The sequence below is a fragment of the Paraburkholderia sp. BGA-UO-ETr-F21 genome (assembly GCF_059567925.1).
Genome location: NZ_JCAQOY010000037.1, coordinates 1 through 229338, shown reverse-complemented (window position 1 = coordinate 229338; position 229338 = coordinate 1). Strand labels below are relative to the sequence as shown.

The 229338-nt window shown below is 61.2% G+C and carries 210 protein-coding genes, 2 tRNA genes and 3 pseudogenes; 106 read left to right on the top strand and 109 right to left on the bottom strand.

Annotation, left to right across the window (positions count from 1 at the left end; genetic code table 11):
* Positions 1-395 precede the first annotated feature (395 nt).
* A complete protein-coding gene (locus AC57B1_RS24700) occupies positions 396-839 on the bottom strand; it encodes a hypothetical protein (RefSeq protein ID WP_496418975.1) in 444 nt (147 codons plus the stop codon).
* Positions 840-1438: 599 nt separating this feature from the next.
* On the opposite strand from AC57B1_RS24700, the gene AC57B1_RS24695 reads away from it, so the two are divergent.
* The 3 genes from AC57B1_RS24695 (at position 1439) to AC57B1_RS24685 (ending at position 5848) form a co-directional block, all read left to right on the top strand.
* Positions 1439-2287, top strand: coding sequence for a metallophosphoesterase (locus tag AC57B1_RS24695; protein WP_496418974.1), 849 nt, complete (start codon positions 1439-1441; stop codon positions 2285-2287).
* Between the two features lie 733 nt (positions 2288-3020).
* Positions 3021-3287 carry a DUF4148 domain-containing protein gene (locus tag AC57B1_RS24690; protein ID WP_408184176.1) on the top strand — a complete coding sequence of 89 codons (267 nt, stop codon included), beginning with the start codon at positions 3021-3023 and terminating at the stop codon, positions 3285-3287.
* A gap of 575 nt (positions 3288-3862) precedes the next feature.
* Complete coding sequence (locus AC57B1_RS24685; RefSeq protein WP_496418973.1) at positions 3863-5848, top strand: SMP-30/gluconolactonase/LRE family protein; 1986 nt, start codon at positions 3863-3865, stop codon at positions 5846-5848.
* A 76-nt stretch (positions 5849-5924) separates the two neighbouring features.
* On the opposite strand, the gene AC57B1_RS24680 is transcribed toward AC57B1_RS24685, so the two are convergent.
* Positions 5925-6197, bottom strand: a complete 273-nt coding sequence (locus AC57B1_RS24680; RefSeq protein WP_496418972.1) for a hypothetical protein — start codon at positions 6195-6197, stop codon at positions 5925-5927.
* 322 nt (positions 6198-6519) lie between these two features.
* On the opposite strand from AC57B1_RS24680, the gene AC57B1_RS24675 reads away from it, so the two are divergent.
* The 6 genes and pseudogenes from AC57B1_RS24675 (at position 6520) to AC57B1_RS24650 (ending at position 11560) form a co-directional block, all read left to right on the top strand.
* Positions 6520-7497 (top strand): chromate resistance protein ChrB domain-containing protein, encoded by a 978-nt coding sequence (locus AC57B1_RS24675; RefSeq protein ID WP_496418971.1) that lies wholly within the window; start codon positions 6520-6522, stop codon positions 7495-7497.
* Positions 7497-8669, top strand: a complete 1173-nt coding sequence (locus AC57B1_RS24670) for a chromate transporter (RefSeq protein WP_496418970.1) — start codon at positions 7497-7499, stop codon at positions 8667-8669. Before AC57B1_RS24675 ends, AC57B1_RS24670 begins: the two co-directional genes overlap by 1 nt.
* Before the next feature lie 50 nt (positions 8670-8719).
* Positions 8720-8968 (top strand): annotated as a pseudogene (locus AC57B1_RS24665) (Fe-Mn family superoxide dismutase); the annotation flags it as partial.
* 37 nt (positions 8969-9005) lie between these two features.
* Entirely contained in the window at positions 9006-9347 is a 342-nt protein-coding gene (locus AC57B1_RS24660) for a hypothetical protein (RefSeq protein ID WP_408352095.1), read from the top strand.
* Positions 9348-9383: 36 nt separating this feature from the next.
* On the top strand, positions 9384-10442 hold the full coding sequence (locus AC57B1_RS24655; protein WP_408351691.1) for a hypothetical protein: 1059 nt from the start codon (positions 9384-9386) through the stop codon (positions 10440-10442).
* Positions 10443-10507: 65 nt separating this feature from the next.
* Positions 10508-11560, top strand: a complete 1053-nt coding sequence (locus tag AC57B1_RS24650; RefSeq protein ID WP_496418969.1) for a Cj0069 family protein — start codon at positions 10508-10510, stop codon at positions 11558-11560.
* 244 nt (positions 11561-11804) lie between these two features.
* On the opposite strand, the gene AC57B1_RS24645 is transcribed toward AC57B1_RS24650, so the two are convergent.
* On the bottom strand, positions 11805-11990 hold the full coding sequence (locus AC57B1_RS24645; RefSeq protein WP_047897880.1) for a hypothetical protein: 186 nt from the start codon (positions 11988-11990) through the stop codon (positions 11805-11807).
* Between the two features lie 547 nt (positions 11991-12537).
* On the opposite strand from AC57B1_RS24645, the gene AC57B1_RS24640 reads away from it, so the two are divergent.
* The 5 genes from AC57B1_RS24640 (at position 12538) to hutG (ending at position 16551) form a co-directional block, all read left to right on the top strand.
* A complete protein-coding gene (locus AC57B1_RS24640) occupies positions 12538-13287 on the top strand; it encodes an IclR family transcriptional regulator (RefSeq protein WP_408351697.1) in 750 nt (249 codons plus the stop codon).
* An 84-nt stretch (positions 13288-13371) separates the two neighbouring features.
* Positions 13372-14127, top strand: coding sequence for a transporter substrate-binding domain-containing protein (locus tag AC57B1_RS24635; RefSeq protein WP_091803640.1), 756 nt, complete (start codon positions 13372-13374; stop codon positions 14125-14127).
* Positions 14128-14144: 17 nt separating this feature from the next.
* On the top strand, positions 14145-14813 hold the full coding sequence (locus AC57B1_RS24630) for an amino acid ABC transporter permease (RefSeq protein WP_408302243.1): 669 nt from the start codon (positions 14145-14147) through the stop codon (positions 14811-14813).
* Positions 14810-15586: an amino acid ABC transporter ATP-binding protein gene (locus tag AC57B1_RS24625; protein WP_408188030.1), complete on the top strand. Its 777-nt coding sequence runs from the start codon at positions 14810-14812 to the stop codon at positions 15584-15586. The genes AC57B1_RS24630 and AC57B1_RS24625 overlap by 4 nt, the downstream gene beginning before the upstream one ends.
* Positions 15583-16551 (top strand): formimidoylglutamase, encoded by a 969-nt coding sequence (gene hutG / locus AC57B1_RS24620; protein ID WP_496418968.1) that lies wholly within the window; start codon positions 15583-15585, stop codon positions 16549-16551. Before AC57B1_RS24625 ends, hutG begins: the two co-directional genes overlap by 4 nt.
* Positions 16552-16878: 327 nt before the next feature.
* Here the strand turns inward: hutG and AC57B1_RS24615 are convergent, their stop codons facing one another.
* From AC57B1_RS24615 to AC57B1_RS24605, 3 genes are all read right to left on the bottom strand, one after another.
* Positions 16879-17379 (bottom strand): hypothetical protein, encoded by a 501-nt coding sequence (locus AC57B1_RS24615; RefSeq protein WP_496419321.1) that lies wholly within the window; start codon positions 17377-17379, stop codon positions 16879-16881.
* Positions 17380-17631: 252 nt separating this feature from the next.
* The gene (locus AC57B1_RS24610) at positions 17632-18570 is read right to left on the bottom strand and encodes a Solitary outer membrane autotransporter beta-barrel domain (protein WP_408351703.1); all 939 of its coding nucleotides are present in this window, start codon (positions 18568-18570) and stop codon (positions 17632-17634) included.
* A gap of 298 nt (positions 18571-18868) precedes the next feature.
* The gene (locus AC57B1_RS24605; RefSeq protein ID WP_408351706.1) at positions 18869-19333 is read right to left on the bottom strand and encodes a DUF2846 domain-containing protein; all 465 of its coding nucleotides are present in this window, start codon (positions 19331-19333) and stop codon (positions 18869-18871) included.
* Between the two features lie 124 nt (positions 19334-19457).
* On the opposite strand from AC57B1_RS24605, the gene AC57B1_RS24600 reads away from it, so the two are divergent.
* Positions 19458-19670, top strand: a complete 213-nt coding sequence (locus AC57B1_RS24600) for a hypothetical protein (RefSeq protein WP_496418967.1) — start codon at positions 19458-19460, stop codon at positions 19668-19670.
* Positions 19671-19802: 132 nt separating this feature from the next.
* On the opposite strand, the gene AC57B1_RS24595 is transcribed toward AC57B1_RS24600, so the two are convergent.
* The 10 genes from AC57B1_RS24595 to AC57B1_RS24550 all read right to left on the bottom strand — a co-directional run bounded on the left by AC57B1_RS24595 (position 19803) and on the right by AC57B1_RS24550 (position 31315).
* Positions 19803-20804, bottom strand: coding sequence for a response regulator (locus AC57B1_RS24595; RefSeq protein ID WP_408351709.1), 1002 nt, complete (start codon positions 20802-20804; stop codon positions 19803-19805).
* Positions 20804-21925: a hybrid sensor histidine kinase/response regulator gene (locus AC57B1_RS24590; protein WP_091803656.1), complete on the bottom strand. Its 1122-nt coding sequence runs from the start codon at positions 21923-21925 to the stop codon at positions 20804-20806. The genes AC57B1_RS24595 and AC57B1_RS24590 overlap by 1 nt, the downstream gene beginning before the upstream one ends.
* 7 nt (positions 21926-21932) lie before the next feature.
* The gene (locus AC57B1_RS24585) at positions 21933-23267 is read right to left on the bottom strand and encodes a sensor histidine kinase (RefSeq protein ID WP_496418966.1); all 1335 of its coding nucleotides are present in this window, start codon (positions 23265-23267) and stop codon (positions 21933-21935) included.
* A 21-nt stretch (positions 23268-23288) separates the two neighbouring features.
* A complete protein-coding gene (locus AC57B1_RS24580; RefSeq protein WP_496418965.1) occupies positions 23289-24677 on the bottom strand; it encodes a class I SAM-dependent methyltransferase in 1389 nt (462 codons plus the stop codon).
* Between the two features lie 785 nt (positions 24678-25462).
* A complete protein-coding gene (locus AC57B1_RS24575; RefSeq protein WP_091803666.1) occupies positions 25463-25909 on the bottom strand; it encodes an SRPBCC family protein in 447 nt (148 codons plus the stop codon).
* A gap of 107 nt (positions 25910-26016) precedes the next feature.
* A complete protein-coding gene (gene lipA, locus AC57B1_RS24570; protein ID WP_496418964.1) occupies positions 26017-27015 on the bottom strand; it encodes a lipoyl synthase in 999 nt (332 codons plus the stop codon).
* Position 27016: 1 nt separating this feature from the next.
* Positions 27017-28129, bottom strand: coding sequence for an acetoin dehydrogenase dihydrolipoyllysine-residue acetyltransferase subunit (locus AC57B1_RS24565; RefSeq protein WP_496418963.1), 1113 nt, complete (start codon positions 28127-28129; stop codon positions 27017-27019).
* A 3-nt stretch (positions 28130-28132) separates the two neighbouring features.
* A complete protein-coding gene (locus AC57B1_RS24560) occupies positions 28133-29137 on the bottom strand; it encodes an alpha-ketoacid dehydrogenase subunit beta (RefSeq protein WP_496418962.1) in 1005 nt (334 codons plus the stop codon).
* Positions 29138-29226: 89 nt separating this feature from the next.
* The gene (locus AC57B1_RS24555; RefSeq protein WP_091803676.1) at positions 29227-30210 is read right to left on the bottom strand and encodes a thiamine pyrophosphate-dependent dehydrogenase E1 component subunit alpha; all 984 of its coding nucleotides are present in this window, start codon (positions 30208-30210) and stop codon (positions 29227-29229) included.
* 40 nt (positions 30211-30250) lie between these two features.
* The gene (locus tag AC57B1_RS24550; protein ID WP_496418961.1) at positions 30251-31315 is read right to left on the bottom strand and encodes an ATP-NAD kinase family protein; all 1065 of its coding nucleotides are present in this window, start codon (positions 31313-31315) and stop codon (positions 30251-30253) included.
* Between the two features lie 440 nt (positions 31316-31755).
* Here AC57B1_RS24550 and AC57B1_RS24545 point away from each other — a divergent pair, with 440 nt between their 5' ends.
* Positions 31756-33720, top strand: coding sequence for a sigma-54-dependent Fis family transcriptional regulator (locus AC57B1_RS24545; RefSeq protein ID WP_496418960.1), 1965 nt, complete (start codon positions 31756-31758; stop codon positions 33718-33720).
* A 40-nt stretch (positions 33721-33760) separates the two neighbouring features.
* Here AC57B1_RS24545 and AC57B1_RS24540 read toward each other — a convergent pair whose 3' ends face one another.
* The 7 genes from AC57B1_RS24540 to urtA all read right to left on the bottom strand — a co-directional run bounded on the left by AC57B1_RS24540 (position 33761) and on the right by urtA (position 40461).
* Positions 33761-34090, bottom strand: coding sequence for a zinc ribbon domain-containing protein (locus tag AC57B1_RS24540; RefSeq protein WP_408186432.1), 330 nt, complete (start codon positions 34088-34090; stop codon positions 33761-33763).
* 118 nt (positions 34091-34208) lie between these two features.
* Complete coding sequence (gene fmdA / locus AC57B1_RS24535; RefSeq protein WP_091803684.1) at positions 34209-35441, bottom strand: formamidase; 1233 nt, start codon at positions 35439-35441, stop codon at positions 34209-34211.
* Between the two features lie 36 nt (positions 35442-35477).
* Entirely contained in the window at positions 35478-36167 is a 690-nt protein-coding gene (gene urtE / locus AC57B1_RS24530; protein WP_408186433.1) for an urea ABC transporter ATP-binding subunit UrtE, read from the bottom strand.
* A 72-nt stretch (positions 36168-36239) separates the two neighbouring features.
* Entirely contained in the window at positions 36240-36983 is a 744-nt protein-coding gene (gene urtD / locus AC57B1_RS24525; RefSeq protein WP_091803689.1) for an urea ABC transporter ATP-binding protein UrtD, read from the bottom strand.
* Positions 36980-38143, bottom strand: coding sequence for an urea ABC transporter permease subunit UrtC (gene urtC / locus AC57B1_RS24520; RefSeq protein ID WP_496418959.1), 1164 nt, complete (start codon positions 38141-38143; stop codon positions 36980-36982). The genes urtD and urtC overlap by 4 nt, the downstream gene beginning before the upstream one ends.
* A gap of 60 nt (positions 38144-38203) precedes the next feature.
* Positions 38204-39121 carry an urea ABC transporter permease subunit UrtB gene (gene urtB, locus AC57B1_RS24515; RefSeq protein WP_496418958.1) on the bottom strand — a complete coding sequence of 306 codons (918 nt, stop codon included), beginning with the start codon at positions 39119-39121 and terminating at the stop codon, positions 38204-38206.
* 74 nt (positions 39122-39195) lie between these two features.
* The gene (gene urtA / locus AC57B1_RS24510; protein WP_091803694.1) at positions 39196-40461 is read right to left on the bottom strand and encodes an urea ABC transporter substrate-binding protein; all 1266 of its coding nucleotides are present in this window, start codon (positions 40459-40461) and stop codon (positions 39196-39198) included.
* A gap of 252 nt (positions 40462-40713) precedes the next feature.
* On the opposite strand from urtA, the gene AC57B1_RS24505 reads away from it, so the two are divergent.
* A complete protein-coding gene (locus tag AC57B1_RS24505; protein WP_496418957.1) occupies positions 40714-44178 on the top strand; it encodes a hybrid sensor histidine kinase/response regulator in 3465 nt (1154 codons plus the stop codon).
* Positions 44171-45229 (top strand): response regulator transcription factor, encoded by a 1059-nt coding sequence (locus AC57B1_RS24500; RefSeq protein ID WP_496418956.1) that lies wholly within the window; start codon positions 44171-44173, stop codon positions 45227-45229. Before AC57B1_RS24505 ends, AC57B1_RS24500 begins: the two co-directional genes overlap by 8 nt.
* Positions 45230-45276: 47 nt before the next feature.
* Here the strand turns inward: AC57B1_RS24500 and AC57B1_RS24495 are convergent, their stop codons facing one another.
* The gene (locus tag AC57B1_RS24495) at positions 45277-45810 is read right to left on the bottom strand and encodes a GNAT family N-acetyltransferase (RefSeq protein ID WP_496418955.1); all 534 of its coding nucleotides are present in this window, start codon (positions 45808-45810) and stop codon (positions 45277-45279) included.
* Positions 45811-46368: 558 nt separating this feature from the next.
* On the opposite strand from AC57B1_RS24495, the gene AC57B1_RS24490 reads away from it, so the two are divergent.
* A complete protein-coding gene (locus tag AC57B1_RS24490; RefSeq protein ID WP_408351737.1) occupies positions 46369-46566 on the top strand; it encodes a hypothetical protein in 198 nt (65 codons plus the stop codon).
* Between the two features lie 109 nt (positions 46567-46675).
* Here AC57B1_RS24490 and AC57B1_RS24485 read toward each other — a convergent pair whose 3' ends face one another.
* Positions 46676-46861 (bottom strand): hypothetical protein, encoded by a 186-nt coding sequence (locus AC57B1_RS24485; protein WP_091803709.1) that lies wholly within the window; start codon positions 46859-46861, stop codon positions 46676-46678.
* Between the two features lie 1072 nt (positions 46862-47933).
* Here AC57B1_RS24485 and AC57B1_RS24480 point away from each other — a divergent pair.
* Positions 47934-48917: a GlxA family transcriptional regulator gene (locus AC57B1_RS24480; RefSeq protein ID WP_408351740.1), complete on the top strand. Its 984-nt coding sequence runs from the start codon at positions 47934-47936 to the stop codon at positions 48915-48917.
* A gap of 345 nt (positions 48918-49262) precedes the next feature.
* Entirely contained in the window at positions 49263-49571 is a 309-nt protein-coding gene (locus tag AC57B1_RS24475) for a hypothetical protein (RefSeq protein ID WP_408351743.1), read from the top strand.
* A 23-nt stretch (positions 49572-49594) separates the two neighbouring features.
* Here the strand turns inward: AC57B1_RS24475 and AC57B1_RS24470 are convergent, their stop codons facing one another.
* The 4 genes from AC57B1_RS24470 to AC57B1_RS24455 all read right to left on the bottom strand — a co-directional run bounded on the left by AC57B1_RS24470 (position 49595) and on the right by AC57B1_RS24455 (position 53885).
* The gene (locus tag AC57B1_RS24470) at positions 49595-50842 is read right to left on the bottom strand and encodes an enolase C-terminal domain-like protein (protein WP_496418954.1); all 1248 of its coding nucleotides are present in this window, start codon (positions 50840-50842) and stop codon (positions 49595-49597) included.
* A gap of 53 nt (positions 50843-50895) precedes the next feature.
* Positions 50896-52188: an MFS transporter gene (locus tag AC57B1_RS24465; protein ID WP_408351749.1), complete on the bottom strand. Its 1293-nt coding sequence runs from the start codon at positions 52186-52188 to the stop codon at positions 50896-50898.
* Between the two features lie 97 nt (positions 52189-52285).
* Positions 52286-53053, bottom strand: coding sequence for an SDR family oxidoreductase (locus AC57B1_RS24460; RefSeq protein ID WP_496418953.1), 768 nt, complete (start codon positions 53051-53053; stop codon positions 52286-52288).
* 109 nt (positions 53054-53162) lie between these two features.
* A complete protein-coding gene (locus AC57B1_RS24455; RefSeq protein WP_286162109.1) occupies positions 53163-53885 on the bottom strand; it encodes a FadR/GntR family transcriptional regulator in 723 nt (240 codons plus the stop codon).
* 212 nt (positions 53886-54097) lie between these two features.
* Between AC57B1_RS24455 and AC57B1_RS24450 the strand changes: the two genes are divergently transcribed.
* The 3 genes from AC57B1_RS24450 to AC57B1_RS24440 all read left to right on the top strand — a co-directional run bounded on the left by AC57B1_RS24450 (position 54098) and on the right by AC57B1_RS24440 (position 57992).
* Positions 54098-54805, top strand: coding sequence for a gluconate 2-dehydrogenase subunit 3 family protein (locus tag AC57B1_RS24450; RefSeq protein ID WP_496418952.1), 708 nt, complete (start codon positions 54098-54100; stop codon positions 54803-54805).
* Between the two features lie 62 nt (positions 54806-54867).
* Complete coding sequence (locus AC57B1_RS24445; protein ID WP_496418951.1) at positions 54868-56640, top strand: GMC family oxidoreductase; 1773 nt, start codon at positions 54868-54870, stop codon at positions 56638-56640.
* Positions 56641-56642: 2 nt separating this feature from the next.
* Complete coding sequence (locus AC57B1_RS24440) at positions 56643-57992, top strand: c-type cytochrome (RefSeq protein WP_496418950.1); 1350 nt, start codon at positions 56643-56645, stop codon at positions 57990-57992.
* Between the two features lie 84 nt (positions 57993-58076).
* On the opposite strand, the gene AC57B1_RS24435 is transcribed toward AC57B1_RS24440, so the two are convergent.
* The 4 genes from AC57B1_RS24435 to AC57B1_RS24420 are packed head-to-tail and all read right to left on the bottom strand — an operon-like array spanning position 58077 to position 61846.
* The gene (locus AC57B1_RS24435) at positions 58077-58913 is read right to left on the bottom strand and encodes an amidohydrolase family protein (RefSeq protein ID WP_496418949.1); all 837 of its coding nucleotides are present in this window, start codon (positions 58911-58913) and stop codon (positions 58077-58079) included.
* Positions 58910-59758, bottom strand: coding sequence for a sugar phosphate isomerase/epimerase family protein (locus AC57B1_RS24430; RefSeq protein ID WP_496418948.1), 849 nt, complete (start codon positions 59756-59758; stop codon positions 58910-58912). Before AC57B1_RS24430 ends, AC57B1_RS24435 begins: the two co-directional genes overlap by 4 nt.
* Positions 59755-60495 carry an SDR family NAD(P)-dependent oxidoreductase gene (locus AC57B1_RS24425; RefSeq protein WP_496418947.1) on the bottom strand — a complete coding sequence of 247 codons (741 nt, stop codon included), beginning with the start codon at positions 60493-60495 and terminating at the stop codon, positions 59755-59757. The genes AC57B1_RS24430 and AC57B1_RS24425 overlap by 4 nt, the downstream gene beginning before the upstream one ends.
* Positions 60496-60514: 19 nt before the next feature.
* On the bottom strand, positions 60515-61846 hold the full coding sequence (locus AC57B1_RS24420; protein WP_408351773.1) for an MFS transporter: 1332 nt from the start codon (positions 61844-61846) through the stop codon (positions 60515-60517).
* A gap of 189 nt (positions 61847-62035) precedes the next feature.
* On the opposite strand from AC57B1_RS24420, the gene AC57B1_RS24415 reads away from it, so the two are divergent.
* Entirely contained in the window at positions 62036-62950 is a 915-nt protein-coding gene (locus tag AC57B1_RS24415) for a LysR family transcriptional regulator (RefSeq protein ID WP_496418946.1), read from the top strand.
* Between the two features lie 39 nt (positions 62951-62989).
* On the opposite strand, the gene AC57B1_RS24410 is transcribed toward AC57B1_RS24415, so the two are convergent.
* From AC57B1_RS24410 to nac, 16 genes are all read right to left on the bottom strand, one after another.
* Positions 62990-63745, bottom strand: a complete 756-nt coding sequence (locus AC57B1_RS24410; RefSeq protein ID WP_496419320.1) for a glucose 1-dehydrogenase — start codon at positions 63743-63745, stop codon at positions 62990-62992.
* Between the two features lie 19 nt (positions 63746-63764).
* A complete protein-coding gene (locus tag AC57B1_RS24405; protein ID WP_408351779.1) occupies positions 63765-64304 on the bottom strand; it encodes a gluconokinase in 540 nt (179 codons plus the stop codon).
* A 114-nt stretch (positions 64305-64418) separates the two neighbouring features.
* Positions 64419-65267 carry a transporter substrate-binding domain-containing protein gene (locus AC57B1_RS24400; protein WP_496418945.1) on the bottom strand — a complete coding sequence of 283 codons (849 nt, stop codon included), beginning with the start codon at positions 65265-65267 and terminating at the stop codon, positions 64419-64421.
* A gap of 85 nt (positions 65268-65352) precedes the next feature.
* Complete coding sequence (locus AC57B1_RS24395) at positions 65353-66081, bottom strand: amino acid ABC transporter ATP-binding protein (protein WP_496418944.1); 729 nt, start codon at positions 66079-66081, stop codon at positions 65353-65355.
* Positions 66082-66108: 27 nt separating this feature from the next.
* Complete coding sequence (locus AC57B1_RS24390) at positions 66109-66858, bottom strand: amino acid ABC transporter permease (protein ID WP_496418943.1); 750 nt, start codon at positions 66856-66858, stop codon at positions 66109-66111.
* Position 66859: 1 nt separating this feature from the next.
* Positions 66860-67561 (bottom strand): amino acid ABC transporter permease, encoded by a 702-nt coding sequence (locus tag AC57B1_RS24385; protein ID WP_091808912.1) that lies wholly within the window; start codon positions 67559-67561, stop codon positions 66860-66862.
* A gap of 338 nt (positions 67562-67899) precedes the next feature.
* The gene (locus AC57B1_RS24380) at positions 67900-68910 is read right to left on the bottom strand and encodes a 2-hydroxyacid dehydrogenase (protein WP_091803763.1); all 1011 of its coding nucleotides are present in this window, start codon (positions 68908-68910) and stop codon (positions 67900-67902) included.
* Between the two features lie 66 nt (positions 68911-68976).
* Complete coding sequence (locus tag AC57B1_RS24375; RefSeq protein ID WP_496418942.1) at positions 68977-71760, bottom strand: phosphoenolpyruvate carboxylase; 2784 nt, start codon at positions 71758-71760, stop codon at positions 68977-68979.
* A gap of 8 nt (positions 71761-71768) precedes the next feature.
* Positions 71769-72527, bottom strand: a complete 759-nt coding sequence (locus AC57B1_RS24370) for an SDR family oxidoreductase (protein WP_408351794.1) — start codon at positions 72525-72527, stop codon at positions 71769-71771.
* 159 nt (positions 72528-72686) lie between these two features.
* The gene (locus tag AC57B1_RS24365) at positions 72687-73454 is read right to left on the bottom strand and encodes a LamB/YcsF family protein (RefSeq protein WP_091808914.1); all 768 of its coding nucleotides are present in this window, start codon (positions 73452-73454) and stop codon (positions 72687-72689) included.
* 26 nt (positions 73455-73480) lie between these two features.
* Positions 73481-73948: a biotin/lipoyl-containing protein gene (locus tag AC57B1_RS24360; RefSeq protein ID WP_408351797.1), complete on the bottom strand. Its 468-nt coding sequence runs from the start codon at positions 73946-73948 to the stop codon at positions 73481-73483.
* 3 nt (positions 73949-73951) lie between these two features.
* Positions 73952-74959 (bottom strand): 5-oxoprolinase subunit C family protein, encoded by a 1008-nt coding sequence (locus tag AC57B1_RS24355; protein ID WP_408351800.1) that lies wholly within the window; start codon positions 74957-74959, stop codon positions 73952-73954.
* Positions 74956-75627 carry a 5-oxoprolinase subunit PxpB gene (pxpB, locus tag AC57B1_RS24350; RefSeq protein ID WP_408352082.1) on the bottom strand — a complete coding sequence of 224 codons (672 nt, stop codon included), beginning with the start codon at positions 75625-75627 and terminating at the stop codon, positions 74956-74958. The genes AC57B1_RS24355 and pxpB overlap by 4 nt, the downstream gene beginning before the upstream one ends.
* Before the next feature lie 83 nt (positions 75628-75710).
* Positions 75711-77063, bottom strand: coding sequence for an acetyl-CoA carboxylase biotin carboxylase subunit (gene accC, locus AC57B1_RS24345; protein WP_408351803.1), 1353 nt, complete (start codon positions 77061-77063; stop codon positions 75711-75713).
* A 6-nt stretch (positions 77064-77069) separates the two neighbouring features.
* Positions 77070-77579 (bottom strand): acetyl-CoA carboxylase biotin carboxyl carrier protein, encoded by a 510-nt coding sequence (locus AC57B1_RS24340; protein ID WP_408351806.1) that lies wholly within the window; start codon positions 77577-77579, stop codon positions 77070-77072.
* A gap of 128 nt (positions 77580-77707) precedes the next feature.
* The gene (gene nac, locus AC57B1_RS24335; RefSeq protein ID WP_091803787.1) at positions 77708-78634 is read right to left on the bottom strand and encodes a nitrogen assimilation transcriptional regulator NAC; all 927 of its coding nucleotides are present in this window, start codon (positions 78632-78634) and stop codon (positions 77708-77710) included.
* Between the two features lie 274 nt (positions 78635-78908).
* Here nac and AC57B1_RS24330 point away from each other — a divergent pair, with 274 nt between their 5' ends.
* The 6 genes from AC57B1_RS24330 (at position 78909) to AC57B1_RS24305 (ending at position 85586) form a co-directional block, all read left to right on the top strand.
* Positions 78909-80117 carry an aspartate transaminase gene (locus AC57B1_RS24330; protein WP_408351809.1) on the top strand — a complete coding sequence of 403 codons (1209 nt, stop codon included), beginning with the start codon at positions 78909-78911 and terminating at the stop codon, positions 80115-80117.
* Positions 80118-80238: 121 nt separating this feature from the next.
* Positions 80239-81348 carry a porin gene (locus tag AC57B1_RS24325; RefSeq protein ID WP_408351812.1) on the top strand — a complete coding sequence of 370 codons (1110 nt, stop codon included), beginning with the start codon at positions 80239-80241 and terminating at the stop codon, positions 81346-81348.
* Between the two features lie 169 nt (positions 81349-81517).
* Positions 81518-82660, top strand: coding sequence for a Re/Si-specific NAD(P)(+) transhydrogenase subunit alpha (locus AC57B1_RS24320; protein ID WP_496418941.1), 1143 nt, complete (start codon positions 81518-81520; stop codon positions 82658-82660).
* A 10-nt stretch (positions 82661-82670) separates the two neighbouring features.
* Positions 82671-83003, top strand: a complete 333-nt coding sequence (locus AC57B1_RS24315) for an NAD(P) transhydrogenase subunit alpha part 2 (RefSeq protein WP_091803796.1) — start codon at positions 82671-82673, stop codon at positions 83001-83003.
* A complete protein-coding gene (locus AC57B1_RS24310; protein WP_408351819.1) occupies positions 83000-84439 on the top strand; it encodes an NAD(P)(+) transhydrogenase (Re/Si-specific) subunit beta in 1440 nt (479 codons plus the stop codon). Before AC57B1_RS24315 ends, AC57B1_RS24310 begins: the two co-directional genes overlap by 4 nt.
* Before the next feature lie 112 nt (positions 84440-84551).
* On the top strand, positions 84552-85586 hold the full coding sequence (locus tag AC57B1_RS24305) for an L-idonate 5-dehydrogenase (RefSeq protein WP_408351822.1): 1035 nt from the start codon (positions 84552-84554) through the stop codon (positions 85584-85586).
* A 145-nt stretch (positions 85587-85731) separates the two neighbouring features.
* Here AC57B1_RS24305 and AC57B1_RS24300 read toward each other — a convergent pair whose 3' ends face one another.
* From AC57B1_RS24300 to ocd, 3 genes are all read right to left on the bottom strand, one after another.
* Positions 85732-86400: an RraA family protein gene (locus AC57B1_RS24300; RefSeq protein ID WP_496418940.1), complete on the bottom strand. Its 669-nt coding sequence runs from the start codon at positions 86398-86400 to the stop codon at positions 85732-85734.
* Between the two features lie 175 nt (positions 86401-86575).
* Positions 86576-87514: a citrulline utilization hydrolase CtlX gene (ctlX, locus tag AC57B1_RS24295; RefSeq protein WP_496418939.1), complete on the bottom strand. Its 939-nt coding sequence runs from the start codon at positions 87512-87514 to the stop codon at positions 86576-86578.
* 50 nt (positions 87515-87564) lie between these two features.
* A complete protein-coding gene (gene ocd / locus AC57B1_RS24290) occupies positions 87565-88641 on the bottom strand; it encodes an ornithine cyclodeaminase (protein WP_496418938.1) in 1077 nt (358 codons plus the stop codon).
* A gap of 217 nt (positions 88642-88858) precedes the next feature.
* On the opposite strand from ocd, the gene AC57B1_RS24285 reads away from it, so the two are divergent.
* The 5 genes from AC57B1_RS24285 to AC57B1_RS24265 all read left to right on the top strand — a co-directional run bounded on the left by AC57B1_RS24285 (position 88859) and on the right by AC57B1_RS24265 (position 93398).
* A complete protein-coding gene (locus AC57B1_RS24285) occupies positions 88859-89290 on the top strand; it encodes an Lrp/AsnC family transcriptional regulator (protein WP_091803811.1) in 432 nt (143 codons plus the stop codon).
* 229 nt (positions 89291-89519) lie between these two features.
* Positions 89520-90872: an MFS transporter gene (locus tag AC57B1_RS24280; RefSeq protein ID WP_091803814.1), complete on the top strand. Its 1353-nt coding sequence runs from the start codon at positions 89520-89522 to the stop codon at positions 90870-90872.
* Positions 90873-90905: 33 nt separating this feature from the next.
* Positions 90906-91565 carry an RraA family protein gene (locus tag AC57B1_RS24275; protein ID WP_091808921.1) on the top strand — a complete coding sequence of 220 codons (660 nt, stop codon included), beginning with the start codon at positions 90906-90908 and terminating at the stop codon, positions 91563-91565.
* A gap of 107 nt (positions 91566-91672) precedes the next feature.
* The gene (locus AC57B1_RS24270) at positions 91673-92449 is read left to right on the top strand and encodes a class II aldolase/adducin family protein (protein ID WP_496419319.1); all 777 of its coding nucleotides are present in this window, start codon (positions 91673-91675) and stop codon (positions 92447-92449) included.
* Positions 92450-92471: 22 nt separating this feature from the next.
* Positions 92472-93398, top strand: a complete 927-nt coding sequence (locus tag AC57B1_RS24265) for a 2-hydroxyacid dehydrogenase (RefSeq protein WP_496418937.1) — start codon at positions 92472-92474, stop codon at positions 93396-93398.
* A gap of 21 nt (positions 93399-93419) precedes the next feature.
* Here the strand turns inward: AC57B1_RS24265 and AC57B1_RS24260 are convergent, their stop codons facing one another.
* A complete protein-coding gene (locus AC57B1_RS24260) occupies positions 93420-94373 on the bottom strand; it encodes a LysR family transcriptional regulator (protein ID WP_496418936.1) in 954 nt (317 codons plus the stop codon).
* Positions 94374-94514: 141 nt separating this feature from the next.
* Between AC57B1_RS24260 and AC57B1_RS24255 the strand changes: the two genes are divergently transcribed.
* The 5 genes from AC57B1_RS24255 (at position 94515) to AC57B1_RS24235 (ending at position 98630) form a co-directional block, all read left to right on the top strand.
* Positions 94515-95747 carry a Zn-dependent hydrolase gene (locus tag AC57B1_RS24255; RefSeq protein ID WP_496418935.1) on the top strand — a complete coding sequence of 411 codons (1233 nt, stop codon included), beginning with the start codon at positions 94515-94517 and terminating at the stop codon, positions 95745-95747.
* A complete protein-coding gene (locus tag AC57B1_RS24250) occupies positions 95744-96646 on the top strand; it encodes an HpcH/HpaI aldolase/citrate lyase family protein (RefSeq protein WP_496418934.1) in 903 nt (300 codons plus the stop codon). Before AC57B1_RS24255 ends, AC57B1_RS24250 begins: the two co-directional genes overlap by 4 nt.
* A 183-nt stretch (positions 96647-96829) precedes the next feature.
* Entirely contained in the window at positions 96830-97411 is a 582-nt protein-coding gene (locus AC57B1_RS24245) for an RNA polymerase sigma factor (RefSeq protein ID WP_496418933.1), read from the top strand.
* 12 nt (positions 97412-97423) lie between these two features.
* A complete protein-coding gene (locus tag AC57B1_RS24240; RefSeq protein WP_496418932.1) occupies positions 97424-97732 on the top strand; it encodes a hypothetical protein in 309 nt (102 codons plus the stop codon).
* Positions 97733-97913: 181 nt separating this feature from the next.
* Entirely contained in the window at positions 97914-98630 is a 717-nt protein-coding gene (locus tag AC57B1_RS24235) for an O-methyltransferase (RefSeq protein ID WP_496418931.1), read from the top strand.
* A gap of 122 nt (positions 98631-98752) precedes the next feature.
* Here AC57B1_RS24235 and AC57B1_RS24230 read toward each other — a convergent pair whose 3' ends face one another.
* On the bottom strand, positions 98753-99472 hold the full coding sequence (locus tag AC57B1_RS24230; protein ID WP_496418930.1) for a GntR family transcriptional regulator: 720 nt from the start codon (positions 99470-99472) through the stop codon (positions 98753-98755).
* A gap of 410 nt (positions 99473-99882) precedes the next feature.
* Between AC57B1_RS24230 and AC57B1_RS24225 the strand changes: the two genes are divergently transcribed.
* The 13 genes from AC57B1_RS24225 to AC57B1_RS24165 all read left to right on the top strand — a co-directional run bounded on the left by AC57B1_RS24225 (position 99883) and on the right by AC57B1_RS24165 (position 115197).
* Positions 99883-101235, top strand: a complete 1353-nt coding sequence (locus AC57B1_RS24225) for a GntT/GntP/DsdX family permease (RefSeq protein ID WP_496418929.1) — start codon at positions 99883-99885, stop codon at positions 101233-101235.
* A 56-nt stretch (positions 101236-101291) separates the two neighbouring features.
* A complete protein-coding gene (locus tag AC57B1_RS24220; RefSeq protein ID WP_496418928.1) occupies positions 101292-102659 on the top strand; it encodes an NAD(P)H-dependent oxidoreductase in 1368 nt (455 codons plus the stop codon).
* A gap of 107 nt (positions 102660-102766) precedes the next feature.
* A complete protein-coding gene (locus AC57B1_RS24215; RefSeq protein WP_408351862.1) occupies positions 102767-104068 on the top strand; it encodes an MFS transporter in 1302 nt (433 codons plus the stop codon).
* Positions 104065-104991 carry an amidohydrolase family protein gene (locus AC57B1_RS24210; protein ID WP_408351865.1) on the top strand — a complete coding sequence of 309 codons (927 nt, stop codon included), beginning with the start codon at positions 104065-104067 and terminating at the stop codon, positions 104989-104991. Before AC57B1_RS24215 ends, AC57B1_RS24210 begins: the two co-directional genes overlap by 4 nt.
* The gene (locus AC57B1_RS24205) at positions 104988-105917 is read left to right on the top strand and encodes an amidohydrolase family protein (protein ID WP_496418927.1); all 930 of its coding nucleotides are present in this window, start codon (positions 104988-104990) and stop codon (positions 105915-105917) included. Before AC57B1_RS24210 ends, AC57B1_RS24205 begins: the two co-directional genes overlap by 4 nt.
* 44 nt (positions 105918-105961) lie before the next feature.
* A complete protein-coding gene (locus AC57B1_RS24200) occupies positions 105962-107251 on the top strand; it encodes an MFS transporter (protein WP_408351871.1) in 1290 nt (429 codons plus the stop codon).
* A 267-nt stretch (positions 107252-107518) separates the two neighbouring features.
* On the top strand, positions 107519-107788 hold the full coding sequence (locus AC57B1_RS24195) for a MoaD/ThiS family protein (RefSeq protein ID WP_091803855.1): 270 nt from the start codon (positions 107519-107521) through the stop codon (positions 107786-107788).
* Between the two features lie 91 nt (positions 107789-107879).
* The gene (locus AC57B1_RS24190) at positions 107880-109037 is read left to right on the top strand and encodes a WD40/YVTN/BNR-like repeat-containing protein (protein ID WP_496418926.1); all 1158 of its coding nucleotides are present in this window, start codon (positions 107880-107882) and stop codon (positions 109035-109037) included.
* 451 nt (positions 109038-109488) lie between these two features.
* Positions 109489-110856 (top strand): MFS transporter, encoded by a 1368-nt coding sequence (locus AC57B1_RS24185; RefSeq protein WP_408351878.1) that lies wholly within the window; start codon positions 109489-109491, stop codon positions 110854-110856.
* A 49-nt stretch (positions 110857-110905) separates the two neighbouring features.
* Complete coding sequence (locus tag AC57B1_RS24180) at positions 110906-111736, top strand: phosphogluconate dehydrogenase C-terminal domain-containing protein (protein WP_408351881.1); 831 nt, start codon at positions 110906-110908, stop codon at positions 111734-111736.
* A 48-nt stretch (positions 111737-111784) separates the two neighbouring features.
* Positions 111785-113026, top strand: coding sequence for a ribulose-bisphosphate carboxylase large subunit family protein (locus tag AC57B1_RS24175; RefSeq protein WP_408351884.1), 1242 nt, complete (start codon positions 111785-111787; stop codon positions 113024-113026).
* On the top strand, positions 113026-114408 hold the full coding sequence (gene oiaK / locus AC57B1_RS24170; RefSeq protein WP_408351887.1) for a 3-oxo-isoapionate kinase OiaK: 1383 nt from the start codon (positions 113026-113028) through the stop codon (positions 114406-114408). Before AC57B1_RS24175 ends, oiaK begins: the two co-directional genes overlap by 1 nt.
* Before the next feature lie 81 nt (positions 114409-114489).
* Complete coding sequence (locus AC57B1_RS24165; protein WP_408351890.1) at positions 114490-115197, top strand: transcriptional regulator NanR; 708 nt, start codon at positions 114490-114492, stop codon at positions 115195-115197.
* Positions 115198-115342: 145 nt separating this feature from the next.
* On the opposite strand, the gene AC57B1_RS24160 is transcribed toward AC57B1_RS24165, so the two are convergent.
* Entirely contained in the window at positions 115343-116410 is a 1068-nt protein-coding gene (locus AC57B1_RS24160; RefSeq protein WP_496418925.1) for an alkene reductase, read from the bottom strand.
* Positions 116411-116523: 113 nt separating this feature from the next.
* Between AC57B1_RS24160 and AC57B1_RS24155 the strand changes: the two genes are divergently transcribed.
* From AC57B1_RS24155 to AC57B1_RS24140, 4 genes and pseudogenes are all read left to right on the top strand, one after another.
* The gene (locus AC57B1_RS24155) at positions 116524-117405 is read left to right on the top strand and encodes a LysR family transcriptional regulator (protein WP_496418924.1); all 882 of its coding nucleotides are present in this window, start codon (positions 116524-116526) and stop codon (positions 117403-117405) included.
* Between the two features lie 473 nt (positions 117406-117878).
* Positions 117879-118703, top strand: a complete 825-nt coding sequence (locus AC57B1_RS24150) for a pirin family protein (protein WP_408351899.1) — start codon at positions 117879-117881, stop codon at positions 118701-118703.
* 52 nt (positions 118704-118755) lie between these two features.
* Positions 118756-119361 carry an isochorismatase family protein gene (locus tag AC57B1_RS24145; RefSeq protein WP_496418923.1) on the top strand — a complete coding sequence of 202 codons (606 nt, stop codon included), beginning with the start codon at positions 118756-118758 and terminating at the stop codon, positions 119359-119361.
* Positions 119362-119996: 635 nt separating this feature from the next.
* Positions 119997-120179: pseudogene (locus AC57B1_RS24140) on the top strand (phosphatase PAP2 family protein); the annotation flags it as partial.
* Positions 120180-120314: 135 nt separating this feature from the next.
* Here AC57B1_RS24140 and AC57B1_RS24135 read toward each other — a convergent pair.
* The gene (locus tag AC57B1_RS24135) at positions 120315-120758 is read right to left on the bottom strand and encodes a cupin domain-containing protein (RefSeq protein ID WP_496418922.1); all 444 of its coding nucleotides are present in this window, start codon (positions 120756-120758) and stop codon (positions 120315-120317) included.
* A 214-nt stretch (positions 120759-120972) separates the two neighbouring features.
* Here AC57B1_RS24135 and AC57B1_RS24130 point away from each other — a divergent pair, with 214 nt between their 5' ends.
* The 6 genes from AC57B1_RS24130 (at position 120973) to AC57B1_RS24105 (ending at position 127163) form a co-directional block, all read left to right on the top strand.
* Complete coding sequence (locus AC57B1_RS24130) at positions 120973-122034, top strand: methyltransferase (RefSeq protein ID WP_496418921.1); 1062 nt, start codon at positions 120973-120975, stop codon at positions 122032-122034.
* Positions 122035-122457: 423 nt separating this feature from the next.
* The gene (locus tag AC57B1_RS24125; protein WP_408351911.1) at positions 122458-123849 is read left to right on the top strand and encodes an MFS transporter; all 1392 of its coding nucleotides are present in this window, start codon (positions 122458-122460) and stop codon (positions 123847-123849) included.
* Positions 123850-124058: 209 nt separating this feature from the next.
* Entirely contained in the window at positions 124059-124889 is an 831-nt protein-coding gene (locus AC57B1_RS24120; RefSeq protein WP_408351914.1) for a 3-oxoadipate:acetyl-CoA acetyltransferase, read from the top strand.
* 537 nt (positions 124890-125426) lie between these two features.
* Complete coding sequence (locus tag AC57B1_RS24115) at positions 125427-125873, top strand: Ohr family peroxiredoxin (protein ID WP_496418920.1); 447 nt, start codon at positions 125427-125429, stop codon at positions 125871-125873.
* Between the two features lie 102 nt (positions 125874-125975).
* Positions 125976-126422, top strand: coding sequence for an OsmC family protein (locus AC57B1_RS24110; protein WP_496419318.1), 447 nt, complete (start codon positions 125976-125978; stop codon positions 126420-126422).
* Between the two features lie 279 nt (positions 126423-126701).
* Positions 126702-127163: a MarR family winged helix-turn-helix transcriptional regulator gene (locus tag AC57B1_RS24105; protein WP_496418919.1), complete on the top strand. Its 462-nt coding sequence runs from the start codon at positions 126702-126704 to the stop codon at positions 127161-127163.
* Between the two features lie 243 nt (positions 127164-127406).
* Here the strand turns inward: AC57B1_RS24105 and AC57B1_RS24100 are convergent, their stop codons facing one another.
* Positions 127407-128198 carry an MHYT domain-containing protein gene (locus AC57B1_RS24100; RefSeq protein ID WP_496418918.1) on the bottom strand — a complete coding sequence of 264 codons (792 nt, stop codon included), beginning with the start codon at positions 128196-128198 and terminating at the stop codon, positions 127407-127409.
* 364 nt (positions 128199-128562) lie between these two features.
* A complete protein-coding gene (locus AC57B1_RS24095; RefSeq protein ID WP_496418917.1) occupies positions 128563-129519 on the bottom strand; it encodes a helix-turn-helix domain-containing protein in 957 nt (318 codons plus the stop codon).
* Between the two features lie 95 nt (positions 129520-129614).
* Here AC57B1_RS24095 and AC57B1_RS24090 point away from each other — a divergent pair, with 95 nt between their 5' ends.
* The 3 genes from AC57B1_RS24090 to AC57B1_RS24080 all read left to right on the top strand — a co-directional run bounded on the left by AC57B1_RS24090 (position 129615) and on the right by AC57B1_RS24080 (position 133427).
* Positions 129615-130859 carry a DUF1479 domain-containing protein gene (locus AC57B1_RS24090; RefSeq protein ID WP_408187854.1) on the top strand — a complete coding sequence of 415 codons (1245 nt, stop codon included), beginning with the start codon at positions 129615-129617 and terminating at the stop codon, positions 130857-130859.
* Between the two features lie 73 nt (positions 130860-130932).
* Positions 130933-132180, top strand: coding sequence for an ABC transporter substrate-binding protein (locus AC57B1_RS24085; protein ID WP_496418916.1), 1248 nt, complete (start codon positions 130933-130935; stop codon positions 132178-132180).
* A 266-nt stretch (positions 132181-132446) separates the two neighbouring features.
* Positions 132447-133427 (top strand): hypothetical protein, encoded by a 981-nt coding sequence (locus AC57B1_RS24080; RefSeq protein ID WP_496418915.1) that lies wholly within the window; start codon positions 132447-132449, stop codon positions 133425-133427.
* 383 nt (positions 133428-133810) lie between these two features.
* On the opposite strand, the gene AC57B1_RS24075 is transcribed toward AC57B1_RS24080, so the two are convergent.
* From AC57B1_RS24075 to AC57B1_RS24040, 8 genes are all read right to left on the bottom strand, one after another.
* Positions 133811-134728, bottom strand: coding sequence for a sterol desaturase family protein (locus AC57B1_RS24075; protein WP_496418914.1), 918 nt, complete (start codon positions 134726-134728; stop codon positions 133811-133813).
* Positions 134729-135793: 1065 nt separating this feature from the next.
* Entirely contained in the window at positions 135794-136033 is a 240-nt protein-coding gene (locus AC57B1_RS24070) for a DUF3331 domain-containing protein (protein ID WP_496418913.1), read from the bottom strand.
* 5 nt (positions 136034-136038) lie between these two features.
* On the bottom strand, positions 136039-136224 hold the full coding sequence (locus tag AC57B1_RS24065) for a hypothetical protein (RefSeq protein WP_496418912.1): 186 nt from the start codon (positions 136222-136224) through the stop codon (positions 136039-136041).
* Positions 136225-136516: 292 nt separating this feature from the next.
* The gene (locus tag AC57B1_RS24060) at positions 136517-136648 is read right to left on the bottom strand and encodes a hypothetical protein (protein ID WP_408351947.1); all 132 of its coding nucleotides are present in this window, start codon (positions 136646-136648) and stop codon (positions 136517-136519) included.
* 135 nt (positions 136649-136783) lie between these two features.
* Positions 136784-137383: an NAD(P)H:quinone oxidoreductase gene (wrbA, locus tag AC57B1_RS24055; RefSeq protein WP_408351950.1), complete on the bottom strand. Its 600-nt coding sequence runs from the start codon at positions 137381-137383 to the stop codon at positions 136784-136786.
* A gap of 66 nt (positions 137384-137449) precedes the next feature.
* Complete coding sequence (locus AC57B1_RS24050; protein ID WP_408351953.1) at positions 137450-137848, bottom strand: nuclear transport factor 2 family protein; 399 nt, start codon at positions 137846-137848, stop codon at positions 137450-137452.
* Positions 137849-137888: 40 nt separating this feature from the next.
* Positions 137889-138887 (bottom strand): alpha/beta fold hydrolase, encoded by a 999-nt coding sequence (locus tag AC57B1_RS24045; RefSeq protein ID WP_496418911.1) that lies wholly within the window; start codon positions 138885-138887, stop codon positions 137889-137891.
* Positions 138888-139007: 120 nt separating this feature from the next.
* Entirely contained in the window at positions 139008-139763 is a 756-nt protein-coding gene (locus tag AC57B1_RS24040) for an SDR family NAD(P)-dependent oxidoreductase (protein WP_408351959.1), read from the bottom strand.
* Between the two features lie 143 nt (positions 139764-139906).
* Here AC57B1_RS24040 and AC57B1_RS24035 point away from each other — a divergent pair, with 143 nt between their 5' ends.
* Positions 139907-140839, top strand: coding sequence for a LysR family transcriptional regulator (locus AC57B1_RS24035; RefSeq protein ID WP_408351962.1), 933 nt, complete (start codon positions 139907-139909; stop codon positions 140837-140839).
* Between the two features lie 67 nt (positions 140840-140906).
* Here the strand turns inward: AC57B1_RS24035 and AC57B1_RS24030 are convergent, their stop codons facing one another.
* Together AC57B1_RS24030 and AC57B1_RS24025 are read right to left on the bottom strand one after the other, a co-directional pair.
* Complete coding sequence (locus AC57B1_RS24030; RefSeq protein WP_408351965.1) at positions 140907-142181, bottom strand: epoxide hydrolase family protein; 1275 nt, start codon at positions 142179-142181, stop codon at positions 140907-140909.
* Positions 142182-142224: 43 nt separating this feature from the next.
* Complete coding sequence (locus AC57B1_RS24025) at positions 142225-143403, bottom strand: MFS transporter (RefSeq protein WP_496418910.1); 1179 nt, start codon at positions 143401-143403, stop codon at positions 142225-142227.
* A gap of 722 nt (positions 143404-144125) precedes the next feature.
* Between AC57B1_RS24025 and AC57B1_RS24020 the strand changes: the two genes are divergently transcribed.
* Positions 144126-145673 carry a winged helix-turn-helix domain-containing protein gene (locus AC57B1_RS24020; RefSeq protein ID WP_496418909.1) on the top strand — a complete coding sequence of 516 codons (1548 nt, stop codon included), beginning with the start codon at positions 144126-144128 and terminating at the stop codon, positions 145671-145673.
* A 270-nt stretch (positions 145674-145943) separates the two neighbouring features.
* A complete protein-coding gene (locus tag AC57B1_RS24015; protein WP_496418908.1) occupies positions 145944-148535 on the top strand; it encodes an ATP-binding protein in 2592 nt (863 codons plus the stop codon).
* A 43-nt stretch (positions 148536-148578) separates the two neighbouring features.
* On the opposite strand, the gene AC57B1_RS24010 is transcribed toward AC57B1_RS24015, so the two are convergent.
* From AC57B1_RS24010 to AC57B1_RS24000, 3 genes are all read right to left on the bottom strand, one after another.
* On the bottom strand, positions 148579-150057 hold the full coding sequence (locus AC57B1_RS24010) for a YncE family protein (RefSeq protein ID WP_496418907.1): 1479 nt from the start codon (positions 150055-150057) through the stop codon (positions 148579-148581).
* The gene (locus tag AC57B1_RS24005; protein ID WP_496418906.1) at positions 150054-150467 is read right to left on the bottom strand and encodes a DUF305 domain-containing protein; all 414 of its coding nucleotides are present in this window, start codon (positions 150465-150467) and stop codon (positions 150054-150056) included. Before AC57B1_RS24005 ends, AC57B1_RS24010 begins: the two co-directional genes overlap by 4 nt.
* 238 nt (positions 150468-150705) lie before the next feature.
* The gene (locus AC57B1_RS24000) at positions 150706-151557 is read right to left on the bottom strand and encodes a phosphohydrolase (protein ID WP_496418905.1); all 852 of its coding nucleotides are present in this window, start codon (positions 151555-151557) and stop codon (positions 150706-150708) included.
* 262 nt (positions 151558-151819) lie between these two features.
* Between AC57B1_RS24000 and AC57B1_RS23995 the strand changes: the two genes are divergently transcribed.
* The 3 genes from AC57B1_RS23995 (at position 151820) to AC57B1_RS23985 (ending at position 154542) form a co-directional block, all read left to right on the top strand.
* Complete coding sequence (locus AC57B1_RS23995) at positions 151820-152575, top strand: SDR family NAD(P)-dependent oxidoreductase (RefSeq protein WP_496419317.1); 756 nt, start codon at positions 151820-151822, stop codon at positions 152573-152575.
* Positions 152576-152662: 87 nt separating this feature from the next.
* Positions 152663-153262, top strand: coding sequence for an NADPH-dependent F420 reductase (locus tag AC57B1_RS23990; RefSeq protein ID WP_408351986.1), 600 nt, complete (start codon positions 152663-152665; stop codon positions 153260-153262).
* Positions 153263-153528: 266 nt separating this feature from the next.
* On the top strand, positions 153529-154542 hold the full coding sequence (locus AC57B1_RS23985; RefSeq protein ID WP_408351989.1) for an alpha/beta fold hydrolase: 1014 nt from the start codon (positions 153529-153531) through the stop codon (positions 154540-154542).
* 400 nt (positions 154543-154942) lie between these two features.
* Here AC57B1_RS23985 and AC57B1_RS23980 read toward each other — a convergent pair whose 3' ends face one another.
* The 6 genes from AC57B1_RS23980 to AC57B1_RS23955 form a co-directional block, all read right to left on the bottom strand.
* On the bottom strand, positions 154943-155713 hold the full coding sequence (locus AC57B1_RS23980; RefSeq protein WP_496418904.1) for an alpha/beta fold hydrolase: 771 nt from the start codon (positions 155711-155713) through the stop codon (positions 154943-154945).
* 164 nt (positions 155714-155877) lie between these two features.
* Entirely contained in the window at positions 155878-157281 is a 1404-nt protein-coding gene (locus tag AC57B1_RS23975; protein WP_496418903.1) for an NAD-dependent succinate-semialdehyde dehydrogenase, read from the bottom strand.
* Between the two features lie 98 nt (positions 157282-157379).
* Complete coding sequence (locus AC57B1_RS23970; protein WP_408351997.1) at positions 157380-158189, bottom strand: helix-turn-helix transcriptional regulator; 810 nt, start codon at positions 158187-158189, stop codon at positions 157380-157382.
* Between the two features lie 379 nt (positions 158190-158568).
* On the bottom strand, positions 158569-159726 hold the full coding sequence (locus AC57B1_RS23965; protein WP_496418902.1) for an alkene reductase: 1158 nt from the start codon (positions 159724-159726) through the stop codon (positions 158569-158571).
* A 161-nt stretch (positions 159727-159887) separates the two neighbouring features.
* Positions 159888-160577 (bottom strand): type 1 glutamine amidotransferase domain-containing protein, encoded by a 690-nt coding sequence (locus tag AC57B1_RS23960; RefSeq protein ID WP_408352001.1) that lies wholly within the window; start codon positions 160575-160577, stop codon positions 159888-159890.
* A 163-nt stretch (positions 160578-160740) separates the two neighbouring features.
* Entirely contained in the window at positions 160741-161046 is a 306-nt protein-coding gene (locus AC57B1_RS23955; protein ID WP_408352003.1) for a DUF4148 domain-containing protein, read from the bottom strand.
* 163 nt (positions 161047-161209) lie between these two features.
* On the opposite strand from AC57B1_RS23955, the pseudogene AC57B1_RS23950 reads away from it, so the two are divergent.
* Positions 161210-161356: pseudogene (locus AC57B1_RS23950) on the top strand (5'/3'-nucleotidase SurE); the annotation flags it as partial.
* 962 nt (positions 161357-162318) lie between these two features.
* On the opposite strand, the gene AC57B1_RS23945 reads toward AC57B1_RS23950, so the two are convergent.
* Both AC57B1_RS23945 and AC57B1_RS23940 read right to left on the bottom strand, forming a co-directional pair.
* Entirely contained in the window at positions 162319-162960 is a 642-nt protein-coding gene (locus AC57B1_RS23945) for an HD domain-containing protein (RefSeq protein WP_496418901.1), read from the bottom strand.
* Positions 162961-163085: 125 nt separating this feature from the next.
* On the bottom strand, positions 163086-164084 hold the full coding sequence (locus AC57B1_RS23940; RefSeq protein ID WP_408354404.1) for a GlxA family transcriptional regulator: 999 nt from the start codon (positions 164082-164084) through the stop codon (positions 163086-163088).
* A 387-nt stretch (positions 164085-164471) separates the two neighbouring features.
* Between AC57B1_RS23940 and AC57B1_RS23935 the strand changes: the two genes are divergently transcribed.
* From AC57B1_RS23935 to AC57B1_RS23920, 4 genes are all read left to right on the top strand, one after another.
* Positions 164472-165095 carry an HD domain-containing protein gene (locus tag AC57B1_RS23935; RefSeq protein WP_288830392.1) on the top strand — a complete coding sequence of 208 codons (624 nt, stop codon included), beginning with the start codon at positions 164472-164474 and terminating at the stop codon, positions 165093-165095.
* Between the two features lie 151 nt (positions 165096-165246).
* Positions 165247-165843, top strand: a complete 597-nt coding sequence (locus AC57B1_RS23930; protein ID WP_496418900.1) for a carbonic anhydrase — start codon at positions 165247-165249, stop codon at positions 165841-165843.
* Between the two features lie 182 nt (positions 165844-166025).
* Complete coding sequence (locus AC57B1_RS23925; RefSeq protein ID WP_496418899.1) at positions 166026-166907, top strand: Rossmann-fold NAD(P)-binding domain-containing protein; 882 nt, start codon at positions 166026-166028, stop codon at positions 166905-166907.
* A gap of 32 nt (positions 166908-166939) precedes the next feature.
* Positions 166940-167659: an SDR family oxidoreductase gene (locus tag AC57B1_RS23920; protein WP_204520823.1), complete on the top strand. Its 720-nt coding sequence runs from the start codon at positions 166940-166942 to the stop codon at positions 167657-167659.
* Positions 167660-168282: 623 nt separating this feature from the next.
* Here AC57B1_RS23920 and AC57B1_RS23915 read toward each other — a convergent pair.
* From AC57B1_RS23915 to AC57B1_RS23890, 6 genes are all read right to left on the bottom strand, one after another.
* Entirely contained in the window at positions 168283-168882 is a 600-nt protein-coding gene (locus AC57B1_RS23915) for a MarR family winged helix-turn-helix transcriptional regulator (protein ID WP_496418898.1), read from the bottom strand.
* A gap of 122 nt (positions 168883-169004) precedes the next feature.
* Positions 169005-170666 carry a GMC family oxidoreductase gene (locus AC57B1_RS23910; protein WP_496418897.1) on the bottom strand — a complete coding sequence of 554 codons (1662 nt, stop codon included), beginning with the start codon at positions 170664-170666 and terminating at the stop codon, positions 169005-169007.
* A 25-nt stretch (positions 170667-170691) separates the two neighbouring features.
* A complete protein-coding gene (locus tag AC57B1_RS23905) occupies positions 170692-171972 on the bottom strand; it encodes an MFS transporter (RefSeq protein ID WP_496418896.1) in 1281 nt (426 codons plus the stop codon).
* A gap of 68 nt (positions 171973-172040) precedes the next feature.
* Positions 172041-173474 carry an NAD-dependent succinate-semialdehyde dehydrogenase gene (locus tag AC57B1_RS23900; RefSeq protein WP_496418895.1) on the bottom strand — a complete coding sequence of 478 codons (1434 nt, stop codon included), beginning with the start codon at positions 173472-173474 and terminating at the stop codon, positions 172041-172043.
* A gap of 35 nt (positions 173475-173509) precedes the next feature.
* Positions 173510-173911 (bottom strand): PaaI family thioesterase, encoded by a 402-nt coding sequence (locus AC57B1_RS23895; RefSeq protein WP_496418894.1) that lies wholly within the window; start codon positions 173909-173911, stop codon positions 173510-173512.
* Positions 173908-174858, bottom strand: a complete 951-nt coding sequence (locus AC57B1_RS23890; RefSeq protein ID WP_496418893.1) for a hydroxymethylglutaryl-CoA lyase — start codon at positions 174856-174858, stop codon at positions 173908-173910. The genes AC57B1_RS23895 and AC57B1_RS23890 overlap by 4 nt, the downstream gene beginning before the upstream one ends.
* A gap of 231 nt (positions 174859-175089) precedes the next feature.
* Between AC57B1_RS23890 and AC57B1_RS23885 the strand changes: the two genes are divergently transcribed.
* The 8 genes from AC57B1_RS23885 (at position 175090) to AC57B1_RS23850 (ending at position 184967) form a co-directional block, all read left to right on the top strand.
* Complete coding sequence (locus AC57B1_RS23885; protein ID WP_496418892.1) at positions 175090-175965, top strand: enoyl-CoA hydratase/isomerase family protein; 876 nt, start codon at positions 175090-175092, stop codon at positions 175963-175965.
* Entirely contained in the window at positions 175962-177161 is a 1200-nt protein-coding gene (locus tag AC57B1_RS23880) for a CaiB/BaiF CoA transferase family protein (protein WP_496418891.1), read from the top strand. The genes AC57B1_RS23885 and AC57B1_RS23880 overlap by 4 nt, the downstream gene beginning before the upstream one ends.
* Before the next feature lie 32 nt (positions 177162-177193).
* Complete coding sequence (locus AC57B1_RS23875; RefSeq protein WP_496418890.1) at positions 177194-177982, top strand: enoyl-CoA hydratase/isomerase family protein; 789 nt, start codon at positions 177194-177196, stop codon at positions 177980-177982.
* Positions 177975-179630 carry an AMP-binding protein gene (locus AC57B1_RS23870; RefSeq protein ID WP_496418889.1) on the top strand — a complete coding sequence of 552 codons (1656 nt, stop codon included), beginning with the start codon at positions 177975-177977 and terminating at the stop codon, positions 179628-179630. The genes AC57B1_RS23875 and AC57B1_RS23870 overlap by 8 nt, the downstream gene beginning before the upstream one ends.
* Before the next feature lie 92 nt (positions 179631-179722).
* Complete coding sequence (locus AC57B1_RS23865) at positions 179723-181063, top strand: MFS transporter (RefSeq protein ID WP_496418888.1); 1341 nt, start codon at positions 179723-179725, stop codon at positions 181061-181063.
* Positions 181064-181184: 121 nt separating this feature from the next.
* Positions 181185-182132: an NAD(P)H-dependent flavin oxidoreductase gene (locus AC57B1_RS23860; RefSeq protein ID WP_496418887.1), complete on the top strand. Its 948-nt coding sequence runs from the start codon at positions 181185-181187 to the stop codon at positions 182130-182132.
* 119 nt (positions 182133-182251) lie between these two features.
* Positions 182252-183376: a porin gene (locus AC57B1_RS23855; protein ID WP_496418886.1), complete on the top strand. Its 1125-nt coding sequence runs from the start codon at positions 182252-182254 to the stop codon at positions 183374-183376.
* Positions 183377-184043: 667 nt separating this feature from the next.
* Positions 184044-184967, top strand: a complete 924-nt coding sequence (locus AC57B1_RS23850; RefSeq protein ID WP_496418885.1) for a glutaminase — start codon at positions 184044-184046, stop codon at positions 184965-184967.
* Between the two features lie 177 nt (positions 184968-185144).
* On the opposite strand, the gene AC57B1_RS23845 is transcribed toward AC57B1_RS23850, so the two are convergent.
* The 4 genes from AC57B1_RS23845 to AC57B1_RS23830 form a co-directional block, all read right to left on the bottom strand.
* A complete protein-coding gene (locus AC57B1_RS23845; RefSeq protein WP_496418884.1) occupies positions 185145-186035 on the bottom strand; it encodes an amino acid ABC transporter substrate-binding protein in 891 nt (296 codons plus the stop codon).
* A gap of 715 nt (positions 186036-186750) precedes the next feature.
* On the bottom strand, positions 186751-188067 hold the full coding sequence (locus AC57B1_RS23840) for a dicarboxylate/amino acid:cation symporter (protein ID WP_496418883.1): 1317 nt from the start codon (positions 188065-188067) through the stop codon (positions 186751-186753).
* Between the two features lie 45 nt (positions 188068-188112).
* Positions 188113-189027, bottom strand: coding sequence for an ornithine cyclodeaminase family protein (locus AC57B1_RS23835; protein WP_408352037.1), 915 nt, complete (start codon positions 189025-189027; stop codon positions 188113-188115).
* Positions 189024-189953, bottom strand: a complete 930-nt coding sequence (locus AC57B1_RS23830) for a PhzF family phenazine biosynthesis protein (protein ID WP_408352039.1) — start codon at positions 189951-189953, stop codon at positions 189024-189026. The genes AC57B1_RS23835 and AC57B1_RS23830 overlap by 4 nt, the downstream gene beginning before the upstream one ends.
* 221 nt (positions 189954-190174) lie before the next feature.
* Between AC57B1_RS23830 and AC57B1_RS23825 the strand changes: the two genes are divergently transcribed.
* Positions 190175-191071 (top strand): helix-turn-helix domain-containing protein, encoded by an 897-nt coding sequence (locus AC57B1_RS23825; protein ID WP_496418882.1) that lies wholly within the window; start codon positions 190175-190177, stop codon positions 191069-191071.
* A gap of 828 nt (positions 191072-191899) precedes the next feature.
* On the opposite strand, the gene AC57B1_RS23820 is transcribed toward AC57B1_RS23825, so the two are convergent.
* Both AC57B1_RS23820 and AC57B1_RS23815 read right to left on the bottom strand, forming a co-directional pair.
* Positions 191900-192607 carry a pirin family protein gene (locus AC57B1_RS23820; protein ID WP_496418881.1) on the bottom strand — a complete coding sequence of 236 codons (708 nt, stop codon included), beginning with the start codon at positions 192605-192607 and terminating at the stop codon, positions 191900-191902.
* An 81-nt stretch (positions 192608-192688) separates the two neighbouring features.
* Positions 192689-193453: an SDR family NAD(P)-dependent oxidoreductase gene (locus AC57B1_RS23815; protein ID WP_496418880.1), complete on the bottom strand. Its 765-nt coding sequence runs from the start codon at positions 193451-193453 to the stop codon at positions 192689-192691.
* A gap of 141 nt (positions 193454-193594) precedes the next feature.
* Between AC57B1_RS23815 and AC57B1_RS23810 the strand changes: the two genes are divergently transcribed.
* The 6 genes from AC57B1_RS23810 (at position 193595) to AC57B1_RS23785 (ending at position 198458) form a co-directional block, all read left to right on the top strand.
* Positions 193595-194512, top strand: a complete 918-nt coding sequence (locus AC57B1_RS23810) for a LysR family transcriptional regulator (protein WP_496418879.1) — start codon at positions 193595-193597, stop codon at positions 194510-194512.
* A 174-nt stretch (positions 194513-194686) separates the two neighbouring features.
* On the top strand, positions 194687-195652 hold the full coding sequence (locus AC57B1_RS23805) for an alpha/beta hydrolase (RefSeq protein WP_496418878.1): 966 nt from the start codon (positions 194687-194689) through the stop codon (positions 195650-195652).
* A 34-nt stretch (positions 195653-195686) separates the two neighbouring features.
* Complete coding sequence (locus tag AC57B1_RS23800; RefSeq protein ID WP_408352050.1) at positions 195687-196091, top strand: nuclear transport factor 2 family protein; 405 nt, start codon at positions 195687-195689, stop codon at positions 196089-196091.
* A gap of 288 nt (positions 196092-196379) precedes the next feature.
* Positions 196380-196955: a carboxymuconolactone decarboxylase family protein gene (locus tag AC57B1_RS23795; RefSeq protein WP_496418877.1), complete on the top strand. Its 576-nt coding sequence runs from the start codon at positions 196380-196382 to the stop codon at positions 196953-196955.
* A gap of 40 nt (positions 196956-196995) precedes the next feature.
* Positions 196996-197667, top strand: coding sequence for a peroxiredoxin-like family protein (locus AC57B1_RS23790; RefSeq protein ID WP_496418876.1), 672 nt, complete (start codon positions 196996-196998; stop codon positions 197665-197667).
* Between the two features lie 74 nt (positions 197668-197741).
* Positions 197742-198458 (top strand): SDR family oxidoreductase, encoded by a 717-nt coding sequence (locus AC57B1_RS23785; protein WP_408352089.1) that lies wholly within the window; start codon positions 197742-197744, stop codon positions 198456-198458.
* Here the strand turns inward: AC57B1_RS23785 and AC57B1_RS23780 are convergent.
* Positions 198435-199361: a LysR family transcriptional regulator gene (locus tag AC57B1_RS23780; RefSeq protein ID WP_496418875.1), complete on the bottom strand. Its 927-nt coding sequence runs from the start codon at positions 199359-199361 to the stop codon at positions 198435-198437. The two genes, AC57B1_RS23785 and AC57B1_RS23780, sit on opposite strands and share 24 nt — an antisense overlap.
* Before the next feature lie 298 nt (positions 199362-199659).
* Here AC57B1_RS23780 and AC57B1_RS23775 point away from each other — a divergent pair, with 298 nt between their 5' ends.
* The 5 genes from AC57B1_RS23775 (at position 199660) to AC57B1_RS23755 (ending at position 203655) form a co-directional block, all read left to right on the top strand.
* Positions 199660-200298, top strand: a complete 639-nt coding sequence (locus AC57B1_RS23775; protein WP_496418874.1) for a glutathione S-transferase family protein — start codon at positions 199660-199662, stop codon at positions 200296-200298.
* A complete protein-coding gene (locus tag AC57B1_RS23770; protein ID WP_408352097.1) occupies positions 200295-200462 on the top strand; it encodes a hypothetical protein in 168 nt (55 codons plus the stop codon). Before AC57B1_RS23775 ends, AC57B1_RS23770 begins: the two co-directional genes overlap by 4 nt.
* 47 nt (positions 200463-200509) lie before the next feature.
* Entirely contained in the window at positions 200510-201622 is a 1113-nt protein-coding gene (locus AC57B1_RS23765) for an alkene reductase (protein ID WP_496419316.1), read from the top strand.
* 414 nt (positions 201623-202036) lie between these two features.
* Positions 202037-202843: a YkgJ family cysteine cluster protein gene (locus AC57B1_RS23760; protein WP_496418873.1), complete on the top strand. Its 807-nt coding sequence runs from the start codon at positions 202037-202039 to the stop codon at positions 202841-202843.
* Positions 202844-202935: 92 nt separating this feature from the next.
* On the top strand, positions 202936-203655 hold the full coding sequence (locus AC57B1_RS23755; protein WP_496418872.1) for a DUF1223 domain-containing protein: 720 nt from the start codon (positions 202936-202938) through the stop codon (positions 203653-203655).
* A 427-nt stretch (positions 203656-204082) separates the two neighbouring features.
* Here the strand turns inward: AC57B1_RS23755 and AC57B1_RS23750 are convergent, their stop codons facing one another.
* Positions 204083-204262, bottom strand: coding sequence for a hypothetical protein (locus tag AC57B1_RS23750; RefSeq protein ID WP_496418871.1), 180 nt, complete (start codon positions 204260-204262; stop codon positions 204083-204085).
* Between AC57B1_RS23750 and AC57B1_RS23745 the strand changes: the two genes are divergently transcribed.
* Entirely contained in the window at positions 204243-204545 is a 303-nt protein-coding gene (locus AC57B1_RS23745) for an MFS transporter (RefSeq protein WP_496418870.1), read from the top strand. The two genes, AC57B1_RS23750 and AC57B1_RS23745, sit on opposite strands and share 20 nt — an antisense overlap.
* Positions 204546-204834: 289 nt before the next feature.
* Here the strand turns inward: AC57B1_RS23745 and AC57B1_RS23740 are convergent, their stop codons facing one another.
* From AC57B1_RS23740 to fdnG, 8 genes are all read right to left on the bottom strand, one after another.
* A complete protein-coding gene (locus tag AC57B1_RS23740; protein ID WP_408352064.1) occupies positions 204835-205275 on the bottom strand; it encodes an SET domain-containing protein in 441 nt (146 codons plus the stop codon).
* Between the two features lie 280 nt (positions 205276-205555).
* A tRNA-Sec gene (locus tag AC57B1_RS23735) sits at positions 205556-205651 on the bottom strand.
* A 27-nt stretch (positions 205652-205678) separates the two neighbouring features.
* Positions 205679-207592: a selenocysteine-specific translation elongation factor gene (gene selB, locus AC57B1_RS23730; RefSeq protein WP_496418869.1), complete on the bottom strand. Its 1914-nt coding sequence runs from the start codon at positions 207590-207592 to the stop codon at positions 205679-205681.
* Positions 207589-209019, bottom strand: coding sequence for an L-seryl-tRNA(Sec) selenium transferase (selA, locus tag AC57B1_RS23725; protein WP_496418868.1), 1431 nt, complete (start codon positions 209017-209019; stop codon positions 207589-207591). Before selA ends, selB begins: the two co-directional genes overlap by 4 nt.
* Positions 209020-209059: 40 nt before the next feature.
* Positions 209060-210055 carry a formate dehydrogenase accessory protein FdhE gene (fdhE, locus tag AC57B1_RS23720; RefSeq protein ID WP_091804196.1) on the bottom strand — a complete coding sequence of 332 codons (996 nt, stop codon included), beginning with the start codon at positions 210053-210055 and terminating at the stop codon, positions 209060-209062.
* Between the two features lie 110 nt (positions 210056-210165).
* A complete protein-coding gene (locus tag AC57B1_RS23715) occupies positions 210166-210822 on the bottom strand; it encodes a formate dehydrogenase subunit gamma (RefSeq protein ID WP_091804199.1) in 657 nt (218 codons plus the stop codon).
* On the bottom strand, positions 210809-211741 hold the full coding sequence (fdxH, locus tag AC57B1_RS23710) for a formate dehydrogenase subunit beta (protein WP_007176169.1): 933 nt from the start codon (positions 211739-211741) through the stop codon (positions 210809-210811). Before fdxH ends, AC57B1_RS23715 begins: the two co-directional genes overlap by 14 nt.
* Positions 211742-211750: 9 nt before the next feature.
* Positions 211751-214819: a formate dehydrogenase-N subunit alpha gene (gene fdnG, locus AC57B1_RS23705; RefSeq protein WP_496418867.1), complete on the bottom strand. Its 3069-nt coding sequence runs from the start codon at positions 214817-214819 to the stop codon at positions 211751-211753.
* 293 nt (positions 214820-215112) lie between these two features.
* Between fdnG and AC57B1_RS23700 the strand changes: the two genes are divergently transcribed.
* The 5 genes from AC57B1_RS23700 to AC57B1_RS23680 all read left to right on the top strand — a co-directional run bounded on the left by AC57B1_RS23700 (position 215113) and on the right by AC57B1_RS23680 (position 218959).
* A complete protein-coding gene (locus AC57B1_RS23700) occupies positions 215113-215370 on the top strand; it encodes a beta-xylosidase (protein WP_496418866.1) in 258 nt (85 codons plus the stop codon).
* Positions 215371-215475: 105 nt separating this feature from the next.
* Entirely contained in the window at positions 215476-216540 is a 1065-nt protein-coding gene (gene selD / locus AC57B1_RS23695) for a selenide, water dikinase SelD (RefSeq protein ID WP_496418865.1), read from the top strand.
* Between the two features lie 133 nt (positions 216541-216673).
* Positions 216674-217741: a tRNA 2-selenouridine(34) synthase MnmH gene (gene mnmH, locus AC57B1_RS23690; RefSeq protein WP_408355071.1), complete on the top strand. Its 1068-nt coding sequence runs from the start codon at positions 216674-216676 to the stop codon at positions 217739-217741.
* Between the two features lie 24 nt (positions 217742-217765).
* Entirely contained in the window at positions 217766-218821 is a 1056-nt protein-coding gene (locus AC57B1_RS23685; RefSeq protein WP_408184787.1) for a permease, read from the top strand.
* Positions 218822-218824: 3 nt separating this feature from the next.
* Positions 218825-218959 carry a hypothetical protein gene (locus tag AC57B1_RS23680; RefSeq protein ID WP_286162130.1) on the top strand — a complete coding sequence of 45 codons (135 nt, stop codon included), beginning with the start codon at positions 218825-218827 and terminating at the stop codon, positions 218957-218959.
* A gap of 261 nt (positions 218960-219220) precedes the next feature.
* Here the strand turns inward: AC57B1_RS23680 and AC57B1_RS23675 are convergent.
* The 8 genes from AC57B1_RS23675 to AC57B1_RS23640 all read right to left on the bottom strand — a co-directional run bounded on the left by AC57B1_RS23675 (position 219221) and on the right by AC57B1_RS23640 (position 226867).
* Positions 219221-219297 (bottom strand) — tRNA-Val (locus AC57B1_RS23675).
* 78 nt (positions 219298-219375) lie between these two features.
* Entirely contained in the window at positions 219376-220866 is a 1491-nt protein-coding gene (locus tag AC57B1_RS23670; RefSeq protein WP_496418864.1) for a M81 family metallopeptidase, read from the bottom strand.
* Complete coding sequence (locus AC57B1_RS23665) at positions 220863-222143, bottom strand: Zn-dependent hydrolase (RefSeq protein ID WP_496418863.1); 1281 nt, start codon at positions 222141-222143, stop codon at positions 220863-220865. Before AC57B1_RS23665 ends, AC57B1_RS23670 begins: the two co-directional genes overlap by 4 nt.
* Before the next feature lie 32 nt (positions 222144-222175).
* Positions 222176-222877, bottom strand: a complete 702-nt coding sequence (locus tag AC57B1_RS23660) for an ABC transporter ATP-binding protein (protein WP_408355080.1) — start codon at positions 222875-222877, stop codon at positions 222176-222178.
* On the bottom strand, positions 222874-223641 hold the full coding sequence (locus AC57B1_RS23655; RefSeq protein WP_091804224.1) for an ABC transporter ATP-binding protein: 768 nt from the start codon (positions 223639-223641) through the stop codon (positions 222874-222876). The genes AC57B1_RS23660 and AC57B1_RS23655 overlap by 4 nt, the downstream gene beginning before the upstream one ends.
* Positions 223638-224693 (bottom strand): branched-chain amino acid ABC transporter permease, encoded by a 1056-nt coding sequence (locus tag AC57B1_RS23650; protein ID WP_496418862.1) that lies wholly within the window; start codon positions 224691-224693, stop codon positions 223638-223640. Before AC57B1_RS23650 ends, AC57B1_RS23655 begins: the two co-directional genes overlap by 4 nt.
* Entirely contained in the window at positions 224690-225550 is an 861-nt protein-coding gene (locus tag AC57B1_RS23645; RefSeq protein ID WP_091804229.1) for a branched-chain amino acid ABC transporter permease, read from the bottom strand. The genes AC57B1_RS23650 and AC57B1_RS23645 overlap by 4 nt, the downstream gene beginning before the upstream one ends.
* A 108-nt stretch (positions 225551-225658) precedes the next feature.
* A complete protein-coding gene (locus tag AC57B1_RS23640; RefSeq protein WP_091804232.1) occupies positions 225659-226867 on the bottom strand; it encodes an ABC transporter substrate-binding protein in 1209 nt (402 codons plus the stop codon).
* Between the two features lie 283 nt (positions 226868-227150).
* On the opposite strand from AC57B1_RS23640, the gene AC57B1_RS23635 reads away from it, so the two are divergent.
* Positions 227151-228008: a FadR/GntR family transcriptional regulator gene (locus AC57B1_RS23635; RefSeq protein WP_408355087.1), complete on the top strand. Its 858-nt coding sequence runs from the start codon at positions 227151-227153 to the stop codon at positions 228006-228008.
* A 475-nt stretch (positions 228009-228483) separates the two neighbouring features.
* Complete coding sequence (locus AC57B1_RS23630) at positions 228484-228948, top strand: hypothetical protein (RefSeq protein WP_408355090.1); 465 nt, start codon at positions 228484-228486, stop codon at positions 228946-228948.
* Positions 228949-229338: the final 390 nt, after the last annotated feature.

Below are 229338 nucleotides of genomic sequence, written 5' to 3'. Positions count from 1 at the left end.
TCTCGGCAATTCGGACTTGCGCCGAGTTGAGGCGATCCCAGCAACCACGCCCGGGATTCTCGAAACAACTCATGCGATGGAGAAACCGGCCGGCGAAAAGTACGCACAACCGTGGCCATGACATCAGGCCGAAACGATGGGTCGACAGTCCGATGCGGTCGCGCATTTCCCGCGATGAAGGGCATCACGACATCGACCACGGCAATGTCCGATACATTCACCGAGACATAATAAATTTGCTGTATCTAACGAGTAGCACACGGGAGCCTTTTCTCTGAAGGCGCAATCAGGCAAATGCTTCCTGCCAGGTCAACCGAAAGATCGCGGGTTTGCTCCTGCAAACCGGATGGTGTGCAAGGCGCGTTATGACTAGGTCGTTTGTGGGCAGCGTTGCGCTACTCCTGGCTGCGGCAAACGTTTCGGTAGGGCGAAAAGCGCCAGTGCCCTGACGCGTCCTTTACGGCCACGGCGCCATAGTCGTACAGCACATCAATCGCTGTCGCACACCCTAGCTCGCCCAGATCGACAATCAGGAGCGTGCGCATGGATGCGTCCGCACTTGCCGGGAGGGTCTCCGTTGGCTGGAGGTAGCCCGGGCCTGCGTCGAAGCGGTTTGATGCGCCGTAGACGCTCAGGTATTCACCATGCGCGGCATACTCGGCGCGCTCTTCCGCGCGGAAAGTCTCGTCTAACGTTTCTGAAGTCCGGGCAAACGGCGAGCGGTGTCTGCTTCCCTGATAAAGGTGTCCATTACCCGGGTCTAAGCCGAGCGCTTCCAACGCACCAAGTGCCTCCTCGGCGTCCCGGTAGGAGGTAAAAAGTCCAACAAGAACTGGCAAGGTGTGTCCCCTACATCGCCAAATGTACGCTCTTATCGGCGCGCAACCGTTGTGCCTGTCAGCCCATGGGTTTCCCCTCGGCTGCGGCGGTCAAAAACTCGCGGTGGGGAGATCCGCAGCGCCTTCGAGAATCCCAGCCAACGATTGATTATCCGAAGTTGTGGTGGTATGCCTGGCCGCGAGCCATTTCTTCCAACCTCGCAGGCCGACGAGTAGAAGCAGAGGCCTGCGCCGTCTCTGCATCGCTTTGTGCTTCAGCTTTCTTTTTGTCAGGCGTTGTAACCGACAGTAAATATTAAAGCCGCGGAAACGAAGGTTGGCGGGCAATCCGACTCTCCCTGGCCCGTCCTTGCCCGTAGAAGCACCTTCGATCAATCCAGCGACCCTCAAAGCACACTTCTTCAAAGTACACATCTGGTAACAAACAGATACTGCTCGCGGCCAATTGGCACCCGACACTACTTTTAAGTCGGCCTCTCCCTCGCGCAGGAAGTCATACACAACACCCGACCTGTCGTTCTCACAACTAGCGTTGAACATTTCGATCCCTGGTCACTTCCCACGAGGGTTCATCGTGGACCTCATTACGGCGGCAAGACATGCAGCAGACATTCGTACCTGTTCGGCGCTTCAAAAAAAATACGTCAGGTCGCGATTTTGTCGTTGGCGACCTGCACGGTTGTTTCACGCGGCTACGGAGGGAACTCGAGGCTAGCCAGTTCGATCGCTCGCGCGACAGGGTCTTTGCCGTCGGAGACCTGGTCGACAGAGGGTTCGAATCGCCAGCGGTCCTGGACGTCGTGCGTCGGTACGACATCCAGTCGGTGCGCGGCAATCATGAGGATTCGATCGTGCGCTGGCGTCTTTGTGACGCTGGCGAGGGCTTCGTTCGGGCCAATGGCGGCGGGTGGTTGCTCGACATGACCGGAGACGAAGAGGCAATAGACGCCATAGTTGCCTATATGGCGGCCCTTCCCTACGCAATAGAAATCGAGACAGACTTTGGTCTAGTCGGCATCGTACATGCCAACGTCCCTATGCGATCGTGGTCCAGAACCGTCGAAGCGCTAATGCAGGAAGGTATTGACGGGAAAATCCGGCGCAAGTTGATCTGGGATCGGTCACGTTGGAATGTGCGACAAGAGAAAGGCTTCGGTTCGATGCGCCGCGTGGCAGCCCGAGTGCTCAAGGGCCTTAAGTCCGGAAGAGGTGACGCGTGCGGCTGGGTGGAAGGGGTCGCGGCTGTCATCGTGGGACATACACCTTCAGCTGAGCCGAAAGTTAGCCACAATGTGATAAACGTGGACACGGGGGTTGTGTACGGCGGCAATCTGACCTTGCTGCGCCTCGATGAAATCCCCACCATGCTGGGCCAGGGTACCCGTACGGCACCTGTGGTCAGCCGGATATCGCACTATTTGCCGCCTCGCGAGTCCGGGCAACTTTAACGACCACAAGTGTGTCGGGGTCACGTGCCGGTGAGGCGGACGACACCGGCGAGACCCGGACACCAAGATAACCGGTGCGCGTCACTCGCCCGGCTTCACTTTTCCTGCGGCGCATGCGAGGCAATCGCGTTTCCTCCCCTCGTTATCCTGGCCGCCATCCGGACGCACGCGATCTCAGAGCATCTGATGACGAGCCGGGAATCACCCGGCTTCTAAAAATCCGCGATTCCGGGATTCACTCGCGCTCCTTTGGTAAGCCAACAGCCTGTCCACTACCTCTACGCTGCCGTATCGCCGCCACGTGCCGCAGGCTTGAATCTGATAGTCAGACCTTTCATGCGTGCGTGAAAACGAGGGACGGCAATGCAAGCGAAGGATTCTGAATACTTTTCTGCATGTGATTCGTAAAGCGTGCAGGTCCCTTTAATAATTCCCTGTGCGTGGGTGCCATTCGTTTCCATTAGTGCCGAGGAACGTACCATCGACAGCAAATCGAAATAGTAAGCAGTTTGAAACATAAGTTGACCGTCAGCGGTCGCCTGCTCGGGTGGCCATGACCTCACAAACAGGACGACGGCACGGGAATAAATAACGTCCCGATTCAGTAATCCATTTGCGTGCCGTTCGCCCAGAACCGTCTGACGTTCTTTCTTGCCCCGGCACCGAGCCCGGCGCCTGCCGCGCGCATTTTGGGCTGCGCCGAAGCATATCTACGTACTCTCTGGAGAATACGATGAAGATCCTTACCCTCATTCCAGTTGCCGTCCTGACGTTTGGCGCCACGCTCGCCTATTCGGATGAAAACGCGGATACGTCCAGCGCGGCAACCAACAGCAACGCGGCGATGACTTCGGACGCAGTGGGCGGCGTTTTCGCGGGTGGCAGTGAGAGCGGTGCACACGTCGGAAAGACCCGCTCTGAGGTCTATCAGGAATTATGGCGTGCCCAAAAGGACGGCACATTGGATCGGTTGAACGCGCTCTATGGCGGTGGTAACTGACGGAGAATGTTTGATGGCGCCGCGCGACGTTCACCGCCGCGCGGAGTTACAGACACAGTTTGAAGTACGCCTGTATTTTTGCCAGTTTCACGAAACCGGGTCGCGCGAGGAAGAATCGGCTGCGCGCTCGTCTGGCCTGCCGATGGCCGTTGAAAGCATGTCCGTATCTGCCGACGGCCCTGCACACAGATCACATTAAAAATTCGCCAGCCGGACAGTCCGCGGTCCGTGAAGTTAGGATTACCTGCGGAGGCTGCTCTGCCTTCGGCGTAATACCCGGACAGCACGGACTTTTGACAACCGTCTTGCTAAACCGCTTGTTGCCCACACAGTTCATGCGAGTCGTCAGCGTGGTCGGAGCCATGCTGACGATCCAGCTGAAAATTCGCTCAACTCGTGCCGCGCACCGCCGTTAACCCGGACGATATCCCACATCAATTCGACGTGTCACGTCGCCCGCCGCGCGAGGCACTCTTTCGAATCGTCAGGGTCCGGACTACAAGGTTGCCAGTGTTGGCAACACCGCACAATGCGCGCCTGTGATGGACGGCGTGCGATCGCTCGATACATACCCCATGCTCCTCAAAAGACTCTGTACCGCGTTCGTCGCAGCAATGCTTGGCGCAGCTGCTGTGTCGGTCTGTGATGCTCAATACTCGACCGGATGGGTTGCCAACACCCATGGCACGGGCACTACTCGAGTGGGCAACGTGGCCCGCTCGATGTGGGTCGCACCCGAAGGTGTGATCTACACATCGTCGATGTGGGATGAAAACGAAGGCGGCATTGCGATCTATCAGAACGGCCGGAACATCGGTTCGATCGGGGCACACGGCGAGTTTCAGGGTGGCGCGATCACCGGTAACTCGACCTCGCTATTCGCTGCGCTGCAGTTCAGCGCCACTTACGGTAGCGGTAAGGTTGGCCGATACAACCGGACCAGCCGTACGCGCGACCTGCTCATCACCGTCAGCGCGACGACCACCGAACGCCTGGCCGATGTCGTCACCGGACTCGCGACGTCCGGCTCGCTGCTATATGCGAGCGATTTCCCCGGCAATCGCGTGCGCGTGTTTACGACGTCCGGTGTCTGGCTGCACGATATCAGCGTGGCAGAGCCGGGCGCATTAGCGGTAGACGCAGCTGGAAACGTCTGGGTCGCACAACAAAGCCTGGGCGCCGTGATCCAGTTCGGTCCCAGCGGGGAGCGCCGGAACACCATCCAGTTGCCGGCTAATGCGCGGCCCGCTTCGCTGTACTTCGATGCGACGAGCGACCAGCTATGGATCGGCGACGAAGGGCCGGATATGAACATCAAGATCTATGACGTGTCCGGCACGCCGTATGCCGCGGGGACGTTCGGTGTTCAAGGCGGCTTTCTCAGTACGGCCAATGGCATAAAAGGGCAAGTGGGCGATAAGCGCTTTACGCGCGTCACCGGCATCGGCAGGGATTCCGCGCGCAATCTCTACGTACTGAACAATCCATGGGGAGGGTCATGGGATCTCGGCCGTAACGGCGGCACCGATATCCATGCATACGACGGGACCGGAGTTCTACGCTGGCAGCTCCAATCTGTGAACTTCGAGGGCAACGCGGCTCCGGATCCGGCCACCGACGGGGCGATTTTCTACGGCGGAATGAACATCTATTCGGGAACCGTGGGCGGCACCTTGGTTGCCAACACAATCGATCCGATCACCTATCCGGCCGATCCGCGGATCAATCTTGCCGACCACGAACGTGGCGAACATTTCGCGCAGATCGCCAGCGTGAGAGGGCACCGGATACTCGTCGCCGCGAGTCAGAACCCCGATACCTTCTACTTTTTCCACTTCAACCCGGCGAGCGGCTACATTGCGATTCCTGATGGCGCGTTGCCGGGAACGGCCTTCGCCACGACGGCCCGCGTGCGCAACGGTTTCTGTCTGGATAGCAGAGGCGATATCTGGGCGGGTCTCGACAAGACCAATGTCATTTCACACTACCCACTGACAGGTTTCGATTCGAGTGGCAAACCGGTCTGGGGCGCCGCGATCACGATGCCGATCCCGCGCACCATCTCGCAACTTACCCGGATCATCTACCTGCCCGAAAGCGACACGATGATTCTCACGCAAGGGGCAACCGGCAGCACGGACTGGACTGCGGTGGGGCAGCGCGTCGAGGTGTATCACGGCTGGCTGGCCGGAAACAGGACCACGCCGAACCCGCTCATCAACATTACCGGCGCAAATCCAAAATCAATTGTGGCCGCCGGTAATTATCTGTTTGTCGGCTACGTTCACACCGTCCCGAATGTCGATGCTTTTAACCTCACGACCGGTAAGCTCGATATCACGCTCGCGAATAGCAATCCAAACATGGTCGACGTGGGTAACGACGTGGATTCGATGTACGGACTTCGGGCGTATCGACGGTCGACGGGCGAATATGAGATCACGAAGGACAACTATAACGACTCAAGCATCGTGGTGTATCGCTGGACGCCGCCCGCAATGACTGGAACCGCGGCGAGTGCGACCAAGACAATGCTGGCGTTGCCATTCAGCGTCAATTGACACGGAAATTCCTGACAGGCTGGCAAACGCAGCAACCAATACCGCCGCAAGCTGGCCAACCGTCGAAAAAAGGTGCTCAGTGCTGAAGGTTTATCCATTTCGGAGCAAATTCGTAATCGATGCCGTGCCATACGAATGTCCGCGTCCAAACTACGAGGCAAGCTGTCAATACGATTAGCGCCGCGATAAAAAGAATCCTGGTGACCTGCCCCCCGTCATTCTCCTCGTTCACGCTCTGTTCGGAATTTTGGTGGACAAAGGCGCCTGATGCCACCTGTCTTGCGAGGAGAAAAGTTGAGCACGCCTGGTGAGGAACCGAAAGGCCGATCACCTCATCGATCGTGAACAAGGAAACGCTCGCAATGGCCCTCGGAAAGAATGCTCACACTCACAACACGCCGTCGAGTTGAGGCGGAACGGTCGATGACGGGAGGCGCTGTCAGTCAGGGAGACATTGCCCGGCTCTTCGATTTCCACCGACACACGCCTGTTACCCATACGCACGCGCATTTCCCCGATATTCATCACCGCCACATCCACTGAGGCCGCGAGGGAGTTCATGTTTTGTGCGCCTGACGTCAGAATTCAATTCCATAACGGGCCAATACGGCTCCGCCGAAGTCAAAATAAAAAATTTGTAAAGGACGCTACATGCGCGTAGTTTACTTTACATGATCACCTTAACCACCTGGGCCGTACTGGTCCTGACCTTTCCCACCGAGAACGCCACCGCGCGCATGCGGGCGTGGCGGGCGCTGAAAGCGAAGGGGTGCGCCGTCCTGCGCGACGGCATCTACCTGCTGCCGCATACCGCAGAGCGCGAAGACATGCTGCGCGAGCTCGCCGGCAGCATCGACGAAGCCGGCGGCACCGCCCATCTGCTGCGGGCACAAAGCCTGCACCCGTCGCAGGAAGTGGACTTCCGCGCACTGTTCGATCGGAACGACGATTACGGTATGTTTGTCGCGTCACTGGGAGCCGCGCGGAAAACGCTGGGAGGCCAGGCACCAGCGGAGATCACCCGCCTTCTACGTCGCCTGCGCAAGGACTATGACGCGATCCGGACGATCGACTACTTCCCGGGCGCCGCGTCGACCGACGCTGAAATCGCCTGGGAAGACTTCGTAGCGCTCGCGGATACAGTCCTGTCGCCGGGTGAGCCGCATGCGGCCGAGCGGGCCATCCAGCCATTACGGCGCGACGAGTATCAGGCCCGCACGTGGGCAACCCGGCAACGGCTATGGGTCGACCGCGTCGCGAGCGCATGGCTGATCCGTCGCTTCATCGATCCTCAGGCGCGCTTCCTGTGGCTCGTGTCGCCGGAGGCCTGCCCGACGGACGCGCTCGGCTTCGACTTCGACGGCGCCGCCTTTACGCACGTGGGTGAGCGCGTGACGTTTGAGGTGCTGCTCGTGAGTTTTGGTCTCGACGACGACCCCGCGCTGCTGCGGCTCGGTGAGATGGTGCACGCATTGGATGTCGGCGGCGCACCGGTGCCCGAGGCGATCGGCTTCGAAGCGGTGATGGCCGGCGCACGGCAGCGCGCGTTGGACGACGACCGACTGCTCGACGAGATGGGGCACGTACTCGATTCGATCTACGCGCACTTCGCAACGAGCAAGAAAATTAGCAGCGCTGAGGGCCGTTGATGAACACCACGACAGCGCCCGCGCCCGGCTACACGCTCGGCCAGATGGTCCTTTACATGCTGCGGCTCGGCACCTTCGGTTTTGGCGGTCCGGTGGCGCTGGTCGGCTATATGCACCGCGACCTCGTCGAGCGCCGGGGCTGGATCAGCGAACAGGACTACAAGGAGGGGCTGGCGCTGGCTCAAATGATGCCAGGGCCTCTCGCCGCACAACTTGGTATCTACCTCGGCTACGTGCATTACCGCGTCGTCGGCGCAACCGTGGCCGGTATCGCGTTCGTCCTGCCGTCGTTCCTGATGGTTGTAGCGCTTGGCTGGGCCTACGCGCAGTTTGGCGGACTCTCCTGGATGCAGGCTGTCTTCTATGGCGTAGGCGCCGCGGTGGTCGGAATCATCGCGATGAGCGCGTACAGGCTGACCAGGAAGACCATCGGCAAAGACAGAGTGCTGTGGGCGATATTCCTGACGCTCGCTGTCGTCACCGTGGTCACTGAATCCGAGATCGCATGGCTGTTCATCGGAGGCGGGCTGCTCAACTGGTTCCGGCGTGCTCCCCCGCAATGGCTTGGCAAGGGCGGATTGAACGCGCTTGCCGTAACGCAGGCGCCGGGTGCGAGCGGTGTCCTGAGTGGTCTTGACCTGCCGCTGCTCGGTCAGATCGGTCTGTTCTTCGCCAAGGCCGGCGCGTTCGTGTTCGGCTCGGGACTCGCAATCGTACCCTTCCTCTACGGCGGTGTCGTGACCGAACATCACTGGCTCAACGACAAACAGTTTGTCGATGCGGTGGCCGTCGCGATGATCACGCCGGGGCCAGTCGTGATTACGGTTGGCTTCATTGGTTATCTCGTCGCCGGATTCCCGGGCGCCTGCATCGCCGCACTCGGGACTTTCCTGCCTTGCTATCTGTTCACGGTGCTGCCCGCGCCGTACTTCAAAAAGTACGGCAAGTTACCGGCCGTCAAGGCGTTCGTCGACGGCATTACGGCGGCGGCCGTAGGCGCGATCACGGGCTCAGTCATTGTCATCGCGCGGCGCTCGATCGTCGACTGGCCGACTGTTGTGCTTGCTCTTGTGACGCTCTTGCTGCTCTGGCGTTTCAGGAAGCTGCAGGAGCCGGTCATTGTCGTTGTGGCCGCCCTGTTTGGTCTGGCTGTCTATCCGCTTATCCATTAGCACGCCTTCTGAAGGCAGCCGCGTGCGCGCATCCTACAAGGGTCGTCATCATGGCAACACGGCGTACCTTCCTGCAAGACTCCGCTGCGCTCGACGCGGGAATCATGCTGACCCAGGCACAAACCGTACGCGCCGCAGAAGAGCCGGGGCTGCACACCATTTACTGGACCAGCATCTCGGGGAAAGGTGGTGAGCCGAAGGGCAACCTGGCAAAGATCATAGACAGGAATTTCGGTTCCTATGCGAAGTTCAAGGCACAACTGGTTGCCGCGACGATTGCTGTAGAAGCCTCCGGCTGGGGTGTCGTTGGTTACCATCCCGCGACGGGCAAGCTCGTTGTCATTCGGCACCGTTGCCATCGGCACGATCCTTCGCGCGGTCGAGATTCTCGCGGGATTGAGTTTCATTGCCGGGCTGGGAACAAGGCTGGCGGGGTATCCGACCGTCGCCATCTTCGCCGTGCGGGCAGTGGCCAATTCCGCGAACTCATTGACCTGGCTGCGGGATGCGGTGAGCAGCGTCATCGTGCCTCACGGCGACTGGGGCTATGGCGCAATGTATTTCGGCATAGTGCTGCTCCTTAGCGAGTTGCTGGGCGCCAGCAGCGGCTCATGGTCGGTTGATCACCGGGTTTCAAGGAAATCCAGCGGAGCCGGGAAGTCCCATTCCAGTCGTTGAAATGCACAGACACGTTTGATGCAACAGGACACACGGATGAAAACTCGCATCACGAACGCACTTTGGAATCGGCCTGATGCTCGTTGGCTGCTTGCTGCCGCGTGCGCTATCGCTGCCGCGCTGGGAGGCGCGGTGTTCTCTGCATCAGGGGCGGACGACGGCCTTAAAACGGGCAGCCTGCCGTTAAAACATCTCTCCGACGTGCCGCTTGGCGGACAGCCGACCCGTCTCGACTACGCAAGCCTTGACCAGGAGCGCCACCTGCTATTCATTGCCCATCTGGGCGACGGCGAGGTGGTCGTGTTCGACACGCGTGCAGCGCGTGTGATCGCCCGGATTCCGGACGTGGCCTCAGTGCATGGTGTTTTAGCGATTCCAGCACTATCACGCGTGTATGCGTCGGCCACCGGTTCAAATGAGATTGTCGCGATCGATGAAGCCACACTAAAGATCGTCGCTCGCATGCCGGGTGGCAGCTACCCGGACGGCATGGCCTACGCGCCCGATGCGCACAAGCTCTATGTATCCGACGAAACGGGCGACACCGAGACGGTGATCGACGTTCGCTCTAACACGCGGTTTGCAACGATCCCGCTCGGCGGTGAAGTCGGCAATACCCAATATGATCCGGTTTCCCGACATATCTTTGTGAATGTGCAATCCCGGCGCCAACTACTCGAAATCGATCCCGCCACGGACCGGATCATCACACGGATCGATCTGGCAGGCGCGCAGGGCAATCACGGGTTACTGATAGAACCCCAACAGCGGCTGGCTTTTATCGCGTGTGAAGGCAATAACAAGCTGCTTGTGCTCGACATGCGCACGATGCGAGTGACGTCGTCCTTCGGCGTTGGTCAAGATCCGGACGTCCTGGCCTTCGACCCACAACTGCATCTGCTCTACGTCGCGGGCGAAGCCGGCATCGTGTCGCTGTTCAAAGCCGACGCCGGAAACGTGTCGAAGATCGGCGACGGCCGCGTCGGCCCTAACGCGCATGTCGTCGCGGTGGATGAGTCGACGCATCGTGCCTACTTCCCGCTCAAGGATGTTCAGGGACAGGCGACGTTGCGCATCATGGCACCGCAAGGCTGAGGCAGTCGTGGCCCACTCGGGGCGGTTAAACACTTCGTCAGTTGGCCGAGTCGCTGGAGGATGAGATGGGTCAAACTGAAACGGGCAAGGTGGCCGTATTGTGGCGCGGCGATCTTGAGACGCGTAAAAGTGCGACACCGGGGAATAATCGCTTTTATCGCATCTTCGAAGAACTGACGGCGATCGGCATCCAGGCGGAACCCGCCGTCTATTCCGATGAGATGGTAGACGAAGTGCGTGAGCAACTCCTGAATGTCGATGGCGTACTGGTATGGGTCGATCCGATTCACGACGGACAGACGCGAGTCGTTCTCGATGCGATGTTGCGAGAGGTGGCGTCGCGCGGACCCTGGGTCAGCGCCCACCCTGACGTTATCCTGAAGATGGGCGTCAAGGAAGTTCTACATCGCACCAAGCATCTCGGCTGGGGAACGGATACCCATCTATATCCAGGCAAATCTGCGTTTCAGTCCGAGTTCCCGTTCCGGTTGCAATCGGCAGGACCGCGCGTGCTCAAACAAAACAGGGGCAATGGAGGTCAAGGGGTCTGGAAAGTCGAGCAAATCTCGCCGATGGGCAGCGACACCGTAGTGGTTCGAGTTCTCCATGCACTCCGAGGAAGCATGCCTGAAGAGACGACGCTTCACGATTTCATGGCGCGCTGCGAGGCATACCTCACGCCCGATGGCTGCATTGTTGACCAACCCTTTCAGTCCCGCCTGCCCGACGGCATGATTCGCTGCTACATGGGAACCGACAGGGTTGTCGGGTTTGGACACCAGTTGATCAAGGCACTGATACCGCCGCCGGAAGGCCCCGACTCCGACGCTGCGCAGCCCGGGCCACGTATCATGTACCCTGCCTCGGCCGAACCGTTCCAGGCCCTCAGAGCGAAAATGGAACTCGAATGGACACCGCAAATGATGGAACTCCTGAACATCGATAGCGCTTCGCTGCCGATTATCTGGGATGCCGACTTTCTCTATGGGCCGCGCACCGAATCGGGCGAGGATACTTACGTCCTCTGCGAGATCAACATCAGCTCGGTTTTCGCCATACCCGAGCAGGCGCCGGCGGCCATTGCTCGCCTCGTGAGTGAACGTCTGCGTAAAAAATAGACATCGATCCGAGGTTCCGCTGAGGTGCACGCTTGGTGAGGAATCGCAAGCCCGGTTACCTCATCGATCGTGGACGAGGAAACGCTCGCAATGGCCCTCAGAAAGAATGCTAACGCTCACGACACGCCGTCGAGTTGAGGCTGAACGATCGGTATCGGTGCAGCGCAGTTAAAGTCACCGGAAGCGAATTCAAAGAGGCCCCTCGTTGGCGGGGGCCTTGAGATACGAAATCACCGTGTTTCTGTTAGTACGTCACAGAAGCCCCACTGCCAGTAAAACTGTGCTGCGTAGGAGCGTCATTTGCGTAGTCGGAAACGGCCTGGATGATGTTCACGATCTGCTGCGGCAACCTGCCGCCGCTGACGGCGGTCATGGCAGTACGATCCATCTCAACGGCGACGGGGAGGTCCTTGATTACCAGCGTGTTCATTTCAATTCTCCAAGCGTAAGTTAGTCAGTCAGGATGTCAGAGTGACTTTGAGGGTGTCGGCACTCCTTGATGAGGATTAAGGCAAAGGGCGTGCCATCCGGTGGCACCTCGCCAAGCGATCACACAACCACTTGAAAATATTGAATTTTCAATGGCGACCAGTGCGAATAGTAGACAGAGGTGCGCGCTGCGGTCGGTGGTTCGGACCCAACTCTTCGTCTGGCGCTGTGGGTTAGATCGCGACACATGCGGTCCGCTTGCGTATCCCGTGTTTGTACGATGTCCTCGAGGCTTAGAAGCCGATCAAAGCCGGGCGCGCCGGATAGCTGCCTCGGTCGAAAAAGAGTTCGGGAAATAACCCGGCCCGTTTTCTATTGTTTCCTTTTCAACGCCACGGCCAGTCCCGCGCCAGAACTATCTCGCACCGCCGACGCCCCTTCCTCGGGAAATCCCTCCCCTTTTATTCCCATCTAATGGGAATATGTTTTTTGAAATTCGAGAATGGTCTGGCATTCTGAGTTCTTGATGGATTGTGGATGGCGTGATCGTGAACGTGGAACAGGGTGTGACAGGGGCCGAACGGGTGCTGCTCGTGCTGGCCGCGCTCGCCAGTCATGGCAAGGCGATGTCGGTCAAAGATCTGCTAGCCGTGACCGGGCTTGCGCAAAGCACGCTGTACCGTCAGATCGCGCTGCTCAAGCGTTGGGGTTTTGTCGCCGAAAACGCCGGATACTACGCGCCCGGTCCGATCAGCTTGCAACTCGCGCTTGGCTTCGATGTGAATTCGCTGCTCGTCGAAGCGAGCCGCAGTGAGATGCAGCAGCTCGCGCGCGCGTCGCAGGAAAGCATTGGACTGGTGGTCGCGGTCAGGCATCAGGTGATGTGCCTTGAGATGGTCGACAGCCAGCATTCGTTGCGTTGCTCGTTCGAGAAAGGCCGCGCCGTGCCGCTCAAGGCGGGCGCCTCGGCGAAATCCTTATTGGCATTCATGGCCGACAGGGCGCGCGCCGAAGTGCTCGACAGCGTGTTCGACAACGACGCCGTCGGCCGCGCCGCGATCGAAGCAGAGCTTCAACAGATTCGAGCCCAAGGCTACGCCGTTAGCGACAGCGAAGTCGACCCCGGCGTGTGGGGCGTCAGCGCTCCGATCTTTCATCACAGTGGACGCAGCGCCGGCAGCAGCGCGTCGATCACGTTGATGGCGCCATCAACGCGCGCCATCGGACGAGAAAGCCAATTCATCGACGGGACGCTACGTACGGCCCGCGCCATTTCCGAGCATATGCAAACCGAGTAACGGGACGAAGCTTTTCAATTTCATCCTGCAATTCGGGATCCGAATTAACCGCATGACTTGAAAGAACCACAAGGAGCCTACCCCATGAAGCTGCAACGACTGTTGTCCCTCGCATGCGTCACGTTCGCCGTAACGTTGGGCGGATTTTCCGGCGCGGCGTCAGCACAAACGCCGGATGTGCTGAACGTCGCCACCGACGCCACTTTCCCGCCGATGGAGTACACCGAGAACGGTGCGCGCACCGGCTTCGACGTCGACCTCATGAATGCGCTCGCGAAAGCGATGGGTAAACGCGTGCAATGGACCGACATTGACTTCAAAGGTCTGATTCCAGGTCTGATCGCGCATCGCTTCGACGCTGCGATTTCTGGCATCTACATTACCGACGAGCGCGCGAAAGTGGTCGACTTCACCGATTCGTACTACGCGGGCGGTCTGGCCGTGCTGGTCAAAAGCGATTCACCGATCAAGACGGTGACCGATCTGAACGGCAAGAAAGTCTCGGTCCAGGTAGGCACGAAGTCGGTGAGCTTCCTGCGCGATAACTTTCCGCAGATCAATCGCGTTGAGGTCGAGAAGAACCAGGAAATGTTCGACCTGGTGGGGATCGGCCGTGCCGACGCTGCTGTGACGGGTAAGCCGGCCGCGTATCAAGTCGCGAAAACGCGTACCGGCTTCCGCGTACTCGACAAAACGCTGACCACCGAAGCCTACGGCATCGCCGTGCGCAAAGACGAGCCGCAATTGAAGACCTCCTTCAACACCGCGCTCGCCAAGATCAAGGCTGACGGCACGTATGCGGCTATCGTCAAGAAGTGGTTCGGCGCGAGTGCGCAATAAACGGCCGGGCAAACGAAATGGAACTTGACTTCTCGCCGGTGATTGCCGGTTGGCCGGACATCATGCACGGCGCGTTGGTGACGGTCGAAGTGACCGCCGCGTCGCTCGCGCTCAGTTGCGTACTTGGCCTGTTGATCGGCATCGGCCGCCTGACGCCGCAGCGGCGCATCGTGTACGGCTTCTGCACCGCGTACCTGACGTTCTTCCGCGGCACGCCGTTGCTTGTGCAACTCTTCCTGCTGTTCTTCGGCCTCCCGCAATTCGGCATTCTGCTGCCGGCGTTTTTGTGCGGCATGCTGGGGCTCGGCCTGTATTCGGCGGCTTACGTATCGGAGATCGTGCGCGGCGCAATTCAGTCCGTCGATCGTGGGCAGATGGAAGCGGCGCGTTCGATTGGGATGTCATCGGGGCAGGCGATGCGCGCGATCATTCTGCCGCAGGCTATCGTGCGGATGATCCCGCCGCTTGGCAACGAATTCATCGCGTTGATCAAGAATTCGGCGCTGGTTTCGCTGCTGACGATCGACGATCTGATGCATGAAGGCCAGAAGATCATCAGCGTGTCCTATCGTTCGCTCGAAGTGTATCTCGCTATCGCGCTGGTGTACCTCGTGTTGACGCAGGCGACCAATTACGCGCTGCATCGCGTCGAACGTCGTTTGCGTGTGGGAGGAATGGTGCAATGAATACCGTGGCCAAAGTCAATGAGCCTATCGTCAGCATTCGCGGTCTGACGAAATCGTTCGGCTCGCATACCGTGCTCAACGGCATCGATTTCGATATTCAACCGCAGCAGGTCGTGGTGGTGATCGGGCCGAGCGGCTCGGGCAAGAGTACATTTCTACGTTGCTGCAATGGACTCGAACAAGCAGAAGGCGGCACGATCGACATATGTGGGCATCGGCTAGTCGACCAGGGCGAGATGCTCAAGGAGCGTTCGCTCAATGCGCTACGCACCGAAGTCGGCATGGTGTTTCAGTCGTTCAATCTGTTTCCGCACCTGTCGGTGCTGCATAACATCACCGTGGGGCCGCGCATGTTGCGTGGCGCCAGCAAGGCGCAGGCCGAATCGGCTGCGATGGCGTTGCTGGAGAAAGTCGGGCTCGCGCACAAGGCGCATGTGATGCCGGCGAGTCTGTCGGGCGGTCAGAAGCAACGCGTTGCGATTGCTCGCGCGCTAGCAATGCAGCCGCGGGTGATGCTGTTCGACGAGCCGACGTCCGCCCTCGATCCCGAACTGGTCGGCGAAGTGCTGCAAGTGATGAAGCTGCTCGCGAGCGAAGGCATGACGATGGTGGTGGTCACACACGAAATGGGCTTCGCGAAGGAAGTGGCCGATGTGGTCGTAGTCATGGATGGCGGCGTGATCGTCGAAGCGGGGCCGCCCGCGGAGATTTTCTCTGCGCCCTCACAGCCGCGCACACGCGCATTCCTGCAGGCGGTGTTGTCACGCGCATGAGAGTTCCATTCAATGACAAGGTGTGGGCGGGCCGTTCCGACGACGGCGAGCCCGGCGACACGCGGCGTGTTTTCAATCAGGTGACGCCGTTCGGCAGCGCGGTGCAGGTGCAGCGCGATGCGCCGGTAATCGTAGGCTTCTGCTCCGATGAAGGCGTGCGCCGCAATCAAGGCCGGATCGGCGCAGCGCATGCGCCCATCGAATTGCGCCGTGCGCTGGCCGGCTTGCCAGCCAAAACGGCGATGGCGGCACTTGCCGACGCAGGCGACGTGGTGTGCGACGACGGCGACCTCGAAGCCGCCCAGGCGGAACTGGCCCACGTGGTCAGTGAGGTGCTGGCGGGCGGCGGACGCCCACTGGTGTTGGGCGGCGGTCATGAGGTCGCGTGGGGCACATATAGCGGTTTGCGGCTGCATCAGCAGCGTGAAGCCGAGAATGAGGCCACGCCGCTCATATCGCGCAAGCTGCTGATCGTCAACTTCGACGCTCACTTCGATCTGCGTCAGAAGCGTCCCGCGAATTCCGGCACGCCGTTCGATCAGATCGCGCTTGACTGTGAGCAACGAGGGGTGCCGTTCAACTATGCGTGCTTCGGCATCAGCGATCTCAGCAATACAGCTTCGCTGTTCGCGCATGCGGAGCGACTCGGCGTGCACTACGTGTTCGACGTCGATATGCAGGAAACGCAACTGCCGCAGCGTCTGATTGAGCTTCAGAAGTTGCTGGACGCGGCGGACGACGTCTATCTGACGATCGATCTCGACGTCTTGCCGGCCGCCACGGCGCCGGGTGTGTCGGCGCCCGCTGCGCTGGGCGTACCGCTATTGGTGATCGAAGCGATGGTGCTGCGCGTGCGGGCTTCGGGCAAGCTGCGCGCGGCGGATATCGCGGAGTACAACCCCACGTTCGATCAGGACAGGCGCACTGCGAAAGCGGCCGCGCGACTGGCGTACCGGTTGCTTTAAATCACGTCATCACGCTCACCGTATCGCGTGAGTAGTGCAGACGTCGCCGGATCCCTGAACGGAATTTAGCAAATTCTGCCGCTTGCGTTGATGGTCACAGCTGAAAATTGGTTAACTTGCGGCTCGATGAACGTGAGCCGGATGAGCAACTGATCGATTGTTAGCGATCTTGGGCCTGATGTCGAACGACCCCTCATGGCCGATCGCTACCGCACTGCCCAGCGCCCTCACCCGACAAACCAGCCTCATCCTGAAGAAGCTTTTCCATACGGATCAAGCGCTACATGTCACGCCAGGTATCCGCGCAGCACATCCGCCACAAGGCCATCACACTTTCTTGTCTTCACGCTTAGCCTCCGCCATGGCCTCCGGCTCCAACTCTTCCGCCGACCGATTCAGGTGGACGAACACGCCCCATGACGCAAGCAGCAAGGCTGTCGAAGCAATCAGCCAGGCCGCATACCGAAGCTGCGAGGGATCCTGGTGCAGCGCTTTGAACGTTGCCACGAGCCCTTCAATCGCAAGCGCGACGACGACAACCACCAGGAATCGCGACATGAAACGCCGTACCCGCGTCGGCGCACTCACGTTGGCCTCGCGTATGACCTCTTCCTCTACGATCGTCTCGGCGATCTGCAAAGCGACAACGGCCCCAGCCAGCAGTCCCAAAGCTTCAATGACGGATAGCGCGCTTGCCTCGTCCCATTGACTCGCGAATGCACTCAATCCGACGCGAGCGGCAATCGCAATCAACATCAGCGCCGCGCAGGTGAAGAGAGCCGCCATCAGCCCATGAACGATCGTAAAGAACCGCAAAAGTAACTTCATTCTTTTGGCTCCCTTGAATGGCAAGTGAGTGGTCCATGCCGTGTTCCATCGACTCCTGAACGGCGCGGCGACGAGGGCTGATTGTAGAGGCGAAACGGCTGGGCCTGACAATGGGGCCAAACCCGCGGCCCAAACCCGCGCCTCACGAATTATCGTTCCAAGCCGCCAGTGTGCGCGGATGCAACCGCCTTGCAATTCGTCCCTGACGTTGTCGGACATGCAGCACACTCGCCACGAAGGCCCCTCCAACGATCAATACGCGAGACCCAAACTGACTGCCCATCCTTTAACGTGGTGACCAAACACATAGGCTGCGCCCACCCGCAGGCGTTTCGACTGTGCGTCCTGGCTCGAAAGAGGAACTTCAAATCCGCCCCCGACGTTGGCTAGTGTTGAAAAACCAAGCGCGCCGTAATTGGGTCCGAAAAATCCGCCATATCCCGCATTGACAACGTAATTCAGCGGGCGCGCAAATAGCCGGGCACCCGTCGGCCCCGAGTAAGACGACTGGATCGACCATGAACCCGCTGTTTCCCTGAACCGCAGTAAAGGATCCGACTCGTCAAAGCTGGAGACCCACGACCATGCAATATGCCCGCGAATAGTCAGCGTCTGTGCCTGCGCTATATTCGCCGTCCATTCGAGCGCGGCATTCGGCGTGATCAGCCATGCATTTTCGTGCCAGTTAAGCAGGGGTCCGTCGGTAGCGGGTTTCAAGCTAGTGGCCGCGCCTGCATACGAAGCGTCATTAAGCAGCCTGGCGACGCTGAGGTCGAGGCCGGGCTCGAATGTGAACCCATAACCCAGTTTGCTTTTCAGGAACAGACCTCCCGTCGCGCTAAAGGCCGACCACTTGCTTACGATGCTACCTGCCGCGCCGTTTGGCGCATTGATCATGAAATCAGCTTTTTCATGAAAGTAACCACCGGACACTCGCCAGCCAATACTGTTGCGATCGGAAAAAGTGAGCAGACTGCCCTCGTAGGGGATTCGGGTGACAGTAAGCGATTGCGGAACGGCACCGTCCGAGATGTCGAGGTGCGCGGAACTGATGTCCGGGGTCGCGCTCAAGTTGACGATTTGCGAATACCCCGAACCGAGACGTGCAGCGCCGATGAGGTCCCGGGTGGACTGCGCAACGGCAGGGGCCGCGCTGGTGACAACGGAAAAAACGAAGAGAAACTGGGCCACACAGACCGGCGCAACGCTACATTGGGTTCGAGCCGAAGATCGCATGCGGGGTTCTCTCCGTGTGGCGAATGAATACGCGCTAGGTATTCAATGTACCGCATGCAATGTACCGCATGGATCCGGGCGAAGTCATTGAACTAGAAAACCGCGCGTTCACCAGGACGGCGCACTCGGCTCATATGTGCTTCAGTCATGCCGAAGGCATTGCACATCTGCGTGCTGATCTTCAGACACAGAAACGCCCGCGTAGTGCGGGCGTTTCTAATTCGAATTCACTGAGATACTCAGCAAATCAGCATTACTTGGCCGCGCTGACTTGAGCCGCCGGCGCAACTGTCAGTTTCGATTCCTTTACGCCACCCTGACCGGTTTGGTCGTCGACCAATTGCAGCTTGCTGCGAGCAGACAGGATCCCCATCTTGACCTCTTGCCACACGTAATAATTCTTACCCGCCACCGTGTCGATTTTAAGCGTTGAATCGTTCTCCGATTTGGACACGAGTTCATGCGAACCCGGTTCGACTTCTGTGTACAGATAGGTTTTAGCCATTGTCGCGCCGACAACCTGGCCATCCAGCGTCACCGGCATCTTCACTGCCGCGCCCATGCTCTCGTTCCGATACACATAAATCGCCGCTTTGCTTTGCGGAGCGCTGAAAGTCTTCAGCGCGGCGTCCTTCTGCGGATCGCCCATCGGTACAGAAGCGCATCCCGCCATCACCAGCAACGAGACACCCAGCGGAATCCATTTTTTCAACTGCATTTTTTCTTTTCCTTTTCTATACGGAACACGAGTATTGAACGGGCGAGGCCTTCAATCTCAAAGCCAGCCGGGATAGGGTTGGGGCCAATGCCTCACACATCCAGCAAGCCGCTGAATCACCCGGATGCATTACGCCTTAAGCAATGAGCATCAAATCACGCTTATTTCGCGTGAGCGGCAATCCTTTCCCTATTCCTTAAGTGATATCGGCTTTTCTATGGCGGACTTTAGGCTCGATATCCGCTTTGCTTTGCGTCGCGAAATGGTCTACTGGCGTCGCCGCGATTTACTTGTATTTATTTGCGTGAGCCAAACGGAAAGGCAGCGTCGCCATTAATTCTCTTTTTGCATTAGCGCGCCGCCGGCTGATTCACGACTTCTCGCCCACACATATCGGAATGGTCTGCCCGAGGTGGGCGCCACTGTCAGCAATGGACGAACAATGCCACTCCCCTACCCGCAGCGGCGCTCAGAACTGCTCGATCCACGTCGCGAGGCGATCGGCAGAAAACTCTGTTTTATATTGGGTAGGCCGAAACGCAACGGCGTTGCCTTCACGTACCGGCTGGAGCGCGAGGTCGTTCGCGTCCAGCCAAAGCAGGCTTGCCAACCATGCAACGTGCCGGGTCGATACGGCCTGGTTTGCCGGTTCTCCCAGAAATTCGGTAAGCGCCGCAAGCTCGTCCCACACCAGAGCATCCCCTTCGCGCCTGACCCTGATGCCCGCCTCCTCCAACGTGTCAGCCAGCGCCGTTACCGCGTCGCCAGCACCAGAAACGGCACGTCGGTTACGCAATTCCGCGAGCTTCGCCGACACCATGTTGCCAAACGCCCCGCTCCGGCTACTTTCGGCCGCGACCAGATCCGAGTAGTCCAGCAACAGCCAGTCCGGCTCGGCATTGTGCACGTCGGCGAGCAGTGCGGCCGCGAGGTACGTCTCCACCGGCTGGAAGCGCTCGGGCCCGATCAGCGTGGCGGACAGCGCGCGAATCAGACCGATCCGAGTGGCGAGAGTCTGCTTTTGCAGCACGCCGAGTTTCTCGCGCAGCAAATGGTCCCGCTCCTTGCGCAGTTCGGACAGTTCGAGCGCCTGTTTCAGTTCCATGCGCAACGCTGCGATGTCCCACGGCTTTTTGATGTAGCGGTGGATATGACCGAGGTTGACGGCGGCAACAGTCTGGTCGATCTCCGAATAAGCGGTAGTCAGTATCCGCACGACGTGCGGATAGCGCTCGCTTGCATAGCGGAGCAACTCGTTGCCGAACTCGCCCGGCATGCGCTGGTCGGAGACAAGGACTCCCACCGTGTCGCCGTGTGCGTCCAGTAGCGCTTTGCCCTCTTCCACCGAGTTGCCAGTCAGGACTGGCGCCAGGCTTCCGATGGCACGCTGGAAGTATTTCACGGCCGTGGCCTCGTCATCGACGAAGATGATCGCCGCCGACGACTCCTGTGTGGCTTTCGCTTCGTTCATCAACAACTCCTGTGCGTTTGACCTTTGATAGGGGGGAAATCCAGCATGACGGTGGTGCCAACCCCCGACGTGGACTCGATCTGGAGTCCGCCGCCACAGGACTGCATGACGCGATTGCACAGAATCAGGCCCAAGCCGTTCCCGCCGGATTTCGCGTGCGTTGTAATCGGGTCCGTCAACAGGCGGGCCTTTATCTCGGGCGGAATTCCTGGCCCGTTGTCGCTGATGCGAATGCCAGGGCCGGGCTCTGCTGTCACCGTAAAGCGCACCGACGGAGAAGGCACATCCGCCAGCGCGCGCAGCGCATTCGACAATAGCGAAGAGAGCACGAGCGCCACGCAATTGGGCTGTGTCACGACGGGAAAGTCGCCGATTATCTCAACCTGCACCCACGAGCGCTGCGCCGCCGCAAACGGATAGGTGTCCAGCAAAGCGGAGATCAGTCCATGTGCCGTAATCTCGGTGCGGGCATCGCCCTCCGCCATTTTCCGGTGCCCATTGTGAACCGATCGCCAGAAGGACGAGACCACCGCAATGCAGTATTGTGCGCTCTCGCGCATCGCTCTAACGGCCCCGGTGATCTCAAGCGGCGAATCGTGCTCCCTGTCGTCGCGATTTTCGATGCTGCTCGCGTTCAACGCGATAGAAGCGAGCGGCGTGTTCAGTTCGTGCGCCAGAAAGGCGAGCGTCTCGTCTATCGCCATCAACCGCTGGTTCTGAATGGCGCGCTCGCGATAGCGCTCGATCGCCATTTGCAGCGTCTCGCGTACGGAAGCGGGCTTAAGCGGTTTTTCGAGGATGCGGAAAACTTCGCCGGTATTCACCGTTTGTAGCAGCACGTCCACGTCTGCATAAGCGGTGACCAGAATACGAACGATGTGCGGGTATTCCTGCGCCACCTGTCGCAGCAGGTCACCGCCATCGCGGCCAGGCATGCGGAAATCCGTCACCAGCACGGCAATGCGGGCGTTGTCCTGTTGCAGGATAGCAATCGCTTCGTCACTGCTTTTCGCGAGCAGGACCTCATAATCCGCATCGACCGCGCGTGCGAAATATTTGCCCGCCAACTCTTCGTCGTCGACGTAGAGAATAGTGGGCTGCGTCTGCCTGATGTCGTTCATGGGGTTCTCACGGGGCGCGCGACAGATCGAAACTGAACGATGCCCAACTTCCCAGTTCGCTCTCAGCGTACAGCAGGCCGCCATGGCGTTCGATAACGGCATAACTGATCGACAGACCCAGGCCCAGGCCCTGCCCGACATCACGCGTAGTGAAGAACGGCTCGAACACGCGCGCCAGATGCTCATCCGCGATGCCCGGCCCGTTGTCCCGCACCGTCACATGCAGGCGTTGCTCCAACCACTTCACCGAGATGTGAATCGTCGGCCCGGCGGTGCCCGCATTGCGCATGGCCAACACCGAATTGGAAAGCAGGTTGATCAACACGCCGATAATGGCCGCTTCGTCGCCCAGCACGAGCGTGTCCGCGGGAAGCTCACGCGTCACGGCGACGCCGCGCAATTCATGCGCGATGAGCCGGATTGCCGAATCGAGTGCCTTTTCGAACAGGAAAGGCGTGCCCGCCTCCGCCTCGGCGCCCGGCCTGCGGTAAGCGAAGGTCTTGAGGTCCGACACGATGTGCTGGATCCGCTGCATGCCCTGCCTCGCGTCGACAAGGCATTCCTGCAGCGTCGGTTCCGTTTTGGTCACGGGCTCCTCCAACGCGACCTCGATCGCCATCAGGCAAAAATTCACCGGGTTGTTGACTTCATGCAACAGGCCCGCGGCCAGCGTACCGACCGCTGCCATTTTTTCCTGCTGCAGCAGTTGGCCTTTGATGTCGAGCAACTTGCTGTTGGTTTCTTCGAGCTGGGCATTCTTTTCCGACACTTCGGTCTTCAGGCGGAACAACATGAAGCGCACCCGCTCATTGAAGAAAGTGTAGAGAGCACTGGCGGCAGCAGCGAACAGAAGAAGCAGCACGTTGACGGTCATCGTGCCGACCAGCACGGCGCCATGCGGAGGCAGCAGGCAGGCAAGCAGGTACAGGACGCAGGACAGCACCCCGAAAACCAGGTTCTGCCACAGCCCGAATGGCAACGCGATCCCGGAAGCGAAGATGGCAAGATTCAGACCCATATAGTAGGGCGACTGAACACCGTCGGTCTGCCAGATCATCCACGAAATCATGGCCTGCGGCAGCAGCAGCCAGGAGAGTGTCAACCACGGGGACATGCGTCGCCCCCAAGCGGTGCCCAGCATGATCACGATGCCACCGATCAGCAGCGAGACGAGCAGGCGCGCGGCGGCGAACGACGTCTGCAGTTGCGGATACTGCGCGTAGTCCAGCCCCACGCCCAGCAGGACGAGCACAATGGCCGTATACGCGCCGCCGCGGCTGAACGTCACGCGGAAGTCCGCCAGCTCGGTCTGATAGCCTGTGTGCAGTTGACTGATACTCATGGATGGGTGTCTGCTGACGTGTCAGAGGATCGTGGCTTCAGCGAACACATTCACCCCGGTCTCGTCGACATAGAGCTTCTGTTCGGTGGACTGTGCGGGCAGCAGCGAGCGCATGCCGCTCTCGTCCCGATAGATCAGATACCACTCGAGCAGATGCTCCATGCCGAACTTCTCGGGGTTCGCCGAGTGGACGTTGGTGACCAGCAGTTGCCCGCCAGGTCGCGTACGCGCAGCGAAATAACTCAACAGGCGCGCGCACACCTTGTCCGATAGATAGTCGAACAGGCCCGCACAGTACACGGCGTCGAATTCCCGCAGAGACGCATCGGGAGTAATTTTGCGTTTCAGCAAATCGTGCACCGATTGATGCACCGTCTCCACCGAAACCGTTTTTCCGGCCTCGGCCGCCGCGCTTTCGATGGCGGCCTTCGTGAAAGCCAGTGTTTCCTCGCTGAAGTCCACCAACTGGAACGACAGCAGATCGGGACGCGCGTATTCGCGCACGAAGCGCTGGATCTCGAAAGCCGGTCCGCAGCCGACGTTGAGTATCCGGAACGGTCTGCCGGCAACGCGCGCCGCTTCGGCCTGGCGCGTCAGAAAGTCGATCAGCAGCGTGATCCGGTTCCGGTGCGCGGTCGCCACGGCGGCCTTGAGGAAAGCCGTATTGACGATCTGGAAGTAAGTGGTCGGTCCCTGTTGCGGATCGTTCAGGATCTGGTTGACCATCTCGTGGTCGCCGGCATAGCCCAGCGGCTTCGTAAACGTCCGGTAAACGAAAGGGGCTCGCAGCAGCAATGGATGCAGTGCCGCTTGCGCGTACGTACGATGCACGGGCGCACTGTCTACGTCGACGAGCCCGGCCTCTTCTTCGAGCCGCACGAGGTACGACTTGACCTTGTGCATGATCGGCGTGGCGAGTTCGTAGAACAGATCCTCGCGCAGCCTGCCGTCGGTCTTTGGCAGGCTCTCGGTCAGATCGACCTGCTCGACCCAGCGCGACACTTCCGAGAGGAACGCGCGCATCTCGTTGACCACGATCTGGTAGCCGCGCCGGATATTGAAGCGCGCATCCCAGTCGCTGATAAAGAGTTCGGCTTCTCGCCCGACCGACCTGGGTTCATTGGACAGGACGCTCAGCTCGCGCCATTCGTCGATCAGCGCCAGCGACACCACCGCCGTGAGGCCGGTGTTCACCAGACTGACGACCACGGCCTTGCCCAGATAGGCGTTCTTGCTACCCATCCGCACGCTCAGCTCGCTTAACACCTCGCTGACCTGCACGATCGAGTAGGGGTTATAGACCTCCATCACCAAAGACTTTCTCTGGAGGTTAATGATCGTCCCACGCACGTGCTCGCGTTGCGAGTTGCGGAAGCTGACTACCGGATCGATTTGCGTTTGAGAGTACACGGTATAAGAACCTGAGGAATCTGGAAAACGCAGTTGGGTGTTGGATGAAGTCCAGTGATTGGCTGCCGCACTTACGACATGGGATACGAGCCGTGGACGTGGATCAAACCAGTGTTGCGCGGGCAACAATAAAACCCTTTGCCAGAAGCTGGCCTCCGGCGAGTCGCAGTGTAACACCAACACCGGTTAATTCTGAACCACGCCAAATTAGCGGGGAAGCACGTCGGCAAGTTTGCCTTACGAGCGCCTACACGTGTTGGAATTGGAGTGTTGACGAGCCGTATTTCTGAGTGGCCGCTACTGTGGACAGGAAGATGATTGCTATAGCGCGAATTAGTCTGCCACGCAATAGCGACGCTCAGCCGCGCTGGGTCTACGAATGCGGGCGTGACTCGCCGCACTATTCCGAAGCCGGCACAAGGGCTCTGGCGGTTCGCTCGGATTGAGCTTCCGGGAATTGACCCAAATAGCTTTAGCTTTCCGTTTTATTACGTGTTAAAAGGCGCCTGCGCACGGGTGAATTACGCAAATAGCATCTTGATTTGACCTTTGCCAACCGTATAACGTCCAATTGCAAAATTGTTAGCTATTGGCTTTGCCGCGCTCTTGGGCCCGATGTGCTTCGAAATACGAATGCCTTTGCCGCGACCTACAGCGCATCTATCCAATTGGACAGCATGCGCCAGCCGGAACGCGCGTGTAAGCACCCCATAGACCGAGGTTCGGCATAAGCAGTGAATCGCGGTATCAAGGACAGCACCGCGCCCACGCCCATGCCTGCGCAGTCAGCCTGGAATCTCGGGCTCGACCAGCTTGGCCAGTTGAACTAGCGACTCTTGCCAGCCGAGGTAGCACATCTCGACAGGAATGACCTCGGGCACGCCCTCCTGCACGACGGCGAGTTCGGTCCCGCAAGACACTTGCCGCAGTGAAATGGTGGTGATCATCTGGCCGGGCAGGTTCGGATCGTCGAACCGGTCCGTATAGCGGATCTTCTCGGACGGCACCAGCTCGAGGTATTCGCCGCCGAACGAGTGACCGTTGCCGGTGCCGAAGTTACGAAAGGACATCTTGAACGTACCGCCCACCCGCGCGTCCATGTGGTGAACCTGACAGGTAAATCCGTAAGGAGGAAGCCATTTTGCCAGCGCATCGGCTTCGAGAAATGCCCGGTACACGCGTTCGGGAGTAGCGCGCAGGATCCGATGAAGGTTGACGGTTCCGGTAGTCATGGTGTGTTCGCCTTTCACTCAAGAGTTGGACATACTCCTACGACGAACCGGCGCCAGCAATATCGACATGGCAGTGACTCGGGAAAACCCGTAGACACCAACGGACTTCACCCGTGACCGTTCCCCCGGCCTGCGGCCGTCACCACATCGGCGGCATGATCCGCGTGATACGACGAACGCACCAGCGGCCCCGCAACCACCTCGCGAAAGCCCATTTTCAAACCCTCGTCGCGCCACGAAGCAAACTGCTCTGGCTCGACGTATCGACGCACCGGCATATGAAAGCGCGACGGCGCAAGATACTGGCCGATGGTGAGGATATCGACATCATGCGCGCGCAAATCGCGCATGGTGTCGATTAATTCCTGGTCGGACTCGCCAAGTCCGACCATCAATCCGGACTTCGTCAACACGGCCCCATTCGCCCGCTTGACGCGCGCGAGCAACGCGAGCGAGCCGCGATAGTCCGCGCCGGCGCGCGCGGCCCGATACAGCGACGGCACCGTTTCGATGTTGTGATTGAACACGTCGGGCCACGCCTGCGAGAGTTCGGACAAGGCCCGCTCCACGCGCCCCCGAAAATCCGGCGTCAGCACTTCGACCCGGATGCCCGGTACACGCTCGCGCAGCAACGCGATGCAACTTGCGAAATGTGCGGCGCCGCCGTCGCGCAAATCGTCACGATCCACCGAGGTCACCACCACATAGCGAAGACCGAGCGCCGCCACGGCTTCGGCGAGCCTGCGCGGCTCGCCATCGTCCAATGGCTCCGGCCGGCCGTGCGCGACGTCGCAGAACGCACAACGCCGCGTACAGATGCCGCCCATGATCATGAACGTGGCGGTGCGCTGTGCAAAACATTCGCCGATGTTCGGGCACATCGCCTCCTCGCATACCGAATGCAATCGATGCTCGCGCAGAATCGCCGCCACGCCGGCAACCGTCTCGCTCATCATCGGCCGCGCATGCAGCCACGGCGGCTTCGGCAAGGCTTCGCCGCCGGCGAGCGGCACGATCTTCACCGGAATTCGCGCGAGTTTGTCGCCACTGCGCTTGCCGTGCTGGCCAAGTGCAGTGACGCTATCGCCATGCAGGGCGGCGTCCATCTCAACGCCCCAGGAAGTCGTTGAGCAGGCGGTTCACCTCCGAGGCCGCCTCCATCTGCACCATATGCCCCTTTCCTTCGAGCACATGAACCCGGATATCGCCCTGGAGTTCCTGTGCGTGCGAAGCCGGAATGATCTGATCCTGAGCACCCCAGATCACCAACGCGCGAGGCACCAACTCCGCAAGCCGGTCGCGATAGTCCGTGCGTTGGACATCGCCATCGAAAGCCGACGCGGCAATCTTGCGTAGCGTGTCCTGCACGCCTTCGAGCCGCTTGTACTTGACGATGTCTTCCACGAGTTGGCGCGTCACGAGCGTGGGGTCGGCAAACAGCTTCGCCAGGTGCGGCTTGAGCGCGTTGCGATTACTGCCCTCCGTGAATCCGCTGATGTACCCGCCATTGATTTCATTGCCGAGCCCCGCGCCCGCGATCAGCGAAAGCGATGCCACGCGCGCGGGCGCCCTGGCGGCCACCGTCATGGCCACCAGCGCGCCCATCGAATGACCGACCAGATGGGCGTTGCCGATACGGCGGTCGTCCATGAACGCGATCACGCTATCCGCCAGTTCTTCCGCACTGCCGGTCTCGACCGCTTTGCCGGATTCACCGTGGCCGGGCAAATCCAGCGCCCACACGGTGCGATGCGCGGCGAGATCGGCATGATTGAAAAGCCAGTTGTTGAGATCGCCGCCAAAGCCGTGAATCAGCACCGCGGGCGTGCCGCCATCGCCCAGTTTCAGATAGCGCACGGTGCGCCCGCCGATCTGCGCTTTTTCCGGCTGGGGTCCGGATTCGCCGGCCTCTGCGCTGGCCGGCACGAAGTCACGCTGAAATGCTTCGACCGCTGCATCGATCTCCGCATCCGCCGCTTCCACGTCGGCTACCACGGCAAGCAACGCGCCGATCGGCAGCGTGTCGCCCTCCTGCGCGATCTGCCGCCGCAAGATGCCGTCGAACGCGCACTCGACGCCGGACGAAATCTTGTCCGTCTCCACGTCGAGTATTTCCTCGCCTTTGGAGACCTTGTCGCCGATCGCCTTGAGCCAGCCGTTGACCTGCCCTTGCTCCATCGAAAGGCCCCACTTGGGCATCGTAACCATATGGATCGGCATCGCTTAACCTCTCACTTTCAACACGGCGTCAGCGATCTGCTTGGCCGACGGGATATACATATCTTCGAGCACGCCGGCGAACGGCGTGGGCGTATGCGGCGCGGTCACCATTTCGATCGGCGCCTTCAGCGAGTGAAACGCGCGTTGTGCGATGAGCGCGGAGATATCCGTAGCCATCGAGCAGCGCGGATTCGCTTCGTCCACGACCACGACACGGCCAGTGCGCTTCGCGCTCTCGAGAATGGTCTCTTCGTCCAACGGCGAGGTGGTGCGCAGATCGATCACCTCGACCTCTATGCCGTCTTTCGCGAGTTTTTCCGCGGCCTCGGTGGCGTAATGCACCATGCGGCCATACGTGACGATCGTGGCGTCGTCCCCGTCCCGTACGATGTTCGCTTCGCCGAACGGAATCGCATACGACTCTTCGGGCACGTCGCCTTCGCGGCTGTATAGCAGCTTGTGCTCGCAGAAAATCACCGGGTCGTTGTCGCGAATCGCCTGGATCAGCAGCCCTTTCGCGTCGTACGGTGTGGACGGACACACCACTTTCAGTCCGGGTATGTGCGTAAACAGCGAGGTCAGCATCTGCGAGTGCTGGGCGGCCGCGCGCAAACCAGCGCCCTGCATTGCGCGTATCACGACCGGCGTCACCGCCTTGCCGCCGAACATATAGCGGAACTTGGCAGCCTGATTGAAAATCTGGTCGAAGCACACCCCCATGAAGTCGATGAACATCAGCTCGGCCACCGGCCGCATGCCGCACGCGGCCGCGCCCACCGCCGCGCCGATATAGCCGCCTTCGGAAAGCGGCGTATCGAGCACGCGGCCCGGATACTTGTGAAACAGGCCTTTCGTGACGCCGAGTACGCCGCCCCACGCATCCTGTTCGCCTGGCGAGCCTGCGCCGCCCGCGTTGTCCTCGCCCATCACGATGACGGTTTCATCGCGGGCCATTTCCTGACTCAGTGCTTCGTTGATTGCCTGAGAAAATGTGATCTTGCGTGCCATGTCTGTCTCCTGGCGACCGGCGTTAGCGCTGTCGCGCCGACTTCGGTTCCGTGAAAGTTTGCGAATCGTTCGGGTGTGCCGCGGGCGCGTTACGGATAGGACACGTAGACGTCGCTCAACAGGTCTTCTGCAGTTGGCAGCGGAGCGGCCTTGGCCTCGGTCACGGCGCTATCGATCAACACCTTGACTTCCGCATCGACGCCGCGCAATTGATCCGCGCTGAGCATCTCTGAGCGCACCACGCGTTCCTCGAAACGCTTCAGGCAGTCTTTCTCGTCCCGCAGTTTCTGCACTTCGCCCGGCGCGCGATAGGTTTGCGCATCGCCTTCGAAGTGGCCGAAGTAGCGCGAGAATTTCACTTCGACGAGCGTCGGCCCGCCGCCGTGACGCGCCCGTTCGATCGCCTCGCCAAGCGCCTCATGCACCGCGAAGAAATCGAAGCCGTCCACGATTACGCCTGGCATGCCGAAACCGCTCGCGCGATCGGCAATGTTGTCGGTCGCCACGGACCACGTCGAAGAAGTCGCTTCCGCATAACCGTTGTTCTCCGCGACGAAGATCACCGGCAAGCGCCATACGGACGCGAGATTCATCGATTCGAAGATCACACCCTGATTCGACGCGCCATCGCCGAAGAAACACACGCCCACGCCGCCCGAGTTCTTGTACTTGGCCGCGAGCGCCGCTCCGCAAATCAGCGGGCCGCCCGCGCCGACAATACCGTTCGCGCCGAGCATGCCCTTCGACAGATCGGCGATATGCATCGAGCCGCCTTTGCCGTGGCATACACCGGTCTTGCGGCCATAGATTTCGGCCATCATGCCGCGCACGTCGACACCTTTGGCGATGCAGTGGCCATGACCGCGGTGCGTGGTTGCCACGTAGTCCGCGTCGTTCAGATGCAGCATCGTGCCGACCGCGGACGCTTCCTCGCCCGCATACAGGTGCACGAAACCGGGTATTTCGCCGGTCGCGAATTCCACGTGCAGGCGCTCCTCGAACTCGCGGATCGTGCGCATCATGCGATACGCCTTCAGCAGTTCGTCCTTGCTCAACTCAGTTGAAACCGACATGGTGTGTCTCCTTGGAATGAATGCACTGCTTGCCTACAACCTACGTTTGATGCGCAACCACATTTGCCACTTCACGAACCAGTTGCCGCGACGCCGAGTAGCGCAGCGTGCGTTCGACATCGACGGTGAGCGGCCCGTCCCAATCCAGCGAGATTTCGTATTGATCGCCGCGTTCCAGTTCGATTTCGCGCTCGCCGTCGAACGCGAGCGTGCCGTATTCGGCATCGAGCGGCACCCAGTTGCCGACTTCGAAACGCTCGCAGGTCCGCATGAAGACCCGCTCGACGCGCCCCGGTGCAATCGGCGCGACCAGCGGCACGCCGGATTCGCCGGGCCGCGCAAAGCGCAGATGCAAACCGTGCGACGCCGTGCGCTCGACGGGCGCCCACGCGCCGCCGATCGACGAAAGCCCGATGCCGTCCGGCGACGCGAAGGTGAGAAAGAGCGTGTCGATATCGGCCGGATCGGATACGGCGCGAGCACCGACGAACCGTTGCCGGCTCACGCACACATCCACTAACGCGATCTCTTCACGGCCGCGGTTCGGACCGGCCACGCAGCGCACCACAAGGCGCTTGTTACGCGTGAACGCCACTTCTGGCGGCACCGCGCCGGACGCGGCCAGAGCGCCGGCGAGACCGGCGACCGTCGCCTCGCGCAGATCGGGAAACGCGTTGTTCGTGCCGGTCGACAAGGTCAGCAACGGCACCCTCCCGCAATGCGCGGCCACCGCGCGATGCGTGCCGTCGCCGCCCAGCACCGCAATCAGTTCGACGCCGGCCTGCAGCATGGCGGCGACACCCGCATGCGTGTCCACGGCGCTGTCGGTGATCGGCTGTTCGATGAAATCGACCGCGGGCCAGCGTTGCTGCGCGGCGACCGCGGCATGCGTATCGAGCGCGCGCAGCAGCAACGCGGCAACGCCGGTCCGGTCGCGCAAGGTCAGCACGCGATCCACGCCGAGCACGCCAAGGCCCGCCAACAGACGAACGACCATGTTGGCTTTCTCGGCTGTCGGAAACACCGATGCGTAGGAGGTAAGGCGGCGAATGTCACGACCCGACGCAGGGTTCGCGATCACGCCGACGGTCACTGGCGATGGCACTGGGCTTGTCTCCTGCCCGCGTCTTGCGCGGACTCATATCTGGAGCGCCGTCTTCGAGCGACGACGCTTTTGTCATGAGCAGAACACTGCAAGGGGTGTGCCAATTTCACCGCGCGAGCGTCGGACCAGGCGAAAGTGCCTTGTTTAAAGGGTCTTGCGCATGGAACACGTTGCGAGGCGGGTTGGTCGCGCCGTGCGCCGCAACGCGCGGCGCGTCTCACGTACCGCGTGTGCGACGTGCAGCGGCCGGCATCGCTTGCGCACCGAGTCGTGCAAACGCTTGTGCCACCTGCATCGAGGCGATGCGAGACGGCGTCTCATCCCGAGTTGAGACAAACGTCTCATGCGTCTCGCGTGCTGCATTGCAATGTGATTGATGCGGCAGGATGTGCTACAAGAACAGCCTGACCTGACTGCGTGTCGCTCGACCGGAGCCGACCATGCCTTACGTTTCGCAAAACCAGCACGTCGAACGCGTGCGCGGCGCCATCGAAGGACGGCTTCCCGCGCCGGCCGATTCCACGCGCCTCGTATCGTCGTGGCAACGCTCGTTCGAACAATATCGGCTCGATCCCGGGGCGGCGATCGGCCCACGCGTCCTGACGTCCGCCGAATTGCGCGAAGTGCAGGGAAAAGAGGAGGCTTTCCTGCGTGCCTCGGGCCAGTGCCTGAGCCGCCTGCACGACATGATTCGCGTCGCCGACTATTGCGTGATGCTCACGGATGCGCACGGCATCACGATCGACTACCGGATCGAGCGCGAACGCCGCAGCGATTTCAAGCACGCGGGACTGTATATCGGATCATGCTGGTCTGAACGTGAAGAAGGCACGTGTGGCGTGGCGAGCGTACTGACCGATCTCGCGCCGATCACGGTGCACAAGACCGATCACTTTCGCGCCGCCTTCACGACCTTGACCTGCAGCGCCGCGCCGATTTTCGCGCCGACCGGCGAGATGATCGGCGTGCTCGACGCCTCCGCCGTGCGCTCGCCGGATAACCGCGACAGTCAGCGGTTGGTGTTCCAACTGGTGCGTCAAAGTGCCGGCCTGATCGAGGACGGCTATTTCCTCAATCAAACCGCGCAGCACTGGATCCTGTTCGGTCATTCGAGCCGCAACTTCGTCGAGGCGCAACCCGAAGTGCTGATCGCGTTCGACGAATGCGGCAATCTGGTCGCCGCCAATCGCAAGGCGCGCGAGTGCATTCCTGCGTTGAACGGTCCACGCCACATCGACGAGATATTCGACACGACCGACGTGCACCTGCACGACGTCGCGCGTACCGATGCGATTGTCTGCTTGCGCCTGCGCGCGACGGGCGCCACTTTGCACGCGCGCATTCGTGCCCCGCTCAAACGCGCTTCGCGTGCGACAACCGGCACGGCGGCCGGTGCCGCGCGGCAATCGCGCGGCGAGACTCAGGACGATCTGCAAGTCGGCGCATTGGGCCGTTTTCTGAAAAGCGCCGATGCACGCATCGCGCACAATGCGTCGGTGGCATTGCGCATCATCGGCAAAAGGCTGCCAATTCTGATTCTCGGCGAGACCGGCGTCGGCAAGGAAGTCTTCGCGCACGCCGTGCATGATTCGGGCGCGAGACGTACACGGCCATTTATCGCCGTGAATTGCGGGGCGATTCCCGAATCGCTGATCGAGAGCGAACTATTCGGCTACGCGCCCGGCGCCTTTACCGGCGCACGCAGCCGCGGCGCTCGCGGCAAGATCGCCCAGGCGCATACCGGCACGTTGTTTCTCGACGAAATCGGCGATATGCCGCTCAATCTGCAAACACGGTTGCTGCGCGTGCTGGCGGAAGGCGAGGTGATGCCGCTCGGTGGCGATGCGCCCGTGCGCGTCGATATCGACGTGATCTGCGCCACGCACCGCGATCTCGCGCAGATGGTGGCGGAAGGATCGTTCCGCGAAGATCTCTATTACCGCTTGAGCGGCGCCAGCTTGCCGATGCCGCCGTTGCGCGAACGCGCGGATATCGGCGACATGATCGCGGCCGTATTCGACGAAGAAGCGCAAATGGCCGGGCATGTCCTCACGCTCGACCCACGCCTCGCCGAACGCCTCGCGGCCTTTGCATGGCCGGGCAACATTCGCCAGTTACGCAACGTACTGCGTTACGCCTGCGCGATGTGCGATTCCGCGCGCGTTGAATTGCGGCATATCGCGCCGGACGTTGCGGCATTGCTGGCACCCGAGGGCGCGAGCAATCGCGCATTGGTGTCGGCGTTCGCGCAGCAGGACCCGTGCGACGAGCGTACGCGCATTGTCGAAGCGCTGACGCAACATCAATGGCGGCCCAACGCCGCGGCGCAATCACTGGGCATGTCGCGCGCGACCTTATACCGGCGTATCGCGAAACTGGGGATCGTCGGGCCGCATCGCTGCTAATGCTTTTTCCGCAGGCGCCGATAATCCAACGGCACTAGCGTTAGTGGCTGATCATCCATGGCCTGCCCGCGGGATTGGTCTTGAGGCCGCCCGCGGTCGTCGCGCCCTTGGTGCTGCCCGATCCGCATCCACAACCCGGCCCATGCCGGTGCTTGTACTCGCCCGAGCGTTGCGGCGCATGCGCCGAACGCTCGTTGACCTGATGCCCGGCGCGCGCGCTCGCCGCCATCAACGACAACGAAGGCAAGCTCAAGGTGCGTTGCGCCGGCGTGTCGCAGGTGGGGCATGCGCAAGGCATGTCGCGCTCGGCCACGCGGCGGATCGCCGCGAATGGGCCGCAGTTCTCGCAACGGTAATCATATGTCGGCATGGTATGGTCCTTGAGTACCTTGATTCGTTCTATCTCCAACGACCGCCGCGCCAAGGACAAATTCAGCACGGCGGCCTTCCAGCCACAACCCTTTCCGGTGTCTCAACAGCCGCCTACGTCAGACCAGATCCGGTGACAAAGGCAGATCCACGCCGCCGGTAATGTGCTTGACGGGCCCTGCGGAAGTCGGCTGGATATCGAAGTCGAAAATCTGCGTCGGCAACCAGAGCGTCGCGCACGCGTTCGGTACATCCACGACGCCGCTGATATGCCCCTGCACCGGCGCCGTGCCCAGAATCGAGTAAGCCTGAGCGCCCGAGTAACCAAACTTCTTCAGGTACTCGATCGCATTCAGGCACGCCTGACGGTAGGCGATATGCACGTCCAGATAGTGCTGCTTGCCCTGTTCGTCGACTGAAATGCCTTCGAAGATCAGGTAGTCGTTATAGTTGGGTGTGATCGGGCTTGGTTTGAAAATCGGGTTCTTGATCCCGTATTTCTCCATGCCGCCTTTGATCAACTCCACCTTCATATGCACCCAGCCGGCCATTTCAATGGCGCCGCAGAAGGTGATTTCACCGTCGCCCTGGCTGAAGTGCAGATCGCCGACGGAAAGACCCGCGCCATCCACGTACACCGGGAAATAAACTTTCGAACCGCGCGACAGGTCCTTGATATCGCAATTGCCGCCATGCTCGCGCGGCGGCACGGTGCGCGCGCCCTCGGCGGCGGCGTTGTCGCGCGCGTCTCCGGCGAGGCGCCCCATGTGCGCCGTGGCGGCGAACGGCGGATTGGCGAGGCCGGGAACGCGTTGCGGGTCGGTGGCGATCAACCCGGCTTCGCGCTCGTTCCAGGTGGCCAGCATCTTCGGATCAGGCAGGCAGCCGATCAGCCCCGGGTGAATCAGGCCCGCGAAATTCACGCCGGGAATATGGCGCGAACTCGTGTAGAGACCATGAAAATCCCAGATCGACTTTTGTGCTTGGGGAAAATGGTCGGTCAGGAAACCACCGCCATTCTTCTTCGAGAAGAAACCGTTGAAGCCCCATTGGCTCTCCTGCTTCGCGCCGATGTCGAGCAGGTCCACCACCAGCAGATCGCCCGGCTCCGCGCCCTTCACGCCCACCGGTCCCGAGAGGAAGTGCACGATGGAGAGATCGATATCGCGCACGTCGTCGGCACTGTCGTTGTTCTTGATGAAGCCCCCGGTCCAGTCATAGGTCTCCAGAATGAAATCGTCGCCCGGATTGACCCAGCAGGCCATCGGAATATCCGGATGCCAGCGGTTGTGGACGTTCTCGTTGTCGTAGGCCGACTGGTTCAGATCGACCTTGATTAGCGTTTCAGCCATTGCAAACTCTCCTCTTGGAAATTGCAGACAGTCGGCTCACACCGACAGATACTCGCGAATCTTCGCGGTGTCGGCGTCGCTGCGCGTGCTCTCATGCACGAGGCGCCCGCCTTCGATAACGAAGAGCCGGTCAGCCACATCGAGTGCGAAACTCAGGACCTGCTCGGACACGACTATCGTGATGTCCCGCAGCTTGCGGATCTCATTCAACGCGCGCGCAATGTCCTTGATGATGGACGGCTGAATGCCCTCGGTGGGCTCGTCGAGCAACAGCACCTTGGGCTCCGTCACCAGCGCGCGGGCAATCGCCAGTTGTTGCTGCTGACCGCCGGACAGGTTGCCGCCCTTGCGCGAGCGCATCTCATAGAGCACCGGAAAGAGCGCATAGATCTCTTCGGGCACGCGCTTCGTAGGCGAGTTCTCCAGACCGGTCTGGATGTTCTCCTCCACGCTCAAGGTGGAGAAAATCTGCCGCCCCTGTGGCACGTACGCGATACCTTTGGCGACGCGCCGGAAACTTTCATCGCGCGAGACCTCTTCGCCATCCACCTGTACCGAACCCGCCTTGAGCGGCAAAATGCCGATCAGCGACTTGAACAGCGTGGTCTTGCCCATGCCGTTGCGTCCCATGATCGCCACGGTCTCGTTGCGGGCGGCGCTGAAGCTGATGCCGTGCAAGGCTTCGCTCTGGCCATAACTGACGAATACGTCGTCGACATTCAACATGCTGGGCTCCTCGTTGCTCGTTTCACGGCCGCCTCCTGTCCAACTCGTGGTTCGTTCGACTTCGTACACGACTCAGTGGCCCAGATAGACATCAATCACGCGTGGGTCGTTTTGCACCTGTTCCATCGCGCCCTCGGCGAGAATCTTTCCCTGGTGCATCACCGTGACCTTGTGGGCGATCTGCTCGACGAAAGCCATGTCATGTTCGATAACGATCATCGAACGGTTCTGGCAGATCCGTTTGAGCAGCTCGGCCGTGACCTCGCGCTCGCGCACGCTCATGCCGGCGATCGGCTCGTCGAGCATCAACAGTTCGGGCTCCTGCATCAGCAACATGCCGATTTCCAGCCACTGTTTCTGCCCGTGCGACAACAAGCCGGCTTCGAGATCGAGCTGACTGGCGAGGCCGATCTCACCAGCCACGCTTCTCACGCGGTCCATCACGTCGTCGGTGCGGCGAAACGCCAGCGCACCGAACACGCCACGTCCTCGCGGAAACGACACTTCGAGGTTCTGAAACACGGAGAGGTTTTCGTAGATAGACGGTGTCTGGAACTTGCGGCCTATCCCTTTTCGCACGCGGCGAAACTCCGGCAACTGCGTCATCTCTTCGTTGCGGAACTTGATGCTGCCGTGGGTCGCACGCGTCTTGCCGCAGATGAGATCGAGCAGCGTGGTCTTGCCCGCGCCGTTCGGTCCGATCACCACGCGCAGCTCGCCGCGATCCACATACAGGTTGAGCGAATCGATCGCCTTGAAGCCGTCGAACGAGACGCTCAGCTCTTCCACAGCCAGCACGAAATCGGTATTGCTCATGAGGCGCTCCTTGCGCCGCGGCGCGCGAGCCACGGCTTCACATGACTGTCGTAGAGACCGGCGAGCCCGTTCGGAAATGCCATCACCACGCCAATGAAGAGCGCAGCCATCAGGAATAGCCACAGGTTCGGAAAGCTCTCCGAAAACCACGTCTTGCCGAGATTGACGAGCACCGCGCCGTAGACCGCACCGACCAGCGACATGCGTCCGCCGACAGCGGCATAGATCACCATTTCAATGGAAGGCACGATCCCCACGAACGACGGTGACATGAAACCCACCTGCAACGTGAACATCGCGCCACCGATCGCGGCCAGTATCGCGGCGACGCAGAACGCGAACACTTTGAACATGGCCACGTCGTAGCCCGAAAAACGCACGCGGTCTTCCTTGTCGCGCATGGCGAGCAGCAGCGTGCCGAGCTTGCTGCGCTGGATTTGCCGGCAACAGAGAATTGCCACCAGCAGCAGGACCGCATTGACGAAGTACAGGATCAGCTTCGCACCGTCGCCGCGAATGTCCCAACCAAGCAGCGTGCGCAAATCCGTAATGCCGTTCACGCCGCCCGTATACCCTTGCTGGCCGATGATCAGCACCGAAAGAATCAGCGCCACCGCCTGCGTGATGATGGCGAAGTACACGCCGCCCACGCGCCGCTTGAACATGGCAAAGCCCACCACGAACGCCAGCGCGCACGGTACGACCACCACCGCCGCGAGCGCGAACGGCAGCGAATGAAACGGCTTCCACCAGAACGGCAAAGCGGTGAGCTGGTTCCAGTCCATGAAGTCGGGAATGCCGGGCGTCGACTGGATTTTCGTGCTGATCGGGTCGGAGGCTTCGAGCTTGAGGAACATGGCCATGCAGTAGCCGCCGAGGCCGAAGAACACGCCTTGCCCGAGGCTCAGCACGCCGCCGTAGCCCCACGCCATCACGAGGCCGACGGCAACGAACGCGTAGGTCAGGTACTTGCCCATCAGGTTCAGACGGAACACGTCGAGCGCGAGCGGAAACACCACGAGAATCAGCGCTGCCAGCACGGCGATGCTGCCGTAGCCATCGGTCGTCAGCCAGCGCCATAGCGCGGGCCGCAGGCCGGCGCGCCCGGTTGCATGATCCGGCGAGGCGGGCACGCCGGCGGAAGGGTTCAGCGGGTCCATATGCGTTTCTCCGGGCTGAAGCAATTGATAGGTCGGTTCAGATGCGCACTCAATGAAAGATCACGCACGGCGCACCTTCGACGCGAAAAGTCCTTGCGGCCGGAGCATCAGCACGATCACGATGGTCAACAGCGTCACCACGCGCGCCGACGAACCCGTCATGAAGAACTCGCTGATCGACTGCATCTGCGCAATGCCGAACGCGGACGCCACCGTGCCGAGCAGGCTCGCGGCGCCGCCGAACGTCACCACGAGGAATGAATCGACGATGTAGAGCGAGCCGCTAGTCGGCCCGGTGGAACCGATCGCGGTGAACGCCGCGCCCGCGACGCCCGCCATGCCGCAGCCGATCGCAAAGGTCAACCGGTCGGTCTTGCGTGTGTCGATGCCCGCGGCATTCGCCATCTGACGGTTCGCCACCGTGGCCCGTACACGCAGGCCCCAGCGCGAGCGGTATAGCGCCAGCAGCACGCCGCCTGTCATCAGCACGGCGAGGCTCATCACGAAGAGGCCATTGATCGGAATGTCGAGGCCCCGCTTCGGCGACCATGAGCCCATCAGCCAGTCGGGCAAAGTCGGGCTCACTTCTTTCGGACCGAACACCGAGCGGAATACCTGCTGCATGCCGAGGCTCAGCCCCCAGGTGGCCAGCAAGGTGTCGAGCGGGCGCCGGTATAGATGACGGATCAACGCCCACTCCGCGACCCAGCCTGCCGCGAACGCCAGCGCGAAAGCCGCACAAATGGCGAGCGGGAAATACACGGGCGCGAAGCCGTGCCAATAGTTGTCGGCCAGTTGCGAGAACATATAGATCGTGTACGCGCCGATCGTCATGAATTCGCCGTGCGCCATATTGATGACGCCCATCTGGCCGAAGATCACCGCCAGCCCCAGCCCCATCAGCAGCAGCACGCTGAAAAGGCTCAAGCCCGCGAAACCCTGCATCAGCGTGATGTTAAGAATGTCCGAAGCCGACATGTCGCTCTCCTCGAATTGATCGGCGCGCGCCCGCACTGCGGCGGGCGCGCCGCACGCGCGGCTTGCCGCGGTGATTACTGGTAGCCCTTCGGGAACGGATTGGGCTCGATCAGATCCGGCGATTCCGCGACCACCTTGAACTGGCCGTCGGCCTGCGCCTGACCGATGCGCGTGCGGCTCCACAGGTGATGGTTCGCGTGGATCTTCACGTAGCCTTCGGGTGCGGTCTTCAATTCGATGCCGGGCGAGGCCGCCACCACCTTGTCGACGTCGAAGCTGCCTGCCTTCTCCACCGCCGCTTTCCAGAGCCATGGCCCGAGGTAGGCCGCCTGGGTCACATCGCCGATCACGGATTTCGGTCCGTATTTCGCCTTGAATGCCGCAACGAATTTCTTGTTGTTGTCGTTCTCGAGCGATTCGAAATACTTCATCGCCGAATAGAAGCCCGCGAAGTTTTCGCCGCCAATGCCGAGCACTTCGTCTTCCGTTACCGAGATGGTCAGCAGGAACTGCTTGTCCGCGGTGATGCCGGCCGCTTTGAGCTGCTTGTAGAACGCCACGTTCGAACCGCCGACGATGATCGCGTAGATGCAATCCGGCTTGGCGATCTTGATCTTGTTGATCAGCGAATTGAAGTTGGTGGTGCCGAGCGGGTAGTACTCTTCGCCGACCACCTTGCAGCCGGTCAGATGCTGCTCGATGTGCTTGCGCGCAATCTTGTTCGAGGTGCGCGGCCAGATGTAATCCGAGCCGATCAGGAAGAAGCTCTTGGCCTTCTTGGTCTGGTTCGCCCAGTTCAGCCCCCAGAGAATCTGTTGCGTCGCTTCCTGGCCGGTGTAGAACACGTTGTGCGACTGCTCAAGGCCCTCGTAGAAGGTCGGGTAGTACAGCAGGCCGTTGTCGCGTTCGAAAATCGGCAACACGGCCTTGCGCGAGGCCGATGTCCAGCAGCCGAACACGGCGGCGACGTGATCGTTCTCCAGCAGCTTCTTCGACTTTTCAGCGAAGGTGGGCCAGTCGGATGCACCGTCTTCCTGAATGACCTTGATCTGGCGGCCAAGAATGCCGCCCGCCGAATTGATCTGTTCGATCGCCAGCCGTTCGGCCTGAATCGAGCCGGTTTCGGAGATCGCCATCGTGCCGGTCGCCGAGTGCAACTGACCCACCGTCACTTCCGTGTCGGTGACGGCAAGGTGCGTGGTGTTGACCTTCGCGGTCGGATACTGTTGGGCCCGCGCGATGCCGGACATGGCCAGCGCGGGCGCGGCAGCGAGCCCCATCAGCAGTTTGCGGCGCAGTGCCGAGGGCATGCCGGACTCGTTCTGATCATCGTGTGACATCGAATTCTCCTTGTAGTCGTGGTCGGGCGACCCGCGCTGGGAACCGGATGGCGGTGTCGACGCCACGAAAGGTAGGTAGCCAAATTGCGCGGCCCAATACGTCAGTTGACGTAGGGCGCGACGAAAATCCGCTCCCTATAATCGCGGCGGCGTGGCGTGCCCAATGGCGCGAGGGGAAGGAGGCGAGCGCGAATGGAATGCAATTTGCATGGCCGCACCGCTAGCCACGGAATCCGCCGACGAAAGGCCTCGATGCACCAAACGCAACCACAGAACCCTCTGCCCGCCGGTCCCTCCACCCAAGCTGGGGCATCGCGCCCGCCCGCAGGCGGCACGCAGCGCATCGTCAAGATCCGCCGCGACTACAACGCGTGGGTCGGCGACGAGACGCTCGAGGACTACGCGCTGCGTTTCACGCCGCGCACGTTCCGGCGCTGGTCGGAATTCCGCGTCGCCAATACGGCGATCGGCGCGGTGTCGTTTCTGGTGCTCGAAGCGATTGGTGGCGCGCTGGTGGTGAACTACGGTTTCACCAACGCGCTCTGCGCGATCCTCGCCGTCTCACTGCTGATCTTCCTGACGGGCATTCCGATCAGCTATTACGCCGCACGCAACGGCGTCGACATGGACCTGCTCACGCGCGGCGCGGGCTTCGGGTATATGGGCTCGACGCTGACCTCGCTGATTTATGCGGTCTTCACTTTCGTTTTTTTCGCGCTGGAAGCGGCCATCATGTCGCTCGCGCTGGAGCTGTATCTGAAGGTGCCGCTTTCCGTGGCTTACGTGATCAGCGCGCTCGTGATCATTCCGGTCGTGACCTTCGGCATTACGTTCATCAACCGTCTGCAGGGCTGGACCCAGCCGTTGTGGCTCGTGCTGCTGGTCGTACCGTACGTCGTGGTGTTGTGGCGTGAGCCGCATGTGCTCGCGCAATGGGTGACGTTTCGCGGCGTTTCGGGCAACGGCCACGAGTTCAATCTCGTCGCGTTCGGCGCGGGCTGCACCGTGGTGTTTTCGCTGATCGTGCAGATTGGCGAGCAGGTCGACTATCTGCGCTTTTTGCCGCCGCGCACGCGCGCCAATCGCTTTCGCTGGTGGGCCGCGCTGATCGCGGCCGGCCCTGGCTGGATCGTACCCGGCGCGATGAAAATGCTGGGAGGCGCGTTCCTCGCCTTTCTCGCCATTCAGCACGAGATCGATCCGGTCAAGGCCGTCGAGCCCACGCAGATGTATCTGGTCGCGTATCAGTACGTGTTCCACTCGCCCGAAGGCGCGCTCGCCGCGATGACGCTGTTCGTCATCGTGTCGCAACTGAAGATCAACGTGACCAACGCGTATGCCGGTTCGCTCGCGTGGTCGAATTTCTTTGCACGGCTCACGCACAGCCATCCGGGGCGCGTGGTGTGGCTTGTGTTCAATGTGCTGATTGCGCTGCTGCTCGTTGAAATGGGCGTGTTCGAAGCCATCAGCAAGGTGCTTGCGCTGTACGCCAACGTGGCGATTGCCTGGATTGGCGCGGTGGTGGGCGATCTCGTCATCAACAAGCCGCTCGGGTATAGCCCGCGCCATGTCGAGTTCAAACGCGCGCACCTGTACGACGTCAACCCGGTCGGCGTGGGCGCCATGCTGATCGCTTCGCTGATTGCCGCGCTCTCGCATGCGGGTGTCTTCGGCGCCACGGCTGAAGCGCTGTCGTCGTTCATTGCGTTGCTGGTCGCGTTCATCTGCGCGCCGCTGCTGGCCATCGCCACACGCGGACGCTTCTATCTGGCGCGCGACGGCCGCGACCTCGAACAGGGCGCGATACTGCGCTGCGTGATCTGCGAGAACACCTTCGAACGCGAGGACATGGCGCACTGCCCGGCTTACGCCGGTTCGATCTGTTCGCTGTGCTGCTCGCTCGATTCCCGCTGCAACGACTCCTGCAAACCGCACGCGCGGCTGCCCGCGCAATTCGGCAGCTCGATGCGCACGCTCTTTCCCAAGCTCAAGCTCGGGCCGGCGGGCTTGCGGCTTGCGCAGTACGCCGGGTTGCTGATCGCCGTGCTGACGCTACTCGGCGGCGTGCTGGCGGTGCAGTGGTATCAGAGCGTGCGCACCCTGCCCGATCTCGACACGACCGTCCACGACGTGCTGTTGCAGGGCTATCTGAAGGCGTTTTTCGCGCTGGCGCTGGTCGGGTGTATTGCGGCGTGGTGGCTCGTGCTCGCCAACGAAAACCGCAAGGTCACGCAGGAAGAATCGCAACGGCAAGCCGAATTGCTGATGCAGGAAATCGAAGCGCACCGCAAGACCGACGCCGCGCTTCAGCGCGCAAGCGCCGCGGCCGAATCCGCCAACCGTGCCAAGAGCCGCTATGTGACGGGTCTGAGTCACGAACTGCGCACGCCGCTCAACAGCATCCTTGGTTACGCGCAACTGCTGCTGCAAGGCACCGACGAACTGCCGCCAGCGCGGCGCAATGCGGTGGAGACCATCTACCGCAGCGGCGGGCATCTGCTGGCGCTGGTGGACGGCCTGCTCGACGTTGCGCGGATCGAAGCCGGCAAACTACAGTTGAACGTAACCGAGATTTCGCTGCCCGATTTCGTCACGCAACTTTCCGCGATGCTGGAACCGCAAGCCACCGACAAAGGCCTGCAGTTCGAATTCCAGACGGGCGGGCGCATGGCGGAGGTGGTGCGCATCGACGAAAAGCGCGTGCGGCAGATTCTCATCAACCTGATCGGCAACGCGATCCGCTTTACCTCTCACGGCTCGGTGAAGGTGCGCGCGAGCTATGCGTGGGAGACCATTACCTTCGAAATCGCCGATACCGGCCCCGGCATGCCGGCCACCGAACTGGAACGGCTATTCCTGCCGTTCGAGCGCGGCACGGCGGCGCGCGAACACGATCATGGCGCGGGGCTGGGATTGACCATCTGCCGGATGCTCACGGAATTGATGGGCGGCAACCTGGAAGTGCAAAGCGAAGTGGGCAAAGGCACGCGCTTTATCGTCAAGCTGTTCGCGCCTGAAGTGCGTGCGCCGCAGTTGCTGGCGAGCGGCCCGCTCAACGTGAAGGGTTACGATGGGCCGCGCCGCACGGTGCTGGTCGTGGACGATCTCGCGGAGCAACGCCGCATTGTCGTGCAGACGCTGACGCCGCTGGGCTTTCACGTCGTGGAAGCCGCCAGCGGACCGGAGGCGCTGCAATGGCTCGGGACCGCGTCCGCGGATCTGATCGTGATGGATGTGTCGATGCCGGACATGGACGGCTTCGAGGCAAGCCGCCTGATTCGCGACAACCATCTGTCTGCCGCGCCAGTTCTGATCCTGTCGGCCAACGCATTCGCGGACGATCGCGACAAAGGCGCCGCAGCCGGTTGTGACGACTACCTTGCCAAGCCGCTCTACATTCCGCTCCTGCTCGACAAACTGGCCGCGCTGCTGCAACTGCACTGGATTGTCGAGCCGACCGAAACCGGTGCGAGTGCCTCCCCCGTTGCACGCGCTGACGTGACGGCGAGCCTGCCCGCCACGTTGCGCGAGAAGCTGCATGCGCAACTGGAAATGGGCTACGTGCAGGGCTTTATCGAACAACTCGACGCCGCCGAGCATGGCGCACCGGAACTCGCCAGCGTGCTCGAACCGTTGCGCGCGCTTGCGCGCCGCTTCCGGCTGACCGAACTCGCGCATCTGCTCGCGCCTACCCAGCAGGTCAATCCCGATGCATGACGACACTTTGCTTCTGCCGCCCGATACGCAACCGGACTTGCCCGACGGCAAACCGGTGGTGCTGATCGTCGACGACACGCCCGACAATCTCGCTCTGCTCTCCGATACGCTGCAAGCGTCCGGCTACGCGGTACTGGTGGCGCTCGATGGTCAATCCGCGCTGCAACGCCTCGCGCGCATCACGCCCGACGCCGTTCTGCTCGACGCGCTGATGCCTGGCCTCGACGGCTTCGAGACCTGCCGGCAGATCAAGGCCGATCCGCGCAACCGGCATCTGCCCGTGATCTTCATGACCGCACTGACCGATAGCGAACATGTGGTGCAGGGATTTCGCGTGGGCGGTATCGATTACGTCACCAAGCCGGTCAAGCCAAGCGAGGTCAGCGCGCGGATTGCCGCGCACGTGCAGCGTTCGCGCCAGCAGCGTCAGGCGGACAGGGTGCTGGAGATCGGAATGCGCGCGGCGCTGATCGCGGCGGCGAGCGGCGAAATCAGATGGCAGAGCGATCTGGCGCGGCAGCGGCTCGCGTGGTACGACACGGGGCGCAACCTGACAGAAGGGGGAAATGATGGCGAAGGCTGCCTCGTGTCGGCTTCGTTGACACCCGGCCGTGCCGACGAAGCGAGGCTGTTGCATCACCCGCTCGTCGAATCCGGCCCACGGCTGCCTGCCGTACTGGCGCAATGGCTCGCGCGCTGGATCGAAGCCGGTTGCGACCTGCAAGCCGCCTTCGAGGCCGCCGCCGACCGCGTGCGCCGCGTTGCGCGCGTACTGGGACCCGCGACGCGCGGCGAATGGGTGATCCTGCTGGAAGAATTCGACGACGCCGCTCATACCAGCGCCCTCGCCTCCCAATTCGGCCTGACGGCGCGAGAAGCGGAGGTGCTGCTGTGGCTCTCGCGCGGCAAAACGAACCGGGATATCGGCGACATTCTCGGCATGGCGCCACGCACGGTGAACAAGCACCTCGAACATGTATTCGGCAAGCTGCATGTTGAGACGCGCGCGGCTGCTGCGGCGATTGCGGCGAAGGCGAGCACGCGGTATTGACGCAACTGGACAACGGCGGGTTCGGTCGACGCACCGGCCAGAATTGTCTATCCGTTGCTTGTGGGCGCTTGGCCAGGAATACGGTACACGACAGACTTGTACTTCGGCGTTACACGGCCTTCCACGATAACACCGCCGAGAGATTCGGCAATGCGGCGGCTGGGTCGGTTTTCCTCGGCAACCGGATACGTAAAGCTCTTACAGCCTATTGCGCGCGTTGCCCATTGTGCAACCAACGTTACAGCTTCACGGCCAAAGCCCTGCCGATGGCGATCTTCACGAATCCAGATGCCGAGTTCCGGAGCCTCGGTCCTTACGTGATGAAGCCCTGCCAATCCGAGAAAACTCCCGTCTGCGCGTTGACGCACCACGAAGACGTAGTCCGATCCGTCGTCTATCTTCGGTATCCAGGACCGCCAGACAACATTGAAATCATGTCGGGAAGCGGGTGGCTCCCAGCCCATGTAGCGGGTCAGCGAGGGGGTGATGCACATGAAAGCTTCGTCTGCATCGTCGGCCGAAAACGGCCTGATCGAGAGGCGCGCTGATTCAAGCCAAATATCCGTCTGTCGCTGCGCCATCGGCCGCCACCCTTTGAGCGTCGTCTATATGTCTACGATTGTCGAGAAATCAGAAACCTGCGTCGACTGTCGATTCATGGCTGTATGCATGGCCCGTACCGTAATCAGCCGTTGCGCCTCAGCGCCTCAAACGCCGGTTGAAAGAGCAACTTTCTGCTAAAGCTCTTCAAACGATTTTATTCCCGGCCGACGGACAAAAACAAAAGTTGTGCAATCCCCGATTGGGGCGAAACCTTGGCATCGCCATTGCGTGTTTGGACCAATTCCGCCTGAATCAGCGCTTTCATATGTCCTGTTCGGTCAAGAGCGTGACTTCATCCGCCGTGTGCGTCCGCCGCCCCCTTCGAGCGACTAAACTGGCCTTCGGTCTTTCGAGGGGGCTTCTCTCAAGCGAACCCCACCCCTCGATTTTTCGGCCTGCCGCTCCCTCGGGCGGCAGGCTCTTTTTCGTGGACCTCTTCAATATCAGGCAGTACGCGTGACGACTGCCGGCCTCATGCTCGGGTGAAAAGACGACCCGCTCCAGTTGCAAAACCGCATGACGCTTTCGAGGAAAGCATGCAACTACCGAACGTAGATAATTTCATCAAGGATTGGCAACACGGCGTCACCTACAACATCTGCGCCTATCGCAAACTTTCAGGGCAAGAGATGGCGCGCGCGATGCAAGTCTTCATTCAGCAACAGGGCAAGCGTCAACCGAAGCAAGGATCGGTTGTCAAGATTTTTTCTGTGATCGGCCTTGGGGACCCGTAGCCGAGGTGGTGTATCAGACACGTCCGCGATCGTGCGCGTGACGTCTCGCTGGGCAATAGCTCCGAAGCGCGCCGAGTGGGAGCACGCGCCGCCGTGTCGACGCCGCGGTCTAATCGAACATTGACAGCAGTTCTGCAATGTCCGCGTCAGGCAATCGCTTGGCGAGCATGTCCCAGAAGATCACGTCGCGCATTGCGCTGGCATCTTCGGCCGTTTTCCACTCGCGCGCACCAACAATGGAATTGGCCGTTTCGCGAGCTGCGGAAACAATTGTCTGAATGTCTTGTTTGTGCATGAATCCGTTAACGGTCACGCGTAGAGCTTATTTAGCCTGAGGCGCAATCGTTTGCTAAAAATTTTTTCCACCTCGACCCGGCCGCAAGACGATGCATGTGCGGTGAACGAGTTGAAGATAGCGCTCCACATGATACAAGCGCGTTCCGTGCGCAAGGAGACAGGAAACTCCTTACTCGAAAACCCGCGCGGATCGCGATGCCACGCCTGCTGAACACCGGCAGGCCGCGCACGCCGGAAAGACTGCCAGGCGGGCAGCCGGCGCGAATTCATAGCTCTGGTTGATCCGGAGGGAAATCGACACGCTCAACGCTCGTGCCCGGACCGATGCCGAACGCACCGACTCGTGATGACCAGGCTCCGCAGTGACGGGAGAGTCGGCTTGCGAGGGTGTCACATTGAACAAATGTGAAGGCGGTCGTTTCCTAGGACGTATCGTGTTGCTGCGTCCTCGGCAGATGGACAGTGCCGCCGACGGGCGACGACCTATATGGTCACCCATCTGCAAGCGCATGGCTTGACCGACCGGGCGTCATTCTAACGCTTCCGATGTGTTGCTCCACTTTGCGGCGGTTATCGGAAAGCTTCTGTCCGAGAAGACCAAACCTCGGGACGGCATGCGCGAGGCGCCGAGGCGCCCACTTCCCGATACGAATGGCAGACATTCGTGACAGTGCACCACACAACGTAGCCGATGCACTCAAGTGGGATAAACCTAACCAAGAATTCATTTCTCGCGATATATTTCGCCTGGTTTGGCCAATTCGCCAATATCGGACAGCAATAATTCCGCATCGCTGATAAATGAAGAATATATGCACTATACATTCCGTCTCGCTTCTGTTGAAAAGTGCACCGGCAATTTCGAAATATTACCCGCCTTCCGGGACGAATCAGACGCCCAGCAAGGCTGTGGACCGCCTGACCATTCCGTGTCGCAAACAGCCAACGTGTTGGCCAATTCAGCCATGAAATATTGTCGTCAGAATCAAACGTATAGCATGAGCCAATAAGAAAAAGACAGGGTCTTGGGGAGAAGACTTTGCAGACCACAAATTTCCGGGGAAAAATAAATGGATTTGGTACATACTCTGCCGCGCAATTCACGGCAAAGTGCCGTGCCGATGCAAACCAGCGCTCTGACACGCGTCGACATCGCACTGTTCAATGGTTTCGCATTGCCTAAGGTCGCTGCAATCATCGAGATTTTTCAGAAGGCTAACTCGCTCGCCGCGGCGCAGCGATCGGGCCGCGCACGCTACGACGTCTCGTTGCTGTCCGCCGCGGGTGGGCGCATTGCCAGTTCGTCATCGGTATTCGTCTGGACCGACGACGTCCAGTCGCACCGAGGCACGAACGAGTCACACCTGTTGTTCATTGCAGGCGGTCCGGGCGTGCAGCAGGCGTGTCGCGACGAGCGATTGAGTGACTGGCTGCGCCGCAGGCATCCGTTCAGCGAGATCGTGCATCCGATCGCGGAAGGGCAACTGCTGCTCGCGGCGGCCGGGCTACCTAGTCGCTACTGTCCGCTTCTTTATGGAGGCAGCGAAGCCCACGGCCTGCATCCGGCGCGATCGCTGACAGAAGCGCCGAGTGCCGTCATGACGGCGCTGCGCATCGTCGAAGAGGACCTCGGTGCGGATCTGGCACAACAGGTCGCCGGGTCGATCGCGCCTCAGCCGAAAGCGCCCTTCAACGCGTCGCTCACACTTGGCGCGACGCCCCAAATCAGCGAGAAAATCCTGGCGTCGGCGCGTTGGCTGGAAGCGAACGTCGATCGTCCCATCTCAATCGACGACGCGGCGCAGGTCGCGGCGATGAGCGAGCGCAACTTCCTGCGCCGCTTCAAGACTGAGATCGGCATCACACCCTCCGACTATCTGCTTCGCGCGCGTTTGAATATGAGTTGCCGGATGCTGGTCGAATCGCGTCTGCCCGTCGACAAGATCGCGCGCCGTTGCGGTATTGGCAGCGGCGGCCAGTTGTCGAAACTGTTCAGGAAATACCTGGCGACAACGCCGACTGATTACCGGATGCGCAACCAGGTGGCACCGTAAAAGTCTTACGCGAAGGTGCGGGGTCAACGGGACGCGATTCAATCGCTCCTCGCCGACGAACAGGTGCTGGCGTACGAGTCGCAGACCCGGCCAACAGACTGCGGGTCTTGCGAAGACGGGTCCGAGCAATCGCTTGACGGACGGCGCCCCTTGACTCTATCGGCCAAGATTGTGGTTCATTCAGCCGAGCTTTCGTTGCGCTAATAGAGCTTCAGTAACATTCAAACCTGTCGATTCGTTCTTCCCGCGCAAGGACGATCGCCCCAACCAACTGGCCATTCGATCACAAAGGTTCAATGGATGGCTTTTTATTCCGACGGTTTAACGTAGCGAGTGCATAGCAGTATGGGCGAGTTCATTCCAGAGTATCTGATCCGCGAACAGGCGGCGGTGGGTGCGCTCGTTCTGTTCGCCGTTATGCGCATTGTCTGCGCTGCCGTCGCCTTCGAGAAGGGATGGCGCATATCCGTCGTGCAAGCTTATTGCATTGCGATCGCAGCGCTTTACTGCCTTCCCCAGTTATTCGATTTGTTCGTGTACTCGTATGGAATGCAGGCCGCGACTGCGGCCGCGGAACTTGAGGGTAAAGCAGCCGGCTCCGCGATTGCACTCTTTTTCGCCCCCATTCTGAGTCACAGGCTCGGCTACGAATAGTTGCCCTTCAAGCTTCACGCCCTTCACGGCGTCTGCAACGTCCCGTCTTTCAATCGTGTCTGAGTCCACGTCGTAACGTTGTTCTCGCACGGATATTTTGCCGCCTCGGCTTCATCGAGCTCCACGCCGAGACCGGGTTTGTCATTCGCATAGACGTAGCCATCCCTGAACTCGGGAAGCCCTGGGAAAACGTCGAGCAACGCAGCCCGCGGACCTTTGAGGTCCTGGATCACGAAGTTGGGCGGCTCGGTGCCGGACCACTCCTGCACGCCGAAATTACGCGCGGCGAGATCGATATGGATATTCGCCGCATGCGCCATCGGCGACATGTCGCCCGGTCCGTGCCACGCCGTCCTTACGCCAAACTGCTCGGCGAAAATCTGCAGCTTGCGCCCGGCCGTGATGCCCCCGATCTGGCTCAAATGCACGCGAATATAGTCGACAAGACGTTCGGTGATCAGAAAGCGCCATTCGTACGGGTTATTGAATAGCTCACCCTGAGCCAGCGGCGTGGTGGTCTTCGCACGCAACTGCCGCATCCATTCGCCCTCTTCGAGCGCGATCGCATCTTCGAGAAAGAACAGATCGTATTGCTCCAGTTCGCACGCAAAGCGGATCGCTTCAACCGGTTTGAGACGTTCGTGCACGTCGTGGCACAACGCGACGTCGAAACCGATCTTGCTGCGAATGCCGTCGAACAGCTTGAGGGTTTCGCGCATGTACTTTCTGCTGTCCAGATACACACCGTCCGCCGAACCCGAAGGCGCACTCGACGGCGCCTTGCCATAGCCGCCCCCGCCATAGCCGCCGCTCTGACAGCGAATATGCGTGATGCCCTGCTCGCGATACTTCTGGATGTTCTCGCAAAGTTCATTGAGGTCGCGGCCGTCGGCATGCCGGTAAATCGGCACGCCTTCACGGCACTTGCCGCCGAACAACTGATACAAGGGCATATTGGCCTGCTTGCCCTTGATATCCCACAACGCCATATCAATGCCGGAGATCGCGTTGTTCTCGATCGGCCCATTGCGCCAGTAAGCGTTCTGATGCATCAATTGCCAGATTTCCTCGATCGCCTCGGCATCGCGTCCAATCAGCAGCGGCCGCAAATATTCCTCGATCAGACATTTGACCGCTACGTGGCGGTAAGCAAATGTCGCGCAGCCGAATCCGACCAGACCCGGCTGGCTGGTCTCCACCTTCACGACGATCAGGTTGATGCCTTCCGGCGCGGTCAGAATGACCTTTACATCGGTAATCAAAGTTGCCATTTTTCAGCCTGCCAGAAACGAATCAGAGAGAACCAGTCGGCACGGTCAGCGTATTACGTGCGATTCAACGAGAGCTGCGCTTCACGCTTCGCACGCTGATCGGAATGCGCGGGCACGGTCATCATCAGGATCACGGAGAGCAGCAGGCCGCCCGCCATGAAAATGTACGAAGCCGCCGGGCTGCCGGTCGCGCCGTTCAGATAGCCCACCACCCACGAGCCCGCGAAAGCACCGAGCGCGCCGCATGCGTTGATGAGACCGATCGCGCCGCCGAGCACGTTGCTCGGAATCAGCTCGGGCACCAGCGCGAAGAACGGACCGTACGGCGCGTACATCGTTGCGCCCGCCACGACCAGTAGCGCGAACGAGATCCAGAAATGCGATCCGCCGATCAGATACGACGCGACGAACGCTACCGTGCCCACCAGCAGCAACGGCCATACGAACAGCTTGCGATTGCGTGTCTTGTCCGAGAGCCACGAGGCGAGCAGCATGAGGATGATCGCCGCGAGGTACGGCACGGCGGCAAGCCAGCCGACCGAAACGATATCGATCGTGGACGCTGCCTTGAGGATCGACGGCAACCACATGATGAAGCCGTACACGCCGATGCTCCAGAGCGCGTGGATCGCGCAGAACTTCATCACGATCGACGAACGCAACGCCGTCTTGTAGTCGCGCACCGGCGCAATGTCGGCCTGCTCGGCTTTGAGGCGCGCGGTGAGTTCGGTCTTTTCGGCTTCGCTCATCCACGGCGCGTCGGCCGGACGATCCTTGACCGTGAACCACCACACCACCGCCCAGATGAGCGCCGGCGCACCTTCAATAACAAACATTTCACGCCAGCCGAAACTGCGCACCAGATAGCCCGATACCACCGACATCCACAAGACCGTCACCGGATTGCCGAGAATCAGGAAGGTGTTGGCGCGCGAGCGCTCGGTCCGGGTGAACCAGCGGCTGATGTACATCAGCATCGACGGCATGACGGCGGCTTCCACGACGCCGAGCGTGAAGCGCAGCACCATCAGCATCGGAATATTGCTGACCATGCCGGTTGCGGCCGCGCACAGTCCCCACAGAATCAGGCTGAAGAAGATCAGTTTCTTCACGCTGTTGCGCTGCGCGTAGATCGCGCCGGGCACCTGAAACAGACAATAGCCGAGAAAGAACAGCGAGCCGATCAGCGAGGACGTGCCGTGCGTGATCCCGAGATCCCTGTCGATCCCGGCTGCGGCGGCAAAGCCGTAATTGGCGCGATCGAGATAGGCGAGGCTGTATGTAATGAAGATGATGGGCATCAGATACCACCATCTTTGAGTTGCTACGGGCTTGACGCTTTCCATGATGTCTCCGGATCGGTACGGCGCATACAACGGTTGACTGCGCGCGAGTCGTTTATTTGTTCTGCTGTACTCGCGCGGACCTGCATTCAATAAAGTTTCAGAGTACGGCCAGCCATCCGCCGTCCACGTAAATGATCTGGCCGTTCACATAGCTCGACGCGGGCGACGCGAGAAAGACCGCCGTGCCGACGAGTTCTTCCGGTTTGCCCCAGCGTTGCGAGGGGTTGCTGCTTTTCACCCATGCGTCGAAAGCGGCGTTCTCGATCAGCGGTTTGTTCATGTCGGTGAGGATGTAGCCAGGGCCGATCGCGTTCGCCTGGATATCCGAGGCGGCCCACTCGGCGCTCATCGCGCGGGTCAGCATCTTGATGCCGCCCTTCGCCGCGGTGTAAGCGCCGACTGTCGCGCGGCCTGCTTCGCTCGTGAGCGAACCGATGTTGATGATCTTGCCGCCCGCGCCGCGCGCGATCATGCGTCGCGCAGCCTGCTTCGCGACGATGAAAGCGCTCGTCAGGTTGGTGTCGATCACGCGCTGCCAGTCGCTCAGTTCGAGATCGACGAGCGGCTTGCGAAACTGGATGCCCGCGTTATTCACGACAATGTCGATCTGCACGCCGTCTTTGTCCCACTGCGCGAAAGCCTCGGCGACAGCGGTCTCGTCGGTGACGTCGAATGCGCGACCCAGTGCCTGGTAACCGTTGCCGGCAAGTTTGCCGACCGACTCGGCAACCGTATCCGCACGCGTGCCGTTGAGCACGACGCGCGCGCCCGCCGCGGCCAGCCCCTCGGCCAGCGCAAAGCCAATGCCGCGTGCCGAACCGGTGACGAGCGCCGTGCGGCCGGTGAGATCGAATAGTTGGGTCATGCTGGATCCTCTGTGCAATCGGGAGAAAAGGCGCGAGTACGCCCATCGCGACGGCGCTGCACGTCGCGTTTCAAGTTCATGGGCTGGCTGTCCGCGAGAGAGGCTTGCGTCAGGCCGGTTGATCGTTGGCGGTGTCGTTCAATGCCGCGCGGTCTTCGAAATCCTGCTCAGCGCGTTTGATGAGCGTGAGTACGGCCTGTTCAGCGGCCTCCGGATCGCCCTGCTCGATCGCGATGCACAGCGCCTCGTGCATGGGCAGTGAACGGGCCGGACCACCGGCGATTTCCGAGCTGAGCTCGAAGCTCGTGCGCAGAATCGCCGACAGCGCGTTCTGCATCTGCTGGACGAACTGGTTGTGACAGGCCGCCAGGATCGCGCCGTGAAACGCGAGGTCGGCGGGAACGTATTCGCCGTGACCAGCCACCGCGCGCTCCATCGCCTTGAAGGCACGGCGCACCGCCACGCGATCTTCCGGCGTTGCGCGTTTGGCGGCGAGTTTGGCGGCGTTCGGTTCGATGATCAGGCGCAATTCCATCAGGTCTTCGATCAGACCCGGCTCGACCGTGCCGGCGCGCGCGCGCCAGGTGATCACGTCGGGATCGAACAGTTGCCACTGCGAGCGCGGCAGCACGATCGTGCCGTAGCGGCGGCGCACCTGCAGCATGCCCTTGGCCGAGAGCGACTTCATCGTCTCGCGGATGGTGATGCGGCTCACCTGCATCTGCTCGGCCAGAATCGGCTCGGCGGGAAGGATATCGCCGGGCATGAACTTGCCGGAACAGATCTGTTCGCCCATCTGGTTCAGGACCTGCCTATGTAGCGTCGCCACCATTCACTCTCTAGATCATACGTATGATGTAGAAGATAGACGTGTACCGGTTCCATCGCAACTAGGGATGACCCTCGGGGTGCGTTCCGCCATGACCTGCGCTTTTGACTCAATTTTAACTAACCAGTTAGAATATATTGGAATCGGAGATTCGGGACGAGTCACGAGCCTTCTATTGTTGTTCGCATTTGCGATGATTTTCTGGGGAAAACGACGTGTTACGCCGTAAGTTCTTATCGTCAATGGTCCTGATGGCTGCGGGCATCGCAGTCGCCAAGGCCCGTGTGATTTTCGGCGGCATGCCGTGGTTCAAGGATCCGGTAGTGCTGCCGGAGCCGGTGGTGGCGGACGGCTGGAAGTTCTTCACGGCTCAAGAGGTAGCCGCTGTCGAAGCAATCGCCGACCGGCTGATTCCGTCGGACGAATTGAGCATCGGCGGCAAGGAAGCGGGCTGCGCGCTCTTCATCGATCGCCAGTTGAGCGGCGACTACGGTCGTGCGGCCACGCAATACCGGCTGGGAGAATTCAAGCCGGGCACGCCGAGCCAGGGTCCACAGATCAAGGACACGCCCGCCGAGCGCTATCGCGCGGCCCTGAAGTCGCTCGACGACCACTGCAAGCAGAATTTCAGCGGCAAGCCCTTCAATGCGCTTTCGCCAGAGCAGCAGGATGGCCTTCTCAAACAGCTCGAAGCCGGCGCGCTCGCGCTCGGCAGAGTCGATTCGAAGGCCTTCTTCAATCTGGTTCTACAGAACGTGCGCGAAGGGTTCTTCGCCGATCCGATCTACGGCGGCAACAAGGACATGGCCGGCTGGAAGATGCTCGGCTTCCCCGGCGCGCAATACGATTTCCGCGACGTGATCGGTCGTCAGGGCGAATACCTGAAGATCATTCCGATCAGCCTCATCAGCCGCAAGAGCTGACGCGCGCGGATCCAATTGCATCACTGCATCACTGCACCCCACTGCAACAAGCGGAGAATTACATGGCACTCAAACGTGCTAAGGCCGACGCCGTCATCGTCGGTCTCGGCTGGGCCGGTTCGCTCATGGCGAACGAATTGACCCAGGCAGGTCTGAACGTGGTCGCGATCGAACGCGGAGCATGGCGCGATACCAGCAGCGATTTCCCCACCACGGTCGACACCGACGAACTGCGTTTCGCCACGCGCCGCGCGCTCATGCAGCCGCCCGCCGTCGAAACGCTGACGTTTCGCAACACGTCGGATCAGACCGCGCTGCCGCTGCGCGACTGGAACACCTACCAGTTCGGTATCGGCGTGGGCGGTGCCGGTACGCACTGGAATGGCATGACGTGGCGCTTCCTGCCGAACGACTTCCAGACCTATACGAACACGGTCGAGCGTTACGGCAAGAGCAAATTCCTCGAAGGCATGCAGGTGCAAGATTGGGGCGTGACGTACGCCGACCTCGAACCGTTCTACGACAAGTTCGAGCGCCTCGCCGGCACCTCGGGCCGTGCGGGCAACATTCAGGGCAAAATCCAGGAAGGCGGCAACCCGTTCGAAGGTCCGCGCAATCGCGACTATCCGTTGCCGCCGCTCGAACGCACGCGGGTCGCGACGATCTTCGATAAAGCTGCGCGCGAGCTCGGCTATCACCCATTTCCGGTGCCCGCGGGCAATACCTCAGGCGCGTATGTGAATCCGCTGGGCGTCCATATGGCGCCCTGCACGTATTGCGGCTACTGTGAGTTCTTCGGTTGCGGCAACTGGTCCAAGAGCAGCCCGCAGGCGTGCATCATGCCCGCGCTCATGCAGCGCAAGAATTTCAGCGTGATCACCGAATCCGAAGTGCTGCGCGTGAACCTCGCCGAAGACAGGAAAACGGCGACCGGTGTCACCTTCGTCGACCACGACAACAACGAGTGGGAGCAGCCCGCCGACATCGTCGTGATCTCGGCCTACCAGATGGACAACGTGCGCCTGATGCTCCTGTCGGGCATCGGCAAACCATATAACCGCGAAACCGGCGAAGGCGTGGTCGGACGCAACTACGCGTACCAGACCATCTCGGGCGCGTCGATTTTCTTCGAGAACGAGCGGCTCAATCCGTTCATCGGCGCGGGCGCACTCGCGCAGGCGATCGACGACTTCAACAGCGACAACTTCGACCACAGCAACCACGATTTCATCGGTGGTGGCGTGGCGCTCGTGCACTCGACCAATGGCCGGCCGATCGGTTTGAGCAACGGCGTGCCGCCCGGCACGCCGCGTTGGGGCAGCGAGTGGAAGAAGGCATATCAGCACGCTTACCAGAACTACAACTCGATCTACGTAATGGGCAACAGCTATCCGCATCGCGACGTGTATCTCGATCTCGACCCGGAGTACAAGGACCGTTTCGGCAGACCGCTATTGCGCGTGACGTTCGACTGGATCGAAAACGACAAGCGCTCGGCGAAATTCATGGCCGACAAGTCCGAAGAACTCGGCCACGCGATGGGCGCGAAAACCGTTGTGCGCAGCGAGCCGACCACCAGACCGTTCTCGCCGATGGACAATCTGTCCTCGCATACGACGGGCGGCGCGATCATCGGCGACGATCCCAAGACGAGCGCGCTCAATCGCTACCTGCAAAGCTGGGACGTGCATAACACCTTCGTGGTGGGCGCGTCCGCGTTCGCCAACAACGGCGGCTACAACCCGACCGGCACCGTCGGCGCCACCACGCTGTGGGCCGCAGAAGCGATCAAGTCGCAGTATCTGAAGTCGCCCGGCCCGCTGGTGAGGATCTGAACGTGCGCGCCAAGACATTCAGTTCATTCAGCGCGGTGGTGCTCGCCGCCGCGGCTTTCGTCGCGTGGGATCATGCGGGCGATGCGCACGCGCAGAACAACCCCAACGCGCAGAGCAACGCCGGCAGCCAAAGCGCGTTGAACGCGCCTTCGCCGAAGGCCGCGCCGCTTTCTTCCGCCGATTCGGACGCCGTCAAGCGCGGCCTGTACCTGGCGCGCGCCGGCGACTGTATCGCCTGCCACACGGCCGAGGGCGGCAAGCCCTTCGCAGGCGGCCTGCCGCTGGAAACGCCGTTCGGCAAGATCGTCGCGAGCAATATCACGCCCGACAAGGACACCGGCATCGGCACCTGGAGCGACGCGGAGTTCATTCGCGCCGTCAAGGAAGGACGCGGCAAGCACGGCGAATTCCTGTACCCTGCCATGCCCTATACGGCCTATGCGAAGGTCAGCGATCAGGATCTGCGCGATATCAAGGCGTATCTGGATACCGTCCCGCCTGTGAACAACAGGGTCGACGCGAATCAATTGCCCTTCCCGTTCAACATCCGCATGCTGATGCTCGGCTGGAATCTGCTGTTCTTCGACAAGACGCCGTTCAGGAATGACGACAGGCAGTCGGTGGAATGGAATCGTGGCGCCTATCTGGTCGAAGGGCTCGGTCATTGCGCGTCCTGTCACACCGCGAAGAACTTCCTCGGCGGCGACGAGGCCGCGTTGCAAGGCGGCTCGCTGCAGGGCTGGCACGCGCCTGAAATTACGGGCAATGCATACACGGGGCTCGGCAAGTGGTCGACGGATGACATCGTCGAATACCTGCATACAGGTGGCAACAATCGCAGTGTCGCGTCGGGCCCGATGGCCGAAGCGGTGACGAATTCGCTGCAACACCTGAGCACTTCAGACCTCCATGCAATGGGCGTGTACCTGAAGAGTTTGCCGGGGTCCGATCGCAAGCCAGCGGCAGCGCTTGCGGCAACCGACTCCACCATGACGCTCGGCCACTCGCTGTTCATGGCGAACTGCGCCGCGTGCCACCGTTCGTCAGGGCAAGGCGTGGCGGGCATGGTGTCGTCGCTCGCGGATAGCGCGGGTGTACAGGCACCCGATCCGACCAATATGCTGCGCACGATCCTGATCGGCAGCCGCGGCGCTGTGACGCAAAGCAACCCGACCGGCGCGGCCATGCCGAACTTCAGCTGGAAGCTGACGGACGGCGATATCGCGGCCATCTCGACGTATGTGCGCAATAGCTGGGGCAACGCGTCGGCGCCGGTCTCCGCCGACGATGTCAAGAAAGCCCGCAGCAGTCTCGGCGCACAATCGGCAATCGGTGTGGCGCAGAACCGCTAGCAGGTCACGCGCCTGTTCTTGCAATGTCAAAAGCCGGCGTGGTGTCACGCCGGCTTTTTTGCGTCGCGAGCCATTCAGCGCATTTCACAGGTCTGGCTGAAAGCCGAACAGGCTGCGAGGCGTCGTCCACAAGACGCGGCGGCGCGCGTCGGCATCGGGAATCAGACGCTGAAGCAGCGTCAGCAGCGGGGCATAATCCATCCGCACCGGCGAGCGCAGGAACGGCCAGTCCGAACCCCAGACGCAACGATCCGGTCCGAAGGTGCGAAGAAGTTGCCGCGCGAAAAACTGCGTATCTTCGTACGGATAGTCCAGCTGCGAAAACTTCTGCAGACCGGAAATCTTGACGACGGTGCGATCGGTATCGGCAAGACACAGCAGCGACTGGAAACCTGGCTGGTTGATACCGGCCGCCGGCTCCGGTCGACCGCAGTGGTCGATGAGCAACCGCGTCGCGGTTCGCGCGATCAGCGGCTCAAGTGCGACCAGTTGATCACCCGTCACCTGAATCTGCGCGAACATATCGAGGTCGGCCAGCATGCCGAAAAGCGGCTCGGCATGCTTCATCGCTTCGACGCCTTCCATTGCCGGATTGAAGGCGACGCCGACCACGCCCGCAGCCTTCATTTCCTGCAACGCCTGCCGGCTCACATCGTGGTCCACCACGGCAATGCCTCTGAAGCGATCTCCATGCTGCGCAATGGCGTCGAGCATGCAGCGATTGTCCGTGCGGTAGCCGCTCGTCGGCCCGACTAGCAACGCATGCTGCACGCCGCACGCATCCATCACGCGGGCAAACTGCGCAGCGGTGCCGATTTCCTGCATCGACGGCCGGTATGCGGTGTCGGCGCGATAAGGAAAGCGTGCGGGATCGAAGACATGGTTGTGACAGTCGATCTTCTCTTCGTCGAAGATATTCATTGACGAGACTCTCTGAAAATTGCGCGGTCGCGGCGTACCGCTTCGAACATACCTTGCGTGCTTTTATACGCGAGTTCGAGCCGTTCGTTCGCAGGCAGCGACGGCAACGGCATTTCCACGCTCATGGCCGTGCCGGCAGGCAGCGCGTCCAGCAGATCGCCAAGCGGCAAGGCCCCCTGCCCGGGCGGCAAGCGGCCGGTGCGCGCCTCGAGAATCGTCGCTTCGTCACCGACGGGATCGTTTTGCGACGCGTCGCAAAGCTGTACCGCTTGCAGCATTCCCGGCGGCAGCGCCCGGATGTCCGCCGCACTGCCGCCCGAGCGCGCGAGATGCAACGCATCGATGAGAATCGCGAGATTTGCACTGCCCGCGCGCTCGACAATCGAGCGTGCCTCACCCAGCGTGCCGACGTGGCGCCAGCGCATGAACTCAAGATCGACGCGCAAACCATATCGCGCGGCAAGTTCGCACAAGGCCGCGACGTTGGCGGCCAGCCGCGCTGCGTCGGGGTCGTCGCCGGAAATCGTCACGCAGGCCGCGCCCAGATCGGCGGCTGCATCGAACATGGGCGCATAGGACGCCACATCGATCTGGGGCAACACCGGAATGAACTCCACGTCCTGCACTCTCATGCCTTCGTCGGCGAGAACGCGTTTGAGTGCACGATGCGCTTCGCTACCCACCACGGACGGATAGGCGATCGCACCTGGCGACGTGGGGTTGGACCTGAGCCCCACCGCGTCGAAGCCCGCGCGCCGCGCTTGCACGACCCACTCCAGCGGAGCCAGCTCCAGCGCCGTGAGATGCGCGACCGCAAGCTTTGGCGCTACTGTGGAAGCGTTCAATATGTCGCCCTCCCGCCAGTCAGATCGAAAGTAAAGCCGCTCGTGAAGCTGCATTCGGGACTGGCGATCCAGCTGACCATCGCGCCGACCTCTTCGATTTGCAGGAAGCGGCCCATCGGAATCTTGGCTTTGCTTGCCTCGATATGCGCGTCGGACATCTCTTTGAACAGCTCGGTTTCGACCATTGCCGGCGCGACGCAGTTGATCAGCACGTTGTCCTTCGCCAGTTCCTTCGCCGCGGCCTTGGTGAATGCGATGACACCCGCTTTCGCCGCCGAGTACCCGGAGATGAACTGTACCCCCTCCTTACCCGCGATCGACGCCACGTTGACAATGCGGCCGCCGCCGCGTGCGCGCATATGCGGAATGGCGGCACGGCAACAGTAAAACACGCTGTTCAGATCCACGGCGATCACACGTTCCCACGCATCCACGGGATATTCCCAGCACGGCGCGACCGGCCCGTTGATTCCCGCGTTATTCACGAGAATATCGACTTGCCTCAACGTGTCGAGCGTGGCCGCGAATGCTTGTTCGACCGAGCCGATCGAGGCGACATCCACCTGCTGCACATGGTCCGGCGTGAAGCCGAGCCGTTGCGGGTTGCAGTCGCTCACATCGAGGTCCCATACCGCCACGCGCGCGCCATCCGCTTTCAGCTTTTGCGCGATACCGAGGCCAATGCCACGCGCGGCGCCCGTGACGATGGCCACTTTTCCGTCGAGAGAGCGAGTCATATCCGGTTACTTCCTTTCGTTAAGAGATGATGTTCTTGAATTCGATGCGCTTGATATCGCCGACCACGAAGATGTACGACAGCGCGCCGACCAGCGTGACGGTCGAAATGAAGGCGAGCGCGTAGACGAACGACCCCGTCGCGTTGACGATCAGGCCGATCACGAGCGGCGTGACGATGCCCGCCGCGTTGGCGAACAGATTGAAGATGCCGCCGCTCAGACCCAGCAATCCTTTAGGCGCGATGTCGGAGACGATCATCCAGGCGAGCGCCGACATGCCTTGAGCGAAGTAGGCGACACACAGAATCGCGATGACCATGGCGGTCGATTCGACATAGTTGGCGAGGACAATGCTCGACGCCGCCAGCAGACCAGCGATGACCGGCAGCTTGCGCGACCAGTTCAACGAGATGCCACGGCGCAGCATGGCGTCGGAAATCCAGCCGCCCGCAAGCGTTCCCACCGATGCGGCGATGAAAGGCAGCACCGCGATCAGCCCAACCTTGAGCCACGGCATATGACGCTCGGTCACGAGGTAAGTCGGGAACCACGTCAGAAAGAACACGTTGGTCGAGTTGCAGGCGAACTGACCGATGCAGATGCCAAACATACTGCGCCGCTTGAGCAGCGCGCCGATATCGGACCAGCGGAAGTTCGTGGCCTTCTGGCTGCCGTCGACCACGCCGCCGCCTTGGGCGATGTAGTCGAGCTCGGCCCGATTCGCGTTCTTCGACTGATGCGGCTCATGAAAGCGCATCAACCAGATGCCGCCGAATAGCACCCCGACCGTGCCGACGATACCGAACAGCGCGCGCCATCCATAGCGTTGTTCCAGCCAGAACAACAACGGACTCAGGAACGCCAGCCCCACGTATTCCGCGAACGTATAGATACCGGTCGCTCTAGCGCGCTCGCTCTGCGGAAACCAGATCGCCACGACGCGGCTATTGGTCGGAAAACACGGCGCTTCGGCAATGCCGATCAGAAGACGCATAATCAACAGCGACACGAAGCCGGTCGCCAGGCCCTGCAAACCCGTGAACAGCGACCAGAGCGTGAGCGCGAAGAAATAGGTCCAGCGGGTGCCGACGCGGTCCAGCATCACGCCGCCGGGGATCTGCGACGCGGTATAGGTCCACGAAAACGCTGAAAAGATCACGCCCATCAAGGCCGGATTGAGGCCGAGTTCGTGACTCATGCTCGGCGCGGCAATGCCGGCGACGCTGCGATCCAGATAGTTGATCATCGTGCCGACCGCCAGCAGCGCGAGGATGCCGAAGCGGGCGCGGGTTCGCCGCGCGGTCGTGGCGACGTCGATTGTCGCGGCGCCTGACTGAGTTGCGTGGTTCATGGTGTCTCCATCCTGTCTGCTTTCTGGCGCGGCGCGCGTTGCCGGTCCAACCGGTGCGCGTTACGCGATGCGGAAGTCGGGCTCCCGTTGAGCAGATACTAGATAGGTGACGCGCGCTTGTCGTATGCCGAGTTTCAGCTACCCTATAACTTTTGGTTAAGATCTCCGGATACGTGTTCTGGAGGATCCATGCGGTTCAAGCTGAGGCAAATGGAAGTGTTTCGCGCGGTCATGCTGACCGGGTCGATCAACGCGGCGGCGAAGATGCTCTACGTGTCCCAGCCCGCGGTCAGCAAACTGGTTTCCCACACGGAAACCACGCTGGGACTGCGCCTCTTCGAACGCACAAAGGGGCGGCTCATCCCGACGGCGGAAGCGCAGGCGCTCTTCAGGGAAGTGGAGCAGGTCTATCAGGCGGCGCTAAGCGTCGATGAATTCGCGCGGGCGTTGGCGCTCGGGCCGGCGAGCCTGTTGCGGGTGTCGTGCAGTCCGTCGTTGGCGACCTCGATCGTCGCGCCCGCGATCGTCGAGTTGAAGCGGCAGTTGCCGGCGCTGAGCGTGGACTGGCACACCACGCTGATGGCCGACATGCCGCTCGAAGTCCTGAGCAAGGCCGTCGACGTAGCCATAACGTCAATGCCGATCGAACATGAACATCTCGACGTGGTGCCGTTCATGCGTGGCAGGATGGTCTGCGTGGTGCCGCCCGGTCACCGCCTCGCCGCAGCCGAACCCATTGCACTCAGCGAATTGATCGGCGAGCCGATGGTTCTGTTTCGGCGCGACATTCCGTTCGGCACGATGATCGCGCGCGCGTGCCAGCAAGCCAATGTGGAACTGGAATCCGTGGTGGACGTTACGCGCGCCGATCAGGCGCTGGCGCTCGTCAAGGGCGGTCTCGGGCTCGCCATTGTCGACGAGTTCGCCGCGGAGGCACAGGGTTTGATCATCCGCCCGCTGGTCGAGGAACTCGAACTCGTCTCGACGTTTGTCTATTCGAAGTTCTCTCCCCCATCGCGCAACACCGCACTGTTGATGCACGCGGTCTACCAGCAGGCGCAGCGGATCGACCGGCATATTCATGGTGTGTCGCTGCCGGAGTGAGGCCGCAATGGCAGCGCGCTGAAGCGACCATTCCGCCGGCTACAGCGTGGCGGTCACCCCGCCGTCCACGTAGAGGATGTGTCCGTTCACGAAGTTCGACGCGTCGCTCGCGAGAAAGACCGCTGCACCGACGAGATCTTCCACATCGCCCCAGCGGCGCGACGGCGTGCGTCCAGTCAGCCACTTGCTGAAGGTCTCGTCGTTGACCAGCGCTTCGGTCAATTCGGTCTTGAAGTAACCGGGCCCGAGACCATTCACCTGAATGCCGTACTGCCCCCAGTCGATTGCCATGCCCTTGGTCAGCATCTTCACGGCGCCCTTGCTCGCGGTGTAGGCGGCAATGTTGGGACGGCCCAGCTCGCTTTGCACCGAACAGATATTGATGATCTTGCCGCGTTTGCGCTCGATCATATGCCGCGCCACCGCCTGGCCGACCAGGAACACACTGTCGACGTTGGTCTTCATCAGCTCCTGCCACTGCTCGTGGGAAAACTGTTCGAGCGGCGCGCGGCGCTGCATGCCGGCGTTGTTGACGAGAATGTCGATTGCGCCGATCTCGCGTTCGATACCGCCGATCGCCTTTTCCACATCGTCAGCCGATGTCACATCGAAACTGGCGGCATGGACCGTGGCGCCCTCATCGCGCAAACGGCTTACCGCCTCTGCGAGCCTCGCCACGTTACGGCCGTTCAGAATGAGTTCAGCGCCCGCGCCGGCCAACCCTTTTGCGAGCGCGTAGCCGATGCCGGTACTCGACCCGGTGACCAGAGCACGCCGCCCCGTCAGATCAAACATGTTCAGATTGCTATTCAACTCAACTTCTCCTCGACTCTAATTCGCCCGATTCCCATCGTACATTAGCGGGTGCGTTCAGCCATTGCATCACCGCTTCCATGCTCCTCGCGCTGTCATGCAGAGCACAGAGACGCAGCACGCCGGCTTCACCCTCCGGTGACTCGAGGTTCTCGAACTGATCCGCGACCAATGTCGCGGGAAATTCATGATCGGGCCGCCCCGCCACGCGAGCAATCGCCTCGGCCAGAGAAATGTCGAGAAACACGAATCGCAGTCCGGCGACACGCGCGCGCAGATGCTCGCGGTAACGGCGCTTCAACGCGGAACAGGACAGCACTGCCGCACCTTGAATCTCATCCAGTCGAGCAGCAAGGCGATCAAGCCACGGCTCGCGGTCGCTGTCGCACAAGGCGACACCGCGGCACATCTTGTCGCGGCTTTCCGCCGAATGATGCTCGTCTCCCTCGATGAAGACGCCCTCCAGCGCGACGGCCAGCTTGCGCGCGAACGTCGACTTGCCCGAGCCCGACACGCCCATCACCACTATCTTATCTGTCACGTTGCACAATCCAGCTACGTTCTCACGGCAGACGATCGATCGGATCGCGCCAGTCATTCAACAGGCAACGGTGCGCCGATGAAAGTGCACCGCTGCCTCGCACGCCTTTCAGTGTCAGGACACCGGGGTAAACTTGAGCTGGTCGATCGGCGTGACCTTGTCAGTGCGGGTCAGGCCGTAGGGCGTCTTCGGTCCGAGCCACTTGTTGAAAATCGCGCTCATCTCGCCGCTCTGTTCCATCGACGCCAGCGCCTTGTTGACCGCGCCCAGCATGGCCGGCTCGTTCTGCCGCAAGCCTACCGCGATCGGCTCGATCAGCATCGGCTCCGCCGCGATCGACACCGCGCCGTCCGTGCCGTCCACCTGCTTCGCGATCTTCGTGGCGGTCATCTGATTGGTCACGAAGCCCCTGACCTTGTTTTGCTCGAGTGCCAGAAATGCCGAACTGGTGTCGTGAAACGTCACCGCCTGGCCGTCCTTGATCGAAATCGGAATCGACTGCGCGGATGTCGAGCCGTCGGCGGCACTGATCTTCTGCCCCGTGAAATCGGCCAGCTTCTTGCTGGCGTCGGCTTTCTTCACGACCAGGACTTCCTTGGTGGAGTAGTACGAGTCGCTGAAGGCGATTTGCGTCGCGCGGGTCTTGGTATAGGCCAGGTTCGCCACCACGATGTCGACGCGCCCGAGCTTCAGTTGCGGAATGCGCGCTTCCACCGCGAGCGGCTCCAGCTTCGCCTTCACGCCCAGTTGTTTCGCCACGGCATTGCACAGGTCTACGTCCATGCCTTCGAGCTGACGCGTCTGCGCATTCGGATACGAGAACGGCTCGACATTCGAATACACGCCACAACTCAATTCGCCGCGACTCTTGATGTCGGCCAGTTGATCAGCATGAGCCGAGGCAACCGATGCGACCGCACCGCCTACCACCGCCATCCCCGCGAAAATTCTCTTTACCTGCATCGTGATGCTCCTGAAGTGTATGTGTAAAGCAACTCATTGCTGATCAAAGGTGCGCAATACGGACCGCGGTGGCAAACCGCTTGCCTCAATGCGTGCGAAGGTCGGACAGGAACCGCTGCGCGCGTGCGTGTTTCGGATGCAGGAAGAACTCTTCCGGCTCCGCTGTTTCGAGAATCTTCCCGGCGTCCATGAACCACACACGATCGGCGACTTCGCGTGCAAAGCCCATCTCATGCGTGACGCACATCATGGTCATGCCTTCCTGCGCGAGGCTCTTCATCACGTTCAATACTTCGCCGACCATCTCGGGGTCGAGCGCGCTGGTCGGTTCGTCGAACAGCATGGCCGGCGGATCCATCGCCAGTGCCCGCGCAATCGCGACACGTTGCTGCTGGCCACCGGACAATTGCGGTGGAAATGCCTTGGCCTTGTTCGACAGACCGACACGCGAGAGCAAATCCGCGGCCTTGCGTTCCGCCTCGGCACGCTTGAGGCCGTTCACACGCATTGGCGAAAGCGTGATGTTGTCCAGCACGGAGAGATGCGGAAACAGGTTGAACTGCTGAAACACGAAACCGACACGGCTGCGGTAAGCGTTCAATCCGAGCTTCTTGTCGTGGATATCCTGACCGTCGAAAAAGATCTGGCCGCGATTGATTTCCTCAAGCCGGTTGACGGTGCGAATCAACGTCGACTTACCCGAACCAGACGGGCCGCACACCACCACGACTTCACCTTTGTGAACTTCGGCGTTCACGTCCACGAGAGCGTGATATTCGCCGTACCATTTGTTGACGCTGGAAAACTTGATCATGCGAATTACCTCGAAGTGATTGAACGCCTAGTTCTCGCTGGGCAGCGGATCGGCGAGCGCGACCGTGTCGGCTTTCCGGGTCTTCGCCGCGACACCGGCGCGCTTGCGGGTCACGCGCCGCTCCAGACACTGCGCAAGCTGCGTGAGCGCATAACAGAGGGCGAAGTAGCTCAAGGCGAGAATCAGATAGACGGGAAACGGCTTGGTCAGCAACCGGTTGTTGATCTGATCCGCGGCGAAGGAGATTTCCTGCACGTTGATGATGTAGCCGAGCGACGTTTCCTTGATGGTCGAGACGAACTGCGTGACCATGCTCGGCACCACGTTGTAGAGCGCCTGCGGCAGGATGACCGCGCGCATGGTCTTCATGTAACTCATGCCGAGCGCGCGCGACGCTTCCGCCTGCCCTTTCGGCAACCCCTCGATGCCGGCACGGATGATCTCGCCGAGATACGCGGAGTCGTAGATCACGAGCGCGCACAGCATCGTGACGAAGCCGGTGACCGGATATCCGGTCAGCACCGGCACGAGAAAATACACCCAGAAGATCACCATCAGCAGCGGAATGCCGCGCACCATGTAGACGAGCCCGGTGGCCGGCGCCCGCAAGAAACGGTACGGACTGATCCGCGCGAGAGCGACCAGAATCCCCAACGGAAAAGCAATGACCAGTGCGCACAGCGACAGCAGTATCGTCAGCACGATGCCGCCTAGCGGCCCGTGCGGATACTGCCCGATCAGCAGCAGCGTCCAGTTGTCGCGCAGGATGTCGAACATGTCACTTCACTCCCGGAATGCGGTAGTGCATCGCGATCCTCGCACCGCCCAGCATGATGACGAGGGACAGGCCGAGATACATCACCGTGGCGACGAAATACGATTCAAAAGACAGGAAGGTTTCGTTTTCGATTTGCCGGGTCACATACGTCAGTTCGGCCGCGCCGATCGCCATGGCGAGACTCGTATTCTTGAACAGCAATACCGCGTGATTGACCATCGGCGGAATCGCATTGCGCAGCGCTTGCGGCAACACGACGAAACGCATGCCGTTGAGGAAGTTCAGACCCAACGCACGCGAGGCTTCATACTGACCGTAGGGAATCGCACGCAGTCCGCTTCGGATGTCTTCGGAGAGATAAGCCGCGCTGCACAGTCCGATCGCGATCACCGCGAAAATGAACTGCCCGTTGTAGTGGTTCAGCAGCGCCTGCAGCGACTCCGGCAAGATGTTCGAAATGCCGAAGTACCAGAACAGGATCTGGACCAGCATCGGCACATTGCGATGGTATGCAACGAACGTCGCGACAAAGGCGGTCGCGAGACGATTGTTGGTGAGGCGGATCAGCGTGAGAAGAATGCCCACCACCAGCGAGAGAGCCCACGCCAGTGCCGCCATCGCGAGTGTCAGCTCGATGCCGTGCAGGAACAGCGCCCCATAGTCGCCCTGCAGCACTGTCGCCAGATCAAAATGAAGTTTCATATTGCGCATCCCAATGATTCGGATCGAAGCGATGAACGCCGTCTGACTCGACCTGGCGCGCCATCGATATCCCTGCGGAGGTCGTGGTCGACTCCCGTGTTGAATTGATACTAGCTCGCAAAAAAAGGCCGTTGCAGAGGCCTTTCTTCTGGCGCAATAAGTTTCGGGAATGATGAATCGAGAGGGCCGACGGTTGCCGGACAGACGTGGTTCAGCATGGTGTTTGTCTCCTGTTCGCGACGCCTCTTGGGACGCCTCGTCGGTGGATGCGCGCCTCTTTGGGCGCGCACGATTGCTTGTGAAACGAAGCCGGCGCGGCCTGACGCGCCGGCCTTCGTTTAAACCGTTGCGCTCAGGCGCGCGAGCACCTGCGGATTGACGGGCGTCGGGGGCTGGCCGGCCGACGCGCCGAAACCCAGCGCGGCGAGCAAATTGTCTGCGCAAAGCGAGGCCATCGCGCGCCGCGTGCTGACGGACGCACTGCCGATATGCGGCGTCAGGACCACGTTCTTTTGCGCGAGCAGCGCCGGAGTCACCACCGGCTCGCCTTCGAACACGTCCAGACCGGCCGCCGCGATGCTACCTTCGTTGAGCGCCACTGCCAAGGCGGCATCGTCCACCACGCCGCCGCGGGCGATATTGGTCAGCGTGGCCGACGACTTCATCTGCTTGAGTTCCGCCGCGCCGATCGCATGGTGCGAGCTGGGTGAATACGGCACCACGACGATCAGATGATCGGACTCGCGCAGCAGCGTCTCCTTGTCGACGTAACGGGCCCGGCAACTCGCCTCGACCTCCGGCGCCAGTTGCGAACGGTTGTGATAGATCACCTGCATGTCGAAGCCGAACGCGCCGCGCCGCGCGATCGCCTGACCGATGCGGCCCATGCCGAGAATGCCGAGCGTCGCCCCATGCACGTCGCCGCCGACGAACATGTCGAAGCGCCCGGTCTTGGTCCATTCGCCCGCGCGCAGAAAGCGTTCGGACTCGGTAATGCGCCGCGCCGTGGCCATCATCAGCGCGAAGCCGAAGTCGGCGGTGGTATCGGTCAGCACGTCCGGTGTATTCGTGACCAGCACGCCGCGCGCGGTGCACGCCTCCACGTCGACGTTGTTGTAGCCGACGCCGATATTGCACACCGCTTTGAGTTGCGGGCAGGCGTCGAGCAAGGTCGCGTCGATCCGGTCGCTGCCGGCCGTCATCGCGCCCACCTTCCCTTGCAGCCGGGCGATCAGTTCCTGCTGCGTCCAGATCGTATCGTCCGGATTGTCGGTCACATCGAAATTCGCGCGCAGCCGATCGACAATGTCCGGAAATGAAGCACGGGTAACCAGTACCGATGCACGCATGGAAAACCTCCTTGTTGGATTCTGCTGATGTCTCTCGCGCTTCAGTCGCGCAAGAGTCGGAATGGGTTAGCCGAACGCGCCGACCTCATGGGTCACCGCGGTCGATATCTCGCGAATGCAATGGAATAGCCGCGACATGGGCGTAAAGATCTCGGCGTGTTCGCGCACGTAGGGTCCCTTCGCGCGCGGGCCGGCCGGCTCGGCGAAGTCGATCGCGACCGACTGGTCGGCCTGCTCGGGGAAAATCTCCGCCAGCAACGGCAGGACGGCTGGCAAGTCGAGGCCGATGATCGCGCTGTGCAGCCCGTGCGCCGTCACACTCGGGCGCGGCGCGAATTCGGGGATATGGGTGGCGTGCAGCCAGACGCGATGAATCAGTGCAAGGCGTAAAGCATGCAGCAGAGTCTCGCGATCGCTCATGCCGGCTCGATCCGGCCAGGCGGCGCGCAGTGCGAGATCGTCGGCTAGCGCGCGGCGGAACATCGCTTGTAACGCGGCGGATGCACCGAGGCGATCGAGCGTCGAAGCGACGGCGAGCAGCGCGCTGCGCTGGTCAGCGTCGGTCGCATGGAGCGCGCGATCGAGCCACATGCCGGGGTCCAGCGTTGAAACGATCGCGCGAAGCACTTCAATGTCCGAATGCGCGAGCGCACAACGGGCGAAGTCGAGCGCCCGGCGAAAGCGCCTGCTGCGCGCAAGCATCTGCGCAAATGCCTCGGGCTGGCGAGCTGCGGCGGCGCCCAATCCATGCAATGTGTTCGCGCACCAGCCGAGCTGCTGCAAAATCGCGTTGTTCGGAATCGCCCGCAACTCGCGCGGATGCTGGATACGTGTGCGCGCCACCGCGCCGTCGCTCTGCCGCGCGGCGGGTCGCGAACCCGTGCGGTCGAGCAGCGCCGGGCCGAACGCGCCGAGCATGGCCGTATAACCCGCGTCGTCGACAAGCTCGGTCATCGTGGCGCGAATCGAGCCGAAGAAATCGGCGGCAAAATCCGGATCGGCATAGATCGGATCGTCGACCGGACCGACCGGCGGGTGGAATGCATGCTCAGCCAACCGTGCGACAGTCGCGAGGGCCAGCTCCCGGGTGCCGAACAGCAGATAGCCGTCGCCGCCCTGAAACGCACTTTCCTCGCGCACCGGATGCCCCGCGTCGTTGAGCGCATGGCGCGACGCCGTTGGAGACAGGTATTTGAGGCGGTCAGCGAGCGATCCCGGATGCGCGCCTCGCCCGATGCTCTCGCCGTGCGTATCGAAAAGCACCACTTCGACACCCTGCATGCCGTGCCGAGCCAACGTCTGCGCAATCTTCAGCCGCAGGCGTTCGATCAGAAAGCTGGCAGCGAGTTGACCGACGTAGCGTCCCGAGTCCGAGTAACCGAACTGCAGCGCAATGCGCCCCTGTTGCTGAACATAAGCGCGGTAGTGCGTACTGTTGAGCGCTTCGTCGAGCACGTGTGCGCCGTGTTCGAGCGCTTCCGCCGTTTCGAACAGCGGACTGATTTCAATGTGCCGCTCGACGCCGAACAGCCTCGCCAGCCACAAGGCGGTCAGCAGCGTGTAGCCGCTCTCCGTCTCGGCGATCAGAAAGCGCACGGGCGTCGACCCGTCGATATGCTTCACCAGTTGCGCGACGGTCATCATCATCCGCACCGCTGTCGCCTGTTCGACCAGCAACGCACCGAAGTCGACCGGAACGGCTTCGACCTTGTCGAGCGCCACATTGATCGCGGCAAGCATGGCGCGGCGGCGCGAGGGTGCATCCACGGGATCGACGATGTTCAGCCGATGACGCGCCGCATTGTGCAACTGGCTTGCATTCAAACGCACGTGTGTATGCGCGAGCGCCAGTCCGTGCGCGGCAAGACCCGCACGCGCGACGCACAGTGCGAGCCGGTCGCTGTCGGCCGAGTGAGCGATGGCGTCTTCGAATAGCGAGAGCAACGGTGCCGTGCAAACGCATGCCTCATCGCGACTCCCGATGAGAACATGCGCAAAACGCGACACTTGATGCGGATCCTGACTCGACGGGCATGCCGCGATCTGCCGATCGAGCGCCGCCAACGCGATGTCGAGCCTGTGCGATAACTGGCGTGCGCTTGCAATCTGTGCCACCTGCACGCGCAGCCGTGCCAGTTGTAAGCGCTTGATTCGCAAGCGCAGGCGCAGCGTGTCCCACCAGCCAATGTCGGTGCGGCCATCCGTGTCGTAGCCGACCCAGGTCGACAGCACCATCGGCCGGGGAACCAGCGCGGCCCAGCGGTCGGGCCATGCATCGCGCGCCACCGCCAATAGCGCTGCGTTGAAGCGGTCCAGCGCGTCACGACCATGCGTGATCGCAACCGCGGCCTGTTCGAATTCATCGACCAGCGTGACCGTGGCGGGCCGATGCGATTCGAACGACTCACGCGCGGCGCCGCAAGCGTGTTCCGCGAGATGGCGCCCGATCTCCGGCGGCAATGCAAAAGTCGGATGGCCGGTGAACACCGCAGCGTAACGCGTGCGTTCCACCTGCTTACGAAACTGTTCCAGGTCGGGCCGGCTGTGCCCATCGGCAGGTCGCAGCGCGTTGCGCGCAACCTCGGCCAGCGCGCGTTCATTCGTCTGAGAATCGACGCCACCCACATAACGCGCGAGACGTACTGCACGATCCGAAAACGCCTGGTCGCGCAGATGACGAATCAGCGCCACGATCGCGTCATGGCCCAGTTCGCCGCTCTCGACCTGCCGCGTGATGTCGAACGCAATCGTGAGAACCGGATTGCTCAACGGGTCGCCGCTCGTGCGGGCTCGGGTACTGGCTACCAGCGCAAGCAGCCGGTCCGCCAACTCGGCGAGATTCGAACGCATGCTTGCACTTACTCGTCGTGGCCGGCCGGTTCGCGTTTGATCGTCGTCAGCCCGCCCGGCACCTGCAGCGTGGGCAGGATTTCCATGTTGCTGATGTTGACCGCCAGCGGCGCGGCGATCGCGAAGGCAATGGCATCGGCGATATCGGAAGGCAGCGGCAATTCGAAGCCGTCGATAAATTTCTTGCGCGCCTCTTCGATATCGCCATGCACATGACCGAATATGTCAGTCGCGACACGGCCCGGGCAGATCTCCGTCACGCGCACGCGCCTGCCGGTCGCATCCACGCGCAACTGGCGCGACAACGCGTGAATCCCCGCCTTGGTGGCGCTATAAATGGAGTTGCCGTTGAAGTTGTAGATACCCGCGATCGAGCTGATGTTGACGATATGCCCGCGATCCCGCTCGACCATGCCCGGCATGGTGAGACGCACGATATGCAGGACCGCTTGCAGGTTCACTTCCACCTGCAGATCGATGTCGTCGGCGCCCGCGTCCAGAATCGAGCCTTTGGTCGAAATGCCGGCGTTGTTCACGACGATATCGAAGGGCACCTCCTGCGTGAGTTTCGTCAGCGCGGCCAGATCGCGCACGTCGATTGCGTGCGGGATGCAACCGGTGCGCTCCGCCAGTTCATTCAGACGATCGGCGTTGCGGGCGATCGCATGCACTTCGAGTCCTTCACGGCGGAAGCGCTCGACGATCGCAGCGCCCATCCCTGTCGAAGCGCCCGTCACCAGCGCGGTCTTATAGTCTGAAAACGGCATGAATGACCTCTATCTGTAGTTCTGAAATGCCGCACCTTCGAGGCGTGCGACAAGCCTGTTACCAATGTATATGCGGTGAAAACGCGGGGCAAAGACGGATTGGCTTTGTAGCGATAAGGCCGCCTTATGGTTGACTCAGACCGGCCGCCCGCGCGGCGGCTAGCGCACCAGTTTCGACACCGGCACCACCCTGCCGCCCGCCGATTCGATCACGCCGCGCACCGTGCGCGCGAGATCGACCGCGCCCGGCGTATCGCCGTGCAGCAGGATCGACTGGACCGCGACCTTGAGCTTATTACCGGCGATCGTCGTGATGGTGCCCGCTTCGAGCAACTCCTTGACACGCGCCAGCACGGCAGCGCGATCCTTGATGACCGCGCCTTCGAGCTTGCGCGACACCAGCGCACCCTGATCGTCGTACGCGCGGTCGGCGAGAAAGGTGTTCGCCGTGCGAATGCCGATCCGATCGGCTGCCCGCTCGATTTCCGTATTCGTCGAGACGCTGATGATCAGATCGCGGTCGAACTCGGCGACCGCGCGCACCAGCGGCTCGGCCAGTTCGTACGATGCAGCGGCCATGTTGCCCAGCGCACCGTGAAAGCTCATGTGCGTCACGCGATGTCCCGCGGTCTTTGCAATGCCGGCGAGCGCGCCCATCTGATACACCACGTAATTGGCCAATTCCAGCGGATCGGCCTGAATCTGGCGCCTGCCGAAACCCATCAGATCGGGAAAGCCCACGTGCGCGCCGACCTCGATCTGACGCGCCAGCGCCATTCGCACGGTCTTGTCCATGATCACCGGATCGCCCGCGTGATAGCCGCACGCGACGTTGGCCGACGACACGATATCGAGCATCGCTTCGTCTTCGCCCATCCGGTAAGGTCCGAAGCCTTCGCCGAGGTCCGCGTTCAGGTCGATTTCCACCATTCACTCTCCGTTCGTTGATTGCTTTACGCCGCCGGCGAGAGTTCGAGCAAGGGCGTACCGTACCCGGCCGTCGATCCGTGCGAGGCAAGCGTGCGCGTCACCACGCCATTCACCGGTGCGACGACCGGCACGCACAATTGCGCGATCTGTAGCAAGCCGACAATGTCGCCCGCCTTGACGTGAGCACCCGCGTCGACCAACGGCGTCGAGCGCGCCGGATGGGTCACCAGAAAGACGCCGGCCGAACTGGCGTTCACGCTGACGGTGCGCGGCTGCGCGCTGTTCGATGCGCTGGCCGCCGTTGCACCAGAATCCGCAGGCGCAAACACCGGCTCCGCCGCGCTCGCGCCGTCCGTGCACGTTGCCTGCTCGAGCGTCAAACGAACCGTCGCCCCGGGCCTTCTGATTTCGATGAACTCGATATCGACCGCTGCCAGCCACGACGTGATCTGCCGCAACTCGCCGATATCCACTTCGTTTTCTTGGGTCATGTTTCAGTGTGGGGAAGGACGAAAGAGCTCGACGAGATTGCGCACCTTGACGAGATAACCGTTCAGTTCGTCAAGCGCCGCGACGGCTTCCGGATACGTCGTCTGAACAAAACGGATCTTCGTACCAATGCGCGCCTGCGCGAGCCGCCACAAATCCGCTTCGATAACCGTGCCGATCTTTGGATAGCCACCCGAAGGCTGCGCATCCCGCAGTTGAATGATCGGCTGACCACTATGCGGCACCTGAATCACGCCGGGCACGATCCCATGCGAGCGCTTTTCGACCGTATGCGTGGGGACCAGTGCCGGACCGGCAAGGCGATAGCCGTAGCGGTCGCTTTGCGGCGTGACTTTCCAGCCGTCGCGCCAGAAGGCTTCCAGCGAGTCCGGCTGGTAGCAGTCGTATTCGGCGGCGGGGAGCACCCGCACGACCGTGTCGCCAGCCTCGGCGGCGGGCACGGTGAGCGGCGCCGGCAACGAATACTCCGGCGGCACGGTGCCGAATCCCGCGGCGGGCGCAGGATCTTGGGCAAGCGCGCGGCCGCCCGCTTCCGCGGCCTTCAGCACATCGCCTTTCTGCAACTGACGGCCGTTGTAGCCGCCGAACTGGCCGCGCAACTGTGTGCTGCGCGAACCGAGCACCACCGGGACATCCACGCCGCCGGCAAGCGACAGGTAGCAACGCGTGCCGCTCGTCGGCACACCGATCGTCAGCACGTCACCCTGCTTTGCCTGCACCGTCCACCACGGCAGCACCGGCCGGTCGCCCAAACGCGCCGCACAGTCGGCGCCGGTAATGGCGAACGCCAGGTCTTCGAGGAAGCGGATGCGAAACGGGAACATCGGAATCTCGATGCCGGCCGCGTCGTCCGGATTGCCGAGCAGCAGGTTGCCGACCGCGAGCGCGAGCCGGTCCATCGCGCCGGCCGTGCCCACGCCGTAGCGCAGATAGCCTTCGCGCCCCTGGTCCTGGACGGTCGCGAGCGCGGACGAAGACAGTATCTCGATCATGGAACAATCCTCTCGACGCGAAAACGGATCATGTCGCCGGGGGCGAGCGTGGCGGGATTCGCGCGCGCGGGGTCGAAGAACGACATCGACGTATGGCCGATGGTGTTCCAGCCGCTCGGTCCGGCGGAGGCCGAGACGCCGGTCTGCACGCCGCCGATCGACACCGCGCCGCCAGGCAAGCCCAGCACCGGCACCTTGCGCCGCGGCGTGGCAATGCGCGTGTCCATGCCGCCGAGATAACAGTAGCCAGGATGGCTGCCGAGCGCATAGACCGTGTAGAGCGGCGCGCAATGCAGTTGCACGACTTCATCGACGGACAATCCGGTGTGATCCACCACGTCCTGAAGGTGCGGCCCGAATTCGCCGCCGTACTCCACCGGCAGCTCCACGACTCTACCTTCGATCTGCAATTCGCCTGCGGCGGCCCACGCGTCGCGCAATGCGGCGTCGAGCGAATTCAGGTCCGCCGGCGGCGTGATGAACGTCAACATCAGATTGGTGACGCCGGGCACCGCCTCACGCACGCCAGGCCACGTCTCGACTTCGCGCGCAAGCGCCCAGATGCGGCGCTGCGCATGCAGATCGAGTGCGCCCGGCGCTTCGAACAGCATGGCCGTCGTACCCAGCATGCTGATGCGAAGCGGCTGCTCCGATTCGTCCTGTTTCATGGCTAGAGCGGTCCTGTGTGATTCCGGCCGTGGCCGTTCGACTGCGTCCGCTTGCGCGATCGACGCATGCTCAACGGTCAGCGTCATGTCTGTTTCCTCTTGGCGAGCCAGCGCTCCAGATGATGAATATCGACCCCGCCTGCGCCGAATCCTTCGTCTTCGAGCATGGCCTGATGCAACGGCACGTTGGTGCGAATGCCTTCGACGCGCATCTCCGAGAGCGCGAGACGCATGCGCGCCAGTGCCTCCTCACGGGTTGCGCCGTATGTGATCACCTTGGCGATCAGCGAGTCGTAATAAGGCGGCACGACAGCGCCGCCGCTCATATGCGAATCCACCCGAACGCCATTGCCGCCCGGCAACTCCCACACGGAAATCTTCCCTGGGCACGGCACGAAGGTGAACGGGTCTTCGGCATTGATCCGGCATTCCAGCGCATGGCCCTGGGTGCGAATATCCGATTGACGAATCGTCAACGCGTGCCCTTGAGCAATGCGAATCTGTTCCCGCACGATGTCGATGCCCGAGGTCATTTCCGTCACGGGGTGCTCGACCTGCAAGCGCGTGTTCATTTCGATGAAATAGAACTGGCCGTTCTCGAACAGGAATTCGAACGTACCGGCGCCGCGGTAGTTCGTCTGCCGGCACGCGGCGACGCAGCGCTCGCCCACTTGCCGGATCAGTTCCGGATCGATGCCGGGCGCGGGCGCCTCCTCCAGCACCTTCTGATGACGCCGTTGCAGCGAGCAGTCGCGCGAGCCCAACCACAAGGCGTTGCCGTGCGTATCGCACAAAACCTGGATTTCGACGTGACGTGGATGCTCGAGAAACTTCTCGACATACAGTTCGGGTTTGCCGAAGGCGCGGCGCGCTTCCTCGCGCGTCACCGAGACCGCCTCGAGCAACTGTTCGGGGCCGGGCACGACACGCATGCCGCGTCCACCGCCGCCACCCGCCGCCTTGACGATTACCGGATAGCCGATTTCTTCAGCGACGTGCAGGATTTCGGCGGGGTCGTCGGGCAAGCCGCCGTCGGGGCCGGGCACGCACGGCACGCCCGCCGCGCGCATCGCCCGCTTGGCCGCGACCTTGTCGCCCATGGTGCGGATCGACGCAGGTTCGGGGCCGATGAAGGCCATGCCCGCAGCCTCGACCTGCGCGGCGAAATCCGCGTTCTCCGACAGGAAGCCGTAGCCCGGATGAATCGCCTGCGCGCCGCTCACATGCGCGGCGAACAGGATCGCGCTGCGGTTCAGGTAACTTTGCCCCGGCGACGCGGGGCCGATGCAAAGCGCCTCGTCGGCGAGCCGGACATAGCGGGCATCGGCGTCGGCCTCGGAATGCACGGCCACCGTTTGCAGGCCCAGTTCACGGCAGGCGCGCTGGATTCGCAGCGCAATCTCGCCGCGGTTGGCGATCAGTACTTTATTGAACATGGCCGTTCAACCGATCCGGAAAAGCGGCTGGCCAGATTCGACCTCGCTGCCCGGCGTGACGAGAACCTCCAGAACGGCGCCGCTGAACTCGGATTCGATCGCGTTGAACATTTTCATCGCCTCGATCGTGCAGAGCACTTGCCCTTCCTCGACAGTGTCGCCGGGATTCACGAACGGCGCCTCGCCCGGCGCTGGCGTGAGATGAACGACACCGAACATGGGCGCATGAACCAGTCGAGGTGTTCTCGCGGCTTCGGCGTTTGTGGAGGATACCTCGGGTGTGCGGGCCGGCTCGGCGGATCGAGCCGGTTCGGCGAGCGGCAATTGAGCCTCTGGCGTATCCGTGGATGCCGACTTCGTGGCGATACGTTGCTCGCCCACCGGCGCATGCTGGCGTTTGCCACGCCGTTTCGCCTTCACGAGCTTGACCCTTTCCTCGCCCTCGATGACTTCGAGCTTGGCCAGCGGAGATTCCGCCAACAGGTCGATAAGCGCCTTAATCTTCTGGAGATCCATCTCTGAGTCCGTAGCCGGTTGCATGCGCTCCGGCTCACTGCGAGCCGGGGCGATCGACGATGGACTCAATGTATCCGTCACATAAAAATTGCGCCAAGACGGTTTGGCTTTGTAGCGATAAGGTGCGCTTATGTATCGGCGCCGGGCTCGAAGCGCACGTCGAGCGCGAGGTCGCCCGCCAGTTCCAGCAGGATGTCCTTGACGGCCGCGGCGGGCTCCGAAAGCGGCAGATGGTCGGACAGGCAGACCGAAAGCGGAATCTTGATGACGGGTGAAACGATCCGGCATTGCACGATGTCGCCCGCGGCCGCCACCACGCGCGCGGTGGAATCGGGCAGGATCGTCGCGCCGATTCCCGCGCTCACCGCCGCCGAGAGCGTCGATGCGGATTCGATTTCGGCGACCACCTTCGGGATCATCTGCACGCGCGCGAAGCCTTCGTCGACATACTTGCGCAGATAGTTGTACGGACGCGGCAGCAGCAACGGCACGTCGCGCAATTCGGTCACCCCGATCTGCTCCTGCGTGATGCCCATGCTGCGCGGCGCGACGAGGAACAGTTCCTCGTTCATCAGAAGCTGGAACGACAGGCCGTGCACAGGCTTGTCGCCATACAGCACCGCCATATCCATGCGGCCGTTCATGATCAGTTCGCTAAGCGTCGTGCCGAAGTTTTCATTGATATACAGCAGGATGTCCGGATGCCGGGCCCGCACGGTTCGCAACAGCGGCAACGACAGCGCCGACGCGCCGGTGCCCGGCGCAAGGCCCACCGAAACCTGGCCCGACAGCGTCTGGCCAGCGCTCTTCACGTCGGCCTGTGCCTGTTCGTACTGGCGCAGGATCAACTGTGCGTGGCGATACAGCGTGGCGCCCGCCTCGGTGGCGGTGACGCCGCGTTTCGTGCGCACCAGCAGTTGTTGCTGGAACTCGTCTTCGAGCGTGATCAACTGCTGGCTGAGCGCCGGCTGCGCGATATGAAGCACTTCGGCGGCCTGAGTCAGGCTGCCGATATCGACGATTTTCACGAAGTACTTCAAACGCCGCAGGTTCACGGTAGTCACGCCATCAACATTAAGGGATGGCAACAATGATAGGGCAAGCGCCGTCCGCCGCACAGTGCTTAAAAAACTCCCCGCTCGCCCCGGCGCGCTGAAAAGAGCGCTATATCAGCGTATTCCCGCATGGACCGAGGCTGTGCGCGCCGCCCTCGCGCGCGTGTCGTCGTGTCATAAGCGGATGTTATTGCCCCAGCGGAAAGACGTCTTGGCTTGAACTTTTTCTCACGCTTAATGTGAAGGCTCGTTAAATGCTGTTGAGGAGTCAAGTGTGAGTGCATCGCGCATCGCCGCCCGCGTCCAGCGAATCAAACCTTCGCCGAGCAGCGCCGCGGCCGACCGCGCCGCGGAACTGCGGCGGCAGGGCAAGACCATCGTCAACCTCGTGGTCGGCGAACCCGACTTCGACACGCCGGCGCATATTCGCCAGGCCGCTTTCGAAGCGATGGAACGTGGCGAAACACGCTATACGCAAACGGCGGGCACGCCGGCGCTGCGCGCCGCGATCGCGGCGAAGCTGCAACGAGAGAACGGTCTCTCGTACGACTCCAAGCACATCATCGTGACGTGCGGCGCCAAACATGCGATTTTCAACGCGCTCGCCGTCACCGTGGAAGAGGGCGACGAAGTCCTGATTCCCGCGCCGTACTGGGTGTCGTACCCGGACATGGTGCTTGCCTGCGACGGCGTGCCGGTCGTCGTGCCCTGCACCGAGGCCGACGGTTTCAAGCTCACGCCCGCCGCGCTCGAAGCGGCGATTACGTCGCGCACGCGCTGGCTGATCATCAATTCGCCGACCAATCCCACCGGCGCGACCTACACGGCCGCCGAACTGCGCGCGCTGGCGGACGTGCTACTGCGTCACCCGCAAGTGCTGGTGATGATGGACGATATCTACGAGCACATCCGCTTCGAAGGCGAAGCATCGCAGCATCTGCTGTCGATCGAACCCGAACTCGCTTCGCGCACGCTGGTGGTCAACGGCGTCTCGAAGACTTACGCGATGACCGGCTGGCGCATCGGCTACGCAGCCGGCCCCGCCGATCTGATCGGCGCCATGGACACGCTTCAGTCGCAATCCACCAGCAACGCCAGCTCGATCAGTCAGGCCGCGGCGCTCGCCGCATTGACCGGCGACCAGAACTTCGTGCAGCAATCCGTGCGGACCTACCGAGAGCGCCGCGACCACGCGCTCGAAGCGCTCAACGCGATTCCCGGCATCAGTTGCAAGACGCCGGGCGGCGCCTTCTATCTGTACGTCAATTGCGGCGGCATGATCGGCCGCACAACGCCGCAAGGCAGGCGACTCGAAGGAGACGCCGACGTGGTTCTCTATCTGCTGGAGCAGGCGGGCGTCGCGCTGGTTGCCGGATCGGCCTACGGCGTGTCGCCTTTCTTCCGGATGTCGATCGCCACGAGCATCGAGATCATCGACGAAGGCTGCAGGAAGATCGCTGCCGCCGTCGCCGCCCTGAACTGAGAGCACGGCGACGGCTCGGCACGCCGCTTCGTCGCTCAATAAAAAGACATGCCGCGCCGACAGGACGCGGCAGTCGGTCTGGAGTTTTCCATCTTTCGTCAATCTGCAAGGGGATCTATTCGTGAAAAAGCATACTTTAGGCATACTAACTGGATTCGGACTGGCTATTTCAGGGATCGCGCACGCGCAATCGAGCGTTACCCTCTACGGCATCATCGACGAAGCCGTGCGCTACGACACCCACCAGAACAAATCCGGCGGGAAGCTTTTCACGATGGGTAGCGGCGGCGAGATCCAGGGAAGCCGCTGGGGCCTGCAGGGCACCGAAGATCTCGGCGGCGGCATGGCAGCGATCTTCCAGCTCGAGGGCGGCTTCACCCCGAATACCGGCGTGACGCAGCAATCCACGCCGTCCGGCGCGGCCCGCCTGTTCGGCCGTACCGCGATGGTCGGCCTGAGCAGCCCCTACGGCACGGTGACGGCGGGCCGGCAATACACCCTCGTGCACGAAATGGGCTGGACGCACGATATTTACGCGTTCGCCAACTACACCGGCACGGTCGGCTTTCAGGGCGCCGGACTGACCGGCGGCGGCCGGCTGGACAACACGGTGCGCTATACCTCCCCCACGCTGGCCGGTTTCACCCTCAAGGGTGCGTACACGTTCGGCCAGACAGCGGGCAGCATCCACCAGAATTCGTCGCCGGCCGTGAGCCTCTCTTATGACCACGGCCCGCTGAGCGTCGGCGCGGCTTATCAGATCGTCAACAACATCGGCGGCCTGAATCCTTCGACGACTGCCTACGGCAGCACCTACTTCGGCGTAACGATTCCGGACAGCTCGCAAAAGATCTTCACTGCGGGGGCGACCTATAAATTCGGCGCCGCGAAGGTGTATGGCTCGTATATCTACAGCCACGTCTATCCGGCCGATTATCGCAACGACTCGTTCTCCACTGCGCTGCAGTACTACATTACGCCCGCGCTCGTACTCGATCTGCCGTTCTACATCGACTTCGTCCACCATGCGGGCCAGAGCGGTACGCGCATCACAACCGGCCCGACGCTCGATTATCTGCTGAGCAAGCGCACCGATGTCTACGTCGGCGTGGACTACAACCATCTCACCGGCGCATGGACCACCCTCGCCGCCGCGTCCGGCTCGAACCAGCCGTTCTATGGCTTCAACTCGCTATTCGAAGCCGCGATCGGCCTGCGCCACAAGTTCTGACACCGGCGACAGCCATTTTCTTCCGGCATCTCACGAGGCCGGAAGCGCGCTTCGAAAGCCACACCACATCGGGACACGCAGTTGTGTCCCGATCGTCAATGCACGTCCCGACATCGAAAGGCGGACCTCGATCCGCCCATCTCATCCATTCATTCCTGGAGGAACACTCATGAGAATCGGCATTCCTGCCGAGAGCCGCGCCGGCGAAACGCGTGTCGCCGGCACGCCGGAAACAGTCAAAAAACTCACCGCGCAGGGGCATACCGTGCTGGTCCAGAGCGCGGCGGGTGAACACGGTCATTTTCCCGACGCGGCGTATGCGCAGGCAGGCGCTACCCTGGTGGACGCCGCCGAAGCTTTCGCGGCCGACCTCGTACTCAAGGTGCAGGCGCCCACAGAAACCGAACTTGGGCAGATGACACGCGGCGCGATTCTGGTCGGCATGCTCAATCCGTTCGACGCCGATCATGTCGCTCACATTCGCGCTGCGGGCGTGACCGCTTTCGCACTCGAATCGATTCCGCGCACCACGCGCGCGCAAAGCATGGACGTGCTCTCGTCGCAAGCCAATATCGCCGGTTACAAGGCCGTGCTGCTGGCAGCCGGCTTGTACCAGCGCTTCGTGCCGATGCTGATGACCGCCGCGGGCACCGTCAAGGCCGCACGCGTACTCATCCTCGGAGCGGGCGTCGCGGGTCTGCAGGCGATCGCCACGGCCAAGCGTCTCGGCGCGGTGATCGAAGCATCGGACGTGCGTCCCGCCGTCAAGGAACAGATCGAATCGCTGGGCGCCAAGTTTCTCGACGTACCGTGCGAAACCGACGAAGAACGCGAGGCCGCCCAAGGCGCAGGCGGCTATGCGCGGCCCATGCCGCCTTCGTGGCTCGCGCGCCAGAGTGCATTGGTGCACGAGCGGGCCAAACAGGCCGACATCGTCATCACGACAGCGTTGATCCCGGGACGCACCGCGCCCACTCTGCTGAACGAGGACACGGTTCGCGCGATGAAGCCGGGCTCGGTGATCATCGACCTGGCCGCAGGCAAAGGAGCCGTCGTGGACGAAAGGCGCGGCGGCAATTGTCCGTTAACCGAAGCCGACGCGGTGGTGCTGCGTCACGGCGTACAGATCGCCGGCTACACGAATCTGCCGGCCATGGTTGCCACGGACGCCTCCGCACTGTATGCCCGCAACGTGCTCGATTTTCTGAAGCTGATCATCGACACCGGCGGCAATCCGAAGATCGACACCAGCGACGATATCGTGGCGGCCACCTTGCTGGGTCACGACGCTGCGATGCTGCAAACCGCATAAGGAGACCGCGATGGAACTCATCTCTCACACCACGACCAATCTCATCATCTTCGTGCTGGCGATCTATGTCGGCTACCACGTCGTCTGGAACGTGACGCCGGCCTTGCATACGCCGCTGATGGCCGTCACCAACGCGATCTCCGCGATCGTCATCGTCGGCGCCATGCTGGCCGCGGGACTCACCGTGGGCGGCGCAGGCAAGGCGTTTGGCGCAATCGCCGTGGCGCTGGCGGCGGTCAATGTGTTCGGCGGCTTTCTCGTGACGCGCCGCATGCTCGAAATGTTCAGGAAGAAAGAAGCTAAAAAGCCGGCCGCAAACGCGGTCAACGGAGTCGCGCAATGAGTATGAATGTCGTCACATTGTTGTATCTCGTCGCCTCCGTCTGTTTCATTCAGGCGCTCAAAGGGCTGTCGAATCCGAAAAGCGCCAGACTCGGCAATGTCTTCGGCATGGCCGGCATGACCATCGCCATGCTGACCACGCTCGCGCTGATCGGCAAACAGGCGTCTTCGCTCGGATCGGATCTGATACTCGGGCTGACGGTACTCGTCGGCGCACTGATTGTCGGTGGCGCGATCGGCACGGTGGTCGCCGCACGGGTCGAAATGACAAAAATGCCCGAACTGATCGCAGCCATGCACTCGCTGATCGGCTTGGCCGCTGTCTGCATTGCTTATGCCGTGGTGTCAGAGCCGTCCGCCTTCGGTCTCGCTGCAAGCGGCGGCGAACTGCCGTACGGCAATCGCGTCGAGTTGTTCATCGGCACGTTTATCGGCGCGATCACGTTCTCCGGTTCGGTGATCGCATTCGGCAAGCTGTCGGGCAAATACAAGTTCCGGTTGTTCCAGGGCGCACCCGTCGTGTATCCCGCACAGCATGCGCTCAACCTCGCGCTCGCGATCGCCATGGTGGGCTTCGGCATTGCTTTTTTTCTGACGCAGTCATGGTGGTCCTTCATTGTCATGACCGCGATCGCTTTCGCGCTCGGCGTGCTGATCATCATTCCGATCGGCGGTGCCGACATGCCGGTGGTGGTCTCGATGCTCAACTCCTACTCGGGGTGGGCGGCGGCGGGCATCGGCTTCTCGCTGAACAACCCGATGCTGATCATTGCCGGCTCACTGGTCGGCTCGTCCGGTGCGATTCTGTCGTACATCATGTGCCGGGCGATGAACCGTTCGTTCTTCAGTGTGCTGCTCGGCGGCTTCGGTGCGCAAGCCTCCGCTGACAGCGGCCTCAAGCGCGAGCAGCGGCCGGTCAAATCAGGTTCCGCCGACGATGCCGCGTTTCTGCTCGGCAATGCCGAATCTGTCGTGATCGTACCGGGCTACGGCCTCGCTGTCGCACGCGCACAGCATGCACTAAAAGAGTTGACCGACAAGCTCACCGACAAGGGCATCGACGTCCGTTACGCGATCCATCCGGTGGCGGGCCGTATGCCCGGCCATATGAACGTGCTGCTCGCCGAGGCCGAAGTGCCGTACGACCAGGTATTCGAAATGGACGACATCAACGCGGAGTTCGGCCAGACCGACGTCGTGCTCGTTCTCGGCGCAAACGACGTGGTCAACCCGGCCGCGAAAACCGACCCGGCGTCGCCGATTGCCGGCATGCCGATTCTGGAGGCCTACAAGGCGCGCACCGTGATCGTCAACAAGCGGTCGATGGCCTCAGGCTACGCCGGCCTCGACAATGACCTGTTCTATATGGACAAAACCATGATGGTGTTTTCCGACGCCAAAAAGGTGATCGAGAACATGACCAAGGCGCTCGAATAAGCATCCATAAGCGGCAAGTATCGGCCCAGACGACTTTGATCTTTGTCGGCTGGGCCCTTCAGCGCTAACGTATAGCGTGCTGACCCTGCATTTACCGTTATAGGCTCTTACCATGCATGCACTCGTCATTCACGCACCGCTCGATCTGCGCATCGAGGAGGTGCCCACGCCCGAACCGCAAGCCAACCAGATGCTGGTGCGGGTTCGAGCCGGCGGCATCTGCGGCTCCGATCTTCACTACTTCAATCATGGCGGTTTCGGCACGGTCCGCATCAAGGAACCCATGGTGCTCGGCCACGAGGTGTCCGGCGCCGTCTCGCGCGTCGGACCCGGCGTGATCGACATGCCCGTTGGCACGCGGATCTCCATCAGCCCGAGCCGGCCTTGCGGTCTGTGCCAGTACTGTCAGCAAGGGCTGCAGAATCATTGTCTGGATATGCGCTACTACGGCAGCGCGATGCGCACGCCTCACGTGCAGGGCGCATTCCAGCAGGAAATCGTGATCGACCGCTCACAAGCGCATGTAGTCGCGGACTCCTTGAGCGATGCGGAAGCCGCCATGGCGGAGCCGCTCTCCGTCGCGCTGCATGCCGTGCGACGCGCGGGTCCCTTACTCGGCAAACGCGTGCTCGTGACGGGCTGCGGGCCGATCGGCGCGTTGATTGTGGCCGCTGCGCGTCGAGCCGGTGCGGCCACGATCGTGGTGACCGATGTCAACACGCTGCCGCTCGAGAGCGCAAAAAAGGTCGGTGCGGACCTCGCGATCAACATTGCCGAAACGCCGGACGCGCTCGCGCCGTTTGCCGTCGACAAGGGCAGCTTCGACGTTCTGTTCGAGGCGAGTGGCAATGCGGCGGCACTGCGTGGCGCATTCGACGTACTCAAGCCGCGCGGCGTGATCGTCCAGGTGGGACTTGGCGGAGATATCGCTTTGCCCATCAACGTGATCGTCGCCAAGGAATTCGACCTGCGCGGCGCGTTCCGTTTCCACGAAGAATTCGCCGTGGCCGTCGAGTTGCTGAACAAGGGTTTGATCGACGTGAAGCCCCTGATCTCCGGCATCTTTCCGTATCAGGAATCGGTCAAGGCATTCCAGACCGCCGGTGACCGCTCCAGATCGATGAAGGTGTTGGTGACTTTCGATTGACTACGCGATCGGGCACGCCCCTCTCTTCGACTACAACGAGCGCCGGGGCGCGCGGATAGTCGAAGAGCATTCCCGCTACCATTTCCGTGAACCATGAAAAAAGCCGACGCTGACGTCGGCTCTTGCGCTACGCGCTACGCCTTGCTCAGTTATTGCATCGCGCTTCGAGGGTGTCGATGAACGCGCGGTTCCAGCGCCCTTCCTTCATCGCCCGCATGGTTTCGGCTTCCGCTTCCAGAACGGCTAGCGCTTTCTCGATCACGTATCCCGCATCGTCTTGCGGGATGGCGAGCAAGCCATCCTGGTCGCCGACCACGATATCGCCCGGATTCACCACCATGCCGCCGACCGACACCGGCACGTTGATCTCACCCGGACCGTCTTTATACGGGCCGCGGTGCGTCACCCCACGCGCGTAGACCGGAAAATCCCGCTCACGAATTTCGGCGACATCGCGGATTGCACCATCGACCACCAGACCGACAACGCCCACGTGAGCCGCATAGAAAGACAAAATTCCGCCGACCACCGCATTGTTCAAATCGCCGCCCGCGTCCACGACCAGCACGTCGCCGGGACGGCAAAACTCCAGCGCGCGCAGATAAGTCAGGTTATCGCCGCCTCGCGAGCGCACGGTGACGGCCGTGCCCGCCATGGTCTGCTTGCCGGGCCGCTGATACGGATGGAGCCCGACACTGCCGATGTTGCGATGCATGTTGTCGCTAAGCGCGGAGACGGGAATAGCGCGTAGTGCGGTAAGAATCGTGTCGGCAGCCTGAGCGGCCGAAGGGTTTTTCCTGATGGCTTTGTACATGATCGATCTTGGCTTCCGGGGTGGCTGATACACGGCTACAACGGTATATCGCCCCAGCGAATCGCGCCAAGACGGCTTCGTTCTTGCGCAATAGCAAATGCTTATGAGGCAGAACCCGCTGAGTCATCCCGGCTCGATAGCGGACGCTCATCACGCGATTGATCCGCCGATAGGCTCAGCGCCTCGCGAGATGGATGCCCGCGAGCATGCATCGCACGGACCCGCCTGCCATTTCGATGGTCGGCACCTCCAGCGGAAGCAACTGCGCAGAGCGCTCGATCAGCTCGCGCTGCTGGTGCGTGAGGCACTCGAAAGCGCGCCTGGAGAGCGCGAGCACCCGTCCATCCCGGCCCGACAGTTCGAGCGCGTTGCCGGCGAAGCTCGCGATCTGTGCATTCTGCAATGCGATCACCGTGCGACCGGTCTCCGTGAGACGCCGGTGAATATCGTCGCGGCGCTTCGGGTCGACGATCAGATTCATGCCGACCAGCGCGAACTCGGTGGCGACGCTCATCATGACGTTAGTGTGATAGATAGGGCGACCATCGGCATCGGCTGTGTCAAAGCATATCGGTTCAAAGTTGAAATGCGTACAGAACCGTTCCAGCGCAACAGGATCCGCTCGGCGTGAGCGCGCTGTATAGGCGATACGAGCGATGTGATCGAGCACCATCGCGCCCGTGCCCTCGAGAAAGACGTCGTCGTGCTCCAGCCCGGAATAATCGATCACGTCCTGAACGCGATATTCGCTCTTGAGCATGTCGATCACGTCGGCCCGGCGCTCGCGCCGCCGGTTGACGTTATGCATTGGATACAGCGCAACATGACCGCCGGGATGGGTCGAAAACCAGTTATTGGGGAAGACGGAGTCCGGCGTGCCCCGCTCTCCATGATCGTCGAACAGATGGACGCACACGCCCGCGGCACTCAGCACACGCGCGGCTTCGGTGACTTCCGCGTGTGCCGCGGCAGCCAACGAGTGTGCCGTGCCTTCGCCGCCACACGGCGCGCTGCGCTGAAAAGCGTTGTCGGCGGCGGTCTCGGGGTTCGGAAGAAAACGATGCGGGCGGATCATCACGACCGAGGCCGGCGCTTGAATCGACAGAAGTGTCATGGATTGCGAGGGACGAAAGACAGTGGGAACGACGACGGGCCACGTTAGATTCAGCGGGCGAACGCGAGGACGTCGGCCGCCCCGAGTGCTGGCTCCGACGCTCTTTCCTGAGACGCGCCAATTAGCGCGAACAGATTCTTCGGATCAGTGGCAGGCGGGATCAGCGAGATTTCGACGCCCGCATTGTGCTGACGCGCGAGCCCGTCGAGGTAACGAAGCGCCGAATAGTCTTCGAGCGCGAAACCCACTGAATCGAACACCGTGACTTGCGTAGCACTATCGCGCCCGGCTGCTTCGCCTCGCAGGACGCGCCACAGTTCCGTGACGGGGAAGTCGGTGGGCAGTTGCTGGATGTCGCCTTCGATTCGAGTCTGCGGTTCGTATTCGACAAACACACGCCCCATGCGCAACACGTCGGCATGCAACTCCGTCTTGCCCGGACAATCGCCGCCGACAGCATTCAAATGCATACCGGGAGTGATCATGTCGGGCGTCAGGATGGTCGCGTAAGCTTTGTCGGCTGTCACTGTCGTGACGATATCCGCGCCGCGCACAGCTTCAGCGGTGGACGCAGCCCGCACGGTACGCAGCGCCGGAAATGCAGACAGGTTGCGTACGAGCTTGTCCGTCGCACGCTCGTCGAGGTCGAACAGTCTGATTTCCTCGATGCCCATTAGCGTGGGGAATGCGATTGCCTGAAACTCGCTCTGTGCGCCATTGCCGATGAGCGCCATCGTTCTGGATTCCGGCCGCGCGAGTGCCTTTGCCGCAAGTACCGACGTGGCGGCCGTGCGCAGTGCGGTGGTGAGCGTCAATTCCGCAAGGAGAAGCGGATAGCCCGTGTCGACATCGGCCAGCGCACCGAATGCCATCACGGTATGGATGCCTCGCTCTGCGTTGACCGGATGGCCATTGACGTACTTGAACGCGAACAACCGTGAATCCGCAACGGGCATTAACTCGATCACGCCCTCCCGCGAATGGCAGGCCACGCGCGGCGACTTGTCGAAGTCGTTCCATCGAACGTAGTCGGCATGCAACGTGTCGACGAGTTCACTCAGGAACCGTGGGACACCTAATGAAGCGATCAGTCTGCTGGTAGCGGGCACATCGAGGAAGCGGGTCATGGGGTTTGTCTCCTGGGTTGGGCGCGGCTCCGCGAGCCGCCTGATAAGCCATTATTTCCGCAACCCAGGCCAACAAAAAGTTTCCACTTATGACAAAATAGCTAACTTAATGAGCAATTTGCCCATACTGAATGGCAATTTGTTTATCCGACGCAACCATTGCCGTCAACGAACGGCAAAGCGCCCGTTTCAGCGTCATGCAAAGGAAGCGAATTACATGATCAGCCTTGACGACGTGGACCATCAGCTCATCGCGCTGTTGCGCGACAACGCGCGCACGCCAGTCGTCACACTCGCACAACAGTTGCGGGTGGCACGGGCAACGGTTCAGAACCGGTTGACCCGGCTGGAAAAGAACGGCGTGATCGTCGGCTATACGGTGAAGTTGAAGCCGGCCGTGGAAAAGCACCGGATTCGCGGGCTGATGTCGATTGCCGTGCAGGGCAATCGGGCGGCAGAGGTCGTGAAGGTGTTGCGTGGTCATCCAAACGTCGCCACGATTCACAGCACCAACGGGCGTTGGGACCTCATTGCGGAACTGCTGGCGGACTCGCTGGAGAATTTTGATCGCGTACTCGGCACGATCCGTTTGATCGACGGCATTGCCAGCACGGAAACCAGCATTCTCTTGTCGACACACAAAGCGTGATCGCGGCACGCACTGCGCGCCATGCCCAAGCTTGCTGTTCCAGGCGTTTCCCGCCAACAGCCGCGCGCATCCACCTCCTGATTTGCATCCGCGATCATTCGCTCCATTAATACAAAGGATTAGAAAACAGACTTTTACTTATTCTTTTTGGTTTCCGATAAAGGCACCAGGCCATGCGCGCAATCGCTGCGTTCATCCACTGAAACTGCTGTGCCTCAAGGAGAAACCCATGACGTCCTATCGCCCCGCGGACACACCACCCCCATCAGACGGCGCCCCGGCCAACATGAAAAAGATCGCGGTGGCGAGTGTGATCGGCACGACCGTAGAATGGTATGACCTGTTCGTCTTCGCCACCGCCTCGGCACTCGTCTTCAACAAGGTATTCTTTCCCGGCTTTGTCCCGTTAGTCGGCACCTTGCTGGCGTTCGGCACGTTCGCCTCCGCCTACCTCGCGCGCATTGCCGGGGCCGCCCTGTTCGGCCATTTCGGCGACCGGCTCGGACGCAAGGCGATGCTGCTGGTGTCGCTCATCATCATGGGCATCGCGACGTTCTCGATCGGCCTGCTGCCGAACTATGCGTCGATCGGCATCTGGGCGCCCATTCTGCTGCTTACCTTGCGCGTCATTCAGGGACTCGCGCTCGGCGGCGAATGGGGCGGCGCCGTGCTGATGGCGGTGGAACATGCCCCCGCAGGCAAGCGTGGACTGTATGGCTCGTGGGTGCAGATCGGCGTGCCTGCCGGCACCCTGATCGCCAATCTGGCGTTTCTGGTCTGCAATGCCACACTTTCAAACGACGCACTGCTCTCCTGGGGCTGGCGCATTCCGTTCCTTGCGAGCGCATTGCTCGTGGGGGTCGGGCTTTACATCCGTCTGAACACATCCGAAACGCCGTCGTTCCGCAAGATCAAGGAAGCCGACGCGCAGGTCAAGTTGCCGATCGCCGAGGTCCTCACCCGATACTGGAAGCAGGTTCTGCTCGGCGGTATCGCGACGATGTCGACGGGTACCTCGTTCAACCTGATTGTCGCGTTCGGGCTAACGTATGGGACGCAGACGCTGGGATTCTCACGCAACGCGATGCTCTCCATTGCACTGATTGCCTGCGCGCTTTGCATCGTGTTGCTGCCGGCCTTCGGCAAGCTCTCTGACATCGTGGGCCGCAAGCCGGTGATCATCGGCGGCATTGTCGCCGAGGCTCTGCTCGCTTTTCCGCTTTTCTGGCTGCTGGATACGCGCGAGTTTCCGTTTGCGCTGCTCGGTTATCTGCTGATGATGACCGCCTTCGCCGCGAACTACGGACCCATTGCCACCTTCCTCGCGGAGTTGTTCGGCACCGAGGTTCGCTACTCCGGCCTGTCGGTGAGTTATATGTTGTCGGGGCTGCTCGGCAGCGCAGCTACGCCGATTGTCACCACCGCATTGTTGTCCGCTACGGGCAGAGGTTCGTCGGTGGCGTGGTACATGATGGGCTCGGCTGCTGTTTCGGCACTCGCGCTCGTGCTGCTCGCGGAGACGCTCCGCCGCGATATCTCGTCCGCGGCGCGCGCGAATGCCGCCACCGCAAGCATTTCGTGAAGGGTTGATATGCAAACGGAAAAGGCCGCTCTGATGCAAGACACACCAGACTCATCGTTACTGCACAGCCTCGAATCCGTCAGCTTCCCGACACTCGGGCATTTCCTGGAGAATGGCTTCGCGGACCATCGCCTGCGCGCGATGGTCCCCAACGTGAAAGTAATCGGGCGCGCGGTGACGCTCAAATTGCTATCTCCCGACGCCATCCCCGTGAACCGCGCCCTGTCGCAACTCAAACCCGGCGATGTGCTGGTGATCGATATGAGCGGCAATCATACTCATGCGCCGGTTGGAGCAGTCACGGCATGCGCCGCGCTCAACGCCGGCGCGAAGGCCGTCATTGTCGACGGCGTGGTGACCGATCTCATCGAACTACGCAGCACGCGGCTGCCAATATTCGCGCGCGGAACGTCATTGCTGACGACCAAAAAACGCGACACCATGTCGAGTCAGTTCAACGAGCCGGTGGTGTGTGGCGCAGTCGTGGTGCGCCCAGGCGACATTGTGCTGGCCGACGACAATGGCGTGCTGTTCACCCAGGCACCGGCGCTTGCCGCCGTGATCGATCTGGCTCTGGCGTCCGATCACGCGGAACCCTCGATTCTGGCTCGGCTCAACGCCAAAGCGCCGCTTCACGAGGTCCTGCAATGCTTCATCTCATCAAGTATTCACGCCGCTAATGATCAGCATTAGAACAATGAAGTTGACGGACACTGACACGCTAACGAACACTATGCGCACTACAGCAAGTGAGAACCCGGGAGACTTCTGAAATGCAATCTACCCCTACCCCCGATCGCATGAGCGACAAACCGGCGCAGCCGGCTGCCGAACAGCAGGTAAGAGAGGAACTGGCGGCGCTCTACAGGCTGGCCGCGCACTTCCGCATGACCGACATGATCGACACGCACATCACGGCGCGCCTGCCCGGCTTGCCGGGCGAGCCGCCGGCCTTTCTGATCAACCGCTATGGCGTGCTGTTTCACGAAATGCGCGCGTCGGACCTCGAGAAGATCGATCATCTCGGCAACGTCATCGACGAGCGGGCTCACAGCGAACCGGCGTTGTTTCGTGTCAACGCCGCGGGATTCACGATTCATTCGGCCATCCACGCGGCACGCGACGATCTGCATTTCGTGATCCATACGCACACCGCCGCGGGAACAGCGGTATCGGCTCAGGAGCAAGGGCTGCTGCCGATCAGTCAGCATGCGTTGAAGTTCTACGGCAAGCTCGCCTATCACGATTACGAAGGCATCGCGCTGGAACTCGGCGAGCGTGAGCGCCTGGTGCGCGACCTCGGTTCCTGCAAGGCGATGATCCTGCGCAATCATGGGTTGCTTGCGGCCGGCGCCACGGCAGCCGAAGCGTTCCACGAGATCTATTTCCTCGAGCGAGCCTGTCAGGCGCAAATCCAGGCGCTGGCCGGCGGCAGCGCGCTGCGCATTCCACCGCGGGAAGTGTGCGAGTTGACCGCGAGCCAATTCGCTCGCGACGACTCCGCGGAAATTTCGGAGTTGGCATGGCGCGCGGCGTTACGGTTGATCGACGACCCGCAATCCGACTACCGCAGCTAAGCCCGTTTTCTGCTTCAATGCCATGACCAAATTAGTTCTGATGAGCCGTGACTACGACATGTCACACCTCGTGCAGCCAATTCTGCGCGCAGCCCCTGAATTGGATGTCGTGGTGCACGGCGAGCAGTCCGCCGGCGATGCTGAAATAGCCGTGTGCTGGAACCCGCCGGCCGGCGCGCTGGCGGAGTTGCCGAAACTGCGGCTCGTTCATAGCATCGCCGCGGGCGTCGACAACATCCTGTCAGACCCTGCCCTGCCCGCCGTGCCGCTGTGCCGGGTCGTCGATCCGCAACACGCGCGCGGTATGAGTGAATTCGTCACGTGGGGAGTGCTGCATTTTCATCGCCAACTCGACCGCGTGCTCGCCAATCAGCGCCTTGATCGCTGGTTCCGCCACGATCAGCGCGATGCTTCCGAATGCGCCGTCGGCATCATGGGATTGGGAGAAATTGGCAGCCGCGTCGCGACGGATTTGCAGCGCTTCGGGTTCGCAGTGCGCGGCTGGGCGCGTAAGGCCCGTGAATTGCCGAACGTGACGACCTTCGCCGGCGCCGAGGAATTCAAGCCATTTCTCCAGGGGACAGACATTCTCGTGTGTCTCCTGCCGCTCACGCACGAAACCCGCTGGATTCTCAACGCAAACACGTTCGAGCACTTACGGCCTGGCGCGAAGCTGATTCACGTCGGCCGAGGCGAACATCTGGTGCCCGCGGATCTGATCGCGGCACTGAAGAGCGGGAAGATCGGCGGCGCGATCGTCGACGTGTTCCCGATCGAACCGTTACCCCCCGAAGATCATTTATGGCGCGCACCCAATCTGATTGTGACGCCGCACATGGCTTCGGTGGCAAGCTCGGAGACGATCGGCGCGCAAGTGGCGCACAACGCACGCAGGCTGATTTGCGGCGAACCGCTGCAGAACATGGTCGACATCGCACGCGGATATTGAGCGAAGTTGCTGAGCGAGGCGTTAGCGGCCAACACCTTCCTCCTGGCCGTCGATGAACACATTCAGGGCATCGATAAACGCGGCTTCGGCGGCGCTCAACTTACGGTCCTGTGACCACAGCATGTAAATATCGAGGTCGGCCACGCCTTCATCCGGCGGCAGGCGCTGAAGGCGGCCTTGAGCAATGTCGTCGCGTACGACATGTTCCGGCAGGCAGCCTATGCCGAAGCCCGCGAAGATGAAACGCCTCACCTCGGTCATGCTCGACGACGAACCCACCACGCGCCCGGTGAAGCCCATCTCGTCACGAAAGAACGTGAGCGGCGACAGGTGGTCGCCCACCTTGTCGCCGGTGAAGGAGACAAACTTTTCGCCGGCGAGATCGGCGACCCGAAGATCGTTACGCCCAAAGAGCGGATGATGACGTCCGCAGAAAAGCGCATACCGTTGACGCAGAAACACACGGCTGTCGACCCGTTTGGGTAACGCGCGCCGTGGCGTCAGTCCGAGCGTTGCGGACTTTTGCTGGAGACTGTTCACCACGTCGGCGCTGCGCATTTCCTGGCTTTCAAGTTCGATACGCGGATACGTGCGATGAAACTCGGCGAGAAACGTATCGTAGGCCGGAAAATCGATGCCGCTGACGGTACTCACGCGCACCATGCCGGAGATATCGTGATCGCGATCCACCTCGGCAAGTGACAGGCGCGAAATCGTCCCGTATACATCTTCAGCAATCTGCTTCACTTCGACGCCGGCCTGCGTGACCTCGATGCGCGGGCCGTGGCGATCCACGAGGCGCAGGCCCAACTGCTCTTCCAATCGGCGCAGCGCCTGGCTGACCGCGGGCTGCGTCAGATGGAGTTTCGCCGCCGCGCGACTCACGCTGCCTTCTTTCGCAATCGCAAGAAAAGTCCGCAGCAAATTCCAGTCAAGACGGTCGTTCAGGTAGGTGTCAGGGCGATCTTTGCTCACGATGAGCCTCACTGATTTCATCATCCGCCAAAATTATACTTAGGATTAGAATTAGAAATTAGACTTATCATTTTTGATTACCGATAAAGGCATCACGACGAACCCGACGCGGCCATCTCGCCGCGGCTTCAGGAGTGTGTGATGCTAAAAATCAATGGTGAACGGCTCTGGACGAGCCTGATGAACATGGCCGCTGTCGGCGCTACGGCGGGCGGCGGTGTGCGGCGCCTCGCATTGACCGAACAGGACGCGGCCGGTCGGGCGCTTTTCTCGCAATGGTGCGTCGACGCGGGCCTCACGTTGTCGGTCGATCAGGTCGGCAATCTCTTCGCACGGCGCGCCGGCAAACTGAACGACGCCGCACCCGTGGCAAGCGGAAGCCACCTCGACACCCAGCCCGAGGGCGGCCGATTCGACGGTGTGTATGGCGTGCTGGCCGCGCTCGAAGTTGTCCGCACGCTGAACGACGCGAACATTCAAACCGACAAGCCTATCGAAATCGTCGTGTGGACCAACGAGGAAGGCGCGCGATTCACGCCGGCCATGCTCGGTTCAGCGGCCTTTACGGGCATCATGCCGCTCGCTCAGGCATTGAGCACGCGCGATGCAGCAGGAACATCGGTCGAGCAGGCTTTGCAGGCAACAGGCTATGCCGGCGCGCGCGTCGTGCCTGGCGTTGTCTTCGACGCCTACTTCGAAGCGCATATCGAGCAGGGGCCGGTGCTCGAGGAAAGTGGCGTGCCGATCGGCGTCGTCACGGGCGGCCAGGCCATTCGCTGGCTCGATGTGCGCGTACGTGGGCAGGCCGCGCACGCAGGCACGACGCCGATGCAGTACCGCCGCGATGCGCTATTTGCGAGCGCGGAAATGGCCGCGGAACTGGAAAGCATCGCGGCAGATTTCTTCCCGCAAGGCCTTGCGACCATCGGCGAACTGCACATCCGCAATGCATCGCGCAATACGATCGTGGCGGACCTGTCGTTCACGGTGGACCTACGCCACCCCGACGACGCGATGATCGAAAACATGGAAGCCGCGCTGCGCGAGCGCTTCGATGCCATCGCGAAGCGCCGCCGCCTTACGGTCGAGGTGGGACAGCATTGGGTCAGTCCGGCTACGCCGTTCGACCCGCACTGTATCGCTGCGGTGGGCAACGCGGTGGAGGCGCTGGACTATCCGCATCAACGCATCGTCAGCGGGGCCGGTCATGACGCGATCCATCTCGCCAAGCATTGTCCGACCGCGATGATCTTTATCCCCTGCGTCGACGGTCTAAGCCATAACGAAGCCGAAGACGCCTTGCCGGAAGACGTCACGCGTGGCACGGACGTGTTGCTTCACGCCATGCTGGCGCGCGCGGGGCATGCCGTATGAACGCACACCCAACGCCGCGCCCGCCTGGCCTGCGGCGCACATGGCTCTTCGCACCCGGAAACAATTCCGAGGCCCACGCAATCGCGCTGCAAAGCGGTGCGGATGCCATTGTCGTCGACCTGGAAGAAATGACCTCGCCGCAAGACCGGCCGCGGGCACGCGAACGCATTGTCGCGTTATTGCGCGAAGCGGCTCGGGCCGGCACGTTCGGTTCGGTACGGATCAACAAACTGGAGCACGACGGCCATGCCGATCTCGAAGGCATCATGCCCGGCGCCCCACGGGCGATTTTTCTGCCGCACGCGGAGAGCACGGCCCAACTGGCCTCACTCGACGATGCACTGGCCATCATCGAGCGCAAGCTGGGCATTCCGGCGGGCTCGACGGAGGTGGTTCCAGTTATCGAATCCGCGAAGGGTCTGGTCAATCTGGGCGCGCTACTTCAGGTGGGCGCACGAATAAAATGCTGCATGCTCGCAGTCGAAGACCTGGCGGCGAATCTCGGCGCTCGCCGCACACCGGGCGGTATCGAACTGCTTTACGCACGGAACCGCTTTCTGATCGAGTGCATTGCCGCCGGTTGCGTGCCGATTGATCTTCCTTGCACCTATCGGTCGGCGCAGGTGCTTGGGCAGGACCTGGACCTCTGCACGCAACTCGGATTCGCATCGAAAAGCGTCGTGTTTGCCGAACACGTGCCGGCGATTCACCGTGCGCTGACGCCATCCGCGGAGGACGTGCGGGCGGCGCATGCGCTCATCCACGCGCACGCCGCACAGCAGGCGAATCCGCCGGATGCCGGTTCAGCCTGGATCGATTATCCGGAGCGCAATAACGCGCAACGTCTGATCGCACGTGACGCGCTGCTTCGCGCCTTCGACGACAGCCGCAACGCGTAGGCGGGGCAAGGGTTGGCCGCGCGCATCGCCGCCGCGGCTTTTATCGGCAGGGCTGTCAGGGTCGATCGCAAGAGGCGTGAACGCAACGATCTTTAAGATCGAGCCTCGGCGCAACAAATATTCGACTGGCAAAATTTTTTGAGCCAGCCACAATATTTGCGCGCCTGAAACGTCTTCAGACGCATGGAACCCCCACCCACCCCGGCCACGATGACCGAACGAGACAGCGACATCACCGCGACCGTGGTGCGTGAGCGCACGAGGCTCGGCAATTTCATCCGGCGCCGCATACGCGATCCAGACGATGCCGAAGACATCCTGCAGGATGTCTTCCACGAATTCGTGCAGGCCTACCGCCTTCCGGCGCCGATCGAACAGGCTAGCGCGTGGCTTTTCCATGCGGCGCGCAATCGCATCATCGACCGCTTCCGGAAGAAGAAAGAAGAGCCACTGTCGGGCCTTTTCGACGACGGCGACGAAGCCGGCAGTGAGTATCGCCTCGACCTGAACTTACCGGCCCACGATGCGGGCCCCGAAGCCCAATACGCGCGCGCTGTATTGCTCCAGGCCCTGCAGGATGCGCTCGACGAGTTGCCGCCGAATCAGCGCGACGTGTTTATCGCGCACGAACTCGAAGGCCGGTCTTTCAAAGACATCGCGGCTGAAAGCGGTGTCACGCTCAATACGCTGCTTTCACGCAAACGCTATGCGGTCCTGCATTTGCGCGCCCGACTGCAGGCCATTTACGACGAACTGGATATTTAGAGGAGTTGAAGTATGAAATTTCGAATCAGATGTGCAGGTAAAGCGTTGCTTGTGATCGTCGGCATAGGCGTGCTGGGGTGGGCGGTCATGACGCTATGGAATTGGGTGATTCCGACGTTGTTCGTCGATGCCCGGACGATCGACTTTGCGCACGCACTCGGCTTGCTGGTTCTGAGCCGCATTCTGTTTGGCGGATTTCGCGGACACGGCGGCTGCCGGGAGCGGCGACTGTGGCGCAAATGGGATGCCATGACGCCGGAAGAGCGGGAACGCGTGCAGGCCAGCTGGCGGTCACGGCCCGGCAAACGCGCGGAAGATTGACTACGCGCAAAACCTCGACGTCCAACTGCAACGAGAACTGACCGGTCGTGACGGCGCGCCTTCCATGGGCAATCGAACTGGCCGGAACAGGCGCCACAACCCGTATTCCTGACATTGATGCGAAGTGATGCCGGTCGGTTTCTGATTACTTCGCCGAGTCCGGTTAGCCCCGGGAAAACCTATGAGATCGACGACCACGACGCTTTTGCAGCGGCTTCACGAGCAAAGCCGGACAGAAATGATGCTCCGCGCGCGGGCTCAATTTCCGGGATCGAGTGATGAGTTTCAGACTCTCGCGGAAGAATACGACACGCTCGCCCCTCACCTGCGCGGGCGTTTTCTCGAAACGCTCGGGCTTTCCACCGAAGACTTCGAATCCACGCAAGGGACGGCGCTGTCGTTGGCGGTGTCGGCGGAAATGGGACGATTTTTGCGCAACATGGTCCTTTCACATAAGCCACGTCGAATTCTCGAACTCGGCAGTTCGTATGGCGTATCCACGCTGTATTTTGCCGAGGCGCTTCGCACCTTGAACGACGGCGTGGTCGTCGCGACGGAACTGGACCCCGTGAAGTGCGCCCACCTCCGCGCTCACGTCAGAACCGCGGGCGTCGATGCTTATGTCGAGTTGCGTGAAGGTGACGTGTTCCAGACCGTTTCCTCATTGGACGGTGCGTTCGACATGGTGTTTATCGACGTATGGGCGAACACGTATCTTGATCTGTTCAAGCAGACCGAACGCCTTCTGCGCCCCGGTTCCATCGTTCTCGCCGATAACATGTACACAGCCGAGGACGCTGTCCGGCCCTACAAGCAGTACCTTGACGGCAATCCACGCTTTTCAACGACAACGCTGGACTTTGAATCAGGGGTCGAGTTTACGGTCGTGGTTGCTTGAGTTGCTTGAGTTGCTTGAGTTACTGCGGGGTGGTTGTTGATGCCGTTGAGCGCGCGATGCACACGATCGCGAAAGAACAGACGGAGTGCGCCCGCGAATCAGGCGCCTCCGTGCCTGCATCCTCACGCCGCAGTGACCCTGTCAGCCTTGGGCGCGCGTTCACCGCCTTCGCCGGGCATGAGTTGCTCCCAGGTGCTGTGGACATGACGCCGCAAGAACTCGCCCAGATCCTTGCCGCGCCGTGCGGATAGCAGTTTGACGATTACTTCGTGCTCGTCGATGGCCGTGTGCCAGGTCTCCGACGTGACACTGCCCTGAAACCGGTAGCGATACAACTGCCGGTTGAGCCGCTCGTGCATCTGACGCAGCGTCTCGTTTTTCGCCGCCGCGATGATGCTCGTGTGAATGGCCTGATTCAGATTGAAGTAGCTCATCCTGTCGCGCCGCTCGTACGCTGCATGCATCTCATGATGCAAAGCGCGGATTTCGGCCAGTTCGCTGTCCGTCGCGAGACGGCACGCCTCTTCGCCGCCAAACGATTCGATCACACCGAGCACGTCCAGTTTTTCAGTGATCTGTTGCGCGCTGAGATCCGCGACGACCGCGCCGCGCTTGGGCAGCACCACGACCAGACCATCGCCCGCCAGTTCCTTCAGCGCCTCACGCAGCGGCGTACGCGACACCTGCAGCTTTTCTGCGAGCGTGCGCTCCCTTAGACGCTCACCCGGTTTCAGTTCGTCGGTAGCGATGAGCGTGCGCAAACGCTGGGCGATCTGCTGCGACAGCAGTTCGTCGACCAGATCAGTTGCAGTGGCGTTGTCGTCTTCCTGGTCCGGCGTCATGTTCCTACCTGATGCAGTGTCTCGTGATCCCATCGCGAGCGGCCCGTGCTCACGAACGGTCAAGCGTTCATTTTAGCAGCGCAACCCCTCCATATCGCCGCCTAAAAAGAAACTGGCCTTCCCCGTGCGCCAAGATATTTTCGGTATACCAAATATGAAAAATACAAGATTCATGGATCAGTCATGCATGCACGCATCTGCTATGGCAACCGCAAAAAACTTCCGATTCACATAGTAATTGACCAATTTTACCGCCTAAGTACCTATTAATGTCGTCAAAACTCAATTAATGAGACCAATCCACAAGGTGTCATCGCCAGGGTAAGTACCACCTTATTTGGTATACCAAAATTCCGGTACGCTTGGGGCTGTCACCGTTACCGGCGGTTTTCCGCCCGACCGAGCTTTCCATGCCGCCCACGCTCCATCCTCTGATCGCACCCGTCATCGCGCTGGCGTTGCTGGTTCTCCTGATCACCCGCGTCAAGCTTCCTCCGTTTCTTGCGCTGATCCTGACGTCCGCCTTCCTCGGCTTCTCGGCAGGGCTCCCACCCACAGCGGTGATCAAGAGCTTCGAAAAAGGGTTCGGCTCGATCCTGAGCTCGGTGGGACTGGTGGTCGGTCTCGGTACGATGCTTGGCGGCCTGCTGCTCGAATCGGGCGGCGCAAACCGAATCGCGGACACATTCATCGGACTGGGTTCGAAACGCTGGATTCCGGCCGCGATCTGCGCGGCGTCCCTGCTGATCGGACTGCCTCATCTGTTCGATGTCAGCTTCGTGATGCTGGTGCCTCTCGTCTATGCAATCGCGAATCGCACCAGTAGCCCGCTGCTCGCGGTCGGCATTCCAATGGCGGCGGGTCTCTATGTCTCACACGGTCTGCTGCCGCCGCATCCGTCTCCGACACTCGCGTTGGCCGCGCTGCACGCCGACGCCGGCCGCACGATCTTCTATGGCCTGGTCATCGCGATCCCCATGGCGATCCTGTCCGGGCCGCTCTTCACGAAATTCGCGCTGCGCCTACTGCCCGCGAAGACAGGTGAAGGCATGTTCACCCCGGCATCGGCCCATGCGGCCTCCGCCGCGCGTCCCGTGCCGCCATTTGGACTCGTGCTGATCACAGTGCTGCTGCCGCCGTTACTGATGATGATCCGAACTTTCGGCCGAAACTATGTGGCTTCCGGGACTTTCTCACGCGAACTGCTCGAGACCGTCGGTGACCCGATCGTGTCGCTGCTCATCGCCGTACTGTTCGCGATCTGGTCGCTGGGCTTGCGTAGCGGACTGCAGCTTGCCCAGATTCAGACGCTGCTCGGCAAAAGTGTTGCGCCCGGCGCCGGCGTCATCCTGATTCTCGGCGCGGGCGGTGGCCTGAAGGAAATGCTGATGGCCACGCATGTGAGCGACGCCATCGCCCATGCGGCAAGCCAGTGGGCACTGTCGCCGCTGGTGCTCGGCTGGGCCGTAGCCGCCGTGATCCGCATCGCGATTGGCTCAGCGACGGTCGCCACCGCGACGGCCGCGGGCATCGTCGCGCCAATCGCCGCCACCGCGCCGGGCGTGAACCTCGAATTGCTGGTGCTTGCGGTCAGCTCGGGCGGCTTGATGCTGTCGCATCTGAACGATTCGGGCTTCTGGCTATTCAAGGAATATTTCCGCCTGAGCGTTGGCGACACGCTCAAGACGTGGACATTGCTTGTGTCGTTCCAGTCGCTCGTCGCGCTCGCCATGATCATGCTGCTCAACGCAGTGAGCGGCTGATCGCCGCCTCTGCGTGCTGCCAGTTCACCGCTTTACATACAGAACAGGGTCTTACGATGAACTACGAACACCTCTTTGCCGACCTCACCACCAAAACGATCCGCATGGCGCTCGTCGGGCCGAAGGGCGGCTTCGGCAGGTCGCTGCTCGTGCAGTGCCGCGCATTGCCGGCCCTCGAAATCGCGGCGCTCTGCGATCTCGACATTGCGGGCACGCTGGCGACGCTCGCGTCGCTCGGATTCTCCGCCAATGCCGCTATGGTCTGCAATAACGCCGACGACGTACGCGCCGCACGCGAGGCAAATCGCATTGCGCTCGTTGGCGACTATCGGCTGCTCGATGAAGTGGCGCTCGATATCGTCGTCGAGGCGACCGGCCAGCCGGAAGTCAGCGTGCGCATCGCTCAGGCAGCGCTTCGGCGCGGCGTGCACGTGGCGATGGCCACGAAAGAAACCGATTCGGTAGTCGGCCCGTATCTGAACCGCCTTGCACTCGAACACAACGCTGTCTATACGACGCCGGACGGCGACCAGCCGAGCAACCTGATCGGTCTGGTCACGTGGGCGCGCGTACTCGGCTTCGATGTGGTCGCGGCGGGCAAGTCGAGCGAATACGACTTCATCTACGACACGGGTGCGAAGACGGTCGACTATCTTGACCAGCGGCACGCTGCTTCGCTGGCGTTGTGCTGGACGCTCGGCGACGACGTCGCCGCGACCCTTGCCGCGCGTCGCGAAGCGTTTTCAATGTTGCCGCAAAGCGCGACGCCCGACTATTGCGAACTCAACGTGGTCGCGAATTCGACGGGCCTGCTGCCCGCCGCCGACGCCCTCAACTATCCCCTCGCGCGTATTTCGGAACTCGCCGACATCTTCGTGCCAAAGGAAGACGGCGGCATTCTTGAACGCACGGGTGTCGTGGACGTGTTCAACTGCCTGCGCCGGCCCGACGACGTGAGCTTTGGCGGCGGCGTGTTCGTGATCGTTCGCTGCAAGGACGACGAGACATGGCAATTGCTCAAGCAGAAGGGGCATATCGTCAGCAAAAGCGGCAAGTACGCCTGCATCTATCTCCCCTATCACCTGATGGGTCTCGAAACCGCGACCAGCCTCTTTTCGGCCGTGTTGACGCGCCGGCCGACCGGCAGCAGCAAACAGCTGCCGCACGCGCGCATGGTCGCGCGCGTCACCCGTGATTTCAAGGCAGGCGACACACTCAGCATGGGCGGGCATCACCATGTGATCGACGGGACCGTTGCCTTGTTGATCGATCAGGTCAAAGCCGACGGTGCAGCGCCGTTTTACCTGGCCGCGAACAAGAAACTGAAGGCGGACATCGCGAAGGGCAGCCTCGTGCCGCTCGATGCGCTCGAACTCGACGGATCAGCGCTCTACGACGCCTGGCAACAGAATCCGTCGCTGTAAGAACCACTCGAGCGCGGGCGGATCGACGAATTGCGGCAGACGTTTGGCGCCCGCGGGTAGTGAGATCCGACCCGCCAGTGCGACGCAAACTATTAAACGGAGGAGACATGCAAACCGATATTCACGCGGCAGCCCCGCGCCACTCGATCCGCTCACTGCTGACGACCACGCGATGGCGTATGGTGCTCCTCCTGTTCGTGCTCTACACGGTGAATTGCATCGACCGGATGTCTCTATCCGTCGGTATGCCGTCGATCGTGCATGAATTCCATCTGAGCGCGACGATGCAGGGGTTGATCCTGTCGGCATTCTTCTGGACTTACAGCACGTTCCAGATTCCCGCAGGCTGGGCCGCCGACCGCTATGGCGCGCGCCGCATGATCGGCATTTCCGCCGCATTGTGGGGCGGCTTCCAGTGCCTCGCGGGCTTCGCTGCGAACGGCTTCATGCTTCTCCTCACTCGCATCGGCCTCGGCATGTTCGAGGCGCCCTACATGCCCGCTGCGACCAAACTGAGCGCGTCGTGGCTGCCGCCGACAGAACGTGCCCGCGGCGTTACATTGATCGACAGCGGTGCGCCGCTCGGGTCCGCGATCGGCGGTCTCGCCATTAGCGCGCTGATCGGTGCATCGGGATCGTGGCGCACGGCGTTCATCATCGTCGGCGCATTGACGGTGGCGCTTGGCTTCGTCGTGTATCGCCTGTTGCGCGACACGCCCGAACAGCATCCGGGCATCGACTCCGCTGAACAGGACTACATTCGCGCGCAGAAAGTGGCGGCGGGCGAAACGCCGCGCGCGACGGCTGCACCGCTCTCGCGCGGCACGATCACGGCCATGGTGATCGGCCGAATCGGCTGGGCCATGGTGTTCTTCGGGCTCGTCACGTGGGGACCGAATTATCTGTCCGTGGGCCGTGGTCTTGACATTCGCAGCATGGGCTTCGCCACCTTCGTCATCTTTCTTGCGGGCGCCGCAGGCGAAATTCTGTCGGGCATGACCGCCGACTGGCTGCAGAAGCGCTTCTCGCGCGGCATGGCGTTCAAGATCCTGTTCGGTCTGTCCGGCGGCATGTCGCTGCTATGCCTGCTCACGCTGCCGTTCGTTGGCGATATCCGGCTCGCAGTGGCTGTGCTCGCGCTCGGCGTGTTCTTCCATCTGTGGGGCGGCCTCTACTGGATCATTCCAGCCATGCTGGCGCCGCGCGACCAGGTCGGACTCGTAGGCGGCGTGATGAATTTCGCAGGCACGGGTGGTGCGATCATCGTGCCAATCGCGGTTGGGATGATCGTCGATGTAACCGGCGGCTATCACATGGTCATCCTGTTCTTCGCGGCCTGTGCGCTGACCTATCTGATCGGCTCGCTGCTGATCGATTTCGGGCGCAACGCCGCAGGAGAGCGGGTATGAAAATGCTTTACGACGGGCCGATCATCGACGCACACCAGCACTTCTGGGATCTGAAGGCAAACTGCTATCCGTGGCTGACCGGTGACACGCTCGTACCGCATCGCTACGGCGACTATTCGCCGATCAAGCGCGACTATCTACCCGCCAATTATCTGCGCGACAGCGCGGGGCAAAACGTAACCGGCAGCGTCTATGTGGAAGCGGAGTGGACGCCGGACGATCCCGTCGGCGAAACCCGCTACGTGAAGCAACTCGCGGAAACGACGGGCCGCCCTAACGCAATGGTTGCTCAAGCCTGGCTCAACCGCGGCGATGTTGCCGAGGTGCTCGCCGCGCAGGCACGTTTTCCGCTCGTGCGCAGCGTGCGAAACAAGCCGGGCAATCCGGACTCGGCGGGCCGCACGTTGATGTCCAACGCCGCCTGGCGCGACGGCTACGCGTTGCTCGCGCATCACGGCCTGCACTTCGATCTGCAGGCGCCGTGGCAACAACTCGTTGAAGCCACGACACTCGCGCGAGATTTTCCCGACACGCTACTCATTGTCAATCACGCCGGCGTGCCGGGCGACCGCTCGGCGGCGACGCTGCATGGCTGGCGCGAAGCACTTGCAACACTCGCGCGCTGCCCGAATGTCGCCGTCAAGGTGTCAGGGCTGTGCGAAACCGGCAAGTGCTGGAGCGTCGAAGCGAACCAGCCGGTGCTCGATGCACTCCGCGACAGCTTCGGAGCGGAGCGCCTCATGTTCGGCAGCAACTTCCCGGTCGACGGCCTGTTCCTTTCCTTAGCCGATCTGATCGGCGGATTCCGCCAGCTCGTCGCCAGCTGGACACGAACGGAACAAGAGGCGTTTTTCAACGATACGGCGGTACGCGTGTATCGCCCGACTGCTCTGTCCGAGACACCATCACAGGAGCAAGCATGACCCAACCGCCCCGCAACGCGCTCGGCTTCTACCTGCCGATCTTCGATGCGCATCATCATTTCTGGGATCTGTCCGACGGACACTTCCCGTGGCTCACCGACGACTACGACGACAGCTTCTTTCTCGGCGACTACCGCCGCATGTGCAACAACTTCCTGCCTCCCCAGTATCGCGCCGCGACGGCCGGTTTCGATGTGATCGGTACCGTGCATGTCGAAGCCGAGCGCTCGCGTCGCGAGCAGGTTCAGGAAACCGAATTCCTCACGAAGCTGAATGCAGCGACCGGCCTGCCGAGCGCAATCGTCGGGCATGTGTTCTTCGTGCAGCCCGATTGCGAGGAGGTGCTCGAGGGTCATGCGAAGAGTCCGCTTGCGCGAGGCGTGCGCTCGAAGCCCGAGATCTCGTCGGGCCCGGGCGAATCCGTGCGCGGGCAGCCAGGTACGATGCAGGACGACGCGTGGCTGCGAGGTCTTGCGCTCCTCAACCGGTTTGGGTTTTCCTGGGACTTGCGGGTGCCGTACTGGCATCTGGGCGAGGCGGCAGAAGTCGCGCGCGCCTTCCCCGACACGCCGATCGTCACCAATCATCTCGGACTGCCACTCGATCGTTCCGACGAAGGCATCTCGATCTGGCGCAAGGGCATGGAAGCGCTCGCCGCCTGCCCGAATGTCTATCTGAAAGTATCGGAACTGGGCTTGCCGAACGGCACATGGGACAGCGCGAGCAACCGCCGCGTGATCCGCGAAGCAGTCGCTCTTTTCGGCTATGACCGCTCGATGTTCGCGAGCAACCTGCCGGTTGGCAACCTGTCGGCCAGTTTCACCGAGATCGTCGCCGACGTGCTCGGCGCATTGCCTCACGCAACCGAAAGCGACTTGCGAAAACTCTTTGCCACCACCGCGCAACGGTTCTATCGCGTGACCTGAACACCAATAGCACAGCAGATGACATAACCACCAAGGAGACCGCCGTGCCAACCATTGATGAGAACCTTCTCTTCCGCAAGATTTCGGTGCGGATCCTTCCGGTGCTGATGCTGGGCTTTTTCTTCTCGTATCTGGACCGTGTCAATGTGGGCTTTGCCAAGCTTCAGATGTCCGGCGACCTGCACTTCAGCGATGCCGTCTATGGCTTTGGCGCCGGCATATTCTTTCTCGGCTACTTTCTGCTCGAAGTGCCGAGCAATGTGATCCTGCACAAGGTGGGCGCACGCCGCTGGATTTCGCGCATCATGATCACCTGGGGTTTGCTTTCCTGCGCGACGATCTTCATCCGCACGCCGCTGCAGTTTTACATCATGCGTTTTCTGCTCGGGCTGGCCGAAGCGGGGTTCATTCCCGGTGCGATCTACTACATGGCGCAGTGGTATCCGGCGGCGCGCCGTGGACGCGCATGGGGCACGTTCTATATCGCGCTCGCGTCTTCGGGCGTGATTGGCGGCGTGCTGTCTGGCTCGATTCTCAAGTTCATGTCGGGTATGGGCGGCATGCGCGGCTGGCAATGGCTGATTCTGTGCGAAGGGGTGCCGACAGTGCTGCTCGGCATCTATATCTTCTTCCGCATGAGCGAGGACATTCGCCGGGTGGACTGGCTCAATGCCGCTGAAAAGGATTATCTGAGCAGCCTGATGCTGAAGGAAGACAGCCACAAGATCTCGCACGGCTTTTCTGCCTTGCTCTCCAACGCGCGGGTGTGGACGCTGGTCGCGATCTACTTTGTCTACAACATGGGGCTCTATGCGATCAGCTTCTGGATGCCCACGTTGATCCAGAAAATGGGCACAACCGATACGTTCACCATCGGCGTGCTGAACGCTATCCCTGGCGTTTGTGCGATCGTCAGCATGCTCGCATTCGGCTACAGTGCCGACCGCCACAACGATCGCAAGTGGCATCTGATCGCGGCATTTTCGATGGCCGCAATTGGCTTTGCACTGTGCGTGGTGTGGCAGAACGAACCAGTGCTTGGGATCGTCGCGCTGTGCCTCGCGAATATGGGCGTACTGTCGATTCCCGCGTTGTTCTGGAGCCTGCCGACCGCGTTCCTCGCCGGCGTCACCGCCGCGGCGGGCATCGCGATGATCAACTCGATCGGCAATCTGGCGGGATTCGTGGCGCCGTACATGATCGGTTATCTGAAGGAGTTGACTGGCCGCACGGATGTCGCCCTGCTGGTGGTGGCGAGCGGTCTCGTGATCGGTGCCCTGCTGGTCGCGATCGTACTGCGTGGCCGGCGCAGACAGATCACCGTGCTGCCCTGACCAGAGCATCGAAAAGAGCCGCAGTACGTAAGAAACCGCTGCTCGTTCTGTTGCTGATCGAGGCGCCAGAGGCGCCTCGTCTGCTTGCGCTGAAGCTTTATGCACAAGCGCATCACGCCATCATCGACGAGAAATGACATCTCGGGTCGTGACGCGCGGTGATTCATGCCGCTTATCTTCTGCTGAATCGCGATACCCCGGAGCAAGCGGCGAATCGCCTACACTACAGAATCAACGGACCCTGCCACCCCGCGACGTGACTCCGCCATGGCGCACATCTTCTTCGCTGCTTCGATTCAACGACATATCGCAACGCCCGAGCGCGAGATCGACGCTCGCACGCTGAGCGAAGCGCTCGAGGCCGTCTTCGCCGTGCAACCTCGACTGCGCGGCTACATCCTTGATGATCAGGGCGCACTAAGGCGGCATCTCGCCGTGTTTGTGGATGGTCGGCGAGTGCGCGACCGACAACGCCTGTCCGATGCACTCGGCGAACAGAGCCGGGTTTATGTCGTGCAGGCGCTGTCGGGCGGGTAAGGCACCACGCAGATTCGAGCTTTGCATGAGATCGGAGTGAGCGCCAAAACGCCAACGCCGATCGACATCTGGACGACGGGAGACACTCCACATGAGCGATCGATTGCTTGTCGCGACCCGCAAGGGTCTGTTCGTTCTGAGAGCCAATGGAGCAGGCGTCTGGGAGTTCGACGAGTTGCATTTCACCGGCGAGCCGGTGAGCATGGTGCTGCCTGATTCGCGCGACGGGTCGCTCTATGCGGCGCTCAATCTCGGCCACTTCGGCGTGAAGCTGCATCGCCGGCGCGCGGGCATGGCGGATTGGGACGAGTGCGCGGTTCCCGTCTACCCGCCGCAGCCTGCCGGCGAAACGCGGGCCGGCGACAGCGCAAACGCGAATGTAGACACCGGCGCGGACAACGCGAACGCCGTCGCGCCCAGCGCGCCGCCTGCCTGGACGCTTCAGCAAATCTGGTCGCTCGAAACTGGTGGCCCAGACGAGCCAGGCGTCTTGTGGGCCGGCACGATTCCCGGTGGGCTGTTCCGTTCCGACGATGGCGGCGACACATGGGTGCTCAACCGTGCGCTGTGGGATCGCCCGGAGCGTCGCGAATGGTTCGGAGGCGGCTATGACGCGCCGGGCATCCATTCCGTGATGGTTGATCCGCGCAACAGCCGGCATGTCACGATCGGCGTATCGTGCGGCGGCGTTTGGCAAACGGTCAACGGCGGCGCGACCTGGCGCGTCACCGCCGAGGGCATGGAGGCTGACTACATGCCGCCGGAGCGGCGCGGCGACGCCAACGTGCAGGACCCGCACCGGGTCGTCCAATGCGCGGCACATCCAGACACGTTGTGGACGCAGCATCACTGCGCAATCTTCCGCTCGACCGACGGTGCGGCACACTGGCAAAGAATCGAGGCGCAACCATCGAGCTTCGGCTTTGCGGTTGCCGTGCATCCGCACGAGCCGGACACCGCCTGGTTCGTGCCTGCCGTGAAAGACGAGTGCCGGATTCCGGTTGACGGACGGTTCGTCGTCACGCGCACACGCGACGGCGGCCGCACGTTCGATCGTTTCTCGAGCGGCTTGCCGCCTGCCCCCGCGTATGACCTCGTGTATCGGCACGGCCTTGCGGTGGACGACGCCGGCGAGCGCCTCGCGATGGGGTCGACCACCGGCTCGCTATGGACGTCCGATGACGGCGGCGAAAGCTGGCAATCGATTTCAGCGCATTTGCCGCCGGTTTATTGCGTCCGGTTTGGATGACGGTCTTTGCCAATCGGACGGCCGCCTAAAGTGAAGGGCCGATAAATTGCGCATACCCGCCAGTCCGCCGATATCCGCTGCCTGAGCGGACAAATCCGATCACCATCGTGCATTACGTGCTCGCGTGTGGACCAATGGCTCGTTGAACCGCTCACTCCACTAGTCCAGCCTCGATCGTCCGGTTAGCGCCGCGCCGAAGTCTCCCATTCATCCCAAGATTACCTCATTCGAAACGACCGCCTCGCGGGCGGCACGGCCACGTCACGTTCGGCTGCGCCGCCTGCGCTGCGCGATTTTGTGTCGAATGCGTCCGTCTCAAGCCTGCACCCGCCTCAGCGTTCCCCGCTCAGTATATCTACCGATACCTCGTGATTGCACCTCATGGTCTACTCATCACACCAGTAGAGAACTAAAAAAGTTCCACATCCATCCCACTGTTGGAGGAGGCGAAATGCAAACGGCAGAGCTTGAGTCGGTCGAACGATCGGCGATTCGTAAGGTAGCGATGCGTCTGGTGCCCTTCGTGGCGCTGATGTTTTTCATCAACTTTCTTGACCGCACCGCAATCTCCTTTGCCGGCCCCAACGGGATGAGCAAAGATCTCGGCCTGACAGCCGCGCAATTCGGACTGGCGGCAGGTGTGTTCTTCGTCGGCTACATCGTCCTCGAAATTCCGAGCAACCTTGCACTGCACAAGTTCGGCGCGCGTCGTTGGCTCGCGCGGATCATGGTGACGTGGGGCATTGTCGCGCTGTTGTTCACCTGGGTTAGCAGCATCCCGGGCCTCTACACGCTGCGCTTCCTGCTCGGCGTCGCGGAAGCTGGATTCTTCCCTGGTGCGATCCTCTTTCTGAGCATGTGGGTCCCCGCTCGACATCGCAGTCATATCCTCGCGCTGTTCTATCTCGCGCAGCCGCTCACCATCGTGATCGGGGCGCCGGTCGCGGCGCTTCTGATTGACGCACACGGCACGTTCGGCCTCGCGGGCTGGCGCATCATGTTCTTCGGCGTCGCGGTGCCGGCGATTCTGGTCGGCATCATTGCGTGGTTTTATCTCGCGGACCGACCGTCGCAGGCGAAGTGGCTCACACCGGCCGAGCAAAACTGGCTGACCGCGACGCTCGCCGAAGAAGAGCAGGCAAAAATCGCGTCAGCCCAGCCGCACACACTGCGGCCCGGCGCCGCGATGCTGAGCGGCCGGGTCTGGATGTTCGCCCTGATGTACTTCGGATTGATCTACGGACTCTACGCACTCGCATTCTTTCTGCCGACGATCATCGGCGGCTTCGAATCCCGTTTCGGCACCCATTTCAACGTATTTCAGAAGGGGCTGATTACAGCGATTCCCTATTTGCCCGCAGCACTCGCGCTCTTTCTGTGGAGCCGCGACGCCACGAAGCGCGGGGTGAAGGCGTGGCATATCGGCATTCCGGCGCTGATCGGCGCCGTCAGCATCCCGCTCGCGCTCTACATGCGTTCGCCCACGACGAGTATCGCGGTCGTCACGATCACCGCTTGCGCGATCTTCGCCGCGCTGCCGAACTTCTGGGCGTTGCCCGCGCGTTTCCTGTCGGGTGCGGCGGCAGCAGCGGGTATCGCGCTGATCAACACGATCGGCAATCTGGCGGGTTTCATGGCCCCTTACATCACCGGCCTCGTCAAGGATGCGACCGGCTCCTACCAGGCGCCCATGTTCATCGTCGGAGCGTTCCTGCTGATCTCGTCGGTGCTGGCGTTCGCGATTGGAACCAGTGCGCGTCAAGCGGCGAAGGACTCGACCGTACCCGTCGGGCTCCAGCCGCGATCCCATACCAAATAGCCGGTAGTCCTACCTGTTTCACAGTACAGCTCACACTGGAGATATCAACATGAATGAGAAAATTGCATTGTTCGGCGCAGGCGGAAAAATGGGCGTGCGCCTGTCCAGCAACCTCTTGAAGTCGGACTACCGCGTCGCGCACGTGGAGCCGGGAGCGGCGGGCCAGAAGCGCCTGAAGGATGAATTGGGCATCGAATGCGTCTCCGCCGATGCGGCGATCGACGGCGCCGACGTGGTGATTCTCGCCGTGCCCGACACGCTGATCGGCAAGCTCAGCCACGAAATCGCTCCCAAGCTGAAGCCCGGCACGATGGTCATGACGCTCGATGCCGCCGCGCCGTTCGCCGGGCATTTGCCGGATCGCAAGGATTTGACGTATTTCGTCGCCCACCCGTGTCATCCGCTGATTTTCAACGACGAAGCCGACTCGAACGCGCGCCGCGATTTCTTCGGCGGCGCATACGCCAAACAGTCGATCACGAGCGCGCTCATGCAAGGTCCGGAAGAAGCATTCGATCTCGGCGAAGAAGTCGCGAAAGTGATCTATCAGCCGATCCTGCGCTCGTATCGTTTGACGGTCGATCAGATGGCGATTCTCGAACCGGGCCTCTCCGAAACGGTCTGCGCGACGCTGCTCCAGGTGATGCGTGACGCAATGGACGAGACCGTCAAACGCGGCGTGCCCGAACAGGCTGCACGCGACTTCCTGCTCGGCCATATGAATATTCTCGGCGCGGTGATTTTCAACGAAATCCCCGGCGCTTTCTCCGACGCATGCAACAAGGCGATCGAATTCGGAAAGCCGCGCCTGATGCGCGATGACTGGAAGAAGGTGTTCGATCGCGACGAGATCGCGGAAAGCATCCGGCGCATTACCTGAAGCGCGCCAGCACTGCCTGACTGTGTCATTCAACAGAGGATCTCCATTGTGACCGAACGCATCCACGCCACTTACTGGCTCGAAACCGGAGTCGATCCGCAACTTGCCGCCGACGTGATCGCAGGCGAGCAATCGAGCGGCACCTTCATCGCTTTGCCCGGCGAAACACCGGAGTTGAAAGCGCGCTCGGGCGCACGGGTCGAAAAGCTCGACGTGCTCGACAAGGCCGACACACCGAGCCTGCCGGGCGGCATCGAATCGAAGGTCTACACGCGATGTGCGCTTGAACTGTCGTGGCCGATCGAGAACATGGGGCCTTCGTTGCCCAACCTGATGTCGACAATCGCGGGTAATCTCTTCGAATTGCGGCAGGTGTCGGGTTTGAGGCTGACGGGGCTCGCGCTGCCGCCTTCGTTTGCAAAGGCATATCCCGGGCCTGCGTTCGGCATCGAAGGCACGCGCAGGCTTGCCGGGGTCGAGCGCGGTCCGCTGATCGGCACGATCATCAAGCCGAGCGTCGGACTGTCACCTGAGGAGACCGCGCAGCAGGTACGCGAACTGGTCGCGGGTGGAATCGACTTCATCAAGGACGATGAGTTGCAAGGCGACGGCCCGCATTGTCCGTTCGATGAACGCGTGCGCGCCGTGATGCGCGTGGTCAACGAGCACGCCGATCGCACCGGCAAAAAGGCGATGGTCGCGTTCAACGTGACGGGCGATCTCGATCAGATGAAGCGGCGTCACGACCTCGTGCTCGCCGAAGGCGGAACCTGTGTGATGGCGGTGCTCAATTCGATCGGGCTCGTCGGCATGCACGAGTTGCGGCGTCACAGCCAGTTGCCGATTCATGCTCATCGCGCGGGCTGGGGGTATTTGTCGCGCAGCCCGGAACTCGGCTGGGACTACGCGCCGTGGCAGATGCTCTGGCGTCTCGCGGGCGCGGATCACCTGCACGTGAATGGCCTGCGCAACAAGTTCAGCGAACCGGACGACAGCGTGATTGCTGCGGCCCGCTCGGTGCTCGCGCCCGTGATGCCCGATGCGCCCATGCGCGCAATGCCGGTATTCAGCTCCGGACAGACCGGGCGTCAAGCGGCGGACACGTATGCGGCGATCGGTTGCGCCGACCTGATTCACACCGCGGGCGGGGGAATTTTCGGTCATCCGGATGGTGTCGCGGCAGGTGTCGAAGCGTTGCGCGAAGCGTGGGTGGCGGCAATCGAAGGCGTGCCACTCGAACGACAGGCCGAGCGCAATCCGGCGCTGCGCGCCGCCTTGGGATTCTGGTAATGAATGCGCCTACTTCGAACGATTGGCCCGCCGGGCTGCTGCTCGCCTATTACGGGGACGATTTCACCGGCTCGACCGATGCGATGGAAGCCATGGCCGCAGCGGGCGTACCGACGCTGCTGTGTCTCGACAAGCCAACGCCCGAACTGCTCGCACGCTTTCCCGGAGTTCGCTGCGTAGGCCTCGCGGGTTCGTCGCGCGGACGCAGCCCGCAATGGATGAACGACGCGCTGCCCGGCGCCTTCGCCAGTCTCGCCGCGCTCGGCGCGCCGATCCTGCAGTACAAGGTGTGCTCGACATTCGACTCGTCGCCGGAGACCGGCTCGATCGGACGCGCGATCGACATCGGCGTGAAGCACATGCGCGGCTCATGGTCGCCGATGATCGTCGGTGCGCCGCGGCTGAAGCGCTATCAGGCGTTTGGCAATCTGTTCGCCGCCGTCGGCGGAGTGGGTTTCCGTCTCGACCGCCATCCGACCATGTCGCGCCACCCCGTAACGCCGATGAACGAAGCCGATCTGCGCGTCCATCTCGGCCGGCAGACGGCGCGGAGGATCGAGTTGATCGACATGGTGCAATTGCGCAGCCTCGATGCAGCCGCGAGGCTGCGGGCGCTGGAGGGCGACGATACGCCAGTGGTCATGATCGACGTACTCGACGAAGAAACGCTCGCGGCCGCAGGAAAGCTCGTCTGGGAGCAGCGCGGCGATGGCGTGTTCAGCGCATCGTCGTCGGGGTTGCAATATGCACTCGCGTCACACTGGCGCGCGAGCGGCCTGCTGCCGCAAGCACCCGGCCTGCCCGCCGCCAGGCCGGTTGACGTCATCGCCGCGGTCAGTGGAAGTTGCTCACCTGTCACTGCTGGACAGATCCGCTGGGCACGCGCGAACGGTTTTCATGTCGAACGGCTCGATTTGCGCCGCGCCCTCGATCAACATGCGGGCGGTGCGGAAATCGACCGTGCCGTCGGCGTAGCGGTCGCTGCGATCGGACGTGGCCAGAGCATTGTCATACACAGCGCCGAGGGACCTGACGATCCCGCCGTACTGGAATTCAATGCCACGGCGGAAAGCGCCGGCTTGACACGTCAGGACGCCGCGCGCCGCGTCGGAGAAGCGCTCGCAGAAGTGATGCGGCGCCTGCTGGACCAGGCGGAGCTGTCGCGCGTCGTTGTGGCGGGCGGCGACAGTTCGGGTGAGGTCGCAAGCGCCCTCGGCATCTCCGCGCTGAGCGTGGCTGGCGGCCTCGCGCCGGGAGCACCGCTTTGCCGGGCCTGGTCGGACTTGCCACGGCGCGACGGGCTCGAGATTGTGTTGAAGGGCGGACAGATCGGCGAGGCCTCGTTCTTTGGCTCGGTGCGGACGGGTGCTGCGCTCGCGTGAAGCGCCCTTGGCCGCCTGCTTCCAACGCCAGGGACAGACGTGGTAATGTCAGCACACCACTCATTGCTAGCAGATATCACCATGGCTGAAACCATTCAGCGCCGGAAGCTTTACCAGGAAGTCCATGATCGCCTGATGGAGCGCATTCGCTCCGGCGCAATTGCACCCGGCGCCCAGCTACCGTCCGAGCGCGAATTGATGGAAATCTACGGCGTGGGGCGTCCGGCTATTCGAGAAGCGCTCCAGACGCTGGAGCGGTCCGGCATTGTTGAGATCGTGCACGGCGAGCGCGCGCGTGTTGTCGTGCCGACCGCCGAGCGGCTGATCGCGCAGATTGCCGGTGGCGCAATGCACCTGTTGCGCATCCAACCCGACATGCTGGAACATCTCAAGTCAGCGCGCCTGTTCCTCGAGACCGGAACGGCGCGCATGGCGGCCGAAAACGCCAGCGAGGAAGACGTTGCGCGCCTGCAGTTGAAAGTCGCGCAACAGCGCGCCTCGATGGTCAATCTCGACGAGTTCATTGAACGGGACATGGCGTTTCATCGCGAGATTGCCCACATTAGCGGCAACCCGATATTTCCGTCCATCGTCGAGTCGCTCTTTCGCTGGGCGAACGAGTATTACCGACCGCTCGTGCGAGCACCCGGAGCCGAGGAACTGACCTTGGCCGAACATCAGCGGATTGTTGACGCTATCGGGCGCGGCGACGGCGAAGGTGCCGCCGAGGCCATGCGTGCGCACCTGACCCGCGCGAACGAACTTTATAAGACCTTGATTCACACTTGAGGCGGAAGCGCTGTTTCGAAGACCGGCGCGTTCTCCCGGTTCGAGGCTCAGTGCAAATGGCCTGGCGTCTGGCCTGTCACGCGCCAGGCTGACGAAGATCGGCAGCCTATGCCCGGTGTTGCCGGGTTGGGCCGGCACTTCTTCATCAATTGCCTGCTGCGACGAGTTCAGGGTAGTCGATGTAGCCCTGTGCACCCGGCGTGTAAAACGTGTTCTTGTCCGGCGCGTTGAGCGGCGCGCCCGTACGGAAACGTTCCGGCAAATCCGGGTTGGCGAGGAATGCGCCGCCAAACACCGTCGCGTCAGCGCGTCCATCGGCCAGCAGTTTCTCCGCCGTTTCCTGGTTCAGGCCGCCGCCGACCAGATAGGCGCCTTCAAAACGCGGACGCAGCAGCGCGTGATAGTCGACCTTCGCGCCGAACAGCGCGACATGCAGATACGCCAGGTTGAAGCGGCGCACTTGATCGACCAGATAGGTGTAGGTTTCCTGCGGCGTTGCATCGGAGATATCGTTGAAATTCATTTCCGGAGAAATCTTCAACCCCACGCGCTCGCCACCGGCTTCCGCCACCATGGCTTCCAGCACTTCGAGAACGAAGCGGGCACGGTTGGCGATGGAGCCGCCGTATTCATCTTCACGATGGTTGCTGCCGGAAGACAGGAACTGTTCCGGCAGGTAGCCCGAAGCGGCATGCAATTCGACGCCATCGAAGCCGGCTTCCAGCGCGCGACGGGTGGCCGTGCGATATTCGTTCACGACACCGGCGATCTCGTCCAGACGCAGCGCCCGCGGCGTCACGAATTCCTCCATACCGTTGCTGGTCCAGGTCTGTCCTGCCGGCTTGATCGCGGACGGTGCAACGGGCCGCGCGCCGTCGACTTGCAGCGACGGATGCGAGATCCGGCCGCTGTGCATCAGTTGCATGAAGATACGACCACCGCGTGCATGCACGGCCTCGGTGACCTGCTTCCATGCGGCCACCTGCTCGTCGGTGTGAATACCGGGCGTGCGCACATAGCCTTTACCGGCTGCGGACGGAAACACGCCTTCGGTGATGATCAGACCTGCGCTGCTGCGCTGTGCATAGTAGGTGACGACGATGTCGTCCGGTACGCCCGCGTCATTGGCGCGGGAGCGGGTCATCGGCGCCATCACCATACGGTTGCGGATGGTCTGGCCGCCAATGCTGGCGGGGGTGAAAAGCTTGCTCATGTCGTGCTCCTCAGTGGTGATGCGTTTATCGGGTGCAACCATCATCCAACAAACCACCTACGGGATAAAGATGGCAAAATGGAAATCATTGAGCCATTTGTGGAGCAGTGAAGATGGAGTTTCTGAACGACATGGCGTTGTTCGTGGAAGTGGTGAAGGCGAAGAGCTTTCGTCGCGCGGCTGAAGCAATCGGAGTGCCGAATTCCACCCTGTCGCGGCGGATCAGCGCCCTTGAAAAGGCCATCGGATTGCGCCTGCTACATCGTACGACGCGCAAGATCGAGCTGACCGAGGCGGGCCAGCTCTACTTCGAGCGCTCGAAGCGCATCGTGGAAGAAGCAAGGCTTGCGCACGAACAACTCGGCGAGATGCTGGCGCAACCAGGAGGCGTCTTGCATGCATCGCTGCCGGTGGACTTTGCGAATATTTTCCTTGCGCCGCTGCTCGCAGAGTTCGCGCGTCGATATCCTGGCATCAGCTTCGAGTTCGACCTGACGCCCCGTCGCGTGGATCTGGTCACGGAGCACGTCGACGTCGCAATCCGCATGGGCGAACCACCGACCTCGAACCTGATCGCCCGGCAGCTCGCGCGGCTGCCGCGCTATCTCTATGCATCGCCGCGTTATATCGAACTATATGGCGAGCCGGCCGAGCCGCCCGATCTGATGCATCACGAGTGTCTGCGGCTCAGCCCCGCAGAGGTCAATGGGTGGTCCCTGCATCGTGGCGCGGAAAAGGTCGACATTGCGGTAGGAGGCCGGTTTCTGCTGAACAGCGTCGGCATGATCCGGCGTTTGGCCACACTCGATCTCGGTATCGCCGTGCTGTCGGAGGAAATCGCGGCCGACGACGTTGCCGCCGGCCTATTGCGCAGAGTGATGCCGGATTGGCAAGCGCCGTCTGTTCCTGTGTACGCGATCACGGAGACGCGGCTGCTACCGGCAAAGACCCAACGCTTTATCGAATTTCTGCGCGAGCAGTTCCTGCAGCAGTAAGGCGCACTACGCGCGTCTTCCGTAGCTCGTGGCGATACCGCTGGTTCGTCGCCCCTGAGGCAATCCGGCTCACCCTCCCCACAATCGGCTGGCCGCAGTCTCGCGGCGCAGTCGGTTCGTGGTCGTGCGCTCGATAAACCAATCGCTCATTCCCCTCACGGTCCCCGCGCTGGACACGCAGAGCAGAGGCCCGTTAGTGCTGAGCGTCTCCTGATCGACAAAGGCAATCATTGCTCCATTTATGGATCAATGATTGCCATTTACCCATCTTTATTTCCAAAGCAGTTTAATCAAAGATACGTCCATCGCATTCGCAAACGCATCTCGCTACCAAACTCAGGGCGCGACTGTGGCTTCGAATGATCGGATTTCGCCTGTCGGGTTATCCAGGTCGCGAAGGGCGAAACCAGGCGGCCAGGTGCGGAATTGACCGGCACGCCATTCGCTCCGCTCATCAATTTAAGGACTGCATCATGACTACGACCATGCGCATGCAACGCGCCAATCGTGGAAGCCATTTTCGTGCATATCGCTTGCATGGCGACGATCCCCTGCAGCTCGACCCGTTCATGGGTGTCGACCACGCATGGATGAGCGAGCCGACATTCCCGCCCCATCCCCATGCGGGCTTTTCCGCGGTGACCTACCTGTTCCTCGATTCAGAGACGGGCATTGCCAACCGTGACTCTCTGGGCAACAGCACGCTCATCGAGCCCGGCGGCCTGCACTGGACAGCCGGCGGAAGCGGTGTTGTCCACGAGGAAAATCCGGCGGTGTTCGGCAGTGCAACCCACCTGCTGCAAATCTTTGTCAACCTCCCGCGGGAACGGCAGAGCGCTGCGCCTTTTGCATTGAGCCTCGCGCCGCAAGACGTGCCCGTGGTGCAGCGCCCCGGCGTCAGGGTCCGCATCCCTTTGGGGAGCTTTGATGGCGTGAGCTCCCCGCTGACACCCCCGACGAAGGTGACGCTGCTGGACGTCAGCCTGGACGCGGGCGCTGAACTGACCATTCCAGTGGCCGCGGGCGAGCGCGCCTTCTTCATGCCAATCGTCGGCAGCGCCGCGCTGAACGGCAATGGCTTCGGCATCGACGACCTCGGTGCGCCAGTTGTGCCGCCCGTGACCGAAGCAGCAACCCACACCCTCGTTGCGAAAGCCGGCGGTGCGAAGGTCGCAGTCTTTATTGGACAGCCGCTGGGCCAGCCGGTCTATTCGAATGGCCCGATGGCGTTTGCCAACCGGGAGAGCTTGATGGCCGCTGCCGGCGCTTATCAACGTGGCGAAATGGGAAGACTGTAATCGCTCGCCACACCATTGGGGGCCAAGCCCCTGACCACCTAGGAGCTGAAACATGAAACCTGAACGATTCACCGCCGAGAATAGCGCTTTGCTCCTGATCGACCATCAGGTCGGCACGATGAAGCTCATCAAGAATATCGACCACCAACTCGCGGCCAAGCAATCGATTGCGCTGGCCAAGATGGCGAAAATTCTTAACCTGCCGACCGTCATTACGTCGAGCCAGGAAGATCGAGCCCAAGGCCCCATCCTTCCGGAGATCGCCGAGATCCTGCCCGAGCAGCATGCGCGGCGAATCAAGCGCCCCGGCGTCGTCAATGCGTGGGCCTATGGCGACTTCCGAGACGCGGTGCTGGCGACGGGTCGCAAGAATCTGATCATGGCGGGCGTCACGACCGACGTGTGTCTGATCTTCCCCGCGATCGACGCCGCTCTGGAAGGCTTCGCCGTACAGGCTGTGATGGACGCGTCAGGTTCGCCCAGCGACCTGTCGGAAGAGTTCTCACGTCAGCGGATGCACGATGCGGGCGTGGTGCTCACGGCCACCAATACGCTCATGGCCGAAATCGCCCAGGACTGGTCGACACCGACCGGACAACAGTTGATCAATCTGCTGTTCTCCGACGTGTTCCCAGCTCTTGGCGCCAGCATCTCCTGAGGCAGACATCGCGTTTGGGCGACTCAAGCGCAGCGGCGTTTCGCTCGATAAACGGGTTCGCACGGCGGACCCGTCGAATCACCCTCCGCCGCAAGGCAGCAGCGCCCGCTGTTAGCACTACTGGCCTACGCACTCAGGAAAATCGAATTCTCACACGCCACTCCCCGACTTCAATCGCAAGATGGATATCAATTACCCGAGATCGTAATCGTTGGAGATTCTCTCGCCGGTCTTACGCTTGCGCTCGCCTGCGCAACCGGGGGCATTCCGGTTCGCGTGGTTCGACGTCCACCGCGATGGGCTGCTTCAACGAACGGGAGGTCTGACACCCGAGGGCTACGTGGTGGGGACAATCGGACGCGGAAAAATTGATGCAGAGGTTCGTGCCGAACTGGTCGACGTACTTGCTCAACTCGACCCGCCTAAGGCTCCGCGTGCCGACCTGGATCCCGAGCGCTATCTTTCTCGCGTGAACAATGAACACTCGGACATGACGAAGCCATTGCGCGTGGTGAGTCCGAAGGCGCCCGCGCAGCGATGCGTATGCATCTGATCCATAGTCGCGACCGCGTCTGGTCGAACTCTGTCTGATACCGACGCGTGCCAGAACTCTCAAACCTCACATCGCGCGGAGAATCGAAATTACCTATGTCATGACGCGAGATGCGATCCGCGTGCGCTACGCGACCCCTGCGCTGCGATGGATCGAACGCTACCCGGGGCCTTCAGCGATGCTGGCCTTTATTCTGTGCCTCGAACTCGTTACGCAGTTCGACGAACTGCGCAGGGTGGCGAGCAGTGTGCTCAAATATCTATGAACCACGCGTTGCGGTGCGGCGCTGGGAGCCTATTCGGTGGCGGCGGCGCCCGAGCGAGTCATCTTATCGAAGCCAGGTTCATGCGCGTTTGCGCGTCGGCCGATAGTTATTCGGCCGCAGTGGATCGCTTTCAACTCATTTAGGCGACGCTGGAACCAGTCCGTACCCGGACATCACAGCGATAAGCTTCGCGCGGTCGGGCGGCTCACCCGCATTGACCATGGCTCCGACGTCGCGGAAATACTGGGCGCCGATGTCGGGCGTAAGGATGATCAAGGCACGCGCCGCGTCACCGTGTGGGTTGCTGAATTGATGGACCGATCCGCGTCGGGAATGCATCCATTGTCCTTGGGCCAGATCCCGGACTACGCCATCAACAGAGTATCGAAGCACGCCCTCCAGCACATACACGCACTCCTCATTATGTGTATGACTGTGAGGTGGAGGAACGCTCGAACCAGCAGGCACCGTCAACTCGAATACGCCCAACCCGCCTGTGCCGGCTCCATCAATCAGGTACCGAATCGTCAGACGACCGACAGTGATCGGCTCGCCTGGGTCCGCGTTGTCAACAGTCATTTAAGTTTTCTCCCGTCTGAGGATTCGCGCCGGCCGCAACACTACGAGTGTAGGCCGGAGACACGCCGCTTGCAGCGGTTCCCTGACCGAATGTCCGACATTGGGCAGCACTTAAGCGGCTGGACTTAGCTTCATACGATGACTAGGCTTAAGAACGTCGCGCCGCCTGCCGTGGCACCCGGCGCTTCGACACACGTGTCCGCCGGAGGCATCGATGCCAAGTACACCAAACGTGGATCAGCAGGGACCGGGCGCCGACGTCAAGTATCAGCCCGCACCCACCCCTGAGCGACTTTTGCAACTGGGCATGGGATTCTGGGCGTCGAAGACGTTGCTGTCCGCGGTCGAACTCGGTGTGTTCACGCGCCTCGCGAGCGGTCCGACCGATGCGGCGCAACTCATTGAGGCGCTCGGATTGCATCCGAGATCGGCCCTCGATTTTCTCGACGCGCTGGTTGCATTGAATCTGCTGGAACGCGAAGCCGGGATATACCGCAATACGCCGGAGGCCGGGCTCTTTCTGGACACCACCAAGCCTGGTTACGTGGGCGGACTACTGGAAATGGCCAACGCCCGGCTGTATCCGTTCTGGGGCTCGCTGACAGAAGCGCTTCGCACCGGGCGGCCACAGAACGAGGCAAAGCAAGGCGGCAACCTGTTTGACGCGATCTATCACGACGAAGCAGGCCTGCGGCGTTTCCTGCGAGCAATGACCGGAGTCAGTCTTGGGGCGGCCAAGGCGATTGCGCAGAAATTCCCCTGGAAGAATTACGGTACTTTCATCGACATTGGCACGGCACAAGGCGCGCTACCTGTGCAGATCGCGCTCGCTCATGCTCACCTGCTCGGCGGCGGTTTCGATCTACCGGAAGTGGGCCCGGTATTTAACGAGTACGTGACCTTGCACGGCTTGCAGGAACGGGTGCGGTTCCATGCGGGCAACTTTTTCAAGGAGCCTTGCCCTGCAGCAGACGTGCTTGTGATGGGACACATCCTCCATGACTGGAATCTCGAAGAGAAACTCGAACTGCTGGCGAAGTGTTACGCGGCGCTGCCTCCCGGGGGGTGTCTGATCGTCTACGACGCGGTGATCGACGATGATCGCAGGCAGAATGCATTCGGTCTGCTGATGAGCCTGAACATGCTTATCGAGACCCCCGGCGGTTTCGACTATACGGGTGCGCAGTGTTGTGCGTGGATGAAGGAAGTCGGCTTCTCAGAGACACGCGTCGAGCCTCTCGCCGGCCCGGATTCCATGGTGATTGGAACCCGGTAGGAGCGGATTTGGCGCCCCCGCCGCCATTTACCGAAGCGTGGAGCGACGCCACGATGCTGGCCGGCCGCCCACGCTCCGGTCCCTGCCGCTCATGGTCCCGCTCCGTAGAAACCCCATTTCAGAACGAAAATCGCGCGTGTTGCGCGAATAGCGCTCATATTATGCTGACTGCCGTTGTCGAGCATCCATCGACAGCGTAACTTCCTTACATCCCTGATCGCTCTGCGGACCAATGCCGATTTAAGGCTCGTGTCGCGTCGCAAGCGAAGCAAGTCATGCCGGTCGATGTCGGGATGCACATTCAATATTACTGATCGAATGTGCCGGCTGAAGCGGTGAAGCCGGCGCGATCGAAGCGAAGCGTTTTCGCTGACGAGCAGGGCGCAATCCCACCGCGATCAAATATCAATATTGGAGACAGACATGGCTGGCAGCCCCACCGAACACGAGCCGCATGGCACCCATCAGACAAGGAAGGCAACCGCGAGCGGCTGGATCGGCTCGGCGCTCGAGTACTACGACTTCTTTATCTACGCGACCGCAGCATCGCTGATTTTCCCGCAGCTGTTCTTCCCCTCAGGCAACCCGAAGATCGCGATCGTGGCGTCACTGGCGACCTACGGCGTGGGATATGTCGCGCGGCCGATTGGCGCCTTCTTTCTCGGACACTGGGGCGACACGAAAGGTCGCAAGAACGTCCTGCTGGTTTGCATGTTTCTGATGGGCTTCTCGACAATGGCCGTCGGCCTGCTGCCGACTTACCACCAGGTCGGCCTGCTCGCACCGGTGCTGCTGGTTGCGCTGCGCCTGATTCAGGGCTTCGCGGTGGCCGGCGAGATCTCCGGCGCCAGTTCGATGATTCTCGAGCACGCGCCATTCGGCCGGCGCGGTTACTACTCGAGCTTTACGCTGCAGGGCGTGCAGGCCGGCCAGATTCTCGCTGCGGCCGTGTTCCTTCCACTCGCCCACTACATGCCTGAAGACGCGTTCAATGCCTGGGGCTGGCGCATTCCGTTCCTGCTGAGCGCAATCGTTCTGGTGGCGGGCTACATCATCCGTCGCGAGGTGAAAGAAACGCCGGCCTTCGCGACCGAAGGCGCCGTGCCGCGCTCGCCGATTGTCGAAGCCTTCAAGTTTAACTGGAAGGAGATGCTGGTCGTCGTGTGCTGTGCGTTGATGAACGTCATTCCGGTGGTCACGACGATTTTTGGCGCGGCCTACGCGGTTCAGCCGTCGTACGGGATCGGCTTCCATAAAAGCGTCTACCTGTGGATTCCAGTGCTCGGCAACATCGTGGCAGTGCTCGTGATTCCGATTGTCGGCAATCTGTCCGACAAGATCGGCCGACGTCCGCTGATTATCGGCGGCGCGCTCGGTTCAGGGCTGCTGTCGTTCGGTTATCTCTACGCGATCAGCATCCATAACGTGCCATTGGCGATCGTGATGTCGATACTCATGTGGGGCGTGATCTATCAGGGCTATAACGCCGTTTTCCCGAGCTTTTACCCCGAACTCTTCCCCACGCGCTCCCGGGTTTCGGCAATGGCGATTTCGCAAAACATCGGCACCACGATCACGGCGCTGCTGCCGGCTCTTTTCGCAACCGTCGCGCCTCCGGGATCGACCAACATCCCCGTGACGATCGGTGCGATCACGTTCGGCGTCACGATTATTTCGGCAATTGCTGCATATAGCGTTCGGGAAACGTACCGGATTCACCTGAACGACCTTGGCCAGCGGAGCGCGGAGCCTGTCGACAAGGAGGACTACAAGCGGATGCGCGAGCAGACCCTGTCCGGCCCGAAAGCCGCGTAGCAATCGAGCATCCGGATGCAAACGCCGGTGCCCGGCATTCATCGTCCGGGGCTGGCTTGCATCAAGAGATCACGCAATGAAGTTGGGCGCGCAACGATTGGATTAGCCCGCTGAACGGGACGGCGCACCACCGGTTAGGCAGTCGCGCTGTCACTGTCGGTTCGCCAGCCTGGCGGGCCGGCCACAACGATTTGTATGGAGCGTCCCTCATGAATCAGCCTTGCATTATCTCCGTCGCCATTACCGGTTCAGTGCCGCGCAAGAAGGACAACCCGGCTGTGCCGGTCACCATTGCTGAACAGATTGAAAGCACTCACGAAGCTTATGAAGCCGGCGCGACGCTCGTGCACCTGCATGTGCGCGACGAGCAGGAAAACTCCAGTTCCGACCGGTCGAGCTTCGCGAAGCTTCAGGAAGGCATCCGCAAGCACTGTCCCGACATCATCATCCAGTTTTCGACGGGCGGCCGCGGCCGTTCGTTCGAGCAGCGCGGCGCGATGCTCGATCTGCGTCCGGACATGGCGTCACTCGCAACGGGCTCGGTCAACTTTCCGACGACCGTCTACGAAAATCCGCCGGATTTCGTGCGCTCGCTGGCAAAGATGATGCTCGACTACGACGTCAAGCCGGAAATCGAAATCTTCGATCTGGCGATGTTGTACAGCACCGTCGACCTGGTCGGGCTCGGCCTGCTGAAATCGCCCGTGCACGTGCAATTCGTAATGGGCGTGAAGAACGCCCTGCCCGCGCGACGCGAGATCCTGGAGTTCGAGGTGCAGCAACTCAAGGCGCTACTGCCCGATGCAACGTGGACGGCTGCCGGTATCGGGCGGCATCAACTCGAGGTGAATCACTGGACCCTGCAAATGGGCGGCCATTGCCGCACAGGTCTCGAAGACAACGTCCGCTGGGACAAGGACACGCTCGCGAAGAGCAATGCGCAACTGGTGGCACGGGTAGCGTCGTTGTGCGGCGAGTATGGGCGGCCGGTAGCGAGCGCCAAACAGGCGCGCGAACTGCTGCATTTGCCGGCCTTGTAGGGCGACGCCGCGCTCCGCCGGCATCCGCTCGGCTGGCTCACCCGTTTTGTTTTTCGGCGTTAGGTAATGGTGATCGTGCCGCCTTGCGCCCGATTTCATGCGCCCCGTGAAAACCATTACGATTCAAGGCTCTAGCGCGTTCACCAAGTAGTTATCAACACCCTCTTCAACAATATCTGGGGATAAGTCGGGCGAAGAGCGTGATCGAGCCGTAACGGCCGCCCTCATGGGGCGGCATGGCCGGCTGCCGGCACAGGTTTGAACATCCACCCTTTTCTCGCCGAACCGCACCCGCTAACCGTAATCGTCTGCTCCTTAAAAAAGGGCCGGACGGCGCCTCGCCGATGCCCGTGGGGTTGCCGATACGGGCATTACGCTGGGCCACCCAATGTCTTCACCTTTTTCTATCAAAACTCGCATGCGATTAAGTCTTATGCGATTGACACGAAGAACATCTCCGCTCATCATGCAACGCATGCGATTACATCGCATACGATTTACTACAGACAACGCCCTCTCTTACCAAGGAAACCTATCATGACCAAGATTGAAAACGTCCTCTTCTCAGGCAGCAGCCACGCCGCGATCAATCGCGCCCCAAACGTTCAGCCCGGTGAGCACGGCGCGCTCGACCTCAAGCTCTCAGCGCCCGACGATGAAGGCCGCGAGTTCATTGCCACCGGACTGCACCCGAGAGCCGAGCAATTGTTTTCGGGCGCGTGGTCGGCCTGTTATATCAGCGCCTTCGAGATTGCAGCCACGCTGAAGAAGGTCACGCTGCCGACCGACTATTCGGTGGACATCCAAGTGAGCATTGGGGAGACCGGTGCGGCGTGGTGCCTTGGCGCACAGTTCACCATTCGCGCGCCGGGTCTGGCAACGCAAGCCGTCGAGGCAATCGCGCACCTGGCTCATCAAATCTGTCCGTACTCGAAGGCTGTGCACGGCAACATCGAGGTCGGCTTGAGCGTTGTCACGGCGTAATCGGTCAACGCACGAGTCTCATTCACACCCCATATATATCGCACGCGATTCAATCGCTCACAATCCAAATACACTCAACCCCTATTCACGAAGGAATTCATCATCGAAAAGATCGAAAAAGTCCTCGCCTCAGGCAACACCCACGCTACGGTGAATCGCGATCCCAACCTCCAGCGCGGCGAGTTTGGTGTCTTCAACCTCGAGTTGTCCGCACCCGGTCTTGAAAGCCTCGCGTTCGTCGCCACCGAACCACATCCGAGAGCCGAGCAGTTGTTTGCCGGCGCGTGGTCGGCCTGTTACACCACCGTGCTCGGAATGGCGGCCTCGATGAAGAAGGTCACGCTACCGTCCGACTATTCCGTGGACATTCAGGTCGATATTGGGCAGACGGGGCCCGCGTGGTTCCTTGGCGCGCAGTTCACCATCCGCGCGCCAGGCCTGGAAAAGGAAGTAGTCGAGGCAATCGCGCGCCTCGCTCATCAGATCTGCCCTTACTCGAAGTCAGTGCGCGGCAACATCGAAATCGCCATGAACATCGTCACGGTGTGATCGGATAAGGCTTCGCTTGGTCGTCGCGCATCTTTACCCCCCAATGCGCGACGCCCGCAACCTCGATTCGCCAGCAGCCCGGATGCATGCTCCAAAAGATCTTCGGCATCGCTCGATTGACATCCGCGCGTCAAGGCGTCACGCACCGAGGAGCCTCATGCACGACCCGCAGCGATCTGCATGCAGTGACAGACGACATTTCGCTTCAGAGCGATAAAATCGTATGCGAGGTATTATTTCCCTTTGCGAAACATGGCTCCTGCGCCAGAGAGGATGCAAATGAAAACGACGAACCAGGCACCCATTGCGGCCGCACCGCTCTCCGACTATCTGTGCTTTGCGGTCTATTCCGCGAACCTGGCCTTCGGCAAGGCGTATAAGCCGATCTTGGAAGAACTTGGAATCACTTATACGCAGTACATCACGATCATTGCACTATGGGAGGAGGATCACCAGACCGTCAGTGGTCTGGGCGAAAAGCTGTTTCTCGAATCCAATACCCTCACGCCGATCCTGAAGAAACTCGAGGGATTGGGCTATCTGGAAAGGCAGCGCGATCCCGAAGACGAGCGCCAGGTGAGGATCAGTCTCACGAAAGACGGTCGACGGTTACGCGAAAAGGCTCTCAAGATGAGCCTCATCGAGGCGACGGGCCTTGCGCCCGACGAATTCGCGAAAATCCAGAAGGCGATTGTGACGCTACGAAACAATCTCATCAATGCAGTCAAGACCGACGAGTAAGGGTTGAGCGGCCCGAGTACCGCAATCCTTTTCCCGCCGTGGCCGATCGAAAAGCTCAGTGGCCGTTGCACAGTCGGACCGGTGGCCTCAGTCGAAGACCGCATGTCTATCTTGCGTCAAAGGCGCTTTGCCTCACTCCAACCGGAGGCGGATGCGCCTCATGCAAATGGTCACGATGGGCACGCCGACTGCCTATTGCCGTTCAGAAGCGCAGCGCGTTGACATGACCTGCCAATCCGGCAGTCAACGTGTCGAGCCTCGCACGCGATCGATCTGATCGTTGAGTCGCGCGACAGAATTGGCGAGAAACGCGACTCTGGCGTCGAGACGGGAAAGAAGCAGCGTCGCGATAAGAATTGCGAACGCAAACGTAATGACAGCGGCCGCGAGCCATTGAGGCTTCACGCCGTTCGCTGCGCCGCAAATCGAGCCAACGGGGAAATTCGCCGCGGCCATGCCGGTGTAGTGCATACCCGCGATGGCAATCCCCATGACACAGGCCGCACCAATGCGCTTGGGCATCACATGGTTCTGATCTGCACCGCGCAGTGTGTTCGCGAGCCACAGCGCCGCAGTAGACGCTGCGATTGCAATGAAAATCGAGCCGGTAAAGATTCTGGGTTCGTAGCGAATCGCCGGATTCATCAGCATCGCGGCCATTCCCATGTAATGCATGCCGGCAATACCTAATCCCATGAGAACCCCACCCGCCAGCAAATGAAACAGCCTCAGACGTTCCCGCGTGACGACATGCAACGCAAACCACGAGACGATCACCGCAATCGCGAGCGAGTAAAAGGTTATAGTGAAATCGTAACCAATCGGAATATCCATGGAAAACGACAGCATGCCGATGAAGTGCATGGACCAAATGCCAACGCCCATTGCCAGGGCGCCGGCGGCCAGCCATAGTTGCCGGGCACGAACGTAAGCCAGAATGGAAAGCCGGTCTGCGAGATCGATTGCCGTAAACGAAGCAAGCGTCGCGACGATAAGGGAAACGGCGACTAACCCAAGGTTATAGTTGCTTTGCATAGATTGGGGGCTCTTTCACAAGAGCTCGATTAGTGGTTATCAAGAGCCTCACGCGGCCTCTCTGCCGACGAAGACTGGGCTCTGCATTCGCACTGGCCTGTGCGCTTATAAATCCATTCTGAGTATTTTTAGCCGCTTGAGCATCCGCGACGGTGTCAATTCTAGTGCATGTCGGTTGGAAGATGATCGACGACCGGACTCAATTGCGCAAGCCCATTGCAATCGCCTCCGTCGTACTCACGACGCTGCTTATCTACCTTGCTTTCTGGGCCATGAATGCGCATCTCGAGTGCCATCTCTTACCCACGAGAACGCACCCCAATGCGGCCAGTTGCAATCCCGCGCTTATGTTCGCTCGCCTGCGTTACGCAATTGATTTCGGTAGTCGCGGGTTCCGTTGCAACGAAGGTGAGCGTTGGTTGATCTGCGGACTGGCGTCTGTCTCGGCAATATCGCCGGCCGCGAACTGTTTGCGGTAAGCGGCGGGCGTGAGTTCTTTCAACGCTTTGAACTGTCGGTTGAAATTAGCCACGTTTGGAAACCCGGAGCGCGCTGCAACGACGGAAACGGGAGTCGAGGTGTGCGCGAGCATCCGGCAGGCATGTCCAATCCTGACTCGCGCGATATATCGCCCAACACTTTCTCCAATGTGCTGCTCGAAGTAGCGAGCCAGAGAACGTTCCGACACGTTAGCAGCGTCGCAAAGGTCGGAAAGACGCAGCGGTTCAGCGAAGCGTAAATCGATCATTGAGAGTACGCGGTTTATACGCTCCGGTTCGTGCCCTGAAGGACCCTCTGCACGGTCGCTAAACGCGCTCGGCGAAGCAAGCGGATCACCAGGTGCTTCTGCGAGCATGCACAAAACATTGAGCGCTGCGGCAAGGCGTTCTCGCGCGGTGCTGGACAGTAGCTTGTCGACCTGTACGCGCATCGCGGCGGCGACCTCCGGACCGAATGCCAGCCCGCAGGCGGCCCGACGCAACAGGCTACGCAAAGGCGCATATTCCGGGCAGACGTCCGCAAGCCGCCGCGCCCAATCGCCGCCAAACCAGATCACGATTGCAACCTGAGGAGATGCAGCGTCGATCGAGCGATTCGACGCCCATGTATGAGGAAGATTCGGGGGCACAAGAACCAGGTCATCGTCTACATAGTCTGCAATCGAATCCCCGATATAGCGCTTGCCCTGACTGTTCAGCGTCAGGGTTAGTTCGTATTCGGGATGGTGGTGCCATTCGAACGGAATGCGCGGCAGGCGCCGGTGGTAAACCCTGACCGAGCATTCGTCGCCAAATTCGACATGTTCGTATGCTGGTTTCATGGCAGAAAACGCAAATAAATTGTCTGGATGGTATCACTTTTGTGTGCACGGTCAGCCTATCCTTCGGGTATAGCAGAACCCACAAGGAGACGACCATGGCACTCATCATCGACGACCTGCCGGCAGCCATCCGGCAGGCCAAGCAGGAGCTTCGCGCACGACTTCCGAATTATCGGGATGTTTTCGCCGAGGTGGATGAAACGATCCGCGCCGAAGCCAGCAGAATTGCCGCGCAACGCAGTCGCGGCGAAAACGTGATCCCCGAAATCCAGTTCTCCGACATCGCGGAGCAGCGCGTGAGCGCCGAGCAAATCGAACTCGTCAAAACACGTGGAGCGTGTGTGATCCGCAACGTGTTCGACCGCGCTCTGGTGGAAGGGTGGGACCGCGATATCGCGGACTACCTCGAACGCAACGACCTGAATACGCGCCTGCAGAATCGGGCCGAGGACAAATACTTTGGCCAGCTCGCATCCAGCAAGCCGCAGATTTACGGCGTGTACTGGTCAAAGCCGCAGGTCCTCGCGCGCCAGGCGCCGTCGCTGACTGCGGCCCGTGTCTTTCTGAACCGGTTGTGGCGCAATGAAAGTGAAGGCCGGATCCATTTCGATCCAGAGCGAGTGCCGGTCTACGCGGACCGGATGCGTCGCCGGCCGCCCGGCTCCGAGTCATTGGGCTTGTCCGCGCATTGCGACGGCGGCTCGGTCGAGCGGTGGATCGAGGCGAATTTCCGCAAGGTCTACCGGCATGTGTTCGACGGCAACTGGCGTCAATATGATCCGTTCGACGCCGCGTTCCGGCCGGACGTAGAAGAGATTGCATCTCCCGCCGTATGTTCGATGTTCCGCACGTTTCAGGGCTGGACCGCGCTGACGCCGCAAGGCCCTGGCGACGGCACGCTGCAACTCGTGCCGATTGCAAATTCGATGGCTTATATCCTGTTGCGCGCCCTTCAGGACGATGTGGCCGATGACGACCTGTGCGGCGCGATGCCAGGTCGCGCGCTCTCCATCAAGCCGGAATTTCATGCGCCGCTTTTCGACGCGCTCTCATCGATTCCCCACATGCAGGCGGGCGACACCGTGTTCTGGCATAGCGACGTGATCCACGCAGTGGAAGACGCGCACCGCGGCGCAGGCTACAGCAACGTGATGTATATCGCGTCGGCGCCCGCGTGTGCCAAGAACGACGAATACCTCAAGCGCCAGTTGCCTAGCTTCCTTGAGGGCAAAAGCCCGCCTGACTTCCCGACCGACCATTTCGAAGTCGACTTTGTCGGACGGGCTACTGTCGAAGATCTGACGCCGCTCGGGAAGGCCCAACTCGGTTTCGATCTGTAAGCGCTACGAAAACGCACGCCATCATGGCGTGCGCCTGCCTGGTGATTCATAAAGAAAACTAACGGAGACAGCCATGAAAAGAACAGTCATGTCAGCCGCAATCGTCGCTGCGGTGCTTGCCACAGGCGCACAGGTCGCAAGTGCTGCCGAGTCACTTTCTGTATTGCACTGGTGGACCTCTGGGGGCGAATCGAAGGCAATCAGAGTGCTCAAGGACGACATGAACAAGCAGGGTTACGAGTGGAAAGACTTCGCCGTAGCCGGAGGGGCGGGTGCGGCGGCCATGACGGCGTTGAAGACACAGGTCATGTCCGGTAACGCGCCGTCGGCTGCGCAGATCAAGGGGCCGCTGATACAGGACTGGGCTGATCAAGGTGTGTTGGCCGATATAGACAAGTCCGCTACTGACTGGAAAGCCCAACTTCCCGCGCAGATCAACAAGACCATGATGTCAAAGGGCCACTATGTGGCGGCGCCGTTCTCGGTGCATCGGATCAACTGGCTGTGGATCAACAAAGCCGCACTCGATAAAGTGGGTGGTAAGCCGCCGACGACATGGCCCGAGTTCTTCGCGCTAGCCGACAAGTTCCGGGCTGCGGGCATTACGCCCGTCGCGCGTGGTGGCCAGCCTTGGCAAGACATGACCATCTGGGAGACGGTCGTGCTTTCTCAGGGTGCGGATTTTTATCGCAAGGCCATGATGGAGCTCGACCAGAAAACACTCACTTCGCCGCAGATGTTGCAGGTCTTCCAGACTGTCCGGAAGATTCAAGGTTACTTCGACAAAGGCTCGACCGGCCGTGACTGGAATCTCGCGACTGCCATGGTCATCAACGGATCGGGTGGGATGCAATTCATGGGGGACTGGGCGAAAGGTGAGTTTGCCAATGCGAACAAGAAAGCCGACGTTGACTATATCTGCGCGGCTGCGCCGGGTACGTCGAACGCCTTCACCTACACAGTAGACTCGTTCGTGTTTTTCCAGCAGAACGGCAAGAAGGACGCGACGCCTGGACAGCTTGCGTTGGCGAAGACAATCATGTCGCCCGCCTTGCAGGAACAATTCAGTCTTTACAAGGGTTCGATTCCGGTCAGGCAGGATGTTTCAATGGACAAGTTCGACGCCTGTGCCAAGAAGTCATACGCAGATGAGCAATCCACCATCAAATCCAACACGTTCTTTCCGTCGTTCGCATTTGGTGACGTTCAGTCGTCTGCCACCGAAGGCGCGATTACCGACGTTGTGACGGGCTTCATGAACTCGAATGAAGACCCGCAAGAGGCGGTGCGCAAGGTCGCGGCTGCAGCGAAGATCAAATAGGTGCGAATTTCGAAGCCGCCTCGACAAAATCAAGCCGTCGTGCAAGGTCATTCGAAGGAAATCGGGTGACCTATATGAATGTCTCCTCCATGTCTCCAGGATGTGGATTTAGCCCGCCATTTGCGCGGGCTTTCTTTTCGCCGGGGATCCGCTTATGGCGCCCCTGCTGACCCGTCGCTCATGCGCTGCGACACGACAGAATATGCCGACGCCCGTATTGACGATCCGTAGGCCAGGCTGGTGAGAACTGCCGGAGAAAACCATCCGTGAATGCAATGACTCGTTGGACATTGAAGTGGGAGCACGGCGAAGCAACGGTCCAGTCGCTGGGCGCAATGCTCGGGTCTGTCCGATTCGAACTCGGCGGAGGTCGAAGCATCTCGCCGCTCCATGTCGCCCCGTGGGGTGACGATGCGCGGTGGCCTGGACTTATGCGGGCGTTGCGCGGCGAATGGCCATGTGTTCCGTTTGGTACCGTTCACCCTCCCAGTGGCCTGCCGAGAGGTTTTGACCTACTGAATTGCCCCGACAACTGGGATCACGGCTATGGATCAAACCATCTCTGGCAACCGGTGGACCAGACGTCGCACATCCTCCGTCTTCGAATTGACTACCCGGCAAACGGCGAGATCGAGAGTCTTGAGCGTGTCATCGAAGCTAATCCCGATGCACCGATTCTCGATGTCTCGCTGACGGTCCGCGTTCGGCGAGACGTCATGTTGCCGCTGGCCCATCACCCGACATTTGCTGTACCGCCCGAGGGTGTTCAAATCCTCGGGTGTCCTCATGAGGCAATCCATAGCTACCCGGCCGCTGTAGAGCCAGGGGTATCAAAGATCTTGCCGGACCGCACTGCCACATCGCTCACGGCGCTTCCAACCGCAACCGGATCTCTAGATGTGACCCAGTTGCCCCTGCCGGTGGCGACGGAAGAAATCTTGCAGATTGCAGGTTGCCAACCGCCCTTTGTTTTGAGGTACGCAGCCAGCGGCGCCGACGTTCTGCTTGACTGGAATGCCGAAGAGCTTCCAGATGCTTTGCTTTGGATTAGCAACGGCGGCCGGACACACGCACCGTGGTGCGGGAAAAACTTCGCGCTTGGCGTCGAGCCGGCTAACAGTTTCTTTGATCTAGGACGCGTCGTGGTCCCGCCTGCTAGCCACCCACTCGCGGACCGCTCCGGACTAAGGTTTCTCGTCGGAAAGCCGCGTACCCTTCACTATCGGCTTTCAGCACAGACAATCTGAAGGCGGCCAATGGGCATGCGTTCCACGCCGCCTCGAATAGTTGTCGAGGAACTCGATTAGCGTCCGGAAATCAGGTGACCGGCGGCCGTCTCCTCCAGCCTTGAGTTCGTGAGTCGCCTCAATGTCATACTTACCCTTCTCAACAACTGCCATTCACTTATTTGACGCGGCACGAGAGTTGCAGCATTCAGCCGAAACTTCGTCCGCGCTATCAAGGCAGATGTTCCCGGGTTTCATGCTTACCTGGAAAACAACGCGATCATACGCGATGGCCGGGCGCGATGGACATGGGGCGCGCGCGTGCACCGCGTGCGCCCCATCACCGGTACGCGTCGTCAACGATTGGAGCTTGGTCGGCACGCCGTGCACAAATCGCCAGGTGATCAGCTGTTGGTCACTCCGTACCCGCGACGTGCGGCCTCGCTCTTGCGGCGCAGTTCTTCCGTGGTTTCGCCTCCGCCTTCCGGCGTCCAGCCCGGTGGCCGGATAACGTGATTGATAGCGGTCCACGCGTTTTTCGCTTTTACCACGTCCCGCACTAGCGTCGCCCAGTGCTCGAACTCGACGACGAACGGATTACGTGAGGTTGTTGGCGTAACGAGCCCGTAGCGGCAAGGTTCGTCGGCGCGTTCCTCGACGTAAGTGCCGAACAGCCGGTCGAAGATAATCAGCACGCCGCCGTAGTTCGCGTCCAGATATTCGACATTCGACGCATGGTGCACGCGGTGCGAGGACGGCGTATTGAACACATATTCGAGCCAACCGAGCTTCGGAATCCACGTGGCATGCAGCCAGAACTGATACATGAGGTTGAAGAAGAGCGTTAGCAGAACGACTTCCGGACGCACGCCGAGCCACACGAGCGGCGCGAAGAAAATCGCCGAGCCCGTCAGCTTGCCCGTCACGCCGAGCCGGTATGCGGTTGAGAGGGTCAACTGGTTCGGCGAATGATGCACGGCATGCGTGGCCCAGAAGAAGCGAATGCGATGCGACGCGCGGTGATACCAGTAGTAGCAGAATTCCTGACCGATGAAGAGCGCCAGCACCATCAGCGCGCTATTGAGTTCCACCGTGAAGATGCGATGCTCCCAGGCTAGCGCAAACACAGGTGTCGCGAGCGATAGCGGCAGCAGCGCGAGCAGCTTGCGCGCGAAGACGTCGGCCAGCGAAAGCCACACTTCGTACCACGCGAATGGCGTGGCCGCATTGCGGTTTCTCCGACTCAGCCAGACGGCTTCGACCATCGATACGGCGATTACGAAAGCCGTGACATATAGCGAGAATTTTCCAAGTTGTTCCATGACGATGCCATAACGGTAGTGACCGGGGGATATCGTCTGCGGTGAGGTGTGGAACAGTGCATCGCATCCGATATGCGCACTGTATCTATGGCACCCGCAACAGGCTATGCGAAAGTTATTTCACCGCATGTCATGTGGCTCAAAGCCTTTGCAGGCAAGACTGCCAGTCGCTTTTGTCTCCCCAGCACCGTTGCCCGAATCGTATCTTCGGTGGATACCGTCAGTCCATTGCGCTGCCCCGCCGCGCGGGAATCGGTGGGCGGCCGGCCCCACTCCTCAGCGCCGCTGCGGCTGTAGGCATCCCCAAATCGACGAATTAGCCGTCCCGATATCTGCACCGTGTGGAGCGCGCACGGCGCGGAAAAGCTCGGCCAGAACATACGTGGCGCCCCTACAGTCCACCGACCAGGCATCTCCATATGTCGCAGAACCCTGCGCTAAGACAGACTCTCATTCACCCGCCGCTCTCGCAGATGAACGACCCATTGTTAAATGTCGGTCGCGCGGCAAATGTCGATCGCAGCAGTAGCTCCTCCGGGTAGGGCAGATGTTTCTGCGAGCGGCCGCCGTAGAAAAAAGTCGAACGCCTCTTGTCGACCCACAACGGCACTTCGATCCCTTGCACCTTCAACGGCAGCTTCCAATGTACGGCGGACCTTCGCGCAATCGTTCGCTTTAGCGCGTTGCCGGTCTGAGCCGACGGTCTGGTGTTCTATCGACAGGTGGCCGGGATCGTCAGCCGATTGCTACGCGCAGAACCTGGCTTCGCCGCCGAATTGGGTACGGCGCCAGACTTCACGCCCCTCAAATCCGTTGACTCCTGGCTGGAGCCTGTGCTGTGGAATAGGCACCATGGGATCGACTCAGCGAACGGCAGTGCAACAATTGTCGGCTGGAAACATCCGGATTGCTCCGGCGATAAAGCATGGCGTGGTCTGATGGGCAGGGGCTCGAATCGGCGCCGATGACGTCCGCATTCATGAGAGTTCTATTTGGTTTAGGCATCGGGCGTTGCGCCCGCAAAAGAAGTCGCATCGTTCAAATGGAATCGCGGACACTCAAAACCTAATCCACCATCCTTGCCGTTATTACAGACGCGACTATCATCGCTTCGGCGTTGGCCGGTATCATTCCGCGAGCCCTCGGCTTGTAAATGGAATCGCCGCGCCGGATTAGTGTGCCTGTCAGCGCGCAATGTCCCCGGCTGCATGCCTGGTAACTGATCCATACTTGGTCGATATAGCGGCAACGTGTTGGGTCCTGCCATAGCACTGCAATGGTCGAATCCGACAGGCGCTCGACCACTTCGATCAGAACGTGCGATGACGACGCGCGTGCGTGGTTCCGTTGAACCAGTCGCGCGCATAGTCGCGATTCGCGGGTACGCAACAGCCAGTCAGCAGGGCGCTGATCGTGTAATCCCATACGGGCGCGCGACTGATTTGCACGGTTGCGACTTCCACGCATACTACCGCGCGTAGGTCTGAATTGTTCATGCCCTTCACCTCTTCTGAACCGTCACTCTGACGAGAGGTTGCACAAGAAACTATCTGCTTCTACAAGCCGAAATTGAGTTCAGCGTCGACATAATCGGCATTGTGTTCGTTGAGATCGTCCAACGACGGGCCAACCTGAAAATGCGCGGCCTCGTATGCCGCGCGAGATTTACAGGCACCGCGCAATCGGCTCGAATCTGCGTCTAGAACATGGTCGATGAGGCGCCGTGGCGCGCCGCACCCTGCACCACCGACGACCGCTGACCATATACTGCGTCCGCCTTCGGTCGCGTCACCGCAGACCGACACCTACGAACAGCGTCAGCGTGCTATCCGCCTGCAGGACGAGCTCGGTGTGGCTGAGTCGATACAACGGAAACGGACAGCGCAACTGCGCGCCGGCCGCCTGAGCGTGCTTCAGCATGGCGGCCGGCTTGTTAAACGTCCGCCAACAGGTCTTCGCCAGGCTCGCGACGTGTCCGTCGATCGCATCGCCGTCCGACAGGCACCGCGCCAGGTATCGGGAACACCAGGCGGCCAGAAACGGCTCCGTTCATCGTCAGGCCGACAGCTTTGCCGCAGTCTGCGCGACGAGCTTTCCCTGATGGCGGGCGCCTTCGAGGTCAATCTCACTTGGCTGTCGCGAGCCGTCGCCACCAGCAATCGTCGTTGCGCCGTAGGGTGCTCCGCCGACCACTTCGGACAGGGTCATCTGACCTTGATGGCTGTACGGGAGCCCAACAATTACCATCCCAAGGTGCATCAGGTTGGTAATCAACGAAAAAAGCGTGGTTTCCTGTCCGCCGTGCTGCGTCGCCGTCGAAACGAATGCCGCTCCGACCTTGCCGTTGAGTGCGCCTCTAAGCCAGAGACCACCGGTTTGGTCGAGGAATGTGGCCATCTGCGAGGACATACGGCCGTACCGCGTGCCTGTTCCGATCACGATCGCGTCGTAGTTCACAAGTTCGTCTACTGTTGCCACTGGCGCAGTCTGGTTGAGCTTGAAATGACCCTTCTCGGCGATCTCACGGGGTACCGTCTCCGGGACCCGTTTGACATCGACGGTTGCGCCGGCGCTTCGAGCGCCCTCGGCGATTGCATTCGCCATTGATTCAATGTGACCGTACGTCGAGTAATACAAAACGAGAACGCGTGCCATGTTGTCTCCGACAAAAAAGTGACGTAAGGGACTGCAGACTGCTCCTGGTATCTGTCAGTCTCCCGCCTAGCTGGCTGGACTGAACGCCTTCTGCGCTGCGATCGTGTCGAGCGACTCGCGGAGCAGCTTGATCTTTCCGTTCTCGGCAACAAGACGCCCGGCATACGTCTGTTTGTAGACATTTCCCGTGGACGGCACCAGTGCCTCTACCGAGTACTCGCCGAAGGCCTGCATCGGCGTGTCGATCAGAATCTGGACATTCGTGAACCGGAAATCTGGCACCTTGTTAAGAAGTCCCGTGATGAACTTTTCGATGGCTATCGGGCCTTGCGCGCCGGTTGTCGGGCCAAGACTCGATAAATAAGGAAGTTCGAGAACGCCATCTTCGGCGAACAACGCTGCCGCCGCCTTCGGATCACGGATTGACTGGATGTACTTGTTTAGCAGGATGACTGCGGTGTCCATTTTTTGCTCCATATCGATGTGTGACGCTCAAGCGCAATGCTCAGCCGGGATTGGCTTTCAGAAATTCGTCAATGTCGTTGAGCATTTCCTGCGGTTGCTCTTCCGCAATGAAATGACCGCTGTCGTCCAGCTTGATCGTCTTGACGTTCGTCGCATGCCGGTTAAGCGTGTCGGCAAGCCAGCCGTAACCAGGTCCACCAAGGCCGAGGATCGGTAATGTCAGCTTCGTGAATTTCTCGTCGTCCAGCGCGTCCTGAGGGAAAGCCTGGTACCAGGCATCACCCGCCCGGATCGCGTCGCGACTCGCATAGGCGGCTGCGTAGACACGACGATCTCGTGCATCAAGCGCACTGTCGTTCTTTGCCAGATAGCGGAAAAACCAGCGCTGTTCTACTTCTTCCCGACCAGCAAGCATCTCCTCGGGAAGGCCCTTGACCTGGTGAAACGCAAACCACCATGGGTAGGGGTGCGCTTCGTCGATCTTGTCCCCAAACGTGCCCGCTGCAGGAAGCAGTGTCCACTTCATCAGGTTGTCGTCGGGATGGGGAACGTCCATCATCACCAGCCGTCGGGTCGCCTGAGGATAGTTTGCCGCGTAGCTGAACGCGACCATTGAGCCAATGTCATGCCCAATCAGGTCGACGCGGTCATATCCGAGCTGTTCAACGAGTGCATGGATATCCGCCGCCATTGTCTTTTTATCGTACCCATCGGCAGGTTTCGTCGAGGTGCCCATGCCCCTCAGATCGACAACAATAACTGTGTGATTCTTTGCGAGTGCGGGCATGACCTTGTGATAGGACCACCAGGTTTGTGGCCAACCCGGCAGCAACACGATTGGGTCGCCTTTGCCGCCAATCACGTAGTGCAGGCGAACGCTATTGACCTGGGCATAGGCATTTCGGAAACCCGGAAGGGTCTTGACTAGCGCGGTGTCGCTAACGGAATCAGCCTGCGACTTAATGGGAGCTGCCAGTGCTGTGCCGCCGAGGCCAGCTAATGTGATGGCTGCTGCAAGATTCAGGATTGCATTCTTCATGTATGTACTCTTGATTGATGCGATGAGGAAGCGGGATGGGTAGAAGGACCCGCAAGACACTGCCGGACGGCGCTGGTACGCGCGCTGTCCGGCAGCGACCTCATTCTTTAAGCATGCCGCTTAGACTTGCGCCTGACCACCGTCAGCGGTGATTTCTGCGCCATTGATGAAGCTCGAATCGTCCGATGCGAGGAACGTGACCACCTTGGCAATTTCCGACGGGTCAGCGAGGCGGCCAATCGGCACGAGCGAGGCCAGGTAGCCAAGCAGACCGTCTTGACCTTCTTTAGTATCGCCACCGAGCTCGGCCAGGCCAATCGTGTGCGTCGAGCCCGGGCTGACCACGTTCACCCGGATGCCGCGGTCCTTCAGATCGAGCACCCAGCTACGGGCCAGAGCGCGGACCGCCGCTTTCGAGGCGCTGTAAATACTGAACGCCGCCGTACCTGTTGACCCCGCGATTGAACCCGTCAGGATGATCGAGCCACCCTTTTGAATCAATGGGAGCGCCTTCTGCACGGTGAACACAACTGCTCGCACATTGCGATTGAACGTGTCGTCGAAATGTTGCTCGGAGATATCGCCCAGCGGCGCCATCGTGCCGCCACCTGCGTTGGTGTAGAGAATGTCCAGACGACCGTCGTTCTTTTTAATCTCTGCAAATAGCGTATCGAGATCATCGGGGCGTGTCACATCGCCCCGCACCCCGCGAGCACCGTGCCCGATCGCTTCCACTGCAGCTTCCAGTTCAGCTTGGCGGCGCCCCGTGATGTACACCTTCGCACCTTCCGCAGCGAGGTCTTTTGCTGCTGCCAGGCCAATGCCGCTCGTGCCGCCGGTGACCAGTGCTACCTTACCTTCCAGCTTCTTGCTCATGATTTTGCTCCGGGTTGTTGAGTGTTGATGGGTGTGACGATAGACGTCTCTGAGACGCGGATAAACCCTGCTACAGCGAATTGATTTTCCACCTCAATGGATAATCGTTAAACTGAAAACTTATCTGCTACGAGGGAGAATCAATGGATCAGCTACAAGCGCTGCGTGTGTTCGTACGGATTGCCGAATCAGGGGGCTTCAGCAAGGCAGCCGACGCCCTGAACGTGCCGCGCGCCACGGTCTCCAAACTCATTCAGGAACTGGAAACCCATCTTCGTGTGAAGCTCTTCCAGCGCTCAACCCGTCGCGTAGTGGTGACGGAAGAAGGCCAGACGTACTATCAGAACGCGGTCAAGCTGCTCGCCGACATCGACGAGATGGATGGTCTGTTTGCCGACTCTCGTGGCAATCCGCGCGGTCGTATCCGTGTCGATATCGGCTCGTCTCTCGCCAACCTGATCCTTCTTCCGCACCTGCCGGCGTTCCGCAAGCGATACCCCGAAATCCAGCTCGACGTTGGTGTGAGCGACCGTCAGGTCGATCTGATCGGTGAAGGCGTTGACTGCGTAATCCGTGGCGGTGAACTGACCGATACGTCGCTCGTCGCGCGGCGCCTGGCAGGGCTCGAATGGGGCACGTATGCCGGATCGAGCTACCTCGCCGAACGCGGCACGCCATCGCATCCCGACGATCTGCTCGCACGCCATGAAGTGGTGGGCTATTTTTCATCGTTGAACGGTCGAGTATTCACCCTGCTTTTTGAGCAAGGCAACGAAACGATCACCGTCGATCCAAAAGGAGCGAGAGGCGTCTTCGTGAACGAAAGCACGGCTCATCTCACATCGCTGGTAAGCGGACTCGGTGTCGGACAGACGTTTTCGTTCATGGCGCAGCCGTGGCTGAAAAACGGTGATCTCGTTCAGGTCCTGCCGCAATGGAAGCGACCACTGCATCCGATGCATATCGTCTTCCCACAATCGAAGTACAACAGTGCCCGTCTGAAGGTATTTGTCGACTGGGTCATCGAAGTCTTCAGACCGTACGACAGCACGCCCGCTCCGTCCCGGCACGCGTGACCGGGCCGGAATCGACGCGTGACGTCTGCCGCCGACTACGAAATGCAGGTGAGCGTGCGGCGACAAATCACGCCGCTCTCATCTTGCGGAACGCGAGGCGCATTTCCTCCGCAAACAGGGCTGGTTGCTCCATTGCGGCAAAGTGGCCGCCCTTGTTCACTTCCGACCAGTAGAAGAGATTCGGCCACGCGGCCTGAGCCCAATCCTTCGGCGCGCGATAGATCTCACGAGGGAAAATCGTCGCGGCCATCGGCAATTCGATGGTGCCGCCGCTGAACCCCGACAAGCCCGCCTGGGTCGCTTCCCAATAGAACCTGGCGGAAGAAGTCGCCGTATCGGTAACCCAATAGAGCGTGACGTTGTCGAGTATCTTGTCGAATGCAAGGTGGCCGTCGGGAAGATTGGCGTTGTCCGCCCAACCAAAGAACTTCTCGTACATCCAGTTGGCCTGGCCCGACGGCGAATCCGCGAGCGCATAACCGATCGTCTGCGGTTTGGTTGCGTGCTCTTTGAAATAACCCCCACCCTCGCCCGTGAACCTCGCCGCGCCGTCTACTGCCGCCTGCTGCTCGGGCGTCAGATGCGCAGGCATCGTTTGCGGGAAGACGAACGGCCAGTTCACGTGGGCGGCAATCAGGCCTTCGGGCCGAATGTGACCGAGTGCATGCGTCACGCCCGATCCCCAGTCACCCCCTTGCGCAACCCAGCGCCTGTATCCGAGGCGGGTCATCAAGGTTGCCCACGCGTTTGCAGTCCGCACGACGTCCCAACCCTTCGCCGAAGGTTTGTCGGAAAAGCCAAAGCCTGGCATCGAAGGTATGACTACGTCGAATGCGTCTGCCGCGTTGCCACCATAAGCGGTCGGATCCGTAAGCGGCCCGATGATGTCAAGAAACTCCACAACTGAACCCGGCCACCCGTGGCTCAGAATGATCGGCATTGCATTGGAATGCTTCGACCGCACGTGGATGAAGTGGATCCCCAACCCGTCTATAGAAGTACGGTATTGCGGAAAGCCATTGAGCTGCCGCTCGAAACGGCGCCAGTCGTATTTCGTTTGCCAGTATCTGATCAGCTCTTTCGCCGAGTCGAGCGGCACACCCTGGGTCCAACCAGGTACCGTCTCCTGATCAGGCCAGCGCACGGTCGCGAGGCGACGGTCGAGATCGTTGAGCACGCTTTGCGGAACCGAGACACGGAACGGGGTCACCGATTCAGTGGCTGCGGGCATCGTAAAGGCTGCGGGTGCACTGGCAGCCCCTCTAGTGGCCGCCTTGGCAGTATTCAGGAACGGCAGCGCGGCGAGTGCGGAAGCCAGCTGCATCAGGGTACGACGACGCATGTCAGGTTGCGGTGCGTCGAAAGAAAGATTCGTTTTCATTGAGTTATTTGTCGAGGAGTGTTGTGCTGGAGCTCACACGTTTTGTTGTCTCACGGCGGGCATGGCTCGCGGCCACTACGGCCAGCAATGCGGCAGCGACAGTAGACAGAAGGCTTGCCAGCCTGAAAGCTGAAGTGATCCCGAAGTCATCGACGACGCGTCCACCAAGCCAGCTCCCTGCTGCAAGGGCAATCTGAAACACGGAAACCAGCGTCGCCGGGAACGCGTCAAGATCGAGTGGTGCGACTTCATATAGAAAGAGTTGGATGCAAACCGGAATGGCGCCAAACAGGAGTCCCCATACGGCAATCAGCGAGACGACCGCTATGCCGGGCGCGCCCGTCCAGACGCCCGCGATGACAAGCGCGAGGGCTAAGGCAATGGCCGTCAGCAGATACGCGAGACGTACATTGATAGCTGCGGCACGCTCTGCAACCATGGTGCCCACAGCACCCGCGGCACCATATACGAACAGCAGCCAGACAACCGCCGCCTGGCGCATCCCGACGACTCCCTTGAGATAAGGCTCGATAAACGTGTAGGCGGCAAAGTGCCCGGCCACTACGAGCGCAGTCGCGATCAGCGCAAACCGGGCCGACTGAATACGCACCACGCCAAGCAACTGGGACGGCCGGATCGCAGGCCCGGGAGGAAGCGAAGGGATCAGAAAGTGTTGTCCCATAACCATGAGAAGCGTCACAGCGGCAACGAGTGCAAACGCGATCCGCCACCCCACGGCGTGGGCGATCGCTGTCCCCGCCGGAACACCCAGCACGGCACCCAACGAAATGCCCACAAGAACGACGGCAGTAGCCCGGTTTCCGTGTTCCGCCGCAACGAGCCGGCGGCCGATCGACGGTGACACGGCCCAGAACACACCGACACAGGCACCAAGCAGGAGACGACCCGTGATTGCCAGGGACAAACCGTGCGCGACGCTGACAAGCAGGTTCGACATGACGATTGCAAATCCGACCGCTAGCAGGAGTACCTTGCGGTCGGCCCGTCGCGCGAGTACTGCCGTGAGCGGGGCGGCAATCGCCGCCATGATCCCTGGCGTGAACACAAGCGCACTGGCAGTGCCTCCGCTCATTCTCAAAGCTTTGGCCATCTGGCTAAGTACGCCGATAGGGAGCATCTCACTGGTAACCATCACGAACGCTTCAGCGGCCAGAGTGAGCACGGGCGTCCAACCCGGAACGGCACCCGTAGTCCCTGCGGGCTCGCGCCGTATAACGAATCGGGTTAATGGGTCGCTCATCGTCTGGATCCGGTGAATGTTGATGGCGTGACTGTAGAGATAAACCGCTCGCGGAAAAATGCGCTTCCAGCCAATTCTTTTTCCACGGCTGTGGATAATCCGCACTGACCATGGCGCGTACAGCAGTACCGCGAATTCGGCCTATGGCAACGACACGGGGAGCACCATAAACGCCACCGATAGCCCTCCTGAGTGCCCTTGAATTGATTGCCATTCCGGCGCGGCGAGCCAACAAGCCGCTCCGGGCAGTCCACGAAAGAAGAACAAAACCCTTACGTGGAGGGAAGTGGCCAACTCGTCGCATCGATGCCACGAGTATTCGAAAAGTCGCGCTTAATTTCCTTGCCAGATCCTTAACATTTATGAAAACGTGCAGTCGGCGGCAATATGTCGTTGCAAATTCATTATGTGGAGACATAATTCGTACTCGGTCAGATCGCGGGCCTGGGCGCCATCGGTGTCTACCATGACTGGCCAGGGAAGACCGGTCAGGAAACAGTGCCGTGCGTCATTACACGCGCGCATGTGGCTACGTGGTGTGTCGTCGTGCCGAGACGGCATCACCACAGCCATCCAGCCAGGGATGTGCAGGCGTCTTTTATTCGAGAACGCAGCGGTCTGATTCCACTATCGAGGTTGCCCTGATGAAAATCGGTGAATTGGAAGTAGTCCGCGATTCGCGACAGGTCCTACGGGATGGCGTCGCTGTCCGTCTTGGCAGCCGCGCGTTCGACCTGCTCCAACTGCTACTGGACGCCAACGGGGCGGTCATTCCAACAGATGAGATTCTCGCCAAGGTCTGGCCATCCACGGTTGTCGAGGAAAACAATATCCAGGTCCATATCTGCGCGCTTCGGCGCCTGCTTGGGGAGAACCGCCATCTGATCCAGACGGTCTCGGGACGCGGATACATGATGGCAAGACCCAAAGCCGTTGTCGTTGACACCCTGCCTGCCTCCAGCAACGCGCATCCGGCAGCGTTACCTGAACCCGACCTCAGCCTCCCCCTTGAAAACGGCCCGCTATATGGTCGGGAAACATGCGTTGACCGGTTGACTTCGACGATCGCCGAGGGAGACCATGCAGTCATTACCCTCGCGGGTCCTGCAGGCGTCGGCAAATCACGGCTTGCGCTGGAAGTTGCACGGCGGTTTGCCGGTCTGGGCGAAATCAGCGTTTCGTATCTGTCACTCGCCGCTCGCTCCAGCGAGCGCGAAGCCTATGACCTGATTGGCGCCGCGCTCGAGCCGCGCGGCGATACGGAATCACGCACGGCAGAGACCAGAACATCCGGCCCCACCGCACTCCTCGTCATCGACAACTGTGACCGGCTCGCCGGCGCAGTCATTCAGGCGCTGTCCGACAGTGCAACCTTCAGGCAACTGTCGCGCACGGTTGTACTTCTCACGACCCGGACGCCCTTGCGCGTGTCGATGGAGAAAGTGATCAAGATACCTTCGCTGCTCGCTGTCCCGCCGCGCGGCGCGGTGAACGCCGCGCTCGACATGTTCGTCTCGCGGGTCCGGTGCTTCGATCCGCAAATTGACACGGACGACGTGTTTCTGGAGCGTGCGCGTCACGTCGTCGAGCAGATGGACGGTCTGCCGCTCGCAATCGAACTCGCGGCGCACCATACATCCATGCTCGGAATCGAATCCGTCTCACTTCTGCTGGAACAAAATATCGACCTATCTGGCAGCGACGTACGCCGTATGACCGAGAGCCGGCACGCGTCGCTGAGCGCAGCACTTATGTGGACTTGGGCGGAACTCGGCGCCAGCCCGAGGACGATACTCACCGGGCTGTTGGACGCAGGCGTCGAGGCCGGCCTTCGCGAATTGCGCAGCATCGCCGAAAGAGCGGGGCTCCCACAGGAAAGTGCATTGCAGGCAATTAGCGATTTGGCCGATAGTTCGTTCGTCGTCCGCGCCTACACGGGCTCGTCGGTAACCTACCGGATTCCCAATACCGTTCGGCGATTCCTGTGGCAGCAAAGGCAGGTCGGCCCAACCTCACGCGTCCCAACGATGGCAGGTCTGCGTTCTCCTTTGCGTATCCGGCCCGACAAACCCGGCGACGTCAACACCGATGTATCAACTGGCAACTCGGGCGGCCACGCCGTCTCCCACAAGCGTCACGCGGCACCATCCGTGGCGGTCGATGATATTGCCTGGCCGCGAAGCAACATGTAAGGCAGACGGGGCGCTCGTCGATAGAGAAAATGCCATAGGGTGTTCGCAATTTTGAGTGCTGCGGCGCTTAAAGATGCCGTGGATCACCTTGCATTGAGTGGGGGCATCAGCGATTTATTCTGAAAATTGACCTGATACGGTGGAGAATATTATTAGTTCCAGGTCATCGCTCTTGCCAGATCAACTCATGCCTAACCTGCTTCACGCGCGGACTTCGACGCCGCTCTTACCCGCCGCGCGCCTCGTCTGTCCGGCGCAGGGAGAAGTCAGTTGATAGAGGTAGGCCCACTACGCGTCTCAATTCAGGATCGAACCATCTTTCGGTCCGGCCAGCCCTACCCGATCAGCGGCCGCGCGTTCGACATTCTGGAAGCGTTGATTGCCGAACGTGGCTCAGTCGTGTCCAAAGATGCACTCCTCGAACACGCGTGGCCCAACACGATCGTCGAAGAGAACAATCTGCAGGTGCAGATCGTCACGCTACGGCGGGCACTCGGACACGCTCGCCAACTCCTGCAGACCGTGCCTGGTCGAGGCTATATCCTGCTGCCGCAACCCGAGTCGGCTCCCCGGCAAAGCAAGGTGTATTCGTTGGGATTGCCATTTGTCGATACGCTCTTTGGGCGCAGCACCGCTGTCGATCACCTTTTGCATCTCTTCAAGTCCAGTCAGGTGGTCACACTCACCGGCGCTGGGGGTATCGGAAAAACCAGTCTCGCAATCGAGGCATGCCGGGACACCGGCGACCTGTTCCTCTGTATCCGCTACGTGTCGCTTGCGGCGATTCAAAACGATCACCAGGCAAGAGAAGCGATCCTGTCGATCTTCTCCGACGTGGTTAACGGCGCTGCGATGAGTGTCGAGGAAATGTCCAGAAGCTTGCGAGAATCGCAGTGCCTGGTCATTCTCGATAACTGCGAGCACCTGATGGAAAGCGTCGCCTGCATCACGCAGACGATCACGGCGGGCAACCCCGGTGTTCGCGTGCTTGCCACCAGCCGGGAAGCCCTGCGGATTGCCGCCGAGACAGTGTACCCAGTCCAAACGCTTGCCTGTCCGGCTGAAGATGCGGACATCGATGCATCGCTCGAGTCCGACGCCGTAAAACTTTTCCTGCATCGATTGCGTCGCCAGCCGGCAGACTTCGACGTGAACGGAACCACCGTGCAGATAATCGGTGAAATTTGCCGCCGCCTGGATGGCATTCCGCTCGCCATCGAACTCGCCGCCGCCCGTGCCGCCACGCTCGGACTCGATACGGTTCGTGCCCATCTCGACGACCGGTTCGCGATCCTCACGGGCGGTTCCCGCGACGCGCTGCCGCGCCACCAGACCCTGAAGGCGGTGTTCGAATGGAGCTACAGGCTGCTCTCCGACACCGAGCAGCTTCTGTTTCGCCAGGCTAGCATTTTCGCGGACAGTTTTTCGCTCGAAGCCATTGCAGCGATCATGGGCCGGCATGATGTATCGACCGCGGCATCTATCCAGGCGCTCGCGGGGCTGGTGGCAAAATCGCTCATCTACGTCGACCGGCAGAATGCACGCCGCTTTCGTCAGTTGGAGAGTGCAAGAGCGTATGCACGTTCGCTGCTTGACCAGAACGGTGAGACCGCTGCGGCCTCTCGGGCTCACGCCACTTATTTTCGTGACTTCTTCGAAAGAGGGCCCTACAAGTCTGAGCAGATCAGGATCGAAGATGCGCATGACGTGATTAGCGCCGAAATCGGCAACATGCGCGCAGCGATGTCTTGGGCATTTGGCTCTGCCGGCGACATTCCATTGGGAATCGATCTCGCCGGAACGGCTGTGCCGATTCTGTTCGAGCTGCCACGTCTTGAGGAATGCGAGCACTGGGCGTCTGTCGCCATCGATGCGCTGCGCGCGGCTGAAGCAAGTCCCCGTTTGCAGCAGACGCAGTTAAGACTTCTGTCCATCTACGCGGCTGCCCTGATTTATACCGAAGGCCCGCAGCCCTCCGTCGAGGCAGCATGGCAGGAGGTTCTGACGCTTGCCGAATCAGCCAAGGATCATGGGACGCAGTTGCGGGTGATCTGGGGGCTATGGAACCTGGAGCTTTACGCCGGCAGACCCACGCGCGCGCTACCTGTTGCGCTGCGATTCCAGCGCGCGGCAAAGGAATTCGGCACTCCACTCCAGGTTGCCCTAAGCCACAGAATTATTGGCATGACGTTGCACTATGCGGGCAGACATGCCGATGCACGCGGCGAACTACTCGCTGCATTGGCGACACCGGCAATGCAGGAAGTGAGATGGTCGACGGCTGGCGTGCGCACCGATCAGATTGCGGCAACATATGCATTGCTAGCCCGCATCCAGTGGTTTCTCGGCGACCGGGAAGGCAGCCTGCAGCAGATCGAAGAAGCTGAGGAAACTGCGAGAGCGGCCGGGCATGAGCTGACCCTAGCTTATGTTCTGATAGAGGTCACTATACCCCTCGCGATTCTCCATCGAAACGCCAATATGCTGATGCTCGCGGTAGAAGGCCTTGAAAAGGAATGCCGCAAGGCCGGGCTGCGTGCTTGGCTGGCGTGCTGCGATTCATTCGAGTGGATTGCGCGGGCGATGGAGAACCACCTGTCTCGCGACGACCTCTTTGCGATGGAACGCGCAATCGGGCGACTGCGGCTAACAGGCTACCTGTCGCCCCTGCCAATGGTTCTCGGTGAATTTGCGAGAGCACTGGATGCCAGCGGCTTGCGCGATCGCGCTCTCACGACTGTCGAGGCGGCGCTCGAACATTGTGTAGAACACGGGAGCTGGTGGTACCACGCAACCCTAAAAGAATTGCGCGCATCGGTGGGAGATCCCGTATCGGCTCCGGCCATCGAAGAACGCCAGTGAGCGCTGCCCTTCTCGCGGCACTCACTGGAACCCCGTCTCCGCCTTAAAGCACCTGCACCTGTACCACCGCACCTAGCTTGCCATCGACCTGAGGAGCGATGACCAGATAGCGTCGCGCCCCTTTTGCCTGTGGATCGTTGACGGAGACAACCTGACGGATCTGCCCGATCGCATTAACAATCGCAGAGCCCGCGGGATTGGTCATGAAGTTCGCCAGCCCCTCGACCACGCCGCTGCCGTCTGGATTGTCAGAGAGACCGAGCACGTAAGGTTGCTTCGGCTTCAGACCCGTCACCGACGCCTGCAACACCTGAAGCAGACCCTGATCGAACAGCGCGACGCTGGTCGGCGCGTTGCCCGATGTATTCGTCCCACCCCCTGTCGATGTCATCTGGATATGTGCGGTGTTGCCTGCGACACCAAGCGGCTGGAGATTCTGCGTTCCATCACCGTCGGGCACCGCATCCGGCACATACGCCACGGCCTGCGGCGCCTGGCCGATCGGAATCTGCGCGACGACCTTGTTAGTGAGCGTGTCGATCGCCGCGAGAGCGTCGCCATTTTCCAGTCCGACATACACGCGCGAACCGTCGCCCGAGGGCCAGATACCGTGCGGCAGATTACCGACCGGGATCGTCGCAACCTGCGCATAGCTGTCAGTCCGGAAAACCTTCACCTCGTTCAGGCCACCGACCGTCACATACGCAAACATACCGTTGGCATTCTTCACGATGTTGACGTGATTGGTGATGGGACCGGTGTCCAGCGTCTCAAGCAACCTGAACGGCGGCTGCGCCTCGAATATCTGCGTGCGCCCGACGTCCTTGAGCGTGAACCAGACCTGCTTGCCGTCCGGTGTCGCAGCGATGTTCGGACAGAAGGGGCTGTCCTGCTTCACCTTGCCGACGATCTGATGATCCGCAACCGACACGATATCGGTCTCGGGGTTGAACGAAGAACACACGTAGCCGTATTTGCCGTCAGGAGAAAATATCTGCATGCCCGGTCCCGCCGGCGTCGTAATACGCGTCTTTTCCGAAAACGTCGTTGAGTCGAGAACCGATACGTAATTCTCGCCGCGGACGGTCACCCATACTTCCTTTCCATCCGGGGTAAAAAAAGCCTCGTGGGGCGAACGCCCCACGTAGGTCACATGTTTGACTGCATTGGTTGCGGTGTCGATGAAGGTGACAGAATTCGAACCGATTGACACGACGGCGAGCGTCTTGTGATCCGGAGAGAACCCCATGCCATGCACCAGTACCTGACCTCGATAAAGCGGGCTGAAATTGCCCGGCGACGGATCGCCCAGGCGGATCACGCCAAGCAGCCTGTTGTCAGCGGGATCAGTGACGGACACAGTATTGGAAAACTGCTCAGCCGCGTATACGCGGTCGCGATGGCTGACCGGGACATCCGGCGCGGTGACCGCACCCGGGGCCTGACCTGCAAAAGCCGCTCCAGACAGCGTGAGCACCAGCGCTGCAGCGAGTGCATTCAGAAAAAAAATCCGGTGTTTCATTGCTTATTCTCCTTTGACATCTGGTCGGGGGCCGGCGACGGGAACGGAAGCGCCTGACCGAGTGCGACGTGCATCGCCACGATTTCCTGCTGCTGTTCGACCACGATCTCCTGGGCGATCCGGCGAAGCTGTTCACTCTTCCCATAGCGCAACTCTGCCCGCGCCATGTCGATCGCACCCTGGTGATGCGGGATCATCATCGCCACGAAATCGTGATCGATGTCACCCGATGGACTAACCGACATGTCGTTCATCATGCGGTCCATGGCGACCTCGTTTTCCTTCAGATAGACCGCTTCAGGGCCGGAGACCGGCCCCGCTGCAACCGCAAGTGGCGAAAGAAAAGCAAGAAGGACGAGCGTCGCAGCGCCTGATGTGGATCGTCCTGGGAACCAGCCGTGAGCTTGCATTCATCATCTCCTTGAAGGCGTTTCTCCATATACGAACACAGTCGAAACGGCTTTATTCCAACGATGGGAAAAGGTGTTTGAGTGGAACTGCCTCGGGCGATCACGGAATCCCGATAACTCGACATAAAGCATGTGTGAATACAAAAAGCTGAAGAGACATCTGGTGGAATGCGCGACCGCGAACCGAAAAGTTGCGACGAGACAGACTACTCCGTGGCCTCCTGCCGCCAGAGTCGTTTTACGTCGTGTCCCAGCGAGATCCGAGTACGCGGCCACAGAAGTTTCCCCTGTAGAAGGTGGAGCTGTACCTTTCCAGCACATCGGCACTGGCCGTACCGAAGGTCGTCTCGGGTCGATGGATGATGCCCCGTCCTACAGCTTCGAGATACTGGTTAGCGAAGTCACCACCGCGAGGAAATGCCTCGAGAATTTCCGATCGCTGCATCTGCGACACGCGGTCGACCCCGTCACCGAAGAGATCCGCGCGCACGCCGTACGCGAGAAGTCTTGTCAGCCCATTCATGCGCTCTGTCACACCCGGAGTTGTGTGCAGACTGATCGCATCCCAGGCAGCAGCACAATGCACGCGCCTCACACCTTCGTCTGCCAGAAAACTTTTTGCTGCATCTGCTCCGTCCAGTTCGTACCGCTGCGTCGAGTTCGCGTAGCTCGAGCTCAGTCCCATGTGCGCAAAATGCGCCGAGACGAAAAGGAGGTCCACGGTTACCGGTATGTCCAGTCTTCTCGCTTCGAGCGAGGCGAACATGAAGACTCTGTATGCGTGCCCGACCACTACGGCGGGCAACGAAGCCCGCGCGATGTCGGCTGCGCAGTGTGCGAATCGCCTGCGGGGCATGCCGATTCCCGCCAGTTGCAGGGGAAATCCTGAAGCTGTGCGCGATTTCCTGGGACTCAACGTATGCCTCCTCTGATTTCGACGCCAATCCGGCGCGCCGCGACGCTCCTCGCTGGATGACACGAATGCCCAGCACTCACGCATCGCGTACACCGCTTCTTCTGGAATGACGGACGCGTTCCCTCTTTTCCGGTCCGCCACCAGACTGATTAACTCGCCAAAGACAATAGGCATTGCATCACCTGCGCAGATACGAGACGGGCGGCCCAACCGATCACTCTAATCTAAGGGCATCGCATTAATAAAGCTTGGTCTGGACGCTGATTTTTCGTGAAAAAACATTAAGCAAGCCACGGTCTCCCGACGCGCCACGATGCCGCATCTCGCGCGACGATTATCCATGCCCGTGGAAATTGAATTGGTGGATAGGGTATTTTTCAACGAGGCGCTCATGTCTAAAGTTGCACCCATCAACACTCATAACCCGGAGCAAATCATGAGCAACAAGCTGGAAGGTAAGGTAGCGCTGGTCACTGGCGGCACGATTGGGATTGGCCTGGCAGCAGCAAAGGATCTCGCCGCAGAAGGAGCCAAGGTGTACATCACGGGGCGTCGTCAGGCTGAGCTCGATGCCGCAGTCGACGCGATCGGGAACGGCGCTCGCGGTGTACGGGGCGATGTGACCCGCGCCGAGGATCTCGACAACCTGTTCGAACAGATCCGTGCCGAGCAGGGCCGTCTGGATGTCGTGTTCACCAACGCCGGTGGCGGCTCGATGGCTGCGCTGGGCGAAATTTCGGAGAAGCACTTCGACGACACGTTCGAACGCAATGTGCGCGCGGTTGTCTTCACCGTGCAAAAGGCGTTGCCGTTGATGGGCAGCGGCGGCTCGGTCATTCTTAACGGTTCAATTGCAGGCTCGACCGGTACACCCGCGTTCAGCATCTACAGCGCCTCGAAGGCGGCTGTTCGGGCGCTGGCCCGCAGTTGGGTGCTCGATCTAAAGGACCGCGGCATCCGCGTGAATGTGGTGAGTCCGGGTTCGACGCGCACCACTGGCCTCGCCGGACTCGGTGGAGATACTAAAGAAGGTCAAGATGGTCTGCTTGGGTATCTGGCGTCGCTGGTTCCAATCGGCCGTCTCGCCGATCCGTCGGAAATTGCCAAGGTGGTTACGTTCCTCGCATCGGACGATTCGAGCTTTATCAACGGCGCAGAAATCACTGCCGACGGTGGTCAGGCACAGGTCTGAGCGTCGGACCAGCTTTAGTGTCGGGCGTGCGCAGGGCTTACTCTGCTGCACGCCCAGGACGAATCGCAGATCTTTGAGGAGCATTTCATGAAAGTCGGCTTCATTGGTGCAGCCCATCTCGCCCAGACGTACTCGAAACATCTGCTTCGTAGTGGGCACTCAGTCATCTTGAGCAACCGGCGCGGCCCTGAGACACTGGCCGGCCTGATAGAGTCGTTAGGCCCGCGCGCTTCGGCGGCGCCGGTCGAAGTCGCGACCGAGGCCGACGTCGTAGTACTAGCATTGCCGTGGACACAGCTTCAGTCACTCCAGCAAAAAGGCATCGATTGGAACGGGCGGATCGTCGTCGACGCAACCAACGCGTTGCTCACCTATGCGCCGGACTTCCGTCGTGCAGACCTTGGTAGCCGAACCTCAAGCGAGATAGTCGCCGACATGCTGCCCGGTGCCAGAATCGTGAAGGCGCTAAACACGCTATATTTCAAAGTGCTCGAGCGCGACCCTTCTGAAGCAGGTGGGCGCCGCGTCATGTTTATCTGCAGCGACGACGGCGAAGCAAAGAAGATTGTCGCGTCGATTCTATCGTCAACAGGCTTTTGCCCAATTGATCTCGGTGGACTTGCGGAGGGCGGCCGGATCCAGCAGTTCGGCGCACCGCTGGCAGGCCCAAATCTGCTCGCGCTGTAAGGCTGCCTCAGGTTGCCCGAGATACATGTCTCGCACGGCGTCGCCGGGTGCGCCGGCGCGTTGCAGGTCACAGAAGTCGGCTCTCAGGCGGGTCAAATTTTAGGCAGACCTTCAATTGCCGAGGCCAATGTACAACTCGCTCGCGACAGGTTTTAAGGATTTTTAAGCACATGACAAGGACAGCGAGCATTCAACGTCGGTACGGTTCCACGTAGGGTGAAGACGGTCTGTCAGCCCTTTCAACACACATGGCAAACGGAGAAATAATGAAGATCGAATCTGGTTTCGAGGGAGCAAAGGTCTCCCGACGCAAGCTGCTATCCGCAACCGTCGGCGTTGCGAGTGCGGTGGCTGCGGCCACCGCTGTCCCAGCTAGCGCGGCTGCATCGGGGAACGGTAAGTCTGGCTCCAGCCGACACAGCGCAACCGGTCATGGCCAAGACGACTACTATTTGCGAACCAAAGACGGCACGCTGATCTACTACAAGGACTGGGGTCCGAAGGACGCACAGCCGATCGTCTTCCACCACGGCTGGCCGCTCTCGTCCGACGACTGGGACGCGCAGATGCTGTTCTTCGTATCGAAAGGCTATCGCGTGGTGGCACACGACCGCCGTGGCCATGGCCGCTCTGCTCAGGTGCCGAGTGGCCACGATATGGATCACTACGCATCGGATGCGTTTGCCGTCGTCGAAGCGCTGGACTTGCGAAATGCGGTCCACATTGGTCACTCGACCGGTGGCGGCGAGGTCGCCCGCTATGTGGCGAAATTCGGCCAGCCGTCTGGACGCGTCGCCAAGGCGGTACTGGTCAGCGCCGTCCCGCCGCTGATGGTCAAGACCGCCGACAATCCCGAGGGACTGCCAATTGAAGTCTTCGACGGTTTTCGCAAAGCGCTCGCCGAAAATCGCGCACAATTCTTTCTCGACGTTCCCACTGGCCCGTTCTACGGATTCAACCGCTCGGGCGCCAAAGTCTATCCGGGCGTGATCCAGAACTGGTGGCGTCAGGGGATGATGGGGAGCGCCCTCGCGCACTACGAGGGCATCAAGGCGTTCTCCGAAACCGACCAGACTGACGACCTCAAGGCAATCACCGTTCCAACGCTTGTGCTGCATGGCGAAGACGACCAGATCGTACCGATTGCGGATGCGGCTTTGAAGTCAATCAAACTGCTGAAGAACGGAACGCTCAAGACATATCCCGGCTTCTCGCACGGCATGCTTACCGTGAATGCCGACACGCTAAACGCCGATCTTCTGGCGTTCGTACAAAAGTAAGGCGACGCAGACGCAGCGAACTGGATGATGGTCTGGATCGCTGCTTCATTGTTTGTCGACAATCACCAGGTTCGGCGCCATCGTCACGTCAGACGCGAAAGGGTGGAGACTTCGGGCGCGAGCAAGATTTGATGGCCGGTTACGAAATGAAGCTGACGCTCGAATGTCCGACCGCGTCATCAACTAAACGTCGCTTCCTGGCCGGTCGCCGAAGATCACTCGTGACGCGCACGCATCGCCGGCGACTTCGGCTCTATTTTTCGGCCCCGACTCTTATCGGCCGTTCGACGCCAGGCGGCCGGCGTCTTGTGATAGAAGAGAAGCGGTCGCCGGTCGGCCGCTGCGTCCTGGCACGCGGCTCGTCCAGGTTAGCGACGCACCAGTAGCCGGCCCGAGCCCCTCAGCGGCTGCCCGTTGCAGTAGCCGCCCGCTCGATCACCCGGGAGACTTCTGCTGGATGCGACAGGTAGGCAACATGGCTGGACGGAACCTCCACGACCGTGCTCTTCGCGCGGCGCGCCATCCAACGCTCAAGATCGGGATTTACAGTTCGGTCCAGAGTTGCCACGACGGCCCAGCTCGGCTTCGTTTTCCATGCCGGCTGGCTCACCGGCGCGGTGAACGATTCATGCGCCGGCATGACCTGCGAACTCGCCATGAATGCCGCCTCCGCGGCGGCTACATCAGCAGCGAAGTCGGCTCTGAAGTGCTCTGCGTCGAAGTAGAGGTGGCCATCGTCGGTTGCCTTGATGGCTTTTGTCGCGGCCGGCATTTTCGTCGTCAGGTCCTTGAGGCTTTCGCCAGCGTCCGGTTCGAACGCGGCGATGTAGACGAGGCCCGCTACGCGAGAATTATTGCCCGCCTCGGTAATCACCGCTCCGCCATAACTATGGCCGACGAGGATTGCGGGACCGTCCTGCGCATCGACGATACGCGTAGTCGCGGCGACGTCTTCCTTAAACGAGGTCTCGGGCTCCTGAACCACCGAGACTTTATAGCCGTCCCGCGCGAGGATCTTCGACACGGCTTGCCAGCCCGAGCCGTCGGCGAAATAGCCGTGAACCAGGACGATGTTCTTGACAGGTGCGGCTTCGGCGAACTGCGTGGCGAATGCGCTGACGCCAATGGTCAAGGCTGCGGCAAAACGGCGAATGTTGTTGATAGTTTTCATTTTCGACTCGAGAAGTTAACGTTGATTGGACAATTGGTTGCAATGGTTCAGCTTGCAGGCTGCCGCTGATGACCCGTTAGCGTACGGGTCATGCGAAAGCCGGCACGAATGTTTTGGATGCCTTATCGATACGCGAGGTGATCGGCGAACCTGGGAACGTCGGATCAATCGACGGTTTTGGCCCACACCGCCTGAGCGTTGGTGAACTCGCGCAGACCGAAGTGCGACAGTTCACGGCCGTATCCGCTCTTCTTGACCCCGCCCACCGGAATGCGCGGATTCGAGGCGGAGAAGCCGTTGATAAAGACGCCGCCCGTTTCAAGCCGGCGTGCGATTCGCTGCGCACGGGCGACGTCGCTCGTCCACAGGCTGCCGCCGAGACCGTAGTCGCTCGTGTTGGCAAGTTCGATAGCGTGCTCGGCGTCGTCGGCAACCGTGATTGCGGCGACCGGGCCAAAGGTTTCTTCGTCAAAAGCAGCCATGCCAGGGGCGACATCCGCGAGCACGGTCGGCTCGTAGTAATTCCCGGCGCCTTCCACCTTGCTACCTCCGAGCAGCAGCGTCGCGCCTGCTTCGATTGTGCGTTGCACCTGGCCGTGAAGTTCGTCGCGCAAGTCGGCGCGCGCCATCGGCCCGATGGTGCTTGCCGGATCGTGCGGATCGCCCGCCACGACCTGACGCGCGGCGCCCACGAACTTGCGCGTGAACTCGTCTGCAACGGGCCGCTCGACAATGAACCGCTTGGCCGCGAGACAAACCTGGCCGGCGTTTTGAAAGCGAGCCTCGATGGCCGCTTTCACGGCCAGGTCGATGTTCGCATCGGCCAATACGATGAAGGCATCGGCGCCGCCGAGTTCCAGCAGCGTCTTCTTCAACGCGCGGCCCGCCGTGGATGCAACGGCGGACCCGGCCCGCATGCTGCCGGTCAGCGTCACGGCGGCAACGCGCGGATCTTCGATCACGTGGGCCACGGTCTCATTATCGGCATTCAGGTTGGCGAAGAGTCCGACTGGAAAGCCGGCGGCTTCATAAGCGTCCTGCAACGCGTACGCCGAGCCCATCACATTGGCTGCATGCTTGAGAATGAAGCCGTTGCCCGAGAGCATGATCGGGCCCGATGCCCGAATCACCTGCCACAACGGGAAATTCCACGGCATCACGGCAAGGATGGAACCGATCGGCAGATAGGAAACATGGACCTGATCGTCGCCTTCGACGGGCGCCGGTTCGTCGGCGAGAAATGCGGGACCATGCTCTGCGATCCAGTCGATCGCGCTGGCGCACTTGGCAATTTCCGAGCGTGAGGCGGCGAGCGTCTTGCCCATCTCCTGAGTAATCAGCGCGGCCAACGCTTCCGAGCGCTCGCGCAACGTCGCGGCCAAGCGGCGGTAACTTTCCACGCGCACAGCCATGGGCGTCGCGCGCCACAGCCGGTACGCCGCGGCGTTGTCCTCCAGCATGCGCTCGACTTCGTCGGCAGTCTGAAACGGATAGTGCGCGATGAACTCGCCGGTTGCGGGATTGCGCGACGTTGCGCCGATGGCGGTGGGAAGGTTCAGGTTCGACATGTTTGCCTCGATTAAGTGGAGTGACGAGCAGCGGGAACGTTGCTGCAGTGGTGTCACTCTATGCAAACCGGGGCGGGTCAAGAAGGCGTCTTGTGATCCTATGAGTCGGACTCACTGGCAGAGTGTCGAGGAATGTAAGTCACGAGCGACAGGTCCGGTCTGCCGGTGGGCGTCAACGCAACGTAAGTGAATTCGATGTGGCCACCAGCTGGATGACGGAGCCGTTTGTCGCCTTCATCGAAACCTTTGACCTCGGTGTCCTGCCACCAGTCGCTGAACTCGGAGCTCAGTTCAGTGAGCTCGTCGATGAGGCTATCGAAGGGCGCCTTATCTGGCGCCTGCGCGCGCGCGGCGCGGAACGCGGAGATCATGCCGCGTGTCATCTGCTCCCAGTCGAGAATTAGCGTGCGATAGGGTTTGTAAAGAAACAGCAGGCGCAAGGTATTGCGCTCGTGGGGCTCCAGCGATCCATAGTCGACGAACAGGTCGGCAATGGCATCGTTCCACGCAAGGATGTCGAGCCGCGTGTTGCGGACATAGGCCGGAACGTTGATCGAGCGAACCAGTCGTTCGAGGCCTTCGGTGACGCCGCCGCTCCCGGTTGCTACCTGCGAAAGCTCGCGCGATGAAAGCGCGAACAGATGTGCCGATTCCACGTTGTCGAGCTTGAGCACGCGCGAGATTCTGCGCAGCGCATCGGCGGACGGTTGAATGTCGCGGCCCTGTTCGAGCCAGGTGTACCAGCTGACGCTGACGCCCGCGAGTACGGCGAGCTCTTCGCGGCGCAGGCCGGGGGTACGGCGGGGGCCGTCGGGCAGGCCAAATTCGGCAGGTTGCAGGCGGCCGCGGCGGATTGAAAGAAACGCACCAAGTTCGCGTCGCTGCTCGGCAGAGGGTCTTCTGGACATAGTGTCTCGGTTAACGACGAACGTTCAGGCGGGCGAGCGGACGTGCCGGGCATCGTCGCGAGGCAGCTTACGACCAGCCAACTGACGGCCCGGGCATGCCTGGCTCGACCGGGAATGCGAACACTATCACAGCAAAATATCCAGGTTATGCCACGACGACTAGCGGCGCTTCATACGAACCCGTCGAAACCGCTCTCGTATGAAGCGCCGCATTTGGTGATGGCCCCGCAGAATGTCTTCCGCGTGGCCCTGTCGCTGGAAAGTGTAGGTCAGCGTTCGCTCAGAACTCCTGGCTCGTGGGACGAAGCACGATCTCGTCGATGTCGACGTCGTCGGGCTGCTTGATCGCACAGGCGATGGCTCGCTCCGATTTCCTTGCTCATGCGATCACCTCGTCTGCCTGAACGGACAACGATTCCGCGTAGGCCGGATAGTCCGTAAGCCCTTCGTCCCCGCCGCCATACAACGTTGCCGGATTCACGGCATTAAGCGGCCAGCCGTTCGCGATGCGCTCAGGCAGATCCGGGTTCGCGATGTACGAGCGGCCGAATGCAATCAGGTCCGCAAGGTTCGCTTCGATCAGGCGCGCGCCGCGCTCGGCCGTGTAGCGACCCGCATAGATGATGCGGCCGCTGAACACCCGGCGGGCTTCCTCGCGAAATGCCGCCGGCAGATCGGGGGCGTTATCCCAGTCGGCTTCCGCTATTGACACATAGGCCGCATCGGCAGCTTCGAGCACCTTGATTGCCTCGATATACGTGTGATGAGGATCGTCTTCGACGAGGCCGATGTACACGCGATCCTGATCGGTGCTCGTGAACAACGGCGTGAAGCGCACCCCCAGCCGTTCAGGCCCGACCACCGCGGCGACCGCCCCGACGATTTCGCGCAGAAAGCGCAAGCGGTTGTGCAGCGAGCCGCCGTACTCGTCCTCACGTTTGTTCGAGTGTGCCGAGATGAACTGATTCACGAGGTAGCCATTGGCCGCGTGAATCTCGACACCATCGAAGCCCGCACGCAGCGCGTTCTGCGCAGCCTTTGCGTAGAGGCCGACCAACTCGCGGATCTCGGCGACGCTCAGCTCGCGTGGCACCGATGGTTCGACCAGCGCGCCGGTGCCGGGACCGGTCTCGATGAACGCCTTGACCTTCTGTGCCGCGATCGGCGAAGGCGCAACCGGCGCTGCGCCGTGGGGCTGCAACGCGGTATGCGAGACGCGGCCCACATGCCACAGCTGCGCGAAGATCACGCCGCCTTCAGCGTGTATTGCGTCGGTCAGGCGAGCCCAGCCTTCGACCTGTTCGTCGCTGTAGATGCCGGGTGTCCACGCGTAGCCCTGACCACGCGGTTCTATCTGCGTTCCCTCACTGATCATGAAGCCCGCGCCGGCGCGCTGGCGGTAATAGAGCGCGCTCGATGCGGTCGGTATGTCGCCGGGCTGGGCCGCTCTCTGGCGCGTCAGCGGCGGCAGCACGATACGGTTGCGCAAGATGTGTCGCCCGAGCTTGAGCGACGTGAAGAGTGAAGGATATTCCATGTTCTTTTCGCTCCCGAATGGACCCAGGTCGCGCATTGCGACGGGCTGATCGAGCCGGCTGCGCGCGATCATGGCGATCCTGCGCGATCAGCTAACTGGCTCTCTGGTGAAAACGCCGCGCGCCTGCCCGGAGGCAACGCGCGTCGGCAGACAGGCGGCTTTTATTGGGCGGCGAACGCCGGGTGCTGCATCAGAATGGCGGCAGCGGAGGACGACGAAGCCGGGTTTTGTCCGGTAATGAGCAGCCCGTCGGTGACTACATACGGAGCCCAGTCGACGGTCTTCGAATAAATGCCGCCCTTGGCCTTCAGTTCGTCTTCAACGAGGAACGGCACGATATCGGTCAGGCCGACCGCGGCTTCTTCCGAATTCGCGAAGCCCGTTACCTTCTTGCCTTCGACCAGCGGCTTGCCGTCCGCCGTGGTGACGTGGCGCAGTACGCCCGGTGCATGACACACGAGTGCAACGGGTTTGCCGGCGGCGATGAACGACTGGATCAGCGCGATCGAATGCGGGTCTTCGGCCAGATCCCACAACGGGCCATGGCCGCCGGGATAGAACACCGTGTCGAAGTCCGCCTGGGAGACGCTGTCGAGGCGCACGGTTGCCGCGAGTTGCGCTTTGGCCGCCGCGTCGTTTTCAAAGCGGTGTGTCTGGTCGGTCTGATTGGCCGGCTCGTTGCTCTTCGGATCGAGCGGCGGCTGACCGCCCTGCGGCGAGGCCAGCACGATCTCGGCGCCCGCGTCCTTGAACGTGTAGTAAGGTGCCGCGAGTTCTTCCAGCCAGAAGCCGGTCTCGCGGCCCGTGTTGCCCAATTGAGCGTGCGAGGTCAAAACCATCAGTACTTTCATGTCGTTCTCCCGTTGCGTGATAGGTGAGCTGTGAATTTGAGTCGTGAATTGCCGGCAACGCTGTCATGACGACACGGCTATGTAGTCAGTGCTTCGCCTCGGCAATCGGTTAGGGCGCGTCACGGTCCGTTCGTTTGGTCGTGACATCGTTCGCGGCGTTGAATCAACGGCCGGAATACAGAGACCGGACGCCGTTGGTCGCCAGTGCGCCACTGGCCGACGAACCGCTGCTTACACCGCCAAAGCCGCTCGCGGACTTTTCCTCCGGAGCCACACGTGCAGTGGCGGCCTCGATTTGCGCCGGATAGAACGCCTGATCGCCTTGGCCGGCACGGTATCCAGCCTTCTGGAGTTGTACCAGCTCATGGCGAACCTGCGCACGGCTGATCTGATCATTCGACTGAGCGAACGATGCTGCGGGGATGGCAAAGGCGGCGGCGACTGCAACAGCTTTGATGAGCGATTTCATGATTTCTTCCCAAGGTTGTCGTTGACTAAAGTGGCGAAGTAACTGTGCTTGCAGCAGCGAGACAGAAGCAAAGCTGCTGCAGTGGTGTCACTTTAAGCAAACGAAACCGAGCGAAGAAGGCGTCTTGTGATCCTATGAGTGAGGGTCACAGGCAGGCGTAAGTCTGATGAAGGCCGCAGCACCCACGCTCGCTTTGTCGAGCATCAATCGCGGCGCGAACCTGGGCGTGGAGACAATGTTCTCCGGCTGCGTCGGTGCAGCGATGACGGGCCTGCTGCCCGGCCTGCCTTGGATCGCGCTCAGTCGCACTTAGCGACCGCAAAGCGTGCGCAGGGACACCGCGCGTAGACGGCGCTCAATTGCGAAACGACCGCCGTTGTGTCGACGCGCATTTCGTGTGACGCCGCTGCACTTCGACTGCACCGCCTTCCAGACCTTCGCGACACTTCAGGCCGGCTTGCAAGGAAACAGGTTTTAGGCCGGGCAAGAACAAAGCGCGACCACACGCACATTGCGATAAGTGGCCGTTCAGTAACGCAAAGCAGACATCGGAAGAGCTGTGAGCAACTGCCGGCGAATGGCTCCTAATGGCCGACCACGGTCCCATGCCAATTGCATAGACTGCTTGCCAAGGTCGGCTCGCGTCGGACCGCAGGCGACCCATTGCGGTCGCTCGTAGAGCAGTGACTCTAACGTCTGCTCCCGATGGCTCATCCGACATTCGCCTAGGTCCGACCGACCTCCACCTCGGCGTTTCATTTTTGCTCCGAAAGATGTTCCGGTATGGCGTTTCGCTATAGCCGACATGGCTGCGAGGCATCGATGGAAACTGGGCATTCGACAGTCGTCGCTCAAAATGGCTCCATGACCGCCAAGGGGTGACGGTGACAAAGGCGGTGAAGCCAATATGTAAAGCCTCATGCTGAAGTGTGACGACTGCTCCATCGCTTGTCCGGATAGATCTTTTCGATTGAACCCATGCAGTCGATCGTCGATCGTCGATCGCAGCGCGAAAGCCGTCTGGCGCCGACTGCATCCGACGTCCCCAGATGCGGCAACAAGGGCGGACGTAACTTCAGTGGCAAGCGGCCCACCCAGAAAAGCTAGCACTGCCGCAACATGAGAGTCCTTGATCAACACACAGAATGCCGGACTGCTCATTCAGCGCTGTGCGTGCAACCTGCCAACATTGCCGGCAATAGATCACCCGCATGTCGGTGAAGAAAGCGCCTGCTTCTGCGGCCTTGGTGGAATTGAGGTCACGCGAAAGGCTCAGCTTTCGAAAGGTGCCGCAAGGAGCAGGTCGCAAACGTTGGGAATTTGGAGACCAGGCACAAGGCTACGTCCAACGTCGGCAAGACCTGTTCCGATGGCAGTGTGTGGTTTAAGTCTCGCAACCTCGGCTAGCGCCTCCGTGAACGCCCTCTTGAAGCCCAACCGCGGGTAGAGCGCGAGCGTGTCGTCGATCAGCTGCGACGAGATCTCATCCATCCTGAGCCCCAGGACGTCGACGTGAGCGCCGAAGTGGACGAGCGCGACTTCCGGTTCCCTGCGATCGGCGATTTCGGCGGACGAGTGAAGGGCGATGGCATCCCAGACGATGTCCACCTTCGTCTTCGGATAGTCGTGCACATGCAGAAATCTTCTCGCGGCGTCGGCACCATCCACTTCAAAACGCTTATCCGCAATGTAATCCTCCGACAAACCCAGGTCGTGAAGCAGCGACGCAAGATAAACCAGCTCGCGGTCATACTTCATCTGCCGCTTTTTACCAATGAACTCAGCAAACCACCATGTCCGGTGGACATGATTGAGGAACGGCTTCGAATGGGCTTGCTCGACGAGAGCGGCCGCTGCGCGGACGAGCTCCGAGTCCGGCGCAGCTATGCCTCCGATGATGACAGGGGGGTTCATATATTCTCCTCAAAAGTCTGAGTCGAAAAAATAGTTCACCCTGTCTTTCGCGGCAACGACAAACAGCCCTCGTCCAGGGACATTCGTTCGCTCCGACGGAGAAGGCATCTCTGGCGGTTTTCGGGTCAAGACTTCGGCTGACCGAAGCGGCTGCGATAGTCCTGCGGAGACACGCCATAAACCTTTGCGAATGCCCGGCGCATCCGTTCGTCATCTCCAAAACCGGTCCGACGCGCGATGACTTGAATAGGATCGCGCGCGGATTCGAGCAGGCGTCTGGCCGCTTCTATGCGGATCTTCTCGACGGCCCGCGCAGGGCTTTCCCCGGTTTCGCGAAGATAGACACGAGCGAAGTTGCGTGGGCTCATTCGCGCTGCGTCCGCGAGTGCAGGAATCGACAAGTCCGCTTCGAGATGGGTTCGAATCCAATCGTGAAGGTCGTCGAACCGACCGCGCGCGTCGCGCATCTGCTGACGCAGTTCTATGCTGAACTGCGATTGACCGCCGGGTCGCTTGAGAAAAAGAACCATGCCGCGCGCCACATTGAGCGCCGCCAGGTGGTCCAGATCGTCCTCGATCATTGCCAGCGCCATGTCAATCCCAGCGGAGACGCCGGCCGATGTCCAGATATGACCGGAGGTGACAAAGATCGCGTCTGGCTTGACGTTGATGGTCGGGTGCTGGTCCTCGAGCCGGCTGCACGCAGCCCAATGTGTCGTCGCATCGCGGCGATCCAGAACGCCCAACTGGGCGAGGACGAACGCGCCCGTGCAGACGGAGCCGAGCCGACGAGGCCGGTCGAGATAACTCACGAGCCTCGCCCGAAGCGATGCAGTCGCGGCAGCGGGCATGATCAGGTCGGCGCCGGCAACGAGCAGCGTGTCGACGGAGTCGATCACCGCGTCGTCGAGCCGTACGGTTTCCAGCTTGACGCCAGTATCGGTGGAGACCGGCCCCCCCGCCTCGGAGGCAAGAACGACGTGATAGGCGGGGCGACCATCTTCAAAGCAGGCGTCGCTGAATGCTTGCAGTGGACCGGATATGTCCATCAGCTTGGCACCCTCATAAGCGACGATGACAACCTTGCGAGGTACTTGTCCGTCCGATGTGTCGATCTGAGCCATTTGCCTGAGGCGTCGAGGTGTGGCGAGTTTCAGTTTCCCGGATCGCCGATCCAGCCAGCCACCTTCGAGGCCCGCCGGCACGCACGACGACAAGACCGCCGGGAGAACTTGGCTTGGCGTCGCGTCCTGGCGACAGGCTATCGGCATTGGCGTGCGGCGGCAATGACAATTCCCCCTCGTTTTCTGCCGCCGCTGTGATAGGCCGGCCTGACTGGGCGGCTTGAGGAAGGATGGTTCGACGTGGGCTCACGCAATTCGCACCGTGCCTGCGGGACGGCCCGCACGCTACCAATCGGCAGAAAACGAGGTGTGGATGTCAATCGCGGAACGGTTCGTGAGCCTATACTCGGCTGACCATTTTTGACGTCAGTCAGCCAGGACATTCTCGTGATCTCAGATATCAAGGTACCGGACAGCAGGATTGTCCGCGAGGCTGAGGCGCTTGCGCGCTCGGTCTCGAACGAGGCGCTGTTCAACCACGTGATGCGATGCTACTGGTTTGGTGAGCTGTTCGCGCAACAAGAAGGAACGAAGGTGGATAGTGAGCTGATGTTCCTGTCAGCCGTGCTGCACGATCTGGGACTTACCGATCATGCCCCCGGTCCTCACCGCTTCGAAATTGAAGGTGCGAGTGCAGCGCGGATGTTCCTTGTTGAACAAGGCGTATCGAAGGATCGTGCACAGAATGTTTGGGACAACATCGCGCTGCATACGTGGGATATGAATCATTTCAGGGGGGACACCAGCCGCCTTATGCAGTTGGGCCTGGCGTATGACGTCTCTGGCGTGGCCGGCGCGCAGCTCGACCCAGCAGACGTCGCCGAAGTGCTACGACGATATCCCCGCCGGAACTTCAAGCGCGCTTTCAACGAAATGCTCAATCACGAAGTCGACTGCAAGCAGCCGTACCCGCACTGGTTTCACATTTGCTCCCGCGTTGCACACAACCGATCGCCGCTCACAATCGTGGATGCACCGGTCGTGCTGGACTGGGCGCCGTTTGACGAATGAGCGGTGCTTCGAGCATCCATGTTGCTGGCAGAAATCGAGGGCTGAACGTCATTTGTGCCGCGGTTCGACAAACCTATACTCGGTAGCGATAGCAGTACCCGAACGCCGCCTTCGTTTAAGCGCAAAGACCGTACAACGTGGAGCAAGCCAAATGACCAAATACACCGAATTCGAATTCAGGACGCAACCATGGTTTGACCCGGCATGGTTTGATCGAACCGCCTTCCAGGGATTCAATCAGTTCATCCCGATGAAGACCATCGTGATCCACTGCTTTGATCCGCGGGCATCCGAGATACCGCAGGCTGTCGCCGACTATTTCGGCGACGAGGTCTACCCGGGCGAAAACATTCTCGACGAAGCCGGCAACCGGATCGGCAACACGCGGACGCTGTTCGCAGTGTCGAACGCGGGTGGCCGTGCCTTTTCGGCTCTTCAATCGGTCGCGACGATGGACTATCTTTTCAAAGTACAAAACGTCGTGGTGGTGCATCACTCGTTCTGCGGCGCGACGGCTTTTACGCCGGAGACTCTTGTCGACGAGTTCCATGATCACCACCACGCAGATATCTCAACATTGTTCGATCAGGATAGCCTCGCCATTTCACATTTCGAGGAGTCGATCAAACACGATGTCAAACTGCTTCGTGCCAGCCCGGCTGTCCCAAAGGAGGTCAAGCTCTACGGCTTCTTCTATGAGATGAATTCTGGCGAGTTGACGGAGGTGGTGCGGGACGTCCCCGCATAGTGGCGTCGCTGCTGGGCGAAGTTTGGCAACAGGCCGCAGCGATCAAGGTATAAACGGACACATGGAACGACGCGCTCGTTCGCCTCAATATGTGCATATGCACACAGCGAGGCAGGCAGAAAATCTGCCGTGTCGTACGGCTTAACGCAGTATCACTCAACCTACGCAAATGGAGCATCATCATGCAGCAACGCAAGTACCTCATTACCGGCGCCACGGGCAAGACCGGCGTCTATACCGTCAACAACCTGCTCGAAGCCGGGCACGCGGTGCGCGCCATGGTACGCATAGAAGACGCGCGCAGCGCTGCGCTGCGCGCCGCCGGCGCCGAAGTAGTAGTAGGCGATTTGCTCAATCACGACGATCTGATTCGCGTCACCTCGGGCGTCACGGGTGCGTATCTCTGCTATCCGGTGCGCCCGGGTTTCATCCAGGGCACCGCCTATTTCGCCGATGCCGCGCGCCGCGCCGGCCTGGAAGTCGTGGTGGAGATGTCGCAGATATCCGCGCGCGAAAACGCGAAGAGCCATGCCGCGCGCGATCACTGGATCGCGGAGCGCTTACTGGAGTGGTCGGGCGTGCCCACTATTCATATCCGCCCGACATTCTTCTCCGAATGGCTGATCTTCCCGTGGGTGCTCGACACCATCGTCAAGGCTGGACAGATCGCACTCCCGTACGGCGAAGGGCGCCATGCACCGATCGCAGCGGAAGACCAGGCCCGTTTTATCGCTACCGTGCTCACGCAGCCGCAGGAGCACGTCGGCAAGGCGTATGAGTTGTGCGGTCCCGTCGAAATGGATCACAGCGACATCGCGAACGAAATAAGCAAGGTCATCGACAGGAGGATCGTCTATCGCCCAACAACGCTCGACGAATACCGCGCGCATTTGCAGAAGTACGATCTTCCCGAGTTCGCGATCCAGCACTTCATTGAAGTCGCCGTCGATTATCAGAACGGTGTGTTCAAAGGTTCCGACCACGTGATCGCACAGGTTACCGGGAAGGCACCACAGACGGTTGGGGAGTTCGTTCGCGCCAGGCGCTCGCTTTTCCGGCCGTGATTCGTTACGCCATACTTACCAAGGAGATTGAAATGAAGATCGAGAACTCCATTGTATTTGTGACCGGCGCCAGCCGCGGACTGGGCCTTGCATTCGCACGCGAGGCACTTGCCCGCGGCGCGGCGAAGGTGTACGCGGGCGTACGCAATCCGGCGGCTTTCAGCGAGCCCGGCTTCGTTCCCATCGCTCTCGACGTGACGGACCTCGCTTCGGTCGAGGCGGCCGCGAAAGCCGCGCCAGATGTCACCATACTCATCAATAACGCAGGAATCGCGGAAATCACCGGGTCGCCACTTGCCGGCAGTGCGGAAGATCACGCTCGCCGCATCTTCGAGACGAACTACTACGGCGTCGTGCGAGTGACTCGCGCTTTCGAGCCCCGGCTTCCCGGCGACGGCAGCGGCGCTATCGTTAACGTGCTTTCCGACGTCACCTGGCGTACTGTGCCGACTCTTGCGCCGTATGCGGCGTCGAAAGCTGCGGCGTGGAGCTTCACCAACAACGTGCGAGCCCTTCTGAAGGAAAGGAACATCCGCGTGCTGGGCTTGCACGTCGGCTTCGTGGATACGGATCTCACGAAGGATTTCGACGTTCCAAAGGCGAATCCCGTCGATGTCGTCCGGCAGACGTGCGACGCGCTCGAAGCGGGCGAGAGCGAAGTGCTGGCGGATGCCGGTGCCCGGGCGCTGAAAGCGACGCTTTCTCTCGCAGTCCCGGGCTACATCGATCCCGACATCCTCGAAGGAAATTGAGGGGGAAGAAGCGCCCCGTTTTCGCGGGGTGGCGCGTAATACGGCGCTCGCTGGACAAGGCGTGATCGACCAACCCGCCTTTCTGACTCGAACGTCAGGAATACAGGTAGAAGTCGTCGTTCGGGCGGCTCGTACACAATTCGGGCGAACGGCCGTAGATGGCCGGTCACGGTCCGATGCTGATTGGATAGGTTGCTCGCCAGAGATCGACTCGCGGCGGACCGTCACCGACCCGTTTCCGCCGTTCGAGCCGGAAATGCTCCGACGGCCGCTTCCAAGGCAAAGCAGTCGCACGCTTTCTTAAACTCACCCTGCTTTAAATCGTCTTCTGATAGCGCGAAACGTGGCCGCACGCTCGATAGCGCCGACGATGCGACAATTGTTGCGCTTTCGGCCCGGCGTGAGTAGGCGCAGCCCGAGCCGGCGACGCAATCGAAGCAGTTTGGCCAACGAAGCGAACATCGGGCCACCTCACGCCCTGGCCGAGGACCTACTAAGGTGACAATGAACGACGACCCGCAGAAAAACTGCCGGCGGGATGAAACGATCGGGGGCGTACGGCGACCGAATACTGCTTACTTGCGACAGCGCAGCGCGGTGTTTTCCCTACGAGCCTGCTTTCTTTACACTGGCAAACGTTCTCTCGCCTCAACCTGCCGTGAGTCGTGAGAGTCGGAAGCAACATCCTCGGACTCCGCTTCCTCGCGCTCCTGATCGAGCATGGCGCGCGCCTGATTTGTGAGCTTCTGTAGAACGCCCGGCAACATCTCACGCTCCGCACGCGTGAGACACGAAAGTAGCTGCGCGTTTCGTTCTTCGGCGATTGGAAAAACCTGCGACACTAGCGCCTTGCCCTGCGCAGTCAGTGTAATCACCACGCCGCGGCCATCAGTGACGTCTGCTTCTCGGGCGAGCAGCCCCCGCTCTTCGAGGCCGCGGACCGTGCGGCTCGCGAGGCCCCGATCGAACTGCGCATGCTCGGCAAGCCGGTTCATCGACATACCGCGCTTGCCATGCAGAAGCGCCATGCAGCGCCATTCGTTCATTGTCAGACCGAAGCGGCGTTCGTATGCGCTCGACGAACCCTTGGTGTAAATGTTGGTCAACTGACGTAACTGAAACGAGACCAGGTCGCGTAAATCGCCCAGTGCGGGCGCGCCTTCCTGATTCGGGGCAACGCGCTCGTCCGCTGAATTCTTACCCTTTCGCACCGTCATTCCCATGTTTTTCCTCCAGCGATCAGGGGCACTCGATTCTGCCCAATGTACATGACAACGTCACGTATATTAGCAGAATCGGCGGTTACTTCCCAAATCCGCCGGGTCACCGCCTTCTGGCACACTCCTCAAAGCTTCGCGGCTTGAGAAGCTTTCGTAGGGAGTCCGGAACCGCTGGCCAGCACTGTGCTCTCCTCCTTTTTTATCAACGGATTGAGAATGAAATCCGCGCAGCGCTCGCCGATCATGATGGCCGTCGCATTGGTGTTGCCACTCACGAGAGCGGGCATCACGGAGGCATCGGCGACACGCAGATTGTTCATGCCGTGCACGCGCAGTTGCGAATCGACCACGGCCAACACATCGACGCCCATCCGGCAGCTTCCGGACGGATGAAACACCGTCTTCGATACCGTGCGGATATGCTCCTCGATTTGCGCATCGCTGATGTCCTCCTGCGCGCTCGGCATTAACTCTTCGGAAATCAATTCGCGCAGCGCGGGCGCACGCATAATCTTGCGGCTGATCTTCACGCCGCGGATCATTGTCTCCATGTCGTACGGATCGCTGTAGAAGCGGGGATCAAGCAACGCGGGCGCGAGAGGGTCCTTTGATGCGAGCCGCACTGTGCCGCGCGACTTCGGGCGCACTACACACGGGCCGATGGTGATGCCGTGTCCCTCGAGCGGCTTGCGATCGACATCGCCGACGAGCGTGGGGGTCGTGTGAATCTGGATGTCGGGACGTCCATCGTTAGCCGTGTCGATGAATGCGCCGCTTTCAATCACGTTCGAACTCAAAAGACCCGAGCGAGTGAACGCGTACTGCAGTCCATGCATCAGGGCACGCAGTCCCCTATCATGCCCGAGCACGCTATGCGGATGCCGCGCGCGCCCATAGATTGGCGCAGTCAGATGATCCTGGAAGTTCTCGCCGACGCCTGGCAGATCATGGGTCAGAGGGATGTCGAGTTCGCGCAGATGCCCGGCCGGCCCGATACCGGACAGCATCAGAAGCTTCGGGCTCGCCGCGCCGCCTGCGCAGACGATTACTTCCCCGCGACACGCAACACGCTCCTCCTCCCCATTCGAATGACGCACTAGCACGCCGGTCGCGCGTCGCCCGTCGCACATCACTTTGAGCACGTCGGCCCCGGTGACGACCCGCAAGCGCGGATCCTGCTTGACGAGCTTAAGATACGTCGCCGCGCTACTGCCCCGGCGCCCGTCAAAAGTGGTCGTCTGAAACAGACCCGCGCCCTCCTGGCGTTCGCCGTTGAAGTCATCGGTGAACGGCACGCCTGCTTGCGCCGCAGCCTCGACGAACGCACGTGAGAACGGATGCACGTGGCGCGCATCGCTGACCTTCAACGGCCCGGATGTGCCATGCAACGGACCGCCGAATCGCGCATTGCCTTCGCTCTTCACGAAATACGGTAACACGTCACGCCAGGCCCACCCGCGCGCGCCGAACGCTTCCCAGTCGTCAAAGTCCTGATGCTGGCCGCGGATGTAGATCATCGCGTTCACCGAACTGCCGCCGCCGAGCGTGCGCCCCTGCGGGATATACATCTCGCGGTTGTTGGCACCCGCTTGTCGCAGCGTTTTGTACATCCACATGCGACGCGTGCCGTGCACCTTAAAGAAGGTCGCGGGAATGTGGATGAACGGATGATTATCCGGGGGTCCCGATTCGATCAGTGCGACGCGCTTGCCAGCCTGCACGAGTCTTGCGGTGATCGTGCATCCGGCCGAACCGCCGCCCACGATGACATAGTCGAATGCTTCCATAACGTGCCTGCCTCCTATAAACGGTTCAAGCGGTGCGGCGCAACAGCAATTTTTCCGAGCGAATGCGAAGCGCGAGCAGAACGGCGATCAGGGCGCTCGCACCGATGATGAGCAATCCAAGGCCGTAGCTGCCGGTATGCTGCTTCACATAGCCCATCAGATACGGCGCACCGAATCCCGCGAGACTGCCGATGGTGTTGATCATCGCTATACCGGCCGCCGCCGCCGTGCCCTTCAGGAACATTGGCGGTAACGACCAGAATGGTGGTAGCGCCGCGAAGGTCCCGCACACGGCAAGGGTGAGGCCAATCATCTTGGCCGTCACCGTGTCGACTTCGGCGGCCATGCCGAAGCCGACCACCGCTACCAGTAAGGGGAAGATCAGATGCATCTTGCGCTCGCCAGCGCGGTCAGACTTGCGGCCCCAGACGATCATCAAGATGGCGCCCGCCAGGAACGGCAGCGCAGTGATCAGGCCGGTCTGCATCTTCGTGAAGCCGAACTCGGACACGATAAGCGGCAGGAAGAACACGCAGCCGTAGCTGCACGCGATCAGCGCGACGTTAATGAGGCTGAGGAGCCATACACGCGGATGGGTGAACGCCGCCATGATATCGCCGCGGCCGTGCGAGTTGACGTGTTCCACGTCGCTCGACAGCCGGGTGATAAGCCATTCGCGTTCCGGGTCTTCCAACCACTTTGCCTTGGCGGGCGAATCCGTCAGGAAAAAGAAGCAGAAGAACGAGAAGAGCACCGGCGGCGCGGCTTCGATAAGGAACACCCACTGCCAACCCGCGAGCCCGGCGATGCCGTCCATGTACAGGATCGACGCGGAGAGCGGCGCGCCGATCACGATCGACAGGGGAATCGCCACGAGAAAATAGCCGAACGCGCGCGCCCGATACGTCGACGGAAACCAGAACGAGATGTAGAAGATCAGCCCGGGAAAGAGCCCTGCTTCTGCGACGCCGAGCAGGATGCGCAGCACGAAGAGCGATTTTGCGCCGACGGCGAAAGCCATCGCGCCGGAGAGCAGGCCCCACGTGAGCATGATGCGCGAGATCCACAGGCGCGCGCCGAGCTTCGAGAGGAAGATGTTCGACGGAATCTCGCAGATGACGTAGCCGAGAAAGAATATGCCAGCGGCAAATCCGTAGTCGGTCGGCGAAAGGCCGAGCGCGCGATTCATCGCGATGGCGGCAACCGCAAGATTGCTGCGGTCGATATACGCAATCAGGTAGCAAAAGATCAGGACAGGCATCAGGCGATACATAACCCTTCTCATGACTTGCTGTTCGAGGTCCATTGCTTGTCTCCAGTTTATGGTTTTGCGTATCGGCGTGCGCGGCGACCGCTGGGCGCGCCGACTGTGTGTCAGATGTCGAGTTGCGATACGTACTTGAGATTCAGATACGCGTCGATGGCTTCTGCACCACCTTCGGTGCCATAACCGCTGTCCTTCACGCCGCCGAACGGCACTTCTGGAAATGCAATTGCGATCTGGTTGATGGTGATCATCCCCGTCTCGACTTCAGTTGCGATGCGATGTGCCTGCTTCGCCGAGCGGGTGTAGGCGAATGCGCACAGACCGTAGGGCAAGCGGTTGGCTTCGGCGATCATCGCGTCGAGGGAGTCGAAAGCGTTGACCACGGCGATCGGGCCGAACGGCTCTTCCTGCATGATCCGCGCGCTGTGCGGCACGTTCGCGAGGAGGGTCGGCTCGAAGAAATAACCGCATTGGCCAATGCGCTTGCCGCCCGTGCGCAGTTCGCCGCCGTTCGAAAGCGCGTCGTCGACCAGGCCCTGCAGCGCGCGCAAGCGGCGCTCATTGGCGAGCGGACCCATCGTCACGCCTTCGGTCAGACCATCGCCTACCCGCACCTTCGACATCGCCGCGATCAACTTGTCGACGAACGGCTCGAATACCGCGCGCTCCACAAGGAAGCGCGTTGGTGATGTGCACACCTGGCCTGCGTTGCGCAGCTTGAACGCCCCGAGTTGCGCAGCGGCAGTGTCGACGTCAGCGTCATCACAGATGAGTACGGGGCCGTGACCACCAAGTTCCATCGTCGCCTTCTTCATGTGCCGGCCCGCCAGTTCCGCGAGATGCTTGCCGACTGGCGTCGACCCGGTGAACGATATCTTGCGGATCACGGGATGCGGCACGAGGTATTCGGAAATCTCGGCGGGCACGCCGTACACCAGATTGACGACGCCGCGCGGCACGCCCGCGTCGGCGAATGCCCGAATCAGCGCGGCGGGCGCGGCGGGCGTTTCTTCTGGGGCTTTCACTATAATGGAGCAGCCCGCCGCCAGCGCGGCCGACAGCTTGCGCACGACCTGATTGATCGGGAAGTTCCAGGGCGAGAATGCGGCAACCGGACCGACCGGCTCCTTCATCACGAGCTGATATGAGCCGGGAATGCGCGACGGAATCATGCGTCCATAAGCGCGGCGTCCTTCGTCCGCGAACCAGTCGATGAGATCGGCCGCCGACAGCGCCTCGCCTTTCGCTTCGGCGAGCGGCTTACCTTGTTCCAGTGTCATCATCCGTGCAATCGAATCGGCGCGCTCGCGCAGCAGGTTGGCTGCACGACGCATGATATTTGCGCGCTCGTAGGCACTCGTGCGCTTCCATACGTCAAAGCCCGCCTGCGCCGCGGCGACGGCCGCATCGAGGTCGGCGATTTCGGCGTGCGCCACGTGGCCGATGACTTCTTCCGTCGCCGGATTCACAACGCCGATGGTGCGCGCGGACGCGCCCGATCTCCATTCGCCGTCGATAAAGAGCTGGACATCTTCGTACATGGTTTGCGTCTCCTGGTTCAATATGCGGGGTGTCATCAGTGGTCGACAGGCGCGACAGCGAACACCGCGCTCGCGGTTGCCACTACTTCATTGATTTCGTTGCGGACTTCGGCCTCGCAAAACGCCAGCGTGCGGCCGCAGCGACGCAAGTGCGCGTGCGCGGTAATGCGCCCGGATGCCGGTTTCAGGTAATTCACCGTGAGACTTGCGGTGCCAAGATTCTCGACGCGGCCGCTGGTACGTGCGGCAAGTCCCATTGACGTGTCGAGCAGCGCGGCGAGAAAGCCGCCGTGAGCGTTGCCGTGTCGGTTGGCGTGGCGCGGTTCCACGTCGCAGGCGAGGATCGTCCAGCCGTCGCCATAGTCGACGAGCTCGAAGCCCTGCTCAATGCAGAAACTCGATTCGATCCTGAGCGGCCGTGCCACCTGCGTATTCATGCCACCCTCGTCTGCGTCGATGCACGCGCGAGCATGGGGTTCAGGCCAGTCCGCGCGACGCGGCTCGCGAGTGTACGGCCGAGCGTGGATTCGCAGACAAGCGATGCGTCCATCATCGCGGCAAGATCGATGCCGGTCGCCACCCCCATCGTCTCGAGCACGTTCACGAAGTCCTCGGTGCACACGTTGCCAGTCACGCCGCCGCCGTACTTCACCTTTGCCGGATGTCCGCCCACGCCGCCGAACGCGACATCGAAGTCACGCACGCCCGCTTCGAGCGCGGCAAGATAATTGACGATGCCGGTGCCGCGGGTGTCGTGGAAATGCGCGATGGCCTCGACATCGGGAAACGCTCGCAGCATCGCGCCGAACAGGCGCTGCGTACCAGCCTGCGTGGCGACTCCGATGGTGTCGCCGAGCGTGACATGGCGCACGCCGAGCGAAGCGAAGCGTTCGACATCGGCGAGCACGCTCGCTTCATCGATCACGCCTTCGAACGGGCAGCCGAACGCTACGGAAATGGTGCCGATCAGCCGAAAGCGGCCTTGCGCCGCGGCGGCCATCGCCTCGATTCGCTTCCATTGGTCCGCGCGCGATTGCTTCAGATTGCGCAGCGAATGCGCTTCGCTGGCTGAGACGAGCAGACTGATTTCGTTCGCTCCATTTCCCGCTTTCAGGTCCTCGAGCGCGCGTTCGACCGCGCGCAGGTTCGCGCATGTGGCCTTGTAGTACACGCCGTCGATGCGCGGCAGTGCCCTGAGCACGTCGCTCGCATCCGCGAACTGCGGCACGACTTGCGGATTGGAATATGACGTGGCTTCCACTCGTGCGAAACCTGCCCGTGCGAAGCGGTCGATCAGCGCGACTTTTTGCGCCGTCGGGATGAAATCGGTTTCGTGCTGGAGCCCGTCGCGGGCGAAGCATTCACAAAGGGTCAGGTCTGACATGGTTCGTTCGGTTCCGTCGAAATGTGTTGACTGTTGGGACCATAAAACCATCTATATGATTCATTGTCAACTACATTCAGATGAGGCAGGACGCTCAACCGGTTCGCCAGTCGATGCCAAAAAACGACGCAGGTTCTTTGACAGAAAAGGGTTACAGCGGAATACCAGCGCACTTAAGCGCATTCACATTTTCGCCATACAACGGGTTAACACTGATCGAAACGCAAACATTTGCTTGCCGAAATCACGCATTTTTATTTGACTTTATCACGCATCGGTCCTAATCTTTGTTCAAGCGCCGCCCATGCGGCATTCCCAGTCCAAGCTCCGAACCGACGACCCATGACCTCAACTGACTGCCTCCTCATCGAAGACCGAGCCGCCGTGCGCGTGCTGACGATGAACCGACCCGAGAAGCGCAACGCGCTCAACAACGAACTCACGCGCGCGCTCCTCGACGCGCTGCAAGCGGCCGACCGCGACCCTTCGGTGAGGGCCATCGTGCTGGCAGGCGCGGGCAAGGCTTTCTGTGCGGGCGCCGACACCAAAGAGTTCGGCGGCTTCGTTAATGCGGGCGATTCCAGCGGCGCCGCGCAAGCCGCGCTTGACCGCGCTCATCTGACCACCAATCTTCACCGAGTTTTCTCGCAGATCGGCAAGCCGGTGATAGGCGCAGTGCACGGCTATGCAATGGGCGGCGGAGCAGGGCTGGCGCTTGCATGCGACATGCTGGTGGCGGGTGAAAGCCTGATGCTCGGCTACCCTGAGCTGAAACACGGCATTGTGGCGGCGATCGTGATGGCGAATCTCGTGCGCCAGGTCGGGCGCAAGACCGCGTTTGAACTCGTTTCGCTAGGCGAGGCAGTCGACGCATCACGCGCACTGTCTCTCGGTCTCGCGAACTGTGTCGTTGCCGATGAAACGCTGGTTGAGACCGCCGTCGGCATCGCCGGGCGTCTTGCCGCGTGCGACGCGCCCGCGATGGCCGCAACCAAGCGGCTGTTCCATCGCGTGGCGGATCTCCCTTTGCAACAGGCGCTGGATGCATCGCTAGACACGAACATGATGATGCGCAGCTTCCGTCAAGACCGGGCAAACGACAAATGAACTCCACGCTGATCAAACCCCTGTCCAACGTCACCGTGATCGAGCTCGCGCGTGTGCTTGCGTGCCCGTTCGCGGACATGATCCTCGCCGAGCTGGGGGCGACCGTGATCAAGATCGAGCAACCCGGCACGGGCGACGAGACACGCACTTTCGAGCCCCAGGTGGGCGACGAATCCGCGTACTACTTCGCGTGCAATCGCGGAAAACAGTCGGTCACGGCCAATCTCAAGACCGACGCCGGGCGGCGTATCGTGCGCGAGTTGGCCGCAGGCGCGGACGTCCTCATCGAAAATTTTCCGGTGGGCACGCTGGAGCGCTACGGCCTGGATCACACCCCGCTGCGCGCGCAGAACGATCGGCTCATCTATGTGTCATGCACGGGCTTCGGGCAGACCGGCCCGTATGCGAGGCGCAAGGGCTACGACACCGTCTTCCAGGCGATGGGCGGCCTGATGAGTCTGACGGGCGAGCGCGGCGGCGGACCGGTGAAGCCGGGCTTGCCGATCGCCGACCTGACCTCGGGCTTGTGGATCGCCATCGGGCTGCTGTCGGCGTTGAACGGCCGCGCGCTGACCGGCAAGGGTTGTCACATCGATTTCTCGATGCTCGACGGTCAGGTGAGCCTGCTCACGCTCGCGGCGGGCCGATATTTCGCGCTCGGCGAAGTGCCCCCACGACTCGGCACCGAGCATCCGGGGCGTGTCCCGTCCGCCACCTTTGCGTGCAGTGATGGTGCGTTCGTGCACATCACCTGCAGCGACCAGCACTGGGCGCCGCTCTGCAAAGTGCTGAAGCTCGCTACGCTCGCCGCCGATCCGCAACTCGCGACCAACGCAGGGCGCGTTGAGCATCGCGAGCGCGTGATGAGCGCGCTCACCGAGGCCATATCCGGCTGGACGCGCGCCGGGTTGTGCGAAGCCTGCGACGCCGTGGGTGTACCGGCCGGTCCGATCAACGACGTAGCCGAAGTGCTCGCCGATCCGCACGTGAAGGCGCGCGGCATGGTGAGTGAGTTCGCGCATCCGACCATAGGCACGTTCGGCGCGCTGCCGCTGCCATTCAAGTTCGATGGTTTCGCCGACCCGCAAGTCGTGCGTCCGCCGCTGCTTGGCGAGCACACGGAGCAGGTTCTGCGCGAGCGGCTCGGCTATGACGCTGCGCACGTCGCCGCGCTGCGCCGTGACGGCGCAATCTGATGCACGGCAAACAAATACTGGAAAGGAACATCATGACAGTCATCGAAACACTGATCGTCGAGCGCCATGAAGGCGTGGCCGAGATCGTCCTGAACCGACCCGAGCAGCGCAACGCGCTCAACGCGGCGATGTGCGACGAGTTGCGTGCCGCCGCCGTCGCACTGCGCGCCGACGATGCGATTCATTGTGTGATCGTGCGCGCGAACGGCCCGGTTTTCTGCGCGGGCGCCGATCTGAAAGAACGCAAGGGCATGACGATCGACGACGTGCGCGCGCGGCGCCTCAAAGCGTTCGCCGCCTACGACGCCGTCGAGAAGATCGGCAAGCCGTGTATCGCGCTGGTCGAGGGCGCGGCGGTCGGCTCGGGTGGGGAGATCGCGATGGCGTGCGATTTCATCATCGCCACGGACAATGCAAGCTTTCGCACACCTGAGGCGTTGTGGGGCACGGTCGGCGCGACGCAGCGCCTGCCGCGGATCGTCGGCAAGCGGCTTGCGAAGGATATGGCCTACACCGGCCGCACACTGTCCGTAAAGGAAGCGCAACAGGCGGGGCTCGTGTCGCGCATCGTGCCCGCCAGCGAAGCGGTGAGCATCGTGCGCGAGATGGCGCGCGACGTCGCGGCGGCGCCGGCGCTCGCTATGCGACTTACGCGCGATTGCATCGATCGCGGTGTCGAAACCGATCCGGCGGGCGCCCTCGCAATCGAGATGCTCGCGATCGACACGTTGCTGCAAGACTCGGACTGGAACCAGTCGATTTCGACATTCGGCCAGAGCAACGATAGCGCCGAACAGGACAAGGAAACCCGCCATGCATGACACCTACGCTAACTATGCCGAACGCTTCGGCCTCACCGGGCAGGTGACTCTGCCCTCGACCCTCGCCGCGCGCGCGGCGACCACGCCGGACGCGGAAGCACTTGTCATCGACGGTGTCCGGATCGACTACCGCACTCTGTACGAGCGCGTGCAAAGCGCCGCCGCACGCATGATCGCGGCAGGCGTCGAACACGGCGAGCATGTCGGCATCCTGATGGGCAATTCCGTCGACTGGGTTGTCCTGTTCTATGCGGCGGCTTCCATCGGCGCGGTCACGGTTCCCGTCAACACCCGCTTCAAGCTCGACGAGCTGAACTATTGTCTGAAGCAAGGCGACGTGCGCGTACTGTTCTATGTCGACACGTTCCTGAGTATCGATTACACGCAGTTACTGCGCGCCGTCGAGCCCGCGTTCGATGTAACGCTGCCTGGTGAAGTGCTGCCGCTTCTACGTCGCGCGGTGCTCGTCGGTGAGACGGAGCGTGCGATTCCCGCAGGCGTCGAACGTTTCGACGCCCTGCCCGACACGCCCGAAGACCGCGTCGAAGCTGCTGCGCGCGCGCAGCGTGTCACGCCCGAAGACATACTGCTGATCCAGTACACCTCGGGCACGACCTCGTTTCCGAAGGGCGTCCTGCTGCGCCACCGCAACATGCTGCTGAACGCGGCGGCGTCAGCGCAGCGCATCGGCGTGCGGGCGGACGACCGTTATTTCAGCGTGCGGCCGTTCTTTCATGTCGCGGGCACGACCATGTCGCTGCTCGTCGCGCTCGTGACCGGCGCGTGCCTGCTGTCGGTGCCGTCATTCGACGTCGCTACCGTGCTCACCATTCTCGACGAGGAGCGCTGCACTCTCACATCCGGAAACGACACGATCTTCCTGATGATGATGAGCCATCCTGACTTCAGGCGCGAGCGGATCCACTTGCGTGGTGGCTGGGCCGCGGCGGGTCCGGAGATCATGCAGAAGATTCACGATGTGATGGGCGTGAAGTACATGGTCGGCGCATACGGCCAATCGGAGGCGTCGCCGAACGTGGTGCTTAACGACTGGCGAGATCCGCTCGAGATGCGCGTCGCGGGCTGGGCCGCGCCGCATCCGGGCATCGAGATCCGCACGGTATCGCCGGAAACGGGCGAAGTACAGCCCACAAACGCGCCCGGTGAAATCCAGGTGCGCGGCTGGAGCGTGATGAAGGGGTACTACAACAAACCACTGGAAACGGCAAAAGCGTTCAGCGACGACGGCTGGCTCCGCACGGGCGACCTCGGCGTGATCGATGCCGATGGCCGCCTGCGCATGCTCGGACGCCTGAAGGACGTGTTCCGTGTCGGCGGCGAGAATGTCGCGCCCGCCGAAGTCGAGGAGACGCTGTTTTCACATCCCGCGGTACAACTCGCGCAAGTGGTCGGCGTGCCGGATGCGCGGCTCGGCGAAGTCGCGGCGGCGTTCGTCGTCCTGCGCCCGGGAACCAAGGCGACGAGCGAGGAACTTGTCGCGTGGTGCAAGAGCCGCTGCGCCAACTTCAAGGTGCCACGTTATCTGCAGATCGTCCATTCGTTTGACGACATCGGCATGACCGGAAGCTCGAAGGTCCAGAAAAATAAACTGCGCGAGTATGCCATCCGCGAATTCGGGCTTGCTTAAGCATCACAGGGAATAGCCTTTCATCGAAGTGCGGACGCTTAATACTCTCACGCAGCATTGCACTGCGTGAGACGCGTTCACCAGGAGGAGACATGACGACGTACGTATCGGACGCCGTTGGGGATGTGTGCCCCGACGCTACCGTCACTGAATCGACTTACCGCACCATCAGCCGCCGCATTCTGCCGCTGATCTTCTTGTGCTACATCATCAACTACATCGACCGGGTGAACATCGGCATCGCGCAGATCCAGTTCAAGACAGACCTGCATTTCAGCGATCTCGTCTATGGCATCGGCGCGGGACTGTTCTTTGTCGGCTTTCTGGTGTTTGAAGTGCCGAGCAACCTCCTGCTCGCGAAACTCGGCGCGCGCAAGACACTGCTGCGCATCATGGTGACGTGGGGCGCAGTATCAAGCGCGACGATGTTCGTGCGCACACCCACTGAGTTCTACATTGCGCGCATGCTGCTGGGCGTGGCCGAAGCGGGCTTCTTCCCCGGAATCATCCTTTATCTCAGCTTCTGGTTTCCGGCCGAGCGTCGCGCACGGGTGACCGCGCTGTCGTTCATATCCATTCCGGTCGCGACGATGATTGGCGCGCCGCTGTCCGGCTGGATCATGCACAGCTTTCACATGGCCCACGGCCTCGCTGGCTGGCAGTGGATGTTCCTGCTAGAAGGCCTCCCCGCGATTGTGCTTGGCATCGTCGTCTATTTCCGGCTAGAAGACCGGCCTGAAGATGCAGCGTGGCTAACGGTTGCCGAAAAAGCGAACCTCGTCGCCCTTCTCGCGGCCGAGCGCCGCGAGCGTGCCGGGCACGGACAGGGTCACGGCGGCATGCTCTCCGCGTTGGGTGACTGGCGCGTATATATCGCGGGGCTGGTGTCGTTCTGCGCGTATGTGCTCGCGAGCACCATCGCCTTCTTCGCGCCGATGGTCATACAGGCCAGTGGCGTCCAAGATTCGCTCTTCGTCGGCCTGTTCGCCGCGATTCCCGCCATCGCCGGCATTGTCGCGATGATCCTTGTGAGCCGCCATTCGGACCAAGTACGCGAGCGGCGTTGGCATGCGGCTGTCCCCCTGATGCTCGCCGCGTTCAGCCTGATCGCACTGCCCTTCGTGCGCGGCGACCTCACCCTCTCAGTCGCACTGCTCGCAGTGGCGACGGCGGGCCATCTGTCGAGCCTGTCGGTGTTCTGGACAATCCCGTCGAGCTATCTCTCTTCCAGCAGTGCGGCGGCGGGCATCGCGCTCGTGAGCAGCATCGGCTCGCTCGGCGGTCTCGTAGGGCCAAGCATGATCGGCTACATCAAGTCCGTGTCCAGCAGTCTGACGCTCGGGATTCAGATCGCGGGTAGCGTGGTTCTCGTGGGCGGCATTGTGCTGCTGATCGGGATTCCGGCTCGACTGCTTGCGAACGGCAAGGTGTAGTGATCGTGCCCCAACCACTTTTGAACCACGCAACTCACCGAATTTTTTCAGCGCATCGAAATAGCGATTCGGTGCGCGTATCCCGCCCTCATAGGGGCGCTCCGAGACAAAGGAACCAACCATGATCCAGACCCGACTCACCCGGATGCTAAACATCCGCTATCCGATCATCCAGGCGGGGATGAGCTGGGCATCGTCAAACGCGGCGCTGCCGGCCGCGGTGAGCAACGCGGGCGGACTCGGCGTGATCGCTGCGGGCCCGATGTATCTTGACGCGTTTCGCGACGCCGTACGTGAAGTAAAGGCTGCCACGAACGGCGGGGTATTCGGCGTCAATCTGCCACTTTATCGTCCGCAGGCCGAGCTCTTCCTGGACGTGATCGAAGAGGAGCGCGTGCCGGTCGTGTTTGCGTCGCAAGGCGGTCCGAAGGCGCATCTCGAACGGTTTCGGCGAATCGGCACGCATTGGATTCACGTGGTTTCGACGCTTGAGCACGCGCGCAAGGCAGCAGCCGCGGGCGTCGATGCGCTCGTCGTCGTGGGCGCAGAAGCGGGCGGCCATCCGCCGGCAAACGGCGTGAGTACGCTGATTGCCGTGCGGCGTGCCGTACTGGAGTTTTCCGTGCCGATCGTGGCGGGCGGCGGTGTCGCCGACGGCTATGGCGTCGCCGCGCTGCTCGCGCTCGGCGCGGATGCGGTGCAGCTTGGCACGCGCTTCATCGCGACACGTGAGTCGGGCGTTCACGAGAACTACAAACACGCCGTGCTCGACACTGAGATCGACGGCACCGTGCTTGTCGGCGTGCGAAACCTCCCCGTGCGCATGACGAAAAACCGCTTCGCAGACGACGTACTGCACGCCGACGAGCACGAAGCTGATGACGAGGCCTACGATGCACTTTTCAAGAGCAGCACGCTCAGGCAGGCGGCGCTCGATGGTGATATTGAACGCGGCAAGGTGGAGCTAGGCCAATCAGCCGGTCTGATCAAAGATCTGCCTGGCGCCGCTGAAGTCGTGGCGCGCCTCGTCGCCGAGTATCGGGAGGCCGTGGGGCGGCTCATCGGCTGATTCACGCAGGAGCTGCTCAGCGCCGCTCCGACTTCGATTAGTTGGGGGCGTCCGCGTCGTTGGAATCGCTATACGACATTCATTTCGTATGCCTAATTATATAAAGGAGAATTTAATAAATGAAGAACACATGTGCGTTGGCAGTTACACTCGCCTTCACGTGCGCAGCCCACGCGCAAAGCAGCGTCACACTGTACGGTTTGATCGATACGGCGTTATCGTGGCAGACGAATCAGGTTGGATCCACGGCAGCCAACGGACGTGCCACCTCCAGCGGCAGTTCCGTGGCGCTCGGGCCGGGTTTTTTCAATGGGTCTCGCTGGGGCCTGCTCGGGTCAGAAGACCTGGGCGGCGGAACGTCCGCGATCTTTCGCATCGAGGCGGGCTTCAATCCGACGACCGGCGTGTCGTTGCAAGGCAACAGGGAATTCGGACGGCAGGCTTTCATGGGCCTCAAGGGGAATTTCGGGCAGTTGACATTCGGCCGGCAATACAGCGTCCCGTTCGACACGCTGCTGCCCTTCGATACCATCGGTTGGGGCAATTCAGCGGCAAGTGACGTATGGGTTCAGCTGCTCGCGGGCTCGCGGCTCGATAACACCGCAAAGTACGTGCTCAACATCGGCCAGTGGAAGTTTAGCGCCGCGTACTCTTTCGGCGGCCAGGCAGGTAGTGTGTCACATGGATCGACGTATGCAGCTGGTGTCAACTATCAAGGAAGCGTGTTCTCCGGTGGACTGACCGCGCAGCAAGCGAAGGATTTTGCTGGCAACAAGCAGTCGAATCTCGGTGCGGGCGCAGGATTGGTGACCGGGCCGCTCATTTGGTACGGCTATTATCTTTACACTCGTCGCGACGGCGCTTTCACGCCGACCGCCGGGCAGGACTTCTCGCCCACCTACGGCACTTACACCCAACTCTACACGAATCCCGGCAACACCAATGTCGGATCGAGCAGCGAGCCGCGCACCGATAATGTCTTCCAGTTCGGTACGACATGGCAGGCGACGCCGGCAGTTCAGATCAAGGCGGCAGCGATCTACGATCTTGGCCGGCATGTCAACGCGAACGGCGAAAGCGGCAATAAGCTCTCCGCATTCCTGACTGGCGACTACTCTCTCTCGAAGAGAACGGACGTCTATCTTGCCGGTGCGTACAGCAAGGTGAGCGCCACGTTTAACGGTCCATTCGCTGGCCACGATAATAGTACGTCCGTGACGGCAGGGCTTCGTCACCGCTTTTGAGCACCCGCAAAAAGCTACAGTCCAGGCGGGGTCGCGAGCGTTGGCAGTCAATAAACGCTCGCGGAACAGTCGAGTCCCGCATAGGGCTGCGAGGCATGAGCGACGCTTTTCTGGGAGCAATCAGCTGCTCTCCGGGTTCGAGTCCCGAGGTCATGACGGCATCTAGCGGACGCTAGAGACGTTGGGTGTTTTCGGGCCCGCGAAGCACGATTTTATTGACGGCAACATTGATGTCGGCAATGCTCGAAATGCAGATCTGATAGTTTTCCCGTTGCATTGCGAGGACAGATGCGCTCACCGAGAATACCAACACCGGGTAGACCTGATTCAGGTCTCTGCGCGAGCGAAGCTAAACGCGCACATCGCAAATATTGCGGCGCCGGGACCTACGGGGGACGCTTTAAGGCCCGAGAGCGTTGAGGTCGGCGGTCGAATGGCCGTTTGCTGACGGGGAGCCGCCATCTGAATGTTCGAGCGACGCGCCGGATGACCGTCTCTTAATGGCCGGACCGGGTCCGATGCGAACCGAGATCGATCACCGATCGCAACGGGCGATGCGAAAGGCGGAGACCGACCCAGTGCTCGACACTGTGGGCGAGGCACCTAACACTGCCTGGCTGCGGTATCATCGCGACCCATGCTCAAGGGCTCCTGGATGCAGCCACCAATGTCCGACCAGAACTATCAAGCGATCCTCGAACAGATCCATCGCGACATCGAACCGTGGCGCACCGCGGGCCGCGCCGCGGACTACATTCCCGAACTCGCGAATGTGCCCGCCAACAGCTTCGGCATGGCCGTTGTCACGACCTCGGGGGACGTGTATCGCGTGGGACAAGCCGATACGCGCTTTTCAATTCAGAGCATCTCCAAGCTATTCGCGTGCACGATGGCATTCAGGCTGCTGGGCGATGCGTTGTGGCAGCGCGTGGGCCGTGAGCCGTCGGGTACGGCCTTCAATTCGCTCGTGCAACTCGAAGCCGAGAGGGGCAAGCCGCGCAATCCGTTCATCAACGCAGGCGCACTGGTCGTCACCGATGTGCTGTGCCGCCGCTTCGTCAACGCGGAGACAGCGCTCGTCGAATTCATGCGGCGGTTGACGGGTGAATCGACCATCGACTATGACATGCGCGTGGCTCAGTCCGAATTGCAGCACGCACACCGCAATCGCGCGATGGCCCATTTCATGGCGAGCTTCGGCAACCTGGAGATGCCGCCCGAGGCTGTCGTCGATGCGTATTGCCGTCAATGCGCGATATCGATGAACTGCGTCGAACTGGCGAAGGCCATGCTCTTTCTCGCCAACGGCGGCGTCGCGCCGATCTCTGGCGAACGTATCCTCGACGCGAGTTCGGCCAAACGTCTGTCCGCTCTTATGCTGACATGCGGCACGTACGACGCGGCCGGTGACTTCGTGTATCGCGTCGGCTTGCCAGCGAAAAGCGGCGTGGGCGGCGGCATCGTCGCGGTGCTGCCGGGGGAAATGGCCGTTTGCGTCTGGTCGCCCGGACTCGACGCGAACGGCAACTCACTTGCGGGCGTTCAAGCGCTTGAACGGCTGACCACGCTTACCGGGCGGTCGATTTTTTGAGAACACCGGAGTCCGGGTCATTCGGCAAGCGTCGACTCACGCTGAGCGAGTGCTACGTGAAAGGCTGGGACCGCCCCACATCAGCCGTTCGGGCTAGCGGAAGATCACTGCCGGCTCGCGGCCCTCTTTGCGGTCATTAGCAACCGTCCAGCGCGAGTTGAACACGCGCGAGACCTGTCATTGTGTGGGGCGATCGCTGCGCGCGATCAGGTTTCCCTTCAGCGCCGCGCTCATCGGCATTTTGAGGTTTGCTCCGCGCGGTGGAATCGGCGATTCGAACCACTTTGCGTACAGGCGCGCGAACTCGCCGTTTTTGATCAGCCGGGTCAGCGTGCCGTCGACGAGCCGCTTGAACGCCGGGTCATCCTTTCGCACCATACACGCGTACGGCTCGATCTGCAGCGCTTCGCCGACGACTTCCCACGTATCCGGGTCGCTAGCGTTCGCACGTAGCCCGTAAAGCAGAACGTCGTCAAGTGCAAGCGCCGCCGCCTTGTTGTCCGCAACCTCCTTCAGAGCTTCGGCATAATCCTTTGTCAGTACCACGTTTGCATCGACATGCAGCGCGTCGAGTTGTCGACGTAGGGCCTTTTCATTGGTGCTGCCGCCGACGGTCGCGACGACCTTGTGTGCGAGATCGGCGTAATCGCCGATGCGTGATTCACGTTTGGCCATTAGGCGCGTACCGGCGTAGAAATAGTTGGTCGAAAACGTGACTTCCTTGCCACGCGCCGATGTATTTGTCGTCGATCCGCACTCCAGGTCAACGGTGCCATTGACGAGCAGCGGAATTCGGTTTTGCCCGGTAACAGGCATGTAGACGGTACGTAGGTCAGGTCTTCGAAGTACCTTCCGGACGTCATCGACAATTGCTTCGGTCACTTCCACCGAAAAACCAACCGCCTTGTGCGGCGTCAGGAGATAACTGAAGGGCACCGCAGATTCTCGATACGAAACTACGATCTGATTGGTTCTGGCAATCTTGTCCAACGTCTGCGCATGAGCAGCCGTCGCCGCGGCATGGCCGACAAACAATGCGGCGAGCGCCGCAAGCGAACGATGGATCATGATGCCTCCCTGGTCGAGATATACGCGCTCAGCGATGCGTTCTTACTTTTACGAGTCGTCGCGGCGCGGTAGTCGGGCCAAACGTTGCCCACATCCCATCTAGCACCTATCAATTCGGCCCGTAAACCACCATAGGGTCGAATCGACCGCGTCTGATTGATTCAGATCAACGGCTTCGCTCTGTTGACGCTCACCTCGCAATCAGGACTTGGCCCATCGATCGTGGCTTCGGAGCGCAGAACTGCGCCAACCGGGGGCATGGAATCGTTCGGACGACCGCAAACGACCGATGACGTAGCGTTCAGCTTCGTCGCCAACGACCGGAGGCTGAGCAGAACCGACGTCTGAACGGCCGAGCCATGCGCTAGGCGAATGACGCTTCATGGCCTAACCCGGGCCGACGCGAGCCCCGCAGATCGCTGATCGCTGATCGCAGCAGATATGCGAAAGGCATGGACCGACCCGAACCGGGCCGTCGTGCGTCGCATTCGAGCGACCGCTCTCAGCTGGCGAGCGGCCGTTTACCGATGGAAGCATCGCGATCGCATTCGGACCATGCCTGTGCGATAGGGGCCACCTCGAAGGTGCGGCTCACTTGCCGGTTTTCCGCCGTACTTTCATGACACTTGCGTCTCTAGTCTGCGATATGGATTACATCGCCCTGTTTGAGAGACAGGCCTCAATTTCCCGGAATCCTCGCAGCGCGATTTTCATGTCACGCTTTCGCGACGGCCGCTTCATCTTCCGAACGGAATCCGTCGCCGTGGTGGCTGCTGGCATCGCCAACCCGAATACCTTCGGTCGACGACGGCGCAAGGACGCCTTCCCATTTCGCGACCGCCGCCGAAGCGACAGCATTGCCTAGCACGTTGGTCGCCGTGCGTCCCATGTCGAGAAAATGATCGACGCCCATGATCAGTAACAGCCCGCCCTCGGGGATATTCAACTGGCCCAGCGTCGCAGCGATCACGACCAGTGACGCACGCGGCACCGCGGCCATGCCTTTGCTCGTCAGCATAAGAATCGCGAGCATCGAGACCTGTTGTATGAATGACAGATGAATGCCATAGGCCTGCGCGATGAAGAGCGTTGCGAACGTGCAGTACATCATGGTGCCATCCAGATTAAACGAATAGCCGATGGGTAACACGAAGCTCGCGATCCGTTTCGGAACCCCGAAACGCTCAAGTTGCTCTAGCGTTTTCGGGTACACGGACTCGCTGCTCGCGGTGCTGAAACCGATCAGCATCGGCGCGCGCATGAAACGCACCAGCGCGAACACCCGGCGCCCGAGCAATGCGCCGCCCGCCAATATCAGCAGAAGCCATAGCGCGATCAGACTTGCGTAGAACTCGCCCATGAAGCGGCCATAAGTGATGAGGACCGATACGCCACGGGTCGTCACGACATTCGCGATCGCGCCGAACACCGCAAACGGTGCGAGCGCCATCACGTAACCCGTCACTTTCAACATGACGTATGAAACCTGATCGAGCACGCGCACAATGAGTTGCGACTTCTCGCCGAGCGTCGTGAGTCCGATGCTGAAGAAAGCCGCGAATACCACGATCTGCAGGACTTCGTTGCTTGCCATCGCTCCGACAATACTGCTCGGCACGAGATGCACGACAAATTCCTTCAGCGACAATGCATTCGCATTCAACCCGGACGATGCGTTCGCCGCTGGCAAAGGCAGGCCGAGCGCGCTACCTGGGTGAAGCCAGTTGGCGATCAGCGCGCCAAACAGGAGCGAGATGAACGATGCGACGAGAAACCAGCCCAGCGTTCTGAGTCCGATGCGGCCGACAGCGTGAACATCGCCGATCCTGGTTACGCCGATCACGAGCGTGCAGAACACCAGCGGCGCGATGATCATCTTGATAAGCCGCAAAAACAGTTCAGCGAACAGCGAGAAATAGCCGCCGACTTGAGTAGCGGCGTCGGCGCTCGGCAACAACGCGTGACAGGCGACGCCCGTTGCGATGCCGAGCAGCATCCCTGCAAGGATGCGCGCAGTAAGAGGGAATTTCATGAGTGACTCCAATCTGTCCGCGGTGAAGGACATTGACGAGATGTTTTAGGAAGGGAGGCGCGTATAAGCCAGATAAGCGACGGCCGCGTCCTGTAGCGCGATTCCGACCGCCTTGTAGATCACGATGTCGGTGGCGTCCGCGGCGCGATATTCATCGGCGCTAATGACGGACGATAGATCCACTATCGGCCGGCTCTCGATCAACGCCCGCGGCGGGCGCAGCAGATCGCCCGTTTCGAACGGCGTCTGCTGCGTCCAGTCGACGACGATGCGCGACGCTGCGAGCAACGATGTATCGTCGATTTCGCGCTGGTCGGGACGCGTCGCGCCGATACTCACGACGAGTGCTCCCGGTCGAAGCCATTCGCCGCGTATCACCGGTTCGGAGGCGCGTGTTGCAAGCACGACGATGTCGGCGTTGGCGGCCTTATCCGCATCGACAACCCGGGCGTCGAGGTCGAACCGCCGCTCGAGGCTGTCGGCGAGAGCATGCGCGGTTGCGGCGTCGTGACTGTGAATCATCACTTCGCACAAACCGGTTCGGTCGGCGAAGGCCTCGGCATGAGCCCGTGCCTGCACACCGCTGCCGAACAGCCCCAGCCGGCGGCTGCCCGGACGCGCCAGGTATCGCGCCGCAAGCGCGGTCGTCGCGGCCGTGCGCATACCCGTGATCGCATCGCCTTCAAGCAACGCGACGAGTGCGCCGTCGGCTAGCGAAAACAACGCGATGTAAAAGCGGAACTGGCCATTGATCGTCGTGTACATTTTTGTCGCCGCGATCTGCGCGGATCCCAGCATCGCACTCATTGCGCTGAACTTCACGTCGGGTAATCCAATGCGAGCACGCGGCTGAATCGCGGCTGCGCCGCGCTGCAGATCGAGATAGGCGGCCCGGATTGCGTTCGAAGCCGAGCGTACGTCAAGTCGTGCCGCGATCTGTTCGTTGGTGAAGATCTTCATTGCAGCGGCTCCAGCGTCGTGCTTTCCACCGCGCCACTGATCCAGCAGCCCGCGTCGGGGTCGTTGAGGTCTCGCATTTCCACCTCGATGCGGGAGGGCTTGCCCATCGCATGGCCTTGATGCACGGTCATGCCCGATTCGCCATCCGCGAGCAGTCTGTAGTGCAACGCGCCGTACAGCGTCGCGGCTGCGGCAATGCCCGTCGCGGCATCCTCCGGATAGCCGGACGAGCGCGGAAACTGCCGCGCGTGTACATTGAGCGGATACGTGCCTTCGACTGCAAACGGATACAGTCCTGTCGATCCGAGCGCGTCACACAACGCCTGCACATCGTCGAACGAAGGCGTCAGTGCATGAAGGCGTTGCAGGGAGCGAAGCGGTATTAGTGTCTTCGTCCGGCTCGTCGTGGCGTTGACGATACCGAGCGAATCCAGATCGTCGGCGTCGATGCGCAGCACGTCGCATATCGCGGCGTGCTGCCATTCGTCTTCGACCGATTGCACGATGCCTTTGGGCTGACTCACTTCGATGAATTGCGTGCTTTCGTTGAAATGGGCGTCGACAATGCCGCTCAACGTTTCTAGCGTCGCGACGCGGGACGTCCAGCGGCCGAGCCTGCGCAGAAGCCACAATGCGCCGAGCGTCGCATGACCGCACATTTCCATCTCGTGCTGGGGGACGAAAAAGCGCAGACGATAGGTGTTGGCGGTATCGCGCGGTGCGCATACGAATGCGCTTTCGTGACCATAGCTCGCGGCGATGGCCTTCATCTCGTCGGCGGACATTGCATCGGCATCTAGTACAACGGGCGCGGGGTTGCCGCCGTATGGTCCCTCAGGAAAGACGCGCACGAAATGCAGGTCGCCGCGAATTCGCAATGCGGTTGGGACAGGGGGCAATGACGATGGGTCTTTTGCAACAGACATGAACAGGCTCCGGCGTGTAAGTGTCTCCAGCATGCCGAAGCAAAAACGATGTTTCGCCGCCTGTCGGGCCACCGGAATCACACAATCGGGCCAATCGCCTGTTTGGCCCAACACAAGGGTGTCCGCCCGCCTCCGTGTTTTCCCTGAGAAACGGGCCCTACGCCCCGTTTCTCGTGTCGCATTGCACGGAGATTTGACGCGCTATACTGAGCTTTCCATCGATGCAACCGCTCGCAAATCGCCGCTGCGGCTGGCGGCTGCGCATCGTTCATGGCGCACCTGAGGTTGATTACGTGAAGCACTATGCGACCGCACATACCCATCTGTCCGGAGATCGCGTCGCCGATGTCCGGCAGGTCTCGGTCGGCGATTACCGCACGCAGCCGCACGAACATGACGAGTACATGTTTTTGCTGCCGCGCACGGGCCAACTGATCCTCAACGTCGAATCGAATGCCGCGCCGTTGCGCGTGGCGCCGATGTCGTTCGTCGTGGTGCCGCCGCGGCGCCTGCATGACACGCACGGCTACCGTGCGCAGCAGGAGCACGTCGCCGTCTATGTGGCGAGCGATTTCGTTGCGTACTGCGAGCGCAAGGCGCACAGAACGCTCTCCTGCGCGCGAATATCGATCTGGTCCGCGCCGTTACCGCTGCTCAATGCAGTCCGCCTCGCCACCGAAACGCGTGCTCGCAGTGGCGGGGAACTCGCTGCCTATCGCAGGGATCTGACTGCGAGGATGGTGGCCGCCACATGCGTCGAGGCGGGACTTACCCCGAAACATGTGCCCTTGACGGCCGTCGACGCACGCCGGGAACTCGTGAAAGACATCCAGACGTTTCTCGATTCGACACTCGATCAATCCATCAGCCTTGATCGCATCGCTTATGAATTCGGCCTGTCGCGACGCACGTTGACGCGAATGTTTCGCGACGTGACCGGCGAATCCATCGTCGACTATCAATCGCAGCAACGTGTGCGTCACGCTTCGCTTCTGTTGCAAACACCCGGCGTGACGGTCGTTATGGCTGCGGCAGCCGTCGGGCTCGATTCGCCGTCGTATCTCGCCCGGCTGTTCCGGAAGTACGGACACGGTCTGCCGCGATGCTTCAAGGTGTGACCTCGAACACGCGCTGGATTGTCAGCAAGTGACCGATAATCTTGCAGTGTCGTGCTGGCAAGCAAGCGCCGTTTGTCGATGCCTTGGCGCAGCACGTTGTGCGGGGCGGACATCGACCGTCGTCGAAGCAACGCCCGATCGCAACGCCAATGTCGCAAGTGAGGTATGGACCGATCCCGTGCGGCCAGCTCAGCACTATCTGTTCCGAATGAAATTCTGAAAGAGCGCGCTTCGAGCTGACGCGGAGAGCGATGTCTCTTACATGCAGCTATGCGGTCATTCAACTGCACCATGGAAAGGACCGGTTATGGCCGATCACGGCCCGATGCTGATTGGATAGGGTGCTCGCCAGAGATCGACTCGCGGCGGACCGTCACCGACCCAGAGCGGCCGGCGAACTAAAATGACCTCAATGACGGGTTCCCGGGTGTTTCGGTCGTCCGCGTTGTATCGAGTCACGGACGCGGTCTTCGGGGTAATGGGAATATGGACAGAGAACGGCTTTACGACGAAGCGGTCGGCAATATGGAGCGAACCGTTCACGATCTTGAAGGATTCATACCACGCGATAGTTCAGAAAATGGCTCGAATCGTCAGCGCCCTCCGAGCGGCGCGATTACTTCGCGCGCACGGCTTTATCCAAGAGCAGGCCGACCTCTGCCCAGCGCGGTCGGCTCAGCACGACCCCGTTGCAGACATCCGGCCACGCGGGATCAACGTCGGGTTCTTATCGCAAAACAGCCACTTAAAGCTACCAAACCGAGTCTTGCGGAAAACGCGGAAACCAGGGGAATTGTCGTCGCGCTCGAGCACAACGGCACAATATCTCTACCGCAAAAGCTCGACTATCACGACATCGGTGTCGTCTCGCGCAACCATCGTAAGTTGCGCTTCATCGCTGACGACGACGCCATCGCGCGGCGCGAGCCGGACCGGTCCCACGTCAACCCGACCATGATCGGTAACCAGATACGCCGAACCTGGCGTCGACAACATGTGATGCACCATCGTGCCTTCGCGTAGCGTGGCGATGCGCACGCGCACGTCGGCATTAACGGGAAGCGCCCCCGCGCACACATCTTCTGGATCGCCACTCGCCAGCGTGACGAAGTGACCTTCGCGACAACCGCGCGAACAAATACGCGCCGCCCAACGTGGCGTGCCACCCGGCGTGCGCGGATGCAGCCAGATCTGGAATAGCCGCGCCGGCACGTTTTCCTCGTTGTGCTCGGTATGATGGATCGCGGCGCCCGCACTGATCGTCTGCACGGAATCGGCGACGAGCCGCGCGCGATTGCCGGCGTCGTCTTCATACGTGATCGCCCCCGAACGCACCCACGTCACGATCTCCACGCCGCGGTGAACATGCCGGTCGAAGCCCGAGTGCGGCGCGAACGCATCGTCGTTCCACACATAGAGTGCGCCGAGCGGCGCATGGTTGGCGCGTCCGCATTCGCCGAGGCGGAAATGCAGTCGCGTATCGAGCGAGTCGCGCCTGACTGCGCCAAGCGAAAGGTAAGGACGATGTTCGAACATGTCGTGAATCCGTTGAAGACGCGCGTACGCTCGGGCGCGGATGCGATCGGCGAAGACCGCATCCACGCGCCCCGCCTGCGCTTAGATCTGCTGCTGCCCACCATCGACGAACAGCTCGATGCCGTTCACAAAGCTCGCGTCGTCCGAGGCAAGGAACAGCGCAGCGCTCGCGATCTCGCCAGGCTCGCCGAGGCGCCCCATCGGGATCTGGGCAGCCAGGTAATCGGCAAGACCCTGGCGTTGGGCTGCATCGTCACCAGCGAGGTCGAGCAGGCCGGGCGTGCGCGTCGCGCCCGGGCTGATTGTATTTACGCGGACGCGGCGATCCTTCAGATCGAGAATCCAGCTGCGTACGAAGGCGCGCACCGCGGCTTTCGAAGCCGAATACACGCTGAATGCAGCCGTGCCCGCGCTGCCTGCCGTTGAACCGGTAAGAATCACCGACGCCCCCTCGGCGAGCAGCGGCAACGCTTTTTGCACCGTGAATAGCACGCCCTTCACATTGCGATCGAAGGTGTCGTCGTAGTGTTCTTCGGTGATGCTGCCAAGCGGCAGCATCGAACCGCCGCCAGCGTTCGCGAACAGCACGTCGAGATGCCCCTGTTCTTCCTTGATCTGCGCATACAGCGCGTCGAGCTCACCCAGCTTTGTGGAGTCGACACGTACCCCCGTCGCATTGCCGCCTGCTTCGCGGATGCCCTTCACTGCGGCATCCAGTTCGGCCTGACGGCGGCCGGTGAGGTAGACGTGCGCGCCTTCTGCCGCGAAACGCTGTGCGGTGGCGAGGCCGATGCCGCTGGTTGCGCCGGTAACGAGTGCAATCTTGTTGTCGAGCTTGCGTGCCATGGTGCTTCTCCTTTCGTTCGGTAAGTGGATGACTGCGTTCGGTGTTGCGTGCTGCGATGTGAGGAGAATATCGACGCCCAAAGCTTTTCGAAATAGAATTGATTGCAATCCAATGTTGCAAAAATGAAAAGATGAGAGGAAATGACGAAGCTGCCTGATTTCGAAGGACTCGCTATGTTCGCGAAGGTCGCCGAGGAAGGCTCATTCGCGGCCGCGGCGCGCGCGATGGGCGTGTCGGTGGCGACGGTGTCGCGCGGCGTCGCCCGTCTCGAAGACCGGCTGGGCGCGCGGCTCTTTAACCGCACGTCGCGCCAGCTCTCGCTCACCGAGTTTGGCCGGACGATCTGCGAGAAGGCCGGAGAGATCTACCGTCAGGCTGAAGAAGCAGAAAGCGCCGCGCGCGAGATGTCGCTGCAGCCGCGCGGACTGGTGCGCCTGGCTGTACCGATGTCGTTCGGGTTGCGCTGGGTCGCGCCGCTGCTGCCCGCATTCTTTCGCGCGTACCCGGAGGTGTCGATCGACCTGCATCTTTCGGATGCGTCAGTCGATCTGGTTGCCGATGGGTTTGACGCCGCACTGCGCATTGCCGCGCTGCCTGATTCGTCGCTGGTGGCGCGACGCCTGTGCGCGGTCACACAATTCGTGGTGGCGTCGCCCGCGTACCTGAAGCGCGAAGGGCGGCCCGCGCATCCGCGCGAACTGGCGGACCGGCCATGCCTTTCATACGCGTATCGCGCGCGCAGCGATTTGTGGCGCTTCACGAACGCGGCGGGCGAGGAGGAGCCGGTCATGCCGACCGGCCCGTTGCGCGTGACGAATTCCGATGCGCTGCTGCCCACGCTGCTCGACGGCCTCGCAATTGCCGAGTTGCCCGAATTCATCGCCGGCGAATATCTGGCCGATGGCCGTCTCGAAGCGATCCTCACAGACTGGTCACTGACGAAAGGCGGTCTTTACTTCGTCATGCCATCGGCGCGCGCACGTCCTGCGAAGGTGGCAGCGCTGTCTGATTATTTTGCGGAGCATCTCTCGGAGCCGTCATGGCGATGGCCGAAGTAACGCGTTGGCGAGATTGAGCCCACCCTCTGGATAACCGAAGATCATTGCATTTGTGCAATGATAGATTTCAAGCGATTCTATTTCGCAAATATCGCGCGCTCCGTATTCTCCTTTCCACCGGCTGCACGACATCACGTCGAAGGCCAACCAACGACACGGAAACGGAGCATTACGATGAACACGCAATCCACGCCGAATACGCCTGACACCGCAACCGTCGCCTTCCTCGATGCGCTCATTCGCGCAACCGGCCCGGCGATCGAAACGCTTATGCCCGACCAGGCGCGAGAAGTACTGGCGGGCGCCCAGCGCAGCGCACCGGTCGACGTGTCGGGCATCGACGTCACGCGCCGCACGATCGAACAGGATGGCCTCGTCGTGCCGGTCGTCGTCCTCAAGCCGCAGAATGCGCCGGGCGTGCAGCCCGTGTTCATGTTCTTCCACGGTGGCGGCTGGATTCTCGGCGATTACCCGACGCACGAGCGTCTCGTGCGCGACCTCGTCGTCCAGTCGGGCGCAGCAGCGGTGTTCGTTGAATACACGCCCTCTCCCGAAGCGCGTTATCCGGTCGCGATCAATGAGGCCTATGCCGCGACGAAATGGGTCGCCGCACATGGCGCGGAAATCGGCGTCGATGGTGCACGGCTTGCCGTCGTGGGCAACAGCGTGGGCGGCAACATGGCGGCGGTCATCAGCCAGATGGCGAAGGACCGGCAGGGTCCGGCCATCCGCTTCCAGGGACTCATGTGGCCGGTGACAGACCACGCGTTCGACAACGCCTCGTACGATGCCTTCGCCAATGGATACTTCCTGAGCCGCGACATGATGAAGTGGTTCTGGGACGCGTACACGACCGATGAACGCGAGCGAAACGAACGCTACGCGTCGCCCCTGCGCGCATCTATCGACGAGCTGAAGGGCTTGCCGCCCACGCTCATTCAGACCGCGCAGTTCGACGTGCTGCGCGACGAAGGCGAAGCATACGGACATCGGCTCGACCAGGCGGGCAACGACGTGACGACGACGCAGTACAAGGGGACGATCCACGACTTCGGCCTGCTCAACGCACTAGCCGCCGACGCCCCAACGCGCGCCGCCATGCAGCAGATGGCGAACGCCTTGAAGACGCGTCTGCAATAAAGCCGCATCCATTACTTCTTTTTTCGAGCCGATCATGAACAACGCCAAACAACTGCTTTCCGCCTACCTCGAATCGATTCGCGACCCGCGTGCCGCCGCCGCGCTCTTTGCCAGCGACGGCGTGCTGGAACTGCCTTATCTGAAGTCGCTCGGTATCGACGGGCGCGCGGAGGGACCCGAATCGATCGAGGGCTTCATTGCTTCGCTGATTGTGAAAGTACCGGATTTCGCGTTCAGGAACGTGCGCTTTCTGATCGAAACGCCGGAGCAGGTGTTCGCGGAATATGAAGTCGAAGCGCTCGTCCCGTCAACGGGGAAGATCTATCGCCAGATGTACGCCGGACGGCTCGTGGCACGCGACGGCAAGATCTCGCTGCTGCGTGAAGCGCTGGATACGGTCGCGGCGGCGGATGCGTTCGCCGTGACGCGCACCGCTTGATTGTTGCATTGATGAAAGGCCGCTTTGTCGATCGAAGCGGCCTGAGTATATTTCGTGGGATTGGCCGCTCCTGGCGGGGCACTGCTTCATGCGAATCGCAAGACCGCCTTGGGTTTGGACGGTGGTGGTCGCCATCTCGGTGCAAGAACCTTCAACGTCCCCCGGCCGTCTACATCAGTGCCCCCGCTTTATGCCTCTCAGGAATGACTGTTATCGACGGCGCCTGCCTTCTTCGAAAAGGCGCTGACCTTCATCATTTGCTCACCGTCAACCAACAGGAGCAAAACGATGAGCCACTTCCAGACCTACACGATCGATAACGCACCGGCCGCCTCGAAGGCAAGCCTCGAAGACACGAAGCGCGCGTTCGGCTTCGTACCCAATCTCCAGTCCTTCATGGCGGAATCGCCCGAACTGCTGGCCGGTTACTCCGCGCTGTGGGACCTGTTCTCCAAGAGCACGCTGACGCCGCACGAACAGCAGGTCGTCTACCTGACCTCGAACTTCGAGAACAACTGCCATTACTGCATGGCCGGTCACAGCACGCTGGCGAAGATGATCAAGATGGACGCAGGCGTGATCGCCGCGCTGCGCGCTGGCACGACGCTGCCCGATGCAAAGCTCGAAGCGCTGCATCGCTTCACGACACTCGTGGTGCGTGAGCGCGGCTTTGTTCCCGACGCCGATGTCGACGCGTTTCTCGCCGCTGGCTACACCCGTCAGAACGTCCTCGAAGTGATTCTGGGCGTGGCAACCAAGGTGATGAGCAACTACACGAACCACGTTGTCCACACTGAACTCGACGGCTTCATGGCGGGTAATGAGTGGACCAAGCCGCAAACTTCTGTTACAGCCCGCGTCTGAGCGCAGATTCGAACTCCATTACCCGACACAGGAGAAGGACATGTCACTGCAAGACAAACTCGACGCGTTCAAGGCGGACTTCAAGGGCGGCAAGCCGCCGTACTTCGCACCGCCCGAAATTCACCCGATCATGGAGCGCGCCACCGCCGAACTGATCGCAAGCGGACAGGCGGCCCGCGCAATCAAGGCTGGCGATCGCGCGCCCAGCTTCACGCTCAAGGATCAGGACGGCAACGCAGTGTCGTCGGCCGAACTGCTGCGTCGCGGCCCGCTCGTCATCACGTTCTACCGCGGCGTGTGGTGCCCGTACTGCAACATCGAGCTACAGGCGATCAACGACGTGCTGCCGCAGATCGAAGGATACCGCGCAAGTGTCGTGGCCATCTCGCCGCAGACCGCCGTGAACAGTCGCAAGTCGGTGCGTGATAACAAGCTCGGCTTTCCGGTGTTGAGCGATACGAACGGCGAGGTTGGCGCGGCGTTCGGCCTGCGCTTCGCGTTGCCCGACTATCTGGTCGATCTCTACAAGTCGTTGAAAAACGACCTCCCTGCTTTCAATGCCGATCCGGGCTGGACACTCCCCATGCCCGCGCGCTACGTGATCGGCCAGGATGGCATCGTGCTGTATTCGGAAGTCAATCCCGACTACACACGTCGCCCCGATCCGGTCGACATGTTCACGGTACTGGAGCGCGCGAACGCCAAGGCGTAAACGAACGCGCGAGTTGTGGCCGCCTTGGGGCGGCCTTTCATTCCCCCCACCTCTTTCGCATTTCCTTCATAGTCATGAGATCACGTACTTTTCTGGTGACCGGCGCCACCAAAGGCATCGGCCTCGCACTCAGCGAGCGGCTCGTCGCGGCGGGGCATCGGGTGATCGGCGTTGCCCGTTCGCCAGCGGCCTTTCCCGGCGACCTCGTCACGCTGGACCTGGGCGACCGTGCCGCGACCGATTCGGCACTCCGCGAACTGGCGCAACGCTATCGTGTCGACGGTATCGTCAATAACGTCGGTCTGGTTCGCCCGCAGCGCATCGGCGAAATCGATCTCGATGCGCTCGATGAGGTTTTCTCGGTGAATCTTCATCCGGCGATCCAGACGGTACAGGCGTTCTTGCCCGGCATGCGCGAGCGCGGCTGGGGGCGCGTCGTCAATATTTCAAGTCTCACGATTCTGGGAATCACACAGCGCACCGCCTATGCCGCCGCCAAGGCCGCGCTCGTGAGCTTTGCTCGCACCTGGGCGCTGGAACTCGCGACGGCGGGCATCACAGTCAACTCGGTCGCGCCCGGTCCCACCGAAACCGAACTGTTCCGCGCCAATAACCCGCCGGGAAGCGAAGGCGAGCAGCGCTATCTTGCCGCCGTGCCGATGCAGCGCTTCGGCAAACCCGATGAGATTGCAGCGGCGATCGCGTTCCTGCTTTCTGATGAGGCGGGCTTCATCACCGGGCAGACGCTGTTTGTCGACGGCGGCGCCTCAATCGGCAAGGCCGGAATCTGAGGGCAAGTTGTCGGTCTTTTTGGCAAACAGGCTTTCGACGAAGGTGACGAAAGCGCGTGCCTTCGTCGTCGCCATGCGCCCCGATGGAAACACGGCCCAAACGTCGACACCTGGCAGCGTCCAGTCGGTGAGCACGGCCTGCACGGAGCCGTCCGCGAGTTCCGGTGCGAACATCCATTCCGATGCCACAGCCAGTCCCATATCGGCGAGGACGGCGGCCCGCATTCCTTCTGCAGCACTGACCCGCACGCGGCCCGACACCGTGACGGCAGCTTCGGTGCCGTCCGCATGTCCGAACGCCCACGCGTCGCCACCGCTGCGCATCGCGTGAACAATCGCTCGATGCTGACTGAGGTCGGCAGGCGTATGAGGTACACCATGCTGCGCGAAGTACTTCTTCGTGCCGAGCACCAGCCGCTTTCCGCTCACGACACGACGCGCGGTCATCGTGGAGTCGTCGAGTCGACCCATGCGCAACGCGACATCGACGCCTTCCTCGAGCAGATCGATCGGCCGGTCGTCCATCACGATCTCGACGTCGAGTCTCGGGTGCTGGTCGAGGAACGCGCCGAGCGCGGGGATGATATGCAGTCTCGCGAAGGTCACTGCGGCGCCCACGCGGAGTCTGCCCGACAGGCCCTCCGACGATTCACGCACCGAATGTTCCGCCCGATCGGCTTCTCCGATCGCCAGGCACGCGTGTTCATAGAACCGCAGGCCAGCGTCGGTCGGCGTCAGGCCGCGAGTCGAGCGCAACAGGAGCCGGGCGTTCAGATGCTCTTCCAGCTGCGCGATCGATTTCGAAACCGCGGGTTGTCCAATCTGGAGTCGTCGGGCCGCGGCAGAGAAGGAGCCTGCTTCCACGACAGCGACGAAGGTTTCCATGGCGGCCAGGCGATCCATGCGGGCGGTGTCTCGGTAATGGGAAAGGGATGGCGGGGCAACGCTGCTGGACGCGAGAGATATCGCATTCTGCGCAGACAACGGCGCAACTATACAGCAGCCTGATGCCCTAAGCGCCGCACGGCGACAGCGCACCTCTCCCCGCCGTGCGTCAGCATCGCGATGGCGCTGCGCTACCCATGCACGGCTTCGTCCATGCCTGCGCGGAATAACTTTTATCGCTGCCACGGAGCTTTCGGGGCAGACGCCAATCGCGGAAAGTTACGTCATCCCATTCACGGTTTCAGGAGTCAATTCCATGTATCAGGTCTACGCGTTTTCCACGCCGAATTCCGTCAAGGTGCCGATTGCGCTCGAAGAGCTCGGCCTGCAATACGAACTGCATGCGGTGAACGTCAGGAAGGGCGAGCAGAAGCACACCGATTTCGTCGCATTGAATCCGAACGGTAAGGTGCCGGTGCTTCGCGACAATGAACGGAGCTTCACGCTGAGTGAATCGGCGGCGATTCTGGTCTATCTCGCGGAGCGTCACGGCGCGCTGCTGTCACAGGAGCCGCTGTCGCGTGCACGGACCTTCGAGCAACTATTTGTGCACGCGTCCGGCCTCAGTCCGGCATTCGGGCAAGCGGGATATTTTCTGCGCTCCGCGCCAGCCGGATCGTCCGCGCACGCGCTGGACCGCTTCGCGCAGGAAGCCCGGCGCCAGGTCGGATTGCTCGATGCAGTTCTCTCCGAGCGGACCTTCGTCGCTGGCGACGAATTCTCCATTGCTGATATCGCCCATTTCGGCTGGATCTGGCGCCGGACATTTCCGGACCTGTCGCTCGACGACGCGCCGAACGTGCAGCGCTGGTACGACGCTGTATCGAGTCGCCCGGCAGTGGGACGGGCAGTCGCGAGAATCGAATCACTCGCTGAAAACAGGCAAGCGGCATGAAAACGAACGTGTCGAAATCCCGTCCGTTGATCGCGTTCGCCATTCTTTCGATCGCTGTGGGGATCGTTGTAAGCCGTCCTTCGCCGATGCAACGATCCGCGCCTTTATCCGGCGCGGCGGTGAGCTCGGAGCTTGCCCGGATGATGGGCTTTGGCATGGTTTAGGTACCGCGCAACATTGGCCAACCTCCAATCGCAACTATGTGAACAAAATGAACACACTCTTTAGCCGTATCAACGTCGGACCTTTTGAACTCGATCACCGCGTCGTGCTTGCGCCGCTCACGCGCATGCGCACCGAAGAAGGCAATGTACCAGGCGATCTGATGATCGACTACTACACGCAGCGTGCGTCCAGCGGCGGTTTGCTGATCAGCGATGCAACCGCGGTCTCGCCGCTCGGCATCGCCTATGTGGACGCACCGGGGATCTTTACCGAGGACCAGATGCGAGGGTGGAAGCGCGTGACCGACGCCGTGCATTCCAAGGGCGCCCGCATCTTTCTGCAAATGTGGCATGCGGGGCGTCAGGCCCATCCGGCCAACATGGGCGGGCTGATGCCGGTTGCACCGTCTGCGTTGCGCTCGCTCGAACATGCTGCGATCCGTGACGGGAACGGAAACATTGTCGAAGCAGAACTGGTCGTGCCGCGCGAACTGGAACTCGAAGAGATCGAGGTGATCGTCGGGCAGTTCCGCCGCGGCGCCGAGCTCGCGAAACAGGCTGGTTTCGACGGGGTGGAACTGCACGGTGCAAACGGATACCTGTTCGAGCAGTTCCTGCTGGACGGCACCAACCAGAGGACGGACCGATACGGTGGCGCGATCGAGAACCGCGCGCGCTTCCTTTTCAACTCGCTCGACGCCGTCGTGTCCGTATGGGGCCCGGGTCGTGTGGCGCTTCGCCTGTCGCCAAGCGGAACTTACGGAACGATGTCGGACAGCGATCCGCACGCCACATTCGGCTATGTGGCACGTCGTCTCAACGACTACGAACTTGCATACTTGCATGTCATCGAACCCCGCATTCGCGGCATCGTCGAGCAGGAGACGCAGGAGACGGACGTGACGTCGAAGGACATCAGGCGCATTTATCGGGGGACCGTCATCGCGGCCGGAGGCTTCACGGGCGACAGTGCGGAACAAATCATTACGGATGGCCACGCGGATCTGGTCGCTTTCGGCCGAATGTTTATTTCGAATCCAGATCTTCCGCAGCGTCTGCGCAATGGCAGACCGCTCACCCCTTACGATCGCTCGACATTCTACGGCGGAGACGGCCGGGGTTATACGGACTACGCAGCAGATTCAGCGACGACAGCGTAACGGAGCGAATTGATCGCCGGTGGATCACCTTTCGGAAATGGACGATTGGAGTCCCCGGCCGGTCATCCGCGCAGAGCGGCTATTTGAAAGTCTAATGTTCGATGCGATTGAACGGCTGCTCGTGGCCGGGCACTGTGTCGTGCGAATCGCATAACCGCATTGGGTTTGGACGGTGTCGAGCGTCAACACGCGCCCCATTGTCGACGCTAGCCTGCTTGATCATCGTATGGCAGATAACGAAGCAGACCTGCCGCTCGCGTGCGGGCTTCGTTGGATGAGCGAGCGGCAGCAACTACCCGAGCCAGTTCCGTACCGCCGAAAAAAATTTTCACCACGAGGCTTCCTACTTGTAACCGGCAGCGCCTATCGAACGAACTAACTTTACCCGCCAACTAATGTTCGTCGATACAGCCTATGCCAATCCACTTTTCATGCACCATGTGTGGCCGTTGCTGCCATGATCTGCGGCTGCCTCTCGCCATCCATGAGGCGCTCGACTGGATTGCGCGCGGCGGTGAGGTGCAACTGTTTTGCGACGCGATCGTCTGGCCTCAGGAGCCGCTACAAACCGACCTGCTCGCCCAACACCGAAAACGCCGCTCATTTTCCGCGCATAGCGGAACGCTGCCAGTACGTGTATCGGTGACACTGGTGGCCGCGTTCGCCGGACCGTGCCCAAATCTCCGCCCAGATATGTCTTGCGGCGCCTACGATCGGCGCCCGCGTGTGTGCCGCATCTATCCTGCCGAGGTCAACCCGTTCGTGAAACTCGACCCGACCGCGAAGGCCTGTCCTGCCGACGCCTGGTCTCTCGCGGGTCCCGTGCTCATGCACGCGGGTCAGATCGCAAGTGCTGACACAGCAGCCCTCATCGCGCAGTCGCATGAAGCCGACGAGCGCGACCGTGTCGCCAAGACGCATCTGTGTGCCCTGCTCGGGTACGATACCGCCGCTCTCGCAAACGAAGGTTTCGCGGTCTATGCGCCGTCACGCGATCGCCTCGGAGCGGCGCTGCGAGCGGCGCGAGATTCAGGTGCGCAGACCGAAGATCTCCAGCCGCGCTCATCGCACCCCTGGCAAATTATCACGAATCGCTCGACGTCACTCGCGACGTTGCAATCGATCGGCGCCAACGCTCGACAGGCTGAAAATCGATCTCGCGCGGCAGACGCCCCGACATATCTGGGTTTCTTTAACGAGGACGCTAGCGATAGCGACTGACGGAACCCATCGCACTCGTCCGGCCCGCTCCAACAGTACCAGCTCGTGCTGGAGAGCGGATTATCCTATCGGTCGCTTTCTGGAGACAGAATATGCTGCCCCGCCTTCTCACTGCCATTATTGCAAGCACTGCGGCGCTGCTCCCCTCGCATGCGTTCGCTGACGCACTGCGTCCGGTCGTCGTTGAACTATTCACCTCCGAGGGCTGTTCCTCCTGCCCACCGGCGGATCGCTTGCTTTCCGAGTTGAGCGACACGCGCACCGACGTTCTGCCTCTGGCGTTTCATGTCACATACTGGAATCGGCTCGGCTGGAAAGACCCGTTTTCATTCGACGGCGCCGATGCGCGCCAGGCCAGGTACGCCCAACGGTTTCGTGGCTTCGAGTACACGCCCGAAATGGTTGTCGATGGCAAAGCCGAGTTAGTCGGATCCGATCGCAGTGCAGCCGGCACGGCTATCGAGCGCGCCAAGTCCGATGGGGTGACCGCCGCGACCGTCCACGCTACACGTTCGAACGGTGGCGTTTCGGTATCCATTGGCCGTGGCCTCGGACGCGCGCATGTGCTGCTGATCGGCTACGACGCTCGTCACGTCACGGCGATCGGCCGTGGCGAGAACGCAGGCCGTACGCTCACTGAATCGAACGTCGTGCGCAGCATCGTGGACATAGGTGAGTGGTCCGGCGCGGCGCTAACGTTGCGTGCCGATGCCGTCGCCGGCGAACATCAGGTCGTACTCCTCGAGGCCGACGACGATGCGATTGTAGGCGCCGCGAGCGTTATAAATACAGGCGAAGCCCCTGCTCGATGAGTGGCGGGGGTTGTTTCGACAATCAATTCGCCGTGGCCTGCGTGTTTTTTTTGATCAGCAGCCTGGCGAATGCGAACGGTTTGCGGATGCATGACGCGGGAGCGCTCAGGCACATTTGCTCTGGATCCGACTCTCCGGCATTTCCAATTTACAGCAGAAGACTCGCGCTTTGACCCAAGGTTTCGTTCCCGCTCGACGGATGGATGACAGCTTCTCGCCCTGCACGCGGTCGAATCCCGTCCCATGTCGAACCGGGCACGCAAGCCATTTCGATCGAATAGCGTCGGGCAGAAAGCGGACCCCGAAGAGCCATTCATCTGTTTTGCTGGCCAATGTCAAAAGCGGTTAATAGCAGCCCGATATGAAGAGTACCTTCGGCTTCTGGCATTCCACGGTCACCCAAAGTCGGGCGTACCGACCCCGCTGATCATTCAGCAACAACCCCATGCTTTCGCGGCGCTTTTATTGCCGTGTTGGCGTGAGATGCCGCCGCGCCGATACTCGACTCCCTGACCACGAGTTCAGGTACCGCGAAGTACTGCATCGGCGGTTTCCCCGCTTTCTGGCTGTTTTCAACCAGAGACCCTGTGCTGATCGTGATCAGCATGGCTGTCGCGATCGGTGTCGGCGTGTTCGGGATGTATGGGATTCAGGGGGCATATTTCCCTGAGCTGTTCAATGCCCGCTATCGATACACGGGCATTGCCGTCAGCAAGGAGTTCGCTGCCGTTGCATCGGGGGGTATCGCGCCGCTCATTGCGGCCGCATTGCTCGCATGGTCACAGGGCGCGTACTGGCCGATCGCCACTTACATCGCTCTGCTAGCGGGTATCAGCTTCGTCGCAACTTTCTTCGCGCCGGAGACTCGTGGGATCAGTCTTCGACAATGATTTGCGAACGGCCGGCTTTCGGTTTGAAGGAGATGCTTGCTGGAATGTGGGCAACGTTTCCTTGTGGCCGGACCCGGAAGTTCGGCCAGCCCCGCCAGTCATCAGATCGGCCTTGACGATGAATGAATTCACCATCCTGCCTGGTGACACATTGTCCGTCTCGGCTGCTGCGGCTTAGTTTTCCTCAAAAAATCCCCTGCATAGATTCAACGTACGCCTTCGGGCAGTCGAGAACCCACTGCCCTGTACCGTCGGGGTCGCTCTCGGGACCGCGCTAACTAGCTCCCCATCACGCGGTCACAGCCAGCATTGACCGACGACACCCGGCAGATGCACAAGCGCATGCATATTGAGCGCGAGCCTCTTCGTCTACGGCATCGTCGATTTCAAGCAGATAGTCGATGAAAAGCTCTTCGCCTGCGTCGACTGGCCGGAGCGTGTAGATGAAAATCCGCCCGTCGTCCTCGATGGTCTCGCAGTTCGGCGTGCAGGCGTGGTTCAGCCAGCGCGCGCTGTTACCGCCGCGGCTGCCGTCTATGACCCGGCCATCCGACAGGCCAAACAGAAAGGTGTGACCCGGAACGCCTTCACGCCGGTGTCGGCGCAAGGCATTCCGCCACGCGGTGATTTCACCCTTGTATTCGAGCACGCGCTCGCCCGCTGCGAGCGAGCGCGTCGCAAATACACCCTTGCCGTGAACCGGCGATCTCCGGACGATGACGCGTCGCATTCTGTTGCCCCGATGGTGGTCGTGGCACAAGTATGAAGCGGCCAATTTACTGGTTTATTGATGGAACGAAGATTTCCGCTGCCGGGACGTTCTGCTCCTCGTGCGCGGCAATCCTGTCTGGGGCGGGCAGGCGTCGAATCGCGACACCTTGGGCTGATCGCCAGCTGTCGCAAAGATCGGAACACGGAAGTAGGAGGGAAATTCGGTAGGCAGAAAAACCCACATACTTGATAAGAAGCGGGAATTTCACAGCGCGCAACCAAATTCGCGCAAACCCTTGTGGCGGAAGGCAGCCGGAGTCGAACCGACCTGAGAGCGTCTGACGCCCTCAACTGGGTTTGAAGCCCAGCCGCACCACCGGATACGAATGCCTTCCTACGGTGATTGCACTACACGTCGCCGATCAAAGCAGATCGAGCCAGCGACTATCCGTGCGCAACAGATGCAGCCCACGGTGGAAGCGAGTATACCCAACCCGGTCGAAGAATTCCAAAAGCTGAATAGCCCGTTTGCGCCCCAGTCCCGTTACATCGCGAAACGGTGCGGCTGCAACCGTACCGGCATTCTTTTGCGCCTCGGTGGCCGCAATCGAAGCCAGTTCCCGTATCACCTCCTGGTGATAAAACAGATCGCGCACGACCTGAAACAGCTCACCTTGTCGCGCGAGCTTTCGCATCAATTGACGCACGCGCTCTTCACCTACACCGTTCGCATTCGCCAGATCACGCACCCACGGCGGATCGAACCGTCCCGCTTTCACCGCGGGCAGCAGCGCCGCCGCGAGCGCGCGATCGGCGTCGTCGAGCGTCACTGTGTGGCCTGGCAAATGCAGCCAGGGCCCGCGTTTGACAATCTCACCACGCATAGCGGCATCGTCGACGAGCGCGCGCCATAACGCATCGTCCACTAACGGCGCAGCGATCCGCCGCAAGCGCGAGACATCCGGGCCCAATTCGTCCGGCGAGCGTTCATGGTACTCGGCGAGCGTGGTCGTCAATCGTGTATTGAGCGTTTGCCAAGGCGTATCAGCGACCAGCAATGCGTCCTCGCCAGGCATATCGACCACGTGCGTATCGGGCGGCAACGAAAGCGCAGCAGCCGGCATGCCCGTCAAGCGTTCCAGCAGCGAGCGCGACAAACCATGCGGCGCTCTTGCGAAGATGGCGTCCAGCTTGCCGGTATCGAGCATGATCTGAAGCGCGTCGAGCCACGCGAGCCGTTCAACTGAACGACGCTTGCGCGACGGCGCGAACGGATCGAGCACATGGCCGCCGCCAATCGTGCGATCGGCCTGCGCGTTGCGCACCACAAAGCGATCGCCGGGCAGCGCACAGACTGGACGCTCGAACACCAGTTGAACGCGGGCACGCTGACCGGCGCCGAGCGTCTCCCCATCGAGCAACGCAACATGCGCAACCTGATGCTGCGTGCCCAGATGCACATGCAGCGGCGCCCAATGCTCCAGCGTGACCGATGCATCGGCGAGCAGCGTCAGCATGACGTCGACCCGCTCCGACGCCTGCGAGAGGCGCGGGTCGACGATCCAGTCACCCCGATCGATCGCACTCTTCTCGATACCCGCGAGGTTCAACGCGCAGCGCTCGCCCGCTCGCCCCTTCTGCGCCGCACGATTCTGCGCGTGAATGCTGCGCACGCGCACCGGTTGATTCTTCGGCGCGAGCAGCATCGTATCGCCGACCGCCACGCTCCCCGATACCACCGTGCCGGTCACGATCGTGCCTTGGCCCGCGAGTGTGAAGACACGATCGACCGCGAGACGGAACAACCCGTCATCGCGCTTCATGCGCCATGCCGTGGCCGCCGCGAACAGATGCGCCTTCAGCGCAGCCACCCCGGGATCATCGGAATGCGTCGCGCAGGTGTCGAACACGGGCGCGTCCTCGAGCACACTGCCGCTCAGAAACGCGCTCACTTCGTCGTGCACTTCACGCAAACGCTGCGCGTCGACCCGGTCCACTTTGGTCAGCGCGACGGCGCCGCGCCGAATGCCGAGCAACTCGATAATGGCCAGATGCTCGCGGGTTTGCGGCATCACGCCGTCGTCGGCGGCAATCACGAGCAGCGCGAAATCGATACCGCTCGCGCCAGCGGTCATGGTATGCACGAGCTTTTCGTGGCCGGGCACATCGATCAGGCCGAGCACGTCGCCGTTGTCGAGCGGCACGTACGCATAACCCAATTCGATCGAGATGCCGCGCGCTTTTTCTTCCTTGAGACGATCCGTATCGACGCCCGACAGCGCTTTCACCAGGCTCGTTTTACCGTGGTCGATATGTCCCGCCGTACCGACGATCATGCGTGCGCGCCTTTCAGTTGCTCGATCAGTTGCGCTTCATCGGCGGCTTCAAGACAGCGTAGATCGAGACGCAACGCGTCGTCCGCAATTCGGCCGATGACAGGCCGCGCCATCTCGCGCAGCAGCTTTTCGAGCGCGAGCAATTGACGGCCACCTCGCTTGCCGTCCGCCATCCTGACGACGAGCCCGTAGCTCGGCAGCACATCGACGGGCAAAGCGCCACTGCCGATCTGACTGAACATGGGCTCGGCCGCCACCACATAGCGTTCGCCGAGCGTCTGCTGCAAGGCGGGCTGTACGCGCTGCGCAGCGAGCCGGATCTCGTCGGCGGGACGGGTGAGCAAGCGCAGCGTGGTGAGCCGCTCCGTGAGCTTCTCCGGCGTGCGATAAAGCTGCAGCACAGGCTCCAGCGCGGCGAGCGTCAGTTTGCCGACACGCAGCGCACGTTTGAGCGGGTGCTTCTTGATCTTCGCGATCAGATCGCGCCGCCCGACGATCAACCCGGCTTGCGGTCCGCCCAGCAACTTGTCGCCACTGAAGGTGACGAGGTCGGCGCCGGCTTTGATGGTTTCACGCACGGTCGTTTCGCGCGGCAAACCCCATTGGCCCAGATCGACGAGCGTGCCGCTGCCGAGGTCCACGGCAACCGCAAGACCGCGTGCATGGGCGAGTGGCGCGATTTCATCCAGACCGACTTCTTTGGTGAAGCCGTTGATCGCGTAGTTGCTCGCGTGGACTTTCATCAGCAGCGCGGTTTGCGGGCCGATGGCTTCGTCATAGTCCTTCAGATGCGTGCGGTTCGTGGTGCCGACTTCGCGAAGCCTCGCGCCCGCGCGGCTCATGATGTCCGGAATGCGAAACGCGCCGCCGATTTCCACCAGCTCGCCACGCGACACGATGACTTCTTTCTTCGACGCCAGCGCGGAAAGCGTGAGCAGCACCGCAGCCGCATTGTTGTTGACCACGGTAGCCGCTTCGGCTCCCGTCAATTCGCAGATGAGTTCGTCGATCAGATCGTCGCGATCGCCACGCTTGCCGGTGTCGAGGTCGAATTCGAGGTTGGCGGGTTGCGTCAGTGCCTTCACGACGGCCTGCACGGCCTCGTCCGGCAGCAATGCACGGCCGAGGTTGGTATGCAGCACGGTGCCGGTCAGATTGAAAACGCTACGCAAGCGCGACTGGTTGCGTTGGCGCAGCGCGGCTTCGACCGCGCCCTTCAGTTGCGCGGTGTCGAGCGCGCTCACGGATGCAGCGCCCGACTGCGCGCTCGCGCGCCAGTTGTCGAGCGCCTCACGCACCGCGCCCAACACCTGCGTGCGGCCGTACTCGCCGATCAGCGCCGCGAACTCGGCCGACGCCATCACCTTTTCCACCGACGGCACGCGCGCCATCAGCGCCCGCAATTCAGAGCCGCTTACATCGCTCACGAGGCAATCCCTTTTCTAGTCTAGTCGTGTCCAGTTGCTGCTAGTCGGACTCGCCAGAAGACTCCGCCGCACTGTCGGCCTGTTCGGGCCACAGCCACGGATGCGGCGACGCCCGCCGGTAACCTTCCGCGCCCATCAGCAGATCCAGCGTGAGACTGGCGAGATCGTCCGCGAACGGTTCGAAATCGTAGTCCTTCGACTGAATGCCGATCTTGCGGTAAGTATGGCATTCGTCGCACGATTCGGCCTTCAGCGCGGCATTCTTCGATTCGGTTTCGCGCGTGGCTTCGTCGGCATCGGGCGAGCCGACCGTGTGATAGGCAATGCCCTTGGTCGAGTCGCAGTTCGAGCACTTCGCGCGAACCATGTGCCATTCAGTCGAGCACAGCCCGCATTGCAGGTAGCGGTAGTTATCATACGCTCCACCCACGCGCACGATGCTGGCCACCGGATGCGATCCGCACACGGGACACAGTCCGAGGGTTTCGATGTATGGCACCTCGCGCTTGTCGATATCGGCGGCAAGGTCGGTCCACACTACTTGCAGCGCAGCGACGATGAACGGCGCGCTCGCCGGATCGACCTCTTCGAAGCGCTGCGCGAAGATCGCGTCGGCCTGAAATTCGAGCGCGGCGGTGTCAAGCGTGCGCAGGCGGGCGATCAGCGCTTCGAGCGGCGGCGTGAGCGGACCCGCTACCGCCACCTTGTCGAGCAGTTGGCGCAGCACGTCGCGCCATGCCGGATCACGCACGCCGGAAAGCGCCGGAATCAGCGGCATGGAGTGTTGCTGCGCGCTCGCGATCAATTCAGGGCTCGGCGGCTGTGCCTTGAAGTTCGCCATCACGGCTTGCTGCGCGTCGGCGAGCACCGCCATCAGGCGCAAATAACCGGCGATCGGATTGTGAAGCGCCGCGAGCTGGCGCAGGCGCGCAGCGCGCGCCGAAAACACCGCGAGCCGCTCCGGTGTGCGGATGCGCGGAATCGCCGAATGGTCGAGCGACTCGATATCGCCGGCTTCGAGAATACGTTGAACCACAGTATCGACCTCTGAAAACTGAAAAGCCGCCGCCCTTATTCGAACAAGGGCGGCGGCTCGGGTGCAGCACGCTTTGCATCGCGCTGCCTGGGTTGCCTGGGCGTGGCCCGCTATTTACCGATGATTTCCTTGAACCAGTTCGGATGATGCTTTCTCGCCCAACCGTAGGTCACGGTGCCGCGCGTCATGGCGCCGATCGATCCCTTGATCCACAACGCTGCATAAATATGCACGACGATGCCGACGATCAGCACGAACGCCGCCGCGGCATGCACCACAGCCGCGAGCCGGATAATCTCGATCGGAAAATAGAACGAGAAGTAGCGCCGCCAGATCACAATGCCGCTCGCCAGCAACAGCAACAGGCAGATCACCATCGTGAAAAATAGCAGCTTTTGACCGGCGTTGTACTTGCCGATCGCAGGGAGCTTTTCCTCGCGATTGTTGAGCACGTCGTCGATCTGCCTCATCCACTGAATGTCGGCCTTGTCCAGATAGTTGTGATGCCAGAAGCGCAACGCAAGAATCAGGAACGAGAGAAACATCACGCAGCCCACGAACGGATGCAGAATCCGCGTCCATTGCCCGCCGCCGAAGATCGCGTAGAGCCACGACATGGCCGGATGAAACATGGCGAGGCCGGAGAGCGCCAGCAGCACGAACGTGATGGCGGTGATCCAGTGATTCGTACGCTCATTGGGCGTGTAGCGCACGATCAGGCTGTTGCCCCTCACGTCCTTCAACTCGGTATGCTCAGGGTGCTTCATTGGATGCCTCCCGCGAACGGCGTGCTTCGTCGGCTTCGTGCTGGGCTTCGGCTTCTTCCGCCTCGCTCACCTCGTTCGGACCCACGCGCGTGTAGTGGAAGAACCCAGCCACGGCCGCGAACGCGATACCCGCGAGCGCCAGCGGCTTGGCCAGTCCTTTCCACAGCCCGACCATCGCGCTGATCTTCGGATTCTGCGGCAAACCGTGATACAGGTTCGCTTTGTCGGCGTGATGCAGCACGTACATGACGTGCGTGCCGCCCACGCCGGCAGGATCGTACAAGCCGGCATTCTGGAAACCGCGTTCCTTCAGATCTTCCACCCGGTCGGCGGCCTGCTGCTTCATGTCCTCCTTGGTGCCGAACATGATCGCGCCGGTGGGGCAAGTCTTCACGCAAGCCGGTTCCTGGCCGACCGCCACGCGGTCCGAGCACAGCGTGCACTTGTACGCGCGGTTGTCCTTCTTCGAAATGCGCGGCACGTTGAACGGGCAACCAGTTACGCAATAGCCGCAGCCAATGCAGTTTTCCTCGTGGAAATCCACGATCCCGTTCGTGTACTGCACGATCGCGCCCGGCGACGGGCAGGCCTTCAGACAGCCTGGATCCTCGCAGTGCATGCAGCCGTCCTTGCGGATCAGCCACTCGAGATCGCCTTCGGTGTTCTCGTATTCCGAGAACCGCATGACGGTCCACGAATGCTCGCTCAGATCGCGCGGGTTATCGTAGATGCCGGTCGTCGTACCGACTTCGTCGCGCAGATCGTTCCACTCCATGCAGGCGGTCTGACACGCCTTGCAGCCAATGCACTTCGACACGTCGATGAGCTTGGCGACCGTGCCCGTGACCGGCTCACGCACTTGCGGTTCAGGCAAGGTCGTGGCCGAGAGGCGTTTGATGTCCAGTGATTGCAGTGCCATCTCTTTTCCTTATGCCTTTTCGACCTTGACGAGGAACGACTTGAATTCCGGTGTTTGCGAATTCCCATCGCCCACGGAAGGCGTCAGCGTATTGACGAGATAGCCCGGCTTCGTGAGTCCCTTGAAGCCCCAATGCAACGGCAGGCCAACGGTCTGAACTTTCTTTCCTTCGATCATTAGCGGCTTGATCCGCTTGGTAACGAGCGCCACGGCAATGATGTGCCCGCGATTGGACGACACCTTCACGCGATCCCCGGCCACCACGCCCACCTCCTTCGCTAGATCCTCGCCGATCTCCACGAACTGTTGCGGCTGCACGATCGCGTTCAGGCGCGCGTGCTTGGTCCAGTAGTGGAAATGTTCGGTCAGACGATACGTGGTCGCGGTATGCGGGAAGTTCTCGTGCGAGCCGAACGCTGCCTTGTCGTCGGGGAACACGCGTGCCGCCGGACTGCTGACCACCAGCTTGTTGTCCGGATGCAGCGGGTTGTAGCCGAGCGGCGTCTCGAACGGTTCGTAGTGCTCGGGGAATGGCCCTTCCACCAGACCGTCACGCGAGAAGAAACGCGCTACGCCCTCCGGGTTCATGATGAACGGGTTCATGCCGTTTTCGGGCGGTTCGTCCACCTTGAAGTCGGGAACATCCGCTCCCGACCACGTCTTGCCGTTCCACGCGATCAGCTTGCGCTTCGGATCGAACGGCTTGCCGCTGACGTCGCAGGACGCGCGGTTGTACAGAATCCGCCGGTTCGCAGGCCAGGCCCATGCCCAGTTGAGCGTGTTGCCGATGCCGGTCGGATCCGAGTTGTCGCGCCGGCCCATCTGATTGCCCGCCTGGGTCCACGAGCCGCAGAAGATCCAGCAACCGCTCGCGGTGCTGCCGTCGTCGCGCAACTGCGCGAAACTCGCCAGTTGTTCGCCCTTCTTCGCGAGCACCTTGGTTTTGTCGGTCGCGTCGGTGACGTCGGCGAGCGCCTTGCCGTTGAACTCCATCGCGAGTTCTTCCGGCGTCGGGCTTTCCGGGTTGGCATACGGCCAGCTCATGTTGAGAATCGGATCGGGATACTTCCCGCCGTTCTTTTTATAGGCCTCGCGAATGCGCAGCCACAGCCCCGACATGATCTCGAGATCGCTCTTCGATTCGCCGGGGCCGTCCGCGCCCTGCCAATGCCACTGCAGCACGCGGCTGGAACTGACCAGCGAACCGCGTTCTTCCGCGAAACAGGTGGTCGGCAAACGGAACACCTCCGTTTGAATCTTCGACGGATCGACGTCATTGAACTCGCCGAAATTCTTCCAGAACTCGGACGTTTCAGTGGCGAGCGGGTCCATGATGACGAGCCACTTCAGCTTGGCCAGACCCGCGCCGATCTTCGCCTTGTTCGGCGCGGCGGCGAGCGGGTTGAAGCCCTGCGCGATGTAGCCGGTCATCTTGCCTTGATTCATCAGCTCGAAGACCTGCAGCATGTCGTATGACTTATCGAGCTTCGGCAGATAGTCGAACCCGAAGTTGTTCTCCGCGGTTGCGTTGTCGCCCCACCACGACTTCATGAAACTGACATGGAAAGCGCGATAGTTGCGCCAGTAGCTCAACTGATTCGGCCGCAAAGGCTGGCTCGCGCGCTTCGTGATGAAGGCGTCGAAATCCTGTTCGGCTTCCATCGGCAGCGTCATATAACCGGGCAACAGGTTCGACATCAGGCCGAGGTCGGTCAAGCCCTGAATGTTCGAGTGACCGCGCAGCGCATTCATGCCGCCGCCCGCAATGCCGATATTGCCCAGCAGCAATTGCACCATCGCGCCGGTGCGGATGATCTGAGCGCCGATCGAGTGATGCGTCCAGCCGAGCGCGTACAGGATCGTACCGGCGCGTCCCGGCACAGCCGTCGATGCCAGCATCTCGCACACCTTGAGGAATTTTTCCTTCGGCGTGCCGCAAATTTTCTCGACCTGTTCGGGCGTATAGCGCGAGTAGTGCTGCTTCATCAGTTGATAGACGCAGCGCGGGTGCTGCAACGTCGGATCGACTTTGGCAAAGCCGTCGTCGCCGCGTTCGTAATCCCACGTACTCTTGTCGTACTTGCGCTTCTCGGCGTCGTAGCCGGAATACAGGCCGTCGGTAAACGAAAAGTCCTCACGAACGATGAACGGCATGTCCGTGTAGTTCTTTACATACTCGTGCTGGATCTTGTCGTTGGTGAGCAAATAGTTGATCACCCCGCCCAGGAACACGATGTCCGAGCCGGTCCGAATCTGTGCGTAATAGTCCGCAACCGATGCCGTGCGCGTAAAGCGCGGATCGACCACGACCAATCTCGCCTTGCGGTGCGCCTTGGCTTCGGTGACCCACTTGAAACCGCATGGGTGTGCCTCGGCCGCATTGCCGCCCATCACGAGAATCACATCCGCGTTCTTGATGTCGACCCAATGGTTCGTCATCGCTCCACGGCCAAACGTCGGGGCAAGACCTGCCACCGTCGGGCCGTGTCAGACACGTGCTTGATTATCGAATGCGAGCATGCCAAGACTGCGGACAGTCTTGTGCGTCAAATAACCGACTTCATTGCTACCGGCCGATGCCGCGAGCATGCCGGTGGTCAGCCAGCGGTTGACCTTCTTGCCGTCTGCGGTTGTCTCGACGAAGTTGGCATCGCGGTCCTCTTTCATCAATTTCGCAATGCGGTCGAGCGCGTCCTCCCACGAAATGCGCTTCCATTCATTCGAGCCGGCCGCGCGGTACTCCGGATACTTCAGACGGCTCGGGCTATGAATGAAGTCGATCAGGCTCGCGCCCTTCGGGCATAGCGTGCCGCGATTGACCGGGTGGTCGGGATCGCCTTCGATGTGAATGATGCTGGACTTCGCGTTCTTGGCGTTGTCGCCCAGTCCATACATCAGGATGCCGCAGCCTACCGAACAGTACGGGCAGGTATTGCGGGTTTCGGTTGTGCGCGACAACTTGTACTGACGGACTTCCGCTAACGCGGGCGTCGGTGAGAAGCCCATGAGGGCGAGACTCGATCCGGCTAGCGTGGTGGCGGAGACCTTCAGAAATTGTCGCCGGGACATATGGGGCATTGAATGGCCTCGGCTCTTTTTGGGATACTGATCATGATTATAGAGGCCGATATAAAGTCCTGCAGCGAGAACTTCTACCAACTGCGAGGCGAGCAAATATGAAGTGGAACAGCCGGTATCTCGACGCGGGGCATTGTTTTTGCTTAATGGGTAAGTGACAAACCCACCCTCACTTGGATCCTTACCCACCTATGACCCACCATTCGCTCCATTCATCTCACGCAGGCAATTTTTGCAGCGCAGTAAAACAGCGGCTGCCCGCAGGTGTCGCGTCATTTGTGCTCGGCATGGCGATGCTCGCGTCCAGTCAATGCAGCCTTGCTCAGATCACTCAAGGCAGCGGCTCGTCGCAGCAGGAAAAGCGTACGTCTTCAATGGGATCGGCGCCCGATTCGTCCGCGTCCATGGTTCATGAAACGAACAAGCCGCAAACGAAGGATGGCGGTTCGGCGAATTCACGCGGCAAGACCGCTGGGCAAGGACACAAGACGCAAGGCGCGGGCGGATTCGAGAACGGGCTCTACGGCACAGGGGCGGGCAGCAATAAATAGCGCGTCGACTCGCCGCGTTATGGCGGCGCGCTTGCGCCGCCTCTCTGCGCGGACAACGAACACCCTTCATAATGCGGTGATTCGTAGCCTGAAATGCCTGCCACAATGACCGATACCCCCGCCCAAGCAAGCACGTCTCCCCGCCTGACCAGTCTGTCGCACGGCGGAGGCTGCGGCTGCAAGATCGCGCCTGGCCTGCTGGCCGATCTGCTCAAGCGCAGTGCACCATTGCCGTTCTTTCCCGACCTGCTGGTCGGCAACGACACAGCCGACGACGCCGCCGTCTACAAACTCAACGACGAGCAGGCGATCGTCGCCACCACCGACTTCTTCATGCCGATCGTCGACGACCCGTTCGACTTCGGCCGCATCGCCGCGACCAATGCGCTGTCCGACGTGTACGCGATGGGCGGCAAGCCGCTCATGGCGCTGGCCATCGTCGGCATGCCGATCAACGTGCTGCCGCACGACGTGATCGCAGCCGTGCTGAAGGGCGGCGAATCCGTATGCGCCGAGGCCGGCATTCCGCTCGCGGGCGGTCATTCGATCGATTCGGTCGAGCCGATCTATGGCCTCGTCGCCATCGGCGTGGTCGACCCGAAGCGCGTGAAGCGCAACGCAGGCGCACAAGCAGGCGATGTGCTGATTCTCGGTAAGCCGTTGGGCGTGGGCATTCTCTCGGCGGCACTGAAGAAAGACCGGCTCGACGCAGCCGGCTACGCGGCCATGATCGCCGCGACGACCAAGCTCAATCGCCCGGGCGCCGAGCTGTCGAAGCTCGACGGCGTGCATGCGCTCACGGACATCACGGGCTTCGGCCTGCTCGGCCATACGCTGGAACTGGCGCGCGGCTCGAACCTGACCGCCCGCGTGCACTACGCGGACCTGCCGTGGCTGCCGGACGTGGTCAGCCTCGCGGAAGCCGGCATCTTCACCGGTGCTTCGGGACGCAATTGGGACGCATACGGTCGAGATATCGTTTTGCCCTCCTCATTGCCGGCGACGGCGCGCACCCTGCTCACCGACCCGCAAACATCTGGCGGCTTGCTGGTCTCGTGCGCGCCGCAAGCCGTCGACGAGGTTCTCGCCCTGTTCCACGCCGACGGGTTCGGCGCGGCGTGCGTGATCGGCGACATGGTCAGTGGCGAAGGGCGCGTCGAGGTCGTCTGAAGGCGCCGGCCGGCGGAGGCAACCGCCGGCGTGCGTATGTCCGGCAAAGCTGTCCTGAGCGCTCTGCCAGCCGGTATTTACGGCGCATGCGATAATTTCGACCTCCCCGCAGGCCTGTTTCGTCCCTAACTCCTTGAAAAACCTACTCGTCAGCCTCGAAAAAGCCGGTGATTTCGATGAAATCATCGATGTGCGCACGCCCCTCGAATTCGCGGAAGACCATATTCCGGGCGCGCTCAATGCGCCGGTGCTGAGCAACGAGGAGCGCGTGCTGGTCGGCACGACCTACAAGCAGGTGTCACCGTTCGAAGGCACGCGGATCGGCGCTGCGCTGGTCGCGCGCAATATCGCGCTGCATCTGGAAACCACTTTCGCCGACCGGCCGCGCAACTGGCGACCGCTGATCTATTGCTGGCGCGGCGGCAAGCGCTCCGGCTCGGTGACCACGCTGTTCAATATGATCGGCTGGCAGGCGCGTCAGCTGGAAGGCGGCTACAAGAGTTACCGGCGGGCCACGCTGGACACGCTCGACACGTTGCCGGCAACGTTTTCATACATTGCGCTGGTGGGCCCGACCGGCAGCGGCAAGACACGCCTGCTGGCGGCCTTGAACGCGGCGGGCGCGCAGACGCTGGATCTCGAAGCGCTGGCCTCGCACCGCGGCTCGCTGCTAGGCGCGTGGGCCGGCGTGCCACAGCCGTCGCAGAAGCGTTTCGACACGCTGCTCGTGACCGCCCTGCGCACGTTCGATCCGTTACGGCCGGTCTTCGTGGAAGCGGAGAGCCGGCGCATCGGCTCCGTCGCATTGCCGCTCGCGCTGCTCGACACGTTTCATCGGGGCCGCTGCGTCGAGGTGATGTCGAGCCGCGAAGATCGCGCGGCATTCCTGCTGCACGACTATGCGCATCTGTTCGACGATCCCGAGTCGCTGAAGGGACAACTGCAAAGACTGATCGGCTTGCACAGCCGGGAACGCGTCGCGGGCTGGCAACGGCTCGTCGACGACAACCGGCGCGCCGAACTCGCGCATGAGTTGATCGAGCGGCACTACGACCCCGCCTATGCGCGCAGCAGCCATGAACATTTCGTTCAATTGCCGCACGCCCTGAAGTTCAATTTCCGGCCCAACGGCGCCGATGTCGTCGACCAGGCAAGCGCACTGCTTGCGCAGGTCGACAGCAGCGCGCTCACTGTCATCTGATTAAAACCAACGCCTAAGACCACCATGCAATCAACCCTTCGACAACCGCGCGTCGCGCTTGGCTGGATCGTGTTTCTGCTGATTGCCGTCGTCGGCCTCTTTTATGTGAAGTGGTTCCCGTACTACAACCGCGCCTTCGTTGCCGCGAGCCAGCACTCCATCGGCAAATCCATTCTGATGGGCACGTCGGCGAGCGCGCCGGCGGCGTCATGGCAAGCGGCGATCGATTACGCCCTCGCCTACGGCAAAGCGATCTGGCAAGCCATGGTGCTGGGGCTGCTGCTCGGCTCGGCGGTACAGGCGCTGATTCCGCCGCAATGGGTCGCGCGTGCGCTCGGCCGGACCGATTTCAGCAGCGTGGTGAAAGGCGGCCTGATGTCGCTGCCGGGCATGATGTGCACCTGCTGCGCCGCACCCGTCGTAGCGGGCTTGCGCGCGCGCCAGGCGGCGCCGGGCGCGGCGATCGCGTTCTGGCTCGGCAATACCGCTTTGAATCCGGCTACGCTGATCTTCATGGGCTTCGTGCTCGGCTGGCAGTGGATGGGCCTGCGCCTCGCGCTGGGCATCGTGATGGTGTTCGGCCTCGGCTATCTGGTGAATCGCATGGTCACGCCAAAGGAAGCCGAAGCGTCACGCGAAGCCATGGCGCAACTGATCTCCGCCGATGTGCCCAGCACGGCATTCGCACGCTGGGTAAAAATCCTCGGCACGATGACGTTGCGGCTCATTCCCGAATACATCGTGCTGGTGCTGATTCTCGGCGCAGCGCGCACATGGCTGTTTCCGCATGTCGGACCGGAGATCGACAACAGCCTGCTGTGGATCATCGCGTTGTCTATCGCCGGCACGCTGTTCGTGATTCCGACCGCGGGCGAAGTGCCGATCATCCAGGCCATGCTCTCGTTCGGCATGGCCGCCGGTCCGGCGGGCGCGTTGCTGATGACGCTGCCGTTGGTCAGCGTGCCTTCAATGGCCATGCTCTCCCGCTCTTTCCCGCGCCGCGTGCTGACGGTCGTAGCCTTGGCCGTGGCGGTGTGCGGCGTGGTCAGTGGGTTGCTGGCAGTCGCCTTGGGGTTTTAAAGCATGAAACGTATCGCCGCATTTGCAATGACGAGCTGGTCGGCCGCCGGCCTGCTCTACTTCGGCCAGCATTCGGTCGCGCTGATCGTGGTGAGCGGGGTCGTCGCGCTGGCGGGCTTCGATCTGCTTCGCCCGTAACAGCGCGCTGCATCCGCTCTGAAAAGGCGCGAGACCTGATTGCTGACGCGAAGGTCTCGCAATAGCGCTGGGCGTCGTTTCAAGCGGATACCTGTCCAGCGCCTGAACGATCGCACGTGCGCCACGCTGATGACGAGGTGGAGATAATACGGAAAGGGAAGACCGACAGGACAGCGGCACGATCAAGCAGTGCGCCGAGGTAATGCGAGAACCTGACAGTAGACGAAAGCGGAGCCGCTTTCGTCTACGTCAAGGATGCGTTGGTAGGCTCGATTGGATTCGAACCAACGACCCCCACCATGTCAAGGTGGTGCTCTAACCAACTGAGCTACGAGCCTTTAGAGGCGCGAATTATAGAGAACCTCCGCGCCCTGCACAAGCCCCTAACGCCACTTAAGTTGGCGAGCGCGTGGCAATCAGTTCGTGAGTGCCCACTCGGTCTGCGCATCCAGCGGATACACCGGCCGCTTCACGTGCTCGAAAGCGAACAGCCCGTAATCCGAACTCGTCACGCCGCGGCTGTCGCATTCCACCAGCGCTGCGGCGATCGGCACGAAAACCGGCCGGCAGTACATGCGCGATTTGAGCAACAGGAAACGCGCGCGACGCGGATCGATGCCGACGCTCTCGAATACGCCGAGGTCCCATGGTTCGTGCGTGCGCTCGGTGATCACGAGCTTGATGGCGCCGGTGTCGAGTACCGCCGCGCGTCCCATGAAAGCACGCTGTCCGGTGTAGGTCGGGCCGCTGATGATGTACTCGCCGTCGGTCAGCGCGCGCACCACACCCGTCACGGCAAGCGGCAGGCGCGGCGCTATCGCATCGCTCGCAACCTTGTTGCCGATGGTCACCGTCACCGTGCTGCCGACGCCGGCCGCCATCAACGCCGCGACCGCTTGCGCGTCGCACAACGGCCCGCTCACGATTCCATCGAGCTTCTGCTTCAATGCTTCTTCGAGCAGATCCATCGTGTCGCATGTGCCGCCCGACATGCAGTTGTCGCCATGATCGAGCAGGAGCACGGGCTTGTCGGCGTCTTTCGCGAGCGCCGCCGCTTGCGCGACGGATTCAGCAAGCGGCGCGCTGCGATACACGAAGTCTTCTCGCTCACTCCAGATCTGTCGAGCGATCCGCTCCGCCACCGCGTCTGCTTCGCCGCGCTCACCGTTGCCCACCACCACGACGCTGATACACGGCGCCGTGATATCGGCCAGCGAGAAGCCGGATAGCACCGACACCGCGAGCATGCCCTCGGCTTCGGCTGCGCGCGCGGCATCCACGGCACGTTTCATCGCGCCTTCGGCAGTCGCGCTGCGCAACGTATGCGTGAGCAGCGGCGGCTGGCGCCACGCAATCACGGGCTTCGCCTTGCCGTGCACCAGGTCGAACATCAGACGCGCCGCATGCGCGCCGGTCTCGTACATATCGACGTGCGGATAGGTCTTGAAGCTGACGATCACGTTGGCGTTGTCGATCATTTTCTGCGTGACATTGCCATGCAGATCGAGCGCGACCGCGATCGGCGCGTCCGGCAGCAACCCACGCACGCGTTCGAGCAGGTCGCCTTCACCATCGTTCGAATTCTCGGCGACCATGGCGCCATGCAGATCGAGCATGACGGCGTCGCAACCGGCCGCAGCCGACACGATCGCCTCGCAGATCGCGTCGTAAGCGGCGGCCTCAACGGGTCCGCTCGGATTCGCCGACGCCGACACGGGCGTCACGATCTGCGCATGCTCCTTTTCGGCGGCGTCGATGAACGCGGCCATCGCCGTTTGCATGCCTTTGTTCTCGTTGAACGCGTCTTGCCCATAGCTCGGGCCGTTACGCCCGAACGCGGCCAACGGCGTGGCCACCGGTGAAAACGTGTTGGTCTCGTGATTCATCCGCGCGATGAGGACTTTCATGCGTCTGCGCTCCCCGCTTTCTGCGCGGCGTTCAGCATGGCCTGCAACAGCACGTTGCAACCGGCTTCGAGATGGTCCGCGCGCGCGTCTTCGATCTCGTTGTGGCTGATGCCGTCCTTGCATGGCACGAAGATCATCGCCGCGGGCGCGACTCTCGCAAGATAAACGGCGTCGTGGCCGGCGCCGCTGATCACGTCCATCGACGAAAAACCGAGCGTGTCGGCGCCCTGCTTCACGGCGCCGACCAGTTCCGCGGCGAACGGTTGCGGCGGGAAATACACGACCTGCTCGACGCCTACCTCGATGCCGGCTCGCTCGCCCGCCAACGAGCATGCGGCGCGCAACGCGCTATCCATGGCCGTGAGCGTGGCATCGTCGGCGGCGCGCAGATCGACGGTGAGTGTCACGCGACCCGGAATCACGTTGCGCGAATTCGGATGCACGTCGAGCCAGCCGACCGTGCCGCGCCCATGAGGCGCGTGATCGAGCGCGATGCGGTTGACGGCATGAATCAGATCCGCCGCGACGAGCAGCGCGTCGCGGCGCAGTTCCATCGGCGTCGGGCCGGCGTGCGCTTCCATGCCCTGCACCGTCACGTCGTACCAGCGTTGGCCGAGCGCGCCCTGCACCACGCCGATTGTTTTGTCATGCGCTTCCAGCACCGGCCCTTGTTCGATATGCGCTTCGAAGTAGGCGCCGACGGTGTGCGGCTTCTCGTTCGCGCCGGCATATCCGATCTGCGACAGTGCGTCACGCACCGTGACGCCTTCACGGTCGCGCTGTTCTAGCGCGTGCTCCAGGGTGAACGCGCCGGCAAACACACCGGAACCCATCATCACCGGCACGAAGCGCGAGCCCTCTTCATTGGTCCACACCGCGACTTCCAGCGGCGCGAGCGTCCGCACATTGGCATCGGCGAGCGTGCGCAGCACTTCGAGACCCGCAAGCACGCCGTAATTGCCGTCGAACTTGCCGCCCGTGGGCTGTGTATCAATGTGGCTGCCGGTCATGACCGGCGGCAGATCATCACGCAAACCGGCGCGGCGCGCGAAGATATTGCCGATCGCGTCGACCCGCACACTGCAACCAATCTCCTTCGTCCATGCGATAAAAAGGTCGCGCGCCTCGCGGTCCAACTCCGTGAGTGCGAGGCGGCATACGCCGCCTTTATCGGTCGCGCCGATTCGCGCGAGTTGCATGAGACTGTCCCAGAGCCGCGCGCCGTCGACTCGCAGATCGGCGAACGTCGCGACGGTTGTTGATTCATGAACTTGCATCGATGCTTCCTCGTGTTGAAGACTGCTGCGCGTCAGACCACGCCGACGCCGAGATAACGGTCCTTGATCGAATCGTCCGCGGAAAAGGACGCGTTATCGCCTGAATAGACGATCACACCTTGCTCGATGATGTAATGGCGGTCGGCGAGTTGCGTGCAAACTTCGAGGTTCTGCTCGACCAGCAGAATCGCCACGCCCGCCTCGCGGATCAGCTTGAGTTGCGCGACGATCTCTTCCACGATCACGGGCGCAAGGCCTTCCACCGGCTCGTCGAGCATCAGCAAACGCGGGTGATTCATCAGCGCGCGGCCAATCGCCAGCATTTGCTGTTCGCCGCCGGATAGCTGCGCGCCCCCGTTGGTGCGCCGCTCTTTGAGGCGCGGAAAAATACGGTAGATATCGTCGAGCTGCCACGGCGAATCCTTGCGTGCGCCAAGCCGTAAGTTTTCCTCGACCGTGAGCAAACGAAAGATGCCGCGATGCTCAGGCACGAAACAGACACCTCGTGAGGCGATCTTGTGCGGCGGCAGGCCGCTGATTTTGGCGCCATTGAACGTGATCACGCCGCGCTGCGGTGCCACGACACCGGCAATCGCTTTCAGCGTGGTCGACTTGCCGGCGCCGTTGCGGCCCAACAGCGTCACCGTTTCACCGTCGTTGATCTGCAGGGACACGCCTTGCAGGATATGGCTTTTGCCGTAGAAGCCGTGAATCTGCTGCACGTCGAGAATCATGCGCGGCCTCCGGTGATCATGTTGCCGAGATAGGCGCTGCGCACGCGCTCATCGCCGCGAATGTCGTCGGGGCGCCCCTCCACCAGCACACGCCCTTGTTGCATGACGGTGATCGTGTCGGAAATGTCCATCACGATACCCATGTTGTGTTCGATCAGCACCACGGTGTAATCGTCGCGCAAGCCGCGAATCAACTGCTTCATATCGTCGAGGTCGTCGATACCCATGCCCGAGGTCGGCTCGTCCAGAAAGATCGCCTTGGGTCGCGCGGCGAGCGCCATGCCGACTTCCAGCCGCCGCTGTTGACCGTGGGAAAGCGCGCCTGCCGATACCTCGCTGAAACGCTGTAGTGCGAGCCGTTCGAGCACGCTGTCGACAGTCTCCGAATGAGTGAGCGCACCATGCGGCGGCGTCCACGCATTGAGCGCGCGTACCGCGTCCACACCCTGCGCGGCGAGCCGCAGATTTTCTCGTACGCTCAGATTGGCGAACAGGCTCGTCACCTGAAACGAACGCGCGACGCCGCGCCGCACACGTTTATGATCCGGCTCACGCGTCACGTCGTGGCCGTCGAATACGATCTTGCCTTCGGTGATCGGCAGCGTGCCGGTCAACACGTGAAACAGCGTGGTTTTTCCCGCGCCGTTCGGACCGATCACGGAATGCACCGTGCGCGGCATGATGTTCAACGTGACGTCGGAGAGCGCCGTGAATTTGCCGTAGCGCTTCACCACACCACTCGCTCGCAGAATGGCTTCGCTCATACGGGCTCCTTGTCCGCGGCATTATCCGCATTGGCGGATGATTGGCGGCGCAGCGATTGCCAGATGCGCTCGCCCAGCCCCCACAACCCGCGTTGCATGAACAGGCTGACGGCGATCAGCACGATGCCGAGCAGCAACAACCAGCGCGGCCACAAAGTGGAGAGCCAGTCGGCGAACAGCACGTAAAACGCGGCGCCTAATACGGATGCGAACAGATTGCCTGTGCCGCCGATCACGGTCATCACGAGGATCATCTCGCTCGTGTGATAGTCGATGTTCGAGAGCGGCGCGATGCCGGTCATCAGCGCGTGCAGCGCGCCCGCGAGCCCGGTGACCGCGCCGGAGATCACGAACGCCATCAGCTTGAAGCGTTTGACGTCGTAGCCCACTGCGGCGGCGCGGGCTTCGTTGTCGCGAATCGCGAGCAACGTACGGCCGAACACGGAGTGCGATACGCGCATCAATAGCCAGAACACCACGAGAAAGAGCACGGCGACGAAGCCGTAGTATTGCCACGGCGAAGTCAACGGCAAGAGCGTTTTGCCAAACAGCCCGAGCGCCGGGCGCGGGATGTCGAGTAACCCATTGTCGCCGCCGGTCAGATCGGGCGTGGTGTAGGCGAGGAAATAGAACAATTGCCCGAACGCGAGCGTCAGCATGACGAAATACGTGCCGCGCTGACGAATCGAAAACCAGCCGACGAGCGCCGCAGCCGCCGCGCCGATTGCAGCCGATGCAAGCAACGCCACGGGCACAGGCAACGCCGTTTTGGTCAGAACCAGTCCCGCGCTATAGCTGCCCAGTCCGAAGAAAATGCCTTGCCCGAACGAAAGCAAGCCTGTGTGGCCGAGCAGCAAATTGCAGCCGAGTGCGGCGAGCGCGAACACCAGAACTTCTGTGGCCAGCGATCCGGAGCGCAGCGTCAGCGGCAATATGCAGACCACCAGCAGCGCAAGCAACAGGAAGCGATAGCGATGCAGTGAATGCTTCAGGCCCGGTTGAGTTCTTGCCGATGAAGCGCTTTGCACAATGGGCTTCGAGGAATCGATCATGCCGCCCTCCCGAGCAAACCATTCGGTCGCAACAACAGGACCGCGGCCATTGCGACGTAGATCATGAGTCGCGCACCTTCCGGCCACAAGGTACTCATCACGCTTTGCACGATCCCAACCAGCAGGCCGCCGACCAATGCACCCAAAAAATTACCCATTCCGCCGACCACCACCACGACGAACGCGACGCTTAGCGCTTCGATGCCCATGAACGGATCGACGCCGCGAATCGGCGCAGCAAGCACGCCGGCCAATGCGGCCGTCGCGGCGCCAAGCGCGAATACGAGGCTGAAAACGCGCAATACGTTGATACCGAGCAACGAGACCATCTCAGTCGATTCGCTGCCCGCGCGCACCGCGCTGCCTAGTCGTGTGCCTTCCAGCACCCACCACAAAAGCGCCGCCAATACCGCCGTGAAGCCGATCACGAAGAGGCGGTATTTCGGATACACAAAGCTGCCCCAGATCACTACGCCGTTCAGCATGTCGGGCACGGCTACGTTATCGCCCAGCGGCCCCCAGATCAGGATCGCGCATTCCTGCACGACGAGTGCGAGACCGACAGTCACGAGAATATGGAACTCATGCTGCTGCGCGTAGACATGCCGCAGAATCAGCTTCTCCACGACCCATGCGAGCGCGCCCACTACGATGGGGACGACCACGAGCGCGGCCCAGAAACTCATCGACCATTGCATCGCCTGATAGCAGAAGTACGCGCCGAGCAGGTAGAACGCACCGTGCGCGAAATTCACGAAGCGCAGCAAGCCGAACACGATCGACAGACCGACCGCGAGCAGGAAATACAGCATTCCCACTCCGATGCCGTTGACGACCTGCAGGAGATAAACGTTCATGGCGTCCGTCTAAAGGATGGTGCGAAGGGGCACGCGCTGTGGCGCCGCTGTGGCGCCGCTGTGGCGCGATGTGCATACCGCGCTCGCCTGCGCCAGGGCAGGCAGGCGTCAAGCCATCTTGCAACCGGTCTTGTCGAGCGGCAGGAACGACTGGCCGGAGCTCACGATATCCGCGTAGTCGTCGGCGTTTTTCATCTTGTTCTTCGCCTTGCCCTTCAGCAGATAATAGTTCTTCAGTACCTGGTGGTCGCCTTTACGGACTTCCTCCGGGCCTGTCAAACCGTCGTATTTCATGCCCTCAAGGGCGGCGACCACTTTCTTCGGATCGACGTTACCTGCTTTCACGATACCGTCGAGCAGAATCTTCGTGCAGATATAGGAGCCCGCGAGGCTGTAGTTGGGGTTCGCTTTGAAAGCAGCATTCGTGCGCTTGACCAGATCGCGGTTAAGCGGCGAATCGATGTCGTGCCAGTACTGCGCGCCGAAATAGACGCCTTCGCAAAGGTCCGCGCCAAGCGATTCGAATTGCTCGAGTCCGGATGCCCACGCCAACAGAATCGTGCAATTGTTCTTCATGCCAAAGCTCACGGCCTGGCGCAACGTATCGGACGACTGCGAGCCGAAGTTCAGAATCAGCAAAACGTCGGGCTTCGCCGCAACTGCGTTCGTCAGATAGCCGCTGAACTCCTTCTCATTGAGCGAGTGGTAGCTGTTACCCACATGCTCGATGCCCTTCTCTTTGAAGATGGCCTTGGCGGCCGACAGCAAACCATCGCCGAACACGTATTGCGGCGTGATGGTGTACCAGCGTTTTGCTTTGGGCAGCATCTGGATCAGCGGACGTACCGTTTGCTCGATCGCTCCGTAGGTCGGCACCGACCAGCGGAACGTGGCGTCGTTGCAGTCCTTTCCGGTGATTTCGTCCGCGCCTGCGGTGGTGATGAATACGCCCCCGGCTTTCTGGACTTCCTTGCCCATTGCCAATGCTTCGGAGGACAGAATACCGCCGGCAAAGAAACGTGCATTCTTTTGTTGCGCGATTTCCTGCACACGGCGCACCGCAGTTGCCGGCTTGCCCTCTGTGTCGAGTACCGTGTACGCGAGAGGTTGACCCAGCACCTTGCCGTACTGCTCGATAGCGAGCTTCATGCCGAGGTCGGCATATTTGCCGTTTGCCGCAAACGGACCCGACATGGGCACCGGACAGGCGAACTGCAAGGTGCCAGCCTGCGCGAACGCGCTTCGCGCGACCAGCGAGCCCAACGTCCCCGGAACGGCCGACAACGCGGCCAGCTTCAACATATTTCGGCGATTCAAAATGACGCTCCTTAGGAAAGAGACACGCACTGACCGACTACGAAACTGCACGCATTGCGCGAACGACTAGATCGACTACTTGGCTTGCTGGCCGTCGTGAAGTTTTCCACCACACGGGCTTTGTTCTATTTATCATGATAAATAGGTTGGACTCGATCGTAGGTACAATAAATTCGAGTGTCAATAAGGCAAAATTCCTGGCAGCATGAGGCGACCTTCCGGGCTGCGACGGCGGCGGTGGGTCGATCGAGGATCGTGCAGGACAAACTAGGGAGCATCGAATATGGCCATGGACCGCGCCAAGGCTGGCGCCGCGATCGAGATCAAGCAGCAGAAACGCGGCGATCTGGTCGCGGAGGAGATCAAGCGGCTCATCACCGAGAAAGACCTGAAGCCAGGCGACCGGCTGCCTCGCGAGGTGGAGTTGCAGCAACTCTTTTCGGTAAGTAAAAGCACGATCCGCGAGGCGTTGAAATCGCTTGAAGTGCAGGGTCTCATCAAAGTGACCACGGGTCCGAGCGGCGGCGGCATGGTGGTCGAAGTGCCGCTCGATCGTACGTTACAACTTCTGCAGAACTACCTGTTTTTCAAGGATGTATCGATCGATGACATCTACACCGTACGCAAATTGCTGGAGCCCGAACTCGCGGCGGGGGCCGTGCCATATCTGACAGAGCAGGACTTCGAGGCGCTCGACGCGAGCATTGCATGTTGCGATCGACCGGCTTCGTCACATGGCGGGCAGGACATCGTTCGGCAGCGTCAGGAAGACGTGAATTTCCACGATATCCTCGCGGCGGCGAATCCCAACCCGTTCCTGCGCTTCAGTTGTGAGCTGATCAACGAAATGATCCGGCAACTGATCGAGTTTCGTAACGATACTCCGCAGTCCGAACATGAGCGCTTTGGTCAGGCTAACGTCAAGATTCATAAAGCGATCACGAAAGCGGCACGTGAGCGTGATGCGGAGAAAGTGCGTGAGTTGATGGTGATCCATATGACCGAGGCGCCACGCTACGTGAAGCGAATGAAAGGAAAACTGCGTGGGCGTCTGATCCTGGATTCGGAAATTCGTCGGCGCGTACGGGCGCGAAGCGTGACGCCGCCTGATGAGGGCAATGACGAGTTCGGTGACGTTTGATGCGGGTTGCGGGCGGGTGGCGGGTGGCGGGTTGCAGGTTGCAGGTTGCAGGTTGCGGGTGGCGGGTGGCGGGTGGCAAGCCGAGGACGATTTCGCTGGACATAGATCCGCCTGGGACGGTCACTATGTTGCTCGACGCACCGTGGGTCTTTCTCTCCGTTGAACGGATGTGAATCGCTCGATGCGTCTGGCATACAGCCATAGCGTGGCGCGCTGGCCAATGGACGAGATGCGCCGGCAACGCGAGGCTCCTGATCGATGAGACGCGCCGCAGCTTGGAAAAAGATCGAAAGACATCGCCAACTTCTGCGGAAACGTCGCGCGCCAGCCCCGCGAGGGAAAATCATGGAGCCCCCCCCCACCCAGCCAAGAAACGGCGTTTCAGCCGGCTCGCCGGCCGGATACATAACGAGGGCTCAACCTTTTACGGGCCGCGCCGTTATTGCATCTGCACAGGCGTAAACATTGGACCTTCATGGCACAACCTATCCCGTTATCTCGTAATGCAGGCGTTGCGCGTGCGCGGCATGCCAAGGCGATGCTGTTTCCGATCGCCCGGCAGACCGCCGACGACTTGGCATTGCGAGTCCATTTGGCGCTCGATGCCTTGCGCCGCGGCGCCGGCAGCATGACCGATGCGCAAACACTGACGCAGATCATGCTGTTGACCGGCTTTCTGGCTGAGTCAGGCTTTGGTTCGGCAACCAGCGAACAGATGAGTGCAGCGGAGCGCGCGGTGTCGACAGTGTTCGACATCGGCCGTGAGACCAGCAGGTGGAGCTTGGACGATGCGGGGTTCGCGCTTTTTGCGACAATTGCGACGAACTATGACCAGCAGTTGCATAGCGCCCCCCTCTGGGCAATCACCGATGCAAGCGAACGGCTTGATCGATTTACCGCGGGCATGCCGTATCAGGCGCCAATACGCAAACGGGCTTAGCCCTATCACGTGAGTGGGGACGGCGGGGAAACTCTGCGGAAGCGTTTCCCGGCATTCAATGAGCGCGATGTACTGGGAAAGTGCGGTGCGGGTGAGCCGCGCAGGCGTGGAGGCGGGACGGGCGTATCTGGAGCTGACGGGCTATGCGAAGGCGGTGCGGCCGGGCAAGGAGTGAAGGCCCGGGTCCGCGCGGGTATTCCATGCGTTTTCCACGTCTATTCGTGTTCGTCCGTGTTTATCCGCATCTGCCGGCGCGTCTGCCGTTTGCCGGCGACGGCCGTAAACGCAGAAACCCCACCTTTATGGGGTGGGGTTTCTGATGCTGCTGGGGAGCCTGACGATTACCTACTTTCACACGGGAATCCGCACTATCATCGGCGTGGAGTCGTT

Excerpts from the sequence above, each read along its gene's own strand:
- AC57B1_RS23855 (WP_496418886.1), top strand. The coding sequence starts at position 182,252 with ATGAAGAACACATGTGCGTTGGCAGTTACACTCGCCTTCACGTGCGCA.
- AC57B1_RS24670 (WP_496418970.1), top strand. The coding sequence starts at position 7,497 with ATGAACACCACGACAGCGCCCGCGCCCGGCTACACGCTCGGCCAGATG.
- hutG (WP_496418968.1), top strand. The coding sequence starts at position 15,583 with ATGAGAGTTCCATTCAATGACAAGGTGTGGGCGGGCCGTTCCGACGAC.
- AC57B1_RS24130 (WP_496418921.1), top strand. The coding sequence starts at position 120,973 with ATGCCAAGTACACCAAACGTGGATCAGCAGGGACCGGGCGCCGACGTC.
- AC57B1_RS24495 (WP_496418955.1), bottom strand. The coding sequence starts at position 45,810 with ATGGCGCAGCGACAGACGGATATTTGGCTTGAATCAGCGCGCCTCTCG.
- AC57B1_RS24195 (WP_091803855.1), top strand. The coding sequence starts at position 107,519 with ATGGCGCACATCTTCTTCGCTGCTTCGATTCAACGACATATCGCAACG.
- AC57B1_RS24185 (WP_408351878.1), top strand. The coding sequence starts at position 109,489 with ATGCAAACGGCAGAGCTTGAGTCGGTCGAACGATCGGCGATTCGTAAG.
- AC57B1_RS24595 (WP_408351709.1), bottom strand. The coding sequence starts at position 20,804 with ATGAACGAAGCGAAAGCCACACAGGAGTCGTCGGCGGCGATCATCTTC.
- AC57B1_RS23685 (WP_408184787.1), top strand. The coding sequence starts at position 217,766 with ATGCAATCAACCCTTCGACAACCGCGCGTCGCGCTTGGCTGGATCGTG.
- AC57B1_RS24150 (WP_408351899.1), top strand. The coding sequence starts at position 117,879 with ATGACTACGACCATGCGCATGCAACGCGCCAATCGTGGAAGCCATTTT.
- lipA (WP_496418964.1), bottom strand. The coding sequence starts at position 27,015 with ATGGACGCCGCCCTGCATGGCGATAGCGTCACTGCACTTGGCCAGCAC.
- AC57B1_RS24210 (WP_408351865.1), top strand. The coding sequence starts at position 104,065 with ATGAAAATGCTTTACGACGGGCCGATCATCGACGCACACCAGCACTTC.
- AC57B1_RS23970 (WP_408351997.1), bottom strand. The coding sequence starts at position 158,189 with ATGTCCAGAAGACCCTCTGCCGAGCAGCGACGCGAACTTGGTGCGTTT.
- AC57B1_RS24040 (WP_408351959.1), bottom strand. The coding sequence starts at position 139,763 with ATGAGCAAGAAGCTGGAAGGTAAGGTAGCACTGGTCACCGGCGGCACG.
- selB (WP_496418869.1), bottom strand. The coding sequence starts at position 207,592 with ATGATCGTCGGTACGGCGGGACATATCGACCACGGTAAAACGAGCCTG.
- AC57B1_RS23875 (WP_496418890.1), top strand. The coding sequence starts at position 177,194 with ATGACAGTCATCGAAACACTGATCGTCGAGCGCCATGAAGGCGTGGCC.
- AC57B1_RS24460 (WP_496418953.1), bottom strand. The coding sequence starts at position 53,053 with ATGACCCAACTATTCGATCTCACCGGCCGCACGGCGCTCGTCACCGGT.
- AC57B1_RS24625 (WP_408188030.1), top strand. The coding sequence starts at position 14,810 with ATGAATACCGTGGCCAAAGTCAATGAGCCTATCGTCAGCATTCGCGGT.
- urtD (WP_091803689.1), bottom strand. The coding sequence starts at position 36,983 with ATGAGCAATACCGATTTCGTGCTGGCTGTGGAAGAGCTGAGCGTCTCG.
- AC57B1_RS24445 (WP_496418951.1), top strand. The coding sequence starts at position 54,868 with ATGGCACTCAAACGTGCTAAGGCCGACGCCGTCATCGTCGGTCTCGGC.
- AC57B1_RS24100 (WP_496418918.1), bottom strand. The coding sequence starts at position 128,198 with ATGCAAAGCAACTATAACCTTGGGTTAGTCGCCGTTTCCCTTATCGTC.
- AC57B1_RS23740 (WP_408352064.1), bottom strand. The coding sequence starts at position 205,275 with ATGCGACGCGTCATCGTCCGGAGATCGCCGGTTCACGGCAAGGGTGTA.
- AC57B1_RS24490 (WP_408351737.1), top strand. The coding sequence starts at position 46,369 with ATGCAACTACCGAACGTAGATAATTTCATCAAGGATTGGCAACACGGC.
- AC57B1_RS24050 (WP_408351953.1), bottom strand. The coding sequence starts at position 137,848 with ATGGACACCGCAGTCATCCTGCTAAACAAGTACATCCAGTCAATCCGT.
- AC57B1_RS23770 (WP_408352097.1), top strand. The coding sequence starts at position 200,295 with ATGAAAACGAACGTGTCGAAATCCCGTCCGTTGATCGCGTTCGCCATT.
- AC57B1_RS23750 (WP_496418871.1), bottom strand. The coding sequence starts at position 204,262 with ATGCTGATCACGATCAGCACAGGGTCTCTGGTTGAAAACAGCCAGAAA.
- fdxH (WP_007176169.1), bottom strand. The coding sequence starts at position 211,741 with ATGGCACTGCAATCACTGGACATCAAACGCCTCTCGGCCACGACCTTG.
- AC57B1_RS24030 (WP_408351965.1), bottom strand. The coding sequence starts at position 142,181 with ATGCGTCGTCGTACCCTGATGCAGCTGGCTTCCGCACTCGCCGCGCTG.
- AC57B1_RS24470 (WP_496418954.1), bottom strand. The coding sequence starts at position 50,842 with ATGGCAACTTTGATTACCGATGTAAAGGTCATTCTGACCGCGCCGGAA.
- AC57B1_RS23790 (WP_496418876.1), top strand. The coding sequence starts at position 196,996 with ATGTCACTGCAAGACAAACTCGACGCGTTCAAGGCGGACTTCAAGGGC.
- AC57B1_RS24250 (WP_496418934.1), top strand. The coding sequence starts at position 95,744 with ATGAACGCACACCCAACGCCGCGCCCGCCTGGCCTGCGGCGCACATGG.
- AC57B1_RS23655 (WP_091804224.1), bottom strand. The coding sequence starts at position 223,641 with ATGAGCGAAGCCATTCTGCGAGCGAGTGGTGTGGTGAAGCGCTACGGC.
- AC57B1_RS23965 (WP_496418902.1), bottom strand. The coding sequence starts at position 159,726 with ATGGAATATCCTTCACTCTTCACGTCGCTCAAGCTCGGGCGACACATC.
- AC57B1_RS24380 (WP_091803763.1), bottom strand. The coding sequence starts at position 68,910 with ATGCGTGCATCGGTACTGGTTACCCGTGCTTCATTTCCGGACATTGTC.
- AC57B1_RS23860 (WP_496418887.1), top strand. The coding sequence starts at position 181,185 with ATGATCCAGACCCGACTCACCCGGATGCTAAACATCCGCTATCCGATC.
- fmdA (WP_091803684.1), bottom strand. The coding sequence starts at position 35,441 with ATGGCTGAAACGCTAATCAAGGTCGATCTGAACCAGTCGGCCTACGAC.
- AC57B1_RS23890 (WP_496418893.1), bottom strand. The coding sequence starts at position 174,858 with ATGTCAGACCTGACCCTTTGTGAATGCTTCGCCCGCGACGGGCTCCAG.
- AC57B1_RS24395 (WP_496418944.1), bottom strand. The coding sequence starts at position 66,081 with ATGATCAAGTTTTCCAGCGTCAACAAATGGTACGGCGAATATCACGCT.
- accC (WP_408351803.1), bottom strand. The coding sequence starts at position 77,063 with ATGTTCAATAAAGTACTGATCGCCAACCGCGGCGAGATTGCGCTGCGA.
- AC57B1_RS23940 (WP_408354404.1), bottom strand. The coding sequence starts at position 164,084 with ATGGCTCAGATCGACACATCGGACGGACAAGTACCTCGCAAGGTTGTC.
- AC57B1_RS23780 (WP_496418875.1), bottom strand. The coding sequence starts at position 199,361 with ATGGATCGCCTGGCCGCCATGGAAACCTTCGTCGCTGTCGTGGAAGCA.
- selD (WP_496418865.1), top strand. The coding sequence starts at position 215,476 with ATGACCGATACCCCCGCCCAAGCAAGCACGTCTCCCCGCCTGACCAGT.
- AC57B1_RS23825 (WP_496418882.1), top strand. The coding sequence starts at position 190,175 with ATGCAACCGCTCGCAAATCGCCGCTGCGGCTGGCGGCTGCGCATCGTT.
- AC57B1_RS24650 (WP_496418969.1), top strand. The coding sequence starts at position 10,508 with ATGGGTCAAACTGAAACGGGCAAGGTGGCCGTATTGTGGCGCGGCGAT.
- AC57B1_RS23650 (WP_496418862.1), bottom strand. The coding sequence starts at position 224,693 with ATGATCGATTCCTCGAAGCCCATTGTGCAAAGCGCTTCATCGGCAAGA.
- AC57B1_RS24300 (WP_496418940.1), bottom strand. The coding sequence starts at position 86,400 with ATGTACAAAGCCATCAGGAAAAACCCTTCGGCCGCTCAGGCTGCCGAC.
- AC57B1_RS24060 (WP_408351947.1), bottom strand. The coding sequence starts at position 136,648 with ATGCTGAAGCACGCTCAGGCGGCCGGCGCGCAGTTGCGCTGTCCGTTT.
- AC57B1_RS23960 (WP_408352001.1), bottom strand. The coding sequence starts at position 160,577 with ATGAAAGTACTGATGGTTTTGACCTCGCACGCTCAATTGGGCAACACG.
- AC57B1_RS24225 (WP_496418929.1), top strand. The coding sequence starts at position 99,883 with ATGCCGCCCACGCTCCATCCTCTGATCGCACCCGTCATCGCGCTGGCG.
- AC57B1_RS23670 (WP_496418864.1), bottom strand. The coding sequence starts at position 220,866 with ATGAAAGTCCTCATCGCGCGGATGAATCACGAGACCAACACGTTTTCA.
- AC57B1_RS24400 (WP_496418945.1), bottom strand. The coding sequence starts at position 65,267 with ATGCAGGTAAAGAGAATTTTCGCGGGGATGGCGGTGGTAGGCGGTGCG.
- AC57B1_RS24340 (WP_408351806.1), bottom strand. The coding sequence starts at position 77,579 with ATGGATCTCCAGAAGATTAAGGCGCTTATCGACCTGTTGGCGGAATCT.
- AC57B1_RS24555 (WP_091803676.1), bottom strand. The coding sequence starts at position 30,210 with ATGTCGGTTTCAACTGAGTTGAGCAAGGACGAACTGCTGAAGGCGTAT.
- AC57B1_RS24590 (WP_091803656.1), bottom strand. The coding sequence starts at position 21,925 with ATGAACGACATCAGGCAGACGCAGCCCACTATTCTCTACGTCGACGAC.
- AC57B1_RS24005 (WP_496418906.1), bottom strand. The coding sequence starts at position 150,467 with ATGCAAGCTCACGGCTGGTTCCCAGGACGATCCACATCAGGCGCTGCG.
- AC57B1_RS24045 (WP_496418911.1), bottom strand. The coding sequence starts at position 138,887 with ATGAAGAATGCAATCCTGAATCTTGCAGCAGCCATCACATTAGCTGGC.
- AC57B1_RS24240 (WP_496418932.1), top strand. The coding sequence starts at position 97,424 with ATGAAATTTCGAATCAGATGTGCAGGTAAAGCGTTGCTTGTGATCGTC.
- AC57B1_RS23975 (WP_496418903.1), bottom strand. The coding sequence starts at position 157,281 with ATGTCGAACCTGAACCTTCCCACCGCCATCGGCGCAACGTCGCGCAAT.
- AC57B1_RS24285 (WP_091803811.1), top strand. The coding sequence starts at position 88,859 with ATGATCAGCCTTGACGACGTGGACCATCAGCTCATCGCGCTGTTGCGC.
- AC57B1_RS24655 (WP_408351691.1), top strand. The coding sequence starts at position 9,384 with ATGAAAACTCGCATCACGAACGCACTTTGGAATCGGCCTGATGCTCGT.
- AC57B1_RS24000 (WP_496418905.1), bottom strand. The coding sequence starts at position 151,557 with ATGCCTATTGTCTTTGGCGAGTTAATCAGTCTGGTGGCGGACCGGAAA.
- AC57B1_RS24275 (WP_091808921.1), top strand. The coding sequence starts at position 90,906 with ATGCAAGACACACCAGACTCATCGTTACTGCACAGCCTCGAATCCGTC.
- AC57B1_RS24480 (WP_408351740.1), top strand. The coding sequence starts at position 47,934 with ATGGATTTGGTACATACTCTGCCGCGCAATTCACGGCAAAGTGCCGTG.
- AC57B1_RS24410 (WP_496419320.1), bottom strand. The coding sequence starts at position 63,745 with ATGTTTGATCTGACGGGGCGGCGTGCTCTGGTCACCGGGTCGAGTACC.
- AC57B1_RS24305 (WP_408351822.1), top strand. The coding sequence starts at position 84,552 with ATGCATGCACTCGTCATTCACGCACCGCTCGATCTGCGCATCGAGGAG.
- AC57B1_RS24575 (WP_091803666.1), bottom strand. The coding sequence starts at position 25,909 with ATGACTACCGGAACCGTCAACCTTCATCGGATCCTGCGCGCTACTCCC.
- AC57B1_RS23905 (WP_496418896.1), bottom strand. The coding sequence starts at position 171,972 with ATGGACCTCGAACAGCAAGTCATGAGAAGGGTTATGTATCGCCTGATG.
- AC57B1_RS24155 (WP_496418924.1), top strand. The coding sequence starts at position 116,524 with ATGGAGTTTCTGAACGACATGGCGTTGTTCGTGGAAGTGGTGAAGGCG.
- AC57B1_RS23810 (WP_496418879.1), top strand. The coding sequence starts at position 193,595 with ATGACGAAGCTGCCTGATTTCGAAGGACTCGCTATGTTCGCGAAGGTC.
- AC57B1_RS23995 (WP_496419317.1), top strand. The coding sequence starts at position 151,820 with ATGAGCAACAAGCTGGAAGGTAAGGTAGCGCTGGTCACTGGCGGCACG.
- AC57B1_RS23760 (WP_496418873.1), top strand. The coding sequence starts at position 202,037 with ATGCCAATCCACTTTTCATGCACCATGTGTGGCCGTTGCTGCCATGAT.
- AC57B1_RS24090 (WP_408187854.1), top strand. The coding sequence starts at position 129,615 with ATGGCACTCATCATCGACGACCTGCCGGCAGCCATCCGGCAGGCCAAG.
- AC57B1_RS23920 (WP_204520823.1), top strand. The coding sequence starts at position 166,940 with ATGAAGATCGAGAACTCCATTGTATTTGTGACCGGCGCCAGCCGCGGA.
- AC57B1_RS24220 (WP_496418928.1), top strand. The coding sequence starts at position 101,292 with ATGAACTACGAACACCTCTTTGCCGACCTCACCACCAAAACGATCCGC.
- AC57B1_RS23845 (WP_496418884.1), bottom strand. The coding sequence starts at position 186,035 with ATGATCCATCGTTCGCTTGCGGCGCTCGCCGCATTGTTTGTCGGCCAT.
- AC57B1_RS24145 (WP_496418923.1), top strand. The coding sequence starts at position 118,756 with ATGAAACCTGAACGATTCACCGCCGAGAATAGCGCTTTGCTCCTGATC.
- AC57B1_RS23700 (WP_496418866.1), top strand. The coding sequence starts at position 215,113 with ATGCTCGCGTCCAGTCAATGCAGCCTTGCTCAGATCACTCAAGGCAGC.
- AC57B1_RS24160 (WP_496418925.1), bottom strand. The coding sequence starts at position 116,410 with ATGAGCAAGCTTTTCACCCCCGCCAGCATTGGCGGCCAGACCATCCGC.
- AC57B1_RS23835 (WP_408352037.1), bottom strand. The coding sequence starts at position 189,027 with ATGAAGATCTTCACCAACGAACAGATCGCGGCACGACTTGACGTACGC.
- AC57B1_RS23785 (WP_408352089.1), top strand. The coding sequence starts at position 197,742 with ATGAGATCACGTACTTTTCTGGTGACCGGCGCCACCAAAGGCATCGGC.
- AC57B1_RS24420 (WP_408351773.1), bottom strand. The coding sequence starts at position 61,846 with ATGAACCACGCAACTCAGTCAGGCGCCGCGACAATCGACGTCGCCACG.
- AC57B1_RS24355 (WP_408351800.1), bottom strand. The coding sequence starts at position 74,959 with ATGATCGAGATACTGTCTTCGTCCGCGCTCGCGACCGTCCAGGACCAG.
- AC57B1_RS23820 (WP_496418881.1), bottom strand. The coding sequence starts at position 192,607 with ATGTTCGAACATCGTCCTTACCTTTCGCTTGGCGCAGTCAGGCGCGAC.
- AC57B1_RS24120 (WP_408351914.1), top strand. The coding sequence starts at position 124,059 with ATGAATCAGCCTTGCATTATCTCCGTCGCCATTACCGGTTCAGTGCCG.
- oiaK (WP_408351887.1), top strand. The coding sequence starts at position 113,026 with ATGAATGCGCCTACTTCGAACGATTGGCCCGCCGGGCTGCTGCTCGCC.
- AC57B1_RS23630 (WP_408355090.1), top strand. The coding sequence starts at position 228,484 with ATGGCACAACCTATCCCGTTATCTCGTAATGCAGGCGTTGCGCGTGCG.
- AC57B1_RS24215 (WP_408351862.1), top strand. The coding sequence starts at position 102,767 with ATGCAAACCGATATTCACGCGGCAGCCCCGCGCCACTCGATCCGCTCA.
- AC57B1_RS23980 (WP_496418904.1), bottom strand. The coding sequence starts at position 155,713 with ATGAAAACTATCAACAACATTCGCCGTTTTGCCGCAGCCTTGACCATT.
- AC57B1_RS23850 (WP_496418885.1), top strand. The coding sequence starts at position 184,044 with ATGTCCGACCAGAACTATCAAGCGATCCTCGAACAGATCCATCGCGAC.
- AC57B1_RS24635 (WP_091803640.1), top strand. The coding sequence starts at position 13,372 with ATGAAGCTGCAACGACTGTTGTCCCTCGCATGCGTCACGTTCGCCGTA.
- AC57B1_RS23635 (WP_408355087.1), top strand. The coding sequence starts at position 227,151 with ATGGCCATGGACCGCGCCAAGGCTGGCGCCGCGATCGAGATCAAGCAG.
- AC57B1_RS23925 (WP_496418899.1), top strand. The coding sequence starts at position 166,026 with ATGCAGCAACGCAAGTACCTCATTACCGGCGCCACGGGCAAGACCGGC.
- urtB (WP_496418958.1), bottom strand. The coding sequence starts at position 39,121 with ATGTCGGCTTCGGACATTCTTAACATCACGCTGATGCAGGGTTTCGCG.
- AC57B1_RS24615 (WP_496419321.1), bottom strand. The coding sequence starts at position 17,379 with ATGAAGTTACTTTTGCGGTTCTTTACGATCGTTCATGGGCTGATGGCG.
- AC57B1_RS24265 (WP_496418937.1), top strand. The coding sequence starts at position 92,472 with ATGACCAAATTAGTTCTGATGAGCCGTGACTACGACATGTCACACCTC.
- AC57B1_RS24685 (WP_496418973.1), top strand. The coding sequence starts at position 3,863 with ATGCTCCTCAAAAGACTCTGTACCGCGTTCGTCGCAGCAATGCTTGGC.
- AC57B1_RS23880 (WP_496418891.1), top strand. The coding sequence starts at position 175,962 with ATGAACTCCACGCTGATCAAACCCCTGTCCAACGTCACCGTGATCGAG.
- AC57B1_RS24645 (WP_047897880.1), bottom strand. The coding sequence starts at position 11,990 with ATGAACACGCTGGTAATCAAGGACCTCCCCGTCGCCGTTGAGATGGAT.
- AC57B1_RS23800 (WP_408352050.1), top strand. The coding sequence starts at position 195,687 with ATGAACAACGCCAAACAACTGCTTTCCGCCTACCTCGAATCGATTCGC.
- AC57B1_RS23715 (WP_091804199.1), bottom strand. The coding sequence starts at position 210,822 with ATGAAGCACCCTGAGCATACCGAGTTGAAGGACGTGAGGGGCAACAGC.
- AC57B1_RS23660 (WP_408355080.1), bottom strand. The coding sequence starts at position 222,877 with ATGATTCTCGACGTGCAGCAGATTCACGGCTTCTACGGCAAAAGCCAT.
- AC57B1_RS24320 (WP_496418941.1), top strand. The coding sequence starts at position 81,518 with ATGAGAATCGGCATTCCTGCCGAGAGCCGCGCCGGCGAAACGCGTGTC.
- AC57B1_RS23775 (WP_496418874.1), top strand. The coding sequence starts at position 199,660 with ATGTATCAGGTCTACGCGTTTTCCACGCCGAATTCCGTCAAGGTGCCG.
- AC57B1_RS23765 (WP_496419316.1), top strand. The coding sequence starts at position 200,510 with ATGAACACACTCTTTAGCCGTATCAACGTCGGACCTTTTGAACTCGAT.
- AC57B1_RS24020 (WP_496418909.1), top strand. The coding sequence starts at position 144,126 with ATGAAAATCGGTGAATTGGAAGTAGTCCGCGATTCGCGACAGGTCCTA.
- AC57B1_RS23680 (WP_286162130.1), top strand. The coding sequence starts at position 218,825 with ATGAAACGTATCGCCGCATTTGCAATGACGAGCTGGTCGGCCGCCGGC.
- AC57B1_RS24065 (WP_496418912.1), bottom strand. The coding sequence starts at position 136,224 with ATGAACAATTCAGACCTACGCGCGGTAGTATGCGTGGAAGTCGCAACC.
- urtC (WP_496418959.1), bottom strand. The coding sequence starts at position 38,143 with ATGGACCCGCTGAACCCTTCCGCCGGCGTGCCCGCCTCGCCGGATCAT.
- AC57B1_RS23665 (WP_496418863.1), bottom strand. The coding sequence starts at position 222,143 with ATGCAAGTTCATGAATCAACAACCGTCGCGACGTTCGCCGATCTGCGA.
- AC57B1_RS23985 (WP_408351989.1), top strand. The coding sequence starts at position 153,529 with ATGAAGATCGAATCTGGTTTCGAGGGAGCAAAGGTCTCCCGACGCAAG.
- AC57B1_RS24485 (WP_091803709.1), bottom strand. The coding sequence starts at position 46,861 with ATGCACAAACAAGACATTCAGACAATTGTTTCCGCAGCTCGCGAAACG.
- AC57B1_RS24560 (WP_496418962.1), bottom strand. The coding sequence starts at position 29,137 with ATGGCACGCAAGATCACATTTTCTCAGGCAATCAACGAAGCACTGAGT.
- AC57B1_RS24605 (WP_408351706.1), bottom strand. The coding sequence starts at position 19,333 with ATGCAGTTGAAAAAATGGATTCCGCTGGGTGTCTCGTTGCTGGTGATG.
- AC57B1_RS24010 (WP_496418907.1), bottom strand. The coding sequence starts at position 150,057 with ATGAAACACCGGATTTTTTTTCTGAATGCACTCGCTGCAGCGCTGGTG.
- AC57B1_RS23915 (WP_496418898.1), bottom strand. The coding sequence starts at position 168,882 with ATGGGAATGACGGTGCGAAAGGGTAAGAATTCAGCGGACGAGCGCGTT.
- AC57B1_RS24315 (WP_091803796.1), top strand. The coding sequence starts at position 82,671 with ATGGAACTCATCTCTCACACCACGACCAATCTCATCATCTTCGTGCTG.
- AC57B1_RS24385 (WP_091808912.1), bottom strand. The coding sequence starts at position 67,561 with ATGAAACTTCATTTTGATCTGGCGACAGTGCTGCAGGGCGACTATGGG.
- AC57B1_RS23900 (WP_496418895.1), bottom strand. The coding sequence starts at position 173,474 with ATGTACGAAGATGTCCAGCTCTTTATCGACGGCGAATGGAGATCGGGC.
- AC57B1_RS23805 (WP_496418878.1), top strand. The coding sequence starts at position 194,687 with ATGAACACGCAATCCACGCCGAATACGCCTGACACCGCAACCGTCGCC.
- AC57B1_RS24095 (WP_496418917.1), bottom strand. The coding sequence starts at position 129,519 with ATGAAACCAGCATACGAACATGTCGAATTTGGCGACGAATGCTCGGTC.
- AC57B1_RS23910 (WP_496418897.1), bottom strand. The coding sequence starts at position 170,666 with ATGGAAGCATTCGACTATGTCATCGTGGGCGGCGGTTCGGCCGGATGC.
- AC57B1_RS24190 (WP_496418926.1), top strand. The coding sequence starts at position 107,880 with ATGAGCGATCGATTGCTTGTCGCGACCCGCAAGGGTCTGTTCGTTCTG.
- AC57B1_RS24085 (WP_496418916.1), top strand. The coding sequence starts at position 130,933 with ATGAAAAGAACAGTCATGTCAGCCGCAATCGTCGCTGCGGTGCTTGCC.
- AC57B1_RS23870 (WP_496418889.1), top strand. The coding sequence starts at position 177,975 with ATGCATGACACCTACGCTAACTATGCCGAACGCTTCGGCCTCACCGGG.
- AC57B1_RS23840 (WP_496418883.1), bottom strand. The coding sequence starts at position 188,067 with ATGAAATTCCCTCTTACTGCGCGCATCCTTGCAGGGATGCTGCTCGGC.
- AC57B1_RS24230 (WP_496418930.1), bottom strand. The coding sequence starts at position 99,472 with ATGACGCCGGACCAGGAAGACGACAACGCCACTGCAACTGATCTGGTC.
- AC57B1_RS23830 (WP_408352039.1), bottom strand. The coding sequence starts at position 189,953 with ATGTCTGTTGCAAAAGACCCATCGTCATTGCCCCCTGTCCCAACCGCA.
- AC57B1_RS24690 (WP_408184176.1), top strand. The coding sequence starts at position 3,021 with ATGAAGATCCTTACCCTCATTCCAGTTGCCGTCCTGACGTTTGGCGCC.
- AC57B1_RS24105 (WP_496418919.1), top strand. The coding sequence starts at position 126,702 with ATGAAAACGACGAACCAGGCACCCATTGCGGCCGCACCGCTCTCCGAC.
- AC57B1_RS24075 (WP_496418914.1), bottom strand. The coding sequence starts at position 134,728 with ATGGAACAACTTGGAAAATTCTCGCTATATGTCACGGCTTTCGTAATC.
- AC57B1_RS24565 (WP_496418963.1), bottom strand. The coding sequence starts at position 28,129 with ATGCCGATCCATATGGTTACGATGCCCAAGTGGGGCCTTTCGATGGAG.
- AC57B1_RS24435 (WP_496418949.1), bottom strand. The coding sequence starts at position 58,913 with ATGAATATCTTCGACGAAGAGAAGATCGACTGTCACAACCATGTCTTC.
- AC57B1_RS23990 (WP_408351986.1), top strand. The coding sequence starts at position 152,663 with ATGAAAGTCGGCTTCATTGGTGCAGCCCATCTCGCCCAGACGTACTCG.
- AC57B1_RS24695 (WP_496418974.1), top strand. The coding sequence starts at position 1,439 with ATGCAGCAGACATTCGTACCTGTTCGGCGCTTCAAAAAAAATACGTCA.
- ctlX (WP_496418939.1), bottom strand. The coding sequence starts at position 87,514 with ATGACACTTCTGTCGATTCAAGCGCCGGCCTCGGTCGTGATGATCCGC.
- AC57B1_RS23865 (WP_496418888.1), top strand. The coding sequence starts at position 179,723 with ATGACGACGTACGTATCGGACGCCGTTGGGGATGTGTGCCCCGACGCT.
- AC57B1_RS24675 (WP_496418971.1), top strand. The coding sequence starts at position 6,520 with ATGATCACCTTAACCACCTGGGCCGTACTGGTCCTGACCTTTCCCACC.
- AC57B1_RS24425 (WP_496418947.1), bottom strand. The coding sequence starts at position 60,495 with ATGACTCGCTCTCTCGACGGAAAAGTGGCCATCGTCACGGGCGCCGCG.
- AC57B1_RS24280 (WP_091803814.1), top strand. The coding sequence starts at position 89,520 with ATGACGTCCTATCGCCCCGCGGACACACCACCCCCATCAGACGGCGCC.
- AC57B1_RS24600 (WP_496418967.1), top strand. The coding sequence starts at position 19,458 with ATGCATTACGCCTTAAGCAATGAGCATCAAATCACGCTTATTTCGCGT.
- pxpB (WP_408352082.1), bottom strand. The coding sequence starts at position 75,627 with ATGAAACAGGACGAATCGGAGCAGCCGCTTCGCATCAGCATGCTGGGT.
- AC57B1_RS23815 (WP_496418880.1), bottom strand. The coding sequence starts at position 193,453 with ATGGCACGCAAGCTCGACAACAAGATTGCACTCGTTACCGGCGCAACC.
- ocd (WP_496418938.1), bottom strand. The coding sequence starts at position 88,641 with ATGACCCGCTTCCTCGATGTGCCCGCTACCAGCAGACTGATCGCTTCA.
- AC57B1_RS24035 (WP_408351962.1), top strand. The coding sequence starts at position 139,907 with ATGGATCAGCTACAAGCGCTGCGTGTGTTCGTACGGATTGCCGAATCA.
- AC57B1_RS24125 (WP_408351911.1), top strand. The coding sequence starts at position 122,458 with ATGGCTGGCAGCCCCACCGAACACGAGCCGCATGGCACCCATCAGACA.
- AC57B1_RS24235 (WP_496418931.1), top strand. The coding sequence starts at position 97,914 with ATGAGATCGACGACCACGACGCTTTTGCAGCGGCTTCACGAGCAAAGC.
- AC57B1_RS24415 (WP_496418946.1), top strand. The coding sequence starts at position 62,036 with ATGCGGTTCAAGCTGAGGCAAATGGAAGTGTTTCGCGCGGTCATGCTG.
- AC57B1_RS24115 (WP_496418920.1), top strand. The coding sequence starts at position 125,427 with ATGACCAAGATTGAAAACGTCCTCTTCTCAGGCAGCAGCCACGCCGCG.
- AC57B1_RS24475 (WP_408351743.1), top strand. The coding sequence starts at position 49,263 with ATGGGCGAGTTCATTCCAGAGTATCTGATCCGCGAACAGGCGGCGGTG.
- wrbA (WP_408351950.1), bottom strand. The coding sequence starts at position 137,383 with ATGGCACGCGTTCTCGTTTTGTATTACTCGACGTACGGTCACATTGAA.
- AC57B1_RS24390 (WP_496418943.1), bottom strand. The coding sequence starts at position 66,858 with ATGTTCGACATCCTGCGCGACAACTGGACGCTGCTGCTGATCGGGCAG.
- AC57B1_RS24135 (WP_496418922.1), bottom strand. The coding sequence starts at position 120,758 with ATGACTGTTGACAACGCGGACCCAGGCGAGCCGATCACTGTCGGTCGT.
- urtA (WP_091803694.1), bottom strand. The coding sequence starts at position 40,461 with ATGTCACACGATGATCAGAACGAGTCCGGCATGCCCTCGGCACTGCGC.
- AC57B1_RS23645 (WP_091804229.1), bottom strand. The coding sequence starts at position 225,550 with ATGAACGTTTATCTCCTGCAGGTCGTCAACGGCATCGGAGTGGGAATG.
- AC57B1_RS24310 (WP_408351819.1), top strand. The coding sequence starts at position 83,000 with ATGAGTATGAATGTCGTCACATTGTTGTATCTCGTCGCCTCCGTCTGT.
- AC57B1_RS24465 (WP_408351749.1), bottom strand. The coding sequence starts at position 52,188 with ATGGAAAGCGTCAAGCCCGTAGCAACTCAAAGATGGTGGTATCTGATG.
- AC57B1_RS24180 (WP_408351881.1), top strand. The coding sequence starts at position 110,906 with ATGAATGAGAAAATTGCATTGTTCGGCGCAGGCGGAAAAATGGGCGTG.
- AC57B1_RS24500 (WP_496418956.1), top strand. The coding sequence starts at position 44,171 with ATGCATGACGACACTTTGCTTCTGCCGCCCGATACGCAACCGGACTTG.
- AC57B1_RS24585 (WP_496418966.1), bottom strand. The coding sequence starts at position 23,267 with ATGAGTATCAGTCAACTGCACACAGGCTATCAGACCGAGCTGGCGGAC.
- AC57B1_RS24165 (WP_408351890.1), top strand. The coding sequence starts at position 114,490 with ATGGCTGAAACCATTCAGCGCCGGAAGCTTTACCAGGAAGTCCATGAT.
- AC57B1_RS23945 (WP_496418901.1), bottom strand. The coding sequence starts at position 162,960 with ATGAACCCCCCTGTCATCATCGGAGGCATAGCTGCGCCGGACTCGGAG.
- AC57B1_RS24245 (WP_496418933.1), top strand. The coding sequence starts at position 96,830 with ATGGAACCCCCACCCACCCCGGCCACGATGACCGAACGAGACAGCGAC.
- AC57B1_RS24370 (WP_408351794.1), bottom strand. The coding sequence starts at position 72,527 with ATGCCGTTTTCAGACTATAAGACCGCGCTGGTGACGGGCGCTTCGACA.
- AC57B1_RS24205 (WP_496418927.1), top strand. The coding sequence starts at position 104,988 with ATGACCCAACCGCCCCGCAACGCGCTCGGCTTCTACCTGCCGATCTTC.
- AC57B1_RS24455 (WP_286162109.1), bottom strand. The coding sequence starts at position 53,885 with ATGGTGGCGACGCTACATAGGCAGGTCCTGAACCAGATGGGCGAACAG.
- AC57B1_RS23895 (WP_496418894.1), bottom strand. The coding sequence starts at position 173,911 with ATGAATACGCAGGTGGCACGGCCGCTCAGGATCGAATCGAGTTTCTGC.
- AC57B1_RS24540 (WP_408186432.1), bottom strand. The coding sequence starts at position 34,090 with ATGCCGACATATGATTACCGTTGCGAGAACTGCGGCCCATTCGCGGCG.
- AC57B1_RS24630 (WP_408302243.1), top strand. The coding sequence starts at position 14,145 with ATGGAACTTGACTTCTCGCCGGTGATTGCCGGTTGGCCGGACATCATG.
- AC57B1_RS24360 (WP_408351797.1), bottom strand. The coding sequence starts at position 73,948 with ATGACCCAAGAAAACGAAGTGGATATCGGCGAGTTGCGGCAGATCACG.
- AC57B1_RS23930 (WP_496418900.1), top strand. The coding sequence starts at position 165,247 with ATGACCAAATACACCGAATTCGAATTCAGGACGCAACCATGGTTTGAC.
- AC57B1_RS23755 (WP_496418872.1), top strand. The coding sequence starts at position 202,936 with ATGCTGCCCCGCCTTCTCACTGCCATTATTGCAAGCACTGCGGCGCTG.
- AC57B1_RS24270 (WP_496419319.1), top strand. The coding sequence starts at position 91,673 with ATGAGCGACAAACCGGCGCAGCCGGCTGCCGAACAGCAGGTAAGAGAG.
- AC57B1_RS23955 (WP_408352003.1), bottom strand. The coding sequence starts at position 161,046 with ATGAAATCGCTCATCAAAGCTGTTGCAGTCGCCGCCGCCTTTGCCATC.
- urtE (WP_408186433.1), bottom strand. The coding sequence starts at position 36,167 with ATGTTGAATGTCGACGACGTATTCGTCAGTTATGGCCAGAGCGAAGCC.
- AC57B1_RS24255 (WP_496418935.1), top strand. The coding sequence starts at position 94,515 with ATGCTAAAAATCAATGGTGAACGGCTCTGGACGAGCCTGATGAACATG.
- AC57B1_RS24545 (WP_496418960.1), top strand. The coding sequence starts at position 31,756 with ATGCCTTACGTTTCGCAAAACCAGCACGTCGAACGCGTGCGCGGCGCC.
- AC57B1_RS23795 (WP_496418877.1), top strand. The coding sequence starts at position 196,380 with ATGAGCCACTTCCAGACCTACACGATCGATAACGCACCGGCCGCCTCG.
- AC57B1_RS24375 (WP_496418942.1), bottom strand. The coding sequence starts at position 71,760 with ATGCGTTCGAATCTCGCCGAGTTGGCGGACCGGCTGCTTGCGCTGGTA.
- AC57B1_RS24505 (WP_496418957.1), top strand. The coding sequence starts at position 40,714 with ATGCACCAAACGCAACCACAGAACCCTCTGCCCGCCGGTCCCTCCACC.